Origin of the sequence: Chitinophaga caeni (genome assembly GCF_002557795.1) — a bacterium.
Classification (GTDB): Bacteria; Bacteroidota; Bacteroidia; order Chitinophagales; family Chitinophagaceae; genus Chitinophaga; species Chitinophaga caeni.
Genome location: NZ_CP023777.1, coordinates 2,401,030 through 2,631,715, shown reverse-complemented (window position 1 = coordinate 2,631,715; position 230,686 = coordinate 2,401,030). Strand labels below are relative to the sequence as shown.

Sequence of the window (230,686 nt, the reverse complement as noted above, 5' to 3'; positions counted from 1 at the left end):
TTTTATAATATTCAATGGTAGGCAATTTCCTATGATTACCATCAATATAAACAAAATCCAAGGCGGTCATATCCTGCAAAACATCATCCAACACTTCATCGAAATTCCCCACGTAAGAATGAATATTTTCAAGACCCAGTTGCTCAAAATTTGCCCTTGCCCTTGCAGCGATATTGGGACAACCTTCGATCGTGTAAACTTGCGTCTGCGGGTTAGTACTTGCCATATAGGAAGTAGAGATACCCATCGAGGTGCCCAGTTCGAGTATGTTCTTTAAATCCAGCTCACGGATCATGCGGTAAAATAGCTGCCCGTATTTTGCAGGTTTCGCGGCGCTTTTCACGATATCGCTAATCTTGCGTTGCTTATGTGCACCGGTTAAGGAACCGGCACCTAAATCCGTTACTTCGAGGATGGTATTATCACTTAATAATTGCCCGCGCAATGCCTCTACCGGGGCATATGCCGGTTTAAACTTCTTATCGCGGAGCAATTCATCCGCCAGCTTATAAATAAACGGGGAATGCACATCATGGCGGTTACCAGATGTCAATGAATACTTGATAAATTTTCTTGCTAATTTAAACTGTTGCTGAACACTCATCCGCTTCGATATGGTTAATAAATCTTGGATTTTATAAGTCCCCATTTATGCAAACGGTGTTGCAAGGAAACCCGGAGCACACCCAATCCATAGATGCTACTTCTCTTAAAGTTGATACTGCTCGCTTCCTCAAAATACTTGGTGGGGCAGGTTACTTCCGCGATTTCGTAGCCTTTCATAAAAATTTGCGAGGCCATTTCGTTATCGAAGACAAAATCATCGCTATTGGCCATGTAATCAATATCTCTCAGCACCTCGGCCGAAAATGCCCTGTATCCTGTATGGTACTCGCTCAGCTTTTGACCGATCAGCACATTCTGGCTGAAAGTCAACATCCGGTTGAAGAAATATTTATACAAAGGCATACCGCCTTTCAATGCACCTTTTCCCAAAATCCGGCTACCGAATACAACGGGATAAACATCATTAGAAATAATGCTACTCATGGCGCCGATTAATTTCGGGGTATATTGATAATCCGGGTGCAGCATGATGACGATATCGGCCCCTAAAGACAAGGCTTTATTATAGCAGGATTTCTGGTTGCCACCGTAGCCCTTATTCTTGTCATGCCGAACTATATGGCGAATACCGATCGCTTCGGCAGCCTGCACAGTGTCATCTTTACTGGCATCATCAACAAGTACAACCTCGTCAACGATGTCCATCGGGATTTCGCGGTAAGTTTTTTCAAGCGTCAAGGCAGCATTGTAAGCAGGTAAAACCACTACTATTTTTTTGTTGTTCAGCATGCGGAGGCTTTCATTTTTATGAGAGGCAAAGGTAAGGTGTATCGGGATAATTTAAAACTAAAAACAGCAGGAAGTATACTTCCTGCCGTTGAAATACATGCATTTTAATGCCCGTGATCCCCTCCTTCCGCGGTTTTAAGCGCCGCCAAGAGATCATATGCCCCTTTCAATACAAAGGTCGATGCTTCGGGATCCACTTCATCCGGTAATTGCACCCCTTTATAATCATCCGACTCGGCGGTAACGTTTACGGGTACAAAATCGTATTCATGTCCTTGCGAACCTTTTTTCTTTATAAAAACATAATTTGCTCCCTCGAAATCTACCACGGCATTAGAAGGTAATGCCCATTGATCGGCAGGCGCTGTTTCAATAAAGGCTTTCACGAACATGCCGGGAATCAGGTTTTCGTCTTCTTGCTCCAGGTGGCAGTGTACCCTTACTGTTCTTTCAGCGTCAATGACCTTACCGATCAGGTAGACCTTGGCTAAACGTTCTTTCGTTTCATTTGGTAATGATAAACGCACCGTTTGTCCCATCCTGATGCTATTCACATCCCGCTCAAAAACGGTCAGTTCTGCATGCAGGTGATCCGCGTCCACGATTTTAAATAATACATCGTTCGGTGTAACATACTTACCGATATTTACATTCACCTGGAAAACATACCCGTTAATAGGTGAATAAATCTGTATCGTCGGGCTGATTCCATTCTTCTCGATATTAGCGGGTGATATGCCGATGAATTGCAACTTTTTCCGAAGACCGTCCACCCTCGCCTTCGTCGTTAAATACTGCGCCTTCGCCTGTTGTAATACCTTGGTGGCGCTGATCTCGGCGGCGGAAAGTTCCTGTTGACGTTTGTATTCTGTCTCCAGGTAAGCCAGTTGACTAGCATTTTCCAGGTAATCCTGTTGCAACTGGATATATTCCATGTTTTCCAGGGTTGCCAGCAGTTGTCCTTTACGGATTTTCATACCTTCCAGGAGTTCGGTATTTTTTATATACCCGCCCATTGGCACGGCAACATCTACCATATTTTGCGGAGGAACGTCCAGTACGCCGTTTACTTTCAACAAATGACTTAAAGTTCTGCGCGTGATGGCTCCTTCCTGTACACCGATCGCGTTATATTGCAGGTCGCTAATCACTACTTCAGAAGAAATATGCTCATCAGTATGAGCCCCTGTTGAATCCATTGCCTGGGCTGATTCTTGCGTTGCCTTATTATTTTGCGAGCATCCCCATGAGAACGGGATGGCAAGAAAAATAAAAATCCACTTATTTATATTATTTGACATGATCATTATTTTAATTATTGCGCTTGAAAATCGCCGTGAATAAATTGTAGTTCCAACACAGCGAGGTTATGGTCCCGGATCGCTGCCAGGTATGCTTGCTTAATCGCATTTATTTGCTGTAAGTGTTGCCAGTATTGCAAATAACCTATCTCCCCTTCCTTATAGGACCTTTCGGCTTGCCCCTGCATTAAATCGGCTTGCGGCAAGGCAGAATTTTTGTAATAATTAACCTGCCTTACTTGTTTCAACCACTCTTCAGTGAGTTGCTGCTCACGTGTTTGCAGGTTGTTTCGCAAGGTCGTGGTTTGCATTACCGTGGCCTCCCGTTGTAAGCGGGCCATCTTTGTGCGGGCACTAATAGGTTTAAACCATAGCGGCAAGCTCAGGCCAACAATAAACCCGTCGAAACGGTCACCGCGATCAAAATATTTCTGCGTTCCGTTTACTTCCTGGTATCCTACGAGCGATTGATTAAAATATCCCAGCGTGAAACCGGGCAACCATTTATTCTTTTCCGTTTTTAACACGGCGCTTGCAATTGCTTCATTTTGCTGGGAAATTTTCAGGAAAGGATTCGCGCTTACTTGCCCGTTTTCCTGCAAAGAATAAGCGATGGTATCATATGCCAACGGAGATGCTACCTGGAAAGGTAAAGGCAATTGCAGCAGGTTGGAAAGCTGCTTGTACCATACCTTTTCTTCTGCTTCTACATTTTGGAGTTTATTCCGGCTTTCCATCATTTGCGTTGCCGCGGTTACTTGCTCCAACTTTGCCGACTCCCCCGTTCTCACCTTAACGCTGGCCATCTTTTCAAAACGGCTGTAAATACTATCCAGCTCCATCAATAATAATTTCTGCTGTTGCAGGAATAGCAATTGCTGGTATGCTTTCTTTACGTCCAAAATCAAGTTTGCAGCGGTCATCTCCTTTTCCATTTCCTTCCCTTTTAGCTTCGCATCATTGAGGGAAGCATTAGCGCTGTAAACGGTTGGAAACTCGAATGATTGAGAAATTGTATAGTGATTGTCTTTGGCGAGGGAGTTATTTTGGCCAAACTGTCCTGATATTTCTGTTTTCCCTAAATCGAGGCTCGTTCCGCGCCCGGCAGCGGTCGCGTCAATTTCCAGTTGCTTCGATTTTATGGAAGGATGCTGTTTTAATGCTATCTCGATAGCCTCCTGTTCTGATATTTTCTTGGTTTCTTGCGCCTTCCCATATTTCGGTAAAGCAATACTCATCAACAACAAGATCGTTAATGCTTTGAAAGGCTTCGGCTTCCAACCTGATTCAAAGTAGACATATAATACCGGGAGTACCAGTAATGTCAACATGGTAGCTGAAACCAGTCCACCGATCACTACCGTCCCCAAGGGTTGTTGCACTTCTGCGCCCGATCCATTCGACAAGGCCATCGGTACAAAACCGAAAGAAGCCACCAAGGCAGTCATCATCACGGGTCTTAACCTCACGGCCGTACCTTTGAGTACCCGTTCATATACATCGTTCATACCTTCAGCTTTTAAGCGGTTAAACTCTGTTATAAGCACGATGCCGTTCAATACAGCCACACCGAAAAGTGCGATAAACCCAACACCGGCAGATACGCTGAAGTTCATCCCCCGCGCCCAAAGTGCAAAGATGCCGCCTATGGCCGACAAGGGGATTGCCGTGAAAATGAGTACACTGTATTTAACGGAACTGAATGCGAAATAGAGCAATATAAAAATGAGTAATAATGCCACCGGAACAGCGATACCCAACCTTGATTTAGCAGCTTCAAGGTTTTCAAATGCACCGCCGTAAGTAACGTAATACCCGGCAGGCAATTTCAGATTGGCATTAACTTTTGTTTCCAGTTCATGCACGATCGAAGCTACATCACGACCACGTACATTAAAAGCCACGATAATTCTTCTCTTGGCCTCTTCCCTTTGAATTTGATTCGGGCCCAATTCAATCTTAACATCCGCCAATTCTGTCAACGGCACTTGGAAACCATCAGCAGTGGCTACATATAGATTTTGTACATCATCAATTTTACGGCGGTTCGTTTCCTTGAGCCTTAACACCAGGTCGAACCTTCTTTCTCCCTCGTAAACCAAGCCGGCGCTTTCCCCGGCAAAAGCCGTGCGGATCGTTTGGTTGATGCTCGACACGTCCAGGCCGTATTTAGCCATCGCGGCCCTGTTATAGCGGATCACGATTTGGGGTAAGCCGGTAACTTTCTCCACGTATATATCCTTGGCGCCATCAACATTCTGCGCGATCTGCCCCAATTTCTTAGCCTGCTCGCTTAATACTTGTAAATCTTCGCCCCATATTTTCACAACCACGTCTTGCCTGGCGCCGGTCATCAATTCGTTGAAACGCATTTGAATGGGTTGCTGAAAGCCGAAGTCAATCCCCGGTATGGCCGCCAGTTTCGCTTGCATCTTCTCGGCCAGCTCATCCTTTGTTTCGGCATTAACCCATTTACTTTTAGGTTTCAGGATGACCATGAGGTCACAAGCTTCAACCGGCATCGGGTCTGTCGGAATTTCAGAGCTACCGATTTTGCCAACTACTTTTTCTACCTCTTCAAAATTTTCCAATAAAATTTTCGAGGCTTTATCCACTACCTCGATGGTATGTGTGAGGGAGGTTCCCGTCCTGAGGCGCACCTCTACGGCGAAATCACCTTCATCTAAAGATGGGATGAACTCCCCGCCCAAGTTCGAAAAAATGAAAATACTGGCAGAGAATATCAAGATCACGGATATTATCACGGTTCTCTTATACTGTAAAACCTTTTTTAGTATGGGTTCATAAACGCGGTGCATCGCATCGATGATCTTTTCCGAAAATCCATGTTCCGCTTTTACTTTCTTACTCAAAAACAAGGCGCTCATCATCGGCACATATGTCAATGATAACAGGCAGGCACCCAGTATTGCGAAGGAAACCGTTTGGGCCATCGGTTTAAACATCTTGCCTTCGATCCCCGTTAATGCTAAAATTGGTAAATACACGATCAGGATAATGATTTGTCCGAATACTGCCGAGCTCATGATCCGGCGAGCAGCATTCCCCACAACTTCGTCCATTTGTGATTGTTCCAGTTTCTTCCCGGCAAAATGGGTAGCCATAAAATATAGGGATGCCTCTACCACGATCACGGCGCCATCTACGATCAAACCGAAATCAATCGCGCCCAAACTCATCAGGTTGCCGGACACGCCGAATAAATTCATCATGCTGATCGCGAATAGCATCGATAAAGGGATAACCGAAGCCACGATTAAACCGGCCCTCAAATTTCCCAGCAGTAAAACCAGCAGGAATATCACGATCAATGCACCTTCCACCAGGTTGCGGGTAACGGTATCGATCGCGTTATTAACCAGCTTGGTACGATCCAAGAACGGTTCTATATCTACTCCTTCGGGTAATGTACTTTTAATTTTTTCGATCCTCGCCTTCACATCGCGGATAACGGCGCTCGAATTGGCGCCCTTGATCATTAGCACGATGGCGCCGACAGCTTCTCCCGAAGTATTTAACGTGAGCGCCCCGTAACGCAAGGCGCTGCCAATCCTCACGGTGGCAATATCCCGTACCAGCACCGGCATCATGCCGGAAGTGTTTTTCACCACGATATTCTCGATATCTTGCTCGTTTCTCACCAATCCTTCGGCACGGATATAATAAGTATTGGGTTGCTTTTCAATATATGCGCCCCCGGAATTTTCGTTATTTTTCTGAACAGCCTCGAATACTTCGTTAATGCTGATGTTCATAGATCGTAACTTATCGGGGTCAATAGCTACTTCGTATTGTTTGAGGTAGCCGCCGAAACTGCTTACATCTGCCACTCCCGGCGTTCCCAATAATTGCCGACGTACGATCCAATCCTGGATACTACGCAACTCGGTTGCATTGTATTTATCTTCATAACCTTTCTTGGCATGAATAACATATTGATAGATTTCCCCTAAACCTGTTGTCATGGGCATCATCTCGGGGCTACCCAGGGAAGATGGGATTTCCTCCTTGGCCAGGATGATCCTTTCCTGCACTAATTGCCGCGCGAGATAAGGATCCATATCATCCTCGAATACCACGGTGAGTACAGATAAACCGAAACGGGAGATCGAGCGTAGCTCCACCATCCCGGGAATGGTAGCCATAGACTGCTCCACGGGAAAGGTCACGAACTGCTCTATCTCTTGTGCAGCCAGCGAAGGCGATACCGTAATCACCTGTACCTGGTTGTTCGTAATATCGGGTACCGCGTCGATCGGTAAGCGTGTAAGGGAAAAAATTCCCCACCCGAGCAAGGCCAGGGTCATTATGCCCACGATCAGTTTTTGCCTGATTGAAAAGGCGATTATTTTTTCTAGCATAGTTATTAGTAGTCAATTAGATAACACGGGTTACCGGTTATCATGCATAATTCATATTTCACAGGGCGCTTACCAACAGGAACGGGTAAACGCTTCGAAAATAAATTCCAGTTGTATGTAAAGTAAAATGTATAGGTAGTACTACTAACAGCGGGGAGGTTGGAAAATAGTATGGATGGGGCTTTGGTCATGGAAGGCACTTACGAAACTCGCCTTCTCTATTTTAAGCGGTATAACATGGTTTTGAAAATAGAATTGCTGTTCATACATCAATTGATGGTGCTGGCAAACGAAGAAAGAACAACAATCATCGAAATGCCAGGGGAGGTTTTCATGATCAGCATGGTGTTTTTCCAAATGGCTCACATCAGAATAATGCAGATATAAAAAAGATAGCAAGGTTATTGCCGGATTTTCCATTTTATGCTGATGAAAATGCTCTATTAAAGGCGAAATCTTCATTAATGCCGGCAAAATAACATTGCCGGTACTAAAATGAATCGCGATCAATATGACGAAGCACTTTTTCATGCAGGGCAAAAATAATGGTAATTCGTAGAATATTGAAATGAAATCATCTTAAATTTTCAAAAATAATAATATTTAAATGCAACACTGTGGCTGATTTTAATCAAACCAGGCTATTTATTGTACGAATTAACCGCTCATCAAATATTATTAATTGTATCTTTGTCAATCGATTTTTTTGGCATCATATTTTATAATTTAGATTGTTGAAAAAAGGATTGAATAGCATGTATCAAATGCCCATGACTTTAAATAGGAAATCTAACATCGAAGCATCTAACTATATAATTTCGTCGCCGATAGAAAAACCTATGGTAAATAACAGACATATTATCTTGAGAAGGCTACGCCGATTCGCGGGCTTATGTATCATGCTCATCTTTTCTGCGTGCCATTTTGCATTAGCACAGGACCCCGAGATCAAACCGCCACCCATCAAAACGCAAGATACCACGATTAAAAAAATCATGGATGAACTGCAAAGGGTGTCGGATAACGATAAACAAAATACTTCTGCCATCCAGGCTTTGCTCAAAGGCAGGGATCTCGATAATTCTACGAAATACGAGCTGATTAAAAGTAACGTGATCAACGCCAGTGAAACGTTTTACCTGCTTAATAAAAAGATTATCGACCTGAAATCCAGGACCACAACGAATAACCTCGATGTATTCATCACTTCCCTCAATAACCCTGAAAGTAAAGAATTAGGGTTCTCGCTGAGTGATCGCGTCGTAGAACTCGTACAAAAAATCGTGCTCAAAGGGAAAGCCGATAAAGTGGATCGCGATGGTAAGATCATCGAATCTACCAAATCGATCATCGAAAGCCCGATTTTTAAAAGCTTTACCTCGCTAACGCCGCCATTGGCTATTGCCAGCTCCGTAATGAACTTCTTACACAGCGTGAGCATCAGCAATAAAGCCATCAGCAGGCAAGCATTGCAAGATTTCGAAAAGGAATTGAATAAATACACCATTTATTACACCGCCCTCAACGATGCCAATCAAAAATTCGAATTTGGACTGAACTTCAATAAAGATCAGCTCAATCTCTTGCAGGAAAATATGTACGAAATGCTGCAATTTACCGCGGCATCGATGAAATTTCCAATGCCCGCAAGGGGTAATAAAACCATCGCTGAAACATTGAACGAATATTTCTTCGATTTTAGGAAGGAAAAAGTCGTGGATTTCTTTAACAGGCTGGAAGAGAAGTACACCGAAAAAGGGAAGCTCAACTACGAATCACTCCTGCGCGAAAACCCGAATCTGAAGGAAGTAAATAATCAACTGGAAGATCTCGTTATGCAAACAAAACGCTTCGAGAACCTCTACAACGAATATTTCAGCTTGCTGGATTCTTATTATTCCAAGGTGAATTATTCATTGAAACTAGCTTTGGATAACGGCCTAGCTGAAAAAGCCATCGTGGAAGCCAAACAAGCCGAATTCCGCCAGTTGAAAAATGAAGCCGTAAATGAAATACAGGCATCTATCAATATCAAGGAATTGGCTAACAACGTCGAAAAAATCAAATACCGTTACCGGATTTTTTAAATATATTTCCCGCCAGGCGGGATTTTGCCAGGCGGGATTCTGCCAGGCGGGACTCGCGAGTCCCGCCTACATTCGCGTCCTACATTCGCGTTCCGCCTGCATCTGCAAAATACAATCCTATACGCCCCCTTCCAATTCCATCCAATCCAATTTTTTGTCGTAAACACCGCCCATAACGCTATATTTGTATTTTAATATCAAATTAATAATTTAAATAGGTTTTATCAATACCTTTGCCCCGGATTATTTTGGAGGATTAGCGTATGACGACCGTACAACTTGAATATATAGTAGCAGTAGACACCTACAGGAGCTTTGTAACTGCGGCGGAGAAATGCTTCGTAACTCAGCCTACCTTAAGTATGCAAATTCAGAAATTGGAGGATGAGCTAGGAGCCAAGTTATTTGATAGGAGCAAGCTTCCGGTAGTACCTACAGAAATCGGTACGGCGGTCATCGCACAAGCGAGAATAATTATCAAGGAAAATGCCCGGATACGGGAAATCATCACGGATCAAAAGAAAGAAGTACAAGGAATCCTCAAGGTCGGCATCATCCCCACGCTTGCCCCTTACCTTCTTCCCCGCATCATTACCGGCTTTATTAAGAAGTATCCCAAGGTGAAATTAGAAATTTGGGAATATTCAACAGAGCAGATCATACAGTTGTTGAAGCAAGAACAACTGGATTGCGGCATACTTGCCACGCCACTTAATAACGCACACCTCGAAGAGCATCCCATGTTTTATGAATCTTTCGTTGTATATGCTGCGAAAAATCATAAACTGCATGAGAAAAAGTATGTCATCGCGGACGAACTCGAAATCAAGGATGTGTGGCTTCTTAATGAAGGGCACTGCATGCGCAACCAGGTGCTCAATATCTGCCACGAGAAATTCACGATGGGCGATCACAAGAACCTCGAATATAATACCGGCAGCGTGGAAACACTTAAACGCATGGTGGAGCTAAACGATGGCTATACCATCTTGCCGGAACTATCTTTGCAAGATTTATCTGCCAAGCAGATGAACATGGTACGCTTTTTTAAAGCGCCGGAACCGGTTAGGGAAATCAGCCTGGTAACGCATCGTTATTTTATCAAGCAAGCCGTGATCGAAGCATTTAAAAAGGAAATCCTGGCGAATATCCCCGATAAAATGAAAAACAAAAAAACCAGGAAAATCATAGATATCAAACGGTAGCCATGGTAGCCATGGGTCGCGACCCATGGCTGGCGGTGGCGGGCCGGAATCCGGATTTATAATTCGATCCCTGTTGGCCCATTTACAATTATCATTTTCCCAGCGCCGGATCCCCCATTAATCCCCCGTTGCGTCGCACTCTTCAACTACAGGTACACTATTCAACACCCCATGATTCTTATAATCAAACAGCCATGAAAAAAGCCCATGCAATAAAGGCGATACGCCTTACTACACGGACTTCTTCAATTATTCTAGATTCAATTAATTATTAGATGTCATACCGCCGGGTTTCATCTTCGGTGTAGTGATACCGATCAAATCGTTCATCACGTTTACAGCCTCATTCAAATAAGGATCTTGCGTTCTAATTTTAACCCATTCCTTATTACGGGCTACTTTAGCAGAATCACTGGAAATCCGGTCTAAATCCACTTTAAGACTCGAAATATCCAAAGGCGTTACTTTATCATTGGCGCGATCAAACTTCTTAAGAGCGGTCGCATTTGCTTTTTGTTCGGTATCATAAGCCTTCAAACTAAGCGGGAAGGTCTTCTGATCATCCAAGCTTTTAAGCATCTTGATATTATCCTTTATGATCCTGAAAGACTCATCTTTAGCAATACGGTTAGCGCTGTTTTGAGCTAAGGTGCTAACATCAACACCGGGCTGCCACCTGTTATAATTCGCTTTGGCAATTTCATCCCATTGCAATGCATCCGGATCTTTACGTTCGCCGGTTTCTGAATATGGGTCTGGCAACAATACATCTGGTTTTACGCCTTTCAATTGGGTAGAACCACCATTTACACGGTAAAACTTCTGAACGGTCAATTTCAAGCCGCCTAAGCTGCCGCCGAAATCACCTTTTACGAAGTTATCCAATTCTAAAATTCTTTGTACGGAACCTTTACCGAAGGTATTGCTACCTATAATTACAGCACGGTTGTAATCTTGCAACGCGGCAGCCAAAATTTCTGAAGCGGAGGCGCTGTATTCATTCACCATAATCGCTAAAGGACCATCATACTGTACTTTTTTACCTTGATCTTTCAACACCTGCACATTATTACCACGGGTACGCACTTGTACTACCGGCCCTTCGGGAATAAATAAACCTGCCATCTTCACAACATCCGGCAAAGAACCACCGGGGTTAAATCTTAAATCCAGGATGATACCATCCACGTGTTCCGCCTGTAGTTTCTTCACTTCCTTCTCAACATCGGCAGCGCAACTGGCGCCATCGCGATCTTGGAAATCGGCATAAAACTCCGGCAGGTAGATATAACCTATTTTATTTTTACCCTGGATAATTGCCGAACGGGCAAACGTTTCATCCAGTATAATCTCATCCCTGATAATTGAAATCACTTTTTGCGTACCGTCGGTGCTCCTAACCGTCAAACGAACTTCCGTACCTTGTTGGCCACGGATCAGCTTCACCGCGTCTTCCACCGCGAAACCGGTAATATCCACGGGTTCCTCATCTCCTTGCCCTACTTTCAAAATCACATCGTTAGCTCTCAATTGGCCTTGCTTCCAACTGGGGCTACCTACCACGATACTCACGATCTTGATCTTACCATCTTCTTCCCGCAACTGTGCACCGATGCCGAAGAATTTACCGGACATCTGTTCCTGGAAATATCTTTTGTCGGCAGGAGGCATATAATCAGTATGGGGATCCATAGTTGTGGTGATGGAATTGACGAACATGTTAAAGCGTTCATCATCATCCATCTTATTTTTCAAGCGATCGAAATAACGATCGTAAACAGTTTTTACCTTTTGGCGCGCTTCGGCTTCCAGTTCCTTATCGGATTTTTGTTCAACCGGTTTTCCCTTGGCTTCTTCCTTAGCATTTTTTTGGGATTCCAGTAATTGGGAATAATTCTCCAAGGCGCGGTACTTCAACATTTTACGCCAAACTTCGCGGCGATCAGCATCGTCTTTGGCATAAGCCATCGAGTCAGGATCTAAAAGAATGGTTTCATCTTTACTGAAATCAAAAGGTTTTGATAAAATCTCGGTATAAATCCCGTTCGCTTCATCAATCCTTTTCTTTATAATCTCATTCGTTGTAGAGAAAAATAATAAAGGTGCGCCATCGAGCAATTCATTATCGATATGATTATCTACCGAATTGATAGTTTCAATATCTGATTGCAGGAAAAATTTCTTCTCGGAATCTAATGTTTTGAGGAACTTCTGGGCAACTTCTTTCGAGAAAGCATCATCAATCGGTTTGGGTTGGTAATGACCTTCTTTCAGTATGGTTCCCACAAGTTGTATGATCGCTTCATACCTTCCCGGGGGATCAATGTTATAGCCATACTTTGTAAATGCGAAGACACCAGCCGAAACGGTGATAAGCAATACGGGTATAATGGCTTTCAATTTCATTCTCATATACGTCTCCTTCTAGTATTACTCAAAAATAAAGAAATCGTACCCGGTAAATCGCCGGTGCGGTTCTTTTAACAAAAAATTACGTGCTAAAGGCTACTAGCTGCTCAGTTCTGGCCTTTGCAAGCTCTTAAAGATACGGTTATTCGATTCAATATCAATATAAAAAACTGTTAAACGGTTTAATTCGGGTTTACTAACTTGTAAATAGCCCCCTTGGTCTCTCCTTTCCCAGTGGTGGTAAGCAACATGTACAATTCCCCGGCTTCATCTTGCCCCCAACTTAAAATAGCCATATTAAGATCCGGTTTGCCTTGTAAAACCAGGTCTTGACGGGTCCATTTATTGCCGTTTTGCGTTAACACCCAGGTTTTACCGTTATAATCTCCAAAAACGTATTTACCCTGTAAAGCCGGGATAGCCTTCCCGCGGTAAACATAGCCCCCGGTGATACTGATACCCAATGGGTGCTCATATTCATGGATCGGTGGCAATAATTTGGATTTATCAGCGCCGTTCGGAACATTATAATCATGGAACCCTTCCATTATTCTCCAACCATAGTTACCGCCCTTCTCAATGATATCTACTTCTTCATATTTATTTTGTCCAACATCCCCGGCAAACAAGCGATGGTTTAACTTATCGAATGAAATACGCCAAGGGTTGCGTAAACCGTATGCATAGATTTCTGGCCTAGCACCCGTTTTACCTACGAATGGATTATCTTTCGGAATCCCGTAAGGTTTAGCCGAATTAACATCGATCCTTAAAATTTTGGCTAGCAGGGTATTCAAATTCTGGCCATTCCCGTTTTCGCCGTGCTTATCGCCACCGCCGCCGCCATCGCCGGAAGCAATGTATAAGTATCCATCAGGGCCGAAGATGATATCGCCACCGTTGTGGTTAGATTCGGGTTGCTCAAATTCTAATATTACCCTTTCAGAAGTTTTATTTGCAATATTTTTATCATTTGCAGAGACTTTGAATTCCGCCACGCGGGATTTGTGGTTACTTCCCTTTACAGCGCTCGGCACGCTATAATACAGGTAAAATTTACCGTTAGATTTATAATCTGGATGAAAAGTAATGCCGAGCAATCCCCTTTCATCGTAAGCCTCGTTAATCTTTACCATTTCACCGGATACATCGATAAATGGTTTGGACAATAATTTCCCGTTTTCAACTACCCAAACTTTTCCTTCCTTCTGGCAGAAAAAAAGGCGATCTGAGCCATCGTGCGGCGTGGCCATCGCAACCGGGGAAATGAATTGATCGGTCACCAATTGCAGGCGTACCGTATTAGCAGCAGCTTGGGCGGAGTCCGATTCGACATTTACAGAATCTTGTTGTCCCTTTTTGGATGCCGTGTCACATGCCGTGGATGACAAAATAAAAGGTGCTGTAAGAACAAAGCAAGCTAAGCGAACAAAACTCATAGGACGTACAATTTTATTTGTTTCCTTAAATATATAAAACCATCCCTTCATATAATAAAATTTATGACATAAGGAGATGAATTGACACAGGCGGTATTTTTTATTGACTCTTATATTTCGCTGCATTACCTTTGATCTTCAAATTCCGTCATCCAAAATAATAACAGGAAAAACCGGTCAAAAGTTATTCATCTCAAGGTAAAAAACAGTAAGATTGGCAATGAAACCAGCACCACAGGGCAGGATTGATCCATACGCATCTATACGGTACAGGGAGTTCAAGTTCTTCCTGGTAATCCGTTTCGCCCTAGTTTTTGCACTTACCATGCAATTTGCCATTATTGAATGGAGAATTTATCACCTAACGCAAGATCCCTTATCACTGGGGTTAATCGGCTTGGCAGAAGTTATCCCCGCTTTGTCGATGGCATTATTTGCTGGACATATCGTGGATAAAAGGGAAAAAAGGGGTTTATTGATAAAATGCATGGTCGGCTATATCTTTATCAGCACCATTTTATTTTTACTGACCTGGGATGATATTCTAAAAGGCTTCTCCGTTCAATCTATTGCCTGGCTGACTTATTCCATGGTATTCGTGGGAGGTATCTTACGCGCTTTCGTTGGACCAGCAAACTTCACACTACTTTCTTTATTGGTTCCCAGGCAATTATATAAAAATGCGGCGACTTGGAGCTCTTCTGCTTGGCAGGTAGGCGGCGTTTTAGGCCCTGCCATCGGCGGACTTTGCATCTATTGGTTCGGCGTCCACTGGAGTATGCTTTTGGTGATCGGGATGATGTTATTACCCTTGTACTCCTTGATCAACATTAAACCTAAGCCTATTCATTACAAGGAAAAAGGAGAATCCGTTTGGCAAAGCTTGGGAACGGGATTAAAATTTGTTTGGCATACAAAAGTGGTACTGAACGCGATGGCTTTAGATATGTTTGCCGTATTATTCGGCGGGGCGAAGGCATTGTTGGCCATATTTGCCACCACCATTTTACATGTCGGCTCGTTAGGCTATGGCTTGTTAAGCGCCGCTCCGGCCGTGGGTTCCCTCATCACGATGTTTATATTGGCTTATAGACCACTTTCCAAGAAACCGGGTCTTAAATTACTGGGTGCTGTATTCGGCTTCGGTATTAGTATTATCGTGTTCGCATTATCGAAGAATTTTATATTATCCCTCGCTGCATTGTTTGTCAGTGGCATGCTAGATGGTATCAGCGTAATTGTCAGGCAAACGATCTTACAACTCAAAACACCCGATGATATGCGCGGGCGGGTAGCTTCCGTTGGGCAGATGTTCGTAGGTTCATCGAATGAATTGGGTGCCTTTGAAAGCGGCTTAACCGCCAAGTTGATGGGTACGGTTCCGGCCGTCGTTTTCGGTGGTTGCATGACATTGTTCGTAGTCATTACGACTTATGTCATTTCCCCGGCTATGCGGCATTTGAATTTGGATAAAGATGAACAACCCGGCAAAGACGGCTAAAGCGACATTTTCTCGCGTAGTTTTTCTAATACGTAATATACAGCAGGACAAATAGTTGAATTTAGAAAGGTTGTATTGGGGCGTTTGTAAAACTGGTCACTATCCGTATAAGGATAATTACGGCAATCACCCGGGCGAACTTCATAAATAGCGCAGTAATTGTCGCTACCTAGGAATGGGCAGGGACTACTTTTCACAACGTAATCACCATCACTGTCCAAGTTGAGGTAAGCATCGATAAACACGGATTCTTTCAAACCCAAATGCTTAGATACACGCTTAATATCGGGTGTTTTGAACCTGGGGCTGATCGTTTTACAACAACCGGCGCAATCGAGGCAATCGATCTTTGAAAAAGCCTCGTCATGCAGCCGGGGTAAGAGGCGTTCGGTACCTTTTCCCTTCTTGGTTTGTAATTTTTGCAAAAACTGCTTGTTGACCTTTTGGTGATCTTTCGCTTTTCTTTGCCACTGGTCGAGTATATCCCCCATTGTTTCGCTTAAAATTTACTGCGAAGTTAAAGGAAAGTCCAAAACCTGGCAATTTGTAGACCTTTTTATGACAAATACAGTCCAACTAACCGCTTAATTATCATTACAAATCCGATTCTAGCGGGAAGGTTTGGCGATTGCTTAAAATCACACTAACTTTGCGCATTCTTATCAGTTAATACCTGCTTTATATCATGAATCTATTGGATATGCAACAAAACGAATTCGTTGGCCGCCACATCGGTCCCGACGAATCAGAAACCCGGTCGATGTTAGATACAGTCGGAGTTTCCGGGTTAGATGAATTGGTCAAAAAAACAGTTCCAGCATCCATCCGCATGTCACATGACTTGGCCATCCCGGCAGCCATGAGCGAAAATGAATACTTGGCACATTTGAAAACCGTTTCACTGAAAAATAAAGTTTATAAGACTTATATCGGTCAAGGGTATTACGATACAATTACGCCGAGCGTAATTCTTCGGAACGTTTTCGAAAATCCAGGATGGTATACCCAATATACCCCTTACCAAGCAGAGATTTCGCAAGGCCGTTTGGAAAGTTTGCTCAATTACCAAACCATGGTAAGCGACTTGACGGGTTTGCCAATTTCTAACGCCTCTTTGTTAGATGAAGCTACTGCCGCCGCGGAAGCGATGAGCATGTTCTTCAGCGCACTGAACCGCGATCATGATCATCCTGCCCGGCCTAAGTTTTTCGTAGATGAAGCCGTTTTTGCGCAAACAAAAGATGTTGTCATTACCCGCGCAACGCCTTTGAACATCGAATTAGTATTTGGTAAATTCGAAGCGGCAGCGATCGACGAAACTTATTTCGGTGCATTAGTTCAATATCCTGCCGCCAATGGTAGCATAGAAAATTATAAAGCATTTATTGATAAAGTACATGCCGCAGGCGCTTACGTTGCCATGGCTACCGATCTTTTAGCATTAACTTTATTGGCTTCTCCCGGAGAACTAGGCGCCGATGCAGCCATCGGTTCCGCTCAAAGATTTGGAGTTCCTTTGGGTTACGGTGGCCCCCACGCAGCTTTCTTCTCTACGAAAGATGAATTTAAGAGGGCAATCCCAGGCCGAATTATCGGTGTTAGTATCGATGCATCGGGAAACCGCGCTTTAAGGATGGCATTACAGACCCGCGAACAACACATCAAACGCGAAAAGGCTACTTCCAATATTTGTACAGCACAAGCATTATTAGCCAATATGGCTGCCATGTATGCTGTTTTTCATGGCCCTGAAGGTTTGAAAAATATTGCCAGCAGGGTCGCACAATTTACAGCCGCACTGGCCAATGGATTGTCTAAAGTCGGCGTTAATGTACTCACCAAGGCTTATTTTGATACCATCACCATACAAGCTACCGATGCTCAAGCCATCAAAGTTGCGGCTGAAGCAAAAGGTATCAATTTCTATTACGGTGAAGGCAACACCGTTGGCATCTCCTTGGATGAAGCCACTACTTTGGCTGATGTTAATGATATATTGGCAGTTTTTGGAGCTACAACTATAGACGCCAGTGCATTGTCTTCTATCACGATTCCGGCGGATTTACAACGTACCTCCCCGTACTTGCTGCACCCGGTATTCAATACGCATCACAGTGAAACACAAATGATGCGCTATTTGAAATCACTTGAAAATAAAGATCTATCCCTCAATACTTCCATGATTTCATTGGGCTCTTGTACGATGAAATTAAATGCTGCTTCTGAAATGATTCCTTTAAGCTGGAGTCATTGGAGCAAGATTCACCCCTTCGTACCTGCGGATCAAGCACAAGGCTACAAACAGGTATTAGATGAGTTGAGCGATTACCTTTGTAAAATCACCGCTTTCCACGCTTGTAGCTTACAGCCTAACAGCGGGGCACAAGGAGAATATGCCGGCTTGTTAACAATCAAAGCATACCACGAAAGCCGCGGCGATCATCACCGTAACGTGATTTTGATCCCGATCTCTGCACACGGAACGAACCCTGCATCCGCGGTAATGTCCGGTTTCAAGGTTGTTATCGTAAAAGCATTGGAAAACGGTTATATCGATGTAGAAGACCTGAAAGCTAAGGCCGCTCAACATGCGGATAACTTAGCCGGTGTGATGATTACTTATCCTTCAACTTACGGTGTGTATGAGGAGACTGTAAAAGAAATCTGTGATATCATCCATCAACATGGCGGACAAGTATATATGGACGGTGCAAACATGAATGCGCAAGTGGGATTGACCGCCCCGGGTTTGATCGGCGCCGATGTTTGTCACCTGAACTTGCATAAAACATTCGCGATTCCTCACGGTGGCGGTGGTCCCGGCATGGGCCCCATTTGTGTTGCAAAACACCTCGCACCATTCTTACCTTCACATGTGAATATTGTAACCGGCACTAATGGTAGCGCAGCCCATCACGCGGTATCTGCTGCTCCTTACGGTTCTGCAAGCATCCTGTTGATATCTTATGCTTACATCCGCATGCTAGGATATAACGGTCTGCGTGAAGCTACACGTTTTGCCATCCTGAATGCAAACTACATGAAAGCCAGGTTGGAAAATGACTTCAACATTCTTTACACTGGTGTCAATGGTACTTGTGCGCATGAATTTATCGTGGATTTACGTCCATTTAAATCAACTGCCGGTATCGAAGCGGAAGATGTTGCGAAACGTTTGATAGACTATGGCTTCCACGCCCCTACCATGAGCTTCCCGGTTCCCGGAACGATCATGATCGAACCTACGGAAAGTGAAGATAAGGCAGAGCTGGATCGTTTCTGCGATGCATTGTTATCTATCCGTGAAGAAATTCGCGCGGTAGAAAATGGCCAGGCAGATAAAACAAATAACGTACTCAAACAAGCTCCGCATACCCAATTTGTAATCACTGCCGATGATTGGGATCGCCCGTACAGCCGTCAACAAGCTGCTTTCCCATTAGAATACGTGAAATTGAATAAATTCTGGCCAAGTGTTAGCAGGGTGAATAATACACATGGTGACCGTAACCTTGTTTGTACTTGTGAACCAACAAGCGCTTATGCAGAGGCTTAATTGAATTGAATATAATTTTTGGAATATTTTGCCCCGGCCATGAATTTGGTCGGGGTAATTTTTTGGGAATCACGGGATTGATCGCGGTGGGTAAATTTTGGCAGGATGAACTCGTGAGCCCATCCTGCTGGGGAATGCGAATTAATTATTGAACAATTTCTAACAATTCAACTTCGAATATCAATGCATCTCCCGGTTTGATCTTACCGCCTGCGCCCCTGTCGCCATAGGCGAGATCAGACGGAATGAACAATCTCCATTTTGAACCGACAGGCATCAACTGTAAAGCCTCGGTCCAACCCTTAATTACACCTGTAACCGGGAAGGTAATTGGTTCGCCCCTGTCAACAGAGCTATCAAACTTGGTTCCGTCTAGCAACATACCCGTGTAGTGCGTTTTTACCCTGCTGTTCAGGGTAGGCTTAGGACCGGTACCTTCTTTCAATACCTGGTATTGTAACCCGCTGGCTGTGGTGATGACACCGGGTTTAGTTTTATTTTCGGCAAGGAATTTCTCACCTGCCGCTTTTGCTTTAGCCAATTTTTCGGCTTTCATCTTTTGTAAATAATCAGAAATAGACATCTCGCATTGTTCTTGTGTCAATAATACAGAATCTCCGGACCAACCTGCTTTTAAAGCATGGATCACCAAATCAAAATTAAGGCTATCCATATCGTTGGCTTTCAAATTTTTAGCAATATCCAAGCCAATTGCATAACTGGCAGAATCTACTGCCGAATTGAGCACCAACTCGGGCTCTTTAGACGCCCTCTTTCTTGATTTTTTCTTGCGTTGTGCCACTACTGGCAGACTTATCAGGGCAACTAAGCCCATCAGCAAACATTTGCGAATCATTTGGTTTGATTAAAATTTTGTTGCAATATATACTTCCTTTATGAAATATGTTATACTCACTATCTTATTTCAAAATTGGCAGCCATATTTTTGAAGCGTTCTTCCTGTCGTGATATAACTTGATCGTAGCCTTTTTAAAATCCCCGGGTTGCGCATGGTAAATGTCCATGAACTGCTGCGGGTTCCGATCCACTAATGGAAACCATGAGCTTTGCACCTGTATCATGATACGGTGACCTTTCTTAAAGGTATGCGCTACATCCGGCAATGTAAACTTCACCTGCGTTGGTTTATTTGGAGAAAACGGGCTTGGCTTTTCAAAACTATCCCTAAACTTGCCCCTTAATACCTCTCCCCTTACCAATGCTTCGTATCCGCCCATCGGGTAAGTACTGGAAGTTAACCGGCTATGCGCAGTGGGGGCTTCCGGTTCATTATAACTGAAATCATCCGGGAAAACATCTATTAGTTTAACTACAAAATCAGCATCAGTACTACTTACACTTGCAATCAAGTCGGCAACCACCGGCCCTGCAATCGTCACATCCTGCTCTAAAACCCCGGTTTGGAACGTGATAACATCCGGCCTACGCGAAGCAAACCGCTGATCATCAGTCATATAGCTGATGGTGCGGGTATGATGTATTTCATTTACATATGGAACAGGCTTCGAGGGATCGCTGACATACTCCGTGGCGCTATTTCTATCTACGGGCTCTTTAAAGTCTAATATTCCCCCGGTATGAAAATACAATGCCTTTGATTGAGCTGAACTCATAGGCCATTGCGGCAGCCTTCTCCATTGATTCTCCCCTGTAAAAAATATAGTGGCTTCGGCAAGATCCGGCTCACTGCCTTTACCCGCTAAATAATAATCAAAAAAAGGAATCTCGATATTTTCCTGGTACCATTTCGCCGTATTGCTATCGAAATGCAAATGACCTAAGGTAGATCCATCCTTGGATGCCCATTGCCCATGATACCATGGCCCCATGACGATCCTATTGTTTGCATTGGGACTTAATTTCTCAATTGATTTATAAGTTTGCCAGGCGCCGTAACAATCTTCCGCATCAAATAAACCACCTACGACCAATGTTGCCGGTTGAATATTTTTAACGAATGCGCTGACATTTCTTTCTTGCCACCAGGTGTCGTAATTCCCGTGGCTCATCAGATCTTTCCAGAAGGCGATACTGTCGCCCATCAGTTTTGTTAATCCCTCCAACGAGCCTGCTTCCAGGTAAAACTTGTAATTATCTTTCGTATAATATTCAAAACGCTTAGGCCCCTTCGTAGTAGGGAGCGGCCGCGGTTGACCGAATGAAGTATAAAAAGCGAATGCATCCATTTGGAAGAATGCGCCGTTATGATGAAAATCATCCCCGATAAACCAGTTGGTTACCGGCGCTTGCGGGCTCACGGCTTTCAACGCAGGATGACCACTTAATGCTGCCATCGTGGAATAAAATCCAGGGTAAGATATGCCGAATACCCCTACATTACCATTATTGTTATCAACATTATTAACTAACCAATCGATCGTATCATAAGTATCGCTAGCCTCGTCTATATCATGTTTATTTCTTTTATTCGGGTTAAATGGGCGGACATTCACAAAAGTACCTTCGCTCATCCATCTTCCCCTAACATCTTGCATTACCATTATGTAACCCTCCGCGAGGTAATGCGCATGATATTTTTTCCAAATGGCGGCGTAATGTTCCTCACCGTATGGTGCACACGAATACGGTGTACGGCTCATTAAAACGGGATGCTTTGTGCTTCTATCCTTCGGCATATATACGGCCGTAAATAAACGCACACCATCGCGCATAGGTATATAAAATTCCCGTTTGGTATAATGTTCGCGCATCCAAGCTTCATCAATCGCGGCATCTTGGGCAATACCTTCCGTTACAACGATACTAAACAGGATTAACAAGAACCATTTTTTCATACGAATGTTTTTATTTACAAGCCATCAAATTACATAAATAGTTCAATAGATAAGGTACAACTTGGATGTATGGTAGAAAATTCATCCCGGTAACCTTGATCAACTATAACAAAATTCGAAATTTACAGGCTTCCTTTGTATCTTGAAAACCAAAAATATATATTTATGCCTCGTCCAAACCCTTCAGATTACCCCAGTTTCTACGATCGTTATGTTGCTTTAGCCCAAGGAGACGATGTAGTAAAATCCATGCTAGAGCATACGGAAACTTATATTGCCTTTTTGTCCAGCATCCCCGGAAATAAACTGGAATACCGATACGCCCCCGGAAAATGGACTATCCCCGAAATTTTAAGACATATAATCGATACTGAACGGGTTTTTATTTACAGGGCGCTTGTATTCGCAAGAAAAGACAATGTTCCGTTACCCGGTTTTGATCAAGATGCTTATGCCGCCGCCGTGCAAGTAAATGCAGGTGACTGGGATGCGTTGATCGAAGAATTTAAATTCCTGAGACATGCGAGCATATCACTCTTCAAATCTTTCCCGGCAGAAACACTCAATAATATCGGTACTGTCAATGGAAATAAAGTAAATGTGAATAGCATCGGCTTCATTATTATGGGTCACCCCGTAGCACATCAACAAGTGATCGAGGAAAAATATCTATAAAATGCAAAGCAGGTGATTTACCCCTATTAATTTATAATCCACATTATGATACAACAACTCATCAAGATTCTATTCTTGATATTCTTCCCTAGCCTATTGATTGCCCAAAATGTTGTAAAACCGATCGAGGTCGACTGGGTATTTAAAACCGGTCAGCAAATACGCAGCACACCGGGCATCTACAAAAACCTCGTAATCATTGCCGGTGATGATGGCACCGTGCATGCCTTAGAGCAAATCAATGGCAAAATTGCCTGGGAATATCCTGCCGGAAGTGCGGTAAGATCTGATCTTGTAGTAGATCAAGACAGGGTTTATGTCTATAATACAAATGGTAATTTATTTGCCCTAAATGCCAATAATGGCCGATTGTTATGGGAGTTTAAAACGGCGCCCAATAACGTGTTGGATACCTGGGATTATTACACCGCCGCCCCTGCATTTAATAAATCCTTACTATTTATTGGTGACAGTGAAGGAAATCTATTTGCCATACAAAAATCCAACGGTCAACCCGCTTGGCAATTTAAAACCCCAGCCCGTATCCATGCAACAGCAGCTTGTAATGACAGCATGGTATTCGTCGGGAATTACAGCGGTCAACTCATCGCTATAGATGCGAAAAACGGTCATCAAAAATGGACTTTCCAAACGGTTGGTGACCGGTATTTTCCAAATGGAGAGATACAACGTGGCCCAGTATTGGATGATGGCATATTATATTTCGGTAGCCGGGATTATAATATTTATGCCGTGAATGCCGAAACCGGCAGAGCGGTTTGGAATATGAAAGAAATCGGTAGCTGGATCATTGCTACACCTTGCATCGATAGTACCCAGTTATTTGTCGGTACTTCAGATACCCACCGGTTTTACGCCCTCGATAAATCCGGGGGATTTGTAAAATGGCAATTGCCGCTAAATATGCGTGCATATGGAACCGCCACTTTGTATAAAAACCGTGTGTATTTCGGTTGCTTCAACGGTAAGCTTTACGGTGTGAACAAAATAGATGGTACCGTGGAGCAGGTCTTCCAAACAGAAGGTTCCAAAACCCATTATACAGAGGTGTACGGCGCCGATGATCATTTTAAAAAAGGATTTGAACTTTATGGTCCGGACGGGGAGCGCTCCGAACAAAAGATTTTATCTTTGGGTAGCATACTCTCACAACCCGTCATCAAAGATGGTAAGATTTTCGTGACAAGCACCGATGGAAATCTTTACGCCATTAAGATCGACGGCTAAACCGGATACATATGAATCAAGTTTCACTTGACTTTAACTGGGAAGATGAGCTTCCCGCCATTGCCTTTGAAGCACCGTACCAGTACATGATTTTATCGGAACAAGATAGGTCAACAATCGCGATGTTGGAAGAACAAAGCTGTATCATCCGCCATGAGCAGCAAACCGATTATTTCATCAAGGCCTTGTTGATACAAAAGCTGGTTGATGAAGAAATGGATTTACAATACCAGGTATGGGTTTCCATCAGTGAAGAAAATTTTCGAAAATTTACGGCCCTCGATCCCGGCAAAGCACACGATGAACAATATTTTGGATGGTTGGCTTCGCAAATCCCCGGCTATGATAAAACGTTGAACTTAAAAACAGTCGTACTATACGAAGGTGAAAATCACTGGCCCGTGATTATTCCAAAGGAAAATGACGACTCATTCACCCGTGACTTTTACGAAGGTATCATTTATGATGATGCGGTAGCCCGGGTTGAAGCCCATATTTTCGGCAATCCCGGGGAATAAAAAAGCAGTCCTCAAGGGGACCGCTTTTCTCTTTTTTCTTGATTTAAGCACTATTGCCCCCAGGTCCTGGGACGGCGTTGTTCCAACAACATAAAATCGGCCAATACCATGGCTACTACAGCCTCCAGCACCACCGGCACCCTAAGCGCGATGCATAGGTCATGCCTACCTTTCACACTAAATGTTTCCACGTTGCCGCTGCTGATATTGAGCGTTTGTTGATCTTTCGGTGTACTGCTCGTAGGTTTAACCGCTACCCGTACCACCAATTGGTTCCCGTTTGTAATACCGCCCACTATACCACCGGCATTATTGGTAGCGGTATGACCATCAGCATCGATGATCGCATCGTTGTGTTCCAAGCCTTTCATTTTCGCGGCAGCGAAACCGGCTCCAAACTCAACCCCTTTAATGGCTGGAATGGAAAATACGGCATGCGCAATATTGGATTCAACCGAATCGAAGAAAGGTTCTCCCAAACCGATGGGCAGACCATCTACCACACATTCTACGATGCCTCCAACGGAGTCTTTCGCCGCTATAGCAGCTTCTAAACCCTTCTCCGGATCTTCAAAACCACCCACTTCTTTCAAACGCGCTTTTACTTCAATACCCGGGCCCAGGATTTTTTTAGCAATTACCCCTGCAGCCACCAAGTTGAGCGTCAGTCTACCACTGAAATGCCCACCGCCACGGTAGTCTTCAAATCCTCCGAATTTCTTCGTAGCCACAAAATCTGCATGGCCGGGTCTTGGAAATTGGCGCAGCTTCTCGTAATCGGTACTGCGGGTATTATTATTTTCGAAAAGAATAGTAACGGGAGCACCCGTTGTATGGTCATTAAACACCCCGGATTTCAAGAAAGGCAGATCATCTTCTTTACGGGGCGTAGTCCCTTTAGCGCCGGCCTTGCGCCTTTCAAGGTCAGGTAAAAAATCGGCTTGGGTTAACGGGATACCGGCCGGAACGCCATCGATATTAACACCCACGCTAGCGCCGTGCGATTCCCCGAAAACATTCACCCTAAAAATTCTACCGAAACTATTCATATCAATTATTTTAACAGGAAGAATAAAACTTCCCTTTGAATTAAGTTTTATTAATGACTGAGCACTTCTCCTTCGATCGTTACCTTTGCGCCCAACTTCGCGATATGATCGTAAAATTCGGGATATGATTTATTGATAGCTTCCGCTTCTTCGATCACGACAGGCCCATCGGCAGTCAAAGCTGCAACGGCACAAGCCATGGCAATCCTGTGATCAAAACGTGAATGCACGTTGGCGGCTTTAATACCTGTTCCTCCGTGTACCCTCATTTCATCACCATCTAGTTCAATCTTGATACCCATTTTGGCAAACTCTTCCTGCAAGGTAATGCCGCGGTCACTTTCTTTATGGGCTAACCGGCTTACGCCTGAAAATGTTGAAACCCCGTTACAATTTGCAGCTAAAGCTACCAATGGTGGGAATAAATCAGGGCAATCCGTTGCATCGAAAGTAAACGGCGATAATTTATCCTTTGCCGTGATGATCGTAAATACACCCGGTAAGATTTGCGCCCCGGCAGATTCCAGGGCTTGTAAAATTGCCTTATCAGATTGTGCTGACTGGGTATTCAGGTGATGTACTTCTGCCTTCCCTGCAACGGCAGCAGCTACCAGCAAAAACGCCGCGCCACTCCAATCACCTTCCACCGTATAATCTTTCGCTTTATATGCTTGCCGCGCACCGAAACGGAAAGTCTCGAAGTTTTCATTAGCAACTTTCACCCCGAAATGCGCCATAATTTGCAATGTAAGATCAACATAGGGTTTACTTTTTAAATCGCCCACCTTGATCGAAACATTCTCTGCATTTGCCCCGTAGGCCATCAGCATACCCGTTAAGAACTGGGAGCTCAAAGAACCGTCGATCGTAATGTCCCTAGGTTGAATCGGCCCTTTAATAACCAGGGGCAACTTACCATCGTTGGTAGTACAGCTTACCCCAACCTGCGGGAGAACTTTCTCGAAGAAGTCCATGGGACGGGTAGTTAAGCTACCGTGCCCCTTGATTGTAATCGTTTGGTCCGACAATGCGGTGATGGGGGTAAACATTCGGATGCCGAGCCCGGATTCGCCGCAGTTGATTTCTGGGTTTACCGGTTGTACGCCGTTCGATGTAATTTCCACGTGATCGGGAAAGCGTTCCACGGTAGCGCCTAATTTTTCGACTACGTCCATGGCAGCCAAACAATCGTTGCTCAGGCCGGGATTATAGATCGAGCTTTTCCCTTTAGCCAGCAAAGCAGCTGCCACGGCTCTTTGCATGGCGCTTTTCGAGGGATTAGCAGTGATATGTCCGTTAATTGTTGATGGTGAGATACTTACTTTCATTGTAATTTTTTTTCCGAACCCTTTAAGCTATTCCGGGCAATGAATCAATTAGATTTCGTCCAACATCTGTTTCAATTCCTGTAGCGGCACGGGATGGGTCTTCGCCTTGCCGATCGCTTCCAGTAAAACAAAATGTATGACCTCATTTTCCCTTTTCTTATCCAGTTTGAAGATGTTATAAACTTCTTCTTTATCGCTGGTCAACGTAACGGGAAGATGGTAATCAGTGATCAGGCGGATAATGCGGTTGGTGTCGTTTTGAGGGAAACCGGTCAATTGCTCGGAGAACTTCGACGCAGCCACCATACCTATTGCTACGGCATTTCCATGCGGAATTTGCTCAATCTTCTCCACTGCATGCCCCAGGGTGTGACCGAAGTTCAACAACCTGCGGCTCCCGGTTTCAAATTCATCTTCGAGAACGATCTTCGTTTTAATCTCCACCGAACGTTCTACCAAGAACTCTAATACGGAAACATCTCCATGCAAGGCGGCATCCTTGTTTTGTTCCAGGTAATCAAACAAGCCAGCATCATAGATACAAGCATATTTGATGACTTCTGCAAAACCGTTATGCCATTCCTCTGCCGGCATCGTAGCAGGAAGGGAATAATCGAACAAAAGAAAATTGGGCTGGTTTATTGTCCCGATCATGTTCTTGTATTTCCCATGATTGACACCATTTTTACCACCGATAGAAGCATCGACCTGCGCGAGCAAGGTTGTAGGAACAAAGCCGAAGGGCATCCCCCTCATGTAAACGCTGGCCACGAAACCTGTAAGATCGGTAATCACGCCACCGCCGATTCCTACGAGCATCGTTTTACGATCTGCTTCCAGCTCGATCAAGCCATCTATGATTTGTTGCAAAACGGCTAACGACTTATGTTTTTCCCCTTCGGGGATGACCAGTTTCCGCCAACCTTCCAACACTTGCCCATGATGTTGATCCACGTTTTCATCTATTATGATCACGCTTCTTTCGGGGTTCGCATACTTTCCTAAATTTGCCAACTGCTCTCCTAGATAATAATCACAAACATGCTGTTGGAACTTAAACTGCAACGTTTTCATATAATGCTTCTAAATATCCTGATAGCTTCAAAGATAAGTTAATGAACAGGGAAAGATAAGTTTAATCACAATTATTGACATATCCAATTCCCCGTTCAGTAACACCTGAAAAAATATTATTGTTCGTTCATCACTTTATTCTGGCGGTTGATGGATTCCAAGTGAACCGCGTCGAAATACTTGAGGATAAACTCCTTGGTCAACCCGAGCTTATCACCTTTCTGGATGCTGCGTTCCAAGATTTCGTTCCAACGGTTTGTTTGCAAGATGGTGATGTTATTCTCCTTCTTGTACAAACCGATTTTTTCTGCCACTTTCATACGGTTGCCCAACAACAACATGATCTCATCGTCGATCTGGTTGATTTGCGCCCTCAATTTCTCCAATGCAACGTTAAACTCTTTCTGATCGGAATGCTCGCGTCTCCAAACGATACTATCGAGGATTTCGGCCAAACGTTCAGGCGTTACTTGTTGTTTTGCATCACTCCAGGCATTATCCGGATCAACATGAGATTCCAGCATCAAACCATCGTAATCCAAGTCGATCGCTTCCTGGGCAACAGCCTGCAAAGTATCTCTCTTACCGCAGATATGGCTAGGATCGCAGATCATCGGTAATTCGGGATGGCGACGTTTTAATTCGATGGCCAGGTGCCACATCGGCGCATTCCTGTACTCGGTATTACCGTAGCTGGAAAAACCGCGGTGAATCAAGCCTAATTCCTTGATACCTGCTTTCTGGATTCTTTCAACAGCGCCGATCCACAATTCCAAATCGGGGTTGATCGGGTTCTTGATTAAAACCGTTTTATCTACACCTTTCAGTGCGTCTGCCACTTCTTGAACCGAAAACGGGTTCACGGTGGTACGGGCGCCTACCCATAAAATATCAACACCAAAATGCAACGCATCTTCCACTTGTTTAGCGGTAGCAACCTCAACAGCTAAGGGCAGCCCGGTAAGTTCTTTAGCCTTTTGCAGCCAAGGTAATCCCTTCGTGCCGATACCTTCAAATGATCCGGGACGGGTACGTGGTTTCCAAATACCGGCGCGCAATACATCAACTTTACCGGTTTTAGCTAAAGCCAATGCAGTAGCCAACACTTGTTCTTCCGACTCCGCGCTGCAAGGCCCCGAAATGATTAAAGGTTTCTTGTCTGAAGAAGGATCTGCGAATTTTGTTCGTGTTAATACTTGTTCCATATGTGTAAGTTAAATTTTTTACGAATGATGATAAAAAAGCTTTGTTATATAAATTATTTCAGTATGCGTTTGATTTTATTTGATTTCTGGATCAGCTTGTAGAAAGTATCATAGTCTTCCGATTTCAATAAGTCCCGCATCTGTTCCAGTTGGTGGATATGCTCATCCAACACATCGAGCACATTATTGCGGTTGTGCTTGAAAATCGGTACCCACATATCCGGGGAACTTTTTGCCAAGCGAACGGTAGATTCAAAACCACCGCTGGCCAATTCAAAAATCCGGCCTTTCTCCTTCTCTTTCTCTAAAACCGTTAATGCCAATGCAAAGGACGTGATATGCGAGATATGGGAAACGTAAGCGGTGTGCAGGTCATGCTCTTCCGCGTTCATATATACCAGGCGCATATGCAACTTATCCACCATTTCTTCTATCATTTCAAGGGCATCATCATCACTATGTTTCACATCGCAAAGCACCATTGTTTTACCCTTGAAAAGGTGTTGCACCGCGGCTTCCGGACCGCTATACTCGGTGCCGGCCATCGGGTGGGCAGCCACGAAGCGCCCCCTGTTGGGATGACCAGCAACGAGTTCCAATATTTTTTCCTTGGTTGAACCAACGTCCATGATCACTTGCTTGCCAGCCCGGTCCATCAATCCCGGCATCACTTTCAGCAAAGCATCCACGGGGATGGCCAGTACCACCAGGTCGGATCGGTCAAAAGCATCCTCCAAGGCGGCGGCTTCGTCGATGATGTTCAACGAAAGGGCTTTTTGTAAATTTTCGTTATGGTTATCGGCACCGATGATACGATCCGCGATACCCTTTTCTTTCAAACTCAGGGCAAGCGAACCACCTATTAAACCGACACCTACTATTGTTACGATCATGATCTTTTGAATTGTGAATTAGACGCAGCGATCCGTTCTATCGCCTTACTGAATACCTTTTCATCTTTACAAAGGCTTACCCGGATATAACCTCGACCGTTTTCCCCGAAAATACCGCCCGGCGTAATAAATACCTTCGCATTATACAACACCTCATCACTTAAAGCATATCCATCTTTTTGGGTCGTTGGTATCTTAGCCCAAACAAACATCCCCACCTGGTTTTGATCGTATGAACAACCCAACATATCCAATAACTCGAACACCTTCGAACGGCGAGCCCCGTAAATTTGGTTCAACGAATCGTACCATGATTTATCCAGTTCCAAAGCTTTAACGGCAGCCATTTGAACGGGTTGAAACATCCCGGAATCCATATTGCTCTTGAATCTTAGCACATCGGAAATCAACCCTGCGGCACCGGAAAGCATCCCCACTCTCCAGCCGGCCATATTGCTGGATTTACTTAACGAATTTAATTCCAACACCACTTCCTTGGCGCCATCAACCGATAATAAACTCTGTGGTTCGTCATTCAAGATAAAGCTGTACGGATTATCATGACAGATCAATATTTGATGCTTAATACCGAAATTCACCAATTGCTGGAAGAAAGCTTTATCCGCTTTAGCTCCCGTGGGCATATTGGGATAGTTCACCCACATCAATTTCACTTTCGACAAATCTTCCCGCTCCAAGGCATCTAAATCGGGCAGCCAGCCATTTTCTTCCTCCAGGTGGTAAGTTACCGGGGTAGCCCCGCTAAGGTTAACCGCCGAACGATAAGAAGGGTAACCGGGATCAGGGATCAGCGCCAGGTCACCTTCCTGCAAGAAAGTCATACAAATATGCATGATACCTTCCTTGGAGCCGATTAACGGCAGTACTTCCGTATCGGGGTTAAGCGTTACATTATAATACTTGCGGTACCAGTTCGCGATGGCGTTTCTCAGTGCAGGGATACCTTTATAACCTTGGTATGCATGGGTATTCGGCAAGCTGGCATATTGATGCAATGCTTCTACCACGCTAGGGTGCGGCGGCAAGTCAGGACTGCCGATTCCGAGGTTAATAACATCAGCGCCAGCTTTGTTCATCTCGTCGATCTCGCGCAATTTGCGGGAGAAGTAGTATTCTTCTGTTTGTTGTAAACGCTTTGCTACTGGTACGTTCATGAGTATTATATAATTTAATATCTTTTTTAATCGTTCGTATCCCGCCTAATTATGCATGGGTCTTCCCCTTTTTGTACACGCCCAATACCTTGAGGTGTTCGGTATGCGGCGTTATTTTCTTCAGCGCTTTCTCGAAATGTGCCAGGTCTGTAAATTCCATATCGGCATGAAAATAATACTGCCACACCTTGGCCGGGATCGGGAAGCTCTGGATCTTGGACAGGTTAATACCTTCTTTCGCGATCTGTGCCAACACCTTTACCAGGCTACCGGTTTCATGGCTCGTTTCAAAGTAAACGGAAGCCTTGTTCACCCCGGGATCCGGCTCCGGCGCTTGCTTGCTGATGGCTAAGAACCGGGTATAATTATTTTTCACTGTATGAATATTCGGGGCGATGATATCCAGTTCGAAAATCTCCGCCGCCAATTTTCCCGCGATAGCAGCCGTACTTTTTAATTTTTTAGAGCGAACGTTCTTGGCGCTTAAGGCCGTATCTTCAGTTTCCACCAATTTGATGTGCGGGTGCTGCTCCAGGAAATCGATACACTGCAACAACGCCATCGGGTGGGAATGCACTTCGCGGATATCTTCCAATTGCTGTCCCGGCAACACCATCAGGTGCTGGTTGATTTGCAGGTATAACTCGCCAACAACGTGCAGGTTAGAATTTTTCAACAAGCTATAATTCGGTAAGATGCTGCCGGCGATCGAGTTTTCGATGGCCATAATTCCCGCGTCTGCATCCGCTCCTGATTTCACTTGCTTAACCAGTTCGGAGAAAGAGGCACAGGGTACGATACCAGATTGTTTGCCGAAGAAATTACGGGCAGCAACCTGGTGGAAACATCCTTCAAAGCCTTGAATCGCGATACGCATGTTGATCATTCTAAGTTGTTAATGGTTCTATTATTGGCATAAAAAAAGGTCCCTTGGATCAGGACCCTTCTCTTTTATCACTTTAATGTTGTTTCAAGTATTACAAAAGGGCCCCTGGCTTCTTTCCAAAAAAGAAGTAATAAAAAAAGTAATAAAAGTATGGGCGTTGCACCTGCTGTAACATCTTGAATTGAATTAAACTTTTGCTAAAAAGAAAGGCCCCCTTTCCAGGAGGCCCTTAGTATTTTATATTGATACTACATAATGAACCTCCTACCTCTCCTGGTACCAGAAAAAGTAAAAACCATAAAAATAAGCAACGGTTCTATGTAGTGTCATTTGTTTTTCTTTTGATTATCGTGATACAAAAATAACACAGCTTTTAAATTCCGCAAATAGTTCATAGAAAAATTAAATAAATTTAAATAAAATCAGCATTAAACAAGAAATTATTCATCATTTATAGCTATAAACCGCTTAAAAATGATCAAATAGCCGTTTTTTTAATACTTGCTATAGCAAACAACAAGCCGATAGTTGCTATAGCAAGAAATAATAATATATATTTTTTGCCCGGTTATACGGTAAGATAATGTCTAATGCACCCGGTTATTCAAATTTCCAGGGGATTATATAGGATTGCGAACCAATTTATATTAAAATTTACCAACATATAAATAAATTAGGTATAATTTTAGCTAAAAGGTGGAGATATTTAAAACAAAAAGCGATGGTTAATGTACAGGTAGGTATAAAAAATAAAACCACCGCCAAGAAGCGGTGGTTTTAAATCCTTTATTGCTTGCTAAATTATTGTGCAGTAGCAGTAGTGTCAGCAGCAGGTGCAGCTGTAGTGTCAGCCATTGGAGCAGCAGCAGTATCTTCAGATGGAGTTGCAGCTTCTTCGATAGCAGGTGCAGCAGTAGAATCAGCTTTGTTTTCAGTTGCAGCATTACCGCAAGAAGCAGCGAAGAAACCTAAAGAAAGCGCTAAGAAACCAATTTTCAAAGTGTTTTTCATTGTACAATGTTTTAATGTTGTTTGAAATAATTATTTACACTTTATACCTGGATGTATAAAAAGGTAACCCAAGAATTTTAAAAAATTTTTTTTCACTACTTTGGGGTTACCATTTGCCTTTAAACCGTATTAATAAGTGAATAATCTATTACACATAGAAAAGGATCAAGAATTGTTGGATGGGCTCGCTAACAATAGCGATAAAGCATTGGAAACTATATATTTAGAGAATTTTCCAATGATTTTAAGAATGATTTTGCTCAACAATGGTTCAGAGGATGATGCCAAGGATATATTCCAAGAGGCGATTATCGTGTTGTTTGAAAAGGTCAAAGACGGCAACTTTGTTTTATCCAGCAAATTGAAAACATTCCTGTATTCGGTTTGCAGGCGATTATGGCTCAAGAAGTTACAATCTTCCAATAACCTTTACCCTATCAACGACAGCCTGGATGAAATTATCCCTGTAGAAGATGCACTGGAAGAACATGAACAGAAAGACGCCCAGTTCAAAGTCATGGAAAAAGCCATGTCACACATCGGGGAGCCTTGTAAGACGATCTTGGAAGATTATTACATGCATAAGAGAAGCATGCAAGAGATTGCCGATAAGTTTGGTTATACCAATGCCGAAAATGCTAAGAACCAGAAATATAAATGCCTGGTTAGATTGAAGAAATTATTTTTTGCTCAATATAAATAAATTCCTAGGGGAAAAGTGATGAACGACATGCACCTGGTACAAGAAATTGATCGCTACCTGTCTGGCGAGATGGACGCTGCCGAAAGGGCCGCTTTCGAATCCTTGCGGGATAATAACCCGGAAGTGGATCAAATGGTGGTGGCGCAACAATTGCTCATCAAGCAATTGGAAAGTCACGGCCAAAGGAAAAACCTACATCAAAAAATGCAAGATATCCACCAACGTATGGATATCCCCGCCCTCGCAATGGAAGCTCAAAAAGCGCCACAACGTAAAATATTGTGGATGAAACGCAAGACTTTGATCAACTTGGCCGGCGCGGCATGTATTGCTTTATGTACCTCCCTGGCAACGATTTACTTTACCCAGAACGCTTCCCATAAAAGCACCGTCGCTCAATACGAGGACGTTAAACGGGAATTAACGAAAGTTCAAAATTCTCAAAAAGCATTGGTGAGCGACATTAATAATAAGAATGCCCGCCGCGGCCCGGTGAACCCGGGTAACTTCGGAGGGACCTGTTTCGCGATTGCCAAAAACGGACTGATGATTACAAATTACCACGTAGTTGCCGGCGCCGATTCGATTTACATTCAAAATAATAAAGGGGAAGCTTTTAAAGCGGTCAGCATTTTTGAAGATATTACCCGGGACCTGGCCGTGATACAGGTAGTGGACTCCAACTTTAAGAACCAAAATATCCCCTATTCCCTCAAAACAAATAATATCCATGTGGGCGAAGAAGTCTTTACCATGGGATTCCCGAGGGATGAGATCGTTTACGGCAAAGGATATATCAGCGCGCAAACCGGCTTTAATGGAGATACGGCAGCTTACCAAGTAGCCATCCCCGTAAATCCCGGAAACAGCGGCGCTCCTTTACTGGACAATGATGGTAACATCATTGGTATCATTACCGGGAAACAAACATCCAGCGATGGTATCGCTTTCGCGGTAAAATCGATCAACTTAAAGCGTCTTTTCGACGAGATGCCTAAAGATAAACTCGCGAAGAAAGATCTACAGCATCAGAAAAGCGGCTTGGATCATCTGAAACGGGGCGACCAGATTAAAAAATTAGAAGATTTTGTGTACATGGTAAAGGTGTATAACCAATAAAGAACTACTCAAACCGATATATAAGGTAAAAGCTCAACCTTCTCCTGTAGGTTGAGCTTTTGTTTTTTTGAACTTCTTATTTGATGGTTCGGGCCTGCAAACCATTGCAATTTCTATTAATTTGCACCAGCTTGTTCGTTTTGACTTACAGCTCTACCTTCTCCTTAAACTTGAAAAAAAGTAATAGATCCTTCTTCACCGATACAAATTTTTCGGCATGCCACTCGATTTTGACAGTTTTCTAGTTTTGGCTGCCAGGGTCGATCCGCTCATATTTCCTTCTTAAGTGGGAATTTTCACGCTATTTCAGCCACTTGTTGGATTTCTAATACTGCCCAATTCGATGTTTTACCTATTGAACGTTGTTCCGGCTAAGGAGTCCGAGCTTGGAAGCTCGAACTAGCGAGGGTTCCGGATTATTTCTCGATAAAATTCAAAGACCCCAACAATTTTGCATACTTAAGCCAGCAAAGGGCGCCGGGTTATTGTGTATAACAAAATGATCTAATTATTCCCTTTAGGTACCGGCTTACCTCTAAATTTCAATGCCCTTTCCGAAGTCCAAAAAATGAGTGTTTCGTTAGACATATCCCTTAACTCATTATACGAGGGCGTATATTTTTCCATGAATTTTGTGAGTGAATCCCCGTCCAAGCCCGTTACTTTCTTCACGAACCCGGGGGAATAACGGTACCTGGTATATTGCACTTCTTCATTCTGCGCGTAAAACTCCTTGAATTTCCGCTTATCCTTTTCTCTCTTGCTATAGCGTGTGAAAGGACTGAACCGGATGCCAAACCCGGTGTGGGTATCGGTTTCTGTTAACTGTCGCTTGGGCTGTTCCAAGAAAACGGCAAATTCGTCCCTGCGTGCAATGGAATCGAGCTGGTAAGCATTATACCGATCCGTCACCTCTACTTCGTGCAGGAATCTTTCCCCCGGTTCCAAATCTGCATCGTGCTGGTAGTAACCGTTCGTGACCCTTACCACGAAAGTATCGGCCTCGTATCCAACAAAGGAAATCACGATAGTATCCAATACTTCTGCATTGATCTTGTAATTACCGCCCTGGTCGGCAAAAGCAGTCGTTTTCTTATTAACATTTCTGACCGTGGCAGGATAAAGTACCTTGTTCGAGTTGGCCTCTTTAATTTTACCTCTAACGGTAACCTGGGCTTGTGCTTCATGCACTCCTACGAGAAAAAATAAGGCTATGAGTCCTAGTAACAGAATTAAACGATTCATCATATTATAATAACAATAGGGCTTGAAAATAGTTAAAAGCGCCTAAAATGTTAAAGGGGTCAGCTGTTAAACCTATGGTAAAATTTTTTCAGATTAAGGATGGTTGCTAGTTGTTTTAGCTAGTTGAAATAGAAATGAAATGATTGCTAATACTATCAGCAAGTGAAAAACTCCTCCCATGGCAAAAATAAACACTCCAAGCAGCCAAGCTAAGAATAACAAAACGGCTAAAGCATAAAATAAATGGTTCATTTTCCTGATATTTAAATTCCCGATAATAGACAAAACACAGTACAAAAAACATTACCGGAATATTCCTCCAAACTTGGGATCCTTCGGAATTCTTTTCATTGAACCATTATATCCAAACCTTGTGCCAAATAATGAAATCAGTCTCCCGGAACTGCATTACCGCCTTCCAAAAGACTGAAAACCATAAATATAAAAATTATTAATTATTTAACTTCAATTATTGTACTAAATTCTTTACGCTCGTTAGCCGCCAATTTCACCAAGTGAATACCATTATTATAAGCATCGGGAGCACCGCTAAGATTCTCTACGGCAATGCTCTTCCTGTGCGGCGGTGTATAGATCTGTAAAATGGGATATGATGCGGCAGGGTAAAAATTGATATTAATTTTTTTAACCGGATCGTAGATCGTACAAAGCGGTTGCGGCTTGCTGAAATCCAGCAGGAACGAATTATCGAGCGAAATATCTTTTAAGGATTTCAGTTCCGTGAACCGATCTTCGGGTAAGGTTTTTCCCGTGGGAATCAGTTTATCATTAAATTCCAAGATGCCCGTGCAAGCGAACCTGAGCTCCAAATCATCTACGGGCGTACCTGTAGAAAAATAAGGGTGCCACCCATCTACAATAGGAATACTTTGACCGGATTGGTTAACAATAACCGTCGTTACCTGCAATTGGTTGCCTGCCGACAGGCGGTATTGTACCTGGCAACTGAAAGCAAATGGATAACCGGCATCCGTTGCTTTATAATCATGCCTTAGTTGCACCGTAGCGGATGCCGCATCGGCATCTTCGGAAATCAGATCAAAATTTACATCGAACAATAAGCCGTGAATAGATGTTTTTTCAATTTTGTAAGCCTGCTCCTCCCAGGTATAACTGGCATCCTGAACACGGCAAGCGAAAGGGCTCAGTTTTACATTTTTAAAACTGTCCCTCACAAATTGATCATAATCTTGGTTGTCTTTATACCCGTCAATAATATTCAGAGGCTGACCTTGATGTTGAAATGTAAAACTATGTAACATGGCGCCTTTTCCCGGCACGATTTCTACTTTAGTATTTGAATTCCGGTCGATTAGGGCGAGGATTTGAAAGCCATCTTCCAAGTATTTTTCTATTGCAAATGACATGATGAGTTATTTTGACAGCGTAAAATACAAATATTAGATTAGTACACAATACTATTATATCGCGTTCCGTTTTGAATAGAACATTATTTACAAATCATATTTATCTTAACTTTAAGCATTCCAAAGCAGTTTTAGCAAATCGATGCCCCGTATACTGACATTCTTAATATTCCTGTTCTGTATAGCATTCGCTAACCCCACTATGGCGCAATGCGGGAAGGGTCAAAGTCCCGGTACCGCTTTCCCCCTTTGTGGAACGGAAGATTTTAGCCAGGATAATGTGCCTTTGTGTGATGGGGAATTATTGTCTGTAGATGGTTGTACCGTAACGGGCTACGCGGCCAAAAATGCATTCTGGTATAAATTTCATACTTACGGTGGCGGGCTGTTCACTTTTACTATCGTTCCCAATTTAATTTCGGAAGATTACGATTGGGTCATTTACGACATTACCAACAGGGATGCAACACAGGTGCAAAATAATCCTTCATGGATTGTTGCCGCTAACTTTGCACCCGGCGGCGGTAATACCGGTACGGCAACCAATGTAAATAGCGGGCCTGTCGTTTGTGGCTCTAACGATCAGCCTTATTTTAATAAGAGCCCCGACTTACAAGCCAATAGGGATTATTTGCTCGTTATCATACATTTTGCAAACTCCCAACAAGGATATAAAATTACTTTCGATAAAGGTGCCGGGCAGGCCAATCTAACGAATCCTGTTCCATTAGAATTTTCAACAGCCGCATACGATTGCCAAACAAATACCATCCGTGTTACCTTATCCAAACCGATCCTTTGTTCATCGATCACCGCGGCCAGCGAACAATTTCAAATTCAAGGTAACCCTGCTACCATCACGAACGTAGAAGGTTTGGGTTGCGATACTTTATTTGATACGAAAGAATTATTATTTACTATTGATAGAACGCTCCCCGGCGGCACTTACACGCTTGAACCGAAACCGGGCGCCATTATGCCGGAAGATATGTGTGGTAACAGGATTCCTTTATCTGGTGGCATAGATTTTAACGCGGATCCACCCCCTGCTTTACAACTCCCGACAGCGAGTATCTCGGGCTGTAATCCTAATACGATCAGGTTAGATTTTCCGCAGCCGATCGCGGTAAGTAGCCTGCATAGCGATGGCAGCAACTTCTCCGTAACAGGGCCGCAAGCCGTTACTGTTAGTCAAATTACTTATACGGATAACGGTGGTTATACGGTACAGGTTATTTTAAATCTTGCCGCCCCCCTGGGTGCCCCCGGCGATTATACGGTAAGTATCGTACAAGCCTTACAAGGCCAAGCCTGTACAGCGCCACTCACAGGGGATGCTGCACCCTTCAACTTAGCGCCGGGAAGCCCGGCTACTATTAATATCGTCCCGGTAACAACATGCGCGGCTCAACAACTTACCCTGCAATTTAGCCACCCGGTAAATTGCAGCTCCATCGCCGCGGATGGAACTGATTTTAATATAACCGGCCCCGCAGCCGTGACGGTTGCTGGGATTGACAAAACCAATTGCAACGGTACCACGACTAGTATCGTGTTAAACCTTCAAGCGCCACTACTAACACCGGGAAGCTATACCGTAAACGTAGCGCAAGGTTCGGACAACAACACCTTGATTGATGAATGCGGGGAAATTACTCCTGTCAATACAAATGCAAGTTTCAACATCGATCCACCACAACCGGCCAGTATACAAAGCATCGATCCATTTGATTGTGCTACTAATATTATTACTATACATTTCGATAAAGCCATTCAATGTAGTACGCTCCTCCCGGCAAATTTCAGTCTTTTAGCGCCGGATAATTCAGCGGTAAACATAACAGCAGTCAACCCGGTTTGTAATAACGGTCTTGCAACTGAAGTACAGATTGACCTCGGTAACCGCCTGGTCATGCAGGGAAATTATGTTTTGGCCACCGTGAATGACCGTGTAAAAGATAATTGTGAAAATTTCATTAACGACCAGCTTAATATCCCGGTTGATATTGAAGCCGGTGCCGGTTTTGCTACCTACGATGCTTTAGACTGTGCGCCGCAATCGATTAGGGTGCATTTTACCAAATCCGTGCAAAGTAGCAGCATCCATTTAGATGGTAGTGATTTTGACATTAGCGGTCCGGCAACAGTACAAATTACATCGGTAGATTTAATACCGAATACGAATTTAGCGGGTTATGCAACCGGGATTGTTTTAAACCTTCAAACTCCGTTAACTGTTCCGGGAGCATATAACTTAGTAATGAACGCAACGGCGCAATTACTCGATTCCTGCTACCAACCGCAGGATGTCAACAATGATGAATTAACAATCGATGTTAAAGCTATCGCGGCGCCCGGCTTTCAACCCATAGGAACATCCAATTGTGCTGTCACTGCTTTGGATCTAAGTTTTGATAAGGCGATCCTTTGTAATACGATCACGGCAAACGCATTCCAAGTAATCGACCCGAACAATAACCCGGTAACGGTTTCCTCTGTAGATATTCCGAATTGTACAAATGGAACTACAGGTACTGTGAGGTTAAACTTCCAAGATCGCATACTGGAGAACGGGAATTACACGGTGCGCGTTCTGCCGAACACTTTAACTGACAATTGCATGCAGGCTTTTAGTACCGATGATTTTACTTGGACCGTTAACATTCCCCCGGGCGCCATCATCCAATCATATCAACCCTTGAATTGTGCGCCGGAAAGTTTAACTATCACGTTGGATAAACCCGTCCAATGCAATACTTTACATACCGATGGCGCTGATTTCATTATTTCGGGCCCAAGCGCCGTATCTATACAGGAAGTTCAATTCACATGTAATAACGGGGAAACACAAAATATTACCATCGTATTTAATGATAGGGTTATAACTGGCGGAACCTATCATTTACAGTTGAACAACACGGCACAAATATTGGATGCCTGCTACCAGTCGATGGATATTAACACGAGCTTCCCGTTCAATGTACCGATCGTAGCGGCAGCTAACTTGAGCGGCTATTCGCCTTTCGATTGCGCGCCGCAATCATTTACGATACAATTCAGCAACCCTGTTAAAGCAAACACCATTCAACCGGACGGTAGTGATTTTACGATCTCCGGAACACAAAATATACAGGTAACAGGCGTTCAACTCAATCCTAATACCGACGGACTTGTACAAGAGGTTACGCTTGATCTGGACGACCGTATTACCCTTGCCGGAAATTATACGGTACAGGTTAATAGCAATACTATTATAGACGCATGCTTTCAACCGGTAAGCGGGCAAGTTTCTATACCGGTAAGTATACAACCGGGCGCCGTCATACAAAGTGTGAATACTTCCGGCTGCTCCCCCAATACTTTAACCGTGCAATTCGATAAACCTATTCAATGCAACACTTTGCAACAAGATGGTAGTGATTTTTCAATTTCCGGACCATCTGCCATCGGCATAACTGCTATGCAAAGCAATTGTAATACATCGGGCTTAACGAGTTCCATTACATTGACCTTAAATCAAAGGATCATAACCGGGGGAACTTATAATTTAATCATCGCAACGAATAGTATCTTGGATGAATGCTACCAACCGAGCCCGGTTAATACACAGCAAACATTTAATATTGCCAGTTCACCCGAAGTACCATTTAACAGTGTTATTGCGCCTGGATGCCGGGGTACGATCATACAAATTCCATTTACGGCAAATATTTTATGTAGTTCTATTGATGATGACGGCAGTCAATTCACAATAAGCGGCCCCGGCGCTGTAAACGTAATCGGGGTCAATAAGCATTGCAATGGTGGTGTAACGAACCGCTTGGATTTGTTATTATCCGCGCCGATTTTATTAAAAGGAACCTATACAGTTACTTTGCAAAACGGCAGCAGCGGCCATTCCATCCTAAGCGAATGTTACATTCCTACCCCGGTTGGAAGCAATGCGAATTTCAGCACGCCCGGTACCGTGGATGCTACTTTCCAAATGGATGTTCAACAAATTTGTGAAAATACGACCGTGCAATTATCGCACGACGGCGCAAACGATGTCAATTCTTGGCAGTGGTTTGTAAACGGTACATTAGCCAGCTCGGATCAGAATACAACGTTACAATTTGACACTTACGGCGATAGGAATATAACGCTCATCGTATCCAACGGAACCTGCTCCGATACAGCGATGCAAGGTTTTGATGCGGAGCCGGAAATAGAAGCTTCGTTCCAATTAAACGCGGCTTCCTTCTGCTCGCAAGATCAGGTAATATTTACCAATACCAGTACCGGGAATGCCCAAAGTTACCAATGGCAATTCGGTGATGGCACGATCAATGTAACCCCAAGTCCACCACCCAAGATCTATCCCAATACCGGGCGGGATGAGACTTACCAGGTAATGTTAATCGCCCAAAGCCCCAACGGTTGCCTGGATTCGGCATCGATGAATATAAAAGTATCCGCAACATGCAGCGTGGTGGTTCCCACGGCTTTTACTCCGAATAATGACGGCATCAATGATTATTTATACCCGGTTAACAGTCAAAAGACCGATAACATGATATTCAGGGTTTACAACCGTTATGGACAATTATTATTTGAAAGCCGGGATCCGGCCTACCGTTGGAACGGGCAATTCAAAGGGGAACTGCAACCTGCCGGCACATATGTTTGGACTTTGGAATATACAGATAGGGAGAGCCGACAGGATATCAAGCAGAAGGGTTACAGTGTATTGATCCGCTAACAAACAATATTTTTATTTAACCGTTCCCCTTATCTAGAAAACAATTTTTTCCTACCAAGCATACGGGATTAAAAAAAATATTCTAGCTTTAAGCAGCTAAAGATTCGTTCGATAGATAAACGGCGGCCAACTCCTTGAAGAGTTCAGATTACAACCAAGATCGATAGAAATAGCGCCTGCGCAAATCTGTATATTAAAGAGAAACGGGGGAATAATTTGTCAACCAATCATCAAATATTCAACGAGAAATTGTTGCTTTCCAAGGTAAGCCTTGGAGATCGGGATGCTTTTTCCCAGCTGTACAGACGGTACCTGGATACCGTGCACCAATACATTTTTCTATTTACAAAATCCATCGAAGAAACAGATGAAATTGTTCAAGACGTATTTGTAAAGCTTTGGCTACAAAGGGAACAATTATCTGCGGTTCAGTCCTTCAAAGCTTACTTACTCCGCTCGGCTAAAAACAAATTATTGGACCACCTCAAACATCAGCAGGTAAAAAAACACGCCTTCCAGGAAATTTTACAGCAAGTTAACCAGCCTTCCGATACTCCGGAAGATGTTTGGAGATACAAGGATTTGCATAGCAAGTTCCAAGAAGTTGTATCAGGCTTGCCCAAGCAATGCCAACTGGTATTCAGGATGAGTATCGAGAACGGCTTAAGCCTGGACGAGATCGCGCAACAACTACAAATTTCAAAATCAGGGGTAAAAAACCAGCTTTACAAAGCGCAAAAATATGTGAAAGAGCATATCGAAGATCAATTTATTAAAACATTGATAATCATAACAATAAGCTATTTTTTATAATTTTTTTTCCCACCGGCGTGTCCTTTTGTAACCCCCGATCGTCCTTTTTCATGTAGCCATAAAAAATGGACATGAAAATTGAACAAGCATATTTATTCCTAGAAAAGTACGCTGCCGGGCATTATACCGAGGAAGAACATGAAGCCTTCCTGGCATGGCTATCTTCTGCCCCCGCTAAAGAAATAGAAAACCTTGTTGCACGTTATGAATTGATCAGTGAACAATTACCGGCAAAACCCAGCCGAAATGAAGCCTTGATTGCGAAGATCGAATCGGCTATTGACAACGTTGATACAAAGGTTGTTCCTATAAAAAACAATCCCGTAAAATGGTGGTGGACAGTGGCTGCCAGCCTGATTTTAGGCATATGCGGGTACCTCCTGTATTCCGTAAATCATACCGATGGTTTAATTGCCTCCACATTCGATACGAACCTTACCCCCGGTACAAACGGGGCCGTACTTACACTGGCTGATGGAAGCCAAGTAACGCTCGATAGCCTTGGCAATGGGGTGATAGCACAACAATCCGGGAAAAATATATTGCTGCAAGGCGGCCAATTAAACTATAGCGAACATGTCCCGGCGAAGCATACTTCGCAAAGCCAATACAATATATTAAGCACCCCGAAAGGAAGGCAGTTCCAGATCTTATTACCCGATGGAACACATGCCTGGTTAAACGCATCCAGCTACATTAAATATCCCGTGGCATTCAACGGTAGCGAACGCCGGGTAGAAATCAGCGGAGAAGTTTATTTCGACGTACATAAAGATCCGGAACACCCATTCATGGTAGCCGTAAAAGGTAATGCACATTCCAAGGGTGGGTTGGTGGAAGCATTGGGCACCAGTTTTAATATCAATGCTTATGATAATGAGCCTATCCAATTGGTTACACTTACAGAAGGTAGCGTGCGTGTAACAGATGATAAAACGGGACAAAGCGCCCTGCTGCGACCCTCGCAGCAAGCCAGCTATTCCGACAAGCAAAACCTTCAAGTAAAGCAGGTCAATACGAAAGCTGTACTAGCTTGGAAAGACGGTTATTTCGATTTTGAAGACGCAGACCTTCACAGCTTACTCCGGCAGGTCGAAAGATGGTACGACGTGGAAGTAATATTTGAGAAAAATGCGCCCAATATAGAGTTCGGGGGAAAAATGAGCAGGAACGTAGTATTGACAGATGTACTTAATATTCTTAAAGACTACGGTGTACGGTACGAAATGAAAGCCGACAGGAAGTTGTATATCTTATCACCGGGCAAATAATGACTTAGGTCAGGCAAACAGTATTAACAAGCAAGTAATTATTAACCAAATAATATTTATCAACCGAAAAATTTAAACGTACATCATTCAACGAAATTTTCCAGTGACAATAAAAAACCGGAAGTGTTGCGACCACTCCCGGCAAAAATCTGAACATTGTCACCGGCCGAACAAGACAATATTGTAAACAACCTTTAACAACTTCAAACTAATGCAATTTATGCAAAAAACTGCTAATTGTACTTGGTGCGCTATGCCTTGCCGGGAACAATCGGCGCCCCGGCATACCCATCAAGGAATGATTGCCCGGGCAGGTTTCCCAACCCAGCTTACCGGGGGCAAGAGGATGAATACGCAGCGTACCATGGTCAAAAAAATTCTGATTGCCATGAAATTAACCGTGTTATTGATCATTGGTTTTTGTTTGCAACTGAGCGCTTCTACCAGCGCGCAAACGATTACCTTTTCAGGTCGGCACATTGCGTTCAAGCAAATATTTAACGTTATCGAGAAGCAAACGGATTACGTGGTCTTCTACAAGAAGGAGTTACTAAAATCTGCCAAACCGATCTCGATACAAGCTGATAATATGCCCTTGAAGCAATTTCTCGAGCTTAGCATGCAGAACCAAGATTTTTCTTTTGAAATATCGGATAAGACGATCATTTTGAAAGATAAAATCAAAACGGAATCCCCTGCTACTGCAACAGCGGGTAACAACACCGTAACTTTTCTCAAGGACAAAGAACGTTCGGGCACAGTGAAAGATAAGAAGGGTAACCCCGTACCCGGTGTGAGCGTACACATCAAAGGTACCAATAAAGGAACGGCTACGGATGCCGAGGGTAAATTTACCTTGCAGGCCAGCGATGAAGATGTCCTCATCTTTTCGTTCATCGGTTATAAAACCTTGGAAGTCGCAGTAAAAGATAAAAGTTCGTTCAATATCAGCCTGGAAGAAAATGTGAGCGGTTTGAACGAAGTGGTTGTTACCGGCTATCAGAACATTAATAAAAAATTATTTACCGGAGCTGCCACTACCGTTTCCGGCGCCGAAGTAAAACAGGACGGTATTACAGATGTAAGCCGTATGCTGGAAGGGCGCGTGGCCGGTGTATCCGTTCAAAATGTTTCCGGAACCTTCGGTGCGGCTCCAAGGATCCGCGTTCGGGGTGCCACTTCTATCTCCGGCGAAAACAAACCGCTCTGGGTAATTGACGGCGTTGTTTTGGAAGATATCGTGAATATCTCCAACGACCAGCTAGCCAGCGGCGATGCATTGACCTTGATCGGCTCATCTGTTGCAGGTATCAATGCCGATGATATCGAGAGTTTCAATATCCTGAAAGATGCTTCTGCCACGGCCTTATACGGCGCTAGGGCGATGAACGGTGTTGTTGTTATCACTACCAAGAAAGGTCGTGCAGGTAGAACACAGGTCAACTATAACGGTAACTTTTCAACTTTCCTGAAACCTAACTATAATAATTACAATATCATGAATTCGGCAGAGCAGATGTCTGTATATGCTGAATTATACCGCAAAGGTTCACTCAATGCCACTATTGCCAACGGGATGAACGGTGGTGTATATGCCAAGATGTACCAGTTGATCAAAACATACGATGAAACAACCGGTCAATTCGGCGTTGAAAATACACCCGAAGGAAGGGCTGCCTTCCTCGGCAGGTATGCCAAGGTGAATACGGATTGGTTCGATATCTTGTTCCGCAACTCCTTTGTGCAGGAACATTCATTAAGCATATCTTCCGGTTCCGACAAATCGCAACATTATTTTTCCGTAGGCTATTACGATGATAACGGTTGGACGATCGCGGATCGCGTGCAACGTTATACGATGAACCTGCGCGGGAACTATAACATCACGGATAAATTATCGGCAGCCATTTTAGCCAATGGCGCCATCCGCCAGCAGAGAGCGCCGGGAACACAAGGCCGCACTTCTAACGTGGTAGAAGGAAAATACAACCGCGATTTTGATATTAACCCCTTCAGTTACGCGTTGAATACCAGCCGTACTATTTCTGCATACGATGAAAGCGGCGAGTTGGAATATTTTACCCGCAATTATGCACCGTTCAATATCATCAATGAGTTGAACGAAAACAAGATTGATCTAGACATGTTGGATCTTAAGTTGCAGGGAGAGTTGAACTACAAAATCAACAAGAACCTCAACTTCAAATCGATCGGCGCATTGCGCGTGGTAAAAACTACCCGCGAACACCAGATCACCGAATACTCCAACATGGCGCTAGCATACCGTTATGCACCGAACTCCACCATCGCAAATAATAACATTTTCCTTTACGATGATCCCGACCACCCGGAAATAATTGATCCCGAAAGTGTGCTTCCGCACGGTGGTTTTTATAATAGGAATGATGATTACCTTTTCAACTATTATATCCGTAACCAGTTGGAATGGAAAAAAGAAATTAACCGCAAGCATTACTTGGGCGCTTTTGCCGGGCAGGAGATCAAGTATACCAACCGTAAAAACAGTTTCAACAACGGTTACGGTTACCAATACGATAAAGGTGGCGTACCGTTCACAGATTACCGTATCATCAAGATGATGTTGGAAGGAAATTACAGTTACTTTGGAATGAGCAAGCAATACGATCGTTATGCTTCCTTCTTCTTCAACGGTAGCTACGCCTATGATAGTAAGTACGTGTTTAACGGTACCATCCGCTACGATGGCTCCAACCGTATGGGCGCCTCTCCTACCGCCCGCTGGCTACCCACCTGGACATTAAGCGCCGCGTGGAATTTAGACCAGGAAGACTTTTTAAAATATAACAACACGATCAGCTATTTGAAATTACGCGGCTCCTACGGTCTGACAGCCAGTATCGGTAATGCAACCAACTCGGCGGTAGTTTTGAATAACGGTACCACCAACCGCCCGAGATTATCCGAAGTAGAGCCGAATATCGAGATCAGCAGCTTGGAAAACTCCGAACTAACCTGGGAGAAACAATATGAACTCGACCTCGGTACAGACTTGGGATTATTCAAAGACCGGTTCAACTTCACCTTTGATTTTTACAAGAGAAATAGCTTTGATTTAATCAGTTCCTTAAGAACTTCCGGTATCGGTGGCGAGGTAACCAAAACCGCCAACTATGCGGACATGGTATCGCACGGTTTCGAGGTGACGATTGGAGGTAAACCGATCCAGGGCAAGAATTTTTCATGGAGAAGTAACCTTACGTTCGGCTTTAACAAGAATAAAATCACGAACCTGAAAAGCAAACCCAGGATTTATGATATGATTATCCCTGAGGGCGGACCATCAGAAGGTCGATCTGTCAGGGGTTTGTATTCTATAAATTTCCAGGAGCTGGATAATCGCGGGGTTCCTTACTTTATCAATGAGAACGGGGAACTCTCTTACAACGTGTACGTTCAAAGTACCAATAAAGACTACCTGGTCTACGAAGGACCCGTAGATCCGACCATTACAGGCGGTTTCAACAATACGTTTAACTACAAGAACTTTACATTAAACGTATTCGTGTCTTACCAAGCCGGTAACAAAATCCGTTTAAATAACGTGTTTTCCACCTATTATGATGATACGGATGCCATGCCTAAAGAGTTCCTGGACCGTTGGACCTTGCCCTTGGATGAGAAGATCACCAACGTACCCTCTATCGCTGATTACCTGACCAAGTCTGAAATCAGCGGAGCATATCCATACACGGCATATAACTACACGTCCAACAGGGTTGCAGACGGAAGTTTCGTTCGTTTAAAGCAGGCATCATTATCTTATAACATGCCATCGAGCGTAGCGAAATTGATCCACGCCAACAACCTCTCATTCAAAGTACAAGGCAACAACATCTGGTTGATTTATGCAGATAAGAAACTAAAAGGACAAGATCCCGAGTTCTTCAGTTCCGGTGGAGTTGCATTGCCGGTACCTAAACAAATTACATTCACTTTGAAAGCAGGATTCTAATACGAAAAATATGAAACGTTCTATAGCTTATTTACTCGTATTGAACATGACCCTCGGTACGAGTTGCAAAAAATACCTCGAACAAGCGCCCGATATGCGGACGACTTTAAATACACCGGAGAAAGTTTCGGAACTACTGGTAACAGCTTACCCAGGCGGTAATTACTTCGTGATGGCAGAAGCCATGTCCGACAATCCGATCGATTGCGGCATCGTGGGTGGCGTAGTGAGCGAGGTAAACGGTTATCCATACTTCTGGAAGGATGTTATCTCTACCAGCCAAGACTCCCCAACCTATTATTGGAACAAGTGTTACGAAGCGATCTCCGCTGCCAACCATGCGCTGGACGTATGCGAGCACGCCGAAGATCCTAGCAAGTACAGTGCGCAGAAAGGGGAAGCATTAGTAGCTCGTGCATACGCACACTTCATGCTGGTAACATTATACGCCAAACCATACGACCCCAATACCGCGGCAAAAGATATAGGTATCCCCTATGTTACCGATAAAGAAACCGTAGTGTTCAAACAATACGACCGTAAAACGGTTGCCTATGTTTATGAACAAATAGAGAAAGATTTGCAAGAAGGTATTCCCTTAATCAACGATAATTACGCGGTGCCCGCTTACCACTTCACCCGGAAAGCAGCGCATGCCTTTGCTACACGTTTCTACTTGTTCAAAAAAGATTACGACAAGGTAATTGAAGAGGCGAACCTGGCTTTTCCGTCAAACAATTTCGCGGCCAATGTACGCCCCTGGTTATCTTACCAAAACTACGCATCAGCCGAGCTGGAGAATGCGTTTACCAACGCTAACAACCCCGGCAACCTGTTGCTTTGCGAAACAGTTTCCAGGGTCGGCAGCTATTACGGTAGATACCAGTATTCCCTTTCATCACCCAAGAAAGACCTGATCATTTCACCCTTAGGACAAAAATTCAGCGCTTACAAATCGTATTCTTACTCCAGTACCTATTACTTCGTGAAGAAGTTCATGCCGTACTTCGTGCGGACATCGATCAACGCATCTACCGGTGTGTACCATACCATGGTGCCTTTATTAACGACCGAGGAAGTATTGTTGAACAGGGCCGAAGCATATATCTGGAAAGGCATGTACGACAAGGGTTTGAAAGATATGAATACCCTGATCAGTACAAGGATGACCTCTTATACACCGAGTTCCCACGACTTCACAGAATCGCGTATCATGGCTTATTATACCAGCAAAACCAGCGATAAGCAAACGGCATATATCTATGCTTTGCTTGATCTGAAAAGGGCAGAGTTCATTCATGAAGGAATGCGGTGGTTAGACATCTTGCGTTACAAGATGCCGGTTACACATACCACGCAAGATGGGCAAGTGTTCGAATTAGCCGCCGATGATAACAGGAAGCAATTACAATTGCCGGAAGAAGTAACATTATCCGGCTTACCCTTGAATCCCCGTTAAATTGACTAATCATGAAGAAATTACATTACATATTATTAGCCTGCTCTTTAACAGTAGCGAGCTGTAGCAAAGATGATGATAACCTCGATAAAGAAATCGTTGGCCTCGGAGGAGATAGCTGGGAAAAAACCGCTATAGACAACTGGTTGTACGATAACTTCACCAAGCCTTTCAACATCGATGTAAAATACCGTTGGGATGGAACCGAAGTGGATATCTCGAAAAACATGGTGCCGCCGAAAGTAGAGCAGGTACAACCCTTGATGTCGGTGGTAAGGAACGCTTGGATCGATCCATACGTTGATCAGGCGGGCGATGTCTTTATTAAGAAATATTCGCCTAAGCAATACGTTCTAGTTGGAAGCTTGCAATACAATACCAACGGAACTTACACATTAGGAGAAGCTGAAGGCGGCAACAAGGTTACCTTGTACAATGTCAACAACTTCAAGCCGCAAGAACGTTCGGTGGTACAAAGGGTTTTAAAAACAATCCACCACGAGTTTACGCATATATTGAACCAAAATAGTTCCTACCCGAAGGAATTTCCCCTGGTATCGCCTGCCGGTTATACTTCCGACTGGAATAGTAGCACCAACGCTGCATACCTGCAAACCGGCTTCATTACCCAGTATGCACAGGCAGCGCCGGGAGAAGACTTTGCAGAGATGGTTTCAATCATGCTTACACAGGGCCGTTCGGGTTATGAAACCCTGCTGAAAACACCGGATACCAAGGTAGACCTGATCCGGCAGAAAGAAGCGATCGTAGTCACTTATTTCAAGCAAGCTTGGAATATCAACTTTTCGGAGTTGCAAACAAAAGTGCAAAAAGCCATCAATACCGTGGCTCCCGGCTCTTTATATCCCTTCTTAGGATTGGATAAAACCTTTACTATCCTAACGATCGATCCGGAAAATACCGCGGGCCAATCGCAAGAATTCCTGGAGGCACTGAATTTTGCTAAAGACTCCCTGTACAATTTCAGCGAAGAGCATTTCGTAATCGATTACATCGACTTAAGCTTTAATAGCGATGGCAGGTTACAAATGAAAATCGCCATCAGGGAAACCGCGGGGAGTGATGCTGGAGCAACCAATAGCGCCAGTTATTACTATAGCGTAGACAGCAATGATAGTAATGAAACCTACGGTTTCGAGTTGGTGTCCAAGAGCGGCAACGGAACATATTTCTTCGATGCCTTCAAACCTTTGGCAGAATACTTTTCAAATGCCACCTTCGAATTATCATACCACTATGATGATGCCGTGACGGTGGAATATGGCAAACTGGTAAAAGCAGGGGATTCCAATTCATTCACTTTCGGTAGCCTAAACTAATTTAACATGAAAAAAATCACATTATACATAGCGCTGTTAATGGGTTTCATTTACAGTTGTAAAAAAACCGATGATCCGATCCTGGAAGATCCCGATGTTCGGCTCAATGCACAACTTGCAGAAGATCAAGCTTTATTACTCTCGGCGCAAAACGGTTGGAAAGCAACCATCTATCCTAACGGGGGAAAAGGGTTTACCTTCTACTTAAAGTTCAAGGAAGATGGTAGTGTTACAATGATGTCGGACTTCGATAGCAACACGGCATCCAAAACCAGCGAAAGCACTTACCGCCTGAAGGCACTGCAATTACCCACATTAATTTTCGATACTTACAATTACATTCACTTAATTGCTGACCCCGATGGTGATGTAAACGGTGGTCCAACGGGGAAAGGTTTATTGTCGGATTTTCAATTTTCTTTTACGGCCACAAATGGCGATACCACTTTCATGACCGGCATCCACCTAGGGAATCATATGACCATGGTAAAATTGAGCAGTGAAGAAGAGCAGGCTTTCCTGGACGGGAATCTTAAAACGAGAATCGATGAGCAAAGCGCTTATATCCATGCCCATAAATACCCGTATTTCCTAATGGATGATAAAACGGAAGTTGCGTTAAATATTTCCGGTACCAATAAGTCCATCCAGTTTAGCTACCTCGACGCAGATAACCAAACAGAAAATACTACGGCTACTTACGCTGTTACCTTGGATGGCCTGGAACTAAGCAGTAGCTTCACTTATGGCGATGTCACGATACAAAAATTGCTGTGGGATAATGATCAAAAAAATTATTATGCTAATGTAAACGGGAATAAACTATATGTGAGCTATTCAACTTACCCACTGATACCGCTGGTAAATATGCTGGGCTACGGCAAAGATTATACGGCTATCGATTATAATGTGGATAACATGGGCGGGGTACTCGGTGGTTTCTTTGATGATTTGGCAGTAGATGCCAATGACAAATTTCAGCATCTTTCAACCAAGAGAACATTGAACTACATCACGATGACTTTCAACGCTGATAATCTCGTTACGATTAGGTTCAATTATACATCTTCCAAACCTTACAACGCTGATGTAACTTACACCATGAGCCAAACTGAAAGCGGGGAAATAACATTCCTATACACGACGCAGAACAGTAATGCCAACCTCGTGAATACCGCGATACAAGACATCAAGGATTTCTTGGAAACCCATACGTTCCAAGCTAAATGGATCAATAATACGATCAGTGGCTCTACATCCCTGCTGGGCGGACTAGTAGTAAAAGACAATGCTAATCAATATTTCTACGGAGCCATGGAGTAATAACCAGATGATTCAATTTTTTCGTTGAATATATACAGACAACAAATCAACAAGGGGCGCTTTTTAGCGTCCCTTCGTATTTTCGGGAAGATCAATATTTATCGTAAATTAACAGGTACTAAATGCTCCGATATGTACGAAGTAAGCTACTGGGAACAGGAAAGCCTGTTAAAATATGATTATGTAATAATAGGCAGCGGTATTACAGGATTGTCGCTCGCTATCAACTTAAAAGAAAAATTTCCGGGTAGCTCTGTCTTGATATTGGAACGGGGACTACTGCCTACCGGGGCCAGTACCCGTAATGCAGGCTTTGCCTGCACGGGAAGCTTAACCGAAATATTAGCCGACCTCGAAAATATGAACGAAGCGGATGTCCTGGCGCTTGTGAATATGCGCAAAGAAGGATTACAACTATTGAGGAACAGGTTAGGCGATACCGCCATTGATTATAAAGAAAATGGCAGCTACGAGCTGATCGATGACCGGTCGCTACATGCTTTAGAACAATTAGAGCATGTCAACAAATTGCTGAAGCCCGTATTTGATGGCAATGCATTTTCTATTCAAAATGATAAGATCCGGGATTTCAAATTCAATAACAACCGGGTTAAAGCCTTGATCCAAAATCATTTCGAGGGCGAGATTCATACCGGTAAAATGATGCGCCAACTCCTGGATACCGCGATCAAATTAGGGGTCGAAATAAAAACGGGTTGCGAAGTAGAATCATTCGAAGAACATACCCAATATGTCCGACTCGAAATCAAAGGTTTGCACCAACAACAATTATCAGTACAAGCAAATTATATTGCTATCTGCACGAATGCCTTCACGCCAAAATTAATCTCGAACCTTGATATTCAACCCGGCCGGGGACAAGTATTGATTACTTACCCTGTTCAAAACCTCCCTTTCAAGGGCATATTTCATTTTGACGAAGGGTTTTACTATTTCAGGGAAATCAATGGCCGCGTACTTTTCGGCGGTGGTAGAAACGAAGATTTCGCAGGGGAAACAACGGATGAACCCGGTATCAATCAAAAAATCCAAAACAAGTTGGAACAATATCTCCGGGAAATGATCTTACCCGGAACATCATTCATCGTAGCACAACGGTGGTCCGGCATTATGGCCTTCGGTGACAAAGACAAAATGCCGATTTTACGACCATACGGCAACCGGGTATTCATCGGGGCGCGGTTAGGCGGCATGGGAGTGGCCATCGGTTCTCTATTAGGCCAACAGCTTTGCGAGATGATGCCTGCATAAATTTTCCCATGGGAAGTGTTAAAATATTTTTAATTGTATTTTATACGCTTATTCCATAAATTAGTGGGATGAATTGCAGAATACGGATCCTATCCCTGTTTATATTGGTATTATCTTGTAAAATTGTTGCCGCGCAAAGCGACACCAGCATTGCATTAGCAAAAGCTGAATATTGGTACGGTGGCGCGGTCGAATATGCGTACAAAACATCTTTTGGCCATCCTACTTTTCAATTCAACTTGTATGGCGATGTATCCAATAACCAATCCTCCCCTATATTGATATCTAACCAAGGTCGTTGGTTCTGGAGCGAGGAACCTTTTATGTATCGTTTAACCAGGGATTCTCTTACCATTAGTCAATTACATGGCAAGCTTTTTTCCGGTAAATCCGGTGATAACTTATCAACGGCGCAGGCGTATGTTGCCCGGCGTTTTTTCCCAACCCGAAATATTCTACCCGATACATTATTAATCACCGCTCCGCAGTATAATTTATGGATCGAGTTATTAGATTATCCCACCCAGGAAGGTGTAATGAATTATGCAAAATTGTTGCTGCAACATCATTATCCACCCGGTGTACTCATGATCGATAACCGCTGGGAAAGTTCACACGGCACCTTCGAATTTGACGCGAATACTTTCCCTGGTCCCAAGGAGATGATGGATTCCTTGCACGGGATGGGCTTCAAGGTAATGTTATGGACTTGTCCTTTTATCAGCCCGGATGGCAAACGTTACAAGGAATTATCATCACAAAAATACTTGCTACTGGATAATGGAGCTGATTCAAAATTAAGCTATGAAAAGGCTTACGCTCCCTTGATGATCCATTGGTGGGACGGTGTCAGCGCCTGCTTGGATCTTACCAATCCCGCTGCGATGAACTGGTTAAAAGATCAACTCGATAGATTGCAATCAAAATATGGCGTTGACGGCTTTAAGTTCGATGCCGGTGATCCGTATTTTTATACTTCTAAAAACCTGCTATCATATCAACAAGTCAGCCCCAACGAGCATTGCAGGCTCTGGGCAACCGTTGGCCTATCTTATCCCTTAAACGAATACAGGGCCATGTGGAAAATGGGTGGTACGCCGCTCGTACAAAGACTTTCGGATAAAAATCATAGTTGGCACGATTTGCAAATGTTGATCCCCAATACCCTCGTGCAGCAGTTGGAAGGCTATACATTCACTTGCCCGGATATGATCGGCGGTGGACAAGCGGCCACCTTCAACGATCATACGAAGGTAAATCAACAGTTATTCGTTAGATCTGCTCAATGCCATGCATTATTGCCCATGATGCAATTTTCTGCCGCTCCTTGGCGCGTACTGGATAAAGAACACCAGGAAGCTGTGAAGAAAGCTGTTGACCTGAGAATGCATTATATGCCCAAAATACTTGCAGCGATAAAAGAGGGCGCGTCTACGGGAAAACCTGTAGTGCGCTCATTGGAATATGCTTTTCCCGGCAACGATTATGCGGAGATCAAGGATCAATTTATGCTCGGGAATGATATCATGGTTGCACCGGTTGTTACGGAAGGCAATTACCGCAAGGTGATCTTCCCGAAAGGTAAATGGAAATATAAAAATAAAATCATCAAGGGCGGCACCGTAAAAAGCTTCGTTGTTGCATTGGATGAACTATTGATATTTGAGAAGTTATAACAATAAATTGTTAGCGATACGCTTCAAAATGGACTTGTGCCGGATCATATCATTTTATAATATTAGATTCACATAATTTGTATGCCAAAATCGAAATATCTATCTTAAGACCTTACAATTATACAGTAGCGTTATGAGAAACATCTTCCTGCTTCTATTTCCGGGTCTTTTGATGACCATCCAATTATCAGCCCAAGATTCCACTAAAAAAGCGATGCGATTGTGGTATGAACAACCGGCCACCAAGTGGGTAGAAGCACTACCTGTCGGCAACGGTCGCATGGGTGCGATGGTGTATGGTAAAACGGATCGCGAGACGATACAGGTCAACGAAGAAAGTGTTTGGGCAGGATTGAAATTCAATGATGCCAACCCTAATGCTGCCAAGGTTTTGGATGATATACGCAAACTGATTTTCGAAGACAAAAACGAGGAGGCTGCCGAGCTGGCCCGTAATAATTTAATTGCCGTCGACGCTGAAAATTCTACTAACAAAGCCCGCAGTTTCCGGTCGAATCAAACCCTGATGAACCTGCATATCGATTATACTTGGGATAGTATTTCGAATTATCAACGTCAACTGGATTTAATGAGCGGTGAAGTGAGCCAGCAGTTCAAAGCCGGCGGGTATAAAGTCTCCCAGGTAGTTTTGGCTTCCGCAGCGCAAAACGTACTCGTTGTTTCCATTAAAACAGATCATCCCAAGGGTTTACAAGCTGAATTTTGGCTGGATCGTCCCGCAAAAGAAGGTGCTGCCAGCGAATGCCATGATTGTATGGTGAGAGCTATGGATACCGCTACCTTATTATTAAGCGGGCAGATCATTGATAAAAACGGTAAAGAAGATAAGGGGCCGGAAGGTGCGCATATGAAATTTGCCGGGATGATTAAAATTTTAGCTAAAGACGGAAGGGTACAATCTACCGGGAATAAACTGGGTGTTTCGGGCAGCAGCGAAGTGTACGTATTGATTCAAGGAGCTACCAACTACGATGCTCAAAAGATGGATATTAAGGGTGACGCTGTAGAAAAATGCATTAACCTGATGAACAGGGTTCCGAAAGATGATATTGCCAAAATTCGAAAATATGCCGCCGAAGATCACCGCAAATTAATGGAGCGCAATCTTTTTGAAATAGCAGATCATTCTCCCGATATCCCGACTGATAAAAGGCTTGCCCTGGTAAAACAAGGCGCGATCGATCCTTTTTTACATACTCTATATTATCAGTACGGCAGGTACCTGCTCATCGGCAGTTCCCGCTATCCCGGTGTATTGCCGGCAAACTTACAAGGTGTATGGAATCATTACCTGGACGCGCCATGGAATGCAGATTTCCATACCAATATCAACCTGCAAATGAATTATTGGCCTTCGGAAATAACCAATCTTTCCGAGACTACTTCCCCATTGTTTCATTTCATGAACGCCATCCGCGAGCAGGGACGTATCACGGCAAGGAAGATGTACCATGCCAGGGGCTGGGTCATCCACCACTGCACCGATGCTTTCGGTAAAACGGGTATTCAAAACGGTGTTGAATGGGGCACCTTCCCGATGGCCGGAACTTGGATGTGTTTACATTTTTGGGATCATTTTCAATATACGCGGGATCAGAAGTTCTTGCGACAACAAGCTTATCCTATCATGAAGGAACATGCCCTGTTCCTGCAAGATTACCTGGTAAAAAGTCCCGAAGGATACCTCGTTTCTGTTCCGAGCAGCTCACCTGAAAATGTGTTCAAGCACCCGGTAACAGGCAAGCCTACCGGCATCACTTACGGCCCCACGATGGACAACCAGATTATCCGCGAATTTTTGAGGGCATGTATCGCTGCCGCCAAGGATTTAAAAACTGATGATAAACTAGTGAAAACCTGGGAAGCCATGATCACGCAATTGCCACCTAACCGGTTAACTAAAGATGGCCGTATCATGGAGTGGATCAAAGATTATGAAGAAGTGGAACCCGGGCATCGCCATATTTCCCATTTATTCGGTTTATATCCAGGAACAGAAATCAATGAAAACACGCCAGCACTATTTGCCGGGGCAAGGAAAACATTGGAAAAACGCTTGAGCAGCGGCGGCGGTCATACCGGCTGGAGCCGTGCATGGATCATAAACTTCTATGCCAGGTTGAAAGATGCCCAAGCAGTACAAAATCACTTGCAAGCATTGTTCGTGAAGTCAACGCTGCCCAATTTATTTGATAACCATCCCCCCTTTCAAATTGACGGGAACTTCGGAGGAACGGCGGGGATGGCAGAAGCCTTGATGCAAAGCCATACGGGCGTAATCGATTTATTACCTGCCTTGCCGCCTTCTTGGAAGGATGGCCAAATTACGGGGTTACGCGCCAGGGGTGGTTACGAAGTGAGCCTGTACTGGAAGTCCGGAAAACTTAACAAGGTGATGATCAAGAATTTGAACGGTAACAATGCCGTACCGTTACAATATGGAAAACTAAAAGTGACAAGGAATCTGCAACAAGGCGCCGAAGAGGTATTGGATGGACAATTAAAGCCTGTTCAGTCCTTGTAATTAAAGATGGAATTATTACTCATCAACTGATACAATTATGTTATTTTTTATCAATCAATTAAATGAATCACCGCGAAGGTGGAATTATATGCCAAAAGTTCCTAGTGTACGAATAGTTCATTATATTCATTCCTCGTTATTGATCAATTTTTAACCACGTTATACAACTATGCACAAGTTAGTTACTCAAGACTATATCGTCTTTTTCATTTATTTCGTAATCGTTGCGGGATATGGTTTGTATATATACAACCGCAAAAAGAAAGCCCAAACGGATACCAAGGATTTTTTCTTGGCGGAAGGTTCACTTACCTGGTGGGCCATCGGCGCATCATTAATCGCTTCCAACATCTCGGCAGAACAATTTATCGGGATGAGTGGCGACGGTTTCAGCATCGGCTTGGCTATTTCCACTTATGAATGGATGGCCGCCGCGACATTACTCGTCGTAGCCATATTCTTCTTACCGATTTATTTGAAGAACAAGATCTACACGATGCCGCAGTTCCTGGAACAGCGTTACAATTCCAAGGTAAGTACAATTATGGCCGTGTTCTGGCTGCTATTGTACATCGTTGTAAACCTTACTTCGATTTTATACCTGGGCGCCTTGGCCGTAAGCACCATTTCCGGGATCAATTTCTACGCTTGCATGTCCGGCTTAGCCTTGTTTGCGATCATTATCACCCTCGGTGGTATGAAAGTGATCGGTTACACGGATGTTATCCAGGTGTTTTTCTTGATCCTCGGCGGATTGGCCACTACTTATTTAGCCTTGGACCTGGTAAGCCAAAAATTTGGAACACCGGGCATCTTCAATAGCATGAAACATTTGATGTCTACTGCTCCTGATCATTTCCACATGATCTTGCAAAAGGACAATCCGCATTACCTGGATTTACCCGGATTATCAGTTTTAATCGGTGGTATGTGGATCATTAACCTGAACTATTGGGGATGTAACCAATACATTACGCAACGGGCTTTGGGAGCCGATTTAAAAACAGCGCGTAACGGTTTACTGTTTGCAGGTTTCCTGAAAATACTGATGCCCTTGATCGTGGTAATCCCAGGTATCGCGGCATATGTATTGTATCAAAAAGGTATGTTCCACGAAGAGATGCTCAAGAACGGCGTACTGAGCAAGGATAATGCTTACCCGGTACTACTGAACATGTTACCGCCGGGATTAAAAGGTATGGCTTTTGCCGCCCTGACCGCCGCTGTAGTTGCCTCGCTGGCCGGTAAAGCCAATTCCATCTCGACAATTTACTCCCTCGATATCCATAAAAAAATCTTTAACAAGGAAGCAAGCGAGCAGGAAACGGTGCGCATCGGTCGCTGGGTGGTTGTAATTGCCATGGTGATCGCCATCTTCCTCAGTAATTTCCTTGGCATCGACAAAGAAGGCGGATTTAAATTTATCCAGGAATATACCGGCTTCGTATCGCCGGGTGTATTTGCGATGTTTATCATGGGCTTCTTCTGGAAACGTACCACTTCCGCGGCAGCTATGTATGCCTTGCTCGTGGGTTTGGCAACTTCCGTATTCCTGAAGTTCTTACCGGTTATGGTGGATTTATCACCCTTGCACAGCATCGGTTTTGCCGCGATGAATAAAGACGGTATTTGGGAAATGCCGTTCATCGACAGGATGGGTATCGTTTTCCTCGTATGTATCATCGGTATGATCGTTATTACTTTGAGTAATAAAAACAGTAAAAACAATCCGAAAGGCTTGGAAATCGACAGCAGCATGTTCAAAACCAATACGGCGTTTACGATCGGTGCATTGATCATTTGCGCAATCTTGTTGGTTCTGTACACGTATTTTTATTAACATCACTTCAAGCTCAATCGTATGAAATATCTGTTAGGAATAGATATCGGGTCTTCATCGGTGAAAGTAGCCTTGATGGATGCTGATACGGGACAATGTGTCGCTACGGCCGCCAGTCCCGCCACGGAAATGCCGATGCAAGCGCCACAGCCGGGCTGGGCAGAACAAGATCCGGAAAGATGGTGGCAAGAATTAAAAAATGCGACTCAAATTTTATATAAGAAAACAAATTTCGATGGCAAGCAAGTTCTTGCCATCGGAATTTCGTACCAAATGCACGGCCTGGTCGCAGTAGACAAATCACGAAAAGTATTACGACCTTCTATTATTTGGTGCGATTCCCGCGCGGTTAGCATCGGGAACCAAGCAATGGAAGAACTTGGAGAGGATTTCGTCTTGCCTCACCTGTTAAATTCACCGGGAAATTTCACCGCATCCAAATTGAAATGGATGCAAATTCATGAACCGGAAATTTATAAAAAGATCGATAAGATCATGTTACCGGGAGATTATATCGGGATGCGGCTTACCGGGGATGCCTGCACCACCCAAAGCGGGCTATCCGAAGGAATATACTGGGATTTCAAAGCAGGGAAAGTTTCCAGCGAGCTCCTGGAATATTATCAAATCGATGAACAGGTTTTATCAACCGTCGTACCTACGTTCGGATTACAGGGAAAAGTAACTGCCGCTGCCGCTACGGAGCTTGGTTTGGCAACGGGCACACCGGTTACTTACCGCGCGGGTGATCAACCTAACAATGCATTTTCATTAGGCGTATTATCGCCGGGAGAAGCAGCTACCACCGCGGGAACCTCCGGCGTAGTTTATGCCGTTCATGATAAAATAGCATATGATCCCCAAAGTCGCGTGAATACTTTTTTACATGTCAATCATAGCGAAACTCAAACCAGGAACGGTGTATTGATGTGTTTAAACGGAACGGGCATCTTGAATAGCTGGATGAAAGGCATCTGCGGAGGCCTGCCATATAGTGAAATGAATATTTTAGCCGCGCAAGCGCCGATCGGGGCAGCAGGAGTGCAAATATACCCGTTCGGAAACGGCGCCGAAAGGATCCTCGCCAACCGTGAATTAGGCGCCCGGTTCGAAGGGATCAACTTTAACATCCACCAGTTGCCGCACATGCTCCGTGCCGCGCAGGAAGGTATCGTATTTGCACTTACTTACGGCGTGGAAATCATGAGAGAAATGGGCTTACAAGTGAATAAAGTCCGTGCCGGGGAAACCAATATGTTTTTGAGCCCTTTATTCCGGGAAGCCTTTGCCAACACTGCCGGCGTCAGCATTAGCCTGCATAATACGGACGGTGCACAAGGCGCAGCAAGGGCAGCGGGGGTAGGATTAGGCATTTACAAGGAACCCAAAGATGCTTTCCTGGGTATGGAAACCGTGGAGGTGATAGAGCCTAGCGCTACGCTCTCCGAACAATACCGGTCATCCTACAGTGCCTGGAAAACTAAATTGCAGGGATGGATATCCTGACCGGGTAAAATTTTTCAATTGCAGTTACTGTAAATTCATTAACTTTTAGGTAGTTAGGGAAATCAGCAAAGCTTATTTCTATTTTAAAATTCCAACGTTTATAAAATTTAGCCATCGCGGGATTGATTCCCGCCAAAACTTTTCATTATGGGCATTACATTAGGAAACACCGAGTATTTCAAAGGAATCGGGAAGATTCAGTACGAAGGACCGAACTCAACAAATCCACTCGCTTACAGGTGGTACGATGAAAACAAAATTATTAATGGTAAACCATTGAAAGAGCTGTTCAAATTCGCAGTTTCCTATTGGCATACCTTCTGTGGAACCGGTGGCGATCCATTTGGACCGGGTACAAAGGAGTTCCCGTGGTTAGTATCTCCCGACCCGGTACAATCCGCCAGGGATAAGATGGATGCAGCTTTCGAGTTTATTACCAAGCTGGGGGTACCCTATTACTGTTTTCATGATGTGGATTTAATTGATGAAGGGGCAACTGTAGCTGAGTATGAAAGCCGTATGCAACTGATCGTTGAATATGCGAAACAAAAGCAACAGGAAAGCGGTGTAAAATTATTATGGGGTACGGCTAACGTATTTGCTAACCCGCGTTACATGAACGGTGCAGCTACCAATCCGGACTTTTCAGTTGTAGCATATGCCGGGACGCAGGTCAAAAATTCGCTGGATGCAACGATTGCTCTCGGTGGAGAAAATTATGTATTCTGGGGTGGCCGTGAAGGTTATATGAGCCTGCTAAATACCAACATGAAACGAGAAGTAGAACACCTTGCGCGTTTCTTAAGCATGGCCCGGGATTACGCTAGGAAGCAAGGCTTCAAAGGCACCTTCTTCATCGAGCCGAAACCTTGTGAACCTACCAAGCATCAATACGATTACGACAGCGCTACCGTGATCGGATTTTTAAGGCATTACGGTTTGGACAAAGATTTCAAACTAAATATTGAGGTCAACCACGCCACCCTAGCCGGGCACACATTCCAGCACGAATTGCAAGTTGCAGCAGATGCCAACATGCTGGGCAGCATCGATGCCAATCGCGGGGATGCGCAAAATGGTTGGGATACAGACCAGTTCCCGATGAATTTAAATGATTTGGTGGAAACGATGCTCGTGATCTTAGAAGCCGGGGGCTTTGCAGGGGGCGGCGTAAACTTCGATGCTAAAACCCGCAGGAACTCCACAGATCTTGAAGATATATTCCACGCGCACATCGGTGGGATGGATAGTTTTGCCAGGGCTGCTATTATAGCGGATCGAATTTTACAAGAGTCGCCTTATAAGCAATTCCGTCATGATCGTTATGCTTCGTTTGACAGTGGCGAAGGGAAATCTTTTGAAGAAGGTCACCTCACACTGGAAGCTTTGCGCGATTATGCAGAGAAGCATGGCGAACCTGCTCAAAGAAGCGGCAAGCAAGAATGGCTGGAAAACATTATCAATCAATATATTTAATTGACTGATCATAAATAAATATATCAAAAGGGGCAATTAATAATACTTGCCCCTTTATTTTTTGTATAATAATTTCTGGAGATTAATAAACGCAAAGCAACTTTGCTCACTTGAATTTCCAAGTTACCATTGTTCACAGCCTGGGTTAGTTTTTTGAATGTTTAACCCAAATGTCCATACCCCTTGCTGGTTCGAGCTTCCTTGCTGGTTCGAGCTTCCAAGCTCGGACCCACGCACAATGGAGGACATTTACAATAGTCCCATAAACGAAATGGTACTTACCCTTGCACCACGAACTACCAATTGCTGGATTCCCCATACTACCAAATAAGAACTACTACCAGTTGAACCTTGCCCCAGTCGCGAGCCCGAACTAGCAAGCGTTTCTCAACAGCTCAACCCAAGCAATTTTATAGAATTAAACTAAATAGCCGAAAAGGTTATCATCATTATTCAGCTCGGTATAATTGATATTGTATCTAGTCATGTTCTGCATCAGTACTTGGTAATCTTCCTTGTTCTTGAGTTCGATACCTACCAATGCAGGCCCTGTTTCTTTATTATGCTTCTTGATAAATTCAAAACGGGTGATATCATCATTAGGTCCTAATACGTGGTTCACAAATTCTTTCAACGCCCCGGGTCTTTGTGCGAAGCTCACGATGAAATAATGTTTCAAGCCTTCATGCAGCAAAGAACGTTCTTTAATTTCCTGCATGCGGTCAATGTCATTATTACTGCCGCTCACGACGCATACTACCTTTTTACCTTTGATTTCATCAGCAAAATCATCCAGTGCGGCGATAGATAAAGCTCCAGCCGGTTCAACAACGATCGCATCTTCATTATATAATTTCAGGATCGTGCTGCACACTTTCCCTTCGGCCACCGTATGCATCTGGTCCAGCACCTCTTTACAAATTTCGAAAGTCAATGCGCCGACCCTTTTAACAGCAGCGCCATCTACAAACCTGTCAATCGTAGGTAACGTAACCGGGGAACCATTTTCCAAGGCTTTTAGCATGGAAGGCGCACCCTTCGGTTCCACACCGATGATCTTCGTTGCAGGGCTATAACTTTTGAAGTACATCCCCACCCCGCTGGCCAATCCGCCACCGCCGATCGGAACAACCAGGTAATCCACCTGCTGCTGATCTTCTAATATTTCAACTGCAACCGTTCCTTGCCCTTCTATAATTTTAGGATTATCGAACGGGGGAATAAAAACCATATCCTTGGCTTCCGTATAAGCCATAGCCTCGGCAGCACAATCATCGAAAGTATCACCGATTAATTTGATCTCGATATGATCACCGCCGAACATTTCCACCTGGTTCACTTTTTGCTTCGGGGTGATGATGGGCATAAATACAACGCCCTTAATACCCAGTGCCTTGCAGGAATATGCAAATCCTTGCGCATGATTTCCGGCGCTAGCACAGGTAACACCCTTTGCCAATTGTTCTTGGGGCAAGCTGCTAATCAGGTTATACGCGCCCCTCAGCTTGTAAGATCTAACAATCTGCATATCCTCACGTTTGAGGTACACATCGCAATTGTATTTGCGCGATAAAGTTGCGCTGTAAGTAAGGGGTGTTCTCGTAACTACCTGTTTCAACTTCACGGCAGCATCCAATATATTCAGAGGATCAACACCGGCAACGGTTAATGACATAATCGAAAAAATTTAACTACTGTAAAGAAAGCGTCCCGGTTATTTGTTGTAACCGGGACGAGCTCCCTTAGATTTTATAACTGCTTAGTTATTATTAGGTCTCAATTTCCTAACAGCAGCACCCGCTTGCCACATTTCACTTTCGCGGAGTTCTTTCAACTCTTCGTTCAGTTTAGCGCGGTAGTCCGTAGTACTGTTGGAAGCGATGGAACGGGCAGCTTCTTTACCGGTTGCCACGCTTTGGTATAACTCGTCGAATACAGGCTGCGTAGCTTCCTTGAATTTCTTCCACCAATCCAACGCACCGCGTTGAGCCGTGGTAGAACAGTTAGCATACATCCAGTCCATACCGTTTTCTGCTACTAATGGCATCAAGGATTGAGTCAATTCCTCAACAGTTTCATTGAACGCTTCTGACGGAGAGTGGCCGTTTTTACGCAATGTTTCGTATTGAGCAGCGAACAAACCTTGGATTGCGCCCATCAAGGAACCGCGTTCGCCGGTTAAGTCGGAATATACTTCTTTCTTAAAATCAGTTTCAAACAGGTAACCGGAACCAACGCCGATACCCAATGCAACAACACGATCACGTGCTTTACCCGTTGCATCTTGGAAGATCGCGAAGCTGGAGTTCAAACCTTGACCCGCCAAGAACAGGCGGCGCAATGAAGTACCGGAACCCTTGGGAGCTACCAGGATAACATCTACATCAGCCGGTGGAATGATACCGGTTTGATCTTTGTAAGTGATACCGAAACCGTGGGAGAAATACAATGCTTTACCAGGGGTCAAGTATTGTTTCAAAGTAGGCCACAAAGAGATTTGACCCGCATCAGACAATAAGAATTGAATGATCGTACCTTTTTGAGCTGCTTCTTCGATCTCGAACAAAGTTTGACCCGGAACCCAACCGTCTGCAACGGCTTTATCCCAAGTAGGAGAGTTTTTACGTTGACCAACGATCACGTTAAAACCGTTGTCTTTCAGGTTCAATGCTTGGCCAGGACCTTGTACACCGTAACCGATAACTGCTATAACTTCATCTTTCAATGTTTCCCGAGCTTTCTCCATGGGGAATTCTTCCCTTGTAACTACGTCTTCTTGTACGCCTCCAAAATTGATGGTTGCCATGTTGATTGTGTTTTTTATTTAATAATGTATAGTTTTCGTATGTGCGCAACAGTTATACGCTAATGGAATTTAAATTATCCTCGACTTTCTCGCCCAATTCTTTCAGGTGATCATGGAACCTGCGGCTCCATTTCACGATAGCTACGCGGCCACTTTTAGAATATTCGATGATACCGAAAGGTTCTAATTGCTTTAGCATATCCAGTAATTCTTGCTGGTGCCCAGTTTTCTCAATCACGAAATAATTAGGATCTACGGTGATGATCTTCGCATTATTTTCACGGATGATCTGCTCGATATTACCTTTATCCAGCGATTGCGTAGATACTTTGTACAAGGCCAATTCCTGGTACACCACATCTTCCTCCTCGTGTACAAATGCCCTGTGAATTTCGATCAAACGTTCAATCTGCCCTACAACTTTATCTAGTAATTCGCGGGTGCTCATCACCGTGATGATGAACTTGTAAACACCCGGAATTTCAGTTTCAGCAGTAGTTAAACTGGTGATATTGATTTGACGGCGAGTAAAGATCACGGTAATCCTGTTAGTGATACCGATGCGATCTTCCGTATAAACCGTTATTGTATATTCCTTTTGCATTGTGATTCTCTGTTTCGATAAAATGATGGTACTTAAAAGTTGCCTTGAATTATTGTAAACGGATGGTTGAAATCGGCGCTCCCGCCGCGATCATTGGGAATACGTTATCTTCTTTTTCAACCACTACTTCCAACAGGTAGGCACCATCATGAGAAATCATTTCATCGATAGCTGCAACGATCTCCTCGCGGCTCGTTACTTTTTTACCGGGTATAAAGAAACCCTTCGCGATTTGTACGAAATCCGGGTTGGTCATCTCGGTAGAAGAATACCTCTTATCGAAGAACAATTGCTGCCATTGGCGAACCATTCCCAGGAAGTTATTATTCAGGATCACGATTTTAACACCGATCTGTGTTTGGTAAATCGTGGCCAACTCTTGCAAGGTCATCTGGAAACAACCATCACCGATTACTGCTACCACTTCCTTGTGCGGTGCACCTACCTTTGCGCCCATCGCTGCCGGGAGTGCAAAGCCCATGGTGCCCATACCACCGGAAGTAATATTGGTATTAGGATTCTTAAAACGGTAATACCTAGAGGCAATCATCTGGTGTTGTCCCACATCCGTAACAAGGATTGCTTCCCCGTTGGTACGTTCGGAAATCATGCGAACCACTTCGGCCATTTTCAATTGACCTTCCGTTGGATATAATTCGGGTTGATTAACGATCTCGTCTTCCTGCTTATCCAATTCTTTGAAACTTTGCAACCACTCCGGCCTTACAGCAGGATTAACATGCGGGATCAAAGCTTCCAAAGCAGCTTTAGCATCTGCCAATACAGGGATATCGGCCTTGATGATCTTGTTAATTTCCGCGGCATCGATCTCGATATGGATGACTTTAGCTTGGCTAGCATAAGTTTTAACGTCGCCCGTAACCCGATCATCGAAGCGCATACCAACGGCGATCAATACATCGCATTCATTGGTGTTGATATTAGGGGAATAATTCCCGTGCATGCCGAGGAAACCCATGTACAAGGGGTGATCCACCGGCACCGCAGATAATCCTAACAGGGTCGAAGCGATAGGAATTTGAGCTTTCTCCGCCAGTTCCAATAATGCTTTTTCTGCGCCTGCAATCAACACGCCGTGCCCACAAAGGATGTAAGGGCGTTTGGCCATGTTGATCAAAGTAGCAGCAGCCTCGATGCTCGTAGTATTTAATTCCGGTACCGGCTTATAACTACGGATATAATCGCAAGCTTTATACTCGTATTCAAATTCAGCGAATTGCGCATTTTTAGTGATATCCACTAAAACCGGGCCAGGGCGGCCACTACGTGCGATGTAGAATGCTTTTGCAATCGCGCCGGGAATATCTTCTGCTTTCGTTACCTGTATATTCCATTTAGTGATCGGTGTAGTGATATTGATCACATCGGTTTCCTGGAAAGCATCTGTTCCAAGTAAAGATGCTGCAACTTGCCCGGTGATACAAACCATAGGTGTAGAGTCCATGTAAGCATCAGCGAGACCGGTTACCAAGTTCGTGGCACCGGGACCCGAAGTTGCGAAGACGACCCCAACTTTACCATTACTACGCGCGTAGCCTTGCGCCGCGTGTGTTGCGCCTTGTTCGTGTCTTACCAGGATATGATGCACCTGATCCTGAAAATCATACAATGCATCATAAATAGGCATGATTGCCCCGCCGGGGTAACCAAAGATGGTATCTACCCCTTCCGCTACCAGGGAGCGAATTACCGCCGTGGCGCCGGTAATAGTTTCGAGGTCCGACCGTTTTTCAGACTCATTAGTCTTCATCGGTAACACATCCTTCTGTTGCATCTTTAACTTGTTTAGCGTATTTAAATAAGATTCCTTTCTTTGCTTTTAATGCAGGTTGTTGCCAAGCTGCTTTCCTTTGTGCTAATTCCTCATCGCTGATCATCACGTTGATCGTGTTATTAACGGCATCGAGCTCGATAATATCATCATCTTGCACCAAGGCTATTCCACCACCTTCATACGCTTCCGGAACAATGTGCCCCACCACGAAACCATGCGTACCGCCGGAGAAACGACCATCGGTGATCAAGGCTACGTTTTTACCCAAACCTGCTCCCATGATCGCGGAAGTCGGTTTCAACATTTCCGGCATGCCCGGGGCGCCTTTCGGTCCCACGTAACGGATTACCACTACATCGCCGTTTTTCACACGGCCGGACTGAATACCGGCAATCAACTGTGATTCGCCATCGAATACCCTTGCAGGACCGGAGAACTTTTCTCCTTCTTTCCCCGTGATCTTGGCAACGCTGCCGCGGCTGGCCAGGTTACCGTAAAGAATTTGGATATGCCCCGTTGCTTTCAACGGTTTTTCCAACGGAACGATGATATCTTGCGTATCAAAATTTATCTCATCAACATTAGCTAAATTCTCTGCAATAGTTTTTCCTGTTACAGTCAAACAATCACCATGCAAGAAACCTTTTCTCAACAAGTATTTCATCACTGCGGGCACACCGCCTTTTTTATGCAAATCTGCCATCAGGTATTTACCGGAAGGCTTAAAATCTGCAATTAACGGCGTCCTGTCGCTGATATCTTGGAAGTCCTTCAACGTAAACTCCACATCAACGGATTTGGCAATTGCCAGGAAGTGAAGTACCGCGTTGGTACTACCCCCCAAGGCCATTACCACCGTAATGGCATTTTCAAATGCCTTACGGGTCATGATATCTTTCGGTTTAATGTCTTTCTCTAGTAATAAACGGATGGCCTTACCTGCCGCGATACACTCCGCTCTTTTCTCTTCGCTCAGGGCAGGGTTAGAGGAGCTATAAGGTAAGCTCATTCCCAATGCTTCGATGGCAGAAGACATGGTATTCGCCGTGTACATGCCCCCGCAAGCACCTGCGCCGGGACAAGAGTGTTGCACGATACCTTTAAAATCGCCCTCATCCAGTTGCCCGGCCAATTTCTGTCCCAAGGCTTCGAAGGCAGAAATGATGTTCAAATCCTGGCCTTTGTAGTGTCCCGGGGCGATGGAACCACCGTACACCATGATAGACGGCCTATTCAGGCGCCCCATGGCCATGATCGAACCAGGCATATTCTTATCGCAACCCGGCACGGTAATCAGCGCATCGTAATGTTGCGCGCCGCAAACCGTTTCAATAGAATCTGCAATTACATCGCGGCTAACAAGTGAATAACGCATCCCGTCGGTACCGTTAGGAATGCCATCACTAACACCGATCGTATTGAAAATCAAACCCACTAAATCATTTTCCCAAACGCTTTTCTTCACATCTTTCGCCAAATCGTTTAGGTGCATATTACAGGTATTCCCATCATAGCCCATACTCGCGATACCAACCTGTGCTTTAGCAAGATCTTCATCCGTCAAACCGATGCCGTAAAGCATAGCCTGTGCAGCGGGTTGCGTGGGATCTTGCGTGATTGTCTTGCTGTATTTATTTAATTCCATCTTTAATAGTTATTGCCTGTCAAATTTTAAGTTCGGGATACAAGATCATCTGAAATCATTCAAAAGTCAAACCTTTAATTGGTCGTTTCCCGATGTTCAACTACTTAAAAATCGCGGGATACCGCGCTACAAGCCAATTATAAGGTTCTTGATTTTACGATGTTCAAGTGGTTTAAGCTACCTTGCTTTCGGGTTTGATCGATTGTTCCAACACCTTGGCCTTGTATGCTTGTTGAATAATCCGCCCGAGTGAACCGGTCCAAGATTTTCCGAATGGCTGCCCATCCAACGACTCCCAGCCAACTATTTCCGCGGCTGTACCGCAATAAAACACGGCATCCGCTTGTTTTAGCTCATCGACCGTGAAGAATTTTTCCACGACAGGGATACCCAGTTCATGGCATAATTCAATAACGGTGGCACGGGTAATGCCCGGTAAGATATGCCCCCTTGGCGGTGTATAAAGCCCCCCCTTCTTTTCGAAAAACAGGTTGGCGCCTGGACCTTCCGCAACGAAACCGTTGATATCCAGCAATAAAGCCTCATCGTAACCCTGCCCTTTCGCCTCTTGCGAAGCCAGGATGGAGTTGACATACAAGCCGGAAGACTTGGATTCGATCTGGAAGGATTCCGGGTTTGGCCGCTGGTATGATGAAGTCATCACGCGCAGCAGCTTGTCACCGAGGTAAGCGCCCCAGTTCCAGGCACAAATCATAATGCTGGAGGATGCAGCCGCTTTTAAAGACATATCCGGCGGACAAAATACCAATGGCCTGATGTACGCCCCCGTTAAGCCATTGGCTTCGATAACTTTATAAGTAGCTTCGATCAGTTCCTCATTATTGAAAGGGTAAGGAATGTGAACCAGTTCGCACGAGCGTTTCAAGCGATCGAAGTGTTCTTTCGCTTTGAATATTTTCATGGAACCATCTGCCAGCATATAAGCGCGGATACCTTCAAAAACAGCATAACCATAGTGTAACGATTGGCCGTACAGGTCAATTTTCGCCTCCGACGCTTTTTGAAAAGCGCCATCGAGGTATAGAACAGTGTTCCCGTCGTAATAGCTATACATAAAATGTGAATTAGTAAGCAAAAAAAAACCTTCCCCTGTGGAGGAAGGTTTATATTTCGATGTTTATTGTACACGGTAACCTATCCTCCATAATGGTGGCTAATAATGACAATAATAATCACGACCAGGACACTGCCCCAGTTATGCTTACGCACGAAGTGATTAAATTTTATATTGTCTTTATTTACCCTCATGGGAGAATAGTCGTTGTTATAATGTTCCGATATTGAAACATTGATACAAATGTATTAGCCCTTGCAATAAAAAACAACAGGAATCAGAAACTTTCGATATTTCTCAAGAAACAGGTCCATTTTTTAAATTATTTAAAACACAAGACCCTTTTTTGATAATTTTCTAACAATACAGGTTAATTTATAACCATTTTACAATCCTCTAAAACTCTTTGCAGTAGCGGTTTTGGGGTTAATTTTCAAGAAAATCAGAAAATCACCGATTTCAGATCGTATAAAATAACTATTCCCAGCACCCTATTCAGCAGATAGGATATACGATTTTTGTTATTGCATCCTTTAGAAAAACAAAATATATTACATCAATTATATTTATATCAATATAATTAAATTAATTTCTCCATTTTCAAATTTCTATACGTCATACCGTTTAATTTCACTTCCTGCTCTTGCAAAATTTTGAATTCATTTTTTTCAAAAAAACCTTTGGCAGTAAGGCTTACATCAGCCGTAACAGATTTAAGCGCCAGTTTTTTAGCTATCCCGATCAACTTTTCCAATAACTGTGTAGCCACGGATTCACCTTGATGATGACAAGCGGTATACATCAAATCGATACAACCCTTCATATCAATACTTGCTACACCAATTAACTCGTTATCCCCTTCGGCAACGAAGAAAAATTGCTTCCCGATACGGTTCGCCATTTTCTGTTCATCCCCGGTTGATTCGCTCCAAATTTTAACTTGTTCCGCTGAATAATCTTTAATATTCACCTTTAAAATTGTTTCCTGGCATAGGGAAATGATAGCGCCAAGGTCGCGTTGCGTGGCTTTACGTATATACATAATATGCAATATAAGGAAGAAAGCTGGCAATTTTATCCCCCCGGCATTAAATTCAAGCCATAAAAAAAGCTACCAAACAAAGTTTGATAGCTTTTTAATAAGGTTATAACGAGTAGCTTACGATAAGTATTTATCTATAATAGATTGCAATTTTCCTTCTTTTGCTACCAAGGCTTGCAACAAAGTCAATTGGTTCTTGGCCCTATCGTAATTATGTTCGGCATATTTAATCGGGTAATAAATATCCCCGTTGAGGTAATCGGTCAGGAAGCGGATACCCTGCATATAAATCATGAACTTACCGGCATAGAAAAGGTGATCTTTTTCAATTTGGCTTAATGTTGCTCCTACTTCTTCCAGGTAACCTTTCATCAATGCTTCGAAATACTCATCGCGAACGGTAATCAGGCTAAAATCACGCTCTTCCTCGGAAACGGGGCAAACGTAAGTTCTCACCATATCACCGAGATCGGAGATGATTTTACCCGGCATCAAGGTATCCAGGTCGCAAACGCATACACCTTTGAAAGTATCCTTATCCAGTAACACGTTATTGATCTTGGTATCATGATGCATTACCCTGTCTTTGAAATCGCGGTGCGTCTTTAATTTCTCGAAAGTGATCGCGATATCGCTGTAATCCAGGAAGCTTCGAATGAGCTCTTCCGCTGCATTGCGGCGTTCTTCCTTGGCTGCCGGGATGGCATCTTGGAAAGCGGCATAGCGAAGGGTCAGGTTATGGAAATTGGGGATCGTTGCTTTGAACGGTCGCATATCGATACCGTCCAGCAAGCGGGCCAATTTACCGAATTGCTTGGCTGCTTCGTAAGCCTGGGTTGTATTGTCGGCTTGATCTACCGTAATAGAATTGGCTATAAAAGGAATTAAACGCCAGTATTCACCCTCGAATTCAAACAGTTCCTTGCCGGAAGTTGTCGGGATGGGGGTAATAAATAAATACTCCGGGTCTTTGGCAGCGAGATAATCTGCTGCCATGCGCTGGTTCGTGGCAATCACCCAGGGTTCTTTAAATACGTTGGTGTTAATTCTCTGTAGTACATATTTCGCATCATCATGTTTACCGGTGAGTAAAAACGTGTTGTTAATATGTCCCGATCCAAATTTCTTAGTTTCAAAATTGGCCGCATCTAATCCAAATGCGGCTATAATGGCGCTATTCAACATCTTACTTCCAAAGATTATCCGGGTATTCTCCTTTATTTACTAATGCTGTTAATGACTGCTGCACCCCTGGAGCATCTTCCTTGTAAGTTACACCGAACCATTGTGAGCTGGTCGGGATCACGTTTACAACGCCCTGTTTGCCGGAGATATATTGATCTACAACGATCGGGATAAAGAATTCTGATTTCGGTTTGCTGATATTTTCGCTTAAGAAAGCATCGAACATTTTTTCTGAAACTTCAAATACAGAAGGGTCGAATCCCCAGAAATTCATGGATACCGGGGTATCGGCAGATAATTCTTGCTTGGAACCATCGGCATCTTCGAACTCGATTTTGCCACCGGTCAAGGTGATTTTAGTGCGCTCCACGATGGAAGCCAAGTTACCGGCAGCATCTACCTGGCAAACGCCGCGGGATACAGATCCGTAAGTACTCACCGTTTTACCCAGTTGATAACCTACCACGCTGTATGTTTCAGGGTTGCATTTCTCTTTCAGGAAAGTAGCCATCTTTTCAAAAGCATCCCTACCGTAGAAATCATCCGCGTTAATTACCGCAAACGGCGTGTCAATCGCATCCTTCGCACATAATACGGCATGGGCAGTACCCCATGGCTTGGTCCTGTCGGCAGGAATTTGATGATCACCGATGAAAGCATCCATCTCTTGATATACATAAGCCGTTTCTACTTTACCCTTCAGCTTGGGTTCGAAGATATCTTTGAACTCCTGGGCAAAGTTTTCACGGATAATAAAAACGATTTTTCCGAAACCACTCCTGATGGCATCATAAATAGAGTAATCGATAATGGTTTCACCACTTGGGCCAAACTGTTGAATTTGCTTCAAACTGCCGTAACGACTTGCCATTCCGGCGGCTAAAATCAATAACGTTGGTTGCATTTGTTGATATTAGTTTTTATTGTTTCACTCGAATTTATTTCTTGGGGCATATACCTTCATGCTGATTTAACTTGGCAACATATTAGATAAACACCGAATATCGGGGGCTAAAATTAATCATTAATATTTTCCCACCCTCATTTTTTTGATGATATTCAATTTTTTATTCTATAATATCGCGAAATGAAAAGAATATTCGTATTAGGATGCCTACTCATGTGTGCCCTGATGCATGCCAATAGCCAACAAAAGACGGATCCGAAGGAAATCGAAGCCAAAATGCAATGGTTTGCCGATGCCAAATTGGGAATTTTTATCCATTATGGTATTTACGCCGTCAACGGGATCGATGAATCCTGGAGTTTTCATAACAAGAAAATCAGCTACCCCGATTATATGAAACAACTGGATGGGTTCACCGCTTCGCATTACGATCCCGAAGCATGGGCCGAGCTCATCCGCGAATCCGGCGCCAGGTACGCCGTTATTACTACCAAGCATCACGATGGTGTGGCTCTCTGGAATACGAAGCTTTCCGATTTAAATACAGTGAAGAAAACCCCGGCCAAAAGGGACCTGGTTACTCCATTATTCAAGGCTTTACGTAAAAACAATATCAAGGCCGGCGCTTATTTCTCCTTATTAGACTGGAGCCGTGATGATTATCCCGGGTTCCTGAAAGATAGTAGCCGCTATAAAATTAAAGAGCAACCCGATCGTTGGAAACATTTCCAAAACTTCCTAATGGGGCAATTATCTGAGCTGTCTACTCAATTCAACCCGGACCTGTGGTGGTTTGACGGGGATTGGGAACACAGCGCGGAAGAATGGAACGCGCAAGGCATCCGCCAACTTTTAACTAAAAACAATCCGAATACTATTATTAACGGCCGCTTGCAAGGTTATGGTGATTACGATACGCCGGAGCAAAACTTCCCGGTGGTCAGGCCGCATTTCCATTGGTGGGAATTATGTATGACGATTAATAATAACTGGGGATACCAACCGCAGGATACAAACTGGAAAACACCTTATGAAATCATCACTATTTTCGCAGATGCGATCAGCAACGGCGGAAATATGCTACTGGATATAGGCCCGATGCAAGATGGTACAATTCCACCGCAACAGGTGCACGTATTAAAAGAGCTGGGCAAATGGAACAAAAAACATGCAGAGGCCATTTTCGGTACGGTAGCAGGTCTGCCGCAAGGTCATTTTTACGGCCCCAGCACCTTGTCCAAAGATTCTACGAGTTTATACCTGTTCCTTGCTGGCAACGTGAGCGGCCCGGTCATGATCAAGGGGTTGGATAACAAGATTGAAGATATTACGGTGCTCGGGGGAAGCAACCGCCACCTGTCGCATAAAATCGTTGGTAAAATATCTTGGAGTCCTGTACCCGGTCTCGTTTATATTAATGTGCCGAAAGATGTCCAGGATGAATATATGACCGTACTTAAAGTGAAGCTGGACAAACCGGTTAAATTATACCGGGGTAAAGGTGGACTTAACGGCTAAGGCAAATAAATAAATAAGAACAATATAGCATTCACGAGTTTTAACCTGAAACTGTCAACTAGATTAGAAGTCATTCCATATGAAAAAATTAGTTTTATTCACATTATCCACGTTGCTATGCGTTAGTGCATTTTCGCAAAGGAAAAGATATTACAAGAAAAGACCGACGCCCCAGGTGGCTTCGGCTCCTATATTGCCTGAACCGGCTGAAATGAAAGTGTTACCCGGTAGTTTCACCTTGACGCCGCTCATTAAAGTGTACACGCAAGGAGAAGCCGCCGAAAAAACCTTGGAACTATTAAATCTCTTCCTGGATGAGAATTATGGATTCCGCTTGGAAAACAAGGCAGCTTCCGCCAATGAAACGCATTCTATTGCTTTGATTGAAGATGATTCCTACCCGGAACCGGAAGGTTATCAATTGACAATTGCTAATAATAAAATATTAATCAAAGGACAAGGGGCGGGTTTGTTCTATGGACTGCAAACTTTCAATCGCTTGTTACCCTTGGAACATATCCAGAAATTGGTGATCCGCAACGTGCAGATCAATGATAAGCCAAGGTTTGCGTACCGCGGTTTGATGCTCGACGTGTGCAGGCATTTTATGCCGATGACCTACGTGAAGAAGTATATCGATATCATGTCGCAATACAAGTTCAACCGTTTTCATTTCCATTTGACCGATGACCAGGGTTGGAGGGTAGAAATAAAAAAATACCCCAGGTTGCAAAGCATCGCTTCATCTAGGAAAGAAACCTTGGTTGGGCGCTTGGGACAAAGCAGCCAATATGATGGGAAAGAACATGCCGGATATTACACGCAGGCAGAATTGAGAGACCTCGTAAAATATGCAGAAGATAGACATGTTACCATTATTCCGGAAATCGAGATGCCGGGTCATGCATTGGCGGCATTGGCTGCTTATCCATATTTAGGTTGCACCGGTGGGCCTTACGAAGTGGGCGAAAAATGGGGTGTATTCAAAGATGTTTATTGTGCCGGGAATGATTCCGTATTCTTATTTCTTCAAGATGTACTCGATGAAGTTATTCAAATCTTCCCCGGCAAATATATCCATATCGGGGGCGATGAATGCCCCAAGGATCGTTGGAAAGAATGCCCCAAATGTCAAAAACGTATCAAGGATTTACATCTTAAAAATGAACATGACCTGCAAAGTTATTTCATCACCCGGATGGAGAAATATTTAAATAGTAAAGGTCGTCAAATCATTGGCTGGGATGAGATACTCGAAGGCGGACTGGCTCCAAACGCAACCGTGATGAGCTGGAGGGGAGAACAGGGCGGCATCGAAGCAGCCAAACAGAAACATGATGTCATCATGACGCCCAACCAATATTTATACCTCGATTATTACCAGGGCGACCCGGCTACGGAACCGTATTTAAATATCGGGGGCAACCTGCCTTTAAGCAAAGTATATAACTATGAACCGCTGCCGGCAGAACTGACCGCGGAAGAGAAAAAATATATCAAGGGAGTTCAAGCCAATGTTTGGACGGAATATATTCCGAATGGTACCGTGGCTGATTATATGACTTACCCGAGGGCCCTGGCTGTTGCTGAAATTGCCTGGTCTCCCGCCGCCAAAAAAGATTACGGTGAATTCCTGAAAAAGCTGGAAAATGCCTTGTTCCGCCTGGATCAGCATTACGTGAACTTCCGCGTGCCGGAACCCGTTGGCTTAGAGGATGTTGTTACCACGCAAAATGCTGTTCGCGTGAGCTTAAAGCCACCTGTTAAAAGTTCCATTATCCGTTATACACTCGATGGTAGCGAACCTACCAATAGCAGTCCCTTATATACGGCTCCTTTTAATATCCAGCTTCCCGATGGCAGTACCAAAACCTTGAAGTGCGTGGTTATGCTGCCTTCCGGAAGGAAAAGTAAGGTATTCACAGCTACTTATACCCACAAATCTTACCTGGCGGCAACTCCAGCAGTTCCTAAAGGACAGGGATTATCGTATAAAACGGTTAATCAAAGGCTTGATATTAAGTCCCCTATCCCTTCAGCAAATGCTCAAAGCGGTATCGCTAACGATATTGATATAAATAAATTCAGTGTAAACAGCCCTTTCACCGTTGAATATTCAGGTTACCTGCAAATTCCAGCGGATGGACTATACGAATGTAGCCTTAGCAGCGATGATGGCTCTGTAATGTATATCGGTGACGAACTCGTGGTTGATAACGATGGAGAACACGGCGCAGTATTAAAAAAATCAAGCATCCCTTTAAGGAAAGGCTACCATAAATTCGTGATACGCTATTTCGATCTCGGGGGCGGGAAATCGCTCCAAGCCAAAATAGGCATTCAAGGGAAAACCGCCTTGGGTCTATCCAAGATGGTTTTTCACGATTAATATCGAATGGCTAAATTTGTCCGAACGGAAAGTTCGAATGAAGTTAAATAATTCCATACCGGTACAATATTTCAACACAGCATGGCTGCCAGGTTCCATCCGGGCAGCCATGCTGCGTTTAGATCTTATTCACCCGGCCATACAGGGAAATAAATGGTTCAAGCTCAAGCATCACCTGGCACTTTTCCAGCAGGGGAATTATCAGCAACTAATCACTTTCGGCGGTGCGTATTCCAACCATATTGCCGCGACGGCAGCTGCTTGCAGGGAAATGGGCATCCCTACTGCCGGCATCATCCGCGGGGAAGAGCCAAAGACCTGGAGCCACACCTTGCAAGAAGCCCGTCAAGCAGGTATGCAATTACATTTTATCGATAGACATCGTTACAGGGAAAAAATGCATATCGATTGGCTGGAACAATTTCCAAACAGTTATATCGTTCCAGAAGGAGGGCATCACCCCCTGGGGGCGGCAGGCTGCGAAGAAATCTTGTCAATAGAACAACTGGATAACTTCAGCCACATCACCTGCCCCGTAGGTACCGGCACCACCTTGGCCGGGCTGATCAACGCTTCGCTGCCCGGGCAATATACCTGGGGGTATTCCGCTTTAAAAAATGCGGTAAGTTTAGACAATGATGTAAAAAGTTTGTTAAAAGTACCCAGCCGGGGAAATTGGCAGATATTTCACGGTGTAAGTCAAGGTGGTTACGGGAAAACAAACCATGAATTATTTCAATTTATGAATGATTTTTATACGGAAACCGGTATCCCGACGGATATGATTTACACTGGAAAAATGTTGATGGCTATCCGTGATCAAGCCATGAGCGGACTTTTCCCTGCGGGATCAAGTGTATTAATCATACATACCGGCGGCTTACAGGGAAACCGATCCTTACCCGGCGGCAGTTTAATCTTTTAAGCTAGTTTATTATTTTTGGCGGCAACAATGTATTTTTGCCACCTTTAAGTGTTCTTGGATAGAAATATGAAGCAATTAGTACGTTTTTGTGTTGCAGCCCTCCTGTTTATTTTGGTATCTACCGGGTTGCGGGCACAAGAATATATGCCACCGGTATTACCCAAATTTTCGGCAGTCATCAAGACCGGGAAAATCCAGTTGGAATGGATAAGCGGGTTTAAAGGGATACAACAAATCGGGATTCAACGCTCACTCGACAGCGTGATCAACTTCAGCACCGTCGGTTATGCCAGTTCTCCTGCTGCGATCAGGAACGCATACCTCGATAATAAACCTTTACCCGGTAGGAATTTCTACCGGCTGTTTATTTTATTCGGCAATGGCAAATACATGTATTCGGATGTACAGGAAGCCTTGCCGGATTCAACCATCCGCGGTGATGCTAAGCTTACGGCACAGGAGATCAGGGAAATCTCCAAGGATGAGAACGGCTCGAAAGAGCCAGAAAGGATTCCTTGGAAACCATCAAATTATATTTACACTACCGCCGATGGCAACGTGAATATTAAATTGCCGGATGCTCCCAAGCAAAGGTTCAGGGTACGTTTTTATGAACAAACCGGGGAATTTTTGTTTGAAATAAAAGAGATAAAAGAGCCTTTCCTAATTCTCGAAAAGGGAATTTTCTTGCATTCCGGTTGGTTTAAGTTCGAAATATTCAAAGGGAGCTCCCTGATGGAAAGGTGGAATTTCTTTATTCCGCTGAATTACCGATCATAAGATTCGTGATAAAAAAATGGGGTGTATTAAGATTTAACTTATGACACCCCATTTTTTTACTGCTATTATCAAATACCCAGGCTTATCTTTTCAAGCGGTAGCGGACGAACTTATCCCATGGGCATTTCATCCTTTACCTGCACCTCAAATACTTGTTGGAAAGCTTCCCGGATCAGCCCCTTTACTTCGTCCATATCCACGCTGCGACCAAGCTCTTGTTCCAGGGAAGTTACTTTCTTATCAACGATGCCGCAAGGAACGATATAGTTAAAATAGTTCATATCCGTATTTACATTCAATGCAAAGCCATGCATCGTTACCCAGCGGCTGCAACGAACGCCCATCGCGCAAATTTTCCGGGCTTTGGCCGGGTCATGAGGATCAAGCCAAACACCCGTTTCGCCCTTCGAACGGTCTCCCTTAATATTGTAATGCGCCAATACCTTGATAATAACCTCCTCGATATTCCGCAGATATTTACCGATATCAGTATAAAATTGTTCTAAATCCAAGATGGGATAGCCAACAATTTGTCCTTCGCCGTGGAAGGTGATATCACCACCGCGGTTCGTATGAACAAATTGAATCCCCCTTTCCTGCAATTGCTGGTTATTGATCAATAAGTTTTCCAAATGGCCGCTTTTACCAAGGGTATAAACGGGGGAATGTTCGCAGAAAAGCAGGTGGTGCCGCGTATTTAAACCGGTGTGATTCCCCTCGCCGGCATCACGAACCTGTTTCTTAACCGCGAGGTTTTGCTGTAATAACTGTTCTTGCAGATCCCAAGCATCCTGGTAATCAATCTTCCCAAGATCTTTCAACCACACTTGTTGCACTTCCGGTTGTTTCATGCTGCAAAATTATCAATCATTTTCCATATATCGAACGAATGTACCCGATCCGCTTACGTTTTCGTACCTTTGCAAAAATTTTTCATACATGAACGAAGAATTGCTGGATTTGGATGACGAACTGGAGAATGGCGATGGCAGTGAGGAACTGTTTGAGCGGATCAATATGACGGTAGATAAAGGTCAAGAACCTTTACGTATCGATAAATTCCTCATGCAACGTATTGAAGGTGCGACCCGCAATAAAATCCAGCAAGCCATCGAAAATGGCCATGTACTCGTGAATGACAAAGCTGTCAAATCAAATTATAAAATAAAGCCATCCGATAAAATCATCGTTTTTTCAAGTAAAAATCCTGAGAATAACGAGGTTTTACCTGAAAATATACCCTTGAGCATCGTTTATGAAGATGATGACCTGATGGTAATCGATAAACCCGCCGGGATGGTAGTTCATCCGGGTTGTGGTAACTATTCGGGAACGCTGGTAAACGGTTTGGCTTATTACCTGGCAGAAGATAAAGACAACCTTACCGAGCCGGTATTAACACGTATGGGATTGGTGCACCGGATCGACAAAAATACAAGCGGCTTGCTCGTTATCGGTAAAAATGAACAAACCCTGAACCTACTCGCCAAGCAATTTGCGGATCATACCGTGCAAAGACGCTATGTAGCCCTTGCCTGGGGCGACTTCGAAGAAGAGGAAGGCACCATTACCGGGCATGTTGGGCGTCACCAGCGCTTCCGCAAAATCATGGATGTTTACCCCGAAGGCGATTACGGGAAGGAAGCAATCACCCACTACAAGGTTTTAGAGCGGTTTAACTACGTTACCTTGATCGAATGCCGGCTGGAAACCGGTAGAACACATCAAATCAGGGTGCATATGCAGCACGTGGGACATTCATTATTCAATGATGATACTTACGGTGGTAACCGCATCGTGAAAGGAACCGTTTTTGCTAAGTACAAGCAATTTGTAGATAATTGCTTCGAAATCATGCCCAGGCATGCACTTCATGCCAGGACGCTCGGGTTTGTTCACCCAACCACCGGCAAAGAAATGCACTTCGAAAGCCCGATGCCTGAAGATTTCAGCTCGGTCATCGAAAAATGGCGCCGCTATATGGGCTGGAGAAACGGGGAAGAATCATAACTATTTGCGGAGGTAAGACCACCAAATTTCAGTTTATAGTTTTTGCATATAAATTTTTCTATTAATTTAGTGCTCTACCATACTATTCATGAAAAGCCTTCGCCAATATACATGCGCTATCTTATTAGTATTAGCCACTATTTCTTTCCTGGTAGCCTATACGCATCCCGCAAAGAGATCACTACTTTGGGCGCCTGCCCCGTTTTCATACAGCACAACCTGCCTCGGCGATACGGTATTCTTCAGGATCGATGCCGATACCAGTTTAATAGACTCGGTAAGATGGACTTTTGGAGATCCCGCTTCAGGGTTATTCGACACTTCGTATAGCAAGGAAAAGCCTTGGCATATTTATACGAACCCCCAAGTTTACACTGTTCAACTAATAACTTATTCAAATAATATTGCCGACACAAGTACACAGTTCATCAGGGCGGTAACACCGACCCCATCCCCCTTCGGGGAAGATACTACGCTCTGCGTAGATTCAACGCTGGTATTGTACGCCCCTAACATTCCCGGCGCTAGCTTTATGTGGCAGGATAGTACGATGCTAGATTCACTTATTGTTGATACAACCGGGACCTATAAACTAACTGTTGACGGCTGCCAAATAAAAGATAGTATCAATGTTTTTTACACCCCGATGCCGAGTATCGAACTAGGGCAAGACCTGGTATTGTGCACAGGGGAAGTTATCATGTTGGACGCCACCGCTCAGAATACGGAATATTTATGGAGTACCGGGGAAACATCCCCTACAATTACCGCTTCCGCTACAGGACAATATTGGGTTGAAGCTAATGCTAAAGGTTGCGGAATTTTCAGGGACACGATAAATGTACAGATTACGGGACCAGAGCACCCTTTTTCAGCAGGAACGGATTCTTTACTCTGTGCAGGCGAAACGATTGTTCTGAACGCCAGCGATCCGGCTGCCACGGGGTACCGTTGGAGTACCGGGGCGAGAACACCGAGTATAAACGTTAGCAGCCGCGGTGATTACTGGGTATTTGTTAACATTAATAATATTTGCGAGGTTGTAGATACCGTGAGTATCAACTATAATTCATTGGGCGTAGTTGACCTGGGAAATGACACTACTATATGCACCGGTGAGTTCCTGGTTCTAACTGCGGATTATGGCACGGGGCAATATACTTGGCAAGACGGCTCAACGCAAGCTACGTTTTACGTGGATTCTGCCGGGACCTACTATGTTCATGCGCAAATCGGCCGATGCGAAAGCACGGATTCGATCAACGTGATGTATAACGATACCTTGCGCGTTAACCTGGGACCAGACAGCACGATATGCAGCAGTGATATTTTTTACCTTCAGCCTAATGGCGCCGGATTAGATTATAAATGGCAAGACAGTTCCTCCGTTCCGCAATTCCTGGTTACGCAACCCGGCATTTATGCCATTGTTGCGCAAAACGTTTGCGGCAGGGCAACAGATTCCATCATGATACAAATTGAAGACTGTGGCTGCGAAGTATATTTCCCCTCGGCATTCTCACCCAACGGCGATGGCATAAATGATTTTTTCAGACCGAGGGTAAGATGCAGCCTGGGCGAATACAGGTTAAGCATCTTTGACCGCTGGGGTAATTTATTTTTCTATACTAGTCAAGCCGGCATCGGTTGGAATGGAAAATTCAAAAATGATGACGCACCCATCGGCACTTACACCTTCATGGTACAATATACTGACGACATCACTCAAAAAGTATATCAAAAATCCGGCAGCATCACCCTCATCCGCTAAAGAATCATCAAATAAGAAAAAAATAAAAGAAGGAAAAAACAAAAAGAACCAACAAAAACCCAAAAACTAATCCGTGTCCCCCGCGTTAATCCGCCACTAATCCGTGACAGAAAAATGGTGGAACCGTGCCTTGAACTTCGCCGTTTCCCTTTTCTTAAAAGGTACATTCCAAGTACCATCATAAGTAATCAGCGAAGGCACCAATAAATCTCCTACATGCGTCATCTGCACGACCATGCTTACATCGAAATCGAAGATCAATGTTTTGTAAGACAGGGAATATTTTCTACCGACAATTTCATAGTTATCCTTATCAAAATAAGTAGTCAATTCATTAATCACCACTTCAGCTTTATTGATCTTGTTTAAACCGGGTTTCACTACAGCGGAGAACACGTAACAAGTAGTACCCAAATAGGCTTCCTGTTTAATAGAAAAATCATACCATTGGCGGATGCCATCACTAAAGATCGCTACTTTATGTCCCACGATCGGCACGCCCTTGATAGGTTTTCCCGGGTTGAAGATCAACTGTTTTAATTGGCCCTTATGCTTCTCGATACTGGACCGGCTTTTAGGCGACAGTTCATCATCATTACAAACGACACCCTTTGTAAAGAAGAGGTTGGCATATAACTCTGCCGTATAATAATTGTATTCTTTCTTACGGTTGTAAAAATCGCCGGTCGTTTTTTCCTCTAGGACTTCCATGCTACGGCAATTATTTGCATAATGTTGCCTCGTTTTACTTACCAATGAAGCTTGGTCAGCCCCCTTCTTCGAAGTGATCCTTATATTATTATCAGCATCGAAGCTAACGCGGCGCAGGTGTTTAAAAGCCTGGTAAAAAGTGGTATCATCTTCCACCCTCTTGATGAAGCTGTTTACATCAAAACCCAGGCGCTTGGCCTTCACCGTAAATTCATCCAAATTCACGATCATCCCCCTGTAGCTAGCGGTATCTTGTGCAGCAGATTGTAGGCAATAAAAACTTAAAAAAAATACCAGGATATATCTCACGAAGCAAAGTTATAAACAGAATTTCAAGTAGCAAACACTGCGCCAATGAATAGATGTTAAAGAAAATACAAGAAAATAGATCGTATTGAAATCAGCAGGAGGAGCTAACTGGTTTTACCGGCCACGATGATAGGCATTGTAGGTTTCTCGCTGCCGCCTTTCTTTTCAAGGGTTATCGCGAAAGCAATCACGCCATCCCCGAATTGTTTCATCTTTTGCATGGGATGTTCCAAATCCTTCATATTAAATACCCCGGCATCCATCGGTTCTTTTTGTCCTTTCACGATGGCCCATAATTGGTATTGTTGATCTGCATTTGGCTCCGGGAGATTATTAGCAGCTATATAAACATTTTGATCGGAAGGGTTCCAATAAACCGTTGCCAGGTAATCGGAATGATCTTTCGAGGCGCCCGGTAACATGACCTTCTTGGTGGCAGGATCTTTCATCCAAAGCATCATATTGTCCATATCGGACAACTTGGTTTGAAATACTTGGTTTTTTGCCATCAAGGTAGATTGTTCTACCTGTAAAGCTTGATATTTTGAATCCAGTTCGGATTTATCGGTATACAATTTATAGTTGAACCCGGCGCTAATGAGCAATAAGATAATGGCGGCAGCCGCGACCCATCTCCAGGACCTGGCTCCATCAGTATGCTCTTCTTCCGGGAATTCGCTGGCCACGGTATAAGCTTTCATGGCAGGGGAAGCACTTTTCTCAGTTGCATCCTCAGCGGTGACATGACCTACGAGATCATCGCTATTAATCAATTCAAAGATTTTTTCCTTAACCACCTTCGGCGGCTGTAAGGAAAACATCTGGACATAGCGTTCCATATCCTGTTGGCAAGCATCTACGGCTTGCTTCACTTCAGGATATTGTAACATAGCTTCCTGTAACTCTTTAGCCTCCTGTTCAGAAACTAAACCTGCTACATAACTTTCTATGATACCTGACGATATGTAACGTTGTACGTCCACTTTTGCTTACGACTGTTTTAATAAATTTCGTAATTGAATGATAGCGTTTCTCATTCTAGTCTTTACTGTACCTAGCGGGATGTCTAAAATCTTGGCAATTTCATCCTGTGTACAGCCCTTGTAATAGGCAAGGTCAATTATCTTGCGTTGTTCCTTGTTAAGTTTATCCAGCACTTTTGAGAGTCCGAGATGATCAATCGAAGGCTGAACCGTTAATTGGCTTGTATGTGTATATACGTCAGCGCTGATCTCTTGGATTTTCTGATCCAATTTATGTGCCTTGGATCGTAAGCTATCGATAGCAGTATTCCTGGCTATATTGAGCATCCAGGTGAATAGTCGGCCTTTTTCCGTATCGTAGCGGTCAATACTTTTCCAAATCTTCAAAAAAACTTCCTGCAAAATATCGCTCGCGGAAGTTTCATCATTAATCACTTTCAAGATAACACCGTATAATGCTGGAGAATAATGATCATATAAATATCCGAAGACCTGCTGATCCTTGGCTTTCAACCCCATTACTAATTCGGTTTCATTATATGTTGGAATAGATCCCAATTTGCAGTTATAGGTGTTTTGTTAATGATTTAATAGGACTAAAATAAGAAAAATATTTACAATATGAAATTATTCTCCTTTTTATTTAGGAAATGACATCTTGTAATCAACCCTAATTTTACCTTTTGAAATATCTTCCAGTTTGCTTTTGATCATCCTTTTTTTCAATGGCTTCAAATGGTCGATGAAGAGTATGCCGTCAATATGATCGTATTCATGCATGATGACTCTCGCGGTCACGCCCAAAAATGTTTTGGTGTGCTCCTTGAAATGCTCATCCTGGTAGCGCAGGGTCACTGTTTCCGCGCGGTACACATCTTCCCTCACTTTGGGTATGCTGAGGCAGCCTTCATTGTATGGCCATTCATCACCGTTGGTTTCAACGATCCGCGCATTGATAAACACTTCCTTGACACCTTCATCTCCCGGGTAATCATTTTTCTCATCTTCTTCCAGGTTATCGATAATCTGTTTACTATCTACTACGAATAAACGGATAGATTTATTCACTTGGGGGGCAGCGATACCGACACCGTTTGAGGCGTACATCGTTTCCCACATATTAGCGATCAATTGTTTTAAATCGGGATAATCGGCATCAATATCTACCGCTACTTTTCTCAAAACCGGGTTGCCGTAAGCTACGATTGGTAATATCATGTTAAAATCTCTTGCGTTTTTCGGACGCTTTTGTTCAATGAAAATGCAAAATTAATCAATTCTTATTAAAGCTGCGTTTGTAGGTACTCCTGTAACAGGATTGTTGCGCTAATTTCGTCGATCAAACCCTTATTTTGGCGGTCTTTTTTCTTCATCCCGCTATCGATCATACTGCGGAAGGCCATCTTGCTCGTAAATCGCTCATCCATGAGCTTGATGGGTATGGAAGGGAAATGCTTAGTCAGCAGGTTCACACATTGCTCCACGAAAACCGTTGCATCCGTCGTGCCGCCGTCCAGGTTCTTCGGCTCCCCTACCAAGAAAAGTTCCACGCTCTCCTGGCTTGTGTATTGTTTAAGGTATTGCACCAAGGTATGACTAGGCACGGTGGTTAAGCCGCTGGCAATGATCTTTAAAGGATCTGTTACAGCGAGGCCCGTTCTTTTCCGGCCATAATCGATTGCTAATATTCTGCCCATGATTAATAAAAAATTTGAAAATACCTGCCATGCGTACCATGGGTAACGAACATATCCACGATTGAAAAAACGGCATAAGCCACGCTCGCGATACCGTTGGTAGTCATAAAGGCTATATTGACCTTGCTGAGATCATGCGGCTTTACCAACCGGTGTTGTAATATCAACATTAATATAAACCCGGCGGCGCCTACCATGTATAACCATCCGAAATCCCCGAAATAACCGATCAAGACCACTAGTACCGCGGCGATCATATGTAACAGTTCGGAAAATCTTAAGCCCCCGGCTTTACCCAACCAGGTCGGGATGGAATGTAATGATTGCGAACGATCGAAATCTTCATCCTGCAAAGAATAAATAATATCAAACCCGCTTACCCAGCATAAAACCAGTACGGATAGCATGATCGGCAAAGCAGAAAATTCCCCCGTTACTGCCAGGTAAGCCCCTACCGGTGCAAGGGAAAGCCCAACCCCCAGTACCAGGTGGCAAAGCGCCGTAAAGCGCTTGGTATAACTATAACCTAAAACCACCAGCAGCGCCACGGGAGATAAGTAAAAACAGATCCTATTGATAAACCATGTCGTTGCGATGAATAACAGGCAATTCCCAATAACGAACATCAAGGCATTCTTCCGCGTAATAATTCCGGCCGGGATTTCCCGCTTGGCCGTGCGTGGATTTTTCTTATCGAACTCCACATCCAACCAGCGATTAAAGGCCATGGCAGCACTTCTCGCGAAAACCATGCATAAAATTACCAACAAGAAAAGTGTCCAATCGAAAGTCTTTCCCGACTTCATCACCGCCATAAAAAAACCGATCATCGCGAATGGCATCGCGAAAATGGTATGGCTGAATTTTACCAGTGATAAATAGTTTTGGATCGTTTTAGTGCCTGTAGATGACATCATCATTCTAATATCCTATAATATTATTAATATATGTTATTGTTTCCATTTGCTAAATAAGTCCCATACCACGATCCCGGTGCTCACCGAAATATTCAGCGAATGTTTCATACCGAGCTGGGGAATTTCAATACAGCCATCAACGATCTTCATGACGTTTGCATCGACCCCATCTACTTCGTTACCGAATACGAGGGCTAAAGGTTTTTCGGCAGGCGGCGTAAACCTGTCCAGGGAAATACTATTTTCTGCCTGCTCAATGGCCATTACCCGGTAACCGTCTTTCTTTAAAGCTTCCACGGCATCGACAGTACTTTCAAAATATTGCCATTCTACCGTTTCCGTTGCCCCTAGGGCCGTTTTGTGAATATCCCTGTGGGGAGGTTTGGGTGTGAAGCCGCAGAGCACGATCCCTTGAATTAAGAAAGCATCGGCAGTGCGGAAAACGGAACCTACATTATGCATGCTCCTTACATTATCCAAAATCAATACTAGCGGCGTTTTATCAGCTTCCTTGAACTCCGCAACAGATTTGCGGCCCAGCTCATCCATACTTAATTTACGCATATCCTGCAAAGATAGGAATTAGCATGGACTCATGGCGATTTTTGATACTTTGAGGCCTGTACCCCTCAAAAACAAACCTTTCCCCGGAATCCTTGTAAACCGCTCTCTCCCTTGCAACCTGTCATTAACGATTTGTTAATATTAAACTTCTTCCTTTGCTTTATGAAAATACCGTCGCTTATTATAAGCCTGTTTATCATCATCCAAAATCCCGGCCGGGCACAAATACCTAATAATATACCACTGGAACATTCTTTCCGCGATACGTTGGAAGATGCGCACTTCCTCGCCATGAAGGATTCACTTTCCAGCGCCATGGAAAACAAACAACCCGTTGCCGCCGGGGAATACCTGAGGGAAATGGGCAGGGTATGCTTCCATATGGGGCATTATCCACAGGCTTTGGACTACTTGCTCCAAGCAGCAAAAATATGTGAAGCAGCAGGGGCGCATAGATTATTGGCCGAGGTGTTGAATGATATGGGTACCTTGTATTATTATACCCGTCAGCCGCTCATAGCCAGGGACCGTTATGATCAAGCCCTTACTATTTACAAGAAGCTGAACGACCCGAACGGGATGGCTTATACTTTCGGGGTTATTGGCCACCTTTATGAAAAGCAGCAACGCTACGATAGCGCGTTCTTTTTCCAGGACAAGGCATTACAATATTATGGCTTAGACCAAAATGAGGCCGGGATGGCCAAAATTTATGAAAACCTGGGCAGCATTCATGAGGACCTGGAGCATTTTGACTCTGCCTACCATTATTTTAAAAAATCCCTGGACCTGGGCCTCCTGCATGGCGATACCCTTTCAAGTATCGAAACATATAACAACTTGGGGGATATACTCCGGAAAACGGGTCAATACCGTGCCGGTTTAACAATGACTCAAAAAGCGCTGGACATAGCCCTCGCCAAAAACGAAGGCTATCAAGTTTCAAGCGCTTACCGGGATTTGGCAAAGGCATACCACTTGCTCGGTAAAGACGATTCCGCATTTATCCTTTTGGAACAAGCCCGCTCACAACTGCTCGATATTTATTCCCAAGATGGCGGCAAGCAACTCGCCTTCCTGCAAACCATGTTCGATATCGGTAAAAAGAACACGGAAATAGAACAATTACGCAATACCCGCAAATCCATCCTCTTTTTTATCATCGGCGGTATACTGATCGTTTTGCTGGCAACGGTCATTATCAGCAGGCAAAGGCTCCGCATCAAGCATACGGCCTTACTCCGCCAGCAAGAGCAGCAACGCTACCGATCCCAAACCGACCTGTTGCAACTGAAAGAAGAAAGTTTAAAACAAGAACTGGAGGTCCGTTCCAAGGTGCTCAATACACATACGCTGCATATCATCCAAAAAAATCAACTGTTGGAAGATATCCACGGCAAAATCCATGAAATGATCAAAGATGAAAGGAGGGATCAAAAAAAGCAATTGAAACAGTTACAACAATTGATCCATCATAACTTCAACCACGATCAACACTGGGAAGAGTTCCGGGGAATTTTTGAGCAGATACATGAATCTTTCTTCGATAAACTCAAACTACATTGCGATCATCTTACCGCGAATGATCTTAGGCTCATTGCCTTACTCAAAATGAATATGAGCTCTACAGATATTGCCACCTTGCTGGGAATCTCTCCCGATAGCTTGCGGGTTTTACGGTACCGCCTGCGGAAAAAATTGCAACTCCAACAGGGAGAAAACCTGGTGCTATTCATTCAATCCCTGTAGTTAATATTGGCATCATGTTACGGTAACAATTTGTTAATGAGCATTTTGTAACGGGAAACATTATTGATAATCAATTCATTACAAGACCATTGTTCACATTGTTTCCTGTTTGTTAACCCCCATGTTAACGCTGTTCACATTTTGTTAACGCTCAAAAACTGGGGATTTAAAGGAAGGCGCACAATTTTACAAAGCCGAAAAAATAACGGCATGAATGGTCCAAAATCGGTCGTGGAATAAAATCACTTCCACCTGTAATCCTTAAAACTTAATCATGAAAAAAATTCTATTCTCCCTGTTCTTAACTTTCCTGGGCATCTACAGTTTTGCCCAAGGTACAGGGTTGGTTACCGGGGTTGTTACCGACAAACAACAACGCTTATCATTACCGGGCGCCACCTTGAAATTATTACCCGGAAATCATTACACCATTTCCAATCAACAAGGAAAATTTGAATTCCTCGGGGTACCCGCCGGGGAATATACCCTGGAAGTGAGCTATATCGGTTACGAATCGGCCAGTCAAAAAATACAGGTGACTGCCGGAAAGAATACCGTGCTGAGAATGGATTTGATGGCCGGGGGAATTGCCGGGAAAGAAGTTATTGTAATGGGCGATCGATTGAGGGGCCAGGCAAAAGCTTTAAACCAACAGAAGAATAATCCGAACGTTACCAATATCGTATCCTCTGACCAGGTGGGCCGCTTTCCCGATGCCAATATCGGGGATGCCATCAAGCGTATACCCGGTATCACCATGCAAAATGACCAGGGTGAAGCCCGTAATATCATCGTTCGCGGCTTAGCGCCGGAGTTAAACTCCGTTACCTTGAACGGCGATCGCATACCCTCCGCAGAAGGCGATAACCGCCGCGTGCAGATGGACCTGATACCTTCCGACATGATTCAAACCATCGAGGTAAATAAAACATTAACCCCGGATATGGATGCCGATGCTATCGGCGGTTCCGTGAACCTCGTTACCCGGGCAGCCCCCAATGGACCCCGTGTTTCAGCAACCTTATCATCCGGTTATAACCCGATCCGCGAAAAAGCCATCATGAACGGCGCATTCGTTTTAGGGAACCGTTTTGCCAATAATAAATTGGGCGCCATACTGAGTGCATCTTATAACAATAACGATTACGGTAGCGATGATGTGGAATTTGTTTGGAAAAAAGATGACCTCGGTAATATTTACCCGGAAGAAGTTGAAATCCGTAAATACGATGTACAACGTATCCGCAGGAGTATCGCCACTACCTTGGACTACAAGTTCAACCCTAACCATACCGTATATTTTAACGCGATGTACAACTGGCGCGATGACCGTGAAAACAGGTTCCGCACCCGTTTTACCGATATTGAACCGGAATTTGACGGGAACGATAACGTGACCGGTTATACCGGCCGTGAGCGCAGGCAAACAAAAGGCGGTATAGATAATAACCGCAATAAAAATCGTCGCTTGGAAGATCAACGCGTTCAGCAATACGCTTTAAGAGGAGAACACCTGCTGGGTAGTAAAGTGGACCTGGATTGGTCCGCCACTTTTTCCCGCGCCAGCGAGGACAGACCGAATGAGCGTTATATCGAGTTTGATCAAAAAGATATCCCTTTAAACCTGGATCTTTCAAACATGCGCTTCCCGATGGTTCATACGCCCGGCGTTAGCGATGATGGGTTTGAATTTAAAACGATATCGGAAAACCATGACTATACACGCGAAGATGAATGGGGATTCAAAGTAAACTTACGCTTCCCGATGAGCATCATCCCTTCACAGAAAGGTCGCTTGAGAGTGGGTGCACGCCTTCGACTGAAGGATAAAGAAAGGAATAATAACTTCTACGAATATGAGCCGGTAGACGAATATGGTAACCTTACCACGATGCCCACGGTTTATTGGGATGGAAAGAATTTCCAGCCGGGCGCTTATGTACCGGGACTGTTCGTTTCCGCCCCGTTCCTCGGCAGCCTGAGGTTTAATGATGGTAAATATGAACAAAGCGATGTTCCTGAAGAATACCTGGCGGTGAATTATAAAGCCAAAGAAAATATCACGGCAGGTTACGTTCGTTGGGATCAAGATATCACGGAAAAATTATCCTTCATTGCCGGTGTCCGTGTAGAACGTACCAACCTGGAATATAACGGTAACGTGGTGGAAGAAGAAGAAACACTGGCAGGCAAACGCAGTGTAAAAAACGACTACACCAACGTATTACCTAGCTTAACGTTCAAATACGATGTCAACAATTCATTGATCCTGCGTTTGGCCGCCACAACTTCCTTGGCACGTCCAAACTATTATGATATCGCACCTTATGTAAGCAGCATCGTGGATGACGAGGAAATCAGCGCAGGTAACCCGAACTTGAAAGCCGCCTATGCTTATAACTTCGATTTTATGGCGGAGCAATATTTCAAATCTGTAGGTATATTATCGGCAGGCGTGTTCTACAAAAATATCCAGGACTTCATTTATGTTTATAACGATCCGCAATATACTTCCGACAAGTTCGATGCGGAATTTAAGGGTGTCAACAACCCGATCCCGGCCGGCGATCGCTGGACCTTCAAGCAAGCCCGCAATGGCGACAATGTGAAGGTTTACGGGTTTGAAGTAGCCGTTCAACGCCAGTTGGACTTCTTACCGGGGTTCGCTAAAGGTTTCGGTATTTACGCGAACTATACTTACACTAAATCTACTGCTGACGGTGTTTATAATGGCGATGGAGAAAAAAGAACAGGCGTGAGCTTACCCGGAACCACACCGCATATGTTCAATGCTTCATTAAGCTTCGAAAACAAGAAGTTCACGGCACGTTTATCCGGTAATTATGCCGCTGCTTATATCGATGAATTAGCCGGGGACGCTTTCGATGATGTTTATTACGATCACCAATTCTTCCTGGATGCAAATGCCTCTTATAAGTTCAGCAAACATTTCAGGGTATTTGCAGAAGCTAATAACTTGACAAATCAACCATTGCGTTATTATCAAGGCGCATCAAACCGTACCTTACAGGCAGAATATTACCGCCCGCGTTACCAAGCCGGTTTAAAATTCGACCTATAATTCATTTTCAACATTAACCAAAGAATCAATGCGTTTCAATAAATTTTTCATCCTTTCTTGCGGGGTTATTCTTACAGCTTGCGAACAGAAATTGAAGATTGCCGAAGATGCTGTAAAGCCGGAATTAACTACAGAACAAGTCAACCATGACACCGATGATCCGGCCATCTGGATCAACCATGCCGATACGATGCAGAGCTTAATTATCGGTACTGATAAAGATACTGATGGGGCCTTGTATGCCTTTAACCTGGATGGTAAAATCGTGAAAAGGATCGGTGACCTGAAACGTCCGAATAACGTGGATGTCGCTTACGGGTTACAATTCAATGGTCAAAAAGTAGATATCGCGGTAGTGACCGAGCGGGAAACCAATAAGATCCGCATCTTTCAATTACCGGAACTGAACCCGATCGACAACGGCGGTATCCCGGTTTTTGAAGGGGAAACCCAGAGAGCCCCCATGGGTATCGCGATGTATACCAGGCCAAGCGATTCTGCAATTTTCGCCATCGTTGGCAGGAAGGACGGCCCGGCGGAAGGTTATCTTTGGCAATATGAATTGCGCGCGGATAGTGCCGGTGGTTACGTGACGGCAGGACTGGTTCGCAAGTTCGGTACCTTTAGCGGTCAGAAGGAAATAGAAGCAATCGCCGTGGATAACCGGTTAGGGTATGTTTACTATTCCGATGAAAATATCGGGGTAAGAAAATATTATGCAGATCCTGCTAAGACGAATAACGCGGAGTTGGCCTTATTTGGGCAAAAGAAATTCCTGGATGACAATGAAGGTATTTCAATTTACCCCACCAGCGATAGTACCGGGTACATATTAGTTTCCAATCAACAAGACAATTCATTCCTCGTATTCCCGAGGGAAGGAACGCGGGAAAACCCGAACGATCATCCCCTGGTAGGTTCTATTCCTGTTTCCACGATGGAGAGTGACGGATCGGAAATAACACCTGTTACTTTCGGAGGTAAGTTTCCCGGCGGGTTATTCGTTGCAATGTCTAATGGGAAAGTATTCCAATATTATGCATGGGATTCTTTATATAAGAAACTGAAATAATAGGTAAACTCATACCATATTATTAGAAAGTGCGGCATCTACCGCACTTTCTTTATTTAAGCACGGATCATATATTCTATCGCTGTGACAAATGTCACAACTACCTTGCTTATAATCATAGATTTTTGCCATCAAATAAATGGCATATGACAGAACTTTTGAAACAACCATGGCCTTGGTACGTGGCCGGGGCATTAATCGGCCTGGTAGTACCGGCCTTGTTAATCCTTGGCAATAAGCATTTCGGCATCTCGGCCAACCTCAGGCATGCTTGTGCAGCATGCTTCCCGGCCAATATTCCATTTTTCAAATACGATTGGAAAAAAGAAGCCTGGAACCTATTCTTCGTAGGTGGCATTTTAGCTGGCGGGCTCATCGCTTCCACCGTATTAGCAAATCCGGATCCTATCGTGGTAAATCCCAAGTTGGTCAACGAATTAGCGGGTTACGGCATACACGATTATAGCAACATGGTTCCTAAGGAAATTATCTCCTGGGAAGCCCTGTTATCATGGCGAGGACTTGTCATGATGATCGGGGGCGGTTTCTTGGTAGGTTTCGGCACACGTTATGCCGGGGGTTGTACCAGCGGTCATTCCATTATGGGGATCAGTACTTTCCAGTTGCCTTCGGTAGTAGCAACCTGTTGTTTTATGATCGGTGGTTTCATCATGGCAAACTTGATACTACCCCATATCATGCAATTATAAACATTATCAATTCAGAATAGATGCAACAAATTCAAGATACAGCGACGGATATCCGTCACCAGGACACTATTTGTACCAACGATTCACAAAAAACACATCCATGGTGGTATAATTTCAAGTATGCCTTGGTGGGCGTATTATTCGGTGTAGTGTTCGTAAAAGCCGAAATCATTTCCTGGTTCCGCATACAGGAGATGTTCCGCTTACAAAGTTTTCATATGTACGGTGTAATAGGAACTGCGATTGCCGTGGCGGCGCTTTCGGTTTTTATCATTAAGAAATTCAATATCAAAACCATCCATGGGGAGCCGATTATATTTACGCCAAAGAAATTTACGAAAGGACAAGTCATAGGCGGATTAATTTTCGGCTTGGGCTGGGCTTTGACAGGCGCTTGTCCCGGACCATTATTTGCCCAAATAGGTACGGGTGCATTTGCAGTAGCCCTAGTGGTTTTGAGCGCGATTGCAGGTACCTGGGTGTACGGATATTTTAGAGAACGTTTACCGAAATAATCATATTCGATTTGATAAAACGATGGCGAACAAGAACACTCAAAATCTTTGCTGGTTCGAGCTTCAAAGCTCGGACCACGTACAATCCAGGGCTGGTACAATTCCATTAATAACGAATTGGAAAACACCCAGGGCCATATAAACAGCCATTTTTTTATTGGATTGATATTCCAAGTTAATACTCAGAGATCCAAACAAGAAAACCAGGTTTCGGACTGTAAACCCAGGCTAGTACTTGTATAAAAATCTATAAACGAATTTTAGGACGAGCCAGGCCCCACTTCGGAAGTACCCCTACCCACTTCAGAAGTACCCCCACCCACTTCGGAACTCCGATCGATGTGCTTTTAACTCCAAATTCGGATTAAATAGGTGGATAAGACGGGTTTTAAGCCTCATTTTTGCAAAAAATACTGCCAAACAATGGTCATTTAAGGCATTTTTAAGGTAAATTTCAAAAAGCACCCCACTTCGGAAGTACCCCCTACCACTTACCGGAAGGGTATCGACCTTAAAATAATCCCGAAACCGGAGTTCAGAAGTCCATCCCCCCACCTCGGAAGTACCCCCACCCACTTCGGAAGTACCCCCACCCACCTCGGAAGTACCCCACCGGGCTTTTTAAATGGCGCTTTCACCTAAATAATTTGACGCAAACACCCATTTAGAACACAAAAACGACATAAATTAATTATAAATTATATATATTAGCTTCCCTTACACTCAAATAGGGCGAACATCCCGGTTATGAAGAAAAAATGGAAAATTTGAAAAACAGGTTTCGAAACACTGGCAGGGCAACTTGTACGTCAGCACCAGGGATTCCGCAATTTTTTGGCTATTGTGTAATGAGTAAGAACCATTTCGTTTTCGGTACAATTGTAATGACCTAACTTGCGCGTGGGTCCGAGCTTTGAAGCTCGAACCAGCATAAGCATGATTTTCGGGGATTTGTGCAGAGCATTCAAAAGCCGAACCAGGTTTGGACCTACGAGCTTTGAAGCTCGACACCAGCATAATTTTCGGGAATTTGTGCAAAGCATTCAAAAACCGAACCAGGTTTGGGCATCCAAGCTTTGAAGCTCCACACCAGCATGATTTTCGGGGATTTGTGTGGAAACATTCAAAAGCCGAACCAGGTTTGGACCTCCGAGCTTTGAAACTCGACACCAGTATTTTCCTGTTCGAACCTTCGAATTTATCTTGAAACAACCTGTAGTTTCCAAGGTCGGGTCAGCAGAAATCAAGACAAAATTATTTAATGCAACATTGCTTTAATTTCATTCAACTTCAACAAAGCTTCTACAGGAGTAAGCCGGTTAATATCGGTAGCTTCTAATTTCTCGCGTATTTCCTGGAACACTTCCGTATGGGTATCAAAAATACTCAGTTGCATCTTTGGCATCGGCGCCTCTATTTGTTCTACTGCCGATTGCAGGGAAGCATCGATATGTTGCGATTCCAAAAGTTTCAGGATATCATTTGCACGGTCAATTAATTGGGGCGGCATACCGGCAATTTTAGCTACGTGGATACCGAAGCTATGCCTGCTCCCTCCGGGGGCAAGTTTTCTTAAGAAAATAATTTTATTACCAACTTCCTTATTCGTGATATGGTAATTCTTCACGCGGGAATGCTTGTTCTCCAGTTCATTTAATTCATGGTAGTGCGTGGCGAACAATGTCTTGGGATGATGCGCCGTCATATCATGCAAATATTCCACGATGCTCCAGGCAATAGAAATACCATCGTAAGTACTCGTACCCCTACCGATTTCATCTAAAATCACCAGGCTCCTGGCAGTTAAGTTATTAATGATACTGGCCGTTTCGTTCATTTCCACCATGAAGGTTGATTCGCCGCCGCTTAAATTGTCGGAAGCGCCAACACGGGTGAAGATTTTATCCGTTAAACCGATGACCGCACTGCCGGCAGGTACGAAACTACCGATGTGGGCCATTAGCGTGATGAGGGCCGTTTGCCTCAACAGGGCCGACTTACCGCTCATGTTAGGACCAGTAAGAATAATGATCTGCTGCTGTTCCTTGTCGAGCAATAAATCATTGCTTACATAAGTTTCCCCCATCGGCAAGCCCCGTTCTATTACCGGGTGCCTTCCTTCTTTTATATCGATGCCGTAGCCGTCGGTGATCTCCGGTCGGCGGTATTTAAACTGTAGGGCGTCCTGGGCAAAGCATAACAGCACGTCCAACCTTGCCAATAATTGCGCATCAAGTTGGATCGGCTGGATATATTGTTGTAAAGACTGCACCAGGTTGTCGAACAGTTGTAATTCCAACACCTGGATTTTTTCTTCGGCGCCCACAATTTTTTCTTCGTATTCTTTTAATTCGGGCGTGATATACCTTTCCGCGTTGGCCAAGGTTTGTTTCCTGATCCATGTTTCCGGTACTTTATTCTTATGCGTATTCGTTACTTCCAGGTAATAACCGAACACGTTGTTGAACGCGATCTTCAGGGAAGGGATGCCGGTAGCTTCGGATTCTTTCTGTTGAATTTGTAATAAAAATTCTTTGCCGGAATGCGCTATCTTCCTCAAATCATCCAGCTCCGTATTCACCCCCGCTTTCATTACCCCGCCTTTATTTGCCAAGGCAGGAGCATTTTCATCAATTTCATTCAATACACGTTTCAACATCTCCGCGCAAGGATCCAGTTGCTCGCTGATCTTGTGCAAGTAATCATTATGATTGGCTGCTAATAAATGTTTGATTAATTCCACCTGTTGCAAGGCCCGCGCTAATTGCAATACTTCCCTGGGATTAATTTTTTTCATCGGTATCTTGGACACCAACCTTTCCAAATCACCGACCTGCTTTAAAAGATGGCGGAGTTCCGAAGATAATTCCGATTCCTTGATGAAAAACTCAACTGTATTCAAACGCTCTTCTATGGCTAATTTATCTCTCAAGGGGAATACCAACCATCTTTTCAACAACCGGGCGCCCATCGGGGTCAACGTATGATCCAGTACCTGTATCAAGGAATTGCCGTTCTCCACGGTACTTTGTAATAGTTCCAAATTCCTGATCGTGAAGCGATCCATCCAAAGGAAATCATCTTGATCGATCCGCTGGATATTAGAGATGTGCTGCAAATGCGGATGTTCCGTATCTTTTAAATAATGGATAGCCGCCCCTGCCGCAATAACGGCTTCATTCATTCCCTCTATACCGAAGCCCTTGAGCGAATGTGTTTCAAAATGTTTGCATAGCAATTCGTATGCATAGGTTTGTGTAAATATCCATTCTTCGAGGGTATAAGTATAAAATTTAGACCCGAATTGCTCCTTGAAAAACTTCTGTTGCTGTTTAGCAAATATGACCTCTGCCGGTTTGAAACTTTGCAACAGCTTATCGATATATTCTAAATTTCCTTGCGCCACGAAAAACTCGCCCGTAGATATATCCAGGAAAGCAACGCCGTTAATTTTATCACTTAAATGTACCGCGGCTAAGAAATTATTATTGGCATTATCTAAAAGTTTATCATTCACGGCAACGCCGGGTGTCACCATTTCAGTCACGCCCCTTTTAACGATACCCTTGGCTGTTTTAGGATCTTCGAGCTGATCGCATACGGCAACGCGGTAGCCTGCCTTCACTAATTTGTGCAGGTATGTATCCAAAGAATGGTGCGGGAAACCCGCCAAATCAACATATGATGCAGAACCATTGGCCCTTTTTGTTAAAACGATTCCTAAAACCTGTGCAGCTATAACGGCGTCCTCGTTGAATGTTTCGTAAAAGTCGCCCACCCTGAACAGCAATACGGCACCGGGATATTTCGCCTTGATCGCCTTGTGCTGTTGCATAAGTGGTGTTTCTTCTTTTTTACTTTTAGCCATGCGGCAAATATAAGCCTAATAGGAGACGCATGGAAGGGTATGTGAATAAAATGGGGATTAGATATATTACTGGAAACATACCTCATAAAATATTTATAACAATTTAATTATAAATCATTTATAAATTAACTTTCAAACAATTACCCCTTGTTAAATGTTGGGTTTAAATCAGTAGGCAGTGTGACCCAGGTCACGAATTAAACATTTGATCCGCTATACATTTGTATAAAATGATGAAAGTTATGAACATCAAACAATTTTATGATAAGCCTTTAGCACAAGCTTCTTATGCCGTTTGGAACAACGGGCAAATGATCCTGGTTGATCCGTCCAGGGATCCGAAACCTTATTATGACTTGGCAGCTTCCACCGGAAGTAAAATCATGTACGTGTTGGAAACACATCCGCATGCCGATTTTGTCAGCAGCCATTTACAGATTCACCGGGAAACAGGTGCGCAAATCCTGGTAAATGACTTGGTCGGGGTAAGTTACCCGTACCAATCGTTTAACCATGGCGACACGATTCAAATCGGTGGAAATGCAACGATTAAAGCTTTACATACACCCGGTCATTCACCGGATAGTAATACATATTTATTAATGGATGAGCATGGCCAGGAAGTAGCGTTATTTACCGGCGACTTCTTGTTTATCGGTGATGTCGGCAGACCTGATCTACGCGAGGGTGCAGGAAAGATCCATGCAAAAAGGCAGGAACTTGCCCGTCAAATGCATCAATCCATCCAAAACATCTTACCGCAAATTGACGGGAAAGCGGTCGTATACCCCGCTCACGGGGCAGGTTCGCTTTGCGGAAAAAATTTAAGCGATGAGTTATCAGATACCTTGGCTAACCAAAGGATCACCAATTGGGCATTGCAGGATATGAGCGAAGAAGAATTTGTTGAATCGCTGCTAGCCGATCAGCCCTTCATCCCGAAATATTTCCCCTTCGATGTGGAAATTAACCGGAATGGCGCTGAATCATTAGCTGCCAGTATAGCCGGCATTCCATCTTTGCAAGCAGATGCAATTCTTGATGAAGATGCTGATATCGTGGATACGCGTCCCGAGGCAGATTTTAAAGCCGGGCACTTAAAAGGAGCGATCAATATTCAAGCAGCAGAAAATGATAAGTACGAAACATGGCTGGGCAGCCTGGTCGATCCCGGTAAAGCATTTTATATCGTGGTACCAAATGATGAAGACAAGGCAAACATCTTGGAAAGAACCGCGAAGATCGGGTATGAAACTGCCGTGAAGGGAGTTATTGTTGGAAAACAATTCCCGGTAAAAGATATTACCCGTGCAAATGTAAAAGGCAACCCGGATGAAAGCGGTGAATATTACATCGTGGATATCCGCCAGAAGGGAGAACATGCTACCAATAATATCTTCGAGACCAGTGTTAACATCCCGTTGGCAGAGTTGAAAGATCGTGCAAGTGAAATCAAAACAGGTAAACCGGTATTAATTCATTGTGCCGGAGGTTACCGCTCCGCGGTGGGTGCGAGCTTGTTGCAATCTGTAAGACCGGATTTGAAGATAGTAGATTTAAGCACCGATATTAACAACTTTAAACAAGCTTTACAACATTAACATTAATAGGTGAATGCTTCGATAGAATGAAAATTACCGGTCCTCAACAGGACCGGTATTTGTTTAAGAGAATGTAGTATTTAATCTTAGTTCTTAATTAATATCCCACCATAAAGGAGTGCCGCCCGTATCCGGGCCACCTAGTGAAGCAACTGCTTTTTCTACTGCGGATTTATTCGTACTGTATTCGCTGGAAGGATAGCTGATCCTTCTTACGAATTGTTCGGTAGGAATGGCCCCGTTACTATTATTTACAACCACGGGAAACAACTTGGGATACCTTGTTCTGCGGAACTCGGCCCAAGCTTCGCAACCTTCAGGGAAAGTTGCGATCCATTTTTGCGTGATAATTCTTTCTAATTTTTCAGCTTGCGATGCACCTTCATTCCAGGCGATCGTAATCGTGCTGAGGTTAGCATTTCCAATTGCCACGTTATTACCGGGATTTTGAGGATCGCTGTACGGTAAAGGTTTACTGCTATTATCGGCAATGTAATCCGAGTAATTGGCAACTAGTCCATGCTGCGTAAACGATGCCAGGATGCCTTTTTCATAATCTTCTTGCGCGTTCCCGGCATTCGCCCAATCGTACAAAGCAGCTTCCGCTTTCAGGAACCATGCTTCGGCAGCGGTCATCAACTGTACTTTTGATTCAACGGGTTTCAAGGCAGAAAAACCGGCGTAAGTATCCTTGCTAGATATGGCGATACCATTCCTGATACCTTTGTATACGCCGCCGATGATCGACTTAGCCGTATCGAAATATATGGAAATACGCGGGTCGTTATACCCCACCAGGAAGGACTCCATCGGAGCACCCATACGAATATCTCCCCATGAACCGGAGTAAACATTCAGAGGGTGCTGCAAAGGAGCGATATCAACCAAGGTATTATCGGTTGCACCATCGGCAAGCAAACCAAATGGATGGGTCAAGGCCGCTTCTCCCTGCTCTTTGGCTTTAGCAGGCGCTACTTTTGAAATCCTGATGGCTAATCTCAGGCGTAAGGTATTGGCAAACTGTACCCACTTTTTATAACTACCACCATAAACTTTATCGAACTGTGTAAACGCTTTAACGGCGCCGCGATTTTCAAATGCAGTCAAAGTGTCTATAGCTTCGGAAAGATCCGCGAAAAACGCATCGTACACTTCTTCCTGCGTATCGTAAGTAATAGAACCATCTTCGTTGATCTCTCCATAATGTGAATATATGATCGGGCCGTAAATATCACTGACCCTATGCATACCTAGTACCCTCAATATCTTAGCCCAGGCATAAAAGTCGTTGAACTTACCATAAGCCCTGTCGATTACGAATTTGCAAGGCGGCATAATATTCGTATATGGAACGCTCCAGATATTCGTATTCCAACCGTCGATGAAACTGTAGTTCAAATTATTGACATTCCCGGCGAAAGGAGTAGGTGACATCATGTAGCCGGAATACACATCTGCATTCAGGTTTTGTTGAACCTGGGCAACCCAAACCGGATCTACGCTGTAAACATTATTGATTACTTGTACCAAGGGATCACCAAGATACCTGAAGTCCTTCGCTAACTCCTCTTCAGAATAATCGTAAGGATTCGTGTTGATATTCTCGAAATTCTTGGTACAAGCCGTGAGCAAACAAGCGGCTCCCACGGCAATACCAAGTGATTTCAGAGTAGATTTATAATTATTTTTTTTCATTTTTGATGAATTAACTGCATGATAAATATTGATTAGAAACCTACTTTCAGATTTACTCCTAAGCTGCGCGTAGCAGGTAACCCGAATACATCGATACCCTGCAAACCATTCCCGGTACCCATCGATAATTCGGGATCAAAAGGAGCATCGCATTTAAAGAAGAATAAGTTTCTACCGATAATACCTAATCTTACATCTCTCAACCATTTTGCTTTCAAGGGTAATTTATAGCTGATAGCCAATTCGCGTAAACGGATCGAAGTGGCATCGTACATATACAGTTCCCCGATGCCCGCACGACCGCCAACGTTAAAATAATAATCCCTCGGATCGAGGCTGCTCACGGCCTTATCATTCTCGACATCGAACGCATTCACGGGAACGCCGCCATTATCACGCGCATTTGCTGTAACCTTCGACACACCGTATGCATCTAATACCGATTGCGTTACGCTCATCACTTTTCCCCCGAAACGGCCATCGATTAAGAAACTAACCGATAAATCTTTGTAGTCAAAGCTGTTGTTCCAACCCAACATGAAATCAGGATTGGGATTTCCAACCTTTTTCGGCTCCTGTGACAATGTATTGATAACAGGTTCATAGCGGTTCGTTTGGGAATTTAACTTCACCAGGAGTTGCCCCTCGTCATTGTAAGCAAGTTCACGGTTGGCATAAATATCACCCCAAGAACCACCTTCACGGATGAAAGAGCCGTACATATTTACACCGAATTGCGTAAGGGTAAACATATTTGAAGGCGATGCTCCCGGCACATCCGGATCACTTAATTTCACGATCTTGTTCCTGTTGGCGGCAAAGTTGAAAGATGAATTCCACCTGAAATTATTGGTCCTGAGCGGCGTTAAAGTTAACATGGCTTCCACGCCGTGGTTGCGGATATTCCCAAGGTTCAGGTAGTATATCGTATAACCGGAACCTACGGGGGCAGGAACTTCCATGTATTGGTTGAAGTTATTATTCACGTAATAAGTGAAGTCCAGGTTAACCTTATCATCAAACATCCGGGTTTCGAAACCTATTTCAAAAGATTCATTTTTTTCCGGCTTCATATAAATACCCGGTAAAGGGGTCCTCGTATTAAAGGTAACGCGGCCCACCCCGCTGAGAATCTGCTGCGAGAACTGCCCCGGCCGCGAGCTGTAGGGTGCAATATCATTACCCACTTGAGCATAAGAAGCCCTTATCTTAGCAAAGTTGATAAAACTTGGCAGGCTTAGCATATCGCTGATCACGTTCGTGATACCAGCAGAATAATAAAAGAACCCGCTGCTCATTGTGGGGGTGAACGCGAAGGTGCTGGACCAGTCATTACGCCCGGTAAGGTCCAGGAACAAATAGTCCTTCAAACCTACTTGTACGCTTCCAAAAAGAGCCTGCAATTGCCTGCGTTGAATGCTGTGTTGGGCATCGAGTGCATTGGCCTGTATGTTAGCAATAGAGAACTTGTTGGCATATTCTAACCCGGGGCTGGCATTTTGATTTACGCCGACCATGTTGCGGTCATGCATCTTCGTATCGGTGATACTTGTACCCACGGTAGCGCCGATCCTCCAATTTTCAGAGAGTTTTTTATTCAAGTTAAATATCAGGTCGGCATACAATTGGGTATTGCGTTCTTTTTCATTGATATACCTACCATTTGCTGGGGCAATTACGATTTGGGTGCCGGCATTGGCTTTCAGCTCATATTGATCATACGATTTATCAAAGCTTCCCCTCGCCTGTACATTCAACCAATCTGTTAACTGGTATTTTGCCGTAATGGAAGTCATGGCGCGATCGCGGTTATCATCGGAAGCAGTCCGGTATAATACCCAGTAGGGGTTTTGCTGATCATCGCGCCCCCTCCAGTTATCTGCATCGGGATTGCTATAGTCGATATTCCACCAGCGCTGCAAGTCAAAATTCCGGGATGGCACGAAGCCTTCAAAATGAGTAGCATAATCATCGAAATCTTGTCCCCTTGGGAATAGGTATAAGCCGGGCAGGGGGTTGTAATAAATACCCGGGCTTAACCTATTATGCGATTTCTGATTAACGAAAGTGATGTTCGCATCTACGGTCAACTTATCATTCAGCAAACGTAAGCTTTCCCTGAAGTTCAAAGTATGCCGCTTAAATTCGCTGGATGGTAGTATCCCTTTATTATTTGTATTGGAATAGGAGAAATACGTTTGCGCTTTTTCCGATCCGCCGCTGAGCGAGATGGAATTATTCCAGGTATTACCCTTGTTGAAGAAATCAACTACATGGTTGGGCGCATTCACTACTTCCCCCCAGCTTTCGGGTGTTCCCGGCGTAGCGCCCGGTTTTTCCGTTTGACCGTATTTATATTGCAGTTCCGGTAATTTCATCACGGACTCCACCGTAAAATCGGAGGAAACATCGATCCGAACGCGGCCGCTTTTACCTTTTTTAGTGGTGATGATAATAACGCCGTTGGCTGCCTGGCTACCGTATAAAGCCGCGGCAGAAGCGCCTTTCAGGATATTAATCGTCTCGATATCGTCAGGGTTAATATTTGATATACCATCTCCGCCATCACGGCCACCCGTCACGGCAATGCCGTTGGCTTGCCCCCAGACGTCCGTGGGTTGCGCCGGGGAAAAATTCGCCATGGGTACACCATCGATAATATATAAAGGTTGGTTCTCGCGGGTGGATTTATTCCCCCTTAAAACAACCCTGGCGGAACCGCCGATACCGGAAGCGCTCCTGGTGATCGTTACCCCGGCAGCTTTACCGGCCAAGCTATTGATGACGTTCGCATCTTTTACTTTAGAAAGTTCATCACCATTCAATTGCTGGGTGGCATAGGTCAACTCCTTGGATTTCTTCTGAATACCCAAGGCCGTCACAACGAATTCGCTCAGGGCCTTCACATTATCTTCCAAAACAACATCCACCAGGCCACTAGTTGGAATGATCGCTTCCTTGATATTGTATCCCATTGAGCGAAACACCAAAATTTCGCCAACGTTGGCTTGCAGGGAGTAGGTACCACCTGGGCCAGTTTGCGTACCGTTGTTCGTTCCTTTTACCATCACCGTAACACCCGGGATCGGGCTGCCTTTCGCGTCCTTCACGGTTCCTTTTACATTGATGACCAAGGATCCTTTACCATCCAGCGTAACGGATTCAAGAGCATTATTCCCGGCTATTCCCGGTAAGCGAACTATTATTTTATTATTTTTTCTTGTAAATTTAAGTCCCGTCTGGGTGGATAACTGGTACAGGACCTCTTCCAAAGGCTCATTTACACAGTTGAGCGTAATTTTTTGCTTTACGTTGCACTCAGATTTGTCGTAATGGAAACTCAAACCTGTCTTAGCGGATAAGGTAGCGAATACATCCTCAATGTTCTTGTTTTTAACTTGGATGGAAACGCTGATGTCTTCCTGCGACTTGGCTGCTGCACTGGCGGGGCCTAAAACCGCCAGTTGCAAGGCCAAAACAAGTCCTACAGTACAACACGCATACATAAAGCGTAGGTATTTGTTCATACTTGCTTAATTTTTACTTGTTAGAATTATTGTGTCATTCTTGATCATATAATCAATATTTTTAGTCAAGCAGATCGTCTCGATGACATCTTGCAAGCTTTCGTCTTTAAATGAACCCGTATAACTCCAATCTTCTTTGCCGCTTTCGTTGATGACTTTCACATCGTATCGATTTTCAATTTCGGTGATAATTTCGCCCAGGCTGGCATCTTTAAATACCAGGTAGCCGTGCTTCCAACCGACGATTTCATCCGGCTGAGAAAAATTAGATTTTACCATTTGCAAGGAATTGCGGTCAAAGCTCAACAACTCGCTGGGCAATAGTATTACCTGCCCGGCATTTTCTTGCTGTACATTCTTTTGATCTACCTTTACTTTACCTGTTAATAAAGCGACTGTTATTTTATGTTCATGCGGATATGCCCTGATATTAAAAGAAGTGCCGAGCGCCGTGGTAGATAGTTCACCCGAAAAGACTGTGAATGGCCGTTTTTGATCGGTCGCTACTTTAAAAAAAGCCTCCCCTTCATCCAGGAAAATGTTCCTCGCGGACGGACCGAAATCAACCGGGTATCGCAATTTGCTGGAAGCATTCAGGGAAATGGTACTTCCGTCAGATAATACGATCCTTTCACTGGCGCCACGCGCGGTAGTTATTTCTACGAAACCATCCTTAACGATCTTGTTAAGCTTGGGATGGCCCGCATCTGCTAAACCTTGATGGGTAGAGGCTTTATTTGTATATAAAGAGTAAATGACTCCAAGGGAGAGTATTAATACCGCTGCAACACTCAGCCATCGCCACCGGGATGAGCGGATGCTTTTTAGTTGCCTAGGATGAATTTGCTCCTGCAATCGGTCCTGTACTTCATCGAGCTGCTCCTGTAAAAAGTCATCTTCGATAATTGCATTAGCATTCCTATTGATGCTATCGAACCATTGTTCTATCACTTCCCGCTCTTCTACGGAGCATTTTCCTTGCTTATAGCGTTCCAGGATTTGTTTAATTTGGTCAATATCCACAGTCGGTATTTTAGATGTATACCTAGGAAGTCGTGCGTTGTGGAATTTGGTACCATTTAGAATGGAAAAAAGATGTACCCTTCAAAAAAAGTAAATAACAGGGGTTAATAATGCTGGTATAACAATGATCCTAACGCGATCATCATCAGCATATCGGATTGATAATGTGTTCTTAAAACCTTGAGCGCTTTACTGATTTGGTTTTTAACTGTTTGGGGTGATAAGTTTAATTTATCGGCAATCTGCTCGATACTCATATTTTCAAAGCGGCTCAACATGAAGACCTCTTTCATTTTTGCAGGAAGGTGATTGATAGCTTCCAGTACCTCCTGGGCTTTTAATTTTATATCGTAATGATCGGTAATGACATGCGGATGTGCATCAAAGTGTTCTATCAATTGTTGCAAGTACTTCCTATAATTGGCTTCTTTACGGTATATATCGATAATTTTATGCCGTACTCCTTGGTATAAATACGCTTTTAAGGAATCTATTTTTGCAAACCTTCTCCTTTCCCAAAGACTGGTAAATACTTCCTGTAATATATCTTTCGCAGTATCATTAGTATCTACCTTACTTAAAATATACAAGTACACCTGGCGGCTATACCGCTCATAAATTGTATTAAATGCAGGTATATGATCGTCCTTGAGTAACAATAACAATTGCTCGTCCGAGTAGTTACTTAACATTGACATTGGTTGATAATATTGTAAATAGGGCACTTACACTGGGATCTTCCGGCAATTTAGTTTTGAATTATACCCCAAGTTAATACAAATTTAGGCGGATTTGCAAACTTGCAAGCCGTGTATTTTTTACGCTATCAAGATACTTTTCCGGCAGGGGTCATAGCCGAACCCGCCATAGTCAAAGATTTCAAAAATCATAACCCGGGAAAAATATTTTTAATTTTTTTTCATTGTTGTCCGACTAAATTTTAACCGGGGAGCAATTTGACCCCTCAATAGTTCAATTCAATGTTCATCTGCTCGTTTCTTGTACTTTTTTGTTTACCCAAAAAAGCACGAAAAAAGGGCACAAACTGGCCATGACGGCCACCAATTTGATCGCTCGATCTGGCCTTTCTACTACTGTATGGCCAAGCTACCCTTCGCTATCAACGGTGCGAAGTTCCACGGTTCTCTTGGCGGTGGATACCCCGGATTTTGAATGTATCATCCTTCGCTTATATCCTTGACCAGGTAAGGAATTCAAGTACCTTTAAAGCATTTTTAGTCGGACAACAATGATTTTTTTTAAAAACTTTTGCTTGGGGCAGGGCTAAAAAAAATCCTGCGGAAAACCGAGTTGTAAGAACACAGTTTCCCGCAGGACAAAAAATTGAGGTATTAACAAGCTGTATACGAATTAATTGATCTGCATACGTAATTCATTCTTGTATTCTTTCGGGGTTTTGCCAACGATCTCTTTAAAGAAACGGTTAAAGTTGGACAGGTTTTTAAACCCGCAAGAGTAAGCGATTTCAGCGATCGACCAATCTTCTTCTGTCAATCGTTTGCAGGCATGACCAATACGCACCTCGTTTAAAAACTGGACGAAAGATTTCTGTGTCCTGTTTTTAAAGAAACGGCAAAAAGATTGCGGTGATAAGTTGGTAATATTAGCAACATCTTGCAAAGAAATTTCGCGGGAGAAGTTATTCATCACGAATTTAAATACCTCGTCGATCTTATGGTTATCCTTCAAGTTAAAGGCATGCGAATAGCCGGTGCTAGCCAGGTAATAGCAATCTTTCGTTTCCGACAAAGTTTTCAGTATCTGCAATAAAGCGATGATTCTTTCCAAACCTTCTTTCTTGGGGAGCGCGAGAATTTCATCTTTCAAACGTTCATGCGTGTCACCGATAATTTTCATACCCCTTTGGGCGCGGTGAAATAATTCGGTCAGGGCTTTTGTTTCATGCAGACCGTAAAATTTATCACCGAAAATATCCTTGGGGAAATAAATTACGACGGATCTAGCCCTCAAGTCTTCGGCAGCCTTGTAATATCTTTCATCGTTATACCAAACATGCGGTATGTTGGGCCCGAGAAACACCATATCTCCAACATCAAAACTTTCTATGCTATCCCCTACAATTCTTTTACCGGAACTTTCGGTAACATATACCAGTTCACATTCCGGGTGGAAGTGAAACGGGGTATTGAAATGCGGGTCGCATCTTTCAATAATAGTAATTTGGTTGTCGGCAAAGGCCCCCACCTTAATGAGAATGGGCTTCATGATTACTTCCCTATGGTTTTAGTCCTATGAATATATCGGCACATGTAAAGATTACATTATTGCCTATTTACGTTGACGTTGCCAAATTATTAAATTTAAGTTAAAAAAATACAAGTTTAAGAACTTTCCTATGTGAATCCTGTAAATAATGCAAACAATTTATAATCAATAATTTAACAATCTCCCGCTGTTATCAAGGGCGCAGTAAACGTATGAATGGTTGATATCCATTACGAAATTGTCAAAATATTTATACAACGCAAACTGTGTACAAAATACACAAAGTATTCGCGCCTTAACAAAATCGATTTAGTAGAGCTAAAAAACAGTGTGGTACTTCATTTTAAGGGAAAATCAGTCCGTTTTTTATAAATAAAATTTAAGTTCGCCATTATAAGAAACCGCCCTTTTTGACTTGTGTTATTTTCGCATTTTTAGAATTACGGGTCAATTATAGGCTAACAAATGATTTTCTTTACAAGAATTTTGTATCTTTCAACGCGCTAAATCGATTAAGCAGTTCGTATTATATGAAAGGAGTATCCATCAAAGATATCGCTAAGCAGGCTGGAGTGTCGCCTACCACAGTATCGTTCGTATTGAATGGTAAAGCCAAAGAAAAACGCATCAGCGAACAGGTTAGTAAGAAAATATTGAAAATAGCCAGCAAGCTGAAGTATAAACCCAACCAGTTGGCACGCGGCCTACGTACCGGGAAAACTAAGACGATCGGTTTAATTGTTGAAGACATTGCCAACCTATTCTTCGCAAATGTAGCTAAAATAGTAGAAGAGGAAGCGGATAAATACGGCTACAAGGTTCTTTACGGCAGTACGGAAGATAACGTGGATAAGGCTAAAGGGCTTATGGAGGTACTGGAGTACCGGCAGGTAGATGGTTATATTATCACCCCTACCGCGCAAATGGAAAAGGAAATTGAAGCCTTGAGACATGCCCGCAAACCGATGGTATTGCTCGATAGATACATCCCTAACGTGCCCACCAATTACGTGATGGTTAATAACTTCCAGGGGGCTTACGATGCGGCCAACCATTTACTCAACAGGGGTTATACCAAGATTGGCCTCGTAACCATCGCTTCGGATCAAATCCAGATGAAAGAAAGGATCGATGGCTTCTCCGCTGCCATGAAAGCGGCCAATGCCGCCTTTCCAAAGAAAATGATCAAGAAAATTTCATTCCATATCTCCAAGGAAGAATCCATCCGGGAAATAAAAAATTTCGTGGAAAGTAACCCGCAAATGGAAGGGATCTTCTTCGCTACCAACTATCTCGGCATTTACGGTTTGGAAGCGCTCAAGGAGATGGGTGTGGCCATCGGCAAAGACTTAGCCTTTATCAGTTTCGATGACCACGACCTGTTCCGGTTATACACGCCCGGCATCACTTGTATCGCGCAACCGATACACGATATTGCCAGGAACGTGATACAGGTATTAATGAATGAATTGAATAACAATAAGAAAGAAGTCAACCAAATCATCCTTCCCGCGCAGTTGGTTGTCCGGGATTCCTGCTTACTAAAATCTTAATTCCGATTCATTACGACCGGGTAGTCCCCGTTGAAAAAGCGGCTGAAGAACAAACATTGGTATTGAACGGAGTTCATCCAATAGATCCAATTATGTTTGCCGGGGCGCTCCGTATAGTCATGGTTGATCTTCATGTCGATCAAGGCTTCATGTAACTTACGGTTCACGTCGATGAAAAAATCATCTACCCCGCAATCTATTATTATCTGGAGGTCGCCATTCTTCAATTTGGGTAATTGTGCCATCACGGTGTATTGGTACCACCGATCGGGATTGGCGCTATAATCTCCCAGTCTTTGAGCGATATCCCATTTCTTCGGGAAAGGCCTGAAATCTACCCCGCCGCTCATGCTCCCGGCTGCACCGAAAGTATCTTTATGCCTGATGCCCAGGTATAAACCGCCATGTCCGCCCATGCTGAGCCCCGTAACGGCACGGTGCGCCCTATCAGCAATGGTCCTGTAATGCTCATCCGTATATTTTACGAGCTCTTCGGCCACGTAGGTTTCATATTTATAACTTGGATCTACGGGGCTATCGAAATACCAGGAACCGAAAGCGCCATCGGGACAAATAATGAGGCATTGATAGGTATCAGCCAAAGCAGGTAATGACTTGACTGTTTTCACCCAGGACGCGAAATTTCCACCGTAACCGTGCAGCAAGTAAATTACTGGATAATTTTTGCTGCTCTCCTTATCATAACTGTCCGGCGTGATTACCACTACCGGGGAATTTTTCTGCATGGCCTTGCTAAACACCTGGATTGTATCCACTTTTGCGGCCCGGCCCTGGAAGCCCCATAAACAGAGGGCTAATAATATTAGCTTGTTTTTCATACCTGGAAAATATAAAATCATCCCGGTAGTTGCTCACCGGCCAACATTTTTTTTACTGTTCAACCCAATCACGGGATACTGCCTGCTTTATCCATTAGTAGCTTATTGTGCTACAGGCTATATAAAGAAGATCAAGCGACTCTTAAAATATTTTAAAATCCAATTATTTTAATTTAAATTTGATATCAAAATGATATTATAAAACTATCAGTATATGGAAAAAATTATCAAACCAGTTTCCGGTTATTTGGCTTTTGTTTTAGCCATTTTATTTGTTGCCGGTTCTATCGGCTGTTTCGTGATGCAAGGTTACCTGGGGGAACCTAACGGCTTCGTCATCATCCTGGGTATTATCTTGTTTATCCTATTCGTTTTTACTGCTAAGGGTATCATGATCGTGAACCCGAATCATTCCCGCGTTTTAACCTTCTTCGGTAAATACGTGGGTACCGTGAAGAAAAACGGGCTGCTGTGGGTCAATCCCTTGTACCGCTCATACAACATCTCGCTCCGCCAAAACAACCTCAACGGGCAAACTTTGAAAGTAAATGACAAGATGGGTAACCCGATAGAAATCGCGGCCGTGATCGTTTGGTATGTTAGCGATACATATAAAGCGGCTTTCGAAGTGGACAACTATGTCCAATACGTAAACGTTCAGAGCGAAGCTGCCGTGCGTCACCTGGCCACCAACTGTCCGTACGACCGCATGGAAGACGAAAGCGCGGAAATTACCCTGCGCGATGGTGGTGAAAAAGTGAATGAGCTGTTGGAATTAGAATTAAATGAAAGGCTTAAACCTGCGGGTATCACGGTAAAGGAAGCCAGGATCAGCCACCTCGCCTATGCCCCGGAAATTGCCGGCGCCATGTTGCAACGCCAGCAAGCAACCGCGATCGTGGCAGCGCGCTCTAAAATTGTAGAAGGCGCTGTGGGCATGGTGGAAATGGCCTTAGAGCAACTTTCAAGAAAACAAATCGTGCATTTGGATGAAGAGAAAAAAGCTGCCATGGTAAGTAACCTGATGGTTGTTTTATGCGGCGAAAAAGCAGCGACACCCATTTTAAATACAGGCTCCTTGTATCAATAGGGCCGTCAAAAGAAAGACGATTATGACTAAGGATAAAAAATCATTTGTGCTCAGGTTAGATGCCGACACGTACAAGGCTATCGAAAAATGGGCGGCAGATGAATTCCGTAGTGTCAACGGGCAGATGGAATGGATTATTGCGAAGGCCTTGAAAGAAACGGGCCGCTTCCCTAAATTGAAAGAGTCGCAGCACGGGGAAAATAAAAGTTGAATGAACTATTACAGGATACGTCTAATGTTTCGTGTACTTTAAAATATGTATGCCTCCCCATTTTGACTTCTATTGTATATTATAGCATACATAATCATATATACTTATTAAAAAACGGGCAGGATTTACTCCTGCCCGTTTCCTATAAATAAAGTCCGGTAAACTATTTCGAAGCCCGTGCTTTCTGCATCGGGTTACCGCCTGTAGAGGCGCCCCTGGCGGCCCTATTCATCTTGAACAACTCGAACCTTGAAGGTTCCGCATGGCGCGGCCAAGCATTGTTCGCTTCATCAATATCAGCGGTTTCACGGTAAGGGTCGAGCTGCACAGCTACCACCTCCTTATCTTTCGCAAACACTTTCGTTACTTTCTGTTCGTTCTTTCTCCAGATATATGCAGAGATGCGTTCTACTTCCTTGGTACCATCTGCATAAGTCCATTCAATGATGATCGGCATCACCAAACCACCTACGTTACTGAACGATAATTCGTAGAAGTTAACCTTACCCTCGTACAACTTACGCTCTTCGGGAGTTAAGGTAGATAACATCTTGTTATAGGCTTCCTTATCTGATGGACTTACGGCGTAGCGATCCCATTTATTATAGAAATCCAATAAGCTGGTATCCTGTTCAACAGCGAATTTAATACCGGCAGCCCTGTTGCGGGTTTTGCTGATATGTTCCGCATCTTTTTCTGCCGCGGCCTTGTCAAATTTATTTTCTACCTCAGGGTTCTTCGAATCTACACGGAACCATTTAACATCATCTAAAGAAATATCTACAGGGTCAGTACCATAGAACCAACCGCGCCAGAACCAATCTAAATCTACCGCAGAGGCATCTTCCATTGTCCTGAACAAATCTTCAGGCGTTGGATGCTTGAATGCCCAGCGACGTGCATATTCTTTGAATGCGAAATCGAACAGCTCGCGTCCCATTACGGTTTCACGTAAGATATTCAATGCGGTAGCCGGTTTCGCGTAAGCATTGGGACCGAAGTTTACGATGTTCTCAGAATTGGTCATGATCGGTTCCAACTGATCTTTCGGCAACTTCATGTAATCCACAATTTTGTCGGCCGGACCACGGCGGGAAGGATAATTATTATCCCATTCTTGTTCCGCTAAAAATTGGCAGAAAGTATTCAAGCCTTCATCCATCCAAGTCCATTGCCTTTCATCGCTGTTCACGATCATCGGGAAGAAGTTATGCCCAACTTCATGGATGATTACCCCGATCATACCGTATTTGGTACTTTCACTGTAAGTACCGTCTTTTTCAGCACGGCCATAGTTGAAACAGATCATCGGGTATTCCATCCCGTTGGCTGCTTCCACCGAGATGGCAGAAGGATATGGGTAAGCGATGGTATGCTTGCTATAAACTTTCAAGGTATGCGCTACCACCTTGGTAGAATATTTTCTATATAATGGATAAGCTTCCTGGCCATAATAACTCATTGCCATTACTTTCTTACCCTCGATATTGGTAGCCATAGCGTCCCAAACCAAACGGCGGGAAGATACCCAGGCGAAGTCACGAACATTTTCTGCTTTATAGACCCAGGTTTTCTTGGCAGATGCTTTCCCTTTCATCGCGCTTTTCGCTTCATCTAAAGTCACCACTTCAATAGGTTCTTTCGCTGATTGCGCTTGTTGCCAACGTTGGTATTGCGCAGGGCTCAACACTTCTTTATAGTTTTGGCAAAGGCCGGTACCGCCTACAACATGATCTGCCGGCACGGTCATCTTCACGTTAAAATTCCCAAAGGTCAACGCGAACTCCCCGCGACCCGTGAATTGCTTGTTTTGCCAACCTTGGAAGTCAGAATATACTGCCATCCTCGGATACCATTGGGTGATGGTATATAAATAGTTGCCATCTTCCGGGAAATACTCATACCCCCCGCGGCCACCAACAGTCATGCGATCGCTGATATTATACCACCAATCTACTTTAAAGCGGATTTTCTCCCCGGGCATCAAAGCCTTCGGCAAGTCGATACGCATCATGGTTTGGTTGATGGTGTAAGGGAGTTCTTTACCATTGCCGGCATCCGCTACCTTCACGATGTTGACACCCAGCTCATCGTGCTTTGTCAGCAAATTCGATAAGCTACGCATATTCATCCTATCAGACATGGAGCTGCCGTCAAAACTATTGTTATCACTTTTCGGGTTATGCTCGTTTTCATCAAGCTGCAACCAGAGATATGTTAAAGGATCGGGGGAATTGTTATAATAAGTAACGGTTTCTGAACCCGTTAATTTTTGATTGGCATCATCCAACTCCACGTTGATGTCATAATCTGCCCTTTGTTGCCAGTACTTCGGTCCCGGGGCGCCGGAAGCCGAGCGATACATGTTCGGGTCATGCATCATCGTTCCCAGTTGCTCAAACTTATTCCCATGGTTTGAGCCGGGGTTATTGTCATGTTGTGCTTTTGCCAGCAGGGCTAGGAATAAAACCGCCGCCGTGCAAAAAATTTGCTTCATCATAAGCGAAAATTAGTGTGATTTAGACCTTGATCGTATATAAAATAGTAAATGTTAAGCTGATAATCCCGGTATTCTTTCACAAGCCATCACCACGGCAATGCCGAAAATGGCGGCAGAAAGAAAGATAACCCAATCCCGCTGTTTCACCCTGGAAACGCCCATCACGACCGCGGCGATCAACAAGATGGCCAGCACGATTAATATTTGACCGAATTCCAAACCCAGGTTAAAGGCAAAAAGCGGCATCGTGATATCTTCCTGGGTGCCCAGCAAACTTTTCAGGTAGTTAGAAAAGCCTAAACCGTGAATCAGTCCGAAAAATAAGGCAAAAAAATAGTTTAATTGTACCTTTTGTACCGGCTTGCCGGCCTTGAGCAGGTTTGTAAACGCGGTCACCACGATTGTTACGGGAATCAGGAACTCGATGATATCCGTTGGAACTTTCACGATATTTAACACGCTCAGCGCCAAGGTAATAGAATGGCCGATTGTAAATGCCGTTACCAAGATCAGCACTTTCTTCCACTCGTTCAGGGTATATAATGCACACAAGGCCATTACGAATAATATATGATCGTAACCACTAATATCTGCAATATGTTTCCAACCTAGGTCAAAATATAACCCGAACTCACTCATGGCATAGAATTTTTGATAATTTTGGTAAGTTTAGCGACACGAATTTATAAAAACAATAACATTTTTTTTGATGGGTGTATTAATATGTAAATGGTTTTTGCCTATTTGGATGATGGCTTACCACCCTTTCTATGTCAGCGTTACGGAGATTAAGCACAATAAAACGAACCAATCCCTGGAGATTAGTTGCCGTATATTCTACGATGATCTTGAGAATGCGGTAAAACAGGAATCCCATACCAATTTTGACATCATGAAACCCAAAAACCGGGTCGAGGTAGATTCGCTTTTGTCAAAATATGTAAAATCACATTTTCGTGTGATGGCAGATCAGAAGGGTGTGGATTTAAAATACCTGGGCTATCAAATCGAGGAAGATGCCGCCTGGATATTTTTTGAAGGAAAACCTGTTCCGGCCGTTCACAACTTGCAAGTCCATAATGATATTTTATATGCCCAGCATAAAGAACAGATCCATATGCTACACGTGATCGTGGATGGCAAACGCAAGAGCACTAAAATAGAGAATCCCGATGCGGAAGCCAGTTTACAGTTTTAGGAATAGCTAATATTCCACTGCTAGCTGCTAGCTACTTCCTATTATCAAAAAACTTGATCGGCTTACGGCTGGTTTCCTGGAACTGCATTTTCATGATTTCTTGCAAGCCGACATATTGAACTTGCGGAATTACCCGCAGGTTTGCTTGCAGGTATGATTTGATTTTCCTGTCAATTTCTTCAGAAATAGCAACAGGATAAAGGTGCAAACGGATTTCATCTGTCCCGATCTCGTTGCTATATACTTCCACTACGTATTCCTTCACCAACTCCATCCCGGCCAACAAATCAAATAAAGCAGGCGGGTATAAAGTGGTTCCCTTATACTTGATCATTTGTTTTTGACGGCCTATCACGGGACTTAAGCGGATCGTTTTGCGGCCGCAGGAACAAGGCTGATCGAAGTATTGGCAAATATCGCCCGTTTTGTATCTCAATAACGGCATGCCTTCAACACCTAATGTAGTAATGGTAACCTCCCCCGGCGTTCCGGCGGGAACAGGCTGATTATTTTCATCTAAAAGTTCAACATACAATAATTCCGGGTGATGATGCCCGCCCATACCAGCATTACATTCCGTGAAGGCGGTTTGCATCTCGGTTGAAGCATAGGTGGAGTATAATTGTATGTTCCAATCGGCCGTAATTTTTTCACCGAGCGTATTATAGGTGAAATCTTGGTTGCGGATATTTTCACCGATACAAACGGCTTTTTTTACAGAAGTTGCATTGATATCGATGCCATGCTCCTTTGCATAAGCAATCAATTTGAGTATGAACGAGGGAACGGCGACGATCGTAGAAGGCCGGATCCTTAAAATATTCTCCCATTGCAGCGACGGCACACCGGGTCCTACCCGCAAAACGCCGGCACCCAACTTGCGGATACCGCTGTAATAAGCCATCCCGGCCATAAATTGCCGATCCAGTGTAAGCATTAATTGATATACATCATCTTCCGTTCCGCCAGCGCAACAAAAGGATATATACTCGTTGTAAGATAGTCGCTCCAAGTCATTTTCCGTGAGCGCTATGATCACCGGTCTGCCTAATGTGCCGCTGGTAGTTGTATATTCTGCCACCTGTGCCCTATCTACACATAAGAAATCCCAATTCCTTTCTTGCAGCATATCCTTATTTACCGGTGGTATAAAGCGAATATCTTCTATAGATTTTATTTGGTTGACATCCACTTTATGTTCCTCGAACCACTCCTTGTAAAAGGGTGAAAAATGGCGAAGATAGCCCAACAATCTTTGCAAAGCCAAGGATTGATGTTGTGCTATGGTGCTGGCAGACTGTAATTCTATATCCGGAATAAACATGATGCTATATAAATTTCAGATATTCCTTTACCCTTCTAAAACGACCATCGCCATGGCCATTTCTTTTACATGGGATAATGAAATAAAAATCTTTCTTAATTTTCTTACACCGGGCTGATCCAGGGCTTCGCCTAACAAGTTTATGATAGGTGCGCCATGTTCTCCCGGTAAAATTTCGATTTGATGAAAATGTATACCGCTACCACCGTAGCCGGTACTCAACGCTTTCAGGAACGCTTCTTTTCCGGCAAACCTGGCAGCGTAACTCTCGTAAGGATTGGCCTGTTTCTCACAATACTCGATCTCGGCAGGGGAGAATACTAATTCCCGGAACCCCTGGTTCTTCCCGATCTTGGAGGCCACCCTGGCTACTTCGATCAAATCCGTTCCGATACCGATGATCATGTTTTTTTATTTTAATGATTTTTCATCGCAAGCATCGATCTGCTTCCTGATATACACTTCTTCTGCCTTGGTGGCAATTACCCGCATCAATGCTTGTTGATAATAATCTTTTGCTATCCGGTAGTTTTCATCCTTAAATGCCTGGTCGCCTGCTAATACGAAAGCATGGTAAAACATCGGGTTGGAAGCCACGATTTGGGCAGGATCCACTTTTTTATGATCTGCTACTTCGGCCTTCAATTTTCTATAAGTTAAGAAGTTCCGGAATGTGTCTGTACGCATGAAAGTATCTGCCGGGATGATGAGTGCGCTATCGCAGATCTCGTGATCCGTTTGCAAGCCTTTCATCTCGAAGATCTTGTTCATATCATACGCTACATACTCCCCTTCCTGCCATGGTGCAGTAGATATCCAGAATTTTCTTTCTTTCGGTTTGAATACGATACTGTGATGCGCTATAAATTGATTGATCGCTTTCTCGTTGCCGATCCCGATGTTTTTATCATGTAACCCGCGGTGATCCCGTAATATGTTAACCGTATTTTGCACCGTATTAGGACCATTCCGCTCCATCAGCTCCCTTAATCTTTCGTAGCGGTACATACTGGCGCTTTCTGCCATTTGTTTTTCATTTGAAACTGTACCTTTCAACTGGTCGCTTTGAAAATGGTTGGTACAGGTAACGAAATGTTGACCGGGTGTATACATCCCCAGGGAATCCGGCGTTTTCTCAATGATGGCAGCCCTGTTATCTGCTGCCGAACCGACCAAGAAAGACTCGGAAACAAACATTTTCCTTTTAGCCGCGATAGCATAGGCTTCCTTGATATTCCCCGCATACTGTAAAATTTCCCTGGCAACTAATGATACAGGCGTGGCAGCGCCGGTCGGGTATTCACTTTTTGCTGCATTGATGGTCACTGTCAACCCCTGGTCGTTCATCCCGGAAACAACCCCGGTAAACCCTGCCCAGGTAATCATCATGAACTTATGACCTTCGCTGGGTTTGTAAAATGCAACGATTTTCTCTTCCGCGAATTTATCCCCTACATAGAAATCGAAATTACGGCCTATGATCAGCGAGCTATCTGCCGATTGTTCGTCCCAGGTAGCGAAAGAAGTACAACCTACCAGCGCAACCGACTGTAGGGCATGACCGATATCATGCGCCGCATGGTAGTTCATGATTCGCTCGTAATTAGTGCCGATATATCCATAATTAGGAGATCCGGCGAAAGAGACACCGTAGATTTCCTTTTTATATTCATCGATTACGTATTCGTCTAAATTCCTATTGAAGAAACCGATCAGGTAGCGTAAGAACTTCAAATAAGTAGTGCTGGGAATCATTTTTCGTATTTGCTCCGTGAAATGATCTTCCTGTCTTTTTACCAGTTCATCCGCTAACTTCCCGTAAATCACGCCGCGTTCGAAAGGCTTCCCTTCAACATATAGTTCGTACAAACCACTTTTCGATTTTCGGAACCAGTTATTCCCGATCGTGTATGCTGATTGATCCAGGGCTTTCCGCTGCAATTGTAAGGCCGACTTATCGGCCACTTGCGGGGGATCGAGTTTCCCCACCATTACTATATAACCGATCAGTCCCGCGAAAATTAACACGAGAAATAATAAAAAATACAGGAATCCTTTCAAGATCCGCTTCCCGGTACTTTTCTTCTTCTTACTACCTGTTTGCACCCTGGCGCTGGTATACATCATTTCAAAATCTCTTTAATCGCTATGCATTCCTGATTTCATCTACTAAAAATGGTAGCCCCAGGAACTCTGCACTTGTTAATACAGCAGTCATGCTAACCCCTAAAATCCCATGCAAATTCAAGTTCTGCCCCGTAAGGAATAGGTTCTTGATTTTCGTTTTGGGCGCTATAAAGGTACGCATTGGATCGTTGCAATCCTTCACCACCCCGTACATGGAACCATCGGAAGTGCCGATATAATCCCTGAAGGACAAGGGTGTAGCGGTATAATAATTATGTATTTTACTTTTAAATCCCGGGAAACGCTCTTCTACACGGTCCAGCAATAGCCTCGTTTTCTCTTCTTTAAATGCCTCGTAACCGGCTCCCCGGGCTGTAGGATAATCTTCCGTATTATAACTTTCCTGCCATGGCGCCACATCTTCATATTTCATGTACGTCATCAGGGAAATACTTTCCGCGAAGCCCGTGCTCCCGGCCTCATTAACGAACATAGCATAAGTTAACGGCCAGTTATCTTCATTATAATTCAAGCCCGACCAGGCATCGCCGGAATGATGATAATAATAATTATGGTTAAAATACCGGAATGTTCCGGGTTTCATCACGATATTGACAATAAATCCCGCGATAGAATTTTCGAGGTTCTCGATCCTGTTTTTATACGCCGGGCGCACATCATCACCATCCAATAAGCGGATGGTCATGCAAGGATGGATGTTAGAAATGTAATGTGTTCCGCTGAGGCTACTTCCATCTTTCAACAATACTTCTTGCACTTGCTGCTGATGCACCCTTATCTTGGTAACTTCCGCACGGTTTTTTACAGCTCCGCCTGCATCTACAATCTTCCTTGCCAACCATTTAGCGATCTGGCTACCACCATTTTTACATTTCCAAGAACTTTCTATATAGCTATTTTGTACGAGGGCATGTACATAAAAAGGGGTCTTTTTCGGTTGGCCAACATACAGCATGTTATTTCCTGCCAATACATGCTTTAATTTGTTATTCGTGGTAATACTATTCAGAAACTCCCATGTATCAAGACCCAATACCGCATCTTTTTCGGTCTTTTCACCGTTCCTCAGGTTATAGAGCGGGAATCTCGCGCAAACATCCTGCAACTTTTCCAAGTATCGATCAATAGCTATTGCTTCGTTAGGAAAATCCTTTAACAATTCTTCTTTGAAGTTATCATACCCTTGTGCCAAACGGTATTCCTTCGGATCCCCGGCAAAAATGATCTTATCGAAACAGCGTTGATCCAATTGTTCTAATTCGAGGTATTCTAATATTCCCAGGTATTTGAATAATTGATACAGGGTTTGCCCCTGCGCCAAACCGCCGATATAATGCACACCGGAATCGAACAGCACCTTATCCCTCGCGAATGTTTGCAAGCAACCGCCGATCTGCCTGTTTTTCTCCAAAACACATACCCTGTATCCATGCTTACCCAGGATGGCCCCGCAAAGAAGTCCGCCCAGACCGCTTCCTAATATGACTACATCGTATTTATGCATGATGTTTTATGGATGAATGTTTAATGATAAAAACGATATTCGAGGTAATTTTTGATTGCTGTGCTATTTCGAAAGTGGCCCCTGCCTTTTGCAACATATCCGAGAGTTCTTTCGAGGTAACGAAATTAAGCCCGTGCGGCATCGATTTATTAAAGCCGAGAATCTTCGTAGAAAACAGTTCCGTCAACCTAGTCCTATTATGCATTTTTTCTTTCGAAGCGTCCCCGTCACGCAGGATGATAATGCCGCCGGGTAATAAATGTTCCAAGCATTTATTCAATAGTATTTCCTGTTGTTCGTTGTTCAAATAATGAAATACATCGCTCAAAATGAAACAATCTTGCTTTTCAAATGAAAGATCCATAATATCTGCATGGATAAAATTGATATGCTCATTTTTGAGGTAGGCATGATTGGCGGTGGCAATTTTATCTTCATCATAATCTACCCCCGTAATAATCCTACCGGGACTTACCCAATGCAACATATAAGCCATAAAACCATAGCCACAGCCGATATCCATAATCTTACCGGAACGCGGCACCAATTGGTTAAATAAACTATAATTATCTTCCAACTTGGTCTTTACCCGCATATACCACTCCAGTATAGGACCTTTATAAATATAATTATAGATTAGCTGTTCCCTAAAATACTTCGGCGCCTCCATCTGCAAAGCTAAATCCTTGTAAGCCTGTTTAAAATACTTACTGATAGATTTGGTTCTCGCGCTGTACGTTTCTCCCCAGGTTTTATCATCCGGGTGAATACGCGGCAAGTATTGCTCGGTTACATATCCATCCTTTAAAAGAAAATCGTTCTTACTCATCGTGTACGCGGTACCGTGAATCACTACCGGCAAAATGTCGACCTGCAATTGCTCGGCCAGGTAAAATGCCCCTTTATGAAAACGACCGATGCTGGTACTTTCAGAGCGGGTACCTTCAGGATAAATTACCACGGAGTAACCCGCATCAATTTTCTGTTTCAACAGGTCAATCGCACCTTCTACCCCGTCGGCAACAGGGTAATATTCTGCCATCTGCACCACTTTCCCGAAAACGGGCGAATTCCAAACCCACTGGTTGGTTAACAAAATAATTTTAGGTGATAAACCTGTTGATATCAAAATATCCAGGAAAGATTGGTGGTTACTGATGATGATCGCCGGTTTCTTAAAATCTTCCCCTGGCTCGTTGATAACCTTCTTTTTAACATTCGTCATGATATGCAAAGTCGACCAAGTTAACCTCGACAGCCAAAGATGGTAATAATAGCGGCTCTTCTCCCCTTTCCAGGGATTCCACTTCAACAATATCCAGCCCAACAAAGTCATGAACATGCTACCTACCGCGAAATAACTGAGCGAGAAAACCGATTTTGCATAACTGCTCAACTTCCAAGGCGCTTTCCCTTTCTTTACCCTGTTCGTGATCAGCCAGTTAAAAAATAGAGGTATCAGTACCTGCGATGTAATTACTACGCAACCGATACCTATAATGGCAATTAACGCGATCGATCGCAAAGAAGGATGTTGCGCGAATATCAATACGCCCAATCCCAGGATGGTGGTGATCGCAGAAAGGAAAATCGATGATTTGAAAGATGAAACATGTTTACCACCGGTTTTATACTCCTGCAATAAACCATCCATCGTAAAGATGCTGTAATCATCTCCCAAACCGAAAATGAAGGTGGAAAGAATAATATTGACGATGTTGAACTTGATCCCGAACAATCCCATTATACCCAGTATCCACACCCAGCTAATGACCATCGGGATAAAAGTAATTAATGCCAATTCGATACGACCGTAAGACAATAGCAAGGCGATGAAAACCAGCAAGGAAGTCATCCAGGCAATACTGTTAAATTCATCCCTCACCACTTCTGCCAAGCGGTTGGCCGTATATTGTTTGTCGAAAATAATATTCTGCGGATCGCCATCTAAAACTTCGTAAACTTTATCCTTTTGATCTGGAGCTACTTTTAATATCGTTACCAAGGTGGTTTGTCCATCCTTTTCATTTACAAAATCTGATAAAAACCCGCCGGAGAGCAATGGTGAATTCGCTGCTTCGACCTGCTGAAAATCCTTGTTCAGCCAACGCTCAAATTGTTGAAATGCGGTTGGCTTGAAGCCGAACACCTGCCCTTGCGAAGTAACATTCTTGATAAGGCTATCCCGTTTGGATGCCGTCCAATAAGCATTCCAACGATTTAACCTTTCAGCTTGTTTTTCTGATGATAACAATAGATTGCCCACGCCGGAAACCTGGAAAATAGCGCTATCTTTTTGAAGTTGCCCGATCTTCGGCAAGATGGATTCCCTGTTGGCCAGGGCTTCATCTAAATTCTTTCCTTTAGAGATGATATAAACCGACTGCGCGGTAAATGAATTGATTTCATTGAGTAATTTCTCGGATGCTATCAAATGCTTCGGCATGTAGTTCATGCGCATCATATTGTCTTCAAACTGCACTTTTCCCGCCGTAAAACAAAAAATGATGGTTAACACGAAAATGCCGCCTACTAGCCACTTATTCTTCTCCGGCTTGTAGGATGCCCATCGATCCAGCCAATTATCTTTATGCGTTTTATTATTCACGGATGCACCAGTTTGGCGATGCCTAGCCGGAACAATGAAGTGCGGTAATATGACCAGTGAAAATAAGGCTGCCCCGATCAAGCTAAATGCGGCAAACAAACCGATATCTTTCAACATCGGGCTTTTCACGAATTGCAGGCATAGGAAACCTCCTACCGTCGTGAAGCTGCCCACCGTCATCGGGGTTGCCAAATCCCGGATCACTTTCCTGGCATCGGGTAAATGGCGGTAATGATTAAATACATGCAGGGAATAATTGACCGCAATACCCAACACAACGCACCCGGCTCCTAAAGCAATGACAGATAAAGTTCCCTGGATGAAATAAATCATCGCCAAAGCGAATCCGCCGCCAAACAAAACGGGCAACATCACTAATACCGGGGCGCGTTTTTTCCTGAAAAACAGGGCAATTAAAACCACCAGTAATAATATCGTGATGCCTTGAGTTAGGATCGTATCTTTCTGCAATTGCAACGCATTTCCAACCGAAACTGCCGTAGCGCCGAAATAGCGTAATACTACCGAAGGATGTAGCGCCTGCAAGGTAGCTACCTGTTCATCGAGCCGTTCTAAAAACAGTTTGTTCTTCCCGGTTTGATTGGGTGCATATTTCGGTGTAATGAATAATAGTAAATGCTGATGATCCTTGGTAACGATATAATTATTATATAATTCGAAATGATCATCATATTGCAATTCCCTTAATTTCTTGATCCCGATCCAAGATAGCCCCACCGGATCTACCTGGATGATTTTCTTAACCATCATTCCCGCCGGGGAAATTAAAAGGTTGAAATCATTCTCCAGGGATGTATGAACTGTTGCCGGGCTAATCAAGGTATCCATCTTGGCATAATCTGCGCTGTCCAGGTAAACCGGTAAATCATCCTGAATTGCTTGCATGATTTCCAGCATCGAAGCATCATCCGATTGCGCTTGGATTTTCGTGATATAAGGCGCCAGTGCGCTATCTTGCGTTGCGGCAACAAAAGCATCGGCAAAGACCGTTAAAGAATCCGCGTTGGCAATACTACTATCTCCCTTCGCGGAGATCATGATCGCCAATTTATCGGCAAACTTTGTATTCTGTAAAAATTGTTGCAGGTGTTCGATCTTCCGGTCCCTGGGTAAAATCTTTGTTATGTCCTCTTCCAACTTCAACCTTGTCGCGAAAAAAGCTACGAACGCGAACAGTCCTACCGTGAACAACCACAGCAACCATTTGCGAGCCGCAAAGAAATTATATATCGCGATAAAAATATTACCCATACAATTGATCCTCCGGACTAAATTCTAATATGATGCTACTTTATATTTATTAACGAGATGATCCGTTTTGAAAATGCCGGTGTGTTGTGGGTTTCCTCCGTACCATCACCAACAGCAAATAAGTTATCAGCCATGCCAATATCCCGGCGATGAATGCCAATGTAAATGCGCCGGAAATATATTGCAGCCCTCCCTGTTTAACCGCTTCCCAACTGAAGGAGCGGCTAAAGACCTGCCCGGTTAAATCTTCTTTTACCCAAATTTTTCCGGCGAGGAAACTCCCGTATATAATCAAGGGTACCATCGGCGGGATGCTGATATTAGCCGCTAAGATCACCAGGGCCTTATTCAATTTGAACAGGGTTGCCAAGGCGAAAGCTGCCATCATTTGAAAACCCCAGATGGGCACGATGCCCATGAAAATGCCCAGGCCGATGGCCAAGGCTTTCTTCGAATTAGATTCATTAGAATTCCACAAATGCTCACGAAAGAGCGCTTTCCTGTTTTCTGCTTTCGCTATGTATCGAAAAAAATCCCGGGGCTTGATGTACAAAAATGCGATCGTCACTAAGACCGTATTTAATACGCTGATCCGGGAAAAATCGCGGAACGGCCTGAAATGCGACACCCGCTCTTCCGCGGGTGGATAATATACCTTCACGGGAACCCAGGCGATGGGAATACCCCTCCAGGAAGAACGGACCAAGACTTCCACTTCAAATTCGTATTTGCGGCACCAAAAACCGATCTTCTTCATCCGGTAAAGCGGGTACAAGCGGTAGCCGCTTTGTGTATCGGCAGCCTTTTTCCCTGTTTCAACATAAAACCAGAAATTGGAAAACTTATTGGCAAATGTATTTTTACCCGGCATGTTCTCCTCCTGTAAGTTCCGCGCACCGATTACCAGGGTACCCGGTTGTTCTTCCACTTGTTGTAACATGATAGGAAGATCGCTGGCAAAATGCTGCCCATCGGCATCGATCGTAATGGCGTAGTCGTAACCAAGCTCTACTGCTGCTTTGAAGCCTGTTCGCAAAGCCCAGCCTTTACCTTTATTCGGTTGGTAGCTGATGACTTTTACCTGCGGGAAAGCAGTTAAAATAGTAGCGGTCTCATCCGTGGCGCCATCATTTACCACGATTACATGTTGGGTATAGCATAAAACATCTTCAACTACTTGGGCTAATGTTCCCGCATTGTTATAAGTAGGAATCAGCACACAAGTTTTCAAAGCTGTGAACTTTGGATGATATGTTTCGAATGTCTGCATAAAATATTGCGAAGGCATTTATTTCCTTGCAAAAACACCTTGTAGTTTCATGAATGTAATTGTGTCGGATTTAATGGTAGCGTTCACCTTCAGCAGTTGATCTTCCAACTGGCTCCATTGCAAATCGACGATAACATCAGCCTGCTGCCGCGGATCGATCATATTAACGAACTTCATCGTGTTCGCTTTTTGCAAGATCAGTTCTTGTTGAACAGATTGCCCCGCCAGTTCCGTGATCGTTTGCATCATGCATACGCCCGGCACGACCGGTTGTTCCGGGAAGTGACCTTCAAATATCGGGTGGGCGCCATTGATATGAATCTTGTACTGGATTTGCGTTTCCGACACCTGGTCGGAAGATTGCACCGTATAAAAATTATTTGCTAACATTTTCTATGATTCGTTGCGATGAAATATTGAATTTGAATTTTTTATGGTCGATAACGATGGTACCCGGTAACTGGTCCTGGTAATCTTTCATCGTGATGACTACAACCGGTTTACCTTTACCAACATTTTCAATTCTCTTCAGTTCCGTGCAATTGCTGTCCGTGATATAATAAAATTTCCCTTTTGTCCAGTTTACCGAGGAGATCAATTCATCCCCATTTTTAAATTGTTTGATGTCCCCTTTTGCTTGCAACATCAATATCATGCTGAAATCTTTCTGTAAAGTTTTCACGACGGCCTTTTTATCCATCTTGGGAGTTACGAAATACTTGGTAAATCTCCCTTCTTTATCAAATGCAAAGTCGAAGAATTTAAAACCCATCTCGTTTGTAAAAACGATACGGATATCTTCGTTCTCCATCTTCTTGAACAACAGTAAACCGCTGAAATGATGATTCAGCACGTCAACGCTGGTGTTGTATAGAACTTTATCTTTTATACTTGGCCTGAATTGATCCAGGCAAGCCACATTTCCAGTTCCCTCGACTTTTTGTAGTGAACGGTAGGGCGAGCCGCAGGAAATGCAAGCCAATATTAAAAAGACGCTAATTAACCGAAAATACCTCATCAGCAAGCGGGACGTTCAAAGATTTATGAATGAAGGTCATCGTGGTATGATCGCCTGAAGTATCTTGCATCACGATCTTTGACACGCTGTAATCCTTTTTATCAACCAATAATTCGATATTGGAGAAATAAGTAGCAATATCTTTATCTTTCGGAGTGAGCACTACTTTATAGAACAGGTTATTTTCTTGCACTTTCGAAGTGAATGAACTGCTGTTCAAGATATTTCCCTGCACGCAATCCGCTGTGATCTTACTGATCTTTTGAAAAATTTTACTTTGCGAAGTAGATACTTTACTCACCTGCTTGCTATCCTTGATCTTGATATTTTTACCATTGATAATTACCAGGTAATAAGTAGGTTGCAGGTATTCCATCTTTACCTTATCGGCTTGTTTGAACCAGAATTTGCCTTTACTGGTGATCTTATCGGCCAGCATGGACAATTCTTTCTCCTGCACGAAATCGCTCTGTATCGTTTTAATTTGTTGGGCAGCCTTGCTGAAAGTTTCCCTGAATGCTGCCGGGTTTGCCAACTCTTTATATTGTTGAGCCTGAACGGTAAGTCCACCCAACAACCCCAACATCAACATCAAAATTATTTTACGCATAGGCCGGTATTTTTAATAATTGATCTACACTGACAAAGGAAAAACCTTTCTCCTTCATCCTTTTTATAAACATCGGCAACAATTGTACCGTCACTTCCATCGTATCATGAAATAAAAAAATATCGCCGGGTTGCACCTTTTTACTGACCTTCTCCAGCAATTGATCCGCATCCTTGGCTATTGTATCATAAGACCTTACACTCCAGCCGATAGACTGGTACCCTGCTTTCCGGATCGCCTTCTTTAAATTCGGATTCGTAACCCCGTACGGCGGACGAAATAACAAGGGGCGCTTCCCGACCTGTTCTTTAATCAAATCCCCAGTTTCCTCCAATTCTCGCTGCATCTTGCCAGCAGAAAATAAATCGAACAATGCGTGGTGCGAATAAGAATGATTGCCGATTGTATGCCCTGCCCTGTGTAACTCTTGCAATAACTGCTCTCTCCCCTGAATCCGTTTCCCGATACAAAAGAATGTGGCAGGGATTCCGTATTCTTTTAATATCGCCAAAACCTGCGGTGTAAACGATTCCATGGGTCCATCATCGAACGTCAACGCGATCTGTAGCTCCGGGGTATCCGCCTTACAATAAGATTTGAAGTAAAAGCCCGCCCGGATAAAATAGGAACCGTAAAACAATATATTCAAATAAATGAATGCCGGTAATAAGTACCACCAAAAACTAAGCGGGGCAACCCAAATATCAATAGCCGCCAATAATAGCAGCAAAACAATCATGGTGATATTTACATTCCTAAAACTCAACATGCGCTGATCAGCATTGCCGTATGATGCGTTCCTTGATGATGATTATAAATCAATATTTTTTGAATCTCCTGCTTAGCCGGTGTCTTGTAAACCGCCGCAGCCGGAACATTCCCTTGCCGTAATATATTAGTGGCCATCCAACATGCGAATGCATTTGCCGTGGGGTATTCCCCGGTTAAGTGTTTATAGCAAGCCAGGCCTGCTCCCGGTAACATGGACTCAACCGAATTGTAATAATCAACCTCCCGGCTGTCGCCATTTCTTCCAGTAATTACGAGATCGATTTCATCAACAGGCACCTCATTTTTATCGAGGAAAGCTTGGATAAATGATTTTACGCTATTCACATTGCCGGGTTTATAACATAATTCCAATCCATCGATGCGGGCCAAAGCGTTTTCGGCGCCCGACTTTAATAGGAAAAACGCGGCGCCTTCGCCATTAATCGTACCCTGGGTATTACTTTGTAATAGTTCCGCAGTATCTACAGGTTCTTTCTTATATAAACCGAACCTGGCAAGAATTTCTTGACTATGATTTGTGATTTCGTCCAATCCGCCCACCAAGATGCTTTGATCCGGTTGTTCATTGATATTCATCCAGGCATCTAAAACGGCCTGTTCAAAGGAGAAGCCGCGGTGAACGAAAGTATTGTTGTACCCGTGACAAGCCAGCATCAAAGCGATTTGGCCGGCCACGGTATTATGGGTTGATTGGATAAAAGCTGTCGGGGTCAGCATTTGCTCTTCTTGTTGCACCATTTTATCTAGGAACACACCCGTATCTGCCAGGCAACCGTATGCGGAGCCCGTGATAATGGCATCCGGCATAGTATGTTCTGCCTGTTCCAAAGCCAGGTGTGCAGCAGCGACCCCCATCTTGATGACACGGCTCATCCGGCGGATCAGTTTTAGATCGATCCACTTTTTGTAATCTGCATCTACCACCTTTAGCGAGCTGGCGCTGTAATACAGGGGTTCATCCAGGAAACCGGGTCCCGTGCTATGTTGGGGCGATACACAACCACTTCCGTGTATATATATTTTATCCATTTCCTTGCTGCTTAAACCTCTGAAAACACTAAGCTTGAGCAATTTCCGCCGAATCCGAAAGAATTACTCAATACGTGTTTTATAGTATTGTTACGGGAGAAGGTAGTCACCGGCTGAAAAGAGATTTCGTGCATCCGGTGTTGGAACCTTGCATTGGGATATAATATCCCTTCTTTCACCGCGATGGAAGAAAATACGGCTTCAATGCCGCCGCTTGCTCCTAAAGTATGCCCAGTGAACGATTTCGTAGAACTGGCGGGGGGAACATGTTCCCCGAACAAACGCTCGATTGCCAAGCCTTCACTAGCATCATTATTAGCTGTTCCCGTTCCGTGTAAATTGATATAAGCAATATCTCCCGGTTGCAAAGAAGCTCTTAGCAATGCTGCTTTCATTGCCAAAAAATTCCCCGTTCCGTCCGGCGATGATGCCGTTTGATGATAAGCATCATTCGCATTGGCAAACCCGCTCAAACGGCACCAGGGCTGCAATGATAGTTTCCTTGCAATCGCGTCACTCACCAGCACAACATACCCCGCGCCCTCACCTAAATTTAATCCTTTGCGGGTATCATCGAAAGGACGGCAAAGTTCCTGGTCCAATATCATCAGGGTATTGAATCCATTGACCGTGAAACGCGCCAAAGCATCTGTTCCCCCGGCAATTGCAACATCCAGGAAACCGTTTTCGATCAAGCGGGCCGCGTACATAATTGCATTTGCTGCTGATGAACAAGCCGTGCTGATCGTTGAAATATGCTCGTGAATACCCAGTGCATCAGCTACTAATTCAGTCACGGCACCACATTCGTGCTGCACCACTTCCCTTAACCTTCCCGCTGCATGGTTATTCAAAAATGTTTTAAAGAAATCTTCCGTTTTATCCATGCCGCCAACTGTATTGGCGGAGATAAAACCCGTTTTATACGATTTTGGATCACCGAGCCCGGCGCTTTCCCAGGCTTCTTTTGCGGCGATGTAACTTAGCATGGCCGTGCGGCTGGAACTTGTGGGCCAACCGGTTCGAGCAGCCAAATCTTCATTGCTCCATTTCACCTCGCCAACGGGAAAAAGCGATTTATGTGCCGAAGACAGGTAATTCATGGCGCCGATGCCCGGTTGCATCATTTCGAATGCGTCCAGGCAAGTGGCCAGGGAATTGCCCATCCCGCAGATAACGCCACCTCCGGCAATCCAAGTCGGGGCCTTCATTATTGCGCGGTTTGATGTTCGGTAATGAACGTCGCCATCGTACGAACGGACTGAAAAATTTTGGGTCCATCATCCGGGTTGGCGATCTTGATCTTGTAGTTTTGTTGCAACAACACGATCAGCTCCAAGGCATCGATAGAATCCAGGCCTAGCCCGTCTTTGAATAAAGACATATCATTGTCGATGTCTTCCGGTTTCACTTCTTGCAAATTCAATTGCTGAATGATCTGTACTTTCAGATCTGCCATCAATTTTTCCATATCTATTTTAAATACAATTTTTTGAGTTCTTGTTCCTCCAAGGGCAAAGCAAGTCCCTGCGGATCTTTTTCCAGCCAATACAACACGGCCTCGTACCGGTCGTCATAATATTCCACCCAACCGCATAGGCAAGCTTCCGCCTGGTTGCTAGCAAATAATGCATTTACATAACCATGCATCGACACGGTATCAAAGGTATCAAATATAAAAAATGAATTTTCACCTTTAAACTTATGCCGGATGCTAATTTCACCAATTACGATATTGGGTAATGTATAAACAAATAAAGCCGGGCTGGCGATATTTTCAATTGTTTTGTAATATTTCTCGTCAGTATGTTGACTGGAGCTCCTGTTAGAGAGGATTACAGCGATATCTTCCGGCTGGTAACGGGAAAAATCGATACCCTGTAAAAGTATCTCCGAACCTAACCAACCTAGCTTGGCCAAAGGATCCATCTTGTGGAACTTCGGGTACTGACCGGAACATGCATCATATAAATACCTGAAAAAATCCGTTTGATCCGGCTTATCAAACAATATGCTTCCATCCTTCCAAACCTGGGCAGGCCGGATTTTAACCGCGTGATTTATATATGCAATCGGGTGTTCCAACACTATTCTTCGTTAATTTTTTCAGTTAGTTCAATCGTTCTCGCCAGCCTCTTCAAAGCCGTATCATGTTGCGCTACAAATGGATTGGACTGATCCCAAACATACCCAGCCAACACGGAACATATCTGTTGCTTGATAGCAGGATTCGGGTTCTTGGAAAAGAATATCTTGTCTAAAGTTCCCTCGTACCAAGCCATCACGTAAGAGCGGAATACGTTCACTCCCTGCATGGTAGGTTCCATATACTCCTTTTCCCAGTCTACGGTTTCACCTTTCAATTTCTTGATAACAAGGTGCGCAGCCGTTTGACTGGAAACTGTTGCTAAAGTTACGCCTGAAGAGAAAATCGGGTCTAAAAATTCAGTTACATTACCTGTTAACACGAAGCCTTCTCCATAAAACTTCTCCGTGCTGGCGCTCCAAGCCTCCAATGTCTTCGGTTCGAAAGCAAATTCCATATCGCGGAAACGTTCCTTCGTATGCGGTTCACTTTCCAACATCGCGCGGAATCGTTGATCGGGATTACCGTCAAATTGCTCAAAAAACGAAGGTTCGCCTACAAATCCTACCGAGGTAAGCCCGGTGGAAAAGGGTATGATCCAAATCCAGGTGCCGGGTTGATGCACCACCGCGGTGATGCGGTTCGGTTCATCGGCCATCGATCTCCTCAAATCCTTGATATGCGAGAACAGGGTTTTTCGTGGCAATAGGGAGGAAGGTTTATCAAGCCCAAACAGCTTAGGAATGACCCTTCCATACCCGCTGCCATCGACGATGAAGCGGGCGGCGATCTTTTTTTCTGCCCCTTTCGCATCCACAACCGTGGTAACCGAATCGGAGCCGTTAAATTCTATATGAGTAACGGTGGTTTCATAATCGATTTTGACACCCATTTGTTCGGTGGCATCAGCCAGGGTTTTATCAAAATCGGCCCGCTGCACTTGCCAGGTGTAGGTCCAACCGGTAGTATGTTGTTCTTTAAAAGTAAAATCGCAAACAGCGCCGTTTTTCACGAACTTGGCGCCGTATTTCTTTTGAAAACTTTTCGATTCAATGGCGTTGATCAGCCCCGCATCATCCAACGCTTCCATGCAACGCGGCAACAAACTCTCCCCGATCACGAAACGGGGGAATTTCATTTTTTCAACGATCCTTACATCCAGACCGGCCTTGCGTAAAATAGCGGCCGCTACAGAACCGGAAGGTCCTGCCCCGATCACTAATACATCAACGTGTTCGATTTGCATATTCGGGCGTTTAATTCGGTTAAGCTTTTTTACATTTCAATAGGGTGTAATTCATCCCTGCCGAATCATCTTCTTCCACGATTTCCAAACCGGCTTCCCGGATGCAGGCAAAGAAATCATCCGTATGATACATTTGGCTGTTTCCATTAGCCATAGCTGTAAAATACAAGGATGTTTGCTGCAAGCAGAAAGCGGCAGATTTAAACACCTGGCGGTTCCAGAATGGCTCCAGGATAAAGACGAAACCGTTATCGCTCAAGGCTTCCCGGCAACGTTTTAATATGGAAATAATTTCAGCTTCGGAGAAACAATCTAAAAACTGGCTCATCCAGATGGCATCAAAATCTTTGGGGAAAGGCAATGATTCATCGAGGATATTCGTAGGATAAAAATCTACGCGATCCGCCATCCCCTTTTCTTCAATGTTCTTGGTAGCCAGGCCGATTTGTCCCGGCAGATCCATGATGGTTACTTTCACATCGGGATCGTAATTAACACAGGTCAATGACCATTTTCCCGTGTTGCCGCCGATATCCAGCAAATTTTTCGGCTTATGTTTAAACACGGTTGGCAAAACGGTTGGAAAAGCCAGGTCGGAATAGTAATGGTCAAAGTTGAACCAACTTTCCTTTGCCGTGCCCGGCAAGATGGATAGTCCCTCATAAATAGTATTCCAAGGACCGAGTTCTTTCAACCCGGCAGGTTTCCCTTCCTGCAAGCTTTCCTGCAAGTGGAACATACCCTTGTAACAGATATCCTGGCTAAAATCCATATTGATGCGGGTAAGCGTATCATGCTGGATAAAATGTCCCGTTTTGGTAACCTTGTACTTCTTATCGTTTACAATCAGCAATTCCATGCCCAGTCCTGCTTCCAACAAAACCCTTACCGCGTAGCGTGACAAGTTCACTTGCTGTATAATTTGTTCTATGGTAAGTCCGTCATCACTGTCCCCGATTGCTTTCAGGATTCCGAAATCCCTCAAGGCGCGGGCGGCTTGGAATACAACGGGAGCGAACGCGATCCATAATGCGGCTTCCTTGGCCTGCAACGCTGTTTTTGTTTCCTTGTTAAAAAATTCCATGCTGATGTTTTATAGATGAGAAGGTGAATATTTTATGTCGATGAATTTTAAGCGTATTTACCGAAGACCATAGCCGCATTGCAGCCACCGAAACCGGCGGTAGTTTTAAGAAAATACCGGCCAGGTATTTTCAACAATTGATCCGTTACTGATAATGGAACCGGTAGCCCGGCTTCAGAAAAACCCAAGGTTGGCAGTACTATACCATGCTCCAATGATCTCATCCCGATAATGGCTTCCAATAAACCGGCAGCTCCTAAAGTATGACCGTAATACCCTTTCAGGCTGTTGGTAGGCAAATGGTTGAGGCCAGCCAATTGAAAAGCTTTCGCTTCCATTTCATCGTTATACGGGGTTGCAGTACCATGTGCTGAAACAAAGTCCAGGTCATCCCTGCTCAACATGCTTTGCCCCATTGCCTTTTTGATCGCGATCGCCAACTCTTCCCCGGTCCTGGAAGGACCAGAAATATGGTTGGCATCATTACTGGAGGCTCCACCCAGTACAGAAAAATTCGCGCTTGATGAGCTTGGCTCGCCGGATAACAACACGGTTGCAGCCGCTTCACCAAGGTTAATGCCATTCCTATCTTTATCAAATGGCCGGCAAATAGTGTCGCTCACCGCCTGGAATGATTGAAAACCGCTTAATACGAACTTCGTTACAACATCCGCCCCGCAAACAATCACGCGATCATACTTGCCGGATGCAATCATCCTCTTACCGATCAAAATAGCTAATAACCCGGAAATACAAGCGTTACTAATTACTAGCGGCGTATTAGTAAATCCTAAAGTCTTAGCCAATTTGGCAGCAAGAGGAAACAGTTGCAGATCACCGGGCGATTGAACTTTGCCTTGTTCGAGTAATTCTATATTGCCCTTGGTTGTTGATAAGATAAAGCCCAATCTTGGATCAGCTGGATCCATTTGCGATGATTGCAATACACCGTTCACGGAAGCAAACACCATTTTTTCAAATTTCGTAGAAATACCGGGAGGAAAAACGGGTAAAGAAGATTCCCAATCGGGAGGCATCAAAGATGCATAAAAGGGTAGTTCAGATACACTGGGCGCCACCTGCGCGCTTACACCGCTCCTTCCGCTCAACAAGGAGGAGAAGTTCTCCCCGGTCGTGAAACCTAACGGGGCAATGATTTGATCTGCTATGACGAATACACCGGGATTCATTTCGATAGGCTCAGGGTTGTCCCCACTTTTTTTTCCATGATGAATAATAAGGGGGATTGATCAATTGCAATGCAGCGGTATCCTTGTCTAAGAATACTTGAATACTTTTACCTTTAGCCACCACTTCCATGTTATCGCGGTTGTAAATCGTGTATTCGAAGATCAATTTAGCAGCAGGAGAGTTGATAAAACGGGTTTCAACGATGATCGTATCACCATATTTAACCGATTTTTTGAAATCGCATGAAACATGCACTACCGGTGTTGTAAGCCCGGCACCGAAAATATCGAGGTAACCGATCCCGTATTTTTTACCGAAAGCCTCGCGGCCATCTTCAAAATACCGTATATAGTTACCGTGCCAAACGATACCCAAGGGATCTGCTTCATTAAACCTGATGACAACTTCTGTTCTTTCGCTCAATAAATCTCCTGCTTGCATGAATATTTTTCCTACATTTTTTACTTGTTAATGAGCCTAGCTGCCGTATTTGCTGCGCCAAGCTTTGAATTGTTTCTTGTTGATGTCTTTCAAGATATCAGCGATCGATCCTGCCCAATAATTCCTATTTCCAAATCCCCTTGCATCTCCGAGCATCCGTTCAGTAAAAAGTACTTTTTTGCTTCCCATATCTACTCCCGTTACCCATACCGATGTTTTCTTCCCTGTTTTATTCATGGCTTCGACTATGAATACGACTCCATATCCCTTTTTTCCGTTAAAATTAAACTCTTTGACAGCTTTCTGAATATCAGCTTCAGTAAACCTGCTGTAATCCTTAAGGTTGGAAGAATGTAGTTTAGCAGGATCCGCTTTTGCATTCACTTTATTAACATAAGAAAGATCCGCATCAAGTTCAGATTGGCCGAAGGCTTCAATAACTTTATAATTTTTAGGTTCATTAATCACTAACTCGTTGATCTGTTGAAAATATTTATCAACAAAATCATCAGCGTTCCTCGTTCCATCATTAATCAACTTAGCCTGTGAATAATCGACACCGATCCAGAAGATTTTCGCACCGGGTTCGAAGAAACCTTTTACATCCTGGGCTTGGGAATTAGTGGCGCTGAATGCGCAAAATAAAGTTGCGAGGCAAACAAATAGTTTTTTCATGATTTATATGTTTTATTTTTTGGGGACAAATATTTTCATCTCGCATTGCGCCATCACTTGACCATCTTGCCAAACCTTCCCGGTAACCACCGTTGCATTGAATACTTCATGTTCGATAACGATTTCCGTTTCAATCGCGGTCTCCATCTTGGGCAATTGCAATATTTCTAAGTCTTTCACGGCGCCAATAAAACCCAGGGGTACAGGTTCATTTTTCTGTTTCGCTATATAGCCTACCCTAGCTGCTGCCGTTTGAGCAATATTTTCCATCAATCCCGGCGGCATTAACGATCCGTTTTCCACGAATACATTGCCGGGTTCAATATAAAACCCCGTACGTAAAATGTTCTCATCCGCTTTCAAAATTGTATCGATCATCACCATGGGCGGCCTTTGCGGGATATAATCGGTGATTTGTTCTTTCTGTACGAGCATGCTAGTATTGTTGTGGATATTTATATAAAATGGCAATTAATCTTCGGACCAAAAATCGTAATAGTTAAACCATTGCAAAGGGTATTTCAAGACCTTTTCTTCCATCACATGAACAAAATCGTTCACGGCTTTCGGAATATCTTGTTTACCATTGTAAATATTCGGGCGCGTTGCAAATAAATGATAATGGCGACTCGACTCTTTAAATGCAAAAACGTAAGAAACAGGCACTCTAAATGTGACTGCTAATTGAAAAGGCCCCAATGGGAATTGAGCTGCTTTACCCAAAAAAGGTACTTTGACCGATTTGTTTCCTTTCAAAAAACGGTCGGCGTGCATACATACCAATTCGTTTTTACTCAAAGCATCGTTGATCTCGTAAATATGGGAGAGATCATCTTTCAGCAGGATTACCTTTACCACCCTTTCACCGGTGACGCTAGACAAGTAGCTCTTGATCCTTTCATGTTCACCATCAAACATCACGATGTTAATAGGGGTTTCCAGGCGGGTGAATAGATGCCCGGCAACTTCCCAATTCCCGAGGTGGGCGCTCAGTAAAATCCCCCCCTTTTTTTGTTGAACGATATCCCTTAAAAACGGTTCCCCATCAAAATCGAAAGTGAATTTGTTGGGGATGCCTGCCATCATTACTATTTTATCGATCAGCGTTTGCCCGAACACGTAGTAATTACGGTATAAGCTCCAGCATGATTTCCAACGGCTATAATGTAAATGTTGGCGGAAATACTGCCATATCGCCTTAGATGAATCCCACGAAAACAAGAAATAATAAGCAGCTACGAAGCGCAACAAGATGTATGCAGGCACGACACCTCCCCACCTGAGCAACTCGATAAATATCCTGTAGCCTAACTTATTTCCCTTGGATTTCCCTTGCCACGACGGCATTATACCAACTCTTTTTGTTTCAAACGTTCGATCACGTAATTATAAAAATCTTGGAAGCTAGCAATACCTTGAAAATCTTCCGGTTTTACTTTAAATCCGAAGTTTGCCTCAATAGCAACTACCAGGTCTATATAGTCCAAACTATCCAATCCCAAGGTCGATTTCAAATCGGCTTCAGGCGTAATGCTTCCCGGGGCTACTTCAAACTCTTCGATCAAGAAAGCATTGGTCTTGTTGATAATTTCTGTTATTTCCATATTCTTTTTTGTGTTCCAGGTATATAGGTTGATTAAATAGTTCCCAATTCTTATTACCGCTCCGCTGTTCACTGCACGAGGCACAAAATTAATAAGAATTGTTTTAATGCCACTTTCTAACGATTAAAGATGAATTTGTTCCTCCAAAACCAAATGAATTAGAGAGAAATACATTAAAATCTTTTTGAATAGCTGATGTTATCAAGTTCAGTTTGGCAGAATCGTCATCGGGGTTCTCAAAGTTAATATTCGGCGCCATGAAGCCATTTTGCATCATCAGGCAAGAATAAACGATTTCACTAGCCCCTGCCATCCAACATTCATGCCCCGTCATAGACTTGGTAGAGCTGATCGGCGGATGCGAGCTGCCGAATACTTCATGCAACGCCCTAGCCTCGCTGGCATCCCCGGCGGGAGTAGAAGTAGCGTGTGCGTTGATGTACTCGATTTCCTTGGCCGATAAACCCGAATCCTGCAAAGCGATGTTCAAGGACCGTACCGGGCCATCTACGCTCGGATTAGAAATATGGCTTCCGTTGGAAGAATATCCATACCCCAGCACTTCCCCGATAATGGGGGCGCCGCGTTTCAACGCGCTATCCAAGCTTTCGAGGATCACCGTGGCAGCACCGCCGCTAGGTACGAGGCCGTCGCGATCGCGATCAAATGGCCTGGAAGCCTTGGTCGGCTCACTTTCACGGGTTGAGAATGCCGCGATGGCGTCAAAATTGCCCATCGAGTAAATATTTACTTCCTGGGCCCCGCCGCAGATCACGGTATCTTGCATGCCGTTCTTGATAAACATATAACCCAAGCCGATGGCATGGGAACCACTGGCACAGGCAGCGCTTACACTGAAATTGACCCCCTTCAATTTAAAAATAGTGGCCAAGTTCATGTTAACGGTAGAGTTCATCGTCTGGAACACGGAACCGGAACCTACCATCATGGTATCTTTCTTCTCACGCATAATATCCGTGGCTTCCACCACGGGTTTAGCGGAGCTATCATTTCCATATAATATACCCACTTCGCGGGCATCGATATAATCTTGATCCATCCGGGCATTGGCCAGCGCTTCACGGGTTGCCATGAAAGCAAACTCGGCCTGTTCCGGCATCATAAGCCGGGAACGGCGATCCAGCAAGCCTTTCAAATCCGGGCGCTGAATATTGCCGGTTAAACCGGAACGGTAACCGAAAGCCTTTCTTTCTGCATCTAAAATAATTCCCGAGCGACCTTGAAAGAGCGAATCCCTCACTTCCTCCAGGTTCTTGCCGATGCAAGAATAAATGCCCAAACCTGTGATCACGACCCTGTTCATATTGTCAGAATAGTTAAGCGTTGAATGAATGATTGCAAATCCGTTGCCAAAATCAGGAATATAAGCCCCCGTTGACATTAATCACTTCACCGGTTATGTACGCCGCGCCTTTCGAGGCGAGGAATGACACCGTTTCCGCAACTTCTTCCGCTTTTCCGAAGCGGTTCATCGGTATTTGCGCAGCCAATTCTTTCTCGTTTAATCCGGCGGTCATATCCGTTTGAATAAAGCCCGGCGCCACGGCATTTACCGTGATACCCCTTTTAGCAACTTCCTGCGCCAATGCTTTCGTGGCGCCGATGACACCCGCTTTGGCTGCTGAATAATTTACTTGGCCCGCTGTGCCTTTCAAACCGGAGAGCGACACCATATTCACGATCCTACCGTACCTTTTCAGCAACATGCCGTTCAACACTTGCTTCGTCACGAAGAAAAATCCATCCAAACTGGCGCGCAATACATCTTTCCATTGCTCGTTCTTCATCCAATACATCAGGACATCCTCCCGGATGCCGGCATTATTCACTAAAACTTCGATATATTTCTCCGTTTGTTGTTCGATCCAAGTTCCCAAAACCTGCTGCACGTTATCAGCATCTGCAACATCGAACTGCATAATTTCGCCATCGCTACCCAGTTCCCTCACCGCGGCCAAAGTTTCTTCAGCCGCCGCCTGGTTACCTTTATAATTGATCAATACATAATAACCCCGAGATGCCATTTTTAAGCAAACTGCCCTGCCAATCCCCCTGGAACCACCTGTAACTAATGCGCATTTCATCTATTATTCTTTTTATATCTTTTAGCAATACTTATACAGCTTACGCCATTTCGGAAGCGGTAAGCCTTTATTTATGCCCTCGTAACTTTGTTCATGAATCCCGCAGACTATATACTCAATGGTTCGGTTTCCATCAAGTACTGTTTAATATTCCTAACATCCTGGAATTTCGGGCTGTCCTCAATAAATTTAGGGAAAATAGCCCGCACATCTTGGTATATTTTACGCGAAAATGTGCTTAACCGGGTCTCGCAACCCAGGTAATCGACCGCTTGCAACAGGGTCATCACCTGGATAGACACTACTTCGAAAGTATTTTCAATGACCTTGGCGGCCATCTCCGCAGCGTTGCAGCCCATGCTCACGATATCCTGGTTATCATTATTGTTCGGTATGCTATGCACGTACATCGGGAATGATAAAGTTTGATTTTCCGCGACGGTAGAGGTAGCAGTAAATTGTACCCCCTGCATCCCGAAGTTGAACCCTAATTTGCCCAAGTTCATAAAGGGCGGGAATTTATGGTTCAGCTTATCGTTCATCAGGTAGTTTAACTGTCTTTCCGATAGCATCGACAATTTCGTGATGGCAATCTTTATTTTATCCATTTCCAAGGAGATATAATCGCCATGGAAATTCCCCCCGTGGAATACATTGCCTGCTTTATGATCTACCACCGGGTTATCGCTCACGGAGTTTAACTCCCCTACCACGATGGTTTCCGCGTGATTCAAAGTATCGTAAATCGGGCCAAGTACCTGCGGTACGCATCTCAATGAATAATATTCCTGCACTTTGTCCTTAAAAACCTCCTCTTCCAGCTCCTTGTACAGGTGATCTGGCCTATGCCGCACCATTTTGCTATCACTGAGGATGTAGCGCATGTGTTCCGCGATCCTGTTTTGACCGGCATGACGTTTCACTACGTTCAGTTCATGGGAAAGGTGATCATCGAATGCTTCCACCACCTCGTTAATCATAGAAGACAAAATCGTACTCCAGGCCACCAATTTCTTCGCGTAAATAATATTCACCAGCCCGATACCGGTCATCGCGGAAGTACCGTTCAGAATGGCCAGGCCTTCGCGTATTCTAACCTTAACGGGTTCCAAGCCCAGTTGTTGGAATACATCTGCTGCCACTTGGATCTTATCCTGGTACAAAACTTCCCCTTCACCGATCAGGCAATGTGCCAAATGCGACAATTGTACTAAATCGCCACTGGCACCCACCCCACCGTGTTCATAAATACAGGGGTAAATATCCCTATTGATCATTTCTGCCAATAAATGTACCACGCTGGGATGCACACCGGAATGCCCCTGCATAAAGCTATTCAAGCGGGCCAGCATCAAGCTCTTCGTGAACAGCGGGGAAAGCGGTTTCCCTGCACCGGAGCTATGGCTGCGGATCAGGTTGTATTGCAATTGCAATTTATCTTCCTCGTTGATCCTATACTGTGCCATTGGCCCGAAACCAGTGTTGATGCCATATATTAATTTCTTGGAAGCAAAATTTTCCAGGAAATCAAAATTATCTTGTACATTCTGAACAGCTGTAGGTTCCAAGGTCAAGGCTTCCCTTCCGAACAAAACTTGATGCACTTCCGCCAAGGACAGCGCATTACTTCCTAAAACGACCATTATCGACGTATTCTAATTATTATTTACGAAAAAAGCCCTCAAAAATAGTATAAAGAAATATCAGTCCTATGCCCCTGGAAAAAAATATTTCCGGATAGGCAACGGAGTTTATACAGTTCAGACCGGTTTAATCTTAGGTTGTAGGTTTCACTGTATTCAAATCTATAGCTATTACAATGTCTTCCATAGGTAAAAAACATTGTAAATGAGGAACTTATATAAAATTCTACATAAAATTGGCTGCAATATAAAGGAAACTTAAACAAATAACCACCGTTTATTCCACGGTAGCTACCGGGGGATGTACCAGTATCTTGTCGATACGGTGGGCATCCATGTCCACTATTTCAAAGGTGAACCCACGCCATTCAAGTGTTTCGCCCGTTTGCGGGATATGTTCCAGGTTATGCAGGATAAATCCGGCAAGGGTATCAAATTCCTGTTCAAATTCTACCATCCACTCTTCCTTGTCAAATTCACTTAAGAAATCGTAAAATGGTATCTGTGCATCCACCAGGTAAGAACCATCTTCCCTTTTCACCATGGTATAATCATCTTGCCCCGTTTCCGGCATATCTCCCACGATCGCTTCAAGGATATCGTTGAGGGTAATCATCCCGAGGAAAGTACCGTATTCATCCACGATGAAAGCGGCATGAACCTGGGTTTCTTTAAATTTTTCCAGCACCTGGTAAGCCGAATTATTTTCAGGGATAAACAAAGGCTTACGCATGATATCCATTAACACGGCATAATCGCCGGCAGCGTATAAATCCTTGATGAGGATGATCCCCTTCACATTATCGATCTGCCCGCTACAAACCGGGTAAACGGAATGCGTTGACTTAGTAATTTTAGGTTTATAACTATCGGGGGTTTCGTCTTGATCGAGCCAAACGATATCCGTTCGGTGAGTCATCAAGGACGTAATGTTTCGATCTCCCAGGTGAAATACCCTTTCGATGATCTCCTGCTCCGTTTCCTCGATGGCTCCGGAATTGGTTCCCTCGTTAATAATAGCTTTAATTTCTTCTTCCGTTACGAGGCTATCACTGGTTTTCTTGATATTGAATAGCTTCACGATCAGGTTGGTAGAAGTACTCAATAACCAGATAAATGGCCAAGTAATGCGGCTGAGCAGGCTCATGGGGCCGGCTACATTCTTCGCGATGGTTTCCGGGTTGGTCAAGCCGATCCTCTTGGGTACCAATTCTCCCAAGATTAATGAGAAGTAAGTAATGATGATAACGATCACGGTAGTGGCAATTGCACTACTATAAGGCTGTAATACTGCGAATTGATTGAAGAACTCCTGGATATCCACTTTGAGTTTTTCCCCGGAATATACACCCGTTAATATGCCAATGAGCGTAATCCCGATTTGAACTGTAGACAAGAATGTGTCCGGGTTGCTGGCTAATTTTAGCGCTCTTTTTGCTTTCTCATCTCCTTTATTGGCTGCATTCTCCAGCCGCACTTTACGTGCTGACACAAGGGCAATCTCCGACATGGAAAATATACCATTGAGCAAAATAAGGATGAGGATAATGACGACTTCCATAATACAAGCCTAAAAATAAAAAATTATTCAAATATAAGTGTAAGAATTGCCAAGCCGATTCCCAAAGCGATCGATAATACCTTCCTGGTACTAAGCTCGTGATGCTTGGTTCCGCTTTCATAAAATATCGTGGTAGAAATATGTAAGAATGCCCCGATTACCATCGCTACTATGTACAAGAGTGAATGCTGCACCCATTGCGAGTCTGCTCCCAATTGATGCGCTATTATAGCCGATGCCGGTGTTACGCAAGCAAAGATGATCAAAATCCGCCACAGCTTCTTTTTTTGCAGGTGACCATGCATCATGACGGTCATCAGGGTCAAAGCTTCAGGCACCTTATGAAAAGCTATACCCGCTACCAGGGACGGTAAAGCCGTTTTATCTTCATAATGGAAACCCAGGGGTATCCCTTCCATAAATGCATGCACAGACAAGCCCAGTACCAAGGGCGTTACGGCAATGTGCGTATGTTGCTCCCCCGGCAAATGGGTATGGCCATGCTCCATACCGTGTGAAAACTGCTGTAAAAACACCTGGAGAAAGAACCCCGCCAGGATGTAAATTCCTGCAAAATGCCCCCCCAATTCGTGGTATACCTCCGGCAACAAATGCAAAATCGTGATCCCGAAAAGGAATGCGCCCGTAAATGCCAGTAAGTAAATGGAATAATTCGGGTTGATCTTCCGGGATAGCATGGGGATCAATCCACCACCCAAGGTGGCTGCAAATATGATGATTAAATATGTCCAGTTCATATTAACGGTTCAAGTTGTAATCCAATACGGCGTTGAAATACATTGGCCGTCAACGAGCCGATTAACGTACCGAGTACAGCTCCTCCCAAGACATCCCCGGGATAATGTACCCCTACGTACACCTGGGCATAGCATATACTCGCTGCCCAAATGATAAATAACCAACTGTATTTGCCGATAAACGGTTTAAGACTGAAAAAACTAAAAACGCCCACAGCGAAATGATTGGCGGCATGGGAAGATGTAAAGCTGCCGCTTTTGGGGCAATAATATGCCAATACGCGCACGTAATGTTCCAAATTGGGGTCGCGGCATGGCCTAATCCGCCCGAAAAAATCTTTGAAAAACATGCTGGTTTGATCCGCGATACCGAAGGAAATCAGGAAAAATATAATCCAAGCAAGGCCGCGCCACCTGAAATTGATGAGCGTAAACAGGATTAAGAACAGGTACAACGGCGCCCATGCCGATGGCTGACGCAGCCAGGGCATCAGTACATCAAAGAACCCGTTCGTCCATTGACCATTTATTTTAAAAAATAACCTTAAATCTAGCTGCTGTATCGTATCCAACATATCGCCTTCTTTATTTTTGAGCTACCAAGATTAACCGAGGTGAGCTTTTTTCATCGTACACGTTAAAGTGATAATCGCCAAAGATATCTAAAATTGTTAAGCCTTGGCGCAGGAACATGCTTTGAAAGTCCTCTTTTCTAAATGCGTTGACCCTTTCCGTGAAAGTTTCCCGGAACATTTTATCCTTATCCAAGATGTTAATTTCCTTGATAAACCTACCTTCTGCCATAGATCGATGTATGTCGAACACCACACCACCTTTTTCTTTCACTTCGCTATTAACGAGGTGGGCTTCCACGAATGCGCTATTCAAGTAATCCAGTACCAGCTTCCCTCCCGGCTTCAAAGACTGGGCAATTGTACGCAATGCATTGTTGTTTTCGCGCAATGAATTAAAATAACCGAAGCTCGTGAAGAAGTTGAAAGCACAATCAAAATAATTTATCCAAAATGGCAGGCGCATATCATGCTGAAAAAAATGAAGCTGGTCATTTTCCATCGCCCTCGCCGTGCGGATATTTTCTTCCGACAGGTCAATTCCCGTTACATCGAAGCCTTTATCAGATAGGTACTTTGAATGCCGCCCCCTGCCGCAGGCAACATCTAACATCAAACTACCGGGCAAAGGTTGCAGGTAATCTATAAGTTTATCCAGGAAGGCTGCAGCTTCCTTTTCGTCCCTGTTTTCATACAGGAGTTGGTAATAAGGTGAATTAAACCAATTCTTAAACCATTGATCTACCACGACGGCTATATTTTAATTCTGGAAAATGTATGGTACCGGGTATGCCGGTATTTACTACTTTTTATTGTTAAACATCAAATAACGTGCACTTTCGTAAAAACCCCTGGTAAGGTTCTCTAGGTACCTCGCAGAATCAGGATGCTCGCTGATAACATTGCGTAACGGATCTTTCGTGAGGTCAAACATGGCCGGTTGCCCTGTCTTCCTATTAATTTCAAATAAATATTTATTCCCAACCAAGGCCATCTTGTCTGTTGGATACACGGTGAAAGCATAATGTTCAGCGCGGGTTGTATCGAGTAAGTCTGTCCCCAATGTATAATTGGTATAACCCATACCTGTTAAGCCCGCAACGGTTGGATAAACATCTAGCAAACTACCGGCTTCGTGTTTAACCGCCGGTTTCAAGGTCGCCGGGTTATAAATAATCAGCGGCACATGCGTTTCAAAAACCCCGATCTTGTATTCCGGAACCGGCATAAAACTATAGGGGTTCAAGCGGGCGCTGTGATCACCGAAAAATACGAATATGGTATTATCGAGGTATCCACCGCGCTTTGCCAAGTCCATCAAGTAACCTATGTTATAATCCAAGTAACGCAAGGCATTGAATTGAGCAACAGATAAAAAACCCGATTGTTTGAATTGCTTCATATCAATTTCAGATTCATCCAGGTCTTTAAAATCACCACGGCCCTTGGTAGTAGTATATGGTTCGTGATTGTCAGCCGTTTGTAAGAATGCTATAAATGGTTGCTTGCGATCATTTGCAGATTTAAATATGTCGCTGGCCTCCGTGATTAAATCAAAGTCGGATACCCCCCAAACATCCGCCTTTGGCGCTTTGAAATATCCTTCTTCAAATATCTTGACCCCTGCCACGTTATTGGAAAAAACGGCCCTGATGTTTGCCCAGTTCGTATTGCCACCGAGCAGGTAATATTTCTCGTAACCGTTAAACTGATCCATGATAACCCTTTGATCAACGATCTTGGGATGCCTTGAAGCGGTTTTGTTCTTGGTGATGTCAGGCAAGCCGGTTGTTATGCCGAACACGCTCCTGGCAGTGCTCATAGCCGGGACATAAAAATTCTTGAAGATTAGTCCATTATCTGCTAAGCGCTGCAAGTTGGGGGTTGCTTGCATGGGATTGCCATACATGCTGGTCATGGAAGCGCCCAAAGATTCGCACATCACGATAATCACGTTTTGCCTCGGTTTGCTGCTATCCGCAGGAACTTTTCTACTGAAATTGAGGCTGCCGGCATCCCTTGGATCAACTTTTAGGTAATCCGCGATATATGGATAATATTTCCTGGTGGCCTTTTCATCGAACGTATCATCGCTAACAGAAAAATTATTCACAAAATATAAAACGGGGTTCAATGCCAAACTGGTAATGCCATTGTCCCGCGTAAACATAGCTTGGCTCCAGCGTAACGGGAAATAAGCCCAATTGGCATAAATACCCGCTGCGAAAATGATAACCAGGGCTGCCACATAAGTTACCTTTCTCCCTTTTCCCAAGGATAAGGGCGGTTGCTTTTGGAAATATTTATACAATCGAACCTGTCCCCATATTATCAATGTTATAAATATGATAATTCCTAGCCCCCCTTTTAAAACGGGATAACTTTCCCAAACCATTCTCGCGTTCGTCATCTTCTCCCCGGAAGCCAGGAACCGCGTGATCGAAGGGTCTATGCGGATACCGAGATAGCTGTAATGCCCCAGGTCGATTACATAGAAGAAAGTCAACAAAATATAGGTCAAAGAAAAATATATATAATTCACCCACTTCCATAAAGACCTGTTAAAAAAGTGTTTATGGGTAGTTAACACTAAGAAAGAGATCGGGATCATGATAATCAAGGCCAAGCGCATATCAAACCTGGCGCCTAAGCTCCATGCCCGGCTAACAACGTTCCCGTCATGAATCGTACTCTGGAAGAAAAAATAATAAAATACAAGCCTGAATAATATGAGGAAAATCAGTAGCAAAGCGGCTTGTACCAGTATGTACCGGGCATACCTGGGAATGCGAAACCAAGGAAATTTCATCTTTACGAACTAGCTATTTAATTTTAAGCGTAACTGCAAATATAAACGAAAAATGAAAAGCGTCGTTATCTTGGGGAAATGCCTGGTAATTAACATTTGAAACTGATGGCATTAGGAAAGCTGAAAGGTATTTATTTATCTTTGCCTTCTTAATTAAAATTCTAACGATTGTGTCACTGATCAAATCAATTTCTGGAATTCGCGGTACGATTGGAGGTAAACCCGGAGAAGGTTTATCCCCCCTCGATGTGGTGAAATTCACTGCCGCGTATGGTACCTGGTTGCTTCGCAATAACAGCGAAAACAAAAAAGTAGTGATAGGGAGGGATGCCCGTATTTCCGGTGAAATGGTAAGCAACTTGGTTGTTTCTACTTTGATCGGTCTGGGTATCGATGTGGTGGATTTAGGTCTTTCTACTACACCTACGGTAGAAATAGCCGTGAAAGCTGAAAATGCTGCCGGGGGTATCATCCTGACGGCTAGCCACAACCCCCGCGAGTGGAATGCCCTCAAACTGTTGAACGGCGAAGGGGAATTTATTTCCGGCGCTGATGGAGCCGAAGTGCTCGATATCGCTGCCAAGGAAGATTTTAATTTTGTTGATGTAAACAAGCTGGGAATTTATCAAACCAATGATTCTTACCTGCAAAAACATGTTGATCTCATCGTGAACTACCCCTTGGTAGATGTTCCCGCAATCACGAAAAGGAACTTCAAAGTTGTTGTAGACGCTGTAAACTCTACCGGGGCCATCTTTGTACCCGCAGTTTTGAGAGCCTTGGGAGTTACCGATATCACGGTTTTATTTGACGAGGTGAACGGCAAATTCGGGCACAACCCTGAACCTTTACCCGAAAACCTGACAGCACTTTCTAACGAGGTCAATAAATCCAAAGCAGATTTCGGTATCGCCGTTGATCCGGACGTAGACCGCCTTTGTTTCGTTTGCGAAGACGGTAGCATGTTCGGTGAAGAATATACGCTGGTGGCCGTTGCAGATTATATTTTAGGTCAAAGAAAAGGAAACACCGTATCTAACCTCTCTTCTACGCAGGCATTAAAAGATATTACCTTGAAACATGGTGGAGAATACCAACCTTCCGCCGTTGGAGAAGTAAACGTAGTGACCAAGATGAAAGCAGTGAACGCGGTGATCGGTGGAGAAGGAAACGGCGGTATCATCGTTCCCGATTTCCATTATGGCCGCGATGCGTTGATCGGTATCGGTTTATTCCTCAGCCACTTGGCTCGTAGTAATAAAAGTATCAAGGCGCTCCGCAACAGCTATCCCGACTATTTCATTTCCAAGAATAAGATCGAGCTGGATAAAGGGGTTGATGTAAAACAAATCTTTGAAAAAATTCAACAGAAATATAAAAATCAACCTATCAATACGGAAGATGGTTTGAAGATTGAATTTGATAAAGATTGGGTGCATTTGAGAACATCTAATACCGAGCCCATCATCCGCATTTACTCTGAAAGTCAAAATGAAACAACGGCAGATAATATCGCGAAGAGAATCATGCAAGATATCCGCGAGTTTATGATATAAGGCCGGTTTTTTATACCATATTTGATACGGTTACACCAATTTAGGTGTAACCGTATTTTTTGCAATTAAAATGCACATTTATCAATATAAATATTGATAAATACATAAATAAAAGCATTTAACACCTCCCTTCCAAACCCTTTCCTAGTTTACTTTACCCATAATTCCTACCAAAAAAACATAGTATTTACAATTGTCATTTTTATTCCATTTTTTTAAAAAATGAAACCTTCCTTCTGTTATATTCTAAAATAGCACAATATGAAAAAGGAATGCAAAGCAAGCACAGTAAAGGCAATAAGAAATTTGAGAAAAATTAAGGCGGCCATTCAAGGAGTTTAGTGTAGCATCTCGAACCGGGGGATGTGCCGGAATTGATAAAATTTACAGAAATTTGCATGATTTTTTTATCAAAAACCACCACGACTTTGGAAAGAATATATTTTGACAATGCAGCAACCACCGCTTTAGATAAAGAGGTACTAGATGCCATGCTGCCATACATGACAGAAAAATTCGGGAACCCTTCTTCTATTTATTCTTACGGCCGCGAAGTACGCCTTGGAATTGAAAATGCCCGTAAAACCGTTGCCAAGATCTTGGGCGCCAACCCCGGGGAAATCTTCTTTACCTCCGGCGGCACCGAAAGTAGTAACACGGCTATCAATGCCGCGGTGAATGACCTCGGGTGTACTTATATTATTTCTTCCCCGATCGAACATCACGCCACTTTACATTCCGTGGAACATGCGCAAAGCGACCGTGTAAAGCTCGATTATGTAAATATTTTACCGGATGGACATATCGATATGGCTCACCTGGAAGAACTGTTGAAAAATGCACCGGGCAAAACCTTGGTATCCCTCATGCATGCTAACAATGAAATCGGTAACCTGCTAGATATCCACGCGGTTGGAAACTTATGTCAAAAATACGATGCATATTTTCATAGCGATACCGTGCAAACCGTGGGTCACTATAAATTTGACCTGAAAAATACGCCCGTTCATTTCATCAACGGCGCCGGACACAAGTTTCACGGGCCAAAAGGGACCGGGATTCTTTATATAAATGAAAATGTAAAGATTAAGCCATTTATCCAAGGTGGTGCACAGGAACGCAACATGCGTGCCGGAACCGAAAACTCATACGGCATCGTAGGTTTCGCGAAAGCGCTGGAATTGGCAGATCAACATATGGAGGAACAGAGCCAATATATCAATGACCTCCGCATGTACATGGCCGATCAACTGCTTGCAAACATCCCCGGTGTGGCTTTTAACGGCGATTTGAAAGGTCGCAGTTTATACACCGTGTTGAACGTGGCTTTCCCTAAAACTGAGAAAAGCGAAATGTTGTTATTCAACCTGGATATCAACGGAATCTGCGCCAGTGGCGGTAGCGCCTGTACCAGCGGCGCCGATGCCGGTTCACACGTTATCCGCGCCTTCAATAACAACCCGGATCAAATCGCGATCCGCTTCTCTTTCTCGAAGAATAATACGAAAGAAGAAGTTAATTCAGTTGTTGCCAAGTTGAAAGAACTGATTTAAATAGGTGATTTTTATACCAAACATAAAAGACGGCGACTAACGCCGTCTTTTTTTAAATAAATAAACATTTTTAGTTTTATAAAAGCTGAATATAATTTCTGACTCACATTATTTTATATTCATCGAGAGCTTACGGAAACACGTTGAAAAGCAAAGCAATAAGCCCATAACCAAATCGTTACCCTGCTTTTTTGATTATCCATATAAAATCTAGTATTGAACTGATTCAGTTTTTTCCTCAAAACTTTAAAATAATCAGAAATAAATTTGCTGAATTACGAAATTATCGTAGATTTACGAAAGTATCGTAAACATATGTTCCTAGGATTAAGATGCACAGCTTGGAAAATTCTCGCATGGATATTAATTAGTTGCTGTCAGCTCAGTGCGTTGGGCCAGCAGAAATATTACATCCAGGGAAAAGTGACCGATAAGAACACGGGCGAAGTGCTGCCTTTCGCAAGTGTGTTTTTAAGTCAAACCACGATGGGGAATACCAGCGATGAACAGGGAACATATAAAATCGGTAATGTACCCCCCGGAACTTATGACCTGGTGGTGCAATACCTGGGTTACCAAAATGTAGTGATATCCTTGAATGTTCAAGATCAATCGATCCTGTTGAATATTGCATTGGAAAAAAAAGCTAATAATTTGGGCGAAGTCGTGGTAAAAGCCTTTCCAGATGCTACGAAATCTCCTTATTACGGCATTTTCAAAATGTATTTCTTAGGGGAAAGTAAAGCTGCGAAAGCATGCAAGATCTTGAACCCGGAGTTAATTGACCTGGACTATGATAATTTATCACGCGTACTAAGGGCCAGCTCCGAAGATTTTCTCATCATCGAGAATCCAACCTTGGGCTATCGCGTCAAGTTTTTACTACATGAATTTGCATTTGATTACAAGCAACAGATGACTTTTTATTACGGGAACCCGTTCTTTGAACCGATGTCGCCCCGCAACGCAAGGCAGCAGCGTACCTGGGAGCGAAATCGACTGAAGACTTACCTCGGTTCCAGCATGCATTATTTAAGGAGTTTGCGCTTGAAGCGATTGCAGGAAAATGGTTTTGAAACGAGGAAAATAGTGCGGGTAGAACGGAAGCAATTCAACGGGGCGGTACCGCTCCGCCTGTTCGACCAGGATAGTACCGAGTTGAAGATGATACGTGGGAAGAACCGCGGTTTCATCCTTAGCAAAACGGTGGAATACCTCTATCCCGGCATTGTTCCTTACGACAGTATCTTCCATCCCGGCGCACCGGGAAATGTAGATACCTTGCACTTCAAGAACATTTTACAGGTAACTTACACCAAGGGCTGGGAAAGTGAAGAGTATCAAAAGGCCAAAGGTTTGACACCGGACCGGAGAGCCCAGCAGACATCTTTATTTTACCTGCTCCGGGAAACGATGCCATTCGATGATAACGGCAACCTGGCATATCCGGCGGAAGGCATTTTCAGCGGTTATTGGGGATGGTCAAAATTCGCTGAAATGTTACCTTTGGACTACCAGCCTAATATCAAAACGAAACAATAAAAACAATTTACAAAATCAATATTCATGGAAAAATTAACGAAGCAAGAGGAGTTAGCCATGCAGGCCATATGGAAAGTGGGTATGGGTATAGTTAAAGATTTCCTGGAAGTACACCTGGCCCCGCAACCGCCGTACACGACCCTGGCTTCCACGATTAAAAACCTGGAAAAGAAAGGTTATGTAAAAGGCGAAAAATTAGGCAACACCTACCAGTACAGACCAATGGTAGAAGAAGAATTTTATAAACAACAGTTCATGAGTGGCTTTGTAAAGGATTATTTCGAAAATTCTTACAAACAACTCGTCACTTTCTTCGCGGAACACCGGGAAATTAGTCCTGATGACCTCAAGGAAATCCTTGAACTGATTGAGCAAAAGAAATAATTTTTTGAATATAAGTGGATTCATCATGCCGACCTTATTTATATACCTTTTAAAAGCGAATGTTGCACTCAGCCTTTTTTACCTGGTGTACCGGCTTGCATTGAGAAAACTGACATTTTACACGCTAAACAGGGTATTCCTCGTTTCCGGCATCGTATTTTCGTCACTTTTCCCCCTGGTTGATGTAAATGCCATCATGGGTAAACATGAAGAATTGGTGCAACAGATGGTGGTATATATACCCGATTTAAATGCACTGCAAGATACCATGGCAGCACCGTCGCCATTCACGGTTTGGTATGCGCTTGCCATTATATTTTGGGCAGGTGTCGTTTTGATGATGATCCGCTTGATCATCCAATTAACGTCCTTGTTGATGTTACATCTGAAAACCCGTCCCGGGAAGGTCGGGGAAGATCATGTAAGGATCACGGGGAAAACAATTAATCCATTTTCTTTCTTCCGCCACATCTATGTAAATCCTTCATTGCATAGCCAACATTCGCTAGATGCCATACTGCTACATGAAAAAATACATGTAAAGGAATGGCATTCACTGGATGTATTACTAGGGGAGCTGAACCAGGTTTTTTATTGGTTCAACCCCGGCGCGTGGCTCATGAAAGGGGCGATCAAGGAAAACCTTGAATTTATTACCGACCGGCGCATGTTGCGTTCCGGTGTAGATATCAAGGCTTACCAATACAGCTTATTACAAATTAGCGGCGCTCCTTACGCAACAGCCATAGCGAACAATTTTAATTTTTCTCACCTGAAAAAACGAATTATGATGATGAATAAACAAAAATCATCGCGCTATAATATTGCCCGTTACGTTTTATTTGGAGGTGTCGTAAGCCTTGGCTTGTTGGCCATGAACATCTCTAAAGCCACCGTGGTAAATGCCACCGAAAGCTTAGGCACTATCGTTACATTAAAAATCACAGATAACGACTCTTTGCCCGGGGTGATATTAAAAAAAGATGAACATGGAGTTATTTCATTAAATTCCAATTGGTTCGGTGCCAAAGGATCCGATGACGACCAACAACCTTTAACCGTCGTAGATGGCAAACCTTTAACACAAGGTGAATACCAGCGCTACTTTAACAAACATAAAAATGAATCTCACTACCAAGTAAAAGTAGTTAAAGCAGCAGATGCGATGAAAGTATATGGTGACAAGGCCATGGGAGGCGCATTAATCATAGATAGTCATAAAGGTGATTTAGCATTATTGCCGACTGCCCCACCGCCACCACCAGCTCCTCCCAAGTTACGGGTAGCGGGCGCTCCATCTGCCCCGGCACAATCTGTACCCGCTCCTCCAGCCACGCCCAACGCAGCTCCTGCTCCTCCACCGCCACCGGCGCCGGTGTTAAAACTGAGAGGTGTAAAGACCAATGGAAAGAATCCAGATTATTATATCAATGATATGCCGGCAAGCGAAGCAGAGCTATCAGCACTCGATCCAAACAGCATTGAAGCAATTTATGTATTCAAAGACAGCCCGGATGGTGAAGTGTATGTTTATACAAAAGAGTTTATTGCAAAAGGCGGTAAGCCTAAATACACTTCAAAAGATGCTATTGCAAAAGCAAAGGAAAATAAAGGTGTACTCAAGGGGAGCGTTGAAAGTTTGACGATCAGCGGTACCCCCGCGGCAGAAGCGGCAACCAGCGGTATGATCTCAGGATTTATCATTGATAAAAATACGAAGATTCAAATCCGGGGAAATAAAGATGCTCAACCTATCTATGTTGTAGATGGTATAATTATTAAGCAAGGGCAACTTAAAGATTTGAAACCAGATGATATAGAATCTATCACAGTCTTAAAAGAGGCGAATGCAACAGCCCTCTACGGGGAAGCTGCAAAAGATGGCGTTATCGTGGTCGCCACCAAAAAGAACGCATCAAAATAATCATTTACTTATCACCATTTAATCTCTGGCAGCTTACCATCCCGGGATGGGTAAGCTGCTCTTTTTAAGCCGTTTAAATTAATAATACAGCGCCAGCCATATTAGCGTAACGGCAAATATGATGATTTCGGTTACTAGCAATATGCCACCCAATACTCTTGTTTTCAAATCAAAGGTTTTTACTTTGCTCCCGTCTTTCAAAGTATTTTTTGCAAAGAGATAGTACAAGGCTGTTCCTAACGGAACAATAAGGGCCAGGTCGGCAGGAAAACCATAATAAATAGCAAAGGGGAAACTGAATACAATCACAAAACATAATAATGTCCAGGGTACGGGCGCGGCAATGGCTTGTTTTACCTTCTCCTGCTCCGACCGGTGTATTTTTGCTAACTGTTTTTCATTGATATTCACACTTCTTTCATCCAGGAGCTTCAGTGCCAGCTGGTAATCAAACTCTCCCCAATCCGAGGGGTTATGCACGATTTCCAACAGTTCCTCATTATTAAAACTCAACAAATAGTAGCCCGGTTCAACATTGTTTACAGCTTCCCGGGCAGCCTCTTGTAGTATGTCCTGGGCCTTGGAAAAGTCGGTAGCACTGATCTTGAGAATATAGGGTACGTCAAAGGATTGCCCCAGGAAGGTACTGCTTAGGGGAGCAACGACCGCATCATAAACTACGGGGATACCATGTTGTTCCAATAAGGTACTTACAGCTTCACGCTCCTCTTCTGTAGGGAATCTTCTAAATGTGGTCAATGCCATAAAGAAATATAGAGATTTACTTATACTACAAACTTTTCACACAACGAAAGCCAACATTCGATAAACTCGACGTAGGAGTAGACTTCATCCTGGCCGATACGCGGTAACCGCTGCAATACTCATCACTACACATGAACGAACCGCCGCGGATAACTTTTTTCGGAGCCGAAGGGTCTGCCGGATCATAAGCTTCTACCGGGCCGGGTGCATACCCCGGTTTATGGAAATTTTGATAATACTTGCTATTATACCAATCAGACACCCATTCCCAGGTATTGCCTGCCATATCGTATAATTGGTAACCGTTGGGCGGATAAGATGCTACCGGCGCTGTCGTTATAAATCCGTCGCGGCTTGTATTCTCATAAGGGAAATGCCCATTCCAAGTGTTGGCTTTAGGTTTACCGGCATCGATAGCTTCGGAGCCCCAAGTATAGGGCTGTTGTTCCAATCCACCCCTTGCAGCATATTCCCATTCCGCTTCGGTGGGTAAACGTTTATTGGCCCATTTCGCATATGCTTCGGCATCTTCATAACTCACGTGCACTACCGGGTAATCACCCAAAGAATCTATAGTACTTTGCGGCCCCCAGGGATGTTTCCAATCTGCACCTAGTTCAAAAGACCACCACTGGGAAATATCATTTAAGTTTACAGGATGATCCGGGGGCGTAAATACTAGTGAACCTGGTAAAAGCATGCTACTATCCGGCTCAGGCGAACCTGGCGGCAATTGCGACATGATTTCAGCTTTATCTATCGGTCTTTCGGCAGTAGTTACATAACCTGTAGCAGCAACGAACTTTGCAAACTCATCATTGGTCACCTCGTGTTCATCCATCCAAAAACTATCAACGATCACTTCGTGCACAGGCTTTTCATCAGCCATAGCATGATCATCGGCAGCCCCCATTTTGAAAGTTCCTCCCGGAATTAACACCATACCCGGAACGGATTCCAATTGCTGCCCAGCATTCTTCTTGGTTCCACCGTTACAAGCAGATAAACAAACAGCTGCTACCAGCCCTAAAATTTTGAATCTCAAGTTCATTTTATAAAAATAATCATTATTGTCAATACACCCGCGACGAATAAAGTCAACAATCCCATCCGCACAATCTCCCCAAAACCCCTGAACATACCGGGATTAACAATTTAATAATAATAACATCACAATTCTTACAATTAATTTGCCGACAGATGATATCCGTCAAACCGAACATATTTCACCGCGAGCAATTCGGGGCCTCCTTCGAATGGGGAGTCGTCATCTCCTCCTTCCAGAATGAAGGCGGCACGAAAAAAGATGGAAAAGGCCCTTCCATCTGGGACGATTTCGTAACACGGAAAGGAAAAATCAAGGACAATACGCAACCGCTCGACAGCGGCATGTTTTATGATCGTTTCCGTGAAGATATCATCCTAGCGAAATCCTTGGGATTCGATGTATTCCGATTTTCGATCGCCTGGTCCCGTATTTTTCCGAACAATATGCAGCAGGTCAATCAAGCGGGGATCAATTTCTACCACCGCGTCATCGATGCTTGCATCGCCGTGGGTTTGGAGCCCGTAGTAACATTATACCACTGGGATCTCCCCTGCCATTTGGAAGAAAAAGGCGGCTGGGCGCACCGGGGTATTATTTTCGCGTTCGAAAAGTATGTTCAAACTTGCGCGATGGCTTACGGAAACAAGGTAAAACGCTGGATCGTTTTAAACGAACCCCTCGCTTTTACTTCCCTGGGGTACATGCTGGGTATCCATGCCCCCGGTAAAAGGGGCTTATCCTACTTCCTGCCTGCCGTACATCACGCATGTATGGCCCAAGCCATGGGCGGAAGGATTTTGCGGGAATTATCGCCCGGTTCTAAAATTGGTAATGCATTATCCTGCTCGTATATCTACCCCGCAGGCTTGAGCCTGGAAGATGAACAAGCGCGTAAAAGAGCGGATGCGCTCGTGAATAGGCTTTTCTTGGAGCCCGCGCTAGGATTAGGTTACCCGGTAGAAGAAGTACCGGTATTATCCAAGATTGAAAGAAGGTATTCGACTTGGAGAGATTGGGATATCTTACCTTTTCAATTCGATTTTATCGGCTTACAAAATTATTTCCCGCTGGTCGTAAAGCATCATTCCTTAATACCGATCCTGCAACTCGCGGAAGTTAAACCGAGATCCCGTAAAGTTCCTACAACAGCCCTAGGCTGGGAAATCAGCGGCGACGGACTTTTCCACATCTTACAGCAATTCAGTCAATATAAATCTATCCCCTCGTTCATCATAACAGAAGGCGGCGCCGCCTTCAATGAACAACATACCGAGCAAGGTATCCATGATCCGCATAGGGTCGCATATTTTGAAGAATATCTCATGGCTGCCTTAAAAGCCAAGAAAAGTGGTGTACCCTTAGATGGATATTATGTTTGGACATTGACCGACAACTTTGAATGGGCCGAAGGCTACCGCGCCAAATTCGGATTGGTACATGTTGATCCGCACTCTGGCGAACGAAAAGTAAAAGATTCGGGAAAATGGTTCCGCTCCTGGCTACGCCCGTAAATAGGAAAGTGATGCCGGGCTTAAACGGCACCACTTTTCCAGACCCATTTTTATTAATCAAGTATGAACTCGAAATCATACTTAATAATTTTTCCTTTTCAGGAACATAATATCTTGCAAGGTTAAATTGAAGTTAATGTTGATGTAGCTTTCCTTGATTAAATCGGCCGCGGTAGTTCCCCTCTGCCCGAACTCCAAACCAAGGTAATACCTGGTACTATTATTCCTGCTAGGCAATGAGCCACCCAAAGTAAAACCGTAATCTTTTATCGCTTGGTTCTTGATCTTTAAGTAGCCTTGTTGATAATTTAATCCTGCTTGAATGATAAAACCATCGACAAGGTTTCCGTTATAGCCACGTTTTTGAAAGGCATATTCTACTCCACCACCGATCTTCTGCGCTTTAGTGAAACTATAATCCAAGCCGTTCGGGTTAGACCGGCTCCAGTCCTGTTCTTTATAATCGGCTACGAAAGTTGCATTCCCACGTTTTACAGATACCCCGATCCCGTATTCCCCTGGTAGCGTATAAGTTTTCTTCTTCACCGTTTCGGAGTATAAAGATTCTTGATCCGTATTCTTAATATTCACTTCTTCCTTCGTATTAAATTTTGTTTCAAAACGGTAAGTAGCCCCGATGCCGATCTTCGTGTCCCCGATATGCCCCTCGTATTGTAGTCCCGCCGTGAAATTGCTGTTGTACATATATTGGAAGTTCTCGGTAAAAACATCTTCCGAAGAGCCATTGCTGCCCAGGCTGTCGGCCACGGTAATATTACCAAACAACAAAGCGGAAGAAAGCCCGAGAGAGAAATTTTTAGTCAATTGGAATCCATTGGAAAAATAAAGTTTATTGATACCGCCGGAACCTTCAATAGCACTGGTAAACCCGATATCTGTACCAGAAATATACTTGGTGGTAAGCATTTTATAATCAACCGTGCTATATGGTGTAAAGCCAATACTACTGCCCCACCATTTCGTCAGCTTGGTACCGAAAGCAATCTTTTTCAGGTTAAGATCAAAAGCGCTTTGTGTAAAATCCTTACCGGAATAAGTTACGCTCTTCCCTCCCAAACCAATATCGAATATAAATTGATGTAGCATCAGCCCGGTATAGGATGCCGGGTTTAATTCATTTAAATAAGATGCGGATTTACGGGCCATCCCGGCAGATCCCATACCGAAATTGCGGGAGAAATCCCTCGTTTCAATATCCCCGATCCCAAAGGCCGAATAGAAATTATTGATACTCCCTTGCGCCATCATATCTTGCGTGGCGATCAAGCTAATACCCAGTATAAAAATGAAAATCTTGATATATCGGTACATACGAATCTAACTATCGGATTAATACAAGAGGTAATAAACCTTCAGACTAACTTTATTCTTACTATTTGCTTTATCTCCGAATACAGCCCTATTAGCATAAATATCTTGTCCATTGGGTAATAATAACAATCCCCTATAATTGATATCATCTGCCGTTGTCATATATGAACAATAGCTGGTGATATCGTAAGAGTATTGCGTATTGATATGGTATTCCTTATCGATGGTTAAATCACCGTGCATAACATTCCCCGTAACAGGTGATACCAGCGAGTCTTCCACGGCATTCGTCTTCGTTGCATAACAAAGTGTAATACCGGCAGGAAGCGCTAAGTCATTATAAGTGCCGGCTTCCGGTTGCAGGTACAACATAGCGCTCATGATCTTTCCGAATTTTCCCATTTGCGGTAATGTTTTCAAGGAAGGAATATCTAAGCGTACCACCAGCCCGCTGATATATTGCAAGAAAGCCTTATTCTCCAAATCTTCGGAAGAAATGATATCATTAGATCCGGAGAAAGCCGTTAAATCAGTTCCGGTGCGATCATAATCAATATGATTGTATTGCAATTCGGACTCAGAGAGTGAAAAGTCGAGATATTTCCTTTCCAGGTCCAGTTTATTTTCATGGTAATGCAAGCGCATCACGGTACCGGAATCCGTCGCCAAGAAGTTCATCAACATCGTATTGGCATTTCCCGGCACCAAGGCCAATCCTTTGAAATACTGCTTGAACTGGTTATCATCAGAAACCTCCTGCTTAAATTCCTTGATCATATCAAATATTGTTTGCCCCAGGGATGCAGCGAGTTTAATATGGATCAATGTATCGGTAGTGGGTCTGAAATAAGCTAGTATATTTCCCAGTAAGTTGGATTGGATGGCGGTTTGAGAGGTATTATACAGGGCATAAGCTTCATCGGGAATCGTTATATTCTCTGCCAGTTGATACACGTTCAGCGTTTGCAACTGGCTGGTATCCCCGTAAAAGTGCTTCCCAGTTTTCAGGATCAACTCGATGGAATCATACTCCGCCCGGGAATCCAGCTCTTTATCCGCCGGTAATGCCAGGTGGAACAATGATTTACTCGCGATCTTTCCGAACTCGGGATCTTGGTATTGTCCTACCAGTGAATAACCGCTACCGGAAGTAACGAAAGAATCCAGTTGAATCGTTCTCATCTCTACCGTGAGGGTATCGATTAATAAGTAGTTGGACTCGTTCGGGTTGGTGCCGGTATTGTATTTAAACCCTTCCTTCTCGCAAGCAATTAATGCAAGCGCCAGGAAAATCAAAATTTGGTATATGCTCCGTTTAGCTGACATAACATAAAACATGGAGCGCAATGTTAATACCCTCGTGCGCTTGATAGCTGTAGAATATGCGAAAAGATCGATTTTATCGACGAGCCACCGGAATACATCTTTAAATCCTCCAAATGCCCTTCTGCAAAGGTTTTTATATAAAACAGGCATTCATAGATAAAATCGGGGGATTCGTCCAAAGTACAACCCGAACCATCTATTTTATATTCATGCTAACATTGCTGCGGATAATTTTGAAACCGTTTAAAAAATTATGCTTATGCGCTATGTCAACAAATTATGGATCGTTTTGGTATTGTTCCTGGCAGCCTGCCAAAAAGATGATGACACTACTGAAACTAATGGGAATTGGGTTAAACGCTCGGCATTCGATGGAGTAGCCCGCAACCAGGCCGTGGCCTTCGTACTGGGCGATAAAGCTTATGTAGGCACCGGCTTCGATGGGGAAAAACGGTTGAATGACTTCTGGATGTACGATCCTACCCTGGATTCTTGGACGCAACAAGCTGATTTCATCGGGAGTAAAAGAAATAGTGCCGTGGCTTTCGCGGCTGCTGATAAAGGGTATGTTGGTACCGGGTACGATGGCACCAACCGCCTGGATGATTTCTATAGCTTTGATCCGGTCAACAATACTTGGAGCGCTATCGCCAGCTTTCCCGGTTCCGGGAGACTCGGCGCTGTTGCTTTCGCCTTGAACAGCAAGGGTTATGTAGGAACAGGTTATGATGGTAATTACTTGAAAGACTTCTATTCTTACGACCCCTCCTCCGATTCATGGACTAAAGAAATCAGCATCCTGGGTAATAAACGTACAGACGCGGTAGCCTTCGTAATCAACAATACGGCCTATGTTGCTACGGGTAATAATAATGGTCAATACATCAACGACATGTATTCATTCGATGGCACTAACTGGGAAAAGAAACGTGAAATCAGCGATGTTAGCGATGATGATTATGACAACTCTTACGCGATCGTTAGGGAGAAAGCCGTTGCTTTTGTCATGAACAACATGGGCTATATTACTACGGGAAACAAGTCGGGCTTGAGTACGGAAGTATGGGAATATGACCCTGTTGAGGATCTTTGGGACACCAAGACTTCTTTCGAAGGAGTTGCCCGTTCCGGCGCGGTGGCCTTCAGCATTAACAACCGCGGGTTCGTAGCCTTGGGCAGCAGCCTGAGCCAACAATTCGACGACATTTATGAATTTTTTCCAAATGCAGAGTATGAGGAAAATGATTGATCTGAAAACTATTGGTTTTTATGTACGAGCGCTGCCCCTGGCAGCGCTTCTCGTTATGGGAAGTTGCCGATCGCAGCCCGATCTGAATAAAAATATAGATAGTACGCAACCTGTGGTACAGGTAGCAGCCATCAAAGTACCGGGAGGATATGGTTACGATGTAATAGTAGATGGCAAAAGATTTATCCATCAAAACTTTATACCCGCCATTCCCGGTAACCGGGCATTTCAATCAGAAGCGGATGCCATCAAGGTCGGAACGGCCGTAGTACAAAAAATCAAGAAACGGGAAATTCCGAGCATTACCAAGGAAGAATTACAATCATGGGGAATAAGTTTTAATGAATAGTTTTAACATTTCGGAAACCAACTTTAACCTACTTTAACACTTGCATAAGCCCTTGTTAATATAAATTTGGGGCTACAAATCGCTGGATGGAGAGAATCAAGAATATATTCAGGAATAGGCTGGTAACTGTATGCTTCCATATCATGGCATGGCTGTGCGTATTCCTATTCCCGTTCCTGTTCTTCCGGGTTCAAATATTCGATAAAGCATTCTATACCCGTGAGGCAATCAATATGCTGTTTATGGTCGGGATATTTTATCTCAACATGTATGTATTGATTCCAAGGTTTCTTGCGCTGAAAAAATTTGCAAAATACATTTCCAGTGTAATTTTATTGATATTCATTATATTAATACAACAATCAATAGTTGATTATCTATTCTTCGGCGCACAAAACATACGTCCCCGTTTGATCGCTGCCCCGGAAGAAGCGGACCTATATTATATCAATCCCAAGTCTATGAAATTCCCTAGGGGAACAAGAAGAGCTTGGGAAGATAGCGCCGGCAGACCGGTAGTATTTATTAGGCACCATGGTCGACCGCCGTTCGAAACGGAATTTTCCAATAAAGATTTAAGTAAAGCTTCCGCTTACCGTGATTTCGCCACCGGGGAGCCGATGCCTGAACATAGGAGTGGTAAAGTAGTTAAGTTTTATAAAACTCAACCTGCCAATGACAGTTCCTTTGCAGCCTTAACTTTGGCAACAACAACCCCGGGAAATGTAGCGATGAGAACATTGCCCTTATTTGGGCGGCCGCCATTATTTATTGGAAATGGGTTTATGCACCGGGTGTTTTGGCCGGATGTATTCCGGCGCACGTTGATGTTTACCTTGCTGATTTTTTTCATGAGCGGCTTCATCAAGATTGTATTGGAATGGTTTAAAAGCGAAAAGCAGCGGGAAGCATTGAAAGTAGCGAACTTAAATGCCGAGTTGAAATTTCTGAAATCCCAGGTAAACCCGCACTTCTTATTTAATAGCCTAAACTCTATTTATTCCTTAGCACATAAAGGCTCCCCGGAGACCGAGCATGCGCTGGTGAAACTATCATCTATCATGCGGTACATGATTTACCATGCCAATGAACCACATGTGCTGCTTGAAAAAGAATTGTTATACCTGCAAGATTATATCTCTATTCAAAGGCTACGGGTATCTAAAGATGTCCCGATCCAATATTCATTGGAAGGCGAAGCCGGGCAGCTTAGGATAGAACCCATGCTGTTGATACCATTTGTTGAGAATGCATTCAAGCATGGAATCAGTTATACCGACACTTCCTTCATCGATATTCAAATCCGCATTGAACAAAATACGGTGTACATGCGTATCATCAATAGCTTGTTCAAAAACAGGGTTTCCGAAAGGGGAGGAATCGGCTTAAGAAATGTAATAAAACGACTGGAGATGTTATATGATGGGCAACATGAGTTAAACATCGAAGAGCAAGAACATCAATTTATTGTGAATCTTAAAATTCATTTGAAAGATGATTAGATGTATCGCTGTAGATGACGAGCCCTTAGCGCTTGAAATTATCGATGATTTTGTAAAAAGGGTGCCTTTCATCGTATTAGAACAAAAATTCGAAAATGCAGCCAGGGCTTTACAATATTTGCAAGATCACCCCGTAGATTTAATATTCCTGGATATTAAAATGCCTGACATCACCGGCATCGATTTCCTGCATTCTTTGAAAAACCCTCCCGCGGTAATTTTCACCACGGCTTTCCAAGAATATGCTTTCAAAGGGTTTGAACTGGATGTAGTAGATTATTTGTTGAAACCCATTCCTTTTGAACGATTTTTAAAAGCCGTTTCAAAAGTGCAGGAATATTTGCAGGTAAAAGAAGGCAAATCAGGCGAAACGGAAGTTGTGTCTGATTACATTTTTGTCAAAACAGAATATAAGATCATCAAGATCGACCTGGAAGATATCCTGTACGTGGAAGCCTTAAAAGATTATGTAAAAATATACACGCCCCAGCAAAAAATATTAACCCTCAGAAGCCTCAAATCCCTGGAGATGAAATTACCGAAAGATAAGTTTATCCGCGTTCACAGGTCTTTCCTGGTATCTCTAAATAAAATTTCGGCAGTGGAGAAAAATACGATTTTGATCGCGAATCAATCAATACCGATTAGCGAAGGCTACAGGGATAAATTTTACGAGATGATCACGAGGAATTCCTGATTTTTCTTGACCATACGGGTCCTTGTGATCCGGGCGATGCGCGAACGGTAAAAGACATGCCTTGAATGCCCCTGCAATTTTTCGTAAATTCACGGCAAGAAACCCATTGCCAATAAAATTTCGACGAAAAAATATTGAATAGATGTGCTACGACTTAGCCTTTTCCAATATAAAATTTGTTTACGATCGTTTCCCGGAATTAAAAGAGGGACCATTCGCCCCATTCCAACCTACCTTTCACAAGGTGGCACAATCTTATCCCAAATGGCCGGTTCTTACAGCCAGCGGTAAATTGCAGTTACAATTATTTGAATGGGGCGTTATTGCCCCTTACATGAAAACTGCTGAAGAAATAAAGAAAAGTCGCAAGTGGATGGTCAACGCCCGCTCGGAAAAGGTATTGGACAAAAAAGCTTTTTGGTACAAAATCCGGGGGCAACGCTGCCTGGTACCTGCCACCGGTTTCTTCGAACATAGGGAAGTTCCCGGGTTCAAACAGAAAATCCCTTATTTTATTCAAACGAAAGATGCGCCGTTAATGCTTATGGCAGGACTGTACTCCTACTCCCCGCTGCCGGATGTAGAGACCGGGGAATTACCCGGAACCTTTACCATCATCACCCGCCCGGCCAACGAAGTGATGGGTAAAATCCACAACGGTGGCGAGAATGCCGGCCGTATGCCGCTTATACTGGATCATTCGATGCAAGAGAAATGGTTGGAAGAGCTATCTGATGAAGCCATCCAGGATCTACTCGGTTATGAAATGCCATCGGAGCAATTGGATTATTGGCCGGTACAATCCATCCGCAAACCCAAAGAGGATAATGAACAAATCATAAAGCCAGCACATTACGAGCAACTTCCCGGCTTAGATGATCAAGGAGGAGGAATAATGCAGGGAGAGTTGTTTTAGACAAGTCACACTTCTGGTTAGCAATAGTACAGTTCATGCTCATAAATTTTTCTTGGTAAGCCCTTGATAAGTAACTTTTGCTTCGTTGGAAAGCAAAGACTTATTTATCATGACTATAACCCAATTTTCATCATCCAAAAAAGAACGTCAATAATTCGTTTTTTCTTCTCTAGGACTCCCGCAAACCTTCCATCGTAAAAAACCCCGGCATTTGCCATAAAAAACCATTATTGTCCGACTAAATTTTAACCGGGGAGCAATTTGATCCCTCAATAGTTCGATTCAATGTTCATCTGCTCCTTTCTTGTACTTTTTTGTTTACCCAAAAAAGCACCAAAAAAGGGCACAAATTGGCCATTACTGCCACCAATTAGATCGCGCTCGATCTGGCCTTTCTACTACTGTATGGCCAAGCTACCCTTCACTATCAACGGTGCGAAGTTCCACAGTTCTCTTGGCGGGGGGTGAATGTATCATCCTTCGCTTATACCTTCGCTTATATCCTTGACCAGGTAAGGAATTCAAGTACCTTTAAAGCATTTTTAGTCGGACAACAATGATAAAAACCTAATTAACATCCTTAACCTTAACTACCAGCTCCAAGCCCAATACCTCGGCCAACTTCTCTAAAGTACTAATTGAGGGATTACCTTCGCCGCTTTCAATATTGTGAATTGTACGCGATGTTATACCACTCATTACTGCCAGATCTTCTTGTTTTAACTTTATAAATTCACGCCTAAATTTGAAAAATGCTCCAATTTCTTCCTTTTTCATCTGAAATATAATTCTGATTATAATAAAAATAAGATAAAAAGATGCTAAATCAGAATTATATTTCAGATTGAAGCCTGTTTAAAAATTTAAACGAAATTTAAATTTGATTTTTCAAATTAGTTATTACTTTTGTACCGCAATTATGATTACGAACATCCATACACATCATCATCATACTTACCAAAGCGGTAGGCTTGGATGATATTGTGTATATTTAAAATATTCAACATCTAAAAAGGCTTACCGTTCCGGTGAGCCTTTTTTCTTTGGCCCCGGCCGGCAAGCAAAAACAAACCGACATGCAAAAATTAAGAATCGCTATCCAGAAATCAGGTCGTTTACACGATGATTCCATCAAACTGTTGAAAGAGTGCGGTATTGACATCAATAACGGTGTCAATAAGCTGAAAACAGAAGCCAGCAATTTCCCGCTCGAAGTATTTTTCCTACGCGATGATGATATCCCGCAATACGTTGAAGATGGTGTTGCTGATATCGGCATCGTTGGGGAAAACGTGGTATTGGAAAAAAACAGGCCCTTCCAAACCGTGGAAAAGCTAGGATTCGGTAAATGCCGCTTGTCGATCGCGGTGGATAAATCTGCTCAATATAACGGTGTAAAGGATCTGCAAGGTTTACGTATCGCGACTAGCTACCCGGTTATCGTGGATAAATTCCTGAAAGATAACAAGGTTGAAGCCGAAATTCACGAAATTAGCGGATCTGTGGAAATTGCCCCCGGTATCGGTTTGGCAGAAGCTATCTGCGACCTCGTCAGCAGCGGTTCGACCCTATTCATGAATGGTTTGAAAGAAGTAGAAACAGTGCTGAAGTCGGAAGCCATCCTGGTTGCGAACAGTCAACTTAACGGGGAACAACAAATCCTGTTAAAGAAATTACAATTCAGGATCCAGGCGGTTAAAAAAGCTAAAAACAATAAGTACGTCTTGCTGAACGCTCCCAATGAAAAATTACCGGAGATTATCAGCTTGCTTCCGGGGATGAAAAGTCCAACCGTGTTACCTTTGGCCGAAGAGGGATGGAGCTCCGTTCACTCTGTACTCAAAGAAAGTGATTTCTGGGACATTATTGAAAACCTCAAAGCTGCCGGTGCGCAGGGCATCTTGGTAGTTCCGATTGAAAAGATGATTGTTTAAAAAATATTGACATGCAAATTTATCGTTTCCCAAATATTGGTACTTGGAAGGATATTCTTAAAAGACCGGAACATGATCACCTGAAGCTGGAAAGCACCGTGGGAGCTATCCTTGAAGATGTGAAACAAAACGGCGATACCGCTTTAAAAAAGTACGCAGCCACTTTCGATAAAGTGCAGATCGACGAATTGGCCGTTACGCAGGAAGAACTGGACGCTTCGGCTCAAGCCGTTAGCCAGGAATTGAAAGATGCCATCGCCCAGGCGAAACGCAATATTGAACTATTTCACACGTTTCAACTCAGCGAGGACGAAAGCGTTGAGACCATGCCCGGTGTAACCTGCTGGAGGAAATCGGTCGCCATCGAAAAGGTTGGCCTATACATTCCGGGCGGAACAGCCCCGCTATTTTCCACGATCCTCATGCTGGCAATTCCGGCAAAAATCGCCGGTTGCAAGGAGATCGTTCTCTGCACACCTACTGCTAAAGACGGTACAATTCCTCCCGTAGTACTTTACACGGCTATGATAACGGGTGTTACCAAAGTTTATAAAATAGGCGGTGCGCAAGCGATCGCGGCCATGGCTTACGGTACGGAAACGGTTCCGAAGGTGTATAAAATATTCGGCCCGGGCAATCAATATGTAACTTGTGCCAAGCAACTGGTCAATAAAGAAGGTATTGCCATCGATATGCCTGCCGGACCTTCCGAAGTAGCCGTATTGGCCGATGATACCTGTAATCCGGCTTTCGTTGCGGCAGATTTATTGTCACAGGCTGAACACGGCACCGATAGCCAATCGATCCTGGTAACAACCTCCGAAGCGGTTTTAGTGGCCGTGGAATCTGAAATCGAAGAACAGCTGGAACGCTTGCCACGCAGGGAAATCGCTGCACAATCCATGGCCAACAGCAAGCTCATCCTGATCGAGAATACCCGTGTTGCAATGGCCTTGCTCAATGAATACGGCCCTGAACACCTAATTATTGCCTGCAAAGATGATCATTTCATAGCGCAGCAGGTTATCAACGCCGGGTCTGTTTTCATGGGCAATTTCTCCCCGGAAAGTGCGGGCGACTATGCCTCGGGAACGAATCATACCTTGCCTACAAACGGCAATGCCAAGGCTTATAGCGGTGTATCGGTAGATAGTTTTTTCAAGAAAATTACCTTCCAAAGATTATCGGAAGAAGGCTTGAAAAATATTGCTAAAACAATTGAAATCATGGCTGCTGCCGAAGGCTTGGATGCTCACAAGAACGCGGTTGCCATCAGGCTAAAAAAATAATCAAGATGTTTAATTTAGATAATCTACTCCGCGATAATATTAAAAGGCTCGTTCCCTATTCTTCCGCCAGGGACGAATTCAAAGGGGAAGCCAGCATCTTCCTGGATGCAAACGAAAATAGCTTCGGTTCCCCGCTTGCTAAAGCGTATAACCGCTACCCGGACCCGATGCAATGGAAGATCAAGTATAAACTGGCCGAAATAAAAGGTGTACCGCCGCAGAACATCTTCCTGGGCAACGGCAGCGATGAAGCGATCGATATATTATACCGCGCTTTTTGCAGGCCGGGCATCGATAACGTGATCCTTTGCCCGCCAACATACGGTATGTACGAGGTAAGCGCCAACATCAACGATGTAACGATCCGCAAGGTGAGCCTGGCGGAAAATTTCCAGTTAGACCTGGCTGCCCTGGAAACAGCGATCGATGAAAATACGAAGATGATCTTCCTTTGTTCACCTAATAATCCTACCGGGAATGACCTGGACCGGGAAGATATCGAAGCCGTATTAAATAACTTCGACGGCATCGTGGTAATAGACGAAGCTTATATCAATTTTTCTAAGCAAAGATCTTTTATCCAGGAATTAACGGAATATCCTAACTTGGTGGTGCTTCAAACTCTTTCCAAAGCTTGGGGTTTGGCTGCCTTGAGGTTGGGGATGGCATTTGCATCAGAAGACATTATCCATGTTTTCAACAAGATCAAGCCACCTTATAATATCGGACAGGCGACCCAAGATTTAGTACTCGAAGCCCTGGAAGGCATTTCACAGGTAAACGACTGGATCAAGACCGCTGTTAGTGAAAGGGAAAAATTAGTGGCGGAACTGGCGCTATTGCCGGTTACGGAGAATATCTACCCCAGCGACGCGAACTTCTTCCTAATGAAAACCAAGGATGCCAAAGGAATCTATAATTCCTTGGTAGAACAGGGTATCATCGTCAGGGATCGATCCAAGGTAGAAATGTGTGCCGGTTGCTTAAGGATAACCGTGGGTACTAAAGAAGAGAATGAGGCGTTATTAAATGGGTTAAAATCTTACACACCTGTTGTATGAAACGTTTCAAAAAAAGAATATTAATACTTTTTATCATCTGGACAGTACTTTCCGGTATCGTTGACTTCATCATTTTGAAGAAGGAACTCACCTGGGGAAATGCCCTAAGCACCCTGATCGTGGGGCTATGCGTATCCGTTTTAATCACGGTTTCGCTGGCTTGGATCTTCCCTAACAGCGGCCAACAAAAGAAAAAAGACCAATAATTCAACCTGCGGGTCACACCCGCAACCAGTTTCATACAATCATGAAGAAAGTTTTATTTATAGATAGAGATGGTACTTTAATTAAAGAACCATCTGATTTTCAAGTAAATAGCCTCGATAAAATCGTCTTTTATCCCAAGGTTTTCACATACCTACAGAAGATCGCCGCCGAATTGGATTTTGAGCTGGCCATGGTAACAAACCAAGATGGCTTAGGCACAGATTCATTCCCCGAAGATACTTTCTGGCCTTCACAAAACTTCGTTATAAACACCTTAGCCGGGCAAGGAATTGTTTTCGATGAGGTTTACATTGATAAAACCTTCGCAAAAGATAACGCCCCTACCCGTAAACCGAATACTGGCTTGCTCACCAAGTATCTGGACGGCTCGTATGACTTAGCCAATTCCTTTGTAATCGGGGATCGTATCACGGATGTTAAACTGGCCCAGAACTTAGGCGCCAAGGGCATTTGGATCAACGAGGGCACCGGCCTGGGCGCTACCGAAATCAAGAATGGTGATGATCTTAGCGCAGCGATCGCCTTGGAAACTACCGACTGGGCAAAGATCTACGAATTCCTGAAACTCGGCGCCCGAAAGGTACAGCACCAGAGAACAACCAAGGAAACCGATATCTCCATCGAACTTAACCTGGACGGCAGTGGCAAAGGCAATATCACTACAGGCCTGGGCTTTTTCGATCACATGTTGGATCAAATTGCCAGGCATGGAAATATCGATTTGAATATCGTGACCAAAGGCGACTTGCATATCGATGAACATCATACCATAGAAGATACGGGCCTCGCCTTGGGCGAAGCCTTCGCCAAGGCTCTAGGAGATAAAAAAGGCATCGAGCGTTACGGGTATTGCTTGCCGATGGATGATTGCCTCGCCCAGGTGGCGATAGATTTCGGCGGAAGAAATTGGATTGTTTGGGACACCGAATTTAAAAGGGAAAAGATCGGGGAAATGCCTACCGAGATGTTCTTCCATTTCTTCAAGTCCTTCAGCGACGCGGCAAAGGCCAACCTGAACATCCAGGCCAGCGGGGAAAATGAGCATCATAAAATAGAAGCGATTTTCAAGGCATTCGCGAAGGCGATTAAAATGTCGGTAAAGCGCGATCCGGAACATATGCGACTTCCCAGCACAAAAGGAACACTGTAGAGATTCACAGGGTTATCAAAGCTAAATCCACCAAGGATTTGAGCTCAAAAGTTGGATTGGGGCAAAAAAAATTTGGGAGATTTAATTTGAAATATCAAAAATTTGTCCGCATATTTGTGTCCAGAATGAAAACAAACTTTACATACAAACATTGGTGGCACGGAATCGTAATCTCGATTGCTGTGTAACAGTGCCATGTATGTAATACATATAATTCAATACGAAGGGCTCGCTGAACACAGCGGGCCCTTCGGCTTTTTACCCAATCCTTGATGCGCTGCAAAGCAATGTAGATCCGGACAAGTTGTTAGCGTAGCACAATTAGGCGATGGCAAATTTTAAAACAAAAATTAAAAATGCGCACCATTTCTGTTAAATCAACTTGTAAGAAAATGCTGTCGGATGTATTCACACCGGTAAGCATTTACTTGCGAACCAGGGATAAATTCCCCGGCTCTATCTTGCTGGAAAGCACCGACTCGCACGCTGGAGAAAATAGCTATTCCATCATCGGTATTAAGCCCATCGGTGGTATAGAAGTTACTTCTACCAATACTTTCGAATTTAAATATCCCGGTACAGAGCCGGAAAGAAAAGAACTGGGGAGCACCCAGGAAGTATTGAAAGAACTCGATCAATTCCTCGGATCATTCCAATTTGAAGGGAAACCGGCCGTACCTTTCGCAGCAGGACTTTTTGGCTACAGCACTTTTGACTCCGTACAATTTTTTGAAAATATAAAATTCCGGGAACGCGCACCGCAAGGCAATACCATTCCCTTGATGCGTTACCGTTTCTATCAATACATTATTGCCATTAACCACTTCAAAGACGAGATGTTTATCTGCGAAAACCTGGTAGATGGTGAAGAAAGCGAGCTCGACCTGCTGGAATCATTGATACGCAATAAAGATTTCCCCACCTATCCTTTCAGCGTCCAAGGAGATGAAGAAAGTAATATGACCGACGAAGGATACCGGGAACTGGTGGAAAAGGGTAAGCAACATTGCTTCCGCGGAGATGTTTTCCAAATCGTGCTTTCCCGCGCCTTTCAACAATCATTCAACGGTGATGAATTCAATGTTTACCGCAGCCTTCGCTCCATCAACCCCTCCCCTTACCTCTTTTACTTCGATTACGGTGATTATAAATTGATGGGATCTTCCCCGGAATCACAAATACTGATTCAAAACAATCTCGCCACGATACACCCGATTGCCGGAACTTTCAAACGTACCGGGAACGATGAGATGGATAAAAAACTGGCCGATCAATTATTAGAAGACCCCAAGGAAAATGCGGAACACGTAATGCTGGTTGACCTGGCCAGGAATGATCTGAGCAGGCATGCTACCGATGTTACCGTGACCCATTACCGCGATGTAAAATTTTATTCACATGTCATACACATGGTAAGTGAAGTAACGGGTAAATTACCGGACAATACGCCGCCATTCAGTATCTTGGCCGATACTTTCCCGGCAGGCACGCTTTCCGGTGCGCCGAAGTTTAAAGCCATGGAATTGATCGATTCTTACGAGCCTACCGCCCGTAGCTTTTACGGTGGATGTATCGGTTTCGTTGGGTTCAACGGCGATTTTATCCATGCTATAATCATCCGCTCCATGCTTAGTAAGATGAATACCTTGTACTACCAAGCGGGCGCAGGCATCGTGGCCAAATCCAATCCAGAGATGGAATTACAGGAAGTGAACAACAAATTAAACGCGCTCAAACAAGCTATTCAAATGGCACAAACCGTAACAGCATGAAGATCTTAGTATTCGATAATTACGATTCATTTACATATAACCTCGTTCACCTGGTAGAGAAAATTATCCATGCCAAGGTGGATGTGTACCGCAACGATCAAATTGCCTTGGAAAAAGTGAAAGATTATGATAAGATCATCTTATCGCCAGGGCCGGGTATACCTAATGAAGCCGGTTTATTATTACCGTTAATCCAAGAATATGCACCCAGCAAATCTATCTTCGGTGTATGCTTAGGTCAACAAGCCATCGGGGAAGCTTTCGGAGCATCGCTAAGCAACCTAACCACGGTTTACCACGGTGTGAGCACACCCGTGCAAATTACCAGCCGCGCGGGAAGATTGTTCAAGGACTTACCCGGTGAAATCGAAGTAGGGCGTTACCATTCTTGGGTAGTTGACGAAGCAACGCTTCCTGCCTCGTTGGAAATTACCGCGAAAGATGCAGAGGGATATATTATGGCCTTACAACACAAAAATTATGATGTAAGCGGGGTTCAATTTCACCCGGAAAGTGTATTAACACCGCAAGGTGAGCAAATTTTACGTAATTGGCTGGCTTTGTAATCTAGAAGAAAGCAACACTTACGTAAATTTTAAAAGCATCATTACCATGAAAAAAATATTAAACTACTTATTCGAACATAAATCATTCTCCCGTCAAGATGCCAAGCAAATCTTGATCGATATCTCGCATGGCACTTATAACGATAGCGAGCTGGCTGCATTCATGACCGTTTTCCTGATGCGCAGCATCACGATCGAAGAGTTGATGGGCTTCCGCGATGCCTTATTGGAATTGTGCGTTCCCGTTAACTTGAACGGGCATGAAGTACTGGATATCGTTGGCACCGGCGGCGATGGCAAAAATACTTTTAACATTTCAACGCTGGCATGTTTTATCGTGGCCGGCGCCGGTGCGAAGGTTTCCAAGCATGGCAATTACGGCGTATCGTCTATCAGCGGTGCATCCAATGTAATGGAGACATTAGGCTATAAGTTTAAAAACGATTCCGCAGCCTTAAACCATGAATTGGAAAAGGCCGGCATCTGTTTCTTACATGCCCCACTATTTCACCCGGCATTAAAGAAAGTAGCGCCCATCCGTAAGCAATTAGGGGTGCGAACTTTCTTCAACATGCTAGGCCCCTTGGTGAACCCGGCATTTGCACAACACCAATTGATCGGCGTTTACAGCCTGGAGATGGCACGCATTTACAATTATTTATTTCAACAAACGGATAAGCAATTTGCTATCGTGCATAGTTTAGATGGTTACGATGAAATATCTTTAACGGCCGATACCAAAATTATCACGAACAAGGGTGAACAAAACATGACACCCGAACAACTGGGGAAACGCCAGGTTCATGCACAGGATATTTACGGTGGTAACTCGATTGAAGATGCCGCCAAGCTATTCATGAAAATCTTGAAAGCGGAAGGCACCTGGGCGCAACATTCAGTTGTAGTGGCGAATGCCGCAATGGGTTTGTATTGCTTGGGGCAATATGACACTTATGAAAATTGCTACCAATCAGCCTTGGAATCCCTGGAGTCCGGCAAAGCATTACAAGCATTTAACACCTTGATCAGTTTGCAATAATTATCATTCTATGAGTAATATTCTCGCCGAGATCGTGGCGCAAAAACACAAAGAAGTTGCAGAACGCCAAACAAATAGGTTGGTACAAGACCTGGAACGAGCCACCTTGTTTAACAGGAAAACGCTTTCGCTGAAAAGCTTCCTGGTAGCGCCTACACGCACGGGTATCATTGCCGAGTTTAAACGCAAATCCCCGTCGAAAGGTATTATCAATGATATGGTGAAAGTGCAAACCGTAACCGGGGCTTACAATAGATTCGGTGCATCGGGACTATCGGTTTTAACGGACGGCCCATATTTTGGCGGCTCCATTGATGATTTGATACAAGCGCGTGAAATCAATAATATCCCCATCCTGCGGAAAGATTTTATCGTCGATGAATATCAAATTATAGAAGCGAAAGCCATCGGCGCTGACGTGATATTATTGATAGCCGAATGCTTGACGAAAGAACAAGTAGCGCAATTTGCCAAAACTGCCCATGATCTTGATTTAGAAGTATTATTAGAAATACACAGCGCAGAACAACTGGATAAAGTTGCTAAAGATGTAGACTTGGTGGGTGTAAATAACCGCGACCTTACTACCTTTACAGTAGACGTTAACCGTTCGTTCGAATTAGCCCCGCTGATCCCGGCAGATAAAGTGAAAGTGGCTGAAAGTGGCATCACGGATGTAAACGTGATCATCTCCCTGAAAAAAGCCGGGTTCGATGGCTTCCTCATCGGCGAACATTTTATGAAACAAAGCAGTCCCGACAAAGCTTTTGAACGTTTCGCCGGGGATCTGCAACATCAACTGGCTAGCTTATGAACATAAAAGTTTGCGGTATCACGCGCGCGAAAGACCTGGAACAATTAGTTGCCTTGGGAGCAGATTATGCAGGGTTTATTTTTTATGAAAACTCGCCCCGCTATATTATCGGTAAGATGGACGCTTCTGCCGTAACACAAGCTGGTAGCGGTATTAAAAAAGTGGGTGTATTCGTCAATGCACCGTTGTACCAAGTTCAGCAAACCATTAAAGACTATCAACTGGATTTGGTGCAGCTTCATGGAAATGAGTCCATCACTTATTGCCAGGCTGTTAGGCTCAGCGCCCAAGTCATCAAAGCTTTCCGCGTGGGGAACAACCCGAACTTTCACCTGGATGCTGCTCCTTTTATGCCCGTTGTTGATTATTTCCTGTTCGATACGGCCCATCCGCAATTTCATGGCGGATCAGGCGTGCAGTTTGATTGGAAAATGCTCGATGCATACCGTTTGCATAAACCGTTCTTCTTAAGCGGCGGCATCGGCCCCAAGGATGTGGCGCTTTTAAAAGCATTTCAACATCCCTACCTGCATGCATATGATATCAATAGCAAATTTGAAACGGCTCCGGGCGAAAAAGATATGCAGAAAGTGGCAGCATTCATTGAGGCCGTCAAAGCATTTCCCAGTAATTAGGTCAATTCAATCTTAATTTTAAAAACATGAACATAGCAGTCGATACCAAGAACTCCCGTTACCACGTCAACGGTAAAGGGTATTTCGGCAAATTCGGTGGCGCTTATATCCCGGAAATGTTATACCCTAACGTGGCGGAACTACAAGCGAATTACCTCGATATCATGTCTGATCCCGGCTTCCAAGAGGAGTTTACGCAACTGCTCAAAGATTACGTGGGCAGGCCATCTCCATTATACTTAGCCAAAAGATTATCCGCGAAATACGGGGCGCAGATCTACCTGAAAAGGGAAGACCTGAATCACACCGGCGCACATAAAATCAATAACACGATCGGCCAAATCCTGCTAGCCCAAAGGCTCGGCAAAAAAAGGATCATCGCTGAAACGGGAGCCGGTCAACACGGCGTGGCTACCGCTACAGTTTGTGCCTTGATGGGACTCGAATGTATCGTGTATATGGGCAGCGTGGACATCGAGCGACAAGCGCCTAACGTAGCCCGCATGAGGATGCTCGGTGCGGAAGTAAGGGCTGCGAAGAGTGGCAGTCAAACATTAAAAGATGCCACCAATGAGGCTATCAGGGATTGGATCAATAACCCGACCGAGACGCATTATATCATCGGTTCAGTCGTAGGTCCACATCCATACCCGGATATGGTGGCCAGGTTCCAATCGGTAATCAGCGAGGAAATCCGCTCGCAACTGGCAGAAAAAACGGGTAACCCCTTACCCGGTTACGCGATCGCTTGCGTGGGTGGTGGCAGCAATGCAGCGGGAACATTTTTTCATTTCATGGATGAACCCAGCGTACAGCTCATTGCCGTAGAAGCTGCCGGGCAAGGCATCAACTCCGGCTACTCCGCCGCCACTACGCAATTAGGATCGCTTGGCATCATCCATGGCAGCAAAACCTTGCTGATGCAAACAGATGACGGCCAGATTGTAGAGCCGCATAGCATTTCAGCCGGGTTAGACTATCCCGGCGTTGGACCCGTACACGCCCATTTATTTGATTCCGGCAGGGCTACGGTGTTGAATGCTACCGATGATGAAGCCTTAGCCGCAGCATTTGAATTAACGAGGTTAGAAGGTATCATCCCCGCACTGGAATCATCCCACGCCTTAGCAAAGCTCAAGGACATTAAATTCAAACCGGAAGATGTAGTCGTAGTTTGCCTTTCAGGCAGGGGAGACAAAGACATGGCCACTTATATCCAACATCTAAAGTAAAGGATCATGAACAGGATAGATCAATTATTTGCAAAGCAAAAAAATAATATACTCAATATATATTGCACGGCGGGTTATCCACAACTTGATGATACGACTACCGTTATCGAGGCGCTCTCAAATAACGGTGTAGATCTCATCGAGCTAGGCATGCCTTTCTCCGACCCCTTGGCAGATGGACCTGTTATACAACATAGCAGCACGATCGCCTTGAAAAACGGGATGAAGATCAGCCTCCTGTTTGAACAACTGAAAGGGATTAGGGAAAAGACACAAGTTCCCATCATCCTGATGGGATACCTGAATCCCGTGATGCAATTCGGTATAGAAAACTTTTGTAAACACTGTGCCGAAGTGGGTATCGATGGTATCATTCTGCCGGATCTCCCGATGGACGAATACGAACAGGAATATAAAAAGATATTCGAGCAATACGGCCTGCACCTGATCTTCCTGCTAACGCCGGAAACCAGCGAGGAAAGAATCCGTAAAATAGACCGGTTAAGCAAAGGTTTTATTTACGCTGTTTCATCTTCCAGTACAACGGGTAGTAATAAGGATATCGATTTACAAGAAGATTATTTCAAAAGATTACAAAACATGCAATTATCAAATCCCGTGTTAGTTGGATTTGGTATCCGGGATAAAGCTACCTTTGAGGAAGCCTGCAAATATACGAATGGCGCCATTATAGGAACCGCCTTCGTAAAAGCGATTGAAACGGCCCCGGATTTGCAAGTAGCCATCGCTAATTTCATCCAGGATGTTCGCCCGAAACTGTAACCTTTAATATATGAAAACTGTAATCATAAAATATAACGCCGGGAATACAAAGTCCGTGCAATTTGCATTGGAACGGTTGGGCGTAAACGGTATCGTATCTGATCATGAAGAAGAAATCCGTTCTGCCGACAAGGTGATCTTCCCCGGCGTAGGTGAAGCCAGCACCGCGATGGAATACCTGCAAGCGAAAGGATTGGACCAGGTGATTAAAAACCTGCAACAACCCGTCCTGGGCATTTGCCTGGGCATGCAGTTACTTTGTAAATATTCCGAGGAAAATGATACTACTTGCATGGGCATCTTTGACTTGCCTGTGAAGAAATTCGAATCCCCGGTTCCTAACTTGCTGAAAATACCGCAAGTTGGATGGAATAATATTACCGGCCTGCATAGCAGGATTTTCGAAAATGTACCGGAGAACGCCTATATGTATTTCGTGCATAGTTATTACGCGGCATTAGGCCCCGATACGGTTGCAACGGCGAATTATATCATCAACTACAGCGCCGCATTGCAGAAAGATAATTTTTACGCGGTGCAGTTTCACCCGGAAAAATCGGCTTCGGAAGGACAAAAAATCTTGGATAATTTCTTGAAATTATAATATATGGATATCCCGGTTCAAATCAGGTTCATTCACGCGAAAGACACCTTGAACTTAAGGAGGGAAATACTTTACCCGGATGCCAGCATCGAAAGTGTGGTGGTAGAAGGAGATGAACGCGGCCTACATTTCGGTGTCTTTTATCAAAATCAAATGGTATCCGTCGTATCACTATTTATAGATGGTAATACGGCGCAATTCCGAAAGTTTGCCACGGCAAAGGATATGCAAGGCAGGGGTATTGGCAGCTACCTGGTGCGCTACCTCGTTTCTTATTGCAAGCAACACCGCATTACTACCTTGTGGTGTAATGCCCGCACCACGGCTACCAATTTCTATAAGAAGCACGGGATGAACGTTGCGGGCAACATTTTTTACAAGCAGGATATCGCTTTCACCAGGATGGAAATGAACATCCCGCTACAAGAAAATCTAAATTCAAAACAAATGGAAATCATACCGGCGATTGATATTATTGATGGTAAATGCGTAAGGTTAACGCAAGGAGATTATGATCAAAAGAAAGTATATAACGAGAATCCCTTGGAAGTAGCCAAGGAATTTGAAGATAACGGTATCAAAAGATTGCATTTAGTCGATTTGGATGGAGCCAAAAAAGGCGCCGTGGTAAATTGGAAAGTGCTGGAACAGATCGCGGGAAAAACTGCTTTAACCATCGACTTCGGCGGCGGGATTAAAAAAGAAAAAGATATAGAAATCGTATTCGAAAGCGGCGCAGCAATGGCTACAATTGGCAGCATGGCTGTAAAAGCGCCGGATTTATTCGCGGAATGGGTTAAGACCTATGGCGCGGAAAAAATATTCCTCGGCGCCGATGTAAAAGATGAAATGATCGCCGTGGGCGGATGGTTGGAAACAACCGGTGTCAGTATTTACGATTTCCTATCTGAAAAACAACAGCTAGGCATTACGCAAATATTCTGCACTGATATTGCGAAAGACGGTTTATTGCAAGGACCATCCACTGAACTGTACCGCAATATCATTGCGCAATTCCCGGGCATCAACCTGGTAGCGAGCGGCGGTGTTAGTAGCTTAGCAGACCTGGCAGCATTATCGGAAGCAGGCTGTTCCGGCGCTATTGTTGGAAAAACTATTTATGAAGGGAAGATCAGCATCCGCGAATTGAAACAATTCATGGAAGGATAACTTATTACGAAATAATATTGCGCAATAGCAATTAAATATATTACGATGCTTACTAAAAGAATCATTCCCTGCCTGGACATCAAGGATGGACGCACGGTAAAAGGTATCAACTTTGAAAATATCAGGGATGCCGGTGACCCGATTGAGCTGGGCGCATTATATGCCGGGCAAGGAGCCGATGAACTGGTATTCTTAGATATCACCGCTACCAATGAAAAACGCAAGACTTTAGCGGAGTTGGTAACGCGCATCGCGCAACAAATCAATATTCCTTTTACTGTTGGAGGCGGGATTTCTACCGTGGAGGATGTCAGCGTATTGCTCAACAGCGGCGCCGATAAAATATCCGTGAATACAGCTGCCTATAAAAATCCAACAGTACTCAATGAAATGGCGAGGCAATTCGGTAGCCAATGCATCGTGCTAGCGATCGATACCCGCTTCGAAAACGGCGATTGGTATGTGTATCTCAACGGGGGACGGGTAGCAACGACTACAAAAACGATCGATTGGGCCAAGGAAGCAGCAGATCGCGGCGCCGGTGAAATATTGTTGACTTCCATGAATAATGATGGTACCAAGCAAGGGTTTGCCCTGGATATTACCGGGCAGCTTTCCAGCGAGTTAAATATTCCTGTAATCGCATCTGGTGGCGCCGGAACGATGCAACATTTTGCCGATGTGTTTGAAATCGCCAATGCTGATGCAGCCCTGGCCGCTAGTATTTTTCATTACAAGGAAATCGAAATCCCGGCATTGAAGACGTACCTTTATCAAAAAGGGATACAAGTCCGCTTTTAAAAGCAAAATACCGTTCATTCAAAAATTAAAATTAGAACTATTTAGTATATGACTTTGCAAGTAGATTTTACCAAGTCGCCGGACGGGTTAGTTCCTGCCATCATCCAGGATGCCATTACAGGGAAAGTGCTGATGTTGGGCTACATGAACCAGGCAGCCTTGGATAAAACCATCGAGGACAATAAAGTTACCTTCTTCAGCCGCTCCAAGAATCGCTTGTGGACAAAAGGCGAAGAAAGTGGTCATTTCTTGCACGTACAGAATATTAAACTCGATTGTGATAACGACTCTTTACTGATACAAGCCAACCCGGCAGGGCCAGTTTGCCATACGGGATCAGATACTTGTTGGGATGAATCTAATGACAGTCCCGACTTTTTACAAAAGCTGGAAAAAATTATCAGCGATCGTAAAAATAACCCGAGTGATGATTCTTATACCTCTAAATTATTCAGGAAAGGCATCAATAAAGTGGCTCAAAAAGTGGGTGAAGAAGCCGTAGAAATCGTGATAGAGGCCAAAGATGACAATAATGAGCTATTTTTGAACGAGGCGGCCGACTTGTTATTCCACTACCTGGTGCTGTTACAAGCCAAAAATTTCACATTAGCCGACGTTATCAACATACTCAAAGAAAGACATAAATGATTCTTTTAAAGCGTCTTACAAACCTATTATTTTTATTATCCCTTCCCTGGCAATTATTTGCTCAATTACAGATCAATGGCCAAGTTAAGGGAGCTGATGGGAAAAAATTATATTTTTTTGATGATAAGGATCCCTATGTAGACGATTCTGTAACCATTCAACAAGGTAAATTTTCATTTACGCTGAACAGTCCCAGCATGGGAAATGTTTATGCCTTGATGCTGGAAGCCACAGAAACGCCGTTCTTATTCGTTGCAGAAGAGGAACCGATCTATTTTGAAGCGAATGCGGCTAACTTCCCCGTTCTCAATCAATTACGATCCGGTGTGCAGACAAAGCATTTCCAAGAATACCAATCAACGTTCCAGCCCCTGATCGCGCGGGCACATGCTTTGAACCGCGAAGCATCAGCAATAGAAGCTGATAATGAACCTGCCAAGGAAGCATTCAGAAAGAAAGCCCAGGTATTCACCGGGGATGTATCAAAAGAAGGACTGGCATTTATACAACAGCATCCTACATCCATCGCCAGCGTATGGATCCTGCTGAATGAATTACGCAACAAGGTAGATATCAAGGAGTTTGAGCAAGCCTATGGGCGGCTCTCCCCTGCCATTCAGAAAAGCCGTTACGGCAATATGGCCAATAACTTCATTCAAAAGGCTAAAAATCAGCCGGATGCACCGGATTTTACGCAGAATGATACCGAAGGCAAACCGGTAAAATTATCCCAGTTCCGTGGGAAATACGTTTTAGTAGACTTTTGGGCCAGCTGGTGCGGACCATGCAGGCAAGAGAACCCGCATGTAGTAAAAGCTTATCAAAAGTACAAGTCGAAGAATTTCGTTATATTAGGCGTATCACTGGATGACAACCGCAATAACTGGTTGAAAGCCATCCGGCAAGATCAACTGGGTTGGACCCAGGTTTCCGATTTAAAAGGCTGGAATAATGCCGTGGCGCTGCAATATGGCGTGCGTTCAATCCCGCAAAACTTCTTGGTAGATCCGAACGGCAAGATTATTGCAAGCAACCTGCGGGGAGTTCAACTGGAGAAAACCCTAGAGATGATATTTGCTGAGCAGTAATAGCCGTCTATCAAATTTAAATTGTCGTAGATTCGTACTTTCAGCATATTTGTTATACAAAAACCAATTTATAAAATGAAGAAATTGATATTAGCGGGAGCATTGCTAGCCCCTTTAGCGCTCTTTGCACAAGAAAAAGAGGCTGTCAAGGAGTATCCTTTCACTATCGAAGGAACTTATGCGAAAGCTGCTACGCCGACAACATTCTATATCCGTTACCGTAATAGCGGTAAAAACGTGATCGACAGCGCCAAAACTGACGCTTCCGGTAAATTCACTTTTAAAGGTGAAGTGGCCGAACCTACCATGGCTAACTTCCTTGTTTGGAAAGATCAATCTGAAATTGAAAACTTCAACTTCGAAGGAAATTATAAAGGTGTATCCCAGTTTTTCATCGACAAAGGTCAAACGAAAATCAATGTAGGTGATATAACTAAAGAACCTACCATTACAGGAACTCCTGCGCAGCAAGAGTTATTGAAGCTCAACGACATGACCGCGGATGTTCAAAAACAAATTGCCGAACTTACCCAGGAATACTACAAGGCAAGAAGTGAAAAGAACACCCAGAAGATGGAAGAATTGGGTAATCAATACGACAAGCTAGATGCACAGCAAGTTGAGATTTACAAGCAATATCTTGCTAAAAACCCTAAGTCTCCAATCGGGATCTATGCTATTTCTACTGCCGTAGGTTACGATATTGATCCGGCTGTAGCAGAACCGTTATATAACAACCTTGCGGATGCGGTAAAAGCATCTCCTTCAGGTGTTGCTTTCGGTAAAAAATTAGAAATTGCTAAGAAAACCGCCGTTGGTCAACCCGCGATCCAATTCTCCCAAAGCGATAAAGATGGAAACGCTGTAAGCTTAGCTTCTTTCAAAGGCAAATATGTTTTGGTTGACTTTTGGGCTAGCTGGTGCGGACCTTGCCGCCAGGAAAATCCAAACGTGGTAAAAGCATTCAACACTTATAAAGATAAAGGGTTTACCGTATTCGGTATTTCTTTGGATGAAAACAAAGACAAATGGTTAGCTGCCGTTGAAAAAGACGGTCTAGCTTGGACACAAGTATCTGACCTGAAAGGTTGGAAAAACGAAGTGGCCGGTTTATACGGTGTAAATGCCATCCCTCAAAACTTCCTGATCGATCCAAGTGGTAAGATCATCGGTAAAAACTTACGTGGCGAGGCATTAGAAAAGAAACTTGCTGAAGTTTTAAATTAACATGGAAAGATATTTTCATAAAAAAAGACCGGGATTCTTGTTCCGGTCTTTTTTTATGAAAAATAATATCAACAGTTCTTACCAGGAGTTGAATTTTTGCAAATGAAGGTCTATCGCGTCCGCTATAGATTGCAACAACCCGGCGGGAACCTGCTGCGCCCCGGCAGGATCGGCCGCAATAACACGCCAATTCCCCTCGTCATCTACTTCGAAATGAAAATGCTGATCCATTATATCAACATGTAATTGTATAACATAACCCAGTTGTTTAGGTTCAATATAATATTGTTGGGAAACACCCTTGTAATCAATAGAAACTGAAAAAGCTTGCATGGAGCAAATGTACATACCGGGACGATAATTCAACACATTTGTAAAAAATAGCAAGAGAATTTTATATCTCACCGAATTTCCCCGCAGCAACATCTGCCATGGCTTGATCAATTTCTTCTTTCGTATTCATGACGAAATTGTCCTTAATAACCAGGGGTTCATCTAATGGCGGTGCAGAAAGGAACAGGATTTGCGCATTCCCGTTTGCCGTTATTTTGAGTTCTTCGCGTTCTTTATCCAATACGGCGAGTTGATGCTCATGGACGGGGTTATCCTCATCATCATTTAAAGTAACGGAACCGTTGGCAACATATAACAAGGCCCAATTCCCGGCAGGTACTTCTAAACAAACATCGTGATTATTATGGATCTCCCCGGTAATGGCAATAATAGGTTGCTTGGTTTCTATCGGGCCTTTCGCCCCCTTGTAATGCCCGATCGGCAACCGTAGATTCACACCCAATTCATCCACGATAACAGGGATGGCTACCTTTACAGCGCTTTGATACACCGGTTGATCCATCTTGAACTTGGCAGGAACATTCAACCAGAGTTGCAATAACTCGTAAGTTCCACCTAAGCCGGCGAACCGTGCCGAAGGATTTTCACAATGCAAGATTCCGCTACCTGCAAATAAATATTGAACATCGCCCGGTTTCAATATGGTTTCATGCCCCGCGTTATCATAATGATACCCTTCTCCTTGCAGCATAAATGTTACCGTTGCAAAACCGCGGTGAGGATGCGGCTCTACAATTTTCGCATCTGAAGACTGCTTAATTTCCGTCGGCATTACATGTTGCCAAAGTACAACAGGATTTGCAGAAGTTAATTTACGGTTCGGGATCAATTGCAATACTTTCTCCTTCGCATAGGCATTTTTGACAACCCCATTCAAGATAAAAACCAAATTCTTCTTCATATGGACGAGCGTGTTTCATTTATTATTTATAACAAATAATCACACTTATAGTTGTCAATATTCTTGCCAAACAAGCTTTCGATAAGTATCAAAAAAATGGAGCTTCATAACGAAGCTCCATTGTAATATAAACTATTAGAAAATTTATAGTCAAGGCTAATACATCAATAACATGGCAGGGAAATGATAGCCATTAAACGTAATCTTTTTATTCACGGCGCCGGAGGTTGCGTTGATGAAATACAGGTAATTCACATTCCCTCCGTAAGAACTGTTGGTTGCCGTTGCCACGATTTCATTTTTCCATGCATTGTAAGCAATCGCTGCTCCGTAAAAATATTCTCCTCCCGGTAACGTGAAGAAAGGTTCGCTAACGCTGGAAGCATTTCCTTTCAGGTAGCGATATATCTTGGCGCCGCCGGCCCATCCGTCCGGGGGTGCGATATAAACGGAATTGTCTTTGCTGGATGTTGTCATCGGCACACTTCTCCATGCACCCCAAGGCGAGGTAGTAGTAAATGGTAAAGTAATCGTATCCGCGGCCAAGTTATTCGGGTTCATCCCCCATAATTTATTGTCCTTGGCAGCGTATATCAAACCATCTTTAGCGGCAGCGAAACCGAAATCTGCCTGTCCTAATTTTTTAATAGTGCTATAATTCGTAGAGCGGAAAACCACGATACCGCTATCGCGGGTCAATGCGAAAACACGGTCCCCGTATTGTAACATGTTTCCTACAGGCCCCGTAATGTTAGGCACCTTGGTACCATCGATTGTCATGGTAGAGAGATTGACCACGTAAACACCATCGTTCGTACCAAGTAATCCCCTCTCGGTATCCAAACCGAGGAAAGAAGTCCCGAAATCACCGGGTAAATTATCGATTCTACCGAGCTCTTTCATTGTGTAAGGATCAACTTTAACCAATGGTCCACCTGCTTTTACCACGAGGTACATCTTATCGAAACTAACCGTTCCATATTGCAAGGTATTACCGATTTCGCCAAGGGCTTTACCGGGGTTTTCCTTGATAAACACACTGTCAGTCAACTCATCGCGCAGGTAACTATAAAATAAAACATTGCCGGTACCATGACCAAACCAGCCTTCGGTAATCAGGCTAAAACCGAGGTCATATTCACCAGGAGAGAAAATTTGATATACCCCGGAATCTTTTCCGGCGGCATTGCTAGCCGTAAACACAACCCTATGGTTACCGCGGCTGGAAGCAGTGTAGGTATAAGCGGTATCTTTACTAACTTCCTCGTTATCCACCTTCCACTGAAAACTCGCGCCATCTTTCATTTCCACGGTAGGCTTCAGGTCAACCGACTGGCCGACATCTATCGTATCCATGCTAAATTCCGTGGTAACGAACGGGCGGATCGTAGGATCATCATTATTTTTATTACAAGCAACAACAAGAATGGCAGCTAAAGCTAACCAACCTATTAAATTTTTCTTCATGTGGGTGTGTTTGTATCTATTTTAAGTTTATACTCTTCGATCCAGCTCATCTTTTCGCCCGAAAGAAGGATGGCAATACAAACGGGCAGGTCTTCTGGCTTACTTGTACTTGGCAGCCTTCCCGTAATGAAGTACAGTGGCAGGGGAAAGCCAAGTAATTTTATCAAGTTTACAGCTACGGGGATAGCTCCAGGTTTCCACTGGATTCCCTTTTCATACATCGACAGATGTAACCCGGTTGCAGGCGCAAACCTACATTTTAGCGCGGTATTCTCCAAATCTTAGAACGGTGGGGGAAGGGAATATGTTACATGGTGTACTTTGTTTTCCGAATTAAAAAAATTAAACATTGCTTGAAAATAGCTTTTGATTGATCACCGATGTTGGAAATTGAATATCGATTTTCAATGAAAAATTATCGTATCCCTTAAAAGTTCGATTCAATGTCCACCTGCTCGTTTCTTGTACTTTTTTGCTTGCCCCAAAACGAGTACCAAAAATGGCACAAATTGGCCATCACGGCCGCCAATTTGATCGCGCGATCGAGCTTTTGTACAAGTGTATCGGCAAGCTACCGTTCCCTATCAACGGTGCGAAGTTCCATGGTTTCCTGGTGGGGCTGAATATATCATCCTTCGCTTATTTCCTTGACCTGGTAAGGAATTCAAGTAAATTTAAAGCAATATTAGCCGGATAACAATGATTAAAAATCATATTTATTGCCTGGGTATAAAGTTCAGATTGGAGAGCTAAACATGCCTGAAACCGGGCTTTCACAATTATTGGGTTACCGTTCCCGAAAACCGGAAATACTATCCGGCAAAAGAGAGTTAAGCCTTGGTATGATTCGAAAACTATACGATAAATTATACATTCCCGCAGCAATATCGATCCGGGAATTCAGGCAAAACGACAAATTTTCCGATACAAGAATTTGGTTATCCGGGCTTGAAGTTAGGAGTGAATTTAACTTACTAATTAATAAGAAAACAAAAAAGGATAAGACCAACATCCTATCCTTTCATATTATAACTTTTTATGTTGCCCGACCTGGATTCGAACCAAGACAAACAGAACCAAAATCTGTCGTACTACCATTATACTATCGGGCAATCGAAATGCTTGTATTTAAGAACTTAACTGAGCCTAGCAACTAAACTTGTTATTGTTGCCCGACCTGGATTCGAACCAAGACAAACAGAACCAAAATCTGTCGTACTACCATTATACTATCGGGCAAGCATTTCGTTTGGGATGGCAAAAGTAGAACTTTTTTTATTTCTGCAAAATATTTTTTTGATTTTCAATCATTTTTTTTGTCGAAACAGGATACAAATAAGTCTTTTAAAGATTTATTTTTTTATCACATTATCCACTTTATGCGTTATCATCGGGGGCAATATCTGCTCCATACATGCCCAATCTCCACGGAAACAAGTTTTATTACCGAAAACCGAGCAAGGCCGGCACGAAAGATCAACCTGCACGGCATTCATCATTTCCTGGCCATAGCCCATGAATCCCGCGTAAGGGTGCGTTGCACCCCAAATGCTCACCACCGGCACCGCGAATAAGGATGCCAGGTGCATATTGGCCGAATCCATACTCAACATAACATCGAGATTGGATATCACGTCTAATTCTTCATTTAAGCCAATTTTCCCGGCTAATGAGACTACTGACGGATATTTTACTTCCAATTCGTTTAAAGCCCGAATTTCGGCCTCTCCACCCCCAAAAAGCAATACTTTAACACCTGGTTGCGCTGCATAATGTTGAATGACTTCCTTCATATTATCCAGGGGATACATTTTTTCCCGGTGCGCTGCAAACGGCGCTATTCCTATCCAGGTATCGGTTCGCTTCTCCCCCGTCAATTGTAAGGTACCCGGTTGCAATGTTTTCTGCTGCCTTTCGATTGGTAGTAGATCAAATTGCAAACCCAGCTCTCGAAATACGCTTGCATAACGATCTACGGTGCTTTGCAAAGGTTTCAATTCCTTGTTTTCGCGGCGGGTCAACGCTTTCTTTTCTGCACGGCCTTTATCAATTACGGCAACTTTTGTCCCCGCCAACTTAAAAAACGTACGTAAAACCTGGGAACGCAATACCTGGTGAAGATCTGCTAAGGCATCGATCTTATAACTTTTCCTGATTTCCCTGGATAGCTTGTACAAACCGGGAACGCCTTTATGCGCCCCTTTTACATCGGCAGGGAAAAACACGAGGCCCGGGACATCTTCACACAGCGCTCCCCACTTTTTATTAGTGACGAAAACGATCTGCAAACCGGGGTTTGCTGCCAATACGGAACGTATCACGGGAATGCACATCGCCACATCACCCATCGCTGAAAAGCGGGTCGCTAATATGGTTCGTAATTTGCTCATTTCTTGTTCGCGTAAAGTACCGGGTTCAAGCTGGGGTCATTATACATCTTCATTTGCTTGTACACTTTCATGTACTTCCTGCCCCCCTCGATATCCTGCAATAAACTCTCTATAGCCGTGGATAGGTCTACTTGCTGTGTTAACAGGATATCCAGCTTGGATTGGCAAACGGCCCTATGCTCTTCACTGGCATCTTGCCGTGTCGCCTCTTCACGCATATGGTAAATTTTCAAGGCAAGGATAGACAAACGATCAATTGCCCAAGCAGGGCTCTCCGTGTTGATCGTAGCCGATGGCAATACGTTCACATCCTTAAATTTTTCCAGGAAATAACTATCGATATATTCTACCACATCGGTACGCTCCTGGTTAGATTTATCGATCCAACGCTTCAATTTCAACGCTGCTACCGGGTCGATATTCGGATCACGGATAATATCTTCCAGGTGCCATTGAACCGTATCAATCCAATTTTTTAGATATAAAAGATGTTCAATGTCAGCTTTATTATAAGGGTTTTCTATGCCGCGGTGCACGTCATTATGCAAATGAAAATCCGTTATAGCTTGATTAAATACTTTGGTACACAATTCTGTAAACATGCGACAAAAGTAAATTTCTAATCTGATAAAATAAAAATCCGCTGCTAAATTCCCTCCAAGATTTTTAGCATGGCCGGGTGGCCCACTGAAGCCGGGCATAAAAATAGGCACATTGTAGAGACAATGTGCCGTGCATAAAATCATGTGAATGTTCGAGAATGCAATACTTCAGCTAATAAAACACCCGTTTTATTAGCAATATTTTGATAGATCGGTTCTTGATTTGCTCCATGCCTTACTAACATAGCACCGGGCTAACGGCCATCAGAACAATGTTGGTAATATTTTTATAAAATGTAAAGTATCTAATAGAAGCTATTCTAAATGGTAAACAAAAAATGGTACATCGTTTTAAAGTCGACCGGGTTAAAATTTTGTATAAAGTTAGCTTTCAATAAATACAGATCTTGACTTTAATTCTCACTGTCCTGAGGTTATTTGCAATTTAATACTCTTTACTGCAATATAGACCGCAGTCTTAAATTTCCTTCACCTAAAAATAGAACAAAAAATCTATTATAAAAAATTTTATTATAATAATTATACACGCATTTTAATTGGCTGTTTCTCTAACAGTTTATATCACAATTATTCACATAAAACAAAAACGGCAATACATAAATGCACTGCCGTTTACTTGATTGAAACAGGATTCGTTTTACCGAATTTTTATTTTAAACAGTTTTCTTGTTAGCGGATCTCGCGAGATAGTAAATCGGGATACCGATCAAGATAATTCCCAAACCAAATAATGCGTAGGTAGTTTCCGTATACAACAGTAACAATGCCAAACCGGATGCTACTGCAACATAAATAGCCGGTAACACCGGGTAGCCGAATGCCTTGTAAGGACGGGGAACATCCGGTTGTGTTTTCCTCAACCTGAAAATCCCGATAATTGTCAATACATAGAATAACAGTACCCCGAAAATTACGAGTGCCAGCAACTTATTATAACTACCGCTTAAACACAATATAGATGCCCATAAACATTGCAACCACAAACCGTTCGCCGGTACATCATTCTTATTCAGGATAGCAGCTTTACGGATAAATACGCCATCTTCAGCCATCGTATAATACATTCTTGCACCGGACAAGATCAAACCGTTATTACATCCGAATGTAGATACCATGATCATCACGGCAATAGCAATCGAACCTGCGGCACCGAATATGGCTTCGGCGGCGGCAACCCCTACCCTTTCATTCGGTGCAAATGCGATATCATTAAACGGTAACACCGACAAATACATCAGGTTAGTTAATACATAAACGGATGTCACTATAAAGGTTCCCAAGAATAATGAACGACCAATATTCTTTTGCGGATTTTTAATTTCTGCCGCGATGAAGGTCACATTATTCCAAGCATCGCTTGAGAATAAAGATCCTTTCATGGATACCGCGATTGCACCGAGCAACGCGATGCCACTTAAACCTGTACTGAGGATATTCCCTGCACTGTCTTTTGTTAGATGTGCCGGAGTCCAGGCATTGGCCCAGTTAGCATTCCAGATTTCGGCCTTCGCTCCCAGCAGGAAGCCGAAAATAATTAAACCGAACAGCGACAATAATTTGGCTAATGTAAACACGGTTTGTAAAATTTTTCCGTGCTTCACCCCTTTCGTATTAATATAAGTTAATAACACGACCGATGCGATCGCAACGATCTGTCCCATGGTGATATCTATAAAACCTAAAGGCAACACGACTCGTGATTCCCCGAGTACCGGGAACACGTAATCGGTATATTTTGCAAATGCCATGGCAACTGCGGCAATCGTCCCGGTTTGAATTACGCCGAATTGTGTCCAGCCGAAAAGGAAAGCGATAAAAGGATTATATGCTTCCCGGAGGTAAACATACTGCCCACCAGCTTTCGGGTACATACCGGAAAGTTCCCCGTAACTCATAGCGGCAATAATGGTTACCAGGCCGGCCAGGACCCACATGGCAGTCAGCCAACCCGCTGAACCCAGGCTGTAAGATATTTCCGCAGAAACTATAAAGATACCCGAACCGATCATCGAACCGGCCACGAGCATGGTGGCATCGAGTAGTCCTAGGCTGGGTTTAAATTGCTGTTTTTGGTTGATAGCAGACATGCGAAATGTTGTAAAGTTGGTTGATATTAATCGCGGTAAAAAAAATCCCGGTTGATGAATTTCATGAACCGGGATTTAAAATAGTTATTATTTCATGGGCATGCAACCCTAAATTATTTTTTGTCTTTGTTTTGTTCGTTCTCAGCGTTCAAACCTTCGATCACTTCAGCCGTAATATCGAATGCCGGATCTTTATACAAGATATTGGAGCCGCCATCACGGTAAGAGAAAATGTATCCATATCTCTTATCAGCGTTGAATTTACCCAGGAAATCATCCAATTTTCTACGCAATTCATCATTGAAGGTAGCTTCAACTTGCATGTATTGCTGGGAAAGTTTATTACGCTTTTCTTCCAATGCTTGTTGTTGTTGCATCAGATCACGCTGAATCGCTTCTCCCTCTGCCTGGGTCAAGGTATTAGCTCTTTGTTGCAAGCTATTTAACCTATTTTGCAAAGCCCTGGCATCTGCTTTCAATTCATTATCGATCGAGATCTGGCGTTTTTCAAGTTCTGCTTTTTTCACCTTGAAATATTCGTAATGAGCTTCCAAGGAATCTAAATCAACATAAGCAATGTTCAAACCTTTCATTGCCACGGCGCCACTATCTTTAGTGGTGCTAGGATTGGAAGTAGATTGATTACTTTGTCCGCAAGCCATGAATGTCGCAGCAGCAACGGCCATCAAAAACCCGTTTTTCACAAATTGTTTTGTAGTATACATAATGTCGATAGGTAGATTTAAACTCCTGAATTGTCAATTATTGGCAGCTAAAATAAGGTTTTTAGTATAATTTCCTTAGTAGTAGCAATAGTTTTTTAGATTTTTTTGAGTTATATAACAAGGATTTATGTTAGGGTAATGTTAAAGCGGGATTTGCAAGCAATAAATGGAAATAAAAAGGTCGCAACGGGATTGCGACCTTTTTATTTTTATGTTCCGTTACCGGTAGAGCCAAGGCATGCCTCGGCTCTATGCCGTAACGATTTAAATCATTATTCTTCTTCATCGAATTGGAATACCTCTTTCGAAGCAGAAAGGATATCGTATTCTTCTTTAGAACCAACGATCATGTTTTCGAACTCGCGTAAACCGGTACCTGCAGGGATGAGGTGACCCGTGATTACGTTTTCTTTCAAGCCGAGCATGTCATCAGTTTTACCGTTGATCGCGGCAGAAGACAATACTTTCGTTGTTTCCTGGAAGGAAGCTGCGGATATCCAGCTATGCGTACCGAGGGAAGCCTTGGTGATACCCAACAACAACGGACTTGATGTTGCGGCATTTGCATCTCGGAATTCCACCAGTTTCTTATCGGAACGACGGAGTAATGAATTCTCTTCACGAACTTGGCGCAAGGTAACGATCTGGCCAGCTTTCAAAGTAGCGGACTCACCGGCTTCGGTAACCACTTTCTTATCAAAGATGGAATCGTTTTCTTCGAAGAACTCGAATTTATCCACGGTATCTCCTTCCAAGAACCTTGTATCTCCCGGATCTTCGATGGTTACTTTACGCATCATTTGACGCACGATTACCTCGATGTGTTTATCATTGATTTTCACACCTTGTAAACGGTAAACCTCTTGGATCTCGTTCACCAAGTATTCTTGTACGGCGAATGGACCTTTAATTGACAAGATATCTGCCGGTGTAATAGAACCATCTGAAAGCGCTGTACCAGCTTTCACGAAGTCACCATCTTGCACCAGGATGTGGCGGGTTAATGGCACCAAGTATTTCTTGATTTGACTTTCGCGGCTTTCGATGATGATTTCGCGGTTACCACGTTTGATATTACCGAAGGCAACCACACCATCTATTTCAGATACGATTGCAGGGTTAGATGGGTTCCTAGCCTCGAACAATTCTGTTACCCTAGGAAGACCACCCGTGATATCTCTCAACTTACCAAGAACACGCGGGATTTTCACCAACACCTGTCCTGCTCTTACGCTCTCACCTTCGTCGATCACGATATGGGAACCTACAGGTAAGTTGTAAGGTTTCACGTCCTTATCACCATCTACGTAAATAGACGGGATCTTGTTCTTATCTTTTGTTTCGATAACCACTTTCTCACGGTGACCGGTTTGTTCATCGGCTTCTTCACGGAAGGTGATACCTTCGATGATGCTGTCGAAACGAACTTTACCCGGAATTTCAGAAACGATAACGGCGTTGAACGGATCCCAAGTACAGATCACATCACCTTTCGCAACTTTCTGACCATCTTTCACTACCAGGGTAGAACCGTATGGAACGTTATTGGTGATCAACAAGCGATCATTCTTAACATCCATGATACGCACCTCACCGGTACGACCGATAACCACCTGAACTTTATTACCATCGTTATTTTCGAAAGTAGTTGTTCTCAAACCATCGAACTGGATGGTACCGTCGAACTTGGCAGTCAGCGTAGACTCAACCGAAGCGGAGCCCGCAACACCACCCACGTGGAAGGTACGGAGTGTTAACTGGGTACCCGGCTCACCGATGGACTGCGCCGCGATGATACCAACGGCATCACCTCTTTGAGTGGTGTAGCCTGTGGCCAGATTTTTACCGTAACATTTCACGCACACACCCCTACGGCTTTCGCAGGTAAGTACGGAACGGATTTCAACGGTATCGATAGAACTTTCTTCAATGCGTTTTGCTACATCTTCGGTAATTTGTTCACCGGCAGCAACGTATAATTCCTCGGAAACGGGGTCAAATACATCATGCAGAGAAGTACGTCCCAAGATACGGTCGTATAACGGTTCAACTACTTCTTCATTATCTTTCAATGCGGAGATAGCGATACCACGTAAAGTACCACAATCTTCCTCGTTGATTACCACATCTTGCGCCACGTCTACCAACCTACGAGTCAGGTAACCGGCATCAGCCGTTTTCAAGGCTGTATCCGCAAGACCCTTACGGGCACCGTGGGTAGAGATGAAGTAATCCTGTACATTCAAACCATCTTTAAAGTTAGACAAGATCGGGTTTTCAATGATCTCAGAGCCTGTAGAACCACTCTTACGCGGTTTGGCCATCAATCCCCTCAAACCTGCCAACTGTTTGATCTGTTGTTTAGAACCACGGGCACCGGAATCCAACATCATGTACACGGAGTTGAACCCTTGTTTGTCCGAAGCCAATTCGCGGATCAAGGTTTCAGTAACCTTGGTATCCACCCTGGACCAGATATCGATGATTTGGTTATAACGTTCGTTGTTGGTGATCAGACCCATGTTGTAGTTGTCCCAAACTTCATCCACTTCACCGGAAGCGCTGTCCACCATCATTTGTTTCACCTCTGGGATGATCAAATCGTTGATGTTGAAGGACAAACCACCGCGGTATGCAGAACGGAAACCGAGTTGCTTGATATCATCCAAGAACTTCGCAGTTTTCGGAATATCGGTAGCCTTGATGATGTCACCGATGATTTCACGCAAAGATTTCTTCGTCAATAACGCGTTCACGAAACCTGCTTCTTTCGGTACGAATTGGTTGAACAATACGCGGCCTACCGTGGTTTCGATCAATTTGAATTCCAATTCACCTTTTGCATTGCGCACATAAGTCTTAACCCTGATGTGAGCATGCAATTCTACCCTGCGCTCATTGTAAGCAATGATCACCTCTTCGGCAGAATAGAAGGCCATGCCTTCCCCTTTTACCGGTTCTTCAGGGGTAGATTTTCTTCCCTTGGAGATGTAGTACAGGCCGAGTACCATGTCCTGTGAAGGAAGTGTAATTGGTGTACCATTCTGAGGGTTCAAGATATTGTGAGAAGAAAGCATCAGCAATTGTGCTTCCAAGATCGCGGCATTGCTCAAAGGAACGTGTACCGCCATTTGGTCACCATCGAAGTCGGCGTTGAACGCGGAACATACTAACGGGTGCAATTGGATCGCTTTACCTTCAATAAGACGTGGTTGGAAAGCCTGGATAGATAAACGGTGCAACGTTGGAGCACGGTTTAACATTACCGGGTGACCTTTCAATACGTTTTCCAAGATATCCCAAACTACCGCTTCCTTGCGATCTACCAATTTCTTGGCAGATTTCACGGTTTTCACGATGCCTCTTTCGATCAATTTGCGGATGATGAACGGTTTGAACAATTCCGCCGCCATATCTTTAGGCAAACCACATTCGTGGAGTTTCAACTCTGGGCCTACAACGATTACAGAACGACCGGAGTAGTCCACACGTTTACCTAACAAGTTTTGACGGAAACGGCCTTGTTTACCTTTCAGTACATCGGACAAAGATTTGAGGGCGCGACCACCTTCCGCTTTCACGGCGTTCGATTTCCTGGAGTTATCGAACAGGGAGTCTACCGCTTCTTGCAACATCCTTTTCTCATTACGCAAGATTACTTCGGGAGCTTTAATCTCGATCAAGCGTTTCAGACGGTTGTTACGGATAATTACACGGCGGTAAAGGTCATTCAAATCAGAAGATGCGAAACGGCCGCCATCTAGTGGAACCAGTGGACGCAATTCTGGTGGAACAACCGGGATATATTGCATAACCATCCATTCAGGACGGTTTTCTACGCGGGTATTAGCTTCGCGGTATGCTTCCACTACGCTCAAACGTTTCAAAGCTTCCGCTTTACGTTGTTGAGAAGTTTCGGTAGCAGCCTGGTTACGTAATTGGTAAGATAAGCCGTCAAGATCGATTCTTGCCAACATCATCTCAACCGCTTCCGCACCCATTTTCGCGATGAATTTATTTGGATCTTCATCCGGTAAGAGCTGGTTATCTTTCGGAAGTGTGTCCAGGATATCGAGGTATTCTTCTTCGGTCAACAAGTCAGCGTAATTCAGCCCTTTTTCTTGTTTCACACCGGATTGGATCACCACGTATCTTTCATAATAAATGATGGTTTCCAATTTCTTGGAAGACATTCCTAACAGGTAACCGATTTTGTTTGGTAAAGACTTGAAGTACCAGATATGTACAACAGGTACTACCAAACGGATGTGTCCCATTCTTTCGCGGCGAACTTTCTTCTCTGTAACTTCCACACCACAGCGGTCGCAGACGATACCCTTGTAACGGATACGTTTGTACTTACCGCAATAGCATTCATAATCCTTTACAGGACCGAATATTCTTTCGCAGAATAAACCATCACGTTCCGGCTTGTAAGTACGGTAGTTGATGGTTTCAGGTTTTAACACTTCACCATAAGAGCGTTCCAAGATTGCATCAGGAGACGCCAAGCTAATGGTAATGCTGTTAAAATTTGATCTAGGACGATTTTCTTTTTTTATGGCCATTTGTGAGCTTTTAGCTGTGAACCGTTAGCTGTTTGCTATTGGCACTAAAATTTTTTCCCTGGGAGAACCTTATATAGAGCTTCCGGTAAAAGGTTCGAACCTTTCACCGGAAGTCTTTAATACTATTCAAATTTCAAATCCAAGCCCAATCCACGTAATTCATGGATCAATACATTGAAGGATTCCGGTACGCCTGCTTTCGGAATGTTATCGCCTTTAACGATAGATTCGTAAGCTTTCGCACGACCCACAATGTCATCGGATTTGATCGTGAGCAATTCTTGCAAGATGTTGGCGGCACCGTATGCTTCCAGCGCCCATACTTCCATCTCACCGAAACGTTGACCACCGAACTGTGCCTTACCACCCAACGGTTGTTGCGTGATCAAGCTGTATGGCCCGATAGAACGCGCGTGCATCTTATCGTCAACCATGTGGCTCAGTTTCAGCATGTAGATGATACCCACGGTAGCTTTCTGATCGAAGCGCTCACCTGATTCACCATCGTAGAGGTAAGTATGACCGAAGCTTGGCAATTCAGCCTCATCAATGTAATTAGCAATCTCTTCAGTGCTGGCACCATCGAAGATCGGTGTAGCGAAGCGGAGACCTAATTTTTTACCTGCCCAACCGAGTACGGTTTCATAGATCTGGCCGAGGTTCATACGTGAAGGCACCCCTAGCGGGTTCAACACGATATCAACCGGGGAACCATCAGACAAGAACGGCATATCCTCATCGCGAACGATTTTGGCTACGATACCCTTGTTACCGTGACGGCCCGCCATTTTATCACCCACTTTCAGCTTACGCTTGCTAGCGAGGTAAACTTTAGCCAATTTCAGTACACCTGCAGGTAATTCATCACCGATAGAGATGTTGAATTTCTCACGTTTGTAACGACCCAATTCCTCGTTGTACTTGATGCTGTAGTTGTGCAACAAGGTGTTGATCTGGTCGTTGGTAACCTCGTCGGTAGTCCAATTCAACGGGTTTACGTTTTGGAAATCGATATTCACCAAGTTCTTTTGAGAGAACTTAGATCCTTTCGAGATCAACACTTCACCGAAGGTATTGGTTACCCCTTGAGAGGTTTTATCTTTCAACAACACGAGCAATTTGCTCATCAATACTTCCAGCAGATCTTCTTCGTTCTTCTGGTGTATTTTCTCGAGTTTTTCGAGGGCAGCTTTTTCGCGTGTCTTAGAGTTTTTATCTTTCTTAGCGCGGGAGAACAATTTCTTGTCGATCACCACACCTTCTGTTGATGGGGGTGCCTTCAAGGAAGCGTCTTTCGCATCAGAAGCTTTATCACCGAAGATGGCTCTCAATAATTTCTCTTCAGGAGAAGGATCGGATTCACCACGCGGCGTAATCTTACCGATCAGGATATCACCTTCCTTAATGTGGGCACCGATACGGATGATACCGTTTTGGTCGAGGTCTTTAGTAGCCTCTTCGCTCACGTTCGGGATATCCGGGGTTAATTCCTCTTCACCCAACTTGGTATCACGTACTTCCAATTCGTATTCATCGATATGGATAGAAGTAAACCAGTCTTCGCGGGCTACCCTTTCAGAGATTACGATCGCATCCTCGAAGTTGTACCCTTTCCATGGCATGAAGGCCACTTTCAGGTTACGACCAAGGGCCAATTCACCGGCGCGGGTGGCATAACCTTCCGTTAAGAAGTCGCCTTTCACTACCTGTTGACCTTTAGCTACGGCAGGACGGAGGTTGATACAAGTGCTTTGGTTCGTTTTAACGAACTTGGTGAGTTTATAGATCACCAGGTCGTCTTCGAAGCTTACCAGCTTTTGCATCTCGTCGCGATCGTAGCGAACATGGATCTCGTTAGAATCAACGAATTCAACCACACCTTTTCCTTCGGAAGTAATCTGCAAGCGGGAATCGCGGGCAGCTTTACCTTCCAAGCCGGTACCTACGATCGGTACTTGCGGTGCGATCAACGGTACAGCTTGACGCTGCATGTTTGATCCCATCAGGGCACGGTTGGCATCATCGTGTTCGAGGAACGGAATCAGGGAAGCGCTCAGACCCACGATTTGGTTCGGGGCAACGTCCATGTATTCCACGTCTGTTTTATCGAGGATCGGGAAATCACCGGTTTCGCGGGATTTCACTTTATCATTTACGAAATTACCTTTTTCATCGAGCGGGGCGTTAGCCTGCGCGATTTTCAAAGTATCTTCCTCTTCAGCGCTCAGGTATTCCACATCTTCCATCGCCACGATACCTTCCTTCACTTTACGGTAAGGCGTTTCGATGAATCCCATCTCGTTCACTTTCGCGTGAACACAAAGCGTGGAGATCAAACCGATGTTCGGTCCTTCCGGCGTTTCAATCGTACAGAGGCGACCGTAGTGAGAATAGTGCACGTCACGCACCTCGAAACCAGCTCTTTCGCGGCTTAAACCACCGGGACCGAGGGCAGAGATACGACGTTTGTGCGTAATCTCGGACAACGGGTTTGTTTGATCGAGGAACTGGGACAATTGGGAGGTACCGAAGAAAGAGTTGATCACGGAAGACAATGTCCTGGCGTTGATCAGGTCTACCGGTGTAAACACCTCGTTATCCCTAACGTTCATCCTTTCACGGATGGTACGCGCCATACGCGCCAGGCCCACACCGAATTGAGCATATAACTGCTCACCCACGGTACGAACACGGCGGTTGCTCAAGTGATCGATATCATCGATCTCGGCTTTACCATTCGTTAATTGTACCAAGTACTTGATGATAGAAATGATATCATCTTTCGTCAATACCTTGTTTTCGAGCGGGGTTTCCAAGTTCAACTTGCGGTTGATCTTGTAACGGCCCACTTCCCCGAGGTCATAACGTTTATCGGAGAAGAATAATTTATCGATAATACCACGAGCGGTTTCATCATCCGGGGCATCGGCGCCTCGGAGTTGGCGGTAGATATGTTGTACCGCTTCCAGCTCGGAGTTAGAAGTATCCTTATTTAAAGTATTGTAGATGATAGAGAAGTCACCGCTTACCTCTTCTTTCTGGAGGAAAACAGTTTTCGCATCCATTTCGAGGATCAGTTCGATACTTTCTTCATCGAGGATGCTATCGCGTTCCAGCACTACTTCGTTACGTTCGATGGATACCACTTCACCGGTATCTTCATCAACGAAGTCTTCCACCCAACTACGCAAAACGCGTGCGGCGAGTTTTTTGCCATAGTATTTTTCGAGTGTCTTACGGTCAGCCTTCACTTCATCCGCCATGCCAAACAAGGTCAGGATATCCTTATCCGTTTCGTAGCCGATGGCTCGTAAGAGGGTCGTTACGGGGAACTTTTTCTTACGATCGATGTAGGCATACATCACGTTATTGATATCCGTAGCAAACTCCATCCAGGCACCTTTGAACGGGATCACCCTAGCAGAGTAGATCTTGGTACCGTTAGGATGGACGGATTGTCCAAAGAATACACCAGGGGACCTGTGCAATTGGGAAACAACTACACGTTCTGCACCGTTGATCACGAAAGTACCCCTTGGGGTCATGTACGGGATATTTCCGAGGAAAACGTCCTGTACGATGGTTTGGAAATCAACGTGCTCTTCATCATTACAGCTTAAGCGTAACTTCGCCTTTAAAGGAACCGAGTACGTAAGGCCTCTCTCGATACACTCATCGATGGTATAGCGAGGGGGGTCTACGAAATAGTCCAAGAACTCCAGGTTGAAGATATTGCGGGTATCGGTAATCGGGAAGTTCTCTTTAAATACCTTAAACAGTCCTTCGTTGTTCCGCTTGTCTGGTGTGGTTTCTAATTGGAAGAAATCCTTGAAAGATTGAATTTGGATAGCCAACAGATCCGGTGTCTCAGTAACTTGTTTGATCTTTCCAAAATTTACTCTTTCGCTAGTTTGGGCTTTTTTTAGAGACATATTCGAAGTTAGCAGTTAAATTAACTTGTAAGAAAAAGGGAATTTAAGACTTCTTTGCCAAAAAACATCATTTGTCTGTAGCCTTGCTCGAACGTCATCCACTTTTTGTAGCAGTTTCCCTATAATTGACCATCTCGAAAAGACACGTTCCCAAAGGGAACAAGGCCAAAAGTGCCAAAAAGCACTTTTGACCTTAAAAAAGATGTATTAATAAGCAAAGAATTACTGAATCTCTACTTCAGCACCAGCTTCTGACAACTTAGCTTTCAGATCTTCAGCTTCAGCTTTGGTAACGCCTTCTTTCACTGGTTTCGGAGCGCCATCTACCAATTCTTTAGCTTCTTTCAAACCAAGACCGGTTAAGTCTTTAACGATCTTAACTACGTTCAATTTGCTAGCACCTGCAGCTTTCAAGATTACATCAAAAGAAGTTTTTTCTTCAGCAGCAGCAGCGCCATCGCCACCGCCAGAAACTACTACTGCAGCAGCAGCTGGCTCAATACCGTATTCATTTTTCAATACGTCTGCTAATTCTTGTACTTCCTTAACAGTCAAGCCAACTAATTGTTCAGCTAAAGCTTTTACGTCTGCCATTGTATAATGTTTTTTGTGTGTTTTTTAAATGAAATTTGAATTTATATTACGACTTGGAAGCCATATTCGTGGGCAGCTACCGGGGTAGCAGCCGGGATGAAGGGCTTATTCAGCAGCTGGAGCTTCAGCAGCAACTTCTGCACCACCTTCATTTTTACCTTTCTCAAGCAATGCAGCGATAACGCGTTTTGCAGGAGATTGCAACAAACCGATAACTTCGCCGATAAGCTCGTTTTTCGTTTTGATTTTTGTAAGGTTAGACAATTGGTTATCACCCAAGAAGATTTCGTCAGCAACGAAAGCAGCTTTCAATACGGGTTTTTCCAATTTAGCATTTGCTTTACGGAAATCGGAGATGATTACCGCAGGTTCCTTAGGGCTGTCTGAGAACATCAACGCGGTTACACCGTTTAATGCTTCGTACACGCCAGCGTATTTTTCGCTGTCTAAAGATTCCAACGCTTTGCGGATGAGGGTGTTTTTAGCCACCTTCATTTCAACGTTCTTATCGAAACAAACCCTTCTCAGGTGGTTGATTTGAGCAACCGTCAAAGACTCGGTATTTGTAACGTAGAAGTTGTTATATTGGGTGAACTTACTTTTCAGCAGTTCAATTACTTCTCCTTTTTGTTCTTTCTTCATGACTCAAAAAATTAGTTTTGAACAGATTTAGTGTCGATTACAATACCGGGGCCCATAGTTGAAGCCATGGCTAAACCTTTCAGGTAAATACCTTTAGCGGTAGATGGTTTCAACTTGATGATCGCGGAGATCAGCTCTTGGGAGTTTTGCTCGATTTTTTCGGGAGCGAAAGAAACGCGGCCGATAGAAGCATGGATGATACCAGCTTTATCCACTTTAAAAGTGATTTTACCACCTTTCACATCGTTCACAGCGTCGCCCACGTTGTTGGTAACCGTACCCGTTTTAGGGTTTGGCATCAAGTTACGGGGACCGAGGATTTTACCCAGTTTACCGATTTTAGGCATTACAGCCGGAGTAGCAACGATAACGTCCACTTCTGTCCAACCGCCTTCAATCTTTTGAATGTATTCGTCTAAACCTACAAAATCCGCACCGGCAGCTGTTGCTTCCGCCTCTTTATCGGGCGTGCAAAGTACCAATACGCGTTTAGTTTTACCAGTACCGTGGGGAAGCGTTACGGAACCACGGATAGCCTGGTCAGCTTTTTTAGGGTCTACCCCTAGACGTACGTGTAAATCAACAGAGCTGTCGAAGTTCGTACAGTTAGTATCTTTTACGAGTGCAGAAGCCTCTTTAAGGGAGTACAATTTGTTCTTGTCAACCTTTGCTTCAGCCACTTTCCTTCTTTTAGTTGCCATTTTGTGAAATGATTTTAAAGTTTACCTGTAAAACAAGGTGTAACAATTATTTATCCCAAGGGGCTTGACCGTCAACGGTGATACCCATGCTACGAGCAGTACCAGCTACCATTTTCATAGCGCTGTCTACAGTGAAGCAGTTCAAGTCAGCCATTTTATCTTTTGCGATAGCTTCAACTTGTTCCCAGGTAACTTTACCCACTTTATTACGGTTAGGCTCTTTAGAACCTTTCTGCAACTTAGCAGCATCCATTAATTGTACCGGAGCTGGAGGAGTCTTAATGATGAAGTCAAAGGACTTGTCGGTGTACACGGTCAGTACTACAGGCAATACCTTACCCATTTTATCTTGGGTACGGGCATTGAATTGCTTGCAGAACTCCATGATGTTCACACCTTTGGAACCCAAAGCGGGACCAATCGGAGGAGCAGGGTTGGCTTGGCCGCCTTTCACCTGCAATTTCACGTACGTTGCGATTTCTTTTGCCATGATGATTAATTTAATTTGGTAAGACGCTTCCGTCTATAACGGAAACTCCCAAACTTAAAGTTCAATTCTAAAAATGACCCTTTAAGGGGGATGCAAAGGTAGGAAATAATACTGATTAACCAAAAATCTTTTGGAAATCGGCATTTTTTTTGCTAGAATGAGCCATTTTTTTATGCACAGGTGACAAATCTACGCTATTCTTATCATATTTCCTACCCAATAATAAGTTTGACCTCTCCAGGTAGCCCGGATGGCTTAATTTACTAATAAATCTACTTTATGAAAAAGTCACTCCTTCTCTTCATCGGCTGCATTTTTGCCGCTTTCAGCCTGCATGCCCAGGATGACCCTGATGCCATGCAAAAAGCCTGGATGGAATATATGACCCCGGGTGAATTCCATAAAAAATTGGCCAACCTGGACGGGGAATGGTCGGCTAAGATTACCGCTTGGCAGGCGCCGGGGGCAGACCCGACCGTTTCGGAAGGTTCTTGCACGAACAAGATGATCCTGGGCGGTCGCTACCAGGAATGCAAATATACCGGGCAGTTCATGGACATGCCTTTCGAGGGGAAATCCTGGATCGGTTACGACAATGGCCGGAAAATGTTCGTTTCCTCTTGGATCGACAACATGGGTACCGGCATGATGTACATGGACGGGAAATGGTTGCCGGATCAAAACGGCGTTGAATTTAAAGGCAGCATGACCGATCCGGGCAATGGGCAGGAATACCAGCTCAAGGAAATCATGAAAATTACGGACGACGATCACTATTCATTCGAGATGTACCGCGTGGTAAATGGGCAAGAGTTCAAGGAAATGGAGATCCAGCTTAGCCGGATGCCGGGTTAAATGACATAAATAACTAATGTAAAATAAACATTATTGTCCGACTAAATTTTAACCGGGGAGCAATTTGATCCCTCAATAGTTCGATTCAATGTTCATCTGCTCGTTTCTTGCACTTTTTTGCTTGCCCAAAAAGCACCAAAAACGGGCACAAATTGGCCATTACGGCCTCCAATTTGATCGCTCGATCTGGCCTTGCTACTACTGTATGGCCCAGCTACCCTTCGCTATCGACGGTGCGAAGTTCCACGGTTCTCTTGGTGGGGGGTGAATGTATCATCCTTCGCTTATATCCTTGAACAGGTAAAGAATTCAAGTACCTTTAAAGCATTTTTAGTCGGACTACAATGTAAAATAAATATGAAAGCCGGGCATATGATACATATCCCGGCTTTTTAACAATAAATTCGTGATCTGTAAGATTATTTACAGTAAGTTTTTAATTGATGCCAAGGTAGGCGCCGTTAGACCAAATAAAGTCATACCAACTACAGGCACGGAAGCCACCAGGATTTGACCGTTATTGATCAGGTCGATCAAAGTTGTGCGTAGATTAGAAAATAACGCACCACCATCAACCTGTTGTTGCTCATCGAAGCTTAATTCTTCGCAACCGTAATTTGCTAATTCGATTTTCATGGACATTGATAAAAAATTTGAAGGATGTTACAATAAATGAACTTGTAGGTTGCCGGTTGGCACACTACTGACATATCAAAAATAGTTTAGCTATTTTATTTCTAAGCCAGCTACTTTATTCATTTTTATTCATTATCAACCGCCTGTATTATTTCGTTCATCAGAATAAATGATGTTCATTCTAAATTATACTAATGTTGAAATAAGCATATTATACATATAAACAAACATTATTGTCTGACTATATTTTCAATGAATAAATTATCGTCTCCTCATAAGTTCGATGCAATGTATTCCTGCTCGTTTCTTGTACTTTTTTGCTTGCCAAAAAATTACCAAAAAAGGGCACAAATTGGCCATCACGGCCGCCAATTTGATCGCCAGATCCAGCTTTTGTACTACTGTATCGCCTAGCTAACGTTCGCTATCAACGGTGCGAGGTTCATCGGTTTTCTTGGTGGGGATACCCAGGATTTTGAATGTATCTTCCTTCGATTATATCTTTTACCGGGTAAGGAATTCTAATGCGTTTAAAGCAATTTTAGGCCGGACTAGCATGTAATCAACTTTATATAACGAACATTTTCCGAAAGCATGTGCCGGGCGTGAAACCGCGCGAGGGATAGCAGTGGAAAGCCCGCAGGCGCGACCGTAGGGAGCGGCGAGGACTTGTAGCGGATAGCCCGACCCGTAGGGGCGCGCCCAAATATCAACCAGCTTTATTGTTATGAATCATACAATAATGATTTCGTAACAATTCCCTATCATTTAGGTAATACGGGTATCGCATTTTTAGGGTATGAATTTTCTGGAGAGCCTACAACAGTTGGATGAACAGCTATTTATCTTCATCGAAAAGACTGCTGCCAACGAGTATTTAGACCCGTTCATGTTACTATTGCGGAACCCTTTGACCTGGATTCCGCTGTATGTTTTTATATTGGTTTACATCACGGTGAAACGGCGTGACAAGGCGCTCCTTTTCCTTGCAGGCACCTTGCTTTGCTTCGCGTTGGCCGATTTTAGCAGCGCGAGCATCCTCAAGCCCATGTTTCAAAGGTTGAGACCATGCTATAACCCCGATTTGCAGGTTTACCTAAGGAACCTGGTAGGTTGCGGCGGGCAGAACGGTTTCCCGTCGTCGCATGCTACGAACCACTTTGCATTGGCTGCATTTTGGTTCGGCAGTATGCAATACCTGGGGATGAAGTGGCAACATTGGCTGTGGGTTTGGATCTGGGCGGGCATGATTTGCTATGCACAGGTGTACGTTGGCAAACACTATCCCAGCGATGTATTGGCGGGCGCAGCTTACGGGATGAGCATCGGCTACCTGGTAACCTTGCTTTTCACCTGGTTTGATAAGAATGGAATTAAGATAAAAAAATCTCGACGTATTGAAACAACAGCTTCTTCCAGGGCATAAAACGATACCTGTAAATATATTCCGCTGGGCAGTGGGCCTGCTGGTAACCGCGATGCTCCCGGGCCTGTTCAATACCTTGATGGAGCCGGATGCAGCGTTATACGCGGGCATATCAAAGCAAATGGATTTGCGCGGTGATTGGATGAATTTATACGCGCGGGGAACGGATTGGTTAGACAAACCGCACCTACCCTTTTGGATCGTTGCCGCGGGTTACAAACTATTTGGCATCAACACTTTTGCATACAAATTCCCTGCATTCATTTGTTGGATACTGGGCGCTTACTATACCTATCTATTTGCCGTACGATTTTACGGGCGGGACATTGGTCGCCTGTCCGTACTTATTTACCTATCCGCCTTACATGGCATCATCAGTATGAATGATGTAAAGGCAGAACCCTATCTTACCCTATTCCTTATGGCAGCCGGTTATCATTTAATGCGGGCCAAGCGGGAGGCGATGCAAATTTTGCCGGCTGCCTTTTTTACAGCATGCGCCCTGATGACAAAAGGGCCCTTCGTGTTGATACCGCTGGGCGCGGGCTTATGGCTGGACTGGATTATCAAAAAGGAGTGGCAACAATTTTGGCAAGCGCGGTGGTATTTATATTTATTATTGACTTGCATCCTTACGTTGCCGGAAATTTATGCTGTTTATCAACAATTTGATCTACAGCCCGGGAAACTGGTATTCGGCAAACATGCCGTATCGGGTGTGCAATTCTTTTTATGGGAGAGTCAATTTGGCCGCTTTTTTAATACGGGGCCGATAAAGGGCAAAGGGGATTTCTTCTTTTTCTTCCACACGTTGTTATGGGCTTTTTTGCCTTGGAGCTTGTTATTATACGCGGCTATTTATCAAGTTGTAAAACATATTAAAAAGGGGAAGGAACATTTCAGTACCGGGGCGATATTGGCGACGATGTTGATATTTTCATTATCGCGGTTCCAGTTGCCGCATTATTTATTGATATTATTTCCCTTTTTCGGGATCGTGTTAGCCGATTGGTTTATACGTGAGCATTGGTATGAAAAGAAAGCAGTGCAGATCATTCAAAAAGTTATAGCCGTATTAATGTTAATATTGCCATTGGCAGTTTGCATTATATTCCGGGGGAATTATTGGTATGGATTTTTGCCGGTGTTTATCGCAGGTATTTATTTGTCGTTGTTAAATAACAGGATCAAGCGGCAAGTTGTGGCGCTGAGCATGGTGGGGAGCATATCGATCGCAATATTTTTGAATGTATTTTTTTATCCGCCGCTATTGCTTTATCAAGGTGGATCTGAAGCTGCCAGGTGGAAGAATGCGCAATTACCCGGCGCCGTTGTGCAGATGTATTCATTGCAATCTTTCAGTTTTGAATTTTATGCTGATGCCAACGTGATATGGGCAGATTCCATTTCTACTAAAACGCCCTACTTGTTTACAAATAAAAGGGGTATAGCGGAACTGGGGCGTCTTGGAATCGAAGCAGATACCTTGGCGATATTTCCAAATTACAGGATCACGAAGCTGAAGATGAAGTTTTTATTGCCAGGGCAGCGGGAGCGTGTTATTGACAGTGTTTATATGTTGAGGTTGGGGGATTGAAAGATTTTCTTTACAATTCAGCCCAAAAAAGAAACAAAAAAAGGTACAAATTGGCCATTACGGCCGCTAATTTGATCGCCCGGGAGCAGCATATACACCGTTTATGCAAAACCGCCCGGCAAAGTTGATCATGCCGGGCGGTAATTAACATCTTTGCTTTACATAAAACTAGTCTATACAATCCTGTAGATACTTCCAGGGGCCCCAGGTATCATTTTGATCGGGGGCGGTACCTTGAATCCACCATTTGTTTTCAAAAATCTTCCCTTGGTAATTTACCTTGATGCCGGGCGTTGCATACACTTGGGAGCTGCTCCAATCCGGTACCGTGCTGCAAAGTGTGCCGCCACTGGCGGAGGTAACGGAAATCGTGACAGAAGAAGAAGTTGTAACAGCCCCTGCGTTATCCGTCGCCTTAGCTACGATCGTGTAAGAACCTGCGGCCACGCTAGCCCAGGTATAAGAATAAGGGGCGCTGGCATCTTCCCCTAGTTTCGTGGTACCGTTGTAGAACTCCACTTTCGTTACGCTGCCGTCGGCATCTGCGGCGGTTGCCTGGATGGTAACAGAGGCCGGTTCGGCATAACTGCTACCCGTTGCCGGGGAAGTAATGGACACCGTCGGGTAATCATTGCCGGAAGGCGGGTACATCATGTTAATGATATCCAGATCGCCACTTGAAAAAGCACTTCTTTGGGATGAAAAAGTGCTACCATCGAGCTTGGTGATCGTCGGGGAGCCATTGGCCGAGAATGCATAGGAACTGTACATCATCACGGAGCCAAAGTCGAGCGAACCGATTTCGAAACCTTGCGAGGCACTGTACTTGTTAAAGTTGTGCTCTTTTCCGGATTCGATATTGGCCGTGTTGATCAGCACGTAACTATCGCGGTCTTGCCGGGTATGTTCATGGTAAAGACCCACTGCATGACCGATTTCATGGACGATATTCCCGACGGAACAACCATTGCCTACAGTGATGTTTTGCGAACCACCGATCATGCCGATGTAAGAAGAACAACCGGATCCATCAATGAATTTAACGTAGTTCGTTTGCGTTGTTCTTTCCTGGAAATGCACGGCCGTGGTACTTTCCCAATAATCCATGGCATCTTCAATCCGCCCGAGTTTGGTTGAAGATATAGATGCATCGATGGAGTAATACACCAAGGCAGATGGCCAGTAATGATCGATCCGGCCAGCCCTGGCATCCGAGCCGGGGAGCTGTAATTCCTTGGGGTGTACCATGATATCGCCCTGTAAAACGTAGGTACCGTTGTAATTTTCGAGGGTTACATCTTTACCACGGAAATTGCGGTATTCCAAGGCACCTGTTTTACCGGGGAAAGCCATTTCCACGTTTTCTTCCCGCGGGCTTGGGGATACGGGGGCGTTACTTTCTTGACATGCTAAAAAAGGGCTAATAAGGCAGGCGCAGAACAGCGCTGCCTTCATGGTTGATTTGAAGTACATAATGATTGGTTTTACCGGGTTAAATAATGCTAATCAATATAAGCACTATATATCAAATATTATAATTATTCCATAAAATAAATATGGTATATGTGGTAAGTTGTTTGTTTAGAGACAAATATGGAGCAGATAAGCATTGTTAAAAGTACTAATACCAGGGAAACGATCATTGAATAATACTTCCACGACTTTTTATAAACTATTTCTGTCTTTCCATTTATTAAAATATCCCTCAACATGGGTTGACAAAATATAATCTTGATCTTGGCTAGAAATTTCATTTAAATTATTCTCCCAGTAATAAAGAATAACATATCCACCCTCATTTAAAAAGTCTAAACATAACCTTTTTTAAATACTGTAGACTATATATCAGGAAAATATTTTCTGTAGTACTTAACAAAGGAGTTATTCCTGCCTTATAATGATAGTTGTTATATAAAATAATTAAAAACAGGCTTATAAAATAAATCAGCACATCAAGAATACACCCAACCAGCCAAAGCAACCTATATCGTATACCAACACTCCATGTCATCCAACAGGCAATAATCGCGTATATTAGCACCCAAACCTGCATCATGATCCAACGATCTGTTGTTAGGTTGTCCTGATATTGAATTGTTGAGAACTTCTCCAAGAAAAGGAATGTAAGTTCAAATCTAAAGTGCGCTACAGTTAGAAATACAAACAAGACATAGCATATGATCCCTATTCCCCCGATTAACTTTAATTTCATTTTTATCTATTTTATCAAAATCCAGTTTAGGAAGTGCTGGTCGACAAGAATTAATTTCATAAGGCGAAATAGACTGATCTAAAGACCTGTGACGTGGAAGATATCCTAGTAACTCCCACGGATAATCTGGATGGCAAATGCCCCAATGAAGCCCGGTTTTTCTATCGTCTAATTCTTTCTTCTCGTTTTATTTAATTACCTCATCATCTAGCCTACCCACATTGATGGCTTTTAAAAGATGGCCTACATTTAATACCGCTATTCTTCCAGGAATTTTTGACATAAATGGCTCGGGATAAAAATACTTGGTAATGTAAAAATTATCAATATTTACATTATAGCGTTTACTAAATGCTAAAATTAGCGCTTCTCCATCATCACCAGTCACGCCAAGATCATTCTCAATAGAAGTATCCAAAGTAATTGGAACTTCATAACTTCTTGACTGTTCATGTATAAAAGCAACCAAATCTTGAAATGCTTCTTGATTCATTTTTTTATCTTTCCAAAGTACCTGCGGCATTAGGAACCGGTATCTCATAGTATTTACAATACCTAAACTGATCGTTTGTAGGCATTGACAAATTTTGTCAAATAAAACTGATAAGTAGCACTACCTGCATCAACAAATATAAAAACAGTTGTACACTTTCCTAATATTTGCATGCCCCCTGGCATAAATTATTACAAACCGTTCTACTCTTGATGGTGTATCAATAAATATCTCGATTGCCCCAATACTATTAATACATTGAGCAAAGATACCAGGACTAATTATAACAACCTGGCAATCTCACTTCTTCTTTATGAACAATTGATAGATAAAACATCCCAATAGAAAAATAAATGCCACCGATGAAAAAGTTCGACCTATTACAATATCATATCCTAATCCATCATTTTCTAAGTAAAACGATTGTAATTCTTGGTTATAATAAACTTGAATCGTATCATTAACCCGGTAATCTTTACACAGTTTATTAGACAAATTAGTACTGCGACGTTTACCATTATACCGAAAATAAATAGTACTATATGCCAGCCCTCTATTACAATCTACGCTATATATTATTCCCGAGACCTTAATTCCTTTTTGTAAAGCATCATTCCGCATCTTTTCTTTAAAACCGGACAACCAGAATATAAAAATGCAAATCAGCAATGCTAAGGGAAGACCTATAAGATAATCCCTTCTATTATCTTTTAATTTGAACTTTTTCATTAGATTTCAGGATATTATCCATTCATTACGTTTAAAAAATTGCTCAAAATCATTCCGTAAAACCGGTAAATGAAAATGCTTGAGCATCTTCATATCACTAATTTTGTTTAGCGAAGTTAAAACATCACGGGTTAATAATGGCTTAATCACAGATGAAGCTAGGTATTCATGATAATTCAAGAAGGAACAACCGGTGTGCCGGCTATGCAAACACCTGCACTATATCCAGTACAATAAACGATAAGCCTGTCTTCCTTTTTATCCCCCTCCAACAGTGTAAGTTTATTACCCAAGTTATGAGCACCCCATATTGTGCCAGAAGAATACTTCAGTATTCCGACTAAACTGCTAGATACGATTTTTATTATATTTTCTATCATCGTCTATCGGCATAGTGAAAGCATTAATGCTAAAATATCCAAAGTGTAGAATGTTCTCACACCAAAGTAATAAATTTAAAACCGCTTTGCAACAACGATTGATAGATTCTCTGCGGCAGCAGTGAGGATGGTTTGAATGATACTACTACCATCCGTGTTATCTTCGATAACAAGTTGTGCACCTGCGAATACATATCCATGACAATTTGAACAAGTGCTTATTGGATTATCATTTCCGTTAACTGTCATTCTTCCTCCCGCACAATAACTCCTTAATTGTATTCAAAGTTAAGGAAAGAGCTTAACTATATGTCCACTCAAAGGTAGCAGTTCCTGTGCATCATTCACAGATTGGAAGATATGAGAAGGGAGAGGCAAGCCCGGCCGCAGAGGTTTTAAAAAAAATGGCCAACGCCCTTGATGTGTCTACTGATTTTTTAATGAACGGTACTACAGCCGACTTAGCAGCAGAAAACATTACCGATAAAACACTGATTAACCAGTTTAATCGTATCAGTGAACTTTCCGAAGAAAATAAAATTGTTGTTTCTAAATTGATTGATGCTTTTCTTTTCCAGCAAGAGATGAAGCAAAAACTTGGACAATAAAAAAAGCCCCGACTTGCAGGGCTTTATGTGCAATAGTTTTACTTGGATGATGGCGATACAACCGTTATCTTATCGTACCAAAAAATTCTGGCTTTTTCAGGCTCACCTTTAGTATGATACGTTATTGGTATTTCCTTTCCTTTAGAAAATCTTCCGGTAATTTTTAAAGTAAGAGGAAGATGCTCTCCATCCCATAAAGAATTGGCATTTATTAAATCCTTGTTTACCGGCTCTAAATAAAACCGTTCAACGCCTTCTAAAAATTTTACATCCTTAAACTTTGTTTCAAACCATTGTGGACATCCGCACTCTATTGCAGCATAAGAAACAGTTATAGTAATTGTTGTATCTGATAATTCTTTTTTTAAAGAATCAAGAACGTTTAATGTGTCCTTGCCTGACATGACAGATATAACTTTGGTTTTACCGCTATCTTCTGTATTAATTGATTTATCTGGGCTGCTACAGCCAATTACAAAATTGAATAATGATATAATTAATGCGATTTTCATTTTTACTCATTTTTAAAACCCTAAATTCAAATACCATCTTGCCCATGCTGCTACATTAACACTTCGGGAAGTTGCTGGCACAGACGCTCCGGTAGGGCTGCCCGGATACCAATAATTTATCATTAACTGCCCTCCTCGGTCAGTAGCACCAAACGTAGTATTAGATGCCCCTGTGGAAGCAGGATTCATGCGAGAATCTGCCGCTCCATATACATAAGCACCCGTAACCCTTGCCAACTCCATTGCAAATGAACGCCCCCCCCGGAAAGTTTTTGGATTTATATTCTGTAGAAGCATTACACGCACCTAAATAGATAAGTGCATAAGTAGCAAAATTTACCTGCCCGTTTTGAACCGCTGTTCCCAGTTTAGCTAAGTCAGAAGTATATACATTGCTTGCATCGGGATGTAAGTCTGCATTCGCAAAAATCATCCCCTCCCCATATGTATCTCTACTGGTGTTCTTATCATAATAGCCATGTGAAAATACCGCTAAAAAGCCTATACCGTTCAGGGCTTTGGTCGGATATGCTTTTTACAGCATTATAAAAATCATCATATCCTCCTTGTCCAGGTCCAGCAGGAACATTTTCCATAATCGCTTCAGGAACTAACGCCTTCATTGCCTCTCCCCAAACCTTTTCTTTACCAAAAGTTATTATTCCAACAGAACCCTTAATTTTTTTGTCGTCGTCCTTTTCCTCTTTGTTTTTGTAAGTTGCTTTTAAAATACCAAAAGCAAAAACAGCATCTTCACCAGTAAATCTATAACCTCCATTTATTTCCTCAACAGCCATCCCATCAGGGTCAATCAACCTAATAGGTTTATTCATTGCATAGTTATAAGGCGACCATCTTCTACTGATACCACTTAATATATCTACTGCATTCCATCTTCCAATTTGAACATCCAACATTCGTTTACCTAAGTCATACATTTCTAAACCACTTCCATCACTGAACTCTTGCCGTTGTTCTTCTTTGCTACTGTATTTGTATCTATTAGTCGGTGAGTTGTTCAAAGCCTTTGATGATATTCCCGCCATCGTCAACCCAAATGGATAATAATGCGTCTCCTCCAGTACCGGCCCGCTCTGCATCGCCACCGTCACGTTATCGAAGTAAATATCCTGCACGCTCTCGTTGCTCGTGTAAACGTACAGGAAGCCGCTCTTCTCCATCACCAGCTGCCCTTCCGCTGCGGGTTATTTCTTAATGGTGATTTTCCTCCAAGTTATACTTTTTACCGAACATCACGAAATTCAGGTAGGCTTTTGGCCGATCTGTATTATTATCACCATTATCGCGCTCCCGCAAACGCTGGTAGGCGTTGTTGTAAAAATCCGCTGTGATTGGGCTAGACCTGATCCCCGATCCCTTCAAGGCATTTTGGGGCGCCGCGCCGCCAAGCGCGTTCAGCAAGGCCGGCACGATATCCGTCTCGATATTAGCTGCCGCCTGTTCTTGGGGTGTGACCGATTTATAGAAAGCGTTCGCGGCGATGCTGAGCGTATCTCCGGGGCTGTCCAAATCGTGCCCCCCCCTTTATTCAAACTAAAGATATTGTTTAAAAACTAAACATTATTTTTTGAGCCTATATATATGGCCAATCCAAAGAAGCTAACAATACTTATAACAATATACAAAACAACTATCGCCTTTACCTGATTTCTTGAAGCCTCCGTTTTATTTATCCATTTATTCTCTATAACGTCAACTGAATGTTTCTTCTGATAAAGAAATCTTCTATAATTATAAACTTCAAAAACTACAAACAGCGCTACTCCAAGTAATATATTAAAATGTGCTTTTCTATCACTCCACCACGTAATCAACATAATAACAGTCGTCACATTTAATGTTTGCAGTCCCCCTACTACAGAAACAGAGGTCGATTCAGCACCTTTTTCGTTGTAACTAGAATATAGCTTATAAGACAAATAATATAAAAAATCAAAAAACAACATCTAACATTTTTTTAAGGACGCCAACCTTGCTTAAGTTGGTATACCAAATTAGAAAATCCAGAAACTACGGCACTCCATGCTGAGGAGAAGTAGCTAATAGTTCCTTTTGCAGCGTCACCAACATGATCACCAATACTTTTTCCTGTAGCAGACTTAACAATTGGATCTGCAATGTAGTAAGCCGCACCGATTATCCATCCTACCCTCTTGCCATACGTTAAAAATAGGCAATCATTCTGGGTGCGGATACAAGAAAATCAAAATACTTCTCCACCTGGAACGTGGATAAATGGGGGCTAATTTGAAAAATTAAGAGGCTGCATCATTTATTTATGATACAGCCTCTTTGATTTATTGTTTTACAATTGGTATTTATTTAAAGTCTAAGCCAATATTCAGCAAGCGTACTTTATTCCTGAACTCGATTTGTGTCATTGGCCCCTTTACATGGCTTTGAAGAATACTATCACAATTTGCTTTTGAGCAATCTATATTCGCAAGATTAAAGTTCTTGCTGATAATCCAATAATTTTCTTTCTCCTCCTGTATTTGATATGTTTTCACTATTACCCATTTCCTATTGGACTTGGCAGTTTCTACAAACTCTGCATAATGCCCGCTACTATCATACTGCCTATTGTAAACAGGAATAACAGCTATGCCTGTAAAACATGTTCCCCAGCTTCTGCCTGAACAATATACAATAATCCTATCTTCCGTTTTATCTCCTTCCAATAAAGAAAGATTGTTACCTAACGAATGGTCGCCCCATATTTCATTACAGGAAACTACAAACAATACAAGCACTTGAAGAAATATATGGCCTAAATGTTTACGCATAAAATTTGTTTAGAGGTTTACAAGCTCTATTTCCGTAATTGTCCTCTACCATAATAGAACGTCTTAAAACCGTGAGTATCATTTAAACCTTCTGACCATCTTTCATAATTGATAAGTCCCCTTCTCCAAATACTCCCCCCCTTATTCCAGTCATAATCCGTTGCCTCATTATTCACAATTTTTACGCTGCCATTAGTATTCAACAATGTAACATTAACACGCCCCAAGGCATACACAGTAGATGCTAGTTTATAGTTAAATTGAGCTTCTGCGAAATTTCCCTTAGTATTTAAATTTATTGGAGAAGATTGTCCTACTCCATTATTAAAATCTCCAATAGTGATATTTCCAAAATCAAGCTTGGAAGCATCCAAATAAAGCATATTATCCGGTGAAGGATTTTCTAGTGCTCCAGGATGAGATTTCGCCCAGTTAATCCCTTCCCGGATTGTAACAAACCCATCGTAATCCGGTCGGTTAGGTAAGCTATTGTAATGATTATAGAAATCATAATAGTTATTCCAATCTGGTACCGCTTTATAGTATTCCGCTCCTCCATTAGGCGCTAAATCCTTCTTCAATGCATCTTCATGCCTCATCCCTTGTTTAAAGTCCTCTTGCTTCATCACAATTGCTTTACCCTGCAACCCTTGATCATCGGTTCCTAAAAACTTGCCATCAGTTCCGTATATAGGGCTATAGGCTGCCCTTCCGTCAGGATCTATTTTATTTATAGGATTATTATCAAACGCAACGTATGGTGATTGCCACGGGAACTTGTGTGCCAACGGGTCAACAACATGCCACCTTCCTATCTGTGCATCATACATCCTCGCCCCATAGTCATATAACTCAAGCCCTGATCCATCTCCGAACTCCTTTGATTGAAGTTCTTTGCCATTGTATTTCATTCTATTCTCCGCATAGCTACTCCCCTTCAGCGCATTGGAACTAATCCCACTCATCGTCAACCCAAACGGATAATAATGCGTCTCCTCCAACACCGGCCCGCTCTGCATCGCCACCGTCACGTTATCGAAGTAAACATCCTGCACGCTCTCGTTGCTCGTGTAAACGTACAGGAAGCCGCTCTTTTCCATCACCAGCTGGCCTTCTGCTGCGGGCTGTTTCTTAATGGTGATTTTCCACCAAGTTATACTTTTCATCGAACTTCACGAAATTCAAACGCATACAGGAAGTATCCAAAATGCCAGAAGCCGAGCGCAGTCATGTCTACGCCCTACTGGACGCCTTTATCACCAAAATGAAGATTCAAGGGGTTTTGTAAATCCCGACAATCATAAAGCAAATAGCCCGCGCGATCCGCGCGGGCTATTTGCTTTAGCCATTTTTAAATTTAACGGCCTTTTGCGGTACGCAATCTAACATAGCGTTCAGCAAATTTGATTAACGGATCAAGATAATTGCGCAGCGATTCAGATGATAGACCTCCACTATCCCAACCTTCAATAACCTTGTATTTTTCACCTGATTTACTTTCCAGATACCAAGTCGCACCATCCATTGCTTCAGATACAGGTTCGGGAGAACTATCCCAGAACCTATATTGTTCCAGTGGGTTGGAAAACTGCCGCCAATTTTCCGGCTCCAACATTATCAGCGTATCTCGGATGATGGACAATTTTTCCTCCCTGCGGCCTAACTCCTTGATATTGGCATATACCGTATCTGAAAATCGGTTTATCCGGACTACTACCGGATTTTCAAATGATCTTAACCATACAAACCTAATAAAATCTCCATTGCCCTTGTATCCAGAAAAATCAGGCTCTTGTAATCTATATAGCACATCAGAACTCCATTCTGTAAAATCAAAATGGCTGGTATCCTGTGCAAAATAAATATGACCTGCACTATCGGGCACCATCGCGCTGAACTGATCCGTAACTGATAATTTCCGTTTAGATTGCTGTTTGCAACCCCAACATATTATCAGACTTAATACTATTGCTATTCTTACCATTTCCTCACCTTTAAAATATCAAATATATCTCTCCTTCCCACTAGAGCCATATCGTTCTTCGGTTCATTATTACTGAAGGGTAACGGACTAATCCCATTTGTTCTGGTTGCGTCCTTGGGATCGCTTGGTATATTAGTACCAACTACTTTGGTTTCGCCGCTTTTTACATCATAGTGCTTCAAAGAACCATTGGGGGTAGCTACATACCCATCGATACCTTTTTTCTGACTTATGCTGATATCTCTTTGAGAAAAGTTATTATCCAAATAAGCGTTACCTTCAGATGCATTACCATGCGTATGCACTGTTGCTTCTGGGGTTGTTCCTCCCGGTTCTTTACTAACTGCTACCGCAGTTTCCCCTGCTGCGTTTGGAACAGAATAACTGTAAAAAGTATTTCCCTTCTCATCTTTTGCGCATAAATAGTACTCCCATACTCACGCCCCTCCATTATTGAGTTATCATTATACAATTTTGCAAAATCTCTGGCAGCTTCTAACGGTGTTTTGAATTTATCCCCAGGATCTGCCACCCGCATCCCGTCAGGATCAATAAACCTGATCGGATTATCAAAAGCATAGTTATACGGAGACCATCTACGCATTGAATCCACCAGTGGATCAATCACATGCCATCTTCCGATCTGCACATCATACATCCGGGCTCCATAGTCATACCACTCCAAGCCGCTGCCGTTGCTGAACTCCTTATTCTGTAACTCCTTGCCGTTGTATTGGTACTTATTCTCCCGATTGTATAATGCCTTCTCGCTGATCCCCTGCATTGTCAACCCAAATGGATAATAATGCGTCTCCTCCAACACCGGACCGCTCTGCATCGCCACCGTCACGTTATCGAAGTAAACATCCTGCACGCTCTCGTTGCTCGTGTAAACGTACAGGAAGCCGCTCTTCTCCATCACCAGCTGGCCTTCCGCTAAAGTTTGCAGCTCGTCAGGGCTCGCGGCCACCTGCTTCACGCCGCTGTTGCCCTCCACCAAGTTAAACTTTTCATCGAACATCACGAAATCCAGGTAGGCTTTTGGCCGATCTGTATTATTATCACCATTATCGCGCTCCCGCAAACGCTGGTAGGCGTTGTTGTAAAAATCCGCTGTGATTGGGCTAGACCTGATCCCCGATCCCTTCAAGGCATTTTGGGGCGCCGCGCCGCCCAGCGCGTTCAGCAAGGCCGGCACGATATCCGTCTCGATATTAGCTGCCGCCTGTTCTTGGGGTGTGACCGATTTATAGAAAGCGTTCGCGGCGATGCTGATCGTATCTCCGGCCATCACCTTCAATACCAGCGAGGGACCGATCTTGCTGCCTTCCTTATTCGCATTCAGCTTCGCCTCCTGTTTGTTCGCAAGGCTAGCTGCCGGGTACGCCGAACGGCTCGCATCGATGTTGCTAAACAGCGCTGTTTCCACAGGGGCATTCCCCGTTTCCATCGTGGCAGTGTACATGCTGAAATCCGTCTGCTCCGTCAGTACCACCCGCACGTTCCCCAGGTGATCCTTCACGAAGTAATCGTACACGTAGTCCACGGGGTTACCTGCCGTGAATACCGCACGGATGCGGCCCTCCTCGTGGCTCGTGAACTGGAGCGTGTCGTTTTTGGCTTAAATCTGCCTTTTACTGCATTTACGGTACTATCCTGAACAAAATATCTAAGATCATAACTGAACTGCGCAAGCAAAAAGGCTGGTCACAAACAGACCTGGCTGTTGAGAGTAATGTATCCAGAGAGATTATAGGCAAGTACGAGCGCGGCGATGCCACACCCTCTATTGATTTTGCAAAGCGCATCGCGGACGCACTGGGGGTTTCGCTCGACTATCTCGTAGGGGAAGGGATTAACGCACACTTTGATAAAAAAACGCTACAGCGCATCCAGGATATTGAGAAGCTGGACGATGATACTAAAGAGAAGGTGTATTTCCTAATCGATAACGTTATCCAAAACGCTAAAGCTAAAAAGGCTTTTAATTCATAAAAACAGCCCGTGTGGGTTGCACGGGCTGTTAAAAATACACTGTATTGCTGCTACTCCCTTTCAAAAGAAAAAATATCTCCAGACTGCTTTGTACATAAAACATATAATTGATCAGGTATCCCCTCTTCAAAACTAATTTTTGTAGTTTGATTACACTCTCCGGATAGTTTAAAAATCAATTGGTTCTTCTCTATGCTATTAGGCAGATACCAAATTCCCCCAACCTCATATCTCCCTATATACTTATTGCTTTTATCAAACAATAATATCCGGCAAGATGCTCTTTGCGAGTCTTGATATAAACCAAATACGTAAGTGGAATTAATCACTTTGTAAACACTCCCGGACTTCGTTTTGACATTCCCAAGATATTTCAACCTGGTACTCCCTTGATCTTGCTTAAATAAAAACTCCTTGCCTATTATATTCTTCTGCAAGACCCTGTTTACATACGTAGTATCTTCTTGAGAATATAATTCTCTTGAAAGAAAAACAAAAAACAAAATAAAATAAAGTTTCTTTAAACTCATAAATCAATAATTTGATGACTCTGGTTTTTTAGATTCCTCTACCATCCTCAATACATTATCCTTATAACCAGCAGTTCCTCCACCATTATATTGTTCAACAGCATGCTCCCAGCCTTTAAAAGTAAATGATGATTTCCCTGTACTTTTATCATAGGAAACACCTCCCTTAAAGCCCTTCGTTGCCAAAATCCTAATCCCAGAATATAAAGAATTAGTCACACTAGGGGAACTTCCTTTCTCTAAAGAATAACTACTTTTCATCTTTCCCCCGCCCCAATCTCCAGGAACATTAGCTTGCATTATATCCGTAACTCCTGTTGTCCCTAAAGAGGATTCTTGCATTGCTACTGCCTTAACTAAAGTGGGGTTCAAGTCCGGAATATCCGTAACAGATTCCGTTGGTATCGGATTTCCCCCTTCTGTAACTAGGCCCAAAACCCCTCCATTCTTACCTTGATTAAAATAACCGGTACGTGCTGCAATAACATAATCATTCTCTTGATATTTAGCATCAGTTGTTGCCGCGCCTCCTGTGGTTCTATTTTGAATAACATTAGGCATAGGAACCTCTTTCCAACCAGCCGAACTTTTTGAAGGGTCTGCCGCTTGAGCAGAAGACTGGATATATGTTTTGAACTCGGTATTACTTTTCACTCTATACGCCTCTTGCCCATTCAGGTTAAAATACACTATATCAGTTGGCCCCATACCATCAGGATCAATAAACCTTACCGGATTATCAAACGCATAGTTATACGGCGAGTGCCTGCGCATCTGTTCTGCAAGGGGGTCAATCACATGCCACCTCCCAATCTGCGCATCATACATCCTAGCCCCATAATCATACCACTCCAATCCACTGCCTCCATTACCCGCAAATTCCTTGTGCTGCAACTCCTTCCCATTAAACTGAACGCGGTTTTCAGGGTTGTAAACTGCTTTACTCGATATCCCCGCCATCGTCAATCCGAATGGATAATAATGCGTCTCCTCCAGCACCGGCCCGCTCTGCATTGCTACCGTCACGTTATCGAAGTAAACATCCTGCCCGCTCTCGTTGCTCGTGTAAACATACAGGAAGCCGCTCTTCTCCATCACCATCTGTCCCTCCGCTAGCGTTTGCAGCTCGTCGGGGCTCGCGGCCACCTGCTTCACACCGCTGTTACCCTCCACCAAGTTAAACTTTTCATCGAACATCACGAAATTCAGGTAGGCTTTGGGGCGGTTTGAATGGTCATCACCGTTATCGCGCTCCCGCAAACGCTGGTAGGCATTGTTGTAGAAATCGGAAGTAATCGGGCTAGACGCGATACCAGATCCCTTCAAGGCATTTTGGGATGCCGCGCCGCCCAGCGCGTTCAGCAAGGCAGGCACGATATCCGTCTCGATATTGGCTGCCGCCTGTTCTTGGGGTGTGATAGATTTATAGAACGCGTTCGCGGCGATGCTGATCGTATCTCCGGCCATCACCTTCAATACTAAGGAGGGGCCGATCTTGCTACTTTCGTTATTTGCGTTCAACTGTTAACCCCTGAATTTACAGGGCATTTAAAGCACTTTTTTATGACTTTTGGCGAACGCATTGCCCTGCAGCGTAAGCAGCTTAAAATATCCCAGGACGAACTGGCTAAAAGAGTGGGAACATCAGCGCCCATTATTGGCCGCTATGAGCGTGGGGAGATAAAGCCTTCTATCGAGATGGCTAAAAAAATAGCCGATGAACTGGGCGTTACGGTGGATTACCTCATTGGTGGCTCTACCAGCATGGTACTGGATAAAAAATTACTTAAACGCATTGAAGATATTGAAGCCCTGCCTGATGAGGAAAAAGAAAAAATTTATTACTTCATTGATATGGCGATCACCTATAACAAAACTAAAAAAGCATATTCAAGATAAACAGTAAAGCCGCTGGCATCACGCCAGCGGCTTTACTGTTATGAGATAAAAATCGTTATTCAAATTTGACAGCCAAGTCATACGGCTCCAGGCCATGTAATATTGGATTACCAAGCTTCCTTACTTTAACACTATTTACCAATATCTTCAACGCATTAATTATCTCCTGTGTTTTAGCGCTATCCTTATCTGATACATAGTTATAAATAGTATTGCCTCCGTCATTAATTCTGGCAGAAATAATTTCAAACCGTTCTACTTTTGACGCTGTATCAATAAATATTCTAATTGCCCCAACACCATTAGAACCTTGAGGAAAGATATTAGGGCTAACTTTGACAACCCGGTTATAGTCTATCTCAAAATGAGACGGCACTATTGGGTCTATAATTGTATCCCCACTCTTTACAGCTGCTTCATTTATAACTTCTTTGCCGGATTGGACACAACCAAAGCTAAAGCCTGTTATCATCAATACTATTACGGATTTCATGAGTACTATTTTTCTCTTATTAATGGGAAAAATTTAAATATAACAGATCCTTGTTGATTGGGCAGTAGCATAGGGTCGTTATTATAAAGACCTGTTACGTTTGACGTGCTTCCTTTCTTGAAGCTCATAAGTGCATTAAAATAATTAATATAAGTATTATAAGTGACATCTTTTGCATAATACAATAAGTAATTAAAGGCCTGCCCATACATTGCACCCGCATTATTATCCATTCTTGCAGGAGGTTGGAGACCACCCATAGCACTACCATTTACTATTGCATTCATTGCTACAGCCTGCCCAAATAAGTATGCCCCTACTTCATTATTTACAGATGCACCGCTTTGTTTATTCTCATGCTGATAACCGTGGAACAATTCATGCGCCGTATTCTCTAATTTCTGTATACCAGGAGTATTTTTCATTAATGCTCCAGCCAAAATCTTACCTCCGCCAGCAGCATTCTCCTGGAACTGTAATGCGTCTATTTCTTTTCCTCCCTTCGTAGGGGTTTTATTCATAAAATCAAATTTATTCTCAGAACCGGAAAGAGTGGTTAAGACCTCCTTGCCTATTTCAGTTGAGTTCATTTGATTTAATGTCTTCAGTACGGTAGACACAAACTGATCCTTCCCCTTATACTTACTACCATCTTCATTATACAATCTTCCATTGTCGTAACGAGCTTTCTGATTATCTCCATAATATACCCAAATCTCCTTGCCATTCGGATCAACAAAGAGTATAGGACTATTATTAGCATAGCCATAGGGAGAATAACCTATATACTTGTCTGCCATCGGGTCCTGAACATGCCACCGCCCTATCTGTTGATCATACATCCTCGCCCCATAATCATACCACTCAAGCCCTGATCCATCCCCGAACTCTTTACTCTGTAGTTCTTTCCCATTGTATTTCAAACGGTTCTCCGGATAATTCGCCCCCTTCAACGCATTCGAACTTATCCCCGCCATGGTCAGCCCAAAAGGATAATAATGTGTCTCCTCCAACACCGGCCCGCTCTGCATCGCCACCGTCACGTTATCGAAGTAAACATCCTGCCCACTCTCGTTGCTCGTGTAAACGTACAGGAAGCCGCTCTTTTCCATCACCATCTGCCCTTCCACTAAAGTCTGCAACTCATCGGGACTCGCTGCCACCTGCTTCACGCCGCTGTTACCCTCCACCAAGTTAAACTTTTCATCGAACATCACGAAATTCAGGTAGGCTTTGGGGCGGTTTGAATGGTCATCACCGTTATCGCGCTCCCGCAAACGCTGGTAGGCATTGTTGTAGAAGTCGGAAGTAATCGGGCTAGACGCGATACCAGATCCCTTCAAGGCGTCCTGGGAGGCCGCGCCGCCCAGCGCGTTCAGCAAGGCAGGCACGATATCCGTCTCGATATTGGCTGCCGCCTGTTCTTGGGGTGTGATAGATTTATAGAACGCGTTCGCGGCGATGCTGATCGTGTCTCCGGCCATCACCTTCAATACTAAGGAGGGGCCGATCTTGCTACCTTCGTTATTCGCGTTCAACTTCGCCACCTGCTTGTTCGTGGAACTCGCCGCGGGGTAACCGGAAGGGTTCGCCGAACGGCTCGCATCGATATTGCTGAACAGCGCGTTTTCTGTCGCCGCGTTTTCCGTTTCCATCGTGGCCGCGTACATGCTGAAATCCGTCTGCTCCGTCAATACCACCCGCACGTTGCCCAGGTGATCCTTGACGAAGTAATCGTACACGTAATCCACCGGGTTCCCCGCCGTGAACACTGCCCGGATGCGGCCCTCCTCGTGGCCCATGAACTGGAGCGTGTCGTTTTGGTATACCGAACCGCCCAGGTAGTCCGTCACCGTAACCTTCGCGGGGCTTACCGTGTTGTCCGTTACCGTCTTGCGCAGTTTCATCCCGGAAGCATCGTAGCGGTAACTGATCGTGCCCTTACCCGTTATGTGGATATACTCCGGCAGGTTTAAAATATTATAACGGATGCTGTCGATCTCCTTGTTCGCGTCGTAGCGCAGGTTACCGTTCGCATCGTAATCGTAATCCGTTGCCTGCCCACTATTCGCCTCCTTGAAGTCACCCAGCGTGGAGGACGGGTCGTTCACGGCGTCCGTGACGCTCTTCAGCTTGTTCGAGTTCGCGTAGTAGCTGTACGACAGCTCATCGACCGGGCTGCTGGCGCTGCCCTTCAAACCTTCCCGCGATAGCGACAGGATATTTCCGTTTCCATCGTATCCGAGGTTGGACACGCTGAAGTCAATACCAGCGGAGGTATTCCAAGCGCCGCCCGTGTATTGCGTAAAATCAGCCTTCTTTAGCCGGTTGGCCATGTCGTAGCCGAAACCGTAGGAGCGCTGTTCGTTATCACCCGCGCTGCGCCAGGTAGTACCGCTGATATTGCCGTTGTACTGGTTGTCCGTGTAGCCGTGATCGTAGTAAAGCTCCATGCCGAAGTAATTTCCACCGCTGCCACTGGAAGCGTAGTCCCTGTTGATGCCATCCATCCAGCCGCGGATGTTGTAACTGTAGTCCAGCGTCTCCAGGCCATCGCCCAGTTCCTTGGTCTTCAACTGCCCCAGCGCGTCGTAGGTCAGCGTGTCGATGCGCTTCAACTCTCCCGCATCGTTGAGCTGCTTGTACACCGACAGCAGCCTGCCCGAGTGGTCGTAGCGCATCCTCGTCAGCACCTTCAGCTCCGACACCGCGCTGCTGGATTGGTTCAACTGGTGCAGGTAGCTACCCAGTACCTTGCCGCTGAAATCGTAGCGGTTCGTCACGTAATCGACGCCACCGGAAACGTTCGTATTTGCCACCTGTATCACGCGCCCCTTGTCGTCGTAGTAGGTCGAGGTTGCCAACCATTGGTCGGTGCCTAGCACCCGCGTCATCATCCCGGTAACTAGGCCCTTCGTCTTCGCGCTCGCGGCGCTAACCGTTTCGGGATACTCGCTGCTCTGCGCCGGGATCTTGGACAGGTAACCGGTTCGGAATGGATGCTTCCCGTTGTATGTATAATCATCGTAAAACGTGAACGTGAGGGGGTACAACTGCGCTGGGTCCAGGTCGGGGAGCGGGTTCGTTACGTTCACCGTCGCTGTGTAGGCATCGCTACCCGTATCGACAAAAGCTTCCATCATGCCGTCGGCCTCGAAGCCGGGCAGGAAGCTGATCGAGTGGCTCGCCTTGTATTCTGTCCTGCCATCATGCAGGCTCACCGATAAATCGGCGGGGAGCGGTACGCCGTAGCTGACCTCTTCCGTACTAGCCGTTGCCGTATCCATGCCAGCTTGCAGCGTTGCACGGCTGGCACTGCTGCTGTAGAGCGCCGTTTCCACGGGGCGGTTCAGCCCATCATAGAACGTTACGAGCCATTGTCCTTTGCCAGCCAGGTTGCCATCGCGGCTGAAAACCAGCCGGTCGCGCTTGTCGTAAACCATCTCCGCCGTCGCGCTGCCGGGGACCTTCTTCGTCACCATGCGGTTGCGCCCATCATAGCCATAGGAGAAGCACAGCTCGTTACGGAGCGTGTTATCAGCAAGGCTCCAACCCGGCTTGATCGCTTCCACCGCCTTCGGCGGGATTACGAACACCAGGCGGCCCAGATCATCGTATATATAGTAAGTACACAACCAGCCCGTGTAGGCATGGTTGCTAGTATCTATCGCCACTTTCTTCAAGATCACCTGCCCCGATTTATCTTTGTACGTGACCACCTTGTTACCATTCTCATCGGTGACTTCATCCCTGTACAGCGTGTTGGCGGCATAGTAACCACCGCTCACCGGGTACTGCCCGCTGCCGGTATTCCAGATCACCACGCTATCGCCGGGCGTGTTGAAACCGTAGCCGTTGCTTATACCGCGGCCGCTACCGCCCCAGCTATTGCCGGGTGCCAGTGTTTTTAGCACGCGGTTCAGCGGTGAGGCTTCGAAAACCGTCTCCGAGTAATAGACCTGCTCCCCGGGGTACTGTTGCCCCATGAAGGTAGCCTGCTCGCTAAAAGGTGATGTCTTGAAGCTGCCATCGCTGCCGGGAGAAACGTAGGGTAAGTACTTGAAACGTTCCCGCCCCATCTCGTCGTAGATTACCGGCGAGACCAGGTCTTGCTTGCCGGGACTCACCTGCCAGCCCACCGTTTGGATAGGGCGTCCCAGGCCATCGAAGTACTGTGTCGAGCGCCTGAGCTCTTCCACGGTAGAAAGGTTCGCCACCGAAGCAGCATCGCTGACCGGTTTATTGGGCTCGTAAACGCGGATATAGTTAAGGTTCGTGCCGCCGCTATAAGCAGTAGGCAACGGCCTCGCCGTAGAGGCGGGTGCAGTTGAACCGTTAGGGATATTCTGTGCCGAGCTTTCCAAGGGGAATAGCCAGGCCAATAGGATTGTGAGAGCGGTTAACTTGGGTAAATATTTTTTGATCATATCGGGATAGAGGGTAAATCGAAATAGAGACAATAAACTAAGCAAAGGAAGCTGCTGAATTTTCTTTAAAATCTTAGAAACACACTTGGGAATAACCCGGCTACAAATATTGCATCCCGTGCTGAGATAAACCACTTCAACCAAGACTATTGAATAAAATATTTTATCGACCATAAGGAGTATTTTCATATCTTGAAAACTAAAGTACCAAGTAGAACCACTTCACCTTTATAAAAAATAAGTGCGGACACCATAAATACGCTTCAGGTTATTCTATAGATACTAACTGTACTTTTTTCCTTTTATAGGTAGAGAATAATACAGAATCAGCAATTATAATCCTGTAGAGCGAATCGCGTCTATTCTCTATTGATTGAAATAAGACCTGGATAGAATCAATATTTGTATGTTGCCTTCTCGCTTCATATTTCAGCTCTTGCAGGCTTATATTAACATTATAGATTCTCTTCATTTTTTCCCTTGTAAGCCCAAGTGTATCCATCATCTTACGAGCTATGCGTTGTTGTTGAACCATTGATTGGCTATACAATCCAGAGTTTAAACAAGTTATAACAACAATTGACATTATAATAATCTTCATAACTAATTCATATTAAAACTTAATTAATCACCGAAGTAACATGCCCCGGGTGTATATTTCCAATAAGTTTGTGACCACGTACCATCACTCCATTCGTAATGGTAGAAGCACTTCCAAGCTTGAGCGCTTTCATCATATTCAGAGGATGTATAAACTGTAATACCAGTTTCACACACATTATCAATACATTTTTTTCCTTCCCCATTACAGTTAACCTCGCATGGTATAGGACACAGTAGTGGATTTGTCCCCGTTTCCACCCATCTCACTGCATTATAAGTTGGCGAACACGGGTTTATATCTCTCTGTTCCTGTTCAACAATACCTGTATAATAACCATTTGTACCTTCTTGACAACGTTGAGACGTAGCAGTATTTACCCAGCTCGGGGATGTTGTTATGCACCCGCAATCAGTAGGGGAACTAGACAGGCTATAACATATCCGTTTTATAACTTACCCTCGTTATCGACAACAATGGATAGTCTTCCTATATTATCATACCAAAAGTAAATAGCCCTCCCGTTCGGGGCAGTTTCGCTCGTCATACCGGTTAACGGTGAAAACGTATAAGCACTAACATGTGTTGCGGGTAGACTCGATCGTATAGCGTTTAAATGGTTTAGCAATACACCATCATTGGCCGGGAAATCAAGAATTTCTTGGTCAAGATAAGGCTCCACTTCGTTGTATGTAGCACCAACAATTTTAGCAACTGGATATTCACCACGGTAACCCCACAATATAGTTTCAGGAATATCCCCATCAATATTAACCTGTGTTGGATTCGCGTATTCATCATAATTGCCATAATGAACCTTGGCTTCATAATTGGGATCTATTTCAAGCGAGCCGGAATTGATATGAGATTGAATAAAACTTGTATTCCCCTCCTGTACTTTCAAACGATCCTGCTCTTTCAATACAATTTTATCATTAGGTAGCTGTTGATACTTATTGACAAATCCTGCCGTGGTGAATTCTAATGCCCCGTGCTTAATAGTCTTCCATTTCTCTACAACACTCGTTTGCATATTATAGCTTAACAAGGAATCTAAGATACCATTACCTGTATAGCTGCTACCTGGTTGAATATAATCGGCAGGGTATTTATTATAAACCTTTATTGGCTCCCCATTACTATTCGAGTAGGTAATAATTGAGGGCTGTTGGTGGATAATGTTATTATATTCAAATGAAACCGTATCGCTCAAGTACACCCCTTCATCCAACTCATCATAATTCCGGGTAATAGTCCGGGTTAAGTAATTATCATCGGTCTCGTAGTAAATATTGTAATATGTCCAATCATCGGAAGCAATTGTTTCAGTGGGGGGCCAATATCCCATCGTTATATCGTAAACATTTTCTGTAACATTGTTCTTGTGCAATAATAACCCTCCAAATCTGCCTTGCAGCCCATCCAAGCTGGTTGCATTGTATACATTCTCCGTTTCCTGTACCTTTTGGAAACTACTACTTCCCGAATTCTTATAAATTGTTTTCTTTAATAATTGTCCACGGTTGATTGCGTTTGAAACGACAAATGCAAGTGATCCTGAAAATCCATAAAAGTGATCAACAGCGTCCCTAAATTGATAAACAGTCTTCCCGTTAGATTTAGAATTGACATTATCATATATGTACTCGGTAACGGTAGAGTATACAACAGGAATTCCATCGGTACCCGATACACCTACAGTTGGATTTGAAAAATAATTTCGACGCCTTTTGGTTGCACTTAAAATCGGTCCTGAAGATATAAACGCCGGTTGGTCATTAGTAGCACAATGCATTTCATTGTAATAATACTTGCACTTCTGTTCATCGTAAAAAAAGTAGTCAGCGATAAAAAAGTTAGCCCTGCCATAGCCTGATTCACCTTCGCCATATTTATATTTTTTAACTACGGGGTCACTACCTAATCCTGTATAACTTGATATGGATTTAACCCTAAGTCCGCCTGCCAATTTCATGTTATCGTTATCATCCTTGTAACGGTTTAATTCGTATTCAAAATCTGTAAATCCACCGGTCGGAAAATAAATCCTTTTCAATATTCCGGCTTGTGCATAAGACTCGTTCGGTTCCCTTGCCCCCGTTGTACCAATTGTAACCTGTGTAGTACTCCCCCCAACAAGCGTAGGTTTTACATCGATTGTCCGGCCCGGGATAGTGGTTTGACTATTACTACCATTATAATAACCCCATAAATCTTTAGCAGTACTGGCATTGGCAGATGTATTAACGTATGCAGCCGGTAAACTAGAACTGGTATTATATTCCAATTTATACTTAGAGCTCACTAGGCCATCACTACCATTAATAGTTATAGAATCTAATCGCAATCTTTTGGAGTTAGCATTTGTTCCACTTATAAAATAACTATGGTGCAAATTAATTGTACGGATCAAGCGTTCCGCGACATTGTACCCTTTTTCATATACCTTAATGGCTGCTAAAGCCATATTGCTATTAGTAGCGCCAAAATCTTGCCTTACAAGCGAATCAAGTATAAATACGACCCGGCCATTCTTAAAATTAATCTCGTTTATATCTTTAGAAAATGTTGTGCTTTGAGAAAATGTAGATGAATAGTCACTCGAGTACGTATAACCAGTGAACCCATCCGCGGTGGTACATCCGCCAGAGGGAATATCAATATTATCAATATAATCATCAACGACCCAGGTATCGCTTCTTTCATAAGGACCATTATTAGATTGGCTACTATAGCTAAAAGAAATGGTATCCAATTTTGTAGCTGAAACGATTGAATTTAACACCCACGATGATGTATAAAAATCAGTTCTTCCCCCATAATCATCGCCCCTCCAAAAACTGGACACTTCCGTATCATAAAATGAGAACTGGTTACCCCCTTGATCAAACACCCTGAATCCTAAGCCCGGAATATTTAACCGCTCTATCTTTACCGGGCTATACGGAATTAAGACCGGTGAAAAACTGCTATCAGTATCGAAATAGAATTTCCCGCTCATTCCAGGGAGGTTATAAGAATAAATATCTGCACCAAAGTCAACTT

At 43.8% G+C, this 230,686-nt stretch carries 187 protein-coding genes, 2 tRNA genes, 1 pseudogene and 1 riboswitch (2 of these 191 running past the window's edge); of the genes and pseudogenes, 74 read left to right on the top strand and 116 right to left on the bottom strand.

Features of this window, described 5'->3' with window-relative positions:
* From COR50_RS11180 to COR50_RS11160, 5 genes are all read right to left on the bottom strand, one after another.
* Nucleotides 1-604: the 5' portion of an O-methyltransferase gene (locus tag COR50_RS11180; RefSeq protein ID WP_098194061.1), read on the bottom strand. The gene continues 194 nt to the left of window position 1, outside the view; the window shows 604 of its 798 coding nt (coding positions 1-604); its start codon is at nucleotides 602-604; its stop codon lies off the left edge, out of view.
* Between the two features lie 14 nt (nucleotides 605-618).
* Nucleotides 619-1,356, bottom strand: a complete 738-nt coding sequence (locus COR50_RS11175) for a glycosyltransferase family 2 protein (protein WP_098194060.1) — start codon at nucleotides 1,354-1,356, stop codon at nucleotides 619-621.
* A 104-nt stretch (nucleotides 1,357-1,460) separates the two neighbouring features.
* On the bottom strand, nucleotides 1,461-2,657 hold the full coding sequence (locus COR50_RS11170; protein WP_157760761.1) for an efflux RND transporter periplasmic adaptor subunit: 1,197 nt from the start codon (nucleotides 2,655-2,657) through the stop codon (nucleotides 1,461-1,463).
* Nucleotides 2,658-2,671: 14 nt separating this feature from the next.
* Nucleotides 2,672-7,039 (bottom strand): CusA/CzcA family heavy metal efflux RND transporter, encoded by a 4,368-nt coding sequence (locus COR50_RS11165; protein ID WP_098194058.1) that lies wholly within the window; start codon nucleotides 7,037-7,039, stop codon nucleotides 2,672-2,674.
* 144 nt (nucleotides 7,040-7,183) lie between these two features.
* Nucleotides 7,184-7,570: a hypothetical protein gene (locus COR50_RS11160; protein WP_098194057.1), complete on the bottom strand. Its 387-nt coding sequence runs from the start codon at nucleotides 7,568-7,570 to the stop codon at nucleotides 7,184-7,186.
* Nucleotides 7,571-7,878: 308 nt separating this feature from the next.
* Between COR50_RS11160 and COR50_RS11155 the strand changes: the two genes are divergently transcribed.
* A complete protein-coding gene (locus tag COR50_RS11155) occupies nucleotides 7,879-9,126 on the top strand; it encodes a hypothetical protein (protein ID WP_198405827.1) in 1,248 nt (415 codons plus the stop codon).
* Nucleotides 9,127-9,389: 263 nt separating this feature from the next.
* On the top strand, nucleotides 9,390-10,331 hold the full coding sequence (locus COR50_RS11150; protein WP_098194055.1) for a hydrogen peroxide-inducible genes activator: 942 nt from the start codon (nucleotides 9,390-9,392) through the stop codon (nucleotides 10,329-10,331).
* Between the two features lie 264 nt (nucleotides 10,332-10,595).
* Here COR50_RS11150 and COR50_RS11145 read toward each other — a convergent pair whose 3' ends face one another.
* Complete coding sequence (locus tag COR50_RS11145; RefSeq protein WP_098194054.1) at nucleotides 10,596-12,743, bottom strand: carboxy terminal-processing peptidase; 2,148 nt, start codon at nucleotides 12,741-12,743, stop codon at nucleotides 10,596-10,598.
* 179 nt (nucleotides 12,744-12,922) lie between these two features.
* Nucleotides 12,923-14,179 (bottom strand): PQQ-dependent sugar dehydrogenase, encoded by a 1,257-nt coding sequence (locus tag COR50_RS11140; RefSeq protein WP_157760757.1) that lies wholly within the window; start codon nucleotides 14,177-14,179, stop codon nucleotides 12,923-12,925.
* 220 nt (nucleotides 14,180-14,399) lie between these two features.
* On the opposite strand from COR50_RS11140, the gene COR50_RS11135 reads away from it, so the two are divergent.
* Complete coding sequence (locus COR50_RS11135; protein ID WP_098194052.1) at nucleotides 14,400-15,680, top strand: MFS transporter; 1,281 nt, start codon at nucleotides 14,400-14,402, stop codon at nucleotides 15,678-15,680.
* Here COR50_RS11135 and COR50_RS11130 read toward each other — a convergent pair.
* Nucleotides 15,677-16,171 (bottom strand): YkgJ family cysteine cluster protein, encoded by a 495-nt coding sequence (locus COR50_RS11130; RefSeq protein ID WP_098194051.1) that lies wholly within the window; start codon nucleotides 16,169-16,171, stop codon nucleotides 15,677-15,679. The two genes, COR50_RS11135 and COR50_RS11130, sit on opposite strands and share 4 nt — an antisense overlap.
* A 209-nt stretch (nucleotides 16,172-16,380) precedes the next feature.
* Here COR50_RS11130 and gcvP point away from each other — a divergent pair, with 209 nt between their 5' ends.
* On the top strand, nucleotides 16,381-19,236 hold the full coding sequence (gene gcvP / locus COR50_RS11125; RefSeq protein ID WP_232516356.1) for an aminomethyl-transferring glycine dehydrogenase: 2,856 nt from the start codon (nucleotides 16,381-16,383) through the stop codon (nucleotides 19,234-19,236).
* Nucleotides 19,237-19,381: 145 nt separating this feature from the next.
* Here gcvP and COR50_RS22665 read toward each other — a convergent pair whose 3' ends face one another.
* Together COR50_RS22665 and COR50_RS11115 are read right to left on the bottom strand one after the other, a co-directional pair.
* Nucleotides 19,382-20,092, bottom strand: coding sequence for an FKBP-type peptidyl-prolyl cis-trans isomerase (locus COR50_RS22665; protein WP_098194049.1), 711 nt, complete (start codon nucleotides 20,090-20,092; stop codon nucleotides 19,382-19,384).
* Nucleotides 20,093-20,156: 64 nt separating this feature from the next.
* Complete coding sequence (locus COR50_RS11115) at nucleotides 20,157-22,052, bottom strand: CocE/NonD family hydrolase (protein ID WP_098194048.1); 1,896 nt, start codon at nucleotides 22,050-22,052, stop codon at nucleotides 20,157-20,159.
* Nucleotides 22,053-22,217: 165 nt separating this feature from the next.
* On the opposite strand from COR50_RS11115, the gene COR50_RS11110 reads away from it, so the two are divergent.
* From COR50_RS11110 to COR50_RS11100, 3 genes are read left to right on the top strand one after another with little or no spacing between them, the layout of a single operon-like run.
* Nucleotides 22,218-22,727 carry a DinB family protein gene (locus COR50_RS11110; protein WP_098194047.1) on the top strand — a complete coding sequence of 170 codons (510 nt, stop codon included), beginning with the start codon at nucleotides 22,218-22,220 and terminating at the stop codon, nucleotides 22,725-22,727.
* Nucleotides 22,728-22,772: 45 nt separating this feature from the next.
* Nucleotides 22,773-23,975 carry an outer membrane protein assembly factor BamB family protein gene (locus tag COR50_RS11105; protein WP_098194046.1) on the top strand — a complete coding sequence of 401 codons (1,203 nt, stop codon included), beginning with the start codon at nucleotides 22,773-22,775 and terminating at the stop codon, nucleotides 23,973-23,975.
* Nucleotides 23,976-23,986: 11 nt separating this feature from the next.
* Entirely contained in the window at nucleotides 23,987-24,493 is a 507-nt protein-coding gene (locus COR50_RS11100) for a DUF2199 domain-containing protein (protein WP_098194045.1), read from the top strand.
* Between the two features lie 50 nt (nucleotides 24,494-24,543).
* Here the strand turns inward: COR50_RS11100 and COR50_RS11095 are convergent, their stop codons facing one another.
* The 8 genes from COR50_RS11095 to COR50_RS11060 form a co-directional block, all read right to left on the bottom strand.
* Complete coding sequence (locus tag COR50_RS11095; protein ID WP_098194044.1) at nucleotides 24,544-25,542, bottom strand: chorismate synthase; 999 nt, start codon at nucleotides 25,540-25,542, stop codon at nucleotides 24,544-24,546.
* A gap of 50 nt (nucleotides 25,543-25,592) precedes the next feature.
* Nucleotides 25,593-26,870: a 3-phosphoshikimate 1-carboxyvinyltransferase gene (gene aroA / locus COR50_RS11090; RefSeq protein ID WP_098194043.1), complete on the bottom strand. Its 1,278-nt coding sequence runs from the start codon at nucleotides 26,868-26,870 to the stop codon at nucleotides 25,593-25,595.
* Between the two features lie 48 nt (nucleotides 26,871-26,918).
* Complete coding sequence (gene aroB, locus COR50_RS11085; protein WP_098194042.1) at nucleotides 26,919-27,944, bottom strand: 3-dehydroquinate synthase; 1,026 nt, start codon at nucleotides 27,942-27,944, stop codon at nucleotides 26,919-26,921.
* Nucleotides 27,945-28,060: 116 nt separating this feature from the next.
* Entirely contained in the window at nucleotides 28,061-29,149 is a 1,089-nt protein-coding gene (locus COR50_RS11080) for a chorismate mutase (protein WP_098194041.1), read from the bottom strand.
* Between the two features lie 53 nt (nucleotides 29,150-29,202).
* Nucleotides 29,203-30,042, bottom strand: coding sequence for a prephenate dehydrogenase (locus COR50_RS11075; RefSeq protein WP_098194040.1), 840 nt, complete (start codon nucleotides 30,040-30,042; stop codon nucleotides 29,203-29,205).
* On the bottom strand, nucleotides 30,039-31,217 hold the full coding sequence (locus tag COR50_RS11070; protein ID WP_098194039.1) for a pyridoxal phosphate-dependent aminotransferase: 1,179 nt from the start codon (nucleotides 31,215-31,217) through the stop codon (nucleotides 30,039-30,041). The genes COR50_RS11075 and COR50_RS11070 overlap by 4 nt, the downstream gene beginning before the upstream one ends.
* A 49-nt stretch (nucleotides 31,218-31,266) precedes the next feature.
* Nucleotides 31,267-32,094 (bottom strand): prephenate dehydratase, encoded by an 828-nt coding sequence (locus COR50_RS11065; protein WP_098196195.1) that lies wholly within the window; start codon nucleotides 32,092-32,094, stop codon nucleotides 31,267-31,269.
* 810 nt (nucleotides 32,095-32,904) lie between these two features.
* On the bottom strand, nucleotides 32,905-33,114 hold the full coding sequence (locus COR50_RS11060) for a hypothetical protein (RefSeq protein ID WP_098194038.1): 210 nt from the start codon (nucleotides 33,112-33,114) through the stop codon (nucleotides 32,905-32,907).
* 136 nt (nucleotides 33,115-33,250) lie between these two features.
* Here COR50_RS11060 and COR50_RS11055 point away from each other — a divergent pair, with 136 nt between their 5' ends.
* A complete protein-coding gene (locus COR50_RS11055; RefSeq protein ID WP_098194037.1) occupies nucleotides 33,251-33,817 on the top strand; it encodes an RNA polymerase sigma factor in 567 nt (188 codons plus the stop codon).
* A gap of 18 nt (nucleotides 33,818-33,835) precedes the next feature.
* Complete coding sequence (locus COR50_RS11050; protein ID WP_098194036.1) at nucleotides 33,836-34,936, top strand: S1 family peptidase; 1,101 nt, start codon at nucleotides 33,836-33,838, stop codon at nucleotides 34,934-34,936.
* A 504-nt stretch (nucleotides 34,937-35,440) separates the two neighbouring features.
* On the opposite strand, the gene COR50_RS11045 is transcribed toward COR50_RS11050, so the two are convergent.
* The 3 genes from COR50_RS11045 to COR50_RS11040 form a co-directional block, all read right to left on the bottom strand.
* Nucleotides 35,441-36,184 carry a carboxypeptidase-like regulatory domain-containing protein gene (locus tag COR50_RS11045; protein ID WP_098194035.1) on the bottom strand — a complete coding sequence of 248 codons (744 nt, stop codon included), beginning with the start codon at nucleotides 36,182-36,184 and terminating at the stop codon, nucleotides 35,441-35,443.
* A 90-nt stretch (nucleotides 36,185-36,274) separates the two neighbouring features.
* Nucleotides 36,275-36,433, bottom strand: coding sequence for a lmo0937 family membrane protein (locus tag COR50_RS22305; protein WP_157760753.1), 159 nt, complete (start codon nucleotides 36,431-36,433; stop codon nucleotides 36,275-36,277).
* A gap of 203 nt (nucleotides 36,434-36,636) precedes the next feature.
* Nucleotides 36,637-37,569 carry an aldose 1-epimerase gene (locus COR50_RS11040; protein ID WP_098194034.1) on the bottom strand — a complete coding sequence of 311 codons (933 nt, stop codon included), beginning with the start codon at nucleotides 37,567-37,569 and terminating at the stop codon, nucleotides 36,637-36,639.
* A 142-nt stretch (nucleotides 37,570-37,711) separates the two neighbouring features.
* Between COR50_RS11040 and COR50_RS11035 the strand changes: the two genes are divergently transcribed.
* From COR50_RS11035 to xylA, 13 genes are all read left to right on the top strand, one after another.
* Nucleotides 37,712-42,310 carry a T9SS type B sorting domain-containing protein gene (locus COR50_RS11035; RefSeq protein WP_098194033.1) on the top strand — a complete coding sequence of 1,533 codons (4,599 nt, stop codon included), beginning with the start codon at nucleotides 37,712-37,714 and terminating at the stop codon, nucleotides 42,308-42,310.
* Nucleotides 42,311-42,526: 216 nt separating this feature from the next.
* Complete coding sequence (locus COR50_RS11030; RefSeq protein ID WP_157760751.1) at nucleotides 42,527-43,123, top strand: RNA polymerase sigma factor; 597 nt, start codon at nucleotides 42,527-42,529, stop codon at nucleotides 43,121-43,123.
* Between the two features lie 71 nt (nucleotides 43,124-43,194).
* Nucleotides 43,195-44,394, top strand: a complete 1,200-nt coding sequence (locus COR50_RS11025) for a FecR family protein (protein WP_198405826.1) — start codon at nucleotides 43,195-43,197, stop codon at nucleotides 44,392-44,394.
* 220 nt (nucleotides 44,395-44,614) lie between these two features.
* Nucleotides 44,615-48,388, top strand: coding sequence for a SusC/RagA family TonB-linked outer membrane protein (locus COR50_RS11020; RefSeq protein WP_232516354.1), 3,774 nt, complete (start codon nucleotides 44,615-44,617; stop codon nucleotides 48,386-48,388).
* Between the two features lie 10 nt (nucleotides 48,389-48,398).
* A complete protein-coding gene (locus COR50_RS11015; RefSeq protein ID WP_098194030.1) occupies nucleotides 48,399-49,847 on the top strand; it encodes a RagB/SusD family nutrient uptake outer membrane protein in 1,449 nt (482 codons plus the stop codon).
* Nucleotides 49,848-49,858: 11 nt separating this feature from the next.
* Nucleotides 49,859-51,187, top strand: a complete 1,329-nt coding sequence (locus COR50_RS11010) for a zinc-binding metallopeptidase (RefSeq protein ID WP_098194029.1) — start codon at nucleotides 49,859-49,861, stop codon at nucleotides 51,185-51,187.
* 6 nt (nucleotides 51,188-51,193) lie between these two features.
* Complete coding sequence (locus COR50_RS11005) at nucleotides 51,194-52,510, top strand: DUF4302 domain-containing protein (protein WP_098194028.1); 1,317 nt, start codon at nucleotides 51,194-51,196, stop codon at nucleotides 52,508-52,510.
* A 132-nt stretch (nucleotides 52,511-52,642) separates the two neighbouring features.
* Nucleotides 52,643-53,782 carry an NAD(P)/FAD-dependent oxidoreductase gene (locus COR50_RS11000; protein ID WP_098194027.1) on the top strand — a complete coding sequence of 380 codons (1,140 nt, stop codon included), beginning with the start codon at nucleotides 52,643-52,645 and terminating at the stop codon, nucleotides 53,780-53,782.
* Nucleotides 53,783-53,850: 68 nt separating this feature from the next.
* Nucleotides 53,851-55,458: a glycoside hydrolase family 31 protein gene (locus tag COR50_RS10995; RefSeq protein WP_098194026.1), complete on the top strand. Its 1,608-nt coding sequence runs from the start codon at nucleotides 53,851-53,853 to the stop codon at nucleotides 55,456-55,458.
* A 133-nt stretch (nucleotides 55,459-55,591) separates the two neighbouring features.
* Entirely contained in the window at nucleotides 55,592-58,003 is a 2,412-nt protein-coding gene (locus tag COR50_RS10990) for a glycoside hydrolase family 95 protein (RefSeq protein WP_098194025.1), read from the top strand.
* 169 nt (nucleotides 58,004-58,172) lie between these two features.
* Nucleotides 58,173-59,843 carry a sodium/sugar symporter gene (locus COR50_RS10985; RefSeq protein ID WP_098194024.1) on the top strand — a complete coding sequence of 557 codons (1,671 nt, stop codon included), beginning with the start codon at nucleotides 58,173-58,175 and terminating at the stop codon, nucleotides 59,841-59,843.
* A 21-nt stretch (nucleotides 59,844-59,864) separates the two neighbouring features.
* On the top strand, nucleotides 59,865-61,349 hold the full coding sequence (locus COR50_RS10980) for a xylulokinase (RefSeq protein WP_098194023.1): 1,485 nt from the start codon (nucleotides 59,865-59,867) through the stop codon (nucleotides 61,347-61,349).
* Between the two features lie 147 nt (nucleotides 61,350-61,496).
* Complete coding sequence (xylA, locus tag COR50_RS10975) at nucleotides 61,497-62,825, top strand: xylose isomerase (RefSeq protein ID WP_198405825.1); 1,329 nt, start codon at nucleotides 61,497-61,499, stop codon at nucleotides 62,823-62,825.
* Between the two features lie 418 nt (nucleotides 62,826-63,243).
* On the opposite strand, the gene ilvA is transcribed toward xylA, so the two are convergent.
* The 9 genes from ilvA to COR50_RS10930 all read right to left on the bottom strand — a co-directional run bounded on the left by ilvA (nucleotide 63,244) and on the right by COR50_RS10930 (nucleotide 73,881).
* A complete protein-coding gene (gene ilvA, locus COR50_RS10970; protein ID WP_098194021.1) occupies nucleotides 63,244-64,500 on the bottom strand; it encodes a threonine ammonia-lyase IlvA in 1,257 nt (418 codons plus the stop codon).
* 84 nt (nucleotides 64,501-64,584) lie between these two features.
* A complete protein-coding gene (gene ilvC, locus COR50_RS10965) occupies nucleotides 64,585-65,631 on the bottom strand; it encodes a ketol-acid reductoisomerase (protein ID WP_098194020.1) in 1,047 nt (348 codons plus the stop codon).
* Nucleotides 65,632-65,683: 52 nt separating this feature from the next.
* Entirely contained in the window at nucleotides 65,684-66,235 is a 552-nt protein-coding gene (gene ilvN / locus COR50_RS10960) for an acetolactate synthase small subunit (RefSeq protein WP_098194019.1), read from the bottom strand.
* A 49-nt stretch (nucleotides 66,236-66,284) separates the two neighbouring features.
* Complete coding sequence (ilvB, locus tag COR50_RS10955) at nucleotides 66,285-68,030, bottom strand: biosynthetic-type acetolactate synthase large subunit (protein ID WP_232516353.1); 1,746 nt, start codon at nucleotides 68,028-68,030, stop codon at nucleotides 66,285-66,287.
* Nucleotides 67,996-69,675, bottom strand: coding sequence for a dihydroxy-acid dehydratase (ilvD, locus tag COR50_RS10950; RefSeq protein ID WP_098194018.1), 1,680 nt, complete (start codon nucleotides 69,673-69,675; stop codon nucleotides 67,996-67,998). Before ilvD ends, ilvB begins: the two co-directional genes overlap by 35 nt.
* Before the next feature lie 172 nt (nucleotides 69,676-69,847).
* Complete coding sequence (locus COR50_RS10945; protein ID WP_098194017.1) at nucleotides 69,848-70,750, bottom strand: branched-chain amino acid transaminase; 903 nt, start codon at nucleotides 70,748-70,750, stop codon at nucleotides 69,848-69,850.
* A 580-nt stretch (nucleotides 70,751-71,330) separates the two neighbouring features.
* A complete protein-coding gene (locus tag COR50_RS10940) occupies nucleotides 71,331-71,792 on the bottom strand; it encodes a GNAT family N-acetyltransferase (protein ID WP_098194016.1) in 462 nt (153 codons plus the stop codon).
* Between the two features lie 117 nt (nucleotides 71,793-71,909).
* Nucleotides 71,910-72,977, bottom strand: coding sequence for a phosphotransferase enzyme family protein (locus tag COR50_RS10935; RefSeq protein WP_098194015.1), 1,068 nt, complete (start codon nucleotides 72,975-72,977; stop codon nucleotides 71,910-71,912).
* Nucleotide 72,978: 1 nt separating this feature from the next.
* Complete coding sequence (locus COR50_RS10930; protein ID WP_098194014.1) at nucleotides 72,979-73,881, bottom strand: sugar phosphate nucleotidyltransferase; 903 nt, start codon at nucleotides 73,879-73,881, stop codon at nucleotides 72,979-72,981.
* A gap of 183 nt (nucleotides 73,882-74,064) precedes the next feature.
* Between COR50_RS10930 and COR50_RS10925 the strand changes: the two genes are divergently transcribed.
* From COR50_RS10925 to COR50_RS10910, 4 genes are all read left to right on the top strand, one after another.
* Complete coding sequence (locus COR50_RS10925) at nucleotides 74,065-75,402, top strand: alpha-L-fucosidase (RefSeq protein ID WP_098194013.1); 1,338 nt, start codon at nucleotides 74,065-74,067, stop codon at nucleotides 75,400-75,402.
* A gap of 79 nt (nucleotides 75,403-75,481) precedes the next feature.
* Nucleotides 75,482-77,791 carry a family 20 glycosylhydrolase gene (locus COR50_RS10920; protein WP_098194012.1) on the top strand — a complete coding sequence of 770 codons (2,310 nt, stop codon included), beginning with the start codon at nucleotides 75,482-75,484 and terminating at the stop codon, nucleotides 77,789-77,791.
* Between the two features lie 37 nt (nucleotides 77,792-77,828).
* A complete protein-coding gene (locus COR50_RS10915) occupies nucleotides 77,829-78,716 on the top strand; it encodes a 1-aminocyclopropane-1-carboxylate deaminase/D-cysteine desulfhydrase (RefSeq protein ID WP_098194011.1) in 888 nt (295 codons plus the stop codon).
* A gap of 66 nt (nucleotides 78,717-78,782) precedes the next feature.
* Complete coding sequence (locus COR50_RS10910) at nucleotides 78,783-79,496, top strand: hypothetical protein (RefSeq protein ID WP_098194010.1); 714 nt, start codon at nucleotides 78,783-78,785, stop codon at nucleotides 79,494-79,496.
* A 110-nt stretch (nucleotides 79,497-79,606) separates the two neighbouring features.
* Here the strand turns inward: COR50_RS10910 and lipB are convergent, their stop codons facing one another.
* Nucleotides 79,607-80,347: a lipoyl(octanoyl) transferase LipB gene (gene lipB, locus COR50_RS10905; protein ID WP_098194009.1), complete on the bottom strand. Its 741-nt coding sequence runs from the start codon at nucleotides 80,345-80,347 to the stop codon at nucleotides 79,607-79,609.
* Between the two features lie 88 nt (nucleotides 80,348-80,435).
* Between lipB and COR50_RS10900 the strand changes: the two genes are divergently transcribed.
* Together COR50_RS10900 and COR50_RS10895 are read left to right on the top strand one after the other, a co-directional pair.
* On the top strand, nucleotides 80,436-81,506 hold the full coding sequence (locus COR50_RS10900) for an RluA family pseudouridine synthase (RefSeq protein ID WP_098194008.1): 1,071 nt from the start codon (nucleotides 80,436-80,438) through the stop codon (nucleotides 81,504-81,506).
* An 88-nt stretch (nucleotides 81,507-81,594) separates the two neighbouring features.
* On the top strand, nucleotides 81,595-83,277 hold the full coding sequence (locus COR50_RS10895) for a T9SS type B sorting domain-containing protein (protein WP_098194007.1): 1,683 nt from the start codon (nucleotides 81,595-81,597) through the stop codon (nucleotides 83,275-83,277).
* 96 nt (nucleotides 83,278-83,373) lie between these two features.
* On the opposite strand, the gene COR50_RS10890 is transcribed toward COR50_RS10895, so the two are convergent.
* The 7 genes from COR50_RS10890 to COR50_RS10860 all read right to left on the bottom strand — a co-directional run bounded on the left by COR50_RS10890 (nucleotide 83,374) and on the right by COR50_RS10860 (nucleotide 88,458).
* Nucleotides 83,374-84,297 carry a hypothetical protein gene (locus COR50_RS10890; protein WP_098194006.1) on the bottom strand — a complete coding sequence of 308 codons (924 nt, stop codon included), beginning with the start codon at nucleotides 84,295-84,297 and terminating at the stop codon, nucleotides 83,374-83,376.
* A gap of 104 nt (nucleotides 84,298-84,401) precedes the next feature.
* The gene (locus tag COR50_RS10885; RefSeq protein ID WP_098194005.1) at nucleotides 84,402-85,280 is read right to left on the bottom strand and encodes an anti-sigma factor; all 879 of its coding nucleotides are present in this window, start codon (nucleotides 85,278-85,280) and stop codon (nucleotides 84,402-84,404) included.
* A gap of 6 nt (nucleotides 85,281-85,286) precedes the next feature.
* Complete coding sequence (locus COR50_RS10880) at nucleotides 85,287-85,838, bottom strand: RNA polymerase sigma factor (protein ID WP_198405824.1); 552 nt, start codon at nucleotides 85,836-85,838, stop codon at nucleotides 85,287-85,289.
* Nucleotides 85,839-85,919: 81 nt separating this feature from the next.
* On the bottom strand, nucleotides 85,920-86,498 hold the full coding sequence (def, locus tag COR50_RS10875) for a peptide deformylase (protein WP_098194003.1): 579 nt from the start codon (nucleotides 86,496-86,498) through the stop codon (nucleotides 85,920-85,922).
* Between the two features lie 65 nt (nucleotides 86,499-86,563).
* Complete coding sequence (gene ruvX, locus COR50_RS10870) at nucleotides 86,564-86,977, bottom strand: Holliday junction resolvase RuvX (RefSeq protein ID WP_098194002.1); 414 nt, start codon at nucleotides 86,975-86,977, stop codon at nucleotides 86,564-86,566.
* Between the two features lie 2 nt (nucleotides 86,978-86,979).
* Nucleotides 86,980-87,897 (bottom strand): UbiA-like polyprenyltransferase, encoded by a 918-nt coding sequence (locus tag COR50_RS10865; RefSeq protein ID WP_232516352.1) that lies wholly within the window; start codon nucleotides 87,895-87,897, stop codon nucleotides 86,980-86,982.
* Between the two features lie 30 nt (nucleotides 87,898-87,927).
* Nucleotides 87,928-88,458, bottom strand: a complete 531-nt coding sequence (locus tag COR50_RS10860) for an RNA methyltransferase (protein ID WP_232516351.1) — start codon at nucleotides 88,456-88,458, stop codon at nucleotides 87,928-87,930.
* A 162-nt stretch (nucleotides 88,459-88,620) separates the two neighbouring features.
* On the opposite strand from COR50_RS10860, the gene COR50_RS10855 reads away from it, so the two are divergent.
* The 5 genes from COR50_RS10855 to COR50_RS10835 all read left to right on the top strand — a co-directional run bounded on the left by COR50_RS10855 (nucleotide 88,621) and on the right by COR50_RS10835 (nucleotide 95,586).
* Nucleotides 88,621-90,207 (top strand): tetratricopeptide repeat protein, encoded by a 1,587-nt coding sequence (locus tag COR50_RS10855; protein WP_098194001.1) that lies wholly within the window; start codon nucleotides 88,621-88,623, stop codon nucleotides 90,205-90,207.
* 274 nt (nucleotides 90,208-90,481) lie between these two features.
* Complete coding sequence (locus tag COR50_RS10850; RefSeq protein WP_098194000.1) at nucleotides 90,482-93,289, top strand: TonB-dependent receptor; 2,808 nt, start codon at nucleotides 90,482-90,484, stop codon at nucleotides 93,287-93,289.
* 28 nt (nucleotides 93,290-93,317) lie between these two features.
* The gene (locus COR50_RS10845) at nucleotides 93,318-94,361 is read left to right on the top strand and encodes a phytase (RefSeq protein ID WP_098193999.1); all 1,044 of its coding nucleotides are present in this window, start codon (nucleotides 93,318-93,320) and stop codon (nucleotides 94,359-94,361) included.
* A gap of 29 nt (nucleotides 94,362-94,390) precedes the next feature.
* Entirely contained in the window at nucleotides 94,391-95,071 is a 681-nt protein-coding gene (locus tag COR50_RS10840) for a YeeE/YedE family protein (RefSeq protein WP_394336710.1), read from the top strand.
* 20 nt (nucleotides 95,072-95,091) lie between these two features.
* The gene (locus COR50_RS10835; protein WP_098193997.1) at nucleotides 95,092-95,586 is read left to right on the top strand and encodes a DUF6691 family protein; all 495 of its coding nucleotides are present in this window, start codon (nucleotides 95,092-95,094) and stop codon (nucleotides 95,584-95,586) included.
* A gap of 1,258 nt (nucleotides 95,587-96,844) precedes the next feature.
* Here COR50_RS10835 and mutS read toward each other — a convergent pair.
* Complete coding sequence (mutS, locus tag COR50_RS10825) at nucleotides 96,845-99,454, bottom strand: DNA mismatch repair protein MutS (RefSeq protein ID WP_098193995.1); 2,610 nt, start codon at nucleotides 99,452-99,454, stop codon at nucleotides 96,845-96,847.
* A 242-nt stretch (nucleotides 99,455-99,696) separates the two neighbouring features.
* Between mutS and COR50_RS10820 the strand changes: the two genes are divergently transcribed.
* Nucleotides 99,697-101,055 carry an MBL fold metallo-hydrolase gene (locus COR50_RS10820; RefSeq protein WP_098196190.1) on the top strand — a complete coding sequence of 453 codons (1,359 nt, stop codon included), beginning with the start codon at nucleotides 99,697-99,699 and terminating at the stop codon, nucleotides 101,053-101,055.
* 93 nt (nucleotides 101,056-101,148) lie between these two features.
* Here the strand turns inward: COR50_RS10820 and COR50_RS10815 are convergent, their stop codons facing one another.
* From COR50_RS10815 to COR50_RS10795, 5 genes are all read right to left on the bottom strand, one after another.
* Nucleotides 101,149-102,750 carry a RagB/SusD family nutrient uptake outer membrane protein gene (locus COR50_RS10815; protein ID WP_098193994.1) on the bottom strand — a complete coding sequence of 534 codons (1,602 nt, stop codon included), beginning with the start codon at nucleotides 102,748-102,750 and terminating at the stop codon, nucleotides 101,149-101,151.
* A 32-nt stretch (nucleotides 102,751-102,782) separates the two neighbouring features.
* Nucleotides 102,783-106,277 carry a SusC/RagA family TonB-linked outer membrane protein gene (locus COR50_RS10810; protein ID WP_098193993.1) on the bottom strand — a complete coding sequence of 1,165 codons (3,495 nt, stop codon included), beginning with the start codon at nucleotides 106,275-106,277 and terminating at the stop codon, nucleotides 102,783-102,785.
* 6 nt (nucleotides 106,278-106,283) lie between these two features.
* Entirely contained in the window at nucleotides 106,284-107,300 is a 1,017-nt protein-coding gene (locus COR50_RS10805) for a FecR family protein (protein WP_098193992.1), read from the bottom strand.
* A gap of 104 nt (nucleotides 107,301-107,404) precedes the next feature.
* Entirely contained in the window at nucleotides 107,405-107,992 is a 588-nt protein-coding gene (locus tag COR50_RS10800) for an RNA polymerase sigma factor (RefSeq protein ID WP_157760749.1), read from the bottom strand.
* A 679-nt stretch (nucleotides 107,993-108,671) separates the two neighbouring features.
* Complete coding sequence (locus tag COR50_RS10795; protein WP_098193990.1) at nucleotides 108,672-109,547, bottom strand: AraC family transcriptional regulator; 876 nt, start codon at nucleotides 109,545-109,547, stop codon at nucleotides 108,672-108,674.
* Between the two features lie 530 nt (nucleotides 109,548-110,077).
* On the opposite strand from COR50_RS10795, the gene COR50_RS10790 reads away from it, so the two are divergent.
* Nucleotides 110,078-111,100: a LacI family DNA-binding transcriptional regulator gene (locus COR50_RS10790; RefSeq protein WP_098193989.1), complete on the top strand. Its 1,023-nt coding sequence runs from the start codon at nucleotides 110,078-110,080 to the stop codon at nucleotides 111,098-111,100.
* Here COR50_RS10790 and COR50_RS10785 read toward each other — a convergent pair.
* Entirely contained in the window at nucleotides 111,097-111,939 is an 843-nt protein-coding gene (locus tag COR50_RS10785; RefSeq protein WP_098196189.1) for an alpha/beta hydrolase, read from the bottom strand. The two genes, COR50_RS10790 and COR50_RS10785, sit on opposite strands and share 4 nt — an antisense overlap.
* Before the next feature lie 214 nt (nucleotides 111,940-112,153).
* Between COR50_RS10785 and COR50_RS10780 the strand changes: the two genes are divergently transcribed.
* Together COR50_RS10780 and COR50_RS10775 are read left to right on the top strand one after the other, a co-directional pair.
* The gene (locus COR50_RS10780) at nucleotides 112,154-113,029 is read left to right on the top strand and encodes an SPFH domain-containing protein (protein WP_098193988.1); all 876 of its coding nucleotides are present in this window, start codon (nucleotides 112,154-112,156) and stop codon (nucleotides 113,027-113,029) included.
* Between the two features lie 22 nt (nucleotides 113,030-113,051).
* A complete protein-coding gene (locus tag COR50_RS10775) occupies nucleotides 113,052-113,240 on the top strand; it encodes a hypothetical protein (RefSeq protein ID WP_098193987.1) in 189 nt (62 codons plus the stop codon).
* A gap of 163 nt (nucleotides 113,241-113,403) precedes the next feature.
* On the opposite strand, the gene COR50_RS10770 is transcribed toward COR50_RS10775, so the two are convergent.
* On the bottom strand, nucleotides 113,404-115,740 hold the full coding sequence (locus tag COR50_RS10770) for a M1 family metallopeptidase (protein WP_098193986.1): 2,337 nt from the start codon (nucleotides 115,738-115,740) through the stop codon (nucleotides 113,404-113,406).
* Nucleotides 115,741-115,791: 51 nt separating this feature from the next.
* Nucleotides 115,792-116,379, bottom strand: a complete 588-nt coding sequence (locus COR50_RS10765; RefSeq protein WP_098193985.1) for a HupE/UreJ family protein — start codon at nucleotides 116,377-116,379, stop codon at nucleotides 115,792-115,794.
* A 70-nt stretch (nucleotides 116,380-116,449) separates the two neighbouring features.
* On the opposite strand from COR50_RS10765, the gene COR50_RS10760 reads away from it, so the two are divergent.
* Complete coding sequence (locus COR50_RS10760) at nucleotides 116,450-116,938, top strand: DUF6702 family protein (protein WP_098193984.1); 489 nt, start codon at nucleotides 116,450-116,452, stop codon at nucleotides 116,936-116,938.
* A 31-nt stretch (nucleotides 116,939-116,969) separates the two neighbouring features.
* Here the strand turns inward: COR50_RS10760 and COR50_RS10755 are convergent, their stop codons facing one another.
* The 30 genes from COR50_RS10755 to COR50_RS10610 form a co-directional block, all read right to left on the bottom strand.
* A complete protein-coding gene (locus tag COR50_RS10755; RefSeq protein WP_098193983.1) occupies nucleotides 116,970-118,262 on the bottom strand; it encodes a phenylacetate--CoA ligase family protein in 1,293 nt (430 codons plus the stop codon).
* A gap of 27 nt (nucleotides 118,263-118,289) precedes the next feature.
* Entirely contained in the window at nucleotides 118,290-118,667 is a 378-nt protein-coding gene (acpS, locus tag COR50_RS10750; RefSeq protein WP_098193982.1) for a holo-ACP synthase, read from the bottom strand.
* A 6-nt stretch (nucleotides 118,668-118,673) separates the two neighbouring features.
* Nucleotides 118,674-120,389: a C45 family autoproteolytic acyltransferase/hydolase gene (locus COR50_RS10745; protein ID WP_232516350.1), complete on the bottom strand. Its 1,716-nt coding sequence runs from the start codon at nucleotides 120,387-120,389 to the stop codon at nucleotides 118,674-118,676.
* Nucleotides 120,390-120,408: 19 nt separating this feature from the next.
* Nucleotides 120,409-121,914: a phytoene desaturase family protein gene (locus COR50_RS10740; protein WP_098193981.1), complete on the bottom strand. Its 1,506-nt coding sequence runs from the start codon at nucleotides 121,912-121,914 to the stop codon at nucleotides 120,409-120,411.
* Nucleotides 121,907-125,794, bottom strand: coding sequence for a trifunctional MMPL family transporter/lysophospholipid acyltransferase/class I SAM-dependent methyltransferase (locus COR50_RS10735; RefSeq protein WP_098193980.1), 3,888 nt, complete (start codon nucleotides 125,792-125,794; stop codon nucleotides 121,907-121,909). The genes COR50_RS10740 and COR50_RS10735 overlap by 8 nt, the downstream gene beginning before the upstream one ends.
* A gap of 49 nt (nucleotides 125,795-125,843) precedes the next feature.
* A complete protein-coding gene (locus COR50_RS10730) occupies nucleotides 125,844-127,064 on the bottom strand; it encodes a DUF2062 domain-containing protein (RefSeq protein ID WP_098196187.1) in 1,221 nt (406 codons plus the stop codon).
* A gap of 18 nt (nucleotides 127,065-127,082) precedes the next feature.
* Nucleotides 127,083-127,454, bottom strand: a complete 372-nt coding sequence (locus COR50_RS10725) for a hotdog family protein (RefSeq protein ID WP_098193979.1) — start codon at nucleotides 127,452-127,454, stop codon at nucleotides 127,083-127,085.
* Nucleotides 127,441-128,046, bottom strand: coding sequence for a hypothetical protein (locus COR50_RS10720; protein ID WP_157760747.1), 606 nt, complete (start codon nucleotides 128,044-128,046; stop codon nucleotides 127,441-127,443). The genes COR50_RS10725 and COR50_RS10720 overlap by 14 nt, the downstream gene beginning before the upstream one ends.
* Before the next feature lie 13 nt (nucleotides 128,047-128,059).
* Entirely contained in the window at nucleotides 128,060-128,692 is a 633-nt protein-coding gene (locus COR50_RS10715; RefSeq protein WP_098193977.1) for an outer membrane lipoprotein carrier protein LolA, read from the bottom strand.
* Nucleotides 128,685-129,461: a polysaccharide deacetylase family protein gene (locus COR50_RS10710; protein ID WP_098193976.1), complete on the bottom strand. Its 777-nt coding sequence runs from the start codon at nucleotides 129,459-129,461 to the stop codon at nucleotides 128,685-128,687. Before COR50_RS10710 ends, COR50_RS10715 begins: the two co-directional genes overlap by 8 nt.
* Nucleotides 129,455-130,513, bottom strand: coding sequence for a beta-ketoacyl synthase chain length factor (locus COR50_RS10705; RefSeq protein WP_232516349.1), 1,059 nt, complete (start codon nucleotides 130,511-130,513; stop codon nucleotides 129,455-129,457). The genes COR50_RS10710 and COR50_RS10705 overlap by 7 nt, the downstream gene beginning before the upstream one ends.
* An 11-nt stretch (nucleotides 130,514-130,524) precedes the next feature.
* Nucleotides 130,525-131,724, bottom strand: coding sequence for a beta-ketoacyl-[acyl-carrier-protein] synthase family protein (locus COR50_RS10700; protein WP_098193975.1), 1,200 nt, complete (start codon nucleotides 131,722-131,724; stop codon nucleotides 130,525-130,527).
* Nucleotides 131,724-131,984, bottom strand: a complete 261-nt coding sequence (locus COR50_RS10695; protein ID WP_098193974.1) for a phosphopantetheine-binding protein — start codon at nucleotides 131,982-131,984, stop codon at nucleotides 131,724-131,726. Before COR50_RS10695 ends, COR50_RS10700 begins: the two co-directional genes overlap by 1 nt.
* 2 nt (nucleotides 131,985-131,986) lie before the next feature.
* Nucleotides 131,987-132,598 (bottom strand): beta-ketoacyl-[acyl-carrier-protein] synthase family protein, encoded by a 612-nt coding sequence (locus tag COR50_RS10690; RefSeq protein WP_157760745.1) that lies wholly within the window; start codon nucleotides 132,596-132,598, stop codon nucleotides 131,987-131,989.
* Between the two features lie 2 nt (nucleotides 132,599-132,600).
* Nucleotides 132,601-133,845 (bottom strand): NAD(P)/FAD-dependent oxidoreductase, encoded by a 1,245-nt coding sequence (locus COR50_RS10685; RefSeq protein ID WP_098193972.1) that lies wholly within the window; start codon nucleotides 133,843-133,845, stop codon nucleotides 132,601-132,603.
* A 19-nt stretch (nucleotides 133,846-133,864) separates the two neighbouring features.
* The gene (locus tag COR50_RS10680; RefSeq protein ID WP_098193971.1) at nucleotides 133,865-134,929 is read right to left on the bottom strand and encodes a methyltransferase; all 1,065 of its coding nucleotides are present in this window, start codon (nucleotides 134,927-134,929) and stop codon (nucleotides 133,865-133,867) included.
* Between the two features lie 47 nt (nucleotides 134,930-134,976).
* Nucleotides 134,977-136,119, bottom strand: coding sequence for a beta-ketoacyl-[acyl-carrier-protein] synthase family protein (locus COR50_RS10675; protein ID WP_098193970.1), 1,143 nt, complete (start codon nucleotides 136,117-136,119; stop codon nucleotides 134,977-134,979).
* Nucleotides 136,120-136,129: 10 nt separating this feature from the next.
* The gene (locus tag COR50_RS10670; RefSeq protein WP_098193969.1) at nucleotides 136,130-136,561 is read right to left on the bottom strand and encodes an acyl-CoA thioesterase; all 432 of its coding nucleotides are present in this window, start codon (nucleotides 136,559-136,561) and stop codon (nucleotides 136,130-136,132) included.
* A 36-nt stretch (nucleotides 136,562-136,597) separates the two neighbouring features.
* Nucleotides 136,598-137,236, bottom strand: a complete 639-nt coding sequence (locus tag COR50_RS10665) for a hypothetical protein (RefSeq protein WP_098193968.1) — start codon at nucleotides 137,234-137,236, stop codon at nucleotides 136,598-136,600.
* Between the two features lie 12 nt (nucleotides 137,237-137,248).
* Nucleotides 137,249-137,671, bottom strand: coding sequence for a 3-hydroxyacyl-ACP dehydratase (locus COR50_RS10660; RefSeq protein WP_098193967.1), 423 nt, complete (start codon nucleotides 137,669-137,671; stop codon nucleotides 137,249-137,251).
* 36 nt (nucleotides 137,672-137,707) lie between these two features.
* Nucleotides 137,708-138,583 carry an LpxL/LpxP family acyltransferase gene (locus tag COR50_RS10655; RefSeq protein ID WP_098193966.1) on the bottom strand — a complete coding sequence of 292 codons (876 nt, stop codon included), beginning with the start codon at nucleotides 138,581-138,583 and terminating at the stop codon, nucleotides 137,708-137,710.
* The gene (locus COR50_RS10650; protein ID WP_098196185.1) at nucleotides 138,583-138,840 is read right to left on the bottom strand and encodes an acyl carrier protein; all 258 of its coding nucleotides are present in this window, start codon (nucleotides 138,838-138,840) and stop codon (nucleotides 138,583-138,585) included. Before COR50_RS10650 ends, COR50_RS10655 begins: the two co-directional genes overlap by 1 nt.
* 103 nt (nucleotides 138,841-138,943) lie before the next feature.
* Nucleotides 138,944-140,164 carry a beta-ketoacyl-[acyl-carrier-protein] synthase family protein gene (locus tag COR50_RS10645; protein ID WP_098196184.1) on the bottom strand — a complete coding sequence of 407 codons (1,221 nt, stop codon included), beginning with the start codon at nucleotides 140,162-140,164 and terminating at the stop codon, nucleotides 138,944-138,946.
* A 52-nt stretch (nucleotides 140,165-140,216) separates the two neighbouring features.
* A complete protein-coding gene (gene fabG, locus COR50_RS10640) occupies nucleotides 140,217-140,945 on the bottom strand; it encodes a 3-oxoacyl-ACP reductase FabG (RefSeq protein ID WP_098193965.1) in 729 nt (242 codons plus the stop codon).
* Nucleotides 140,946-141,052: 107 nt separating this feature from the next.
* The gene (locus tag COR50_RS10635) at nucleotides 141,053-142,588 is read right to left on the bottom strand and encodes an HAL/PAL/TAL family ammonia-lyase (protein ID WP_098193964.1); all 1,536 of its coding nucleotides are present in this window, start codon (nucleotides 142,586-142,588) and stop codon (nucleotides 141,053-141,055) included.
* 277 nt (nucleotides 142,589-142,865) lie between these two features.
* Nucleotides 142,866-144,149 (bottom strand): hemolysin family protein, encoded by a 1,284-nt coding sequence (locus tag COR50_RS10630; RefSeq protein WP_098193963.1) that lies wholly within the window; start codon nucleotides 144,147-144,149, stop codon nucleotides 142,866-142,868.
* A gap of 23 nt (nucleotides 144,150-144,172) precedes the next feature.
* Nucleotides 144,173-144,907: a ZIP family metal transporter gene (locus COR50_RS10625; RefSeq protein ID WP_098193962.1), complete on the bottom strand. Its 735-nt coding sequence runs from the start codon at nucleotides 144,905-144,907 to the stop codon at nucleotides 144,173-144,175.
* Nucleotides 144,904-145,482, bottom strand: a complete 579-nt coding sequence (locus COR50_RS10620; protein WP_098193961.1) for a phosphatase PAP2 family protein — start codon at nucleotides 145,480-145,482, stop codon at nucleotides 144,904-144,906. Before COR50_RS10620 ends, COR50_RS10625 begins: the two co-directional genes overlap by 4 nt.
* Before the next feature lie 10 nt (nucleotides 145,483-145,492).
* Nucleotides 145,493-146,227: a class I SAM-dependent methyltransferase gene (locus tag COR50_RS10615; RefSeq protein WP_098193960.1), complete on the bottom strand. Its 735-nt coding sequence runs from the start codon at nucleotides 146,225-146,227 to the stop codon at nucleotides 145,493-145,495.
* 54 nt (nucleotides 146,228-146,281) lie between these two features.
* The gene (locus tag COR50_RS10610) at nucleotides 146,282-148,288 is read right to left on the bottom strand and encodes an LTA synthase family protein (protein ID WP_098193959.1); all 2,007 of its coding nucleotides are present in this window, start codon (nucleotides 148,286-148,288) and stop codon (nucleotides 146,282-146,284) included.
* Nucleotides 148,289-148,458: 170 nt separating this feature from the next.
* Between COR50_RS10610 and glmM the strand changes: the two genes are divergently transcribed.
* The 5 genes from glmM (at nucleotide 148,459) to COR50_RS10585 (ending at nucleotide 155,247) form a co-directional block, all read left to right on the top strand.
* Entirely contained in the window at nucleotides 148,459-149,844 is a 1,386-nt protein-coding gene (gene glmM / locus COR50_RS10605) for a phosphoglucosamine mutase (RefSeq protein ID WP_098193958.1), read from the top strand.
* A gap of 398 nt (nucleotides 149,845-150,242) precedes the next feature.
* Nucleotides 150,243-151,397, top strand: a complete 1,155-nt coding sequence (locus COR50_RS10600; protein WP_232516348.1) for a cysteine desulfurase family protein — start codon at nucleotides 150,243-150,245, stop codon at nucleotides 151,395-151,397.
* Between the two features lie 315 nt (nucleotides 151,398-151,712).
* Nucleotides 151,713-152,939, top strand: coding sequence for a carboxypeptidase-like regulatory domain-containing protein (locus tag COR50_RS10595; protein WP_098193957.1), 1,227 nt, complete (start codon nucleotides 151,713-151,715; stop codon nucleotides 152,937-152,939).
* 24 nt (nucleotides 152,940-152,963) lie between these two features.
* Nucleotides 152,964-153,323 carry a BlaI/MecI/CopY family transcriptional regulator gene (locus COR50_RS10590; RefSeq protein ID WP_098193956.1) on the top strand — a complete coding sequence of 120 codons (360 nt, stop codon included), beginning with the start codon at nucleotides 152,964-152,966 and terminating at the stop codon, nucleotides 153,321-153,323.
* A gap of 25 nt (nucleotides 153,324-153,348) precedes the next feature.
* Nucleotides 153,349-155,247: a M56 family metallopeptidase gene (locus COR50_RS10585; protein ID WP_098193955.1), complete on the top strand. Its 1,899-nt coding sequence runs from the start codon at nucleotides 153,349-153,351 to the stop codon at nucleotides 155,245-155,247.
* 78 nt (nucleotides 155,248-155,325) lie between these two features.
* Here the strand turns inward: COR50_RS10585 and COR50_RS10580 are convergent, their stop codons facing one another.
* The gene (locus COR50_RS10580) at nucleotides 155,326-156,012 is read right to left on the bottom strand and encodes a hypothetical protein (protein ID WP_098193954.1); all 687 of its coding nucleotides are present in this window, start codon (nucleotides 156,010-156,012) and stop codon (nucleotides 155,326-155,328) included.
* Nucleotides 156,013-156,037: 25 nt separating this feature from the next.
* The gene (locus COR50_RS10575) at nucleotides 156,038-157,063 is read right to left on the bottom strand and encodes a formylglycine-generating enzyme family protein (protein WP_098193953.1); all 1,026 of its coding nucleotides are present in this window, start codon (nucleotides 157,061-157,063) and stop codon (nucleotides 156,038-156,040) included.
* 149 nt (nucleotides 157,064-157,212) lie between these two features.
* On the opposite strand from COR50_RS10575, the gene COR50_RS10570 reads away from it, so the two are divergent.
* On the top strand, nucleotides 157,213-158,571 hold the full coding sequence (locus COR50_RS10570; RefSeq protein WP_098193952.1) for a glycoside hydrolase family 1 protein: 1,359 nt from the start codon (nucleotides 157,213-157,215) through the stop codon (nucleotides 158,569-158,571).
* A gap of 81 nt (nucleotides 158,572-158,652) precedes the next feature.
* Here the strand turns inward: COR50_RS10570 and COR50_RS10565 are convergent, their stop codons facing one another.
* Together COR50_RS10565 and COR50_RS10560 are read right to left on the bottom strand one after the other, a co-directional pair.
* Entirely contained in the window at nucleotides 158,653-159,903 is a 1,251-nt protein-coding gene (locus COR50_RS10565; protein ID WP_098193951.1) for a hypothetical protein, read from the bottom strand.
* 18 nt (nucleotides 159,904-159,921) lie between these two features.
* Nucleotides 159,922-161,379 (bottom strand): DUF4270 family protein, encoded by a 1,458-nt coding sequence (locus tag COR50_RS10560; protein ID WP_098193950.1) that lies wholly within the window; start codon nucleotides 161,377-161,379, stop codon nucleotides 159,922-159,924.
* Between the two features lie 109 nt (nucleotides 161,380-161,488).
* Here COR50_RS10560 and COR50_RS10555 point away from each other — a divergent pair, with 109 nt between their 5' ends.
* From COR50_RS10555 to COR50_RS10535, 5 genes are all read left to right on the top strand, one after another.
* Nucleotides 161,489-162,478 (top strand): Kelch repeat-containing protein, encoded by a 990-nt coding sequence (locus tag COR50_RS10555; protein WP_098193949.1) that lies wholly within the window; start codon nucleotides 161,489-161,491, stop codon nucleotides 162,476-162,478.
* Nucleotides 162,462-162,827 (top strand): DUF4907 domain-containing protein, encoded by a 366-nt coding sequence (locus tag COR50_RS10550; RefSeq protein ID WP_157760743.1) that lies wholly within the window; start codon nucleotides 162,462-162,464, stop codon nucleotides 162,825-162,827. Before COR50_RS10555 ends, COR50_RS10550 begins: the two co-directional genes overlap by 17 nt.
* An 86-nt stretch (nucleotides 162,828-162,913) precedes the next feature.
* Nucleotides 162,914-164,329, top strand: coding sequence for a sensor histidine kinase (locus tag COR50_RS10545; protein WP_098193947.1), 1,416 nt, complete (start codon nucleotides 162,914-162,916; stop codon nucleotides 164,327-164,329).
* Nucleotides 164,322-165,026 carry a LytR/AlgR family response regulator transcription factor gene (locus COR50_RS10540; protein ID WP_098193946.1) on the top strand — a complete coding sequence of 235 codons (705 nt, stop codon included), beginning with the start codon at nucleotides 164,322-164,324 and terminating at the stop codon, nucleotides 165,024-165,026. The genes COR50_RS10545 and COR50_RS10540 overlap by 8 nt, the downstream gene beginning before the upstream one ends.
* Before the next feature lie 142 nt (nucleotides 165,027-165,168).
* Nucleotides 165,169-165,942, top strand: a complete 774-nt coding sequence (locus COR50_RS10535) for an SOS response-associated peptidase (protein WP_098193945.1) — start codon at nucleotides 165,169-165,171, stop codon at nucleotides 165,940-165,942.
* Nucleotides 165,943-166,509: 567 nt separating this feature from the next.
* On the opposite strand, the gene COR50_RS10530 is transcribed toward COR50_RS10535, so the two are convergent.
* Nucleotides 166,510-166,719 (bottom strand): helix-turn-helix domain-containing protein, encoded by a 210-nt coding sequence (locus COR50_RS10530; protein ID WP_098193944.1) that lies wholly within the window; start codon nucleotides 166,717-166,719, stop codon nucleotides 166,510-166,512.
* A gap of 299 nt (nucleotides 166,720-167,018) precedes the next feature.
* Here COR50_RS10530 and hisG point away from each other — a divergent pair, with 299 nt between their 5' ends.
* From hisG to COR50_RS10440, 18 genes are all read left to right on the top strand, one after another.
* A complete protein-coding gene (gene hisG / locus COR50_RS10525) occupies nucleotides 167,019-167,876 on the top strand; it encodes an ATP phosphoribosyltransferase (protein WP_098196182.1) in 858 nt (285 codons plus the stop codon).
* 11 nt (nucleotides 167,877-167,887) lie between these two features.
* Nucleotides 167,888-169,165, top strand: a complete 1,278-nt coding sequence (hisD, locus tag COR50_RS10520; RefSeq protein ID WP_098193943.1) for a histidinol dehydrogenase — start codon at nucleotides 167,888-167,890, stop codon at nucleotides 169,163-169,165.
* Nucleotides 169,166-169,170: 5 nt separating this feature from the next.
* Entirely contained in the window at nucleotides 169,171-170,226 is a 1,056-nt protein-coding gene (gene hisC, locus COR50_RS10515; protein ID WP_198405823.1) for a histidinol-phosphate transaminase, read from the top strand.
* On the top strand, nucleotides 170,223-170,432 hold the full coding sequence (locus tag COR50_RS10510) for a hypothetical protein (RefSeq protein WP_098193941.1): 210 nt from the start codon (nucleotides 170,223-170,225) through the stop codon (nucleotides 170,430-170,432). The genes hisC and COR50_RS10510 overlap by 4 nt, the downstream gene beginning before the upstream one ends.
* A 41-nt stretch (nucleotides 170,433-170,473) precedes the next feature.
* Complete coding sequence (gene hisB / locus COR50_RS10505) at nucleotides 170,474-171,604, top strand: bifunctional histidinol-phosphatase/imidazoleglycerol-phosphate dehydratase HisB (RefSeq protein WP_098193940.1); 1,131 nt, start codon at nucleotides 170,474-170,476, stop codon at nucleotides 171,602-171,604.
* A gap of 356 nt (nucleotides 171,605-171,960) precedes the next feature.
* Nucleotides 171,961-173,376, top strand: a complete 1,416-nt coding sequence (locus COR50_RS10500; protein ID WP_098193939.1) for an anthranilate synthase component I family protein — start codon at nucleotides 171,961-171,963, stop codon at nucleotides 173,374-173,376.
* Nucleotides 173,373-173,942: an anthranilate synthase component II gene (locus COR50_RS10495; protein WP_098193938.1), complete on the top strand. Its 570-nt coding sequence runs from the start codon at nucleotides 173,373-173,375 to the stop codon at nucleotides 173,940-173,942. Before COR50_RS10500 ends, COR50_RS10495 begins: the two co-directional genes overlap by 4 nt.
* Before the next feature lie 46 nt (nucleotides 173,943-173,988).
* A complete protein-coding gene (gene trpD, locus COR50_RS10490; protein ID WP_098193937.1) occupies nucleotides 173,989-174,981 on the top strand; it encodes an anthranilate phosphoribosyltransferase in 993 nt (330 codons plus the stop codon).
* A 10-nt stretch (nucleotides 174,982-174,991) separates the two neighbouring features.
* Entirely contained in the window at nucleotides 174,992-175,795 is an 804-nt protein-coding gene (gene trpC, locus COR50_RS10485) for an indole-3-glycerol phosphate synthase TrpC (RefSeq protein WP_098193936.1), read from the top strand.
* Nucleotides 175,792-176,430, top strand: coding sequence for a phosphoribosylanthranilate isomerase (locus tag COR50_RS10480; protein ID WP_098193935.1), 639 nt, complete (start codon nucleotides 175,792-175,794; stop codon nucleotides 176,428-176,430). The genes trpC and COR50_RS10480 overlap by 4 nt, the downstream gene beginning before the upstream one ends.
* 26 nt (nucleotides 176,431-176,456) lie before the next feature.
* Nucleotides 176,457-177,662 (top strand): tryptophan synthase subunit beta, encoded by a 1,206-nt coding sequence (gene trpB / locus COR50_RS10475; protein ID WP_098193934.1) that lies wholly within the window; start codon nucleotides 176,457-176,459, stop codon nucleotides 177,660-177,662.
* A gap of 6 nt (nucleotides 177,663-177,668) precedes the next feature.
* Entirely contained in the window at nucleotides 177,669-178,445 is a 777-nt protein-coding gene (gene trpA, locus COR50_RS10470) for a tryptophan synthase subunit alpha (RefSeq protein ID WP_098193933.1), read from the top strand.
* 10 nt (nucleotides 178,446-178,455) lie between these two features.
* Nucleotides 178,456-179,049, top strand: coding sequence for an imidazole glycerol phosphate synthase subunit HisH (gene hisH / locus COR50_RS10465; protein WP_098193932.1), 594 nt, complete (start codon nucleotides 178,456-178,458; stop codon nucleotides 179,047-179,049).
* A 3-nt stretch (nucleotides 179,050-179,052) separates the two neighbouring features.
* Nucleotides 179,053-180,219, top strand: a complete 1,167-nt coding sequence (hisA, locus tag COR50_RS10460; RefSeq protein WP_098193931.1) for a 1-(5-phosphoribosyl)-5-[(5-phosphoribosylamino)methylideneamino]imidazole-4-carboxamide isomerase — start codon at nucleotides 179,053-179,055, stop codon at nucleotides 180,217-180,219.
* Between the two features lie 45 nt (nucleotides 180,220-180,264).
* Nucleotides 180,265-181,020: an imidazole glycerol phosphate synthase subunit HisF gene (hisF, locus tag COR50_RS10455; protein ID WP_098193930.1), complete on the top strand. Its 756-nt coding sequence runs from the start codon at nucleotides 180,265-180,267 to the stop codon at nucleotides 181,018-181,020.
* Between the two features lie 48 nt (nucleotides 181,021-181,068).
* On the top strand, nucleotides 181,069-181,668 hold the full coding sequence (gene hisIE, locus COR50_RS10450) for a bifunctional phosphoribosyl-AMP cyclohydrolase/phosphoribosyl-ATP diphosphatase HisIE (protein WP_098193929.1): 600 nt from the start codon (nucleotides 181,069-181,071) through the stop codon (nucleotides 181,666-181,668).
* Entirely contained in the window at nucleotides 181,665-182,756 is a 1,092-nt protein-coding gene (locus COR50_RS10445; protein WP_232516347.1) for a TlpA disulfide reductase family protein, read from the top strand. Before hisIE ends, COR50_RS10445 begins: the two co-directional genes overlap by 4 nt.
* 75 nt (nucleotides 182,757-182,831) lie before the next feature.
* Complete coding sequence (locus COR50_RS10440) at nucleotides 182,832-183,983, top strand: TlpA disulfide reductase family protein (RefSeq protein WP_098193928.1); 1,152 nt, start codon at nucleotides 182,832-182,834, stop codon at nucleotides 183,981-183,983.
* A gap of 78 nt (nucleotides 183,984-184,061) precedes the next feature.
* On the opposite strand, the gene COR50_RS10435 is transcribed toward COR50_RS10440, so the two are convergent.
* From COR50_RS10435 to COR50_RS10425, 3 genes are all read right to left on the bottom strand, one after another.
* Complete coding sequence (locus COR50_RS10435) at nucleotides 184,062-184,316, bottom strand: hypothetical protein (RefSeq protein ID WP_157760741.1); 255 nt, start codon at nucleotides 184,314-184,316, stop codon at nucleotides 184,062-184,064.
* Between the two features lie 61 nt (nucleotides 184,317-184,377).
* Complete coding sequence (locus COR50_RS10430) at nucleotides 184,378-185,238, bottom strand: pirin family protein (protein ID WP_098193926.1); 861 nt, start codon at nucleotides 185,236-185,238, stop codon at nucleotides 184,378-184,380.
* Between the two features lie 156 nt (nucleotides 185,239-185,394).
* Nucleotides 185,395-186,705 carry a DUF5074 domain-containing protein gene (locus tag COR50_RS10425; protein ID WP_098193925.1) on the bottom strand — a complete coding sequence of 437 codons (1,311 nt, stop codon included), beginning with the start codon at nucleotides 186,703-186,705 and terminating at the stop codon, nucleotides 185,395-185,397.
* A gap of 67 nt (nucleotides 186,706-186,772) precedes the next feature.
* Nucleotides 186,773-186,958: riboswitch (cobalamin riboswitch) on the bottom strand.
* A gap of 246 nt (nucleotides 186,959-187,204) precedes the next feature.
* On the opposite strand from COR50_RS10425, the gene COR50_RS10420 reads away from it, so the two are divergent.
* Nucleotides 187,205-187,402 carry a hypothetical protein gene (locus COR50_RS10420; RefSeq protein ID WP_098193924.1) on the top strand — a complete coding sequence of 66 codons (198 nt, stop codon included), beginning with the start codon at nucleotides 187,205-187,207 and terminating at the stop codon, nucleotides 187,400-187,402.
* A 344-nt stretch (nucleotides 187,403-187,746) separates the two neighbouring features.
* Here COR50_RS10420 and COR50_RS10415 read toward each other — a convergent pair.
* The 12 genes from COR50_RS10415 to rplK form a co-directional block, all read right to left on the bottom strand.
* A tRNA-Gln gene (locus COR50_RS10415) sits at nucleotides 187,747-187,817 on the bottom strand.
* A 56-nt stretch (nucleotides 187,818-187,873) separates the two neighbouring features.
* Nucleotides 187,874-187,944 (bottom strand) — tRNA-Gln (locus COR50_RS10410).
* Nucleotides 187,945-188,057: 113 nt separating this feature from the next.
* A complete protein-coding gene (locus COR50_RS10405; protein WP_098193923.1) occupies nucleotides 188,058-189,095 on the bottom strand; it encodes a glycosyltransferase family 9 protein in 1,038 nt (345 codons plus the stop codon).
* Nucleotides 189,092-189,697: a DUF4254 domain-containing protein gene (locus COR50_RS10400; RefSeq protein ID WP_098196180.1), complete on the bottom strand. Its 606-nt coding sequence runs from the start codon at nucleotides 189,695-189,697 to the stop codon at nucleotides 189,092-189,094. Before COR50_RS10400 ends, COR50_RS10405 begins: the two co-directional genes overlap by 4 nt.
* Before the next feature lie 674 nt (nucleotides 189,698-190,371).
* Nucleotides 190,372-191,805: an APC family permease gene (locus tag COR50_RS10395; RefSeq protein ID WP_098193922.1), complete on the bottom strand. Its 1,434-nt coding sequence runs from the start codon at nucleotides 191,803-191,805 to the stop codon at nucleotides 190,372-190,374.
* A 113-nt stretch (nucleotides 191,806-191,918) separates the two neighbouring features.
* A complete protein-coding gene (locus COR50_RS10390) occupies nucleotides 191,919-192,530 on the bottom strand; it encodes an OmpH family outer membrane protein (protein ID WP_098193921.1) in 612 nt (203 codons plus the stop codon).
* A gap of 272 nt (nucleotides 192,531-192,802) precedes the next feature.
* Nucleotides 192,803-197,098, bottom strand: a complete 4,296-nt coding sequence (gene rpoC / locus COR50_RS10385) for a DNA-directed RNA polymerase subunit beta' (protein ID WP_098193920.1) — start codon at nucleotides 197,096-197,098, stop codon at nucleotides 192,803-192,805.
* A 122-nt stretch (nucleotides 197,099-197,220) separates the two neighbouring features.
* On the bottom strand, nucleotides 197,221-201,030 hold the full coding sequence (gene rpoB / locus COR50_RS10380; RefSeq protein ID WP_098193919.1) for a DNA-directed RNA polymerase subunit beta: 3,810 nt from the start codon (nucleotides 201,028-201,030) through the stop codon (nucleotides 197,221-197,223).
* A 222-nt stretch (nucleotides 201,031-201,252) separates the two neighbouring features.
* Nucleotides 201,253-201,624, bottom strand: a complete 372-nt coding sequence (gene rplL, locus COR50_RS10375; protein ID WP_098193918.1) for a 50S ribosomal protein L7/L12 — start codon at nucleotides 201,622-201,624, stop codon at nucleotides 201,253-201,255.
* 105 nt (nucleotides 201,625-201,729) lie between these two features.
* Nucleotides 201,730-202,266: a 50S ribosomal protein L10 gene (gene rplJ / locus COR50_RS10370; protein ID WP_098193917.1), complete on the bottom strand. Its 537-nt coding sequence runs from the start codon at nucleotides 202,264-202,266 to the stop codon at nucleotides 201,730-201,732.
* 11 nt (nucleotides 202,267-202,277) lie between these two features.
* The gene (gene rplA / locus COR50_RS10365; RefSeq protein ID WP_098193916.1) at nucleotides 202,278-202,967 is read right to left on the bottom strand and encodes a 50S ribosomal protein L1; all 690 of its coding nucleotides are present in this window, start codon (nucleotides 202,965-202,967) and stop codon (nucleotides 202,278-202,280) included.
* A 46-nt stretch (nucleotides 202,968-203,013) separates the two neighbouring features.
* A complete protein-coding gene (gene rplK, locus COR50_RS10360) occupies nucleotides 203,014-203,457 on the bottom strand; it encodes a 50S ribosomal protein L11 (RefSeq protein WP_098193915.1) in 444 nt (147 codons plus the stop codon).
* Between the two features lie 279 nt (nucleotides 203,458-203,736).
* On the opposite strand from rplK, the gene COR50_RS10355 reads away from it, so the two are divergent.
* Nucleotides 203,737-204,312 (top strand): DUF1579 domain-containing protein, encoded by a 576-nt coding sequence (locus COR50_RS10355; protein WP_098193914.1) that lies wholly within the window; start codon nucleotides 203,737-203,739, stop codon nucleotides 204,310-204,312.
* Between the two features lie 423 nt (nucleotides 204,313-204,735).
* Here COR50_RS10355 and COR50_RS10350 read toward each other — a convergent pair whose 3' ends face one another.
* Nucleotides 204,736-204,948: a hypothetical protein gene (locus COR50_RS10350; RefSeq protein WP_157760739.1), complete on the bottom strand. Its 213-nt coding sequence runs from the start codon at nucleotides 204,946-204,948 to the stop codon at nucleotides 204,736-204,738.
* A gap of 799 nt (nucleotides 204,949-205,747) precedes the next feature.
* Between COR50_RS10350 and COR50_RS10345 the strand changes: the two genes are divergently transcribed.
* The gene (locus tag COR50_RS10345; protein WP_098193912.1) at nucleotides 205,748-206,374 is read left to right on the top strand and encodes a phosphatase PAP2 family protein; all 627 of its coding nucleotides are present in this window, start codon (nucleotides 205,748-205,750) and stop codon (nucleotides 206,372-206,374) included.
* A complete protein-coding gene (locus tag COR50_RS10340) occupies nucleotides 206,346-207,971 on the top strand; it encodes an ArnT family glycosyltransferase (RefSeq protein WP_098193911.1) in 1,626 nt (541 codons plus the stop codon). The genes COR50_RS10345 and COR50_RS10340 overlap by 29 nt, the downstream gene beginning before the upstream one ends.
* Before the next feature lie 168 nt (nucleotides 207,972-208,139).
* Here COR50_RS10340 and COR50_RS10335 read toward each other — a convergent pair whose 3' ends face one another.
* The 3 genes from COR50_RS10335 to COR50_RS10320 form a co-directional block, all read right to left on the bottom strand.
* Nucleotides 208,140-209,444 carry a M12 family metallopeptidase gene (locus tag COR50_RS10335; protein WP_098193910.1) on the bottom strand — a complete coding sequence of 435 codons (1,305 nt, stop codon included), beginning with the start codon at nucleotides 209,442-209,444 and terminating at the stop codon, nucleotides 208,140-208,142.
* Nucleotides 209,445-210,370: 926 nt separating this feature from the next.
* Complete coding sequence (locus COR50_RS10325) at nucleotides 210,371-210,676, bottom strand: DUF1493 family protein (protein ID WP_157760737.1); 306 nt, start codon at nucleotides 210,674-210,676, stop codon at nucleotides 210,371-210,373.
* A 300-nt stretch (nucleotides 210,677-210,976) separates the two neighbouring features.
* Entirely contained in the window at nucleotides 210,977-211,405 is a 429-nt protein-coding gene (locus COR50_RS10320; RefSeq protein WP_098193907.1) for a hypothetical protein, read from the bottom strand.
* 715 nt (nucleotides 211,406-212,120) lie between these two features.
* Between COR50_RS10320 and COR50_RS10315 the strand changes: the two genes are divergently transcribed.
* Nucleotides 212,121-212,393 (top strand): helix-turn-helix domain-containing protein, encoded by a 273-nt coding sequence (locus tag COR50_RS10315; RefSeq protein WP_098193906.1) that lies wholly within the window; start codon nucleotides 212,121-212,123, stop codon nucleotides 212,391-212,393.
* Between the two features lie 38 nt (nucleotides 212,394-212,431).
* Here COR50_RS10315 and COR50_RS10310 read toward each other — a convergent pair whose 3' ends face one another.
* The 9 genes and pseudogenes from COR50_RS10310 to COR50_RS22590 all read right to left on the bottom strand — a co-directional run bounded on the left by COR50_RS10310 (nucleotide 212,432) and on the right by COR50_RS22590 (nucleotide 218,534).
* Nucleotides 212,432-212,905: a hypothetical protein gene (locus COR50_RS10310; RefSeq protein ID WP_098193905.1), complete on the bottom strand. Its 474-nt coding sequence runs from the start codon at nucleotides 212,903-212,905 to the stop codon at nucleotides 212,432-212,434.
* 467 nt (nucleotides 212,906-213,372) lie between these two features.
* Entirely contained in the window at nucleotides 213,373-214,005 is a 633-nt protein-coding gene (locus COR50_RS10300; RefSeq protein WP_262496302.1) for an RHS repeat domain-containing protein, read from the bottom strand.
* A gap of 112 nt (nucleotides 214,006-214,117) precedes the next feature.
* The gene (locus COR50_RS10295; RefSeq protein ID WP_098193902.1) at nucleotides 214,118-214,435 is read right to left on the bottom strand and encodes a hypothetical protein; all 318 of its coding nucleotides are present in this window, start codon (nucleotides 214,433-214,435) and stop codon (nucleotides 214,118-214,120) included.
* Between the two features lie 44 nt (nucleotides 214,436-214,479).
* Nucleotides 214,480-214,872 (bottom strand): hypothetical protein, encoded by a 393-nt coding sequence (locus tag COR50_RS10290; RefSeq protein ID WP_098193901.1) that lies wholly within the window; start codon nucleotides 214,870-214,872, stop codon nucleotides 214,480-214,482.
* A 372-nt stretch (nucleotides 214,873-215,244) separates the two neighbouring features.
* A complete protein-coding gene (locus COR50_RS10285; RefSeq protein ID WP_098193900.1) occupies nucleotides 215,245-215,712 on the bottom strand; it encodes a hypothetical protein in 468 nt (155 codons plus the stop codon).
* Between the two features lie 26 nt (nucleotides 215,713-215,738).
* Nucleotides 215,739-216,878: an RHS repeat-associated core domain-containing protein gene (locus COR50_RS10280; protein WP_098193899.1), complete on the bottom strand. Its 1,140-nt coding sequence runs from the start codon at nucleotides 216,876-216,878 to the stop codon at nucleotides 215,739-215,741.
* Between the two features lie 191 nt (nucleotides 216,879-217,069).
* A complete protein-coding gene (locus COR50_RS10275; protein WP_098193898.1) occupies nucleotides 217,070-217,696 on the bottom strand; it encodes a hypothetical protein in 627 nt (208 codons plus the stop codon).
* Nucleotides 217,690-218,052: pseudogene (locus COR50_RS10270) on the bottom strand (DUF4329 domain-containing protein); the annotation flags it as partial. The pseudogene COR50_RS10270 and the gene COR50_RS10275, both read right to left, overlap by 7 nt.
* Nucleotides 218,043-218,534: an RHS repeat domain-containing protein gene (locus tag COR50_RS22590; protein ID WP_262496301.1), complete on the bottom strand. Its 492-nt coding sequence runs from the start codon at nucleotides 218,532-218,534 to the stop codon at nucleotides 218,043-218,045. The gene COR50_RS22590 and the pseudogene COR50_RS10270, both read right to left, overlap by 10 nt.
* An 803-nt stretch (nucleotides 218,535-219,337) precedes the next feature.
* On the opposite strand from COR50_RS22590, the gene COR50_RS10260 reads away from it, so the two are divergent.
* Nucleotides 219,338-219,691 carry a helix-turn-helix domain-containing protein gene (locus tag COR50_RS10260; protein WP_317044441.1) on the top strand — a complete coding sequence of 118 codons (354 nt, stop codon included), beginning with the start codon at nucleotides 219,338-219,340 and terminating at the stop codon, nucleotides 219,689-219,691.
* Nucleotides 219,692-219,741: 50 nt separating this feature from the next.
* Here the strand turns inward: COR50_RS10260 and COR50_RS10255 are convergent, their stop codons facing one another.
* Complete coding sequence (locus tag COR50_RS10255) at nucleotides 219,742-220,221, bottom strand: hypothetical protein (RefSeq protein WP_098193895.1); 480 nt, start codon at nucleotides 220,219-220,221, stop codon at nucleotides 219,742-219,744.
* Nucleotides 220,222-220,224: 3 nt separating this feature from the next.
* Nucleotides 220,225-221,742, bottom strand: coding sequence for an RHS repeat domain-containing protein (locus COR50_RS10250; protein ID WP_232516346.1), 1,518 nt, complete (start codon nucleotides 221,740-221,742; stop codon nucleotides 220,225-220,227).
* A 42-nt stretch (nucleotides 221,743-221,784) separates the two neighbouring features.
* On the opposite strand from COR50_RS10250, the gene COR50_RS10245 reads away from it, so the two are divergent.
* Nucleotides 221,785-222,120 carry a helix-turn-helix domain-containing protein gene (locus COR50_RS10245; RefSeq protein WP_098193894.1) on the top strand — a complete coding sequence of 112 codons (336 nt, stop codon included), beginning with the start codon at nucleotides 221,785-221,787 and terminating at the stop codon, nucleotides 222,118-222,120.
* Between the two features lie 55 nt (nucleotides 222,121-222,175).
* Here COR50_RS10245 and COR50_RS10240 read toward each other — a convergent pair whose 3' ends face one another.
* The 4 genes from COR50_RS10240 to COR50_RS10220 form a co-directional block, all read right to left on the bottom strand.
* A complete protein-coding gene (locus COR50_RS10240; RefSeq protein WP_098193893.1) occupies nucleotides 222,176-222,613 on the bottom strand; it encodes a hypothetical protein in 438 nt (145 codons plus the stop codon).
* Between the two features lie 5 nt (nucleotides 222,614-222,618).
* Nucleotides 222,619-227,040 (bottom strand): DUF6443 domain-containing protein, encoded by a 4,422-nt coding sequence (locus tag COR50_RS10235; protein ID WP_198405821.1) that lies wholly within the window; start codon nucleotides 227,038-227,040, stop codon nucleotides 222,619-222,621.
* 268 nt (nucleotides 227,041-227,308) lie between these two features.
* Nucleotides 227,309-227,512, bottom strand: coding sequence for a hypothetical protein (locus tag COR50_RS22300; RefSeq protein ID WP_157760733.1), 204 nt, complete (start codon nucleotides 227,510-227,512; stop codon nucleotides 227,309-227,311).
* A 577-nt stretch (nucleotides 227,513-228,089) separates the two neighbouring features.
* Nucleotides 228,090-230,686, bottom strand: partial view of a hypothetical protein gene (locus tag COR50_RS10220; RefSeq protein WP_198405820.1) — the 3' portion only. It continues 433 nt past the right edge of the window; the window shows 2,597 of its 3,030 coding nt (coding positions 434-3,030); the start codon falls outside the window, past its right edge — the gene reads right to left on this strand; the stop codon is at nucleotides 228,090-228,092.

Bases quoted from the DNA above. Each gene is read 5' to 3' on its own strand.
- COR50_RS10395 (WP_098193922.1), bottom strand. From the start codon at position 191,805: ATGTCTGCTATCAACCAAAAACAGCAATTTAAACCCAGCCTAGGACTA.
- COR50_RS11115 (WP_098194048.1), bottom strand. From the start codon at position 22,052: ATGAAAAAATGGTTCTTGTTAATCCTGTTTAGTATCGTTGTAACGGAA.
- COR50_RS10645 (WP_098196184.1), bottom strand. From the start codon at position 140,164: ATGAACAGGGTCGTGATCACAGGTTTGGGCATTTATTCTTGCATCGGC.
- COR50_RS10610 (WP_098193959.1), bottom strand. From the start codon at position 148,288: ATGAAATTTCCTTGGTTTCGCATTCCCAGGTATGCCCGGTACATACTG.
- COR50_RS10435 (WP_157760741.1), bottom strand. From the start codon at position 184,316: ATGCAAGCTTTTTCAGTTTCTATTGATTACAAGGGTGTTTCCCAACAA.
- COR50_RS11080 (WP_098194041.1), bottom strand. From the start codon at position 29,149: ATGGAACAAGTATTAACACGAACAAAATTCGCAGATCCTTCTTCAGAC.
- COR50_RS11025 (WP_198405826.1), top strand. From the start codon at position 43,195: ATGAAAATTGAACAAGCATATTTATTCCTAGAAAAGTACGCTGCCGGG.
- COR50_RS10400 (WP_098196180.1), bottom strand. From the start codon at position 189,697: ATGTTTACAGAATTGTGTACCAAAGTATTTAATCAAGCTATAACGGAT.
- trpB (WP_098193934.1), top strand. From the start codon at position 176,457: ATGAACATAGCAGTCGATACCAAGAACTCCCGTTACCACGTCAACGGT.
- COR50_RS10845 (WP_098193999.1), top strand. From the start codon at position 93,318: ATGCGTTTCAATAAATTTTTCATCCTTTCTTGCGGGGTTATTCTTACA.
- COR50_RS10510 (WP_098193941.1), top strand. From the start codon at position 170,223: ATGAAACGTTTCAAAAAAAGAATATTAATACTTTTTATCATCTGGACA.
- xylA (WP_198405825.1), top strand. From the start codon at position 61,497: ATGGGCATTACATTAGGAAACACCGAGTATTTCAAAGGAATCGGGAAG.
- ruvX (WP_098194002.1), bottom strand. From the start codon at position 86,977: ATGGGCAGAATATTAGCAATCGATTATGGCCGGAAAAGAACGGGCCTC.
- COR50_RS11135 (WP_098194052.1), top strand. From the start codon at position 14,400: ATGAAACCAGCACCACAGGGCAGGATTGATCCATACGCATCTATACGG.
- COR50_RS10660 (WP_098193967.1), bottom strand. From the start codon at position 137,671: ATGCTCGTACAGAAAGAACAAATCACCGATTATATCCCGCAAAGGCCG.
- COR50_RS10530 (WP_098193944.1), bottom strand. From the start codon at position 166,719: ATGAAAAAGGAAGAAATTGGAGCATTTTTCAAATTTAGGCGTGAATTT.
- COR50_RS22590 (WP_262496301.1), bottom strand. From the start codon at position 218,534: ATGCAGAGCGGTCCGGTGTTGGAGGAGACGCATTATTATCCATTTGGG.
- COR50_RS10930 (WP_098194014.1), bottom strand. From the start codon at position 73,881: ATGCAACCAACGTTATTGATTTTAGCCGCCGGAATGGCAAGTCGTTAC.
- COR50_RS10780 (WP_098193988.1), top strand. From the start codon at position 112,154: ATGGAAAAAATTATCAAACCAGTTTCCGGTTATTTGGCTTTTGTTTTA.
- COR50_RS22300 (WP_157760733.1), bottom strand. From the start codon at position 227,512: ATGAAGAGAATCTATAATGTTAATATAAGCCTGCAAGAGCTGAAATAT.
- COR50_RS10595 (WP_098193957.1), top strand. From the start codon at position 151,713: ATGTTCCTAGGATTAAGATGCACAGCTTGGAAAATTCTCGCATGGATA.
- COR50_RS10775 (WP_098193987.1), top strand. From the start codon at position 113,052: ATGACTAAGGATAAAAAATCATTTGTGCTCAGGTTAGATGCCGACACG.
- COR50_RS11130 (WP_098194051.1), bottom strand. From the start codon at position 16,171: ATGGGGGATATACTCGACCAGTGGCAAAGAAAAGCGAAAGATCACCAA.
- COR50_RS10495 (WP_098193938.1), top strand. From the start codon at position 173,373: ATGAAGATCTTAGTATTCGATAATTACGATTCATTTACATATAACCTC.
- COR50_RS11065 (WP_098196195.1), bottom strand. From the start codon at position 32,094: ATGCGTATCGCGATTCAAGGCTTTGAAGGATGTTTCCACCAGGTTGCT.
- COR50_RS10285 (WP_098193900.1), bottom strand. From the start codon at position 215,712: ATGCGTAAACATTTAGGCCATATATTTCTTCAAGTGCTTGTATTGTTT.
- COR50_RS11165 (WP_098194058.1), bottom strand. From the start codon at position 7,039: ATGCTAGAAAAAATAATCGCCTTTTCAATCAGGCAAAAACTGATCGTG.
- COR50_RS10985 (WP_098194024.1), top strand. From the start codon at position 58,173: ATGCACAAGTTAGTTACTCAAGACTATATCGTCTTTTTCATTTATTTC.
- hisC (WP_198405823.1), top strand. From the start codon at position 169,171: ATGTTTAATTTAGATAATCTACTCCGCGATAATATTAAAAGGCTCGTT.
- COR50_RS10665 (WP_098193968.1), bottom strand. From the start codon at position 137,236: ATGAAAAAACTATTTGTTTGCCTCGCAACTTTATTTTGCGCATTCAGC.
- COR50_RS10995 (WP_098194026.1), top strand. From the start codon at position 53,851: ATGAATTGCAGAATACGGATCCTATCCCTGTTTATATTGGTATTATCT.
- COR50_RS11105 (WP_098194046.1), top strand. From the start codon at position 22,773: ATGATACAACAACTCATCAAGATTCTATTCTTGATATTCTTCCCTAGC.
- COR50_RS10785 (WP_098196189.1), bottom strand. From the start codon at position 111,939: ATGAAAAACAAGCTAATATTATTAGCCCTCTGTTTATGGGGCTTCCAG.
- COR50_RS11035 (WP_098194033.1), top strand. From the start codon at position 37,712: ATGCCCCGTATACTGACATTCTTAATATTCCTGTTCTGTATAGCATTC.
- COR50_RS10275 (WP_098193898.1), bottom strand. From the start codon at position 217,696: ATGGTAAGAATAGCAATAGTATTAAGTCTGATAATATGTTGGGGTTGC.
- COR50_RS10945 (WP_098194017.1), bottom strand. From the start codon at position 70,750: ATGTATAGCTATTACGACGGGAACACTGTTCTATACCTCGATGGCGCT.
- COR50_RS10655 (WP_098193966.1), bottom strand. From the start codon at position 138,583: ATGCCGTCGTGGCAAGGGAAATCCAAGGGAAATAAGTTAGGCTACAGG.
- COR50_RS11070 (WP_098194039.1), bottom strand. From the start codon at position 31,217: ATGAACGTACCAGTAGCAAAGCGTTTACAACAAACAGAAGAATACTAC.
- gcvP (WP_232516356.1), top strand. From the start codon at position 16,381: ATGCAACAAAACGAATTCGTTGGCCGCCACATCGGTCCCGACGAATCA.
- COR50_RS10685 (WP_098193972.1), bottom strand. From the start codon at position 133,845: ATGCAAATCGAACACGTTGATGTATTAGTGATCGGGGCAGGACCTTCC.
- COR50_RS10590 (WP_098193956.1), top strand. From the start codon at position 152,964: ATGGAAAAATTAACGAAGCAAGAGGAGTTAGCCATGCAGGCCATATGG.
- COR50_RS10715 (WP_098193977.1), bottom strand. From the start codon at position 128,692: ATGCGTAAAATAATTTTGATGTTGATGTTGGGGTTGTTGGGTGGACTT.
- COR50_RS10600 (WP_232516348.1), top strand. From the start codon at position 150,243: ATGATTTTTTTATCAAAAACCACCACGACTTTGGAAAGAATATATTTT.
- COR50_RS10345 (WP_098193912.1), top strand. From the start codon at position 205,748: ATGAATTTTCTGGAGAGCCTACAACAGTTGGATGAACAGCTATTTATC.
- COR50_RS10990 (WP_098194025.1), top strand. From the start codon at position 55,592: ATGAGAAACATCTTCCTGCTTCTATTTCCGGGTCTTTTGATGACCATC.
- COR50_RS10800 (WP_157760749.1), bottom strand. From the start codon at position 107,992: ATGTTAAGTAACTACTCGGACGAGCAATTGTTATTGTTACTCAAGGAC.
- def (WP_098194003.1), bottom strand. From the start codon at position 86,498: ATGATATTACCAATCGTAGCTTACGGCAACCCGGTTTTGAGAAAAGTA.
- hisA (WP_098193931.1), top strand. From the start codon at position 179,053: ATGGATATCCCGGTTCAAATCAGGTTCATTCACGCGAAAGACACCTTG.
- COR50_RS10325 (WP_157760737.1), bottom strand. From the start codon at position 210,676: ATGAATCAAGAAGCATTTCAAGATTTGGTTGCTTTTATACATGAACAG.
- trpC (WP_098193936.1), top strand. From the start codon at position 174,992: ATGAGTAATATTCTCGCCGAGATCGTGGCGCAAAAACACAAAGAAGTT.
- COR50_RS10575 (WP_098193953.1), bottom strand. From the start codon at position 157,063: ATGAACTTGAGATTCAAAATTTTAGGGCTGGTAGCAGCTGTTTGTTTA.
- COR50_RS10555 (WP_098193949.1), top strand. From the start codon at position 161,489: ATGCGCTATGTCAACAAATTATGGATCGTTTTGGTATTGTTCCTGGCA.
- COR50_RS10245 (WP_098193894.1), top strand. From the start codon at position 221,785: ATGACTTTTGGCGAACGCATTGCCCTGCAGCGTAAGCAGCTTAAAATA.
- COR50_RS10795 (WP_098193990.1), bottom strand. From the start codon at position 109,547: ATGAAGCCCATTCTCATTAAGGTGGGGGCCTTTGCCGACAACCAAATT.
- ilvA (WP_098194021.1), bottom strand. From the start codon at position 64,500: ATGTCATTAACCGTTGCCGGTGTTGATCCTCTGAATATATTGGATGCT.
- hisIE (WP_098193929.1), top strand. From the start codon at position 181,069: ATGACTTTGCAAGTAGATTTTACCAAGTCGCCGGACGGGTTAGTTCCT.
- COR50_RS11095 (WP_098194044.1), bottom strand. From the start codon at position 25,542: ATGAATAGTTTCGGTAGAATTTTTAGGGTGAATGTTTTCGGGGAATCG.
- COR50_RS10900 (WP_098194008.1), top strand. From the start codon at position 80,436: ATGAACGAAGAATTGCTGGATTTGGATGACGAACTGGAGAATGGCGAT.
- COR50_RS10730 (WP_098196187.1), bottom strand. From the start codon at position 127,064: ATGCAGACATTCGAAACATATCATCCAAAGTTCACAGCTTTGAAAACT.
- COR50_RS10320 (WP_098193907.1), bottom strand. From the start codon at position 211,405: ATGAAAAAGTTCAAATTAAAAGATAATAGAAGGGATTATCTTATAGGT.
- COR50_RS10675 (WP_098193970.1), bottom strand. From the start codon at position 136,119: ATGAATCCCGGTGTATTCGTCATAGCAGATCAAATCATTGCCCCGTTA.
- COR50_RS10735 (WP_098193980.1), bottom strand. From the start codon at position 125,794: ATGGGTAATATTTTTATCGCGATATATAATTTCTTTGCGGCTCGCAAA.
- COR50_RS11000 (WP_098194027.1), top strand. From the start codon at position 52,643: ATGTACGAAGTAAGCTACTGGGAACAGGAAAGCCTGTTAAAATATGAT.
- COR50_RS10915 (WP_098194011.1), top strand. From the start codon at position 77,829: ATGAAGTTAAATAATTCCATACCGGTACAATATTTCAACACAGCATGG.
- COR50_RS10445 (WP_232516347.1), top strand. From the start codon at position 181,665: ATGATTCTTTTAAAGCGTCTTACAAACCTATTATTTTTATTATCCCTT.
- COR50_RS10425 (WP_098193925.1), bottom strand. From the start codon at position 186,705: ATGAAGAAAAATTTAATAGGTTGGTTAGCTTTAGCTGCCATTCTTGTT.
- mutS (WP_098193995.1), bottom strand. From the start codon at position 99,454: ATGGCTAAAAGTAAAAAAGAAGAAACACCACTTATGCAACAGCACAAG.
- COR50_RS11145 (WP_098194054.1), bottom strand. From the start codon at position 12,743: ATGAGAATGAAATTGAAAGCCATTATACCCGTATTGCTTATCACCGTT.
- acpS (WP_098193982.1), bottom strand. From the start codon at position 118,667: ATGATCATCGGTATCGGAACGGATTTGATCGAAGTAGCCAGGGTGGCC.
- rplA (WP_098193916.1), bottom strand. From the start codon at position 202,967: ATGGCAACTAAAAGAAGGAAAGTGGCTGAAGCAAAGGTTGACAAGAAC.
- COR50_RS10705 (WP_232516349.1), bottom strand. From the start codon at position 130,513: ATGGATAAAATATATATACACGGAAGTGGTTGTGTATCGCCCCAACAT.
- COR50_RS11040 (WP_098194034.1), bottom strand. From the start codon at position 37,569: ATGTCATTTGCAATAGAAAAATACTTGGAAGATGGCTTTCAAATCCTC.
- COR50_RS10940 (WP_098194016.1), bottom strand. From the start codon at position 71,792: ATGTATATACGTAAAGCCACGCAACGCGACCTTGGCGCTATCATTTCC.
- COR50_RS10765 (WP_098193985.1), bottom strand. From the start codon at position 116,379: ATGAGTGAGTTCGGGTTATATTTTGACCTAGGTTGGAAACATATTGCA.
- COR50_RS10680 (WP_098193971.1), bottom strand. From the start codon at position 134,929: ATGGAATTTTTTAACAAGGAAACAAAAACAGCGTTGCAGGCCAAGGAA.
- COR50_RS10480 (WP_098193935.1), top strand. From the start codon at position 175,792: ATGAACATAAAAGTTTGCGGTATCACGCGCGCGAAAGACCTGGAACAA.
- hisF (WP_098193930.1), top strand. From the start codon at position 180,265: ATGCTTACTAAAAGAATCATTCCCTGCCTGGACATCAAGGATGGACGC.
- COR50_RS10560 (WP_098193950.1), bottom strand. From the start codon at position 161,379: ATGCCTGTTTTATATAAAAACCTTTGCAGAAGGGCATTTGGAGGATTT.
- COR50_RS10865 (WP_232516352.1), bottom strand. From the start codon at position 87,897: ATGATGATGTCATCTACAGGCACTAAAACGATCCAAAACTATTTATCA.
- COR50_RS10895 (WP_098194007.1), top strand. From the start codon at position 81,595: ATGAAAAGCCTTCGCCAATATACATGCGCTATCTTATTAGTATTAGCC.
- COR50_RS10980 (WP_098194023.1), top strand. From the start codon at position 59,865: ATGAAATATCTGTTAGGAATAGATATCGGGTCTTCATCGGTGAAAGTA.
- ilvN (WP_098194019.1), bottom strand. From the start codon at position 66,235: ATGCAAAAGGAATATACAATAACGGTTTATACGGAAGATCGCATCGGT.
- fabG (WP_098193965.1), bottom strand. From the start codon at position 140,945: ATGAAATGCGCATTAGTTACAGGTGGTTCCAGGGGGATTGGCAGGGCA.
- trpA (WP_098193933.1), top strand. From the start codon at position 177,669: ATGAACAGGATAGATCAATTATTTGCAAAGCAAAAAAATAATATACTC.
- COR50_RS10835 (WP_098193997.1), top strand. From the start codon at position 95,092: ATGCAACAAATTCAAGATACAGCGACGGATATCCGTCACCAGGACACT.
- COR50_RS10235 (WP_198405821.1), bottom strand. From the start codon at position 227,040: ATGATCAAAAAATATTTACCCAAGTTAACCGCTCTCACAATCCTATTG.
- COR50_RS10935 (WP_098194015.1), bottom strand. From the start codon at position 72,977: ATGTTGAATAGCGCCATTATAGCCGCATTTGGATTAGATGCGGCCAAT.
- aroA (WP_098194043.1), bottom strand. From the start codon at position 26,870: ATGAAAGTAAGTATCTCACCATCAACAATTAACGGACATATCACTGCT.
- ilvD (WP_098194018.1), bottom strand. From the start codon at position 69,675: ATGGAATTAAATAAATACAGCAAGACAATCACGCAAGATCCCACGCAA.
- ilvC (WP_098194020.1), bottom strand. From the start codon at position 65,631: ATGGCAACCATCAATTTTGGAGGCGTACAAGAAGACGTAGTTACAAGG.
- COR50_RS10635 (WP_098193964.1), bottom strand. From the start codon at position 142,588: ATGGTCGTTTTAGGAAGTAATGCGCTGTCCTTGGCGGAAGTGCATCAA.
- lipB (WP_098194009.1), bottom strand. From the start codon at position 80,347: ATGAAACAACCGGAAGTGCAACAAGTGTGGTTGAAAGATCTTGGGAAG.
- hisH (WP_098193932.1), top strand. From the start codon at position 178,456: ATGAAAACTGTAATCATAAAATATAACGCCGGGAATACAAAGTCCGTG.
- COR50_RS10440 (WP_098193928.1), top strand. From the start codon at position 182,832: ATGAAGAAATTGATATTAGCGGGAGCATTGCTAGCCCCTTTAGCGCTC.
- hisD (WP_098193943.1), top strand. From the start codon at position 167,888: ATGCAAATTTATCGTTTCCCAAATATTGGTACTTGGAAGGATATTCTT.
- ilvB (WP_232516353.1), bottom strand. From the start codon at position 68,030: ATGCAACAGAAGGATGTGTTACCGATGAAGACTAATGAGTCTGAAAAA.
- COR50_RS11015 (WP_098194030.1), top strand. From the start codon at position 48,399: ATGAAACGTTCTATAGCTTATTTACTCGTATTGAACATGACCCTCGGT.
- COR50_RS10815 (WP_098193994.1), bottom strand. From the start codon at position 102,750: ATGAAAAAAAATAATTATAAATCTACTCTGAAATCACTTGGTATTGCC.
- COR50_RS10580 (WP_098193954.1), bottom strand. From the start codon at position 156,012: ATGGCATTGACCACATTTAGAAGATTCCCTACAGAAGAGGAGCGTGAA.
- COR50_RS10650 (WP_098196185.1), bottom strand. From the start codon at position 138,840: ATGGAAATAACAGAAATTATCAACAAGACCAATGCTTTCTTGATCGAA.
- COR50_RS10500 (WP_098193939.1), top strand. From the start codon at position 171,961: ATGCGCACCATTTCTGTTAAATCAACTTGTAAGAAAATGCTGTCGGAT.
- COR50_RS11020 (WP_232516354.1), top strand. From the start codon at position 44,615: ATGCAAAAAACTGCTAATTGTACTTGGTGCGCTATGCCTTGCCGGGAA.
- COR50_RS10910 (WP_098194010.1), top strand. From the start codon at position 78,783: ATGAAGCAATTAGTACGTTTTTGTGTTGCAGCCCTCCTGTTTATTTTG.
- COR50_RS11170 (WP_157760761.1), bottom strand. From the start codon at position 2,657: ATGTCAAATAATATAAATAAGTGGATTTTTATTTTTCTTGCCATCCCG.
- COR50_RS10550 (WP_157760743.1), top strand. From the start codon at position 162,462: ATGAGGAAAATGATTGATCTGAAAACTATTGGTTTTTATGTACGAGCG.
- rplK (WP_098193915.1), bottom strand. From the start codon at position 203,457: ATGGCAAAAGAAATCGCAACGTACGTGAAATTGCAGGTGAAAGGCGGC.
- COR50_RS11110 (WP_098194047.1), top strand. From the start codon at position 22,218: ATGCCTCGTCCAAACCCTTCAGATTACCCCAGTTTCTACGATCGTTAT.
- COR50_RS10310 (WP_098193905.1), bottom strand. From the start codon at position 212,905: ATGAAAATCGCATTAATTATATCATTATTCAATTTTGTAATTGGCTGT.
- COR50_RS22305 (WP_157760753.1), bottom strand. From the start codon at position 36,433: ATGAACCATTTATTTTATGCTTTAGCCGTTTTGTTATTCTTAGCTTGG.
- trpD (WP_098193937.1), top strand. From the start codon at position 173,989: ATGAAAAAAATATTAAACTACTTATTCGAACATAAATCATTCTCCCGT.
- COR50_RS10850 (WP_098194000.1), top strand. From the start codon at position 90,482: ATGAAAAAAATTCTATTCTCCCTGTTCTTAACTTTCCTGGGCATCTAC.
- COR50_RS10920 (WP_098194012.1), top strand. From the start codon at position 75,482: ATGAAAAAATTAGTTTTATTCACATTATCCACGTTGCTATGCGTTAGT.
- COR50_RS10790 (WP_098193989.1), top strand. From the start codon at position 110,078: ATGAAAGGAGTATCCATCAAAGATATCGCTAAGCAGGCTGGAGTGTCG.
- COR50_RS10240 (WP_098193893.1), bottom strand. From the start codon at position 222,613: ATGAAATCCGTAATAGTATTGATGATAACAGGCTTTAGCTTTGGTTGT.
- COR50_RS10855 (WP_098194001.1), top strand. From the start codon at position 88,621: ATGAAAATACCGTCGCTTATTATAAGCCTGTTTATCATCATCCAAAAT.
- COR50_RS10770 (WP_098193986.1), bottom strand. From the start codon at position 115,740: ATGATGAAGCAAATTTTTTGCACGGCGGCGGTTTTATTCCTAGCCCTG.
- COR50_RS10585 (WP_098193955.1), top strand. From the start codon at position 153,349: ATGCCGACCTTATTTATATACCTTTTAAAAGCGAATGTTGCACTCAGC.
- aroB (WP_098194042.1), bottom strand. From the start codon at position 27,944: ATGAAAACGTTGCAGTTTAAGTTCCAACAGCATGTTTGTGATTATTAT.
- COR50_RS10760 (WP_098193984.1), top strand. From the start codon at position 116,450: ATGGGTGTATTAATATGTAAATGGTTTTTGCCTATTTGGATGATGGCT.
- COR50_RS22665 (WP_098194049.1), bottom strand. From the start codon at position 20,092: ATGATTCGCAAATGTTTGCTGATGGGCTTAGTTGCCCTGATAAGTCTG.
- COR50_RS10745 (WP_232516350.1), bottom strand. From the start codon at position 120,389: ATGATGTATACCAGCGCCAGGGTGCAAACAGGTAGTAAGAAGAAGAAA.
- COR50_RS10570 (WP_098193952.1), top strand. From the start codon at position 157,213: ATGATATCCGTCAAACCGAACATATTTCACCGCGAGCAATTCGGGGCC.
- COR50_RS10925 (WP_098194013.1), top strand. From the start codon at position 74,065: ATGAAAAGAATATTCGTATTAGGATGCCTACTCATGTGTGCCCTGATG.
- hisG (WP_098196182.1), top strand. From the start codon at position 167,019: ATGCAAAAATTAAGAATCGCTATCCAGAAATCAGGTCGTTTACACGAT.
- COR50_RS11150 (WP_098194055.1), top strand. From the start codon at position 9,390: ATGACGACCGTACAACTTGAATATATAGTAGCAGTAGACACCTACAGG.
- COR50_RS10405 (WP_098193923.1), bottom strand. From the start codon at position 189,095: ATGAGCAAATTACGAACCATATTAGCGACCCGCTTTTCAGCGATGGGT.
- COR50_RS10255 (WP_098193895.1), bottom strand. From the start codon at position 220,221: ATGAGTTTAAAGAAACTTTATTTTATTTTGTTTTTTGTTTTTCTTTCA.
- COR50_RS10565 (WP_098193951.1), bottom strand. From the start codon at position 159,903: ATGTACCGATATATCAAGATTTTCATTTTTATACTGGGTATTAGCTTG.
- COR50_RS10420 (WP_098193924.1), top strand. From the start codon at position 187,205: ATGGCACAAATTGGCCATCACGGCCGCCAATTTGATCGCGCGATCGAG.
- COR50_RS10860 (WP_232516351.1), bottom strand. From the start codon at position 88,458: ATGCGTAAATTAAGTATGGATGAGCTGGGCCGCAAATCTGTTGCGGAG.
- COR50_RS10545 (WP_098193947.1), top strand. From the start codon at position 162,914: ATGGAGAGAATCAAGAATATATTCAGGAATAGGCTGGTAACTGTATGC.
- COR50_RS11100 (WP_098194045.1), top strand. From the start codon at position 23,987: ATGAATCAAGTTTCACTTGACTTTAACTGGGAAGATGAGCTTCCCGCC.
- COR50_RS10290 (WP_098193901.1), bottom strand. From the start codon at position 214,872: ATGTTGTTTTTTGATTTTTTATATTATTTGTCTTATAAGCTATATTCT.
- COR50_RS10390 (WP_098193921.1), bottom strand. From the start codon at position 192,530: ATGTATACTACAAAACAATTTGTGAAAAACGGGTTTTTGATGGCCGTT.
- hisB (WP_098193940.1), top strand. From the start codon at position 170,474: ATGAAGAAAGTTTTATTTATAGATAGAGATGGTACTTTAATTAAAGAA.
- COR50_RS11060 (WP_098194038.1), bottom strand. From the start codon at position 33,114: ATGAAAAACACTTTGAAAATTGGTTTCTTAGCGCTTTCTTTAGGTTTC.
- COR50_RS10725 (WP_098193979.1), bottom strand. From the start codon at position 127,454: ATGTTAGCAAATAATTTTTATACGGTGCAATCTTCCGACCAGGTGTCG.
- COR50_RS10350 (WP_157760739.1), bottom strand. From the start codon at position 204,948: ATGAAAATCGAATTAGCAAATTACGGTTGCGAAGAATTAAGCTTCGAT.
- COR50_RS11155 (WP_198405827.1), top strand. From the start codon at position 7,879: ATGGTAAATAACAGACATATTATCTTGAGAAGGCTACGCCGATTCGCG.
- COR50_RS10630 (WP_098193963.1), bottom strand. From the start codon at position 144,149: ATGGAAGTCGTCATTATCCTCATCCTTATTTTGCTCAATGGTATATTT.
- COR50_RS10755 (WP_098193983.1), bottom strand. From the start codon at position 118,262: ATGTTTATTCCGGATATAGAATTACAGTCTGCCAGCACCATAGCACAA.
- COR50_RS10710 (WP_098193976.1), bottom strand. From the start codon at position 129,461: ATGTTGAGTTTTAGGAATGTAAATATCACCATGATTGTTTTGCTGCTA.
- COR50_RS10540 (WP_098193946.1), top strand. From the start codon at position 164,322: ATGATTAGATGTATCGCTGTAGATGACGAGCCCTTAGCGCTTGAAATT.
- COR50_RS10695 (WP_098193974.1), bottom strand. From the start codon at position 131,984: ATGGAAAAATTGATGGCAGATCTGAAAGTACAGATCATTCAGCAATTG.
- COR50_RS11050 (WP_098194036.1), top strand. From the start codon at position 33,836: ATGAACGACATGCACCTGGTACAAGAAATTGATCGCTACCTGTCTGGC.
- COR50_RS11045 (WP_098194035.1), bottom strand. From the start codon at position 36,184: ATGATGAATCGTTTAATTCTGTTACTAGGACTCATAGCCTTATTTTTT.
- rplL (WP_098193918.1), bottom strand. From the start codon at position 201,624: ATGGCAGACGTAAAAGCTTTAGCTGAACAATTAGTTGGCTTGACTGTT.
- COR50_RS10620 (WP_098193961.1), bottom strand. From the start codon at position 145,482: ATGTTGGATACGATACAGCAGCTAGATTTAAGGTTATTTTTTAAAATA.
- rpoB (WP_098193919.1), bottom strand. From the start codon at position 201,030: ATGTCTCTAAAAAAAGCCCAAACTAGCGAAAGAGTAAATTTTGGAAAG.
- rpoC (WP_098193920.1), bottom strand. From the start codon at position 197,098: ATGGCCATAAAAAAAGAAAATCGTCCTAGATCAAATTTTAACAGCATT.
- COR50_RS10430 (WP_098193926.1), bottom strand. From the start codon at position 185,238: ATGAAGAAGAATTTGGTTTTTATCTTGAATGGGGTTGTCAAAAATGCC.
- COR50_RS10820 (WP_098196190.1), top strand. From the start codon at position 99,697: ATGAACATCAAACAATTTTATGATAAGCCTTTAGCACAAGCTTCTTAT.
- rplJ (WP_098193917.1), bottom strand. From the start codon at position 202,266: ATGAAGAAAGAACAAAAAGGAGAAGTAATTGAACTGCTGAAAAGTAAG.
- COR50_RS10740 (WP_098193981.1), bottom strand. From the start codon at position 121,914: ATGCATAAATACGATGTAGTCATATTAGGAAGCGGTCTGGGCGGACTT.
- COR50_RS11010 (WP_098194029.1), top strand. From the start codon at position 49,859: ATGAAGAAATTACATTACATATTATTAGCCTGCTCTTTAACAGTAGCG.
- COR50_RS10625 (WP_098193962.1), bottom strand. From the start codon at position 144,907: ATGAACTGGACATATTTAATCATCATATTTGCAGCCACCTTGGGTGGT.
- COR50_RS11075 (WP_098194040.1), bottom strand. From the start codon at position 30,042: ATGATCGTAACAATAGTAGGTGTCGGTTTAATAGGTGGTTCGCTTGCC.
- COR50_RS10280 (WP_098193899.1), bottom strand. From the start codon at position 216,878: ATGAAAAGTATAACTTGGTGGAAAATCACCATTAAGAAACAGCCCGCA.
- COR50_RS10355 (WP_098193914.1), top strand. From the start codon at position 203,737: ATGAAAAAGTCACTCCTTCTCTTCATCGGCTGCATTTTTGCCGCTTTC.
- COR50_RS10300 (WP_262496302.1), bottom strand. From the start codon at position 214,005: ATGCAGAGCGGGCCGGTACTGGAGGAGACGCATTATTATCCATTTGGG.
- COR50_RS10535 (WP_098193945.1), top strand. From the start codon at position 165,169: ATGTGCTACGACTTAGCCTTTTCCAATATAAAATTTGTTTACGATCGT.
- COR50_RS10335 (WP_098193910.1), bottom strand. From the start codon at position 209,444: ATGTACTTCAAATCAACCATGAAGGCAGCGCTGTTCTGCGCCTGCCTT.
- COR50_RS11175 (WP_098194060.1), bottom strand. From the start codon at position 1,356: ATGCTGAACAACAAAAAAATAGTAGTGGTTTTACCTGCTTACAATGCT.
- COR50_RS10670 (WP_098193969.1), bottom strand. From the start codon at position 136,561: ATGCAAGCAGGAGATTTATTGAGCGAAAGAACAGAAGTTGTCATCAGG.
- COR50_RS10810 (WP_098193993.1), bottom strand. From the start codon at position 106,277: ATGAACAAATACCTACGCTTTATGTATGCGTGTTGTACTGTAGGACTT.
- COR50_RS11005 (WP_098194028.1), top strand. From the start codon at position 51,194: ATGAAAAAAATCACATTATACATAGCGCTGTTAATGGGTTTCATTTAC.
- COR50_RS11160 (WP_098194057.1), bottom strand. From the start codon at position 7,570: ATGAAAAAGTGCTTCGTCATATTGATCGCGATTCATTTTAGTACCGGC.
- COR50_RS10700 (WP_098193975.1), bottom strand. From the start codon at position 131,724: ATGAAGGCCCCGACTTGGATTGCCGGAGGTGGCGTTATCTGCGGGATG.
- COR50_RS11140 (WP_157760757.1), bottom strand. From the start codon at position 14,179: ATGAGTTTTGTTCGCTTAGCTTGCTTTGTTCTTACAGCACCTTTTATT.